Origin of the sequence: Chelativorans multitrophicus (assembly GCF_011317445.1) — a bacterium.
Taxonomy (GTDB): Bacteria; Pseudomonadota; Alphaproteobacteria; order Rhizobiales; family Rhizobiaceae; genus Chelativorans; species Chelativorans multitrophicus.
In genome coordinates this window covers 1519740-1747500 of record NZ_JAAAPL010000001.1, presented here as the reverse complement: position 1 = coordinate 1747500, position 227761 = coordinate 1519740, and the positions used below count along the sequence as shown (strand labels likewise).

Genomic DNA, 227761 nt, shown 5'->3' with positions numbered 1-227761 from the left:
TGAGCGCCTTCGTCAGAGCGGAAACCTTCTTCGCATAGATCGCCGAGGCGCTCGGCAGAATGTCGGGTGTGTCCTCTGGCACGTCGGCCAGCAGGCTGTTCAGTTCGGTCTTGCGCGCCTCCAGCGTGTCCATCTCTGCCTTCATGCTCTCATGGAACATGCCAGCCTTGATTGCCTCGATGATGCCGCGGATCTGCTTCTCGATCTTTACCAGCTCTGCTTTCCAGGCATCACCGCTGGAGCGGCGTTCGCGGTTCAGCCGGTTGGTCTCCTCCGCATAGGCGCGCATCGCCTCCTCAACGATCTCAGGCGCCATCATCCGGTCCTTCAGGCCGGAGAGGACGCGGGCTTCCAGATCCTCACGCGGGATCGTGCGGCTGTTTGAACAGGCGCCCTTACTGATGTGGTTCGAGCAGGCGAACCGATCAGCGCCGCGAAGTGAGTAGGGGCCTCCGCAGCAGCCACAGAACACCAGGCCGGACAGAAGGGACCTCGGCCGACGTGTACCGTTCAGACGGTTCTTTTTGTGGTGCTTGCGAACGGCTTCGGTGACGTTGGCAAACTTCTCGGCTATCTCGCCCTGCCGGACACGGACCGAATGCCAGAGTTCGTCATCGACAATACGCAGCTCCGGCACATCCTTGATGATCCATTCCGATTCCGGGTTCAGGCGTGAGACGCGCTTTCCGGTCGATGGGTCTTTGATGTAGCGGAGACGGTTCCAGATCAGACGGCCGATATAGAGTTCATTGTTCACAAGTCCAGTGCCGCGCTTCACATGGCCCCGAATCGTGGTGTCGCTCCAGAGCTTACCAGCCGGACCCGGGACACCTTCCTCGTTCAATGTGCGGGCGATGGTGCGCGGACCCACGCCGGCGGCGAATTCGCGGAAGATGCGGCGGACAACATTCGCCTCGGCTTCGTTGATCTCGCGATCACCACGAATGGGATCACCGCGCGCATCGAGTTGCTTGACGACATTGTAGCCAAAGCACAGACCGCCACCCGATTTGCCGTCCTCGACGCGGCCACGAATGCCGCGATGGGTTTTGGCGGCAAGGTCTTTCAGGAACAGCGCGTTCATCGTGCCCTTGAGGCCGACATGAAGCTCGCTGATCTCGCCCTCGGACAGCGTAACAATGGGAACGCCAGCAAATTTGAGGTGCTTGTAGAAGGTAGCGACGTCAGCCTGGTCACGGCTGATACGATCCAGGGCCTCGGCCAGCACGATGTCGAACTGTCCAGCCTGCGCATCCTGAAGAAGCGCCTGAATGCCGGGGCGCAGGATCATACTTGCGCCGGAGATGCCAGCATCCTTGTAGGTTCCGACGATCTTCCACTTCTCGCGCTTCGCCTGCTCGCGGCAGATGCGCAACTGGTCCTCGATCGACGCCTCGCGCTGATTGTCGGAAGAATATCGGGCATAGAGCGCAACGCGGGTCATCGATCAGTCCTTTCAGGCTCCGTGTCGGGGGGCAGGTTAATTCTGTTTAGGTTCGGAGGCGGCTTCGACTGTCTCGTCCCTGCGCTGCGCCGCTGACAGGAGCTGGTCATATTGGGCGGCCGACATCAGCACAAACTCGCGCCGACCATGTCGTGTGATCTCTACCGGTTCACGGTGAGACTCGTTCAGATACTGTCCGAACTTGCGCTGGAATTCGAGGGAGGTTGTGGTTGGCATCGCAGACTCCAGGAGAATAGGTCTGCCTATATAATACGTGTTATACGTATAAATGCAAGAAGATTTGCGTGTCAGCTACGTAGGTGGCGTTGTGCTTTGCGTTCTGCGGCCAGTTTACGCTCGAACTGTTCGCGGGCGATCTGACGTCCGATCAGGCGAGCCAGCGCCGTCAAGGCAGCATCTTTGCGTGCGGGATCATTCCGGTCCGCTTCCGGCCCGGTCGAGGGTGTAACCTCGATATTGATCCTGTTCCGCTTGACCGCCATCGTCTCCAAAATCCCATGCCCGGAAAGGGGCTGGGATGATGGAAGCGCGGAATGTCATAGCAGGGAAGGTCGCGGGCATGTCTGTGCGGTGAATAGGATACAGTAGCGTAGAAAAGGGAGGGGGAGTCGAGGGGCAATCTCACCCAATACTTCGCAATTCTGCGGCTCAATGAGGCTGTCTATGGTTTGTCTCTCTCCGCTACTCCAGTGACTTTTCAACGAAGCCGAGCGTATTGGCATTCTCGACCAACGTACGCACCTTGGCACGTTCTAGACCGTCAGGCACTTCCGCCTCGATTTCGAGCCGGAGCGTCACCTGACTGCCCGGCAGCGTGGTAAGTTGTTCGACGATGGCTTCTACAATCTGATGGATGTCTCGGGCAGGCCGTTCCGGTGAAATCATCACAGCTCCAGAGAAGCGTGTAGGCTTCTTTTCCGAAGGAGGCACGGTTGGCGACCCGTCTGTGAGCTGCTCATCGGGCGCAGGGGTGTTATCGCCGGTTACAGGAGCAGAATCGCCCGATCCTGACGCGACGGGCCCCGGACGATGCGCATCGGCGACCGCAGGCGTTACAATGATGCTGTCGCTGTCAATCACGACCACGGCGTTGACCGCTCGTTCGATAGCTAGCCCCAAATAAGTGCCCGACTTCTCGTCCCAGCGTTCCGCATAGGCGAACGGACCGGGCAGCATGCCGCTTACGGCAGCCTGTACAGCCTTGACGAGCACGTCCTGTCCCTTCAGACGCGGCAGATAGATGTATCGGTTAAGGTATTCGCGCAGATCCTTCAGCGACAAATGCGGCTTGTCGTTCCAAATGTATTTCTGGAGATCACGATCGAGGCGTGACGGCCCCAGTTCTGTGAGCAAGCCTTCTTCGGCCGTCAGCTTTTTGCTGGCGCGTGCCAGCAGCCCGTCCTGTGCCGGGATCTTGCCGGATACCCATTCCCAATCAACTTGGGCGCTCTCTTGGGCGGGATAGTGCAGATAGCACCACGCCTCCTTTAGGCGCGTTTTCATCGTTTCATTTGATTCAGAAAGCTTCGCCTTTGCGAGGGCGCTGTCACTCTGGGTCAGGTTCAGGCGCTCCGTATCACGGACGATCTCGCCCCATGCTAAGCAGGCGCGCACAGCGTCTTTCAGGTGATCGAGCTGCCGGGCTTCCGCAGCTATGAACACCAGCGTGTTGCGATAGATGCGCGGCGTGCTGCCACGCTGGGCGAGGATGTCTTTCGCCTCAAGCAGCGCTTCCGAGCCGTCGCGACCATTGTGGGGGTATTTGACACCCAGAATCACGGCACGCACGCCGCTGGCCTCATCCGGGACTTCGGCCGACGAGGCCGGCGCAACCTGAACAGCATCGAAGTGCCCCCTATCGGAGAGGCCATTCACATATTTTCCAAGTTCGGCGTCGATCGTCACGTCGACCAGTGCCGCCTCGATGTGCGCAGCCTTGTCGGCTGCAATCCGGTTGAGGCTGGCCGACATCGAATACCAATAGCGTCCAAGATCGGCATGCATGAACTTGGCTTGGTTGGTGAGCCGCCGTAGCGCGTCACCAAAAATCGCCGGTCTTTCGCCTGGTTGCACGACACCGAGATTGATCTGCTTGTCATCAAGGCCAGTGTTCTGCTGCTGCGCCGTGGGTGCTGTTCCCATGAAAATTGCGCGGGCAACACGACGGGTCGCCGAATAGCGGTTCAGGTTGGGCGCCGATTGATCAACCTTATACGGCGTGGACGTGGTACCATCCACGTCACCGGCAATGATGGCCTGCCAGCTCACATCAAGATAATGGAGCAATTCCGGTTCGACGCGCGGCGAACTCACCGCCACGCTGCCTGGCATGATCATTACCGACGGATCGCCGCTCATCCAAAGTTCGTGGATAGCTTGAGCCATCAGGCGCAGTACACCGCGTGTGCGCTGGAATTTTTCGAGAGATCCCCAGCTTGTGTAGAGTTGATCGAACAGCTCAGGATGGATCGGATAAGCCTTCTCCAGCTTGCGCCGGTAATCCTCATCTGCACAACCCTGCGGGAAATCGTTGGCGTTTTCCCTGTACATCTTGGCAAACTGCTTCAGCGTATTATCGCGGTGATGGAACTTGTCGCCAGGTATGTCTTTGAACAGTCGTCGCCGGACGATTTCATAGCTTTCTTCCTGGCTCGCCGGACGCCAGGAGGATTCCACACGGCTGAAAGTCTGCTTGAGCCGCGCCAATGCCTCTTGGCCACCTTCGCCGCCAACCTCGATCTGCGAGGCTGGCAAAGACGCGACCAACAATGTGCCTGGGCTGGCCTTGACCGCCTCGGTCAGAGACTGAACGAAAGAGAGGTTTGCATCGAACGACCCAGATGGCAGCCCCTCGACCTTGTAGATCTGACGCAGATAGGCAACCCATTCGTCGATCAGGATCAGGCACGGCGCATGTTTCTTGAAGAGCGCTTCAAGAAGGTTTGAGCCCGGCGCAATACCGCTGGCATCATTCTCAGCAACCATGTCAAAGGCTTCAGCACCGCCTAACTGCCAAGCAAGCTCACCCCAAGTCGTGCGGATCTTCCTGTCGCCTTCGGCGATGAGCACGTCTTGCGGACCCCGTGATGTGCCAACCAGCACCGCACGACGAATATCCTCCGGGACGGTCAGTCCGTTTTTCTCAAGCAATTGATCGAGGCCTGACAGATCCTGCACCGGCGTCTGGCCTGCCATGTGATAGAGGGCCAGCATCGAGTGGGTTTTGCCACCGCCGAAGTTAGTTTGCAGTTCGACGACAGGATCGCCGCCACTGCCGGACAAGCGCTTTGCAGCACCGATCAGGAGCGTACTCAAGCCCTCTGTGAGATAAGTGCGACTGAAGAACTGGCGCGGATCGCGATACTCTGACGGCGCACTGCCGGAATGGACCTTGGCGAGGTCAGCTGCGAATTCAGCCTGCTGAAACTCACCGGTGGCTACGTCCTGGTGCGGCTCGACCACCTCGCGCCACGGCAGCAAGCCCGCCACGGTCTCGACCGAAATCTCGAGGCGTTGTGTTTTGCGGCGCTCCTCGTTGCGCTGAAGTTCAGTGAACTTCGTCCGTAGGATGGTGTCGCGCATTTTTCCCAATTGCTCGGCGACTTCACCCGCGCTGATGGCTTCCATCAGCCGACGCATGGAATCGAGGGCCCGCTCGGCATCGTCATAAGTGAAGTTCTCATTGTGCGAGAGTTTGTTCCGCACATCGAGGAGTTCGGACACATAGGATCGCTCTGGATGTCCGAGGACGTTAGCGAAAGCGTCCTTCCAGAATGCCATCATAGTTTTGAGCAGACCTTGCTGATCCCAGCCGACTTCCCCGGTTGAGTTCGGACGAAGGCCCTGGACGCGCTCGACGACTTCCAATTGCCAATGACCTTTAAGCGAGGTCTCCAGCCGCTTTTCCACGAAAGGGATCAGCGCCGACGGCAGCAGTTCCATGCCTTCAAAAACATATTGGCGGGTGCTTTTTGCCATGTCCCGTTCCCCCTTAAATATCCATGCGGGTCTGACGATCCCCGCTCGTGTCGTGGATGGCCGCAGCCGCCTTCGTCAGCTCCGCCCAATCTGCGATCAGGGCGTTGTAGGCCGTGGCTTCTTTCGCATCCTTCCGCTTGTTGGCGCTGATGTCGTAGAGACAGTAGGCGAGATCCTTCACTGCCTCGGCCTGAGTGATAATCTTCTTCAAAAGAACGGCGGTATCATGGGAAATGCCATCCTTCTCGTGCAGCCTGACAAGATGTTGGAGGCACTCCCACACCGTAAGGTGTCGGTCCTCTTCCGGGTCCCAATCCTTGTCGAGTTCGTCACGGGCGAGGATGCGGACCTTGCCGGCGGCGCTATCAACGATCCCGGCATGCTTGACGCTTTCGACCGCGATCCCGCGCGCACGGGCAAGGTTATCGGCGACACCATAGTCCCCCTTGCCGTTCCCGTGCTGCTCGAACCAGGTGATGGCGAACCGGGTGTCCGCGTCGAACTCACCTTGGATACCACCCAAATATTCGTCGAGTTCCTTGTTGATGAGCTGAAGCGCGGTTTTCACGCTCATCGGATTATCGTCCGATTCCAGAACGGCCTTGTAGCGGGAGAACACGCCCATGCCAGGGCCGATGGCCGATTGAGGCATGTCAGCCGGCGCGATGTTGGCGGCCTGCAGCTCGGAGATCGATGGCGGTAGCTCGCGCTTCAACGCGCGGATGAACTCAGCACGTGTGATGGTTTCGGCAGTGATTTCCTTTTTCCGGCAAACGAGAACGACCGAATTGGCGAGAGCATTTGTCCCCGAAGCAATCATGCGGTTCGCCATCTCGGTGCGCAGAGGCCAAGTGCCAACAACGGCATATCCGGCTTCGACAACCGCCTGAAGGAAGGTTGCCCAGCCGGTTGAACTAATCCCGTCCTGCGCGACCTCGCTTTGCTTGAACGCGTAGTAGATCGTTGCTGGAAATTGGTTGTTTGACTGCACCGCCATATTGGCGATAGCCTTCTTCATACCGTCGAGGAAAAAGGCTTCCGCCGCCTCTTTACCGCCGTGTCGATAAGGGGTTGCAACCAGTTCCTCAGCCTTGGGTGTTGCCAACACTCCAAATATGTCATCGAAAACCGGCCTTACCGCAGGCTTCATCCAGCAGAAGAAGAAATCCGACAAATCGGCATACCCGATGTTGTCGTAATATGGCGGATCAGAGGAGATGACCGTGTTGGAAGGATATTCAACCGTCTGGGCATCGTGCTGCACCTCAAGGCCAGCGGCGTATGGCACAAGGAGCTGAATAGATTTCTGAACCCAATCCACATTGTTTAGGAAGTTTCCGCTTGCTTTAGAAAAAGGATTTCCTTCGGCAAAATCCCAAGTCATCGGGATTGATTGACGCCCAAAGGTATTCCGAAGGGCCTCCATCTTAGGCGAAGAATCCCAAGTGCAGATGGTCGACCCTCGGTCAGCCGACCGATTAAGAGCAAACGCCAAGTATACGCTCAGGGCTTCGGCGTAGCCTTTTGCACCCTTGCCACCGTCGCGCAGCGGGGTGAGATCAGATGCAAGGCCAGCGATACGAGCATCCGCCTCAATCTGTTCTCGCGCCTCATGCACGAGATTGCCTAATGTGTTCAGCGACACCAATTGGCGATCAGTGAACAGATCCCCGAAGGTTGTCAGGCCATAATCCACGGTCCAGAAATTGCGGGGATCATTAGGCAAGTTCGTTTCAGGTTTCCAAACGGGCTTGGCCGACCGAGCCAGCGCTTCGTGCGCCTCTGTCGGGGCGACATAGGCCCGACTGCGATTACCCTCAGCGACAATAGCAATCAGCGTCTGACCCATTTTGCCAGCGCGCCCATTGCTTTTCACATAGTCCGGGGTGATTGCCGTATCCGACATAAGGCAGCGGAAATTTGCGCCGCGGCCTGCCTTGGTTCCCTCCTTGGCAGCGGCGATCTCGGCCTTGGTGCCACCGTGCCTTATCCGATAGGAAATGGTCTTCGCCTGCTTATCGACAATCGGCTCGACCCAAGCCTCCTTGCCGACTTTGGTGCGAAGTAGGAAGCTCGATGCGATCGGAACCTCCACGTTGGAGAACGCAGGATCGGGGCTAGGCACGGTTCGTGCCCAAATCCAGGCGATCACCGTCCCTTTGCTACCGCCGTGCTCCTTCGGCAGATCTACCTGCGGATAGAGATGCCCAATGCGCTCCCACGCCTTCTCGCGCATCCATTCGCCATAGTACTTGATATCTTCTGCAAGACCCTCTGCATTGCGGTAAAACTGCCGGCCCTTCACGCCGGGATGGATCGGCTCCTTGTCTTTGAACTTCGGCGGGATCTCGATCATTGCCTTGCCGATCATCACCGCGACCGGGTTCAGGTCGGACCCATAGGCAGGCAGGCCGAGGCGCTGAGCTTCCAGCGGGATGGACCCGCCGCCAGAGAACGGATCATAGACCGGCGGCAGCTCGCCGCCGCAGCTCTTACGTATTTCGGCTCGGGCGCGCTCGAGCACCTCCTCGTTGGTTGAGTTCTCCCACTTCACCAACTCCTCGATGATCCCGAACAGTCTCTTGCGTTCGGTTTCCTGGGCTTCGTGTGTGGGGAAGTTTACGAGGTCGCTCGACGGGTCATCGACAAGCTGGGCGAACAGCACGGCACGACATGCCGCCAGCGGTCGCCGCGCCCACCAAAGATGCAGCGTGGACGGGTGTCCATGCCGGATCGATTTTTCGCGTGCGGAGGCAGCGTTGATCGCTTCCAGCGGGATCGCAACCTCGATCAATTTCTTCCTAGTGTTAGTCGTCGAGGTCATAAACAAGCCTGTACGTTGCGGGATGGATGGTCAGTTCGCCGCCGGCGCGCAGTATGCGCAGTCGAGCGCCCGTCATCTCGACGGCACCACCCTCCGGGTTGATGAGAATAAACGAGTAGAGTTCCGGCTTCTGGTCCAGCAGGCCCCAGACGTCGGCTTCGAGCTGGAGCGGTTCGTGCTCCAGGCAATGGTCCTTGGGATAATAGTGCCGCAGGATCTCGCCACCGGCCGAGCGACGCTCCCACGGGAAGCGCGCGCCATTGGCGCGGCCTATCCAGCCTCCGTCCGCATGGAAGAAACGATCTTCGCCATCAGCCTTATAGCCTTGGGCCGCCGCAAATCTCGCCATGACGCTCGGACGGGGCGGTTTGGGCGCGGCGCGGGGCCTGGTCGCCAGCTCCGTTTCGATCAGTTCACGGTCGGGTTCCCCCGTGGGCAGCGTGGACACTGGCTGCGGCGTGGCTTCGTCTTCCGCCGTGAGTAGATCAGCCACGCCTGTCAGCTCGGGATCACTCTGCGTGTCTTCGGCAACCTGATCGACGCCGTCGTCATCGCCGGATTCAGCAACTGTCTGCGTCGCCACCGTCGGTACGACAACAATGTGCTCCGGACTAAGCGTGAAATTCTCTTCGAGATATTCCCGGATGTCCTCCGGCGAGCGCTCGAACGCATAGGCCAGCGCCGCGCGAATATCCGAACTCAGGTTCCTGCCGATCTCTTCCGGGACCCGCTTGGCGAGCTTGGCCTTGGACAGCGGGCTGACGAACAGCTTGCGCTCAAGCCATAGGATGTCGGTGAGCCGCGCGGTGCCGGCCGGGACGCCATCGAGATACGGAACGACCTCCAACTTTGGGGTCTGGATCCAGATCGTCGCAGCGATCGCCTCGGCCATCACCCGCACACGGTCGGTCTCGCCGGCATCGGGAAACTCAATCCGTCCGAGTTGATTTCCGAACGCGGTTAGCCAGGCGCGGCGATCTTCCATGCCGGCGAGCAATGACGGCTGATTGAAGTGTTCCTCTACAAGGTCCGAGAGCGCCGGCAATGCCGAGAATGGCGGTGCCTGCACGGCTTCTCCCGATAGCCGCTGAAAATCGGCGGTCTTGCGCTTGACCCATTCGTGCAGGTGGCTCCACCTGAACAGGGTCTGCATGCTCAGGCCATAGGCGAGCGTCTCGACCGGCGCCCACTCGCCCACGAGGTTCAGCCAGTGTCCGCACTCCTCCCAGATGCGCGTGGGGTAACGGATCAGCAGGGTGCGAACCCGCCGGGCGTCGTCGGCCGACAGCCCCTTTCCCGAGGCCAGCGTTCCGAGCCATTGCAGCGCCAGGTCCGCCGATGGGCGATCGGCGACACCGACACGATGCCACAGGCTGAGATCGAGCACCGACGCGCGCACGACCGCAGCGCCGGGAACATCCTCCTCGTCCCCTGCCAGGAAGACACCGCCGGACGTCACCCACGTCCCGTCCTGGGCGAGGATCAGCTTCTCCGTCTTGAAGGCGGTTCTGATGTTCTGTGCGTCGGCAGTCGAGCATCCGTCGAGCATCTGATCGAGGCGGCGATACCATTTCTCGACCTCATGGGCCGGAGCCTTGTCGGATTTGGCCAGGGCGCGCAGCCGGTCGAGCAGACGCCCGGGACCGCTCGGCGTGCTGCGGACGCCAAGAAGGTCGAGCAGCGGGCGGGTGGTTTCGCGATCGAGCAGCCCGTGCACGAAAGGCTCCACATCGATCAACGCCTCCGTTTCCGGCGTCCTGCGCACGAGATCCGCCGGAAGCTGGACCATATTGCGGGTATCGGGAAGGCAGGGCTTGGCCCGCAGCTTCAGCAACCAGTCGGTCAGTAGGCGCTCTGATGAAATCGATCGCGTGGACCCGGTGGTCGCTACCTGCAACAGCCGAGCGCTGACGGCCCGCGACCAATAAGTGTCGCGCTGATCCAGGATCTTGCCGACGATCTTCGTCCAGATTCCTGCGTCCGTCTTCGCCAGCCCCTCCCAATGCCGCCAATAGTCCGCAGGGAAATCCCAGTCCTCAATGACGAACTGGTTGGTGACATAGGGATAGTAGAGAGCGCTGCTGGCGCCGCGCGCCTGCGCTTCCGCTGTGAGCTGCTGTCGCCCGTAAAGGCTCTGCCGCTTCTGGACCAGGGGCGCCATCGTCTGAAGCCCCGAACGGCCAGACGACACCCAGCGCAGCCAATCCTCCCGCGTGCAGGATTTGAAACTCGCGACATAGTCACCATGCAGAAGTTGCGCCTTTCGGACCGCCTCCGGCAGCAGCTCCTCCAGCGCGCCATTCTCGTCGAACAACACGCTATTACTGATCGCCCGCAGTGTTCTGTCAGCGCAGGCATATCGGAAAGAGTCTCCGATCGTGACACTAAGCTTGGCCGCGATCTGGGCAAGCTGGACGCACTCGACGAGTTTCGCCTGACCGGAACCGAAATAGTCGGCGGCGACCCGCTCGATCACCGCGTTGACGTCGCTCGTCCCGTCGAGACCGATCTCCTCCAGCACCGCGAAGGCCGCTTCGACGGGATCGTTGCGGCTTCCGCCTTCCGCCTTGTCCCGGCGCTGATCGGCGAGGAATCGAGTCCAGTTCTGGTTGAGGACGATCAGATGGCTGGCGAGGAACTCCCAATCCTTCTCCGATTGTAGCAGCTTCTTTTCGCCGAGCCGGACGATCTCCGACGCCGCGTAAAGCACCTCCTTGCCCTGCACGGGCACGATCCGCAGGGCGTCGGCATCATGGCACTGCCAGCCCGTCACCTCTGGCGCGATATAGGTCCACAGGTTCAGAAGATGGCGCCAGGTCGCAGGTTTCGGCAGATGCTTGCTGCGCAGACGCTCAAGCAAGTCCGACTTCGAGAACTCCTCGATCAGCCCCCAGTGAACGAGCTTGGTCCGGTTCTTGGCCGAGACATGCTGGCAAAGCGCCGGCCGGGACTTGGTATCGAGCAGCGCCATCGCTTGGTCAGCCGGCCAGATGTCAAAGATCGGCCGTGGTACGGTGATCGCGGCCTTCGCCTCAACCAGGCTCCCCTCCTCGGTCAGGAGGATCGATTTGCCTTCTACGGCGGCGTCGAACGCTAATTCGACGATCGCGCCGCATGCCCCTTCGAGCGTAGTGGCCTCCCGATCAACGTCCGGCAGCAGACCATAGGCATCCGCCCGGTGCTGCGGGCCGGTCTTCGTCTGCTCCAGCCACTCCATCATGGCACTGGCGGCTAACTCGCCAGCGCGGTTCAGGAGCCAGCGATTGGTTGGCGAGGTCTCCGGATCCTTGATCTTGAGACGTGCCGGATCCTGGATGAAGGGCGCATTGCAGGCAAAAGGTAGCGCCGTTTCGACGCCGGTCGGCAGCACGACATAGAGGCGGCCCTTCGCGCCCAGCACGATCTCCACCCGGCAGGGCGGGAAATCACCATCATCCTCGGCCCCCAGCATCCGCTCCTGGCGGATCTCGTCGAGCGCTTCCGACGGAAAAGATTCCTCGCCCGAACGCACGAGGAGCAAGGGATCTTCGGCTTTCTGATCCAAGGCCATCCATTCGCTCTCCGCGATGGGGCCGGGTCCGAGACTCTGCCAATGCACCTCACTATCGCCGATCTGAAGGCGACGGATCTTCTTGAAGAACAGCAACGACACGGGGCTCTTCAGCCACTCGTCGAGGTTCTTCTCGACTTCTCGGCGCAGCAGCGGGTTGGCGATCGCCACTTCGACGCGCGTGGTTCCCGTTGTCGGATGACGGTTGTCGAGCCAATGCGGCTGGGTGAACCGCACGCGCTCGAAGGCCACCGCCAGCGTCGGCGTAAACAGTTCAACTCGATCGCCCAGGCTGAACGTGCTCTTGAATCCGATCCCTCGGAAGCCGATCGTGTGCAGGGCGCGCTTGTTGGAATAGCCAAAGCGGCAAATCGAGGCGAAATGGGCCTCGATGAAGTCCTCGCCATTGTGCTCGAACACAAAGCGGTCGTCCTCGATTGACACCCGCGCTTCGCTGGCGCCGGCGTCGTCGGCGTTCTGGAGCAACTCGGACAGGATGTGCCGCGGGCTCTGGACCTGCTTGAAGAGCTGGTGCCAAGGGCCAGCCAGCTCCGGGTCTGCCTCAAGCTGATCCCAGCGCTTGGTCGCACGCTCCTGGATCGACCGGAAATAGTCGGGTGGATTGGCAGCAACGGTTTCGATCTGGTGGCTCACGCTCATAGCGAAAGCTCCACCGTCGACGGCGTAGCGACCAATTCCGGTCCCCGCGGCGGCGCCGTCTTGCGCCAGCCGCCCTTGATGATCTGGATCGCGGAGATCGGCAGCCGCTGCCCGGCGGGCAGCTCGTGCAGATCGCAAACATGCCAGAACACCGCCCAGTGGCCCTGATTGTCGGCGGCATATTGGCCTGTCGTCGGCGGCCGATGCACCATTCCCTTTGAATGCTTGCCGTTACCGCTTTCCTCGCAGCCAGCATACCATCCCAGCCAAGACACGACGAAGCTCAGCTTGGCAGGCACATCCTCATGTGACGGATAGATCAGGACTGGCACCCGCGCGCCGCCTCGCAGTTCATCAACCTTGCGAAACAGCTCCCATTTGCGCGACCCGAAGGCGACGAAACCCGTGGCGTCGGCGATAGCGCGCCCCGATTGAAGGTGCTCTAGCGGCACGGGGGCCAGGATGGAAAAATCCGCGATGCCGGTCATGTCACCTCCTATGCCGGCTCTTGCGCCCGCTCCAGCAGGCGTCGGAGGTCAAACTGGATCGCAGTCTCAAGGAACGACGGTTCCCGTTCCACGAGCGGGCCGCGCACATAGCGCGGCGCGTGAGCGAAGCCTGCGTTGACGGAGACGATCGCCAGAATGAACTTCTCCGGCTCGTGTAGCGAAGTAATGACCTCCTGGCGCGTGACCATCACGCGGTCCGCGCCGTCGATTCGCCCCTTGACCTCGATGAAGCGTAGATGCCCCGACCTAGGATCGTGGGACGCGATGTCGTAGCCAATCTTCTGGGCGGAGACGTCTGCCGGCTCGTTGCCCAGCGCGCGCTCGGCCGCCATGACAGCGGCCATCGCCGCAAGCTCGATCTCGCGGCGCGCGGCCGGGTCTTCTGCAAAATGGTTTGGAATGCTCGGCGCTTGGCGCTCTTGCAGCAACCCCCGGGGGATGACGACCATGCCACCCCGCACACGCGGGGGCTGCGACGAGATGAAACGCTCCCGCTCAAGTTGGTCCATGCGTCGCTTTTGCCGATCCGCCAGGTCTTCGGCGCGGCGCTGCGCGTTCTGCCAGTTCACCCGCGTCTTCTTACCGGCGCGCTCCTCCTCCTTCAGCTCGAAGGCGCGCGAGTCCCAGTAATTGATCTCCTTCTTGAGGCGTGCGCGTACCTCCTGCTCAACCTTTTCGATCTCGGGCAGACGCCGCGCCTTGACCTCGGCGACATGGCCTTGGGCCAGTTCGACTGTCGCAAACCGGATCGCGGCCTTCTCCAGATCAGTGGTCAGCCAACTCTCGTCCAGAAGGTCCCGCACGCTGGCGACCTCTTCCGGCGTGGCCGGCCGCAGATTCAAATGCGGCGCGATGCCGGCGTTGATGGTGTTTCCCGCCTTGTCGATCGCAGCGAACTGGAGCCGCTGCGAGATCACATGCGGCTTGCCTGCACTGGTGACGCGACCGTCCTGGACAACATGTTCCAGCAGGAAAATCGCCGACAGCGCATCACCCGCATCTGTGTCATCGACCAGGATCGCGCCCTGCCGCATGATCTGCTCATACTGTTCGCGGATCATGCTGATCACGGCTTCGAGCAGCGGATGGCCGGGACAAACGAAGGCGGCGACCGGCTGCTGGTTAATCTTGTCCTTCTCGAAGCAAATGCGCTCATACTGTGTCTGGAGCGGCGCGCCGGTCCCGATCTGGCGATCCCGTTCGCGGATCCGCACCGGGACATGCGTAACCTCCCAACGCCCTTCCTCCCGGCGTTTGATCTTGCCACCCAGATGCTGGAACGCTTCGACGAAGAAGCTCTGGATGTGATGGGGCTGTAGGCGCAGCGCCTCGGCGCGCTCCATTTCCAGCCGCAATTCCTCGACCCTCGCTTCCGGCATGGTGTCGTTGGTCAGGGCGCGGCGGCGCAGCAGCTCGAGCAAGTGCGCCTGATCGACCGCACCATCGACCTGCTGGAAAAGACGCGCTTTCACGTCCTCTTGCTCGCCATACTGGATCGCCTCGAACAACAGATCCTTCAGCGCCACGCCGTCGAACAATTCGCCGAGCACGTCATAGACACGGCCGCCCAGCGCCTCGCGCGCAGCTTCCAGTTTCTCCAGCAGCCGCGCGTAAACCTCGCCTTCGCGCGTATCGGCCGCGACGAGATTCCAGAGGTGGCAGACCTCCATCTGGCCGATGCGGTGGATGCGGCCGAACCGCTGCTCGATCTTGTTCGGGTTCCACGGCAGGTCGTAATTGACCATGAGATGGCCGCGCTGGAGGTTCACGCCTTCGCCTGCCGCGTCGTTGGCGATCAGGACCAGCATGTCCTTGTCCTGCATGAAGCGCTCGACGACCTTTCGCCGCTCTTCGCGCGACACGCCGCCGTGGATCACCTCGACGGCCTCCGGGTTGCCGAGCCGCGCCCGCACCTTGTCAAGCAGGTAGTGCAGCGTGTCCTTGGGCTCGGTGAAGATGATCAGCTTGCGGCGATTGCCGGCCGCGTCGATCATCAAATCGTCGTCGAGGATCCGGTTGAGCTGGCTCCATTTCGTGTCCACGCCCGAGCGCAGCACGCCGAGCGCCATCGTCTCCAGACCCTTCAGGGTCTCGACCTCCAGGGCAAGCTGCTCGACTGTCTCAGCCGTCGTCGCGCCTGTCGAGATCAGATCCTCAAGCTCGTCGATCTCCTCCTGACCATACTCCTCGATGTTCCGCAGCATGTCGGCGTTGATCGCGGGTTCGGTTGCGCCGGCCCTGCGACCCTTGGAGGCCAATCGGGCTTCGCCCAACTCGTTTTCCAGCCGTTCCCGGCGGCGCTTGAGGGATTGGTAGATGGCCGCTGGCGACGAGGCGAGACGCCGCTGAAGGATCTGCAAAGCGAAACCGACATTGTTGCGCTTCTTCCCGTCGCCCTCGGCAAAACGCTGCACACGGTTCATCTCGGTGCGCACATATTCGGTGACGGCGGTGTAGAGCGCAGCTTCCCCTTCCGACAGCTGATACTTGACCGTACGCGCCCGTCGCTCGGGAAACAGCGGCCGACCATCGAACTTGAGCAGTTCCTCCTTGGTCAGCCTGCGCATCATGTCTTCGGTATCGGCATAATGGACACCGTCGCGGAACCGGCCCTCGAACCGATCACCATCGAGGAGCGCCATGAAGAGCTGGAAATCCTCTTCCTTGCCGTTGTGCGGCGTCGCCGACATCAATAGCAGATGGCGGCAAACCTGGCCGAGCTTCTGGCCGACCTGATAGCGCCGCGTATATTTGACCTCCCCGCCGAAATAGGTGGCTGACATGCGATGGGCTTCGTCGCAGATGATCAGGTCCCATTCGCGCGCATTCATGAGCTTCTCCTGAAGCTCCTCATTGCGCGCCAACACGTCGAGACGGACGATCAGCCGATCCCGATCACTAAACGGATTTCCCGACCGCGAGTTCTCGATCATGTCGCGGGAGAGGATGTCGAATTCGAGATTGAACTTCTGGCCGAGTTCGTCCTGCCACTGCTCAACCAGGCTGCCCGGCGCAACGACGAGGCAGCGTTCCAGATCGCTGCGGGCGATCAGTTCCTTCATCAGCAACCCAGCCATAATGGTCTTGCCGGCGCCGGGATCATCGGCAAGGAGGAAGCGCAGCGGCTGGCGCGACAGCATCTCGCCATAGACCGCCGAAATCTGGTGCGGCAGCGGATCGACAAGGCTCGTGTGGATGGCCAGATACGGGTCGAAAAAATGCGCCAACTTGATGCGATTGGCCTCCGTCACCAAGCGCAGCAACGCGCCATCGGCATCGAACGACCAAGCCCGTCCGTTTTGTTCAACTTCAAGGCGATGCTCGTCGTCTCGGTACAAAATGGCCTCTGCCACCGCACCGTTGTGATCACGAAAAACGACACTGATCGCCTGGTCCCCGATCCAGTCGACGGAAACAACATGCACAGCCTGCGCCGAAGCCACGCCTCGAACAGACGCGCCGTTCTTAATCTCCTCAAGCTTCGCGGACATCATTCATCTCCCCGGGCACTCATAGCTGAAGCTCCGCTCGTTCAAGCGCGTCTTCAGTTTCCTTGCGATTTATTGTCACGATATGCTGAGTGTACGGACTTTGCTTTGCAGCATCACCAAGCAAACCAAGGCGTTTCAATACATAGAAGAGCATCGCATAACGAACCGTGAGCACGTCGTTGCCGTGATCTAATCCGTAATCTTTAGCGACAACCTGCTTCTGACTGGCCGTCAGAGCGGGATGCGGACCGATAATCACATCAAAATAATTGTTCCAGAGCCAGTCCCGCTCACCGAGTTCTCCCGGTTCACTCTTGGCACCAGCATCCAGAACGCGTGGCAGCAGGAAATCTTTGAACTTATGCTCTAGATGACAATAGGCTCGGGCGTGCCAGCGGAAACCATCATAGCCGAATGCGTGGGGTGTGATGCGACGCCAGATTGGGTCTGGCCGAGCCTTATTCATGGACTGATAGAAAATGTCGATAGAGACGCCTTCGCGGGTGGCGTCGAGAATCTTACGCAGAACAGCTATGTCTATGTCCCGTCGAGGTGTCATCGCGACATCAGCACCAGGAAAAACCGAAATCCACGAATCGCTTGCCGGCACAGAACCTTCGGCGATCGAACGAAGCTGCGAGAGGTAGATGTAAGGGTCAGGTTCAAGGAAACGCAGGACAAACCGTTCCGCGGCGACATAGCGCTTGGCACGCGTGTCATATTCCATGTTGCCCGGAGCGCGCTCCTGATACAGCGCCAAATCCTTGGACGCCTGCGGCACCGACACCCCAAACGTCTCAACGAGGGCGGCGCGGTTTATAGAGCCCTCCCAGAACAGTCGGAACTCGATGAATTCGAGTCGGCGCTCCACCCCCCACTTCAGCACCGTCGCGGCTTCCGCCATCGTGTTCGCCTCGCATCAGTCAGAATCAAAACTATATGGACAATCCAAAATAGTCCGTGTATTTACTATGCTCATTGCGGTCTGTCGTCAATGGGCGATCAGATTCGAGACGGGAGGCAGAACATGCTGCGGCAATGGCGTGAACGCCAGAGCGTCGGCATGACTCTCAGCCCAAAGACTGAGTCCGGGAGGAGGAGGACGTTTATGACCCTTTCGCATCGATCCACTCTGGTCGTTCATGGCCGCCTTGCCATGCGTGAGAGTCGCCTGGCGGCGGCCCGCAGCGGCCGGCACGGTCTTCAGATTATGTCTTTCGAACAGGCCGCGGTTCGGCTGGCGGGCGGCTTTGCGCGCCCCATTGATGACGACAGCCTGCGTGCGGCCATCCAAACAGCCCTGCCCGCTACCCCGATGGGGGAGCTAGAGGAAATCAAGGCTCTCCCGGGCATGATCGACGCGGCGGTCGGTACGCTTCACAAAGCATGGCGTGCGGGCATCAATCTTGCCACCCGCGGGGCCGACCATCCACGTCTCGCCGCTTTCGCGCGCTTGGAAGCTGCCGTTCTCGAGCAGCTTCCGCCTGGCATGATGCGACCGCTAGACATCGTCACGGCCGCAAACGCCCGTATCGCTCATGCGCAGACGGTCTTCGGTTCGATTGAAATCGTTGGGCTTACCGAACTCTCGCTCTGCTGGCGGCCGTTGCTCCAGGCCCTCACAGCTCATATCCCCGTGCAATGGACGGCCGGCCCAAGAAGCGTGCCATCATGGCTAGAGGGCACTGGCGTCACGATCGCGCGCGCACCGGAGCAGACGCCGGGAATCAGCTCCGTGAGCGCGGCGACGTCCTATCACGAGGCTATTGAAGCCATGCGCTGGGCTCGAAGACTACTCTCTTCGGGTGTACCGGCTTCGGAGATCGCCATCGCGACCGCTTCGCCCGCAGACTATGACGATCATTTCCTGGCCTTGCGCACCGATGCCAATATAGACCTGCACTTCGTCCATGGTATCCGCACTGTCACTACCCGCGAGGGCCAGGCTGCTGCGGCGCTGGCCGACATTGTGATCCGCGGCCTGTCGCAGTCGCGGCTACGCCGCCTCGCAGCGCTCTGCCGGGACAGCGGGCCTTTCGAGGCCCTGCCCGAAGGCTGGCTGCGGGTGCTGCCGACCGATGCGCCGCTTTCGACCCCGGAGGCATGGAATCGCCTGCTGGCCAGGCTGACGCCGGAGGATTGGCCCGACGGCGCCGACCACGTTGCGGCGCTATGCATGGCAGTCGAGACCCTTGTGAAAGGATCGGAAGCCGCCAGCGAGATCGGAGAAGCCTTCCTCAAGGGCCGCGCCCTCACGATCTGGCGCAAGGCGCTGCTCGCCGGTCCTGCTGCCTCGATCGATACGATATTGGAAACCCTGAAGCAGGACGACGAACTGGAGGCGTGCGTCTCTATCGCCTGGATGCCGGCCAGCGCGCTCGCGGCATCGCCCCGCCGCTTCGTTCGGCTCCTCGGGTTGAATTCCTCTCGCTGGCCGCGCGGAATAGCCGAGGATCGGTTGATCCCGCACCATATTATCCCGACCCCTGTGCTCGACCCTTTGCCAGTCAACCTCGCCGACCGCCGCGACTTCGATACGATCCTCGCGACGACAGCCGATACCGTTGTCCTGTCGCGGGCCCGACGTGACAGCGACGGGCGTCTGCTCGGTCGCAGCCCTTTGCTTGCCGGGCGCGGCGACGAAACCTATCTGCGCCGCAACGCGACGCCGGCGCACGCCTTCAGCGAGACCGACCGCCTCATGGCCCGGCCCCAGGAGTTCGCTGCCGATCCGCAAGCAGTAGGTGCGCTGGGCTGTTGGCGTGACTGGCGGCAGGCTGAGATCACTCCCCATGACGGGCTCGTGCGGGCGGATCATCCGCTCATTCTCGCCATCCTCGGCCGTACCCAGTCGGCCAGTTCGCTGCGCCGTCTGTTGCGCAATCCGTTGAGTTTCGTGTGGGTCTATGCGTTCGGATGGCGTGAACCGCAGAGCAGCGCCGAACCGCTTGTGCTCGACGCGCTCGGGACCGGCGATCTCGTTCACTTGGTTCTCGACCGCGCCTTGCGCGACCTCGAGACCGGAGAGGGGCTCGCCTCCGCCGACGCCGCGACTATCGAAGCCGCAATCGCGCGGGCTGCACAATCCGTCGCCACCGATTGGGAAAGCGAGCGCCCTGTTCCACCAGCTGTCATCTGGAGCCGTACGCTCGAAGACGCTCGCGTGCTGGCGGGCCGCGCCTTGGCTTACGGTGATGACGTCCATCCGGGCACACGCTCCTACGGAGAGGTGCCCTTCGGCGGCTCCGAGCCGAAATCTGAGGCAGAGACGCCCTGGGATGCTAATGCTCCGGTCGCTATCCCCGAAACGGGCTTCAACATTGCGGGCTATATCGACCGGCTCGACATCTCGGGCGATGGTAAGCGCACCCTCGTACGGGACTATAAGACCGGACGGCCGCCGCGCGGCGAGATACGTCTGAACGGTGGACGCGAGCTTCAGCGCTGTCTTTACGCCTTCGCGGTGAAGGCGCTTCTCGGCGACGATGTCGCCATCAGCGCCTCGCTGCTCTACCCGCGCGAGCCCGTTGATCTTCAGCTCGACGATCCCGAGGCCGTGCTGGCGGAGATCACAGGCTATCTGCGCGCGGCACGGTCGAGTCTCGCCGGAGGCGCGGCCCTGCCTGGCCCGGATACCGGCGGCGACTATGACGATCTCGCCTTCGCCCTGCCGGCCAATGCCAGCGCCACCTATTGCAAACGGAAAATGCCTGCCGCCACGGAGCGGCTTGGCGAAGTCGCTCAGGTCTGGGAGGCGGAATGATGAACAGCGGGTCCAAGGTACTGCAAGACGACGGTGCGCGCCGCGCCGCGATCAGCCTCCATGAACGCTCGATCCTGGTCGAGGCTGGCGCGGGCTCAGGCAAGACCGCCGTCATGGCTGGCCGCATCGCTGCCATGCTGGCCGAAGGCATCGCGCCGCGCTCCATCGCCGCCGTTACCTTCACCGAACTCGCCGCGAGTGAGCTTCTATCGCGTGTCCGCGAGTTCGTCGCCGATCTCTCGGTCGGCACGATTGCGACCGAGCTGCGCGTGGCATTGCCTGATGGGTTGTCCCAGGCTCATCGCGACAATCTCGCCGCCGCTAGCGCAGCGATCGACGAAATCACCTGCTCAACCATCCACGGCTTCTGCCAGCGCCTGATCAAGCCCTATCCGGCGGAGGCAGACATCGATCCTGGCGCAGGCGTCATGGATCGTAACCAGGCTGATCTCACCTTCCTTGAGATCGTCGATGGTTGGCTGCGCGAACGCCTGTCGGGCGGTCAAGGCGGTGTCCTGGCCGAGATGGTGCTGCACAGCCCCGGTGAGACCGTGGCGCTCATCCACAAGATCGCCGAAAATATGCGCCGGCGCCCCACACTCACGGCGCCGCCGGTCTCTTCACTTGACGACCGGCTCACGGCATTTCGGCAAGCCACAGCGGATTTCGCGAGCTTCATGGAAAGCGTGGCTGCGGCCGAGCCGGAAACGGTGACAATCGTCGAGCGGCTGACCGAAATGGCGGCCGACGTGGCGAACGGCCCTAATCCTGCGACGCCTGCCGGCCTTGTTAGGCTCCTGACCGCGCGACCACACCCGGACCTTTGCACCAAGACCGGCACTTTCGCGTCCTACCGCAAGAAGGGCAAATGGGCCGCTACGGCCAAGCAGGCTGGCTTCTCCAAGGCCGATGGCGACCGGCTGAACGACGCCGCCGAAACACACTACATCTCTTGTTGCGACGCTTGGGTCTCATTGGCGCAGGCCGTCGCCGGTCATGCCCTGGCCGCGCTGATCGACGAAGCGCGTCCGATCCTGCAACGCTACCGCGACCACAAACGCGCCAGCGCCCAGCTCGACTTCGACGATCTGATTTTTGCCGCTCGCGACTTGCTCCGCGACCATGACGCCGTGCGCCAAGCTCTGGGACACCGTTTCGCACATGTCCTCGTCGACGAGTTTCAGGACACCGATCCCCTGCAAACAGAAATCTTCTGGCGGCTGTGTGGTGAGCCGGTCGATGACGATGACGACTGGACGCGGTTCCAAATCCGGCCGGGCGCGCTCTTCCTTGTCGGCGACCCCAAGCAGGCGATCTATCGTTTCCGGGGCGCCGATGTCGGCGCCTATGTGCAGGCACGTGATGCCTTCCACGCCCAGGACGCCGACAGTCTCTTGTCGATCTCAACCAATTTCCGCTCCAGCGCCTCAATCCTCACATTCGTCAATGAGCGATTTGAGGCCGTTCTCTCGGCCGATGGCCAGCCGGGCTTCACCGCTCTCGACCCGTTCCATGACGATCGGGGCGGCCTGTGCGTGGCGGCTCTCGACATCGCCGTGGCCGACGAAAACGGCAAGGCCAGCGCCGAACAGCAGCGCGACGCCGAAGCCGACGCCATCGCCGAGCTGTGCGCCCGGCTCATCGAAAGTCACACCATCATCGACTGTCGCAGCGGCGCAGAGCGCCCCTGCCAGCCGGGTGACATCGCCTTGCTGGCGCCAACGGGCGCGGAGCTGTGGCGCTATGAGGAAACCCTGGAACGCCGCGGCATCCCTGTCGCGACCCAGGCCGGCAAGGGGCTGTTCCGCCGCCAGGAGGTGCAGGATCTGATCGCGCTGACCCGCGTTCTGGCTGACCGCCGCGACACGCTGGCGCTCGGCGCGCTGCTGCGCGGGCCGCTGGTTGGCCTCACCGAAGAAAATCTGCTGGACATCATCTGGGGACTTCCCCGCTCGGAGGAACAACCGGATCGGATTCCGCGCCTGGACCTCAGCATCGACCCTGCTGTCATCATGCATCCGCTCGCGCGCGATGTCATCGAGCGGCTGCAATCGCTCTCCCGGCGTGGCAACAGCACGACCCCGCACGAGCTGCTCTCGCAGGCCGTAGACGTGTTGCGCGTCCGTCCGCTTCTCCTCGAGCGCCATCGCGGTCAGGCCGAGCGCGCGCTCGCCAATGTCGATCTCTATCTCAGTCTGTCGACTGGCTACGCCGTGCGCGGCCTGCGCGCCTTCTCCGAGGCTATGACAGCGGCGTGGTCCGACGAGGCCCGCGCAGTTGAGGGACGACCCGACGCGCAGGAGGAGGCGGTAGCGCTCTTCACCATGTACGCGGCCAAGGGGCTGGAATGGCCTATCGTCATTCCGATCAACACCATGACCGGCGTCATGGCGCCCGACAACGCCATCATCGAACGTCAGACCGAGACCTTCTATTGCCCAGTCCTGGGCGTTACGCCCGAGGGCTACGAAACAGCGCGCCAAGCAGAGAAGGATGAGCTGGATCGCGAACGTATCCGGCTTTGGTATGTCGCAGCCACCCGCGCCCGTGAACTCCTCGTTTTGCCTCGGCTCGATGTCGCACCCTCGAAATCGGCCTGGATCGGTCTCGTCGACCTGTCGCTGGCCGACCTGCCAGGTCTGGACGTATCTCACCTGCCTGCCGATCTCGCAGCCGCCGGTGCGAGCGCAGACAACACCCAGACACGCGTGAGCTTTGCCGAGGAAGCCGAAGCCATCGAAGCCGCGCAGGCGCGGTTGACCTGGCTTGCGCCCAGCCGTGACGAAAATGCCGCCGGGACCGTACTGCGAGAAGAAGAAACCTCCCTCTGGACGGGATCGTCCGATGACCCCGGTCCTGTGCTGGAAACCGCTGCCCTCGTACAGGGCGGCCGCGAGCGCGGGCTGATCCTCCACAAGCTCATGGAAGAGGTGCTGACAGGTGAAGTCCAAGAAGCGGAAGCCGCCCTGACCAAACGAGCTGGCGAGCTTATCCGTGCCCTCGGCAAGGCTCCGGCTGCCGACGCGGCGATAGGACTGTCGGCGCTGGAATTGGCGGCCTGCGTGACCCGAACTCTCGCTTTGCCTGAAATCAAAGCCTTGCGGCTGGAACTTGTTGCCGAATTTCCTGTCTACGCCGCACAGATGTCCGACGGCGTGGAAATCGCAACGGCCGGGATCGCTGATGCCCTGACCCTGACGGCCGAGGGACGCCCCGCCGTCGTCGTGGACTGGAAAAGCGATGTGACGGCGGAGGCGGAGACACTCGATCATTATCGCGCGCAGGTTAGGGCCTATCTCGATATGACCAGGGCAGAGCGCGGCTTGATTGTGCTGATGACACCCGGAGTGGTCATACCAGTTCTGCCCACTCGAAGTTCCGCGTTGTAACGCTGTTCAAACAGGCAATCTTATTCGAACATCAAACACAATTACTTCGGTGCGGGGGAGGCAACAGGAACGATGAGCGCATTAGATACGGTGCATAATCCAGATCGTTTTATGGCGGATCTTCGCCAGATCTTGTCGCAAGGTCGCAAACGCATTGGTGTTCTAATCGGCGCGGGTGGCCCCCTATCCGTAAGAGTAGATGCACACGGCAAACTTGACCCCACAGGTCAGCCGCTGATCCCGGGTGTAAATGTTCTGACAGACCGGGCGTTGGTTCACCTTACTGGAACGGAAGCAACCGCAGCGGCTGCAATCCGCAACTCGCTGCCGGATGGCGGCAACATCGAGACCATATTGTCCAAGATTCGTCTCCTTCAGACAGCGCTGGGGGACACGCCAATGCACGGGCTGGATGGTGCAGGCTATGCTGGGTTGGGGAAGTCGATTTGCGCAGCTATCGGAGAGATCGTCGGCGCCAAGCTACCCGAAGGTCGAACTCCATATCACGAACTGGTCTCTTGGGTGAGCGGTACGCAGCGAGCTCATCCCGTAGAAATATTCACGACAAACTACGACCTATTGATTGAATCCGCCTTCGAGCAGGCAAAAGCACCGTATTTCGACGGCTTTTCTGGGGGGCATGCACCCTTTTTTGATCCGGTCACTGTGGCAGGCAACGATTTGCCCCCGCGTTGGTCGCGCGTTTGGAAACTGCACGGATCACTGGGCTGGAAAAGTGACAATGGAACTGTGGTGAGGAGCGGAGGTGCAGATTGTACCGAACTCGTATACCCGGACCATCTGAAGTACGATCTCACTCAGAAGCAGCCTTACGCGGCGCTGTTCGAGAGACTGAAGCGGTTTCTGCTGACCCCGGACACGGTGCTTCTGACGACGGGATTTTCGTTTCGAGATGCCCATATCTGTGCAGTGCTGGGCGAGGCGCTCGCAATGAATGCCAATGCAGCGGTCATTGCGTTGCAATTCCAGACTCTTGCTGAAGAGGAACCCGCACGGAAGCTTGCGTTCGAACACCCAAACCTGTCAGTTTATGCCTCAGATGCTGCTGTGATCGGCGGTATTCCTGGACAGTGGCGATTGGGTGATTTGCCCAAGAACTGGGGGGATATCCGTTCCAGTTTCTGGGGCAAACGTGGCAGCGGAGATGCCTTTCTCCTGGGCGACTTTGCAAGTTTTAGTCGCTTCTGCGCGCTGTCCTACTCGCCGGACCTGGCTCGCCAAGCTGCCGCGGGTCTCGCGACTGACGGCAATGATCCGACCGAGGTGCCGGCATGAGTGCAACCGACCCTACTTATCTCGGAAGGGTAAGTGCTGTTTCCGGCTCGACCATCACCGTAAGGCTGGCAGAATCCCTCTCGTCCGGACTGGCAATGATAGCTGGTCATACCTACCGCGTCGGTCAGGTAGGGAGCTTTGTCCGTATACCTCTTGGATATCAGGATCTCTATGGTGTTGTTGCCGAGATTGGGGCAGGAGCTGTGACGGATGCCGTTGCCGTTCTGGAAGCCGAGGGGCAGGACACCGGGCGCTGGATGCGGGTCGAGCTGGCTGGCGAAGCCACAGGCGAATATTTTGAGCGTGGCCTCAGTCAACATCCCAATGTTGATGATGCAGTCCATTTGGTGACCCAGAAAGATCTCCTCCGCATATATGGCGGGACAGAGGAAGATCAGGTCGAAATTGGAACGCTTTCAAGCGCCGAGAATATCATTGTGCGTTTGTCACTCGACGCGCTGGTCACTCGCCACAGCGCCATCGTCGGTTCGACCGGCTCAGGTAAGTCAACCACTGTTGCGAGTATACTGCGTTCCATAGTTCGCTCGTCGGAGAGTGTCGCCACTAGCGGCGCCCGCATTCTTCTACTGGATGTGCACGGGGAGTATTCCGCTGCACTCGGAGATCTCGCCAAAACGTTCAGTGCTACGCCGTCCCCCGGTGAGGAGCCTCTGTTTGTGCCCTATTGGGCGCTGGAAGCTGAAGAACTGCTCGACTTCATCGCTGGCAGCCTCAGCGACAATCATCTGATGGCGTTTACCGACAAGATTCAGGAGTTGAAGCAAAACCGGCTGGGCGCTGGCGCACTGCCCGGGCTCGACCCTCAATCCCTCACGGTTGACAGTCCGGTGCCGTTCTCGCTGAAGCAGCTCTGGTATGACCTGATTGACTTTGAAACAGCCACATTCACCGGGCCGCAGCGCGACCAGCCTGCACTCGAAGCGGCGGGCAACCCGGTAACTTTAACCGCTCCTCGATACACTCCGCACGCTATGGGAGCTGCCGGGCCGTTCCTCAATCAGGCCGCTAAGGGCATCCGCCGCCCGCTCAACCTGCTGCGCTCTCGTCTTCTGGACCGGCGGTACGACTTTGTCCTCCATCCCGGCCCTTGGGAGCCCGACCTCGCTGGGCAAACGGCACAGGATCTTGATACGCTGCTCGCCGGCTGGCTTGGTCACGACCGTCCAATCACAATCCTTGATCTCTCCGGCGTACCCAGCAGCGTCTTGGTCCGGCTGATTGGCTCCATACTCCGCGTTGTCTACGAGGCGCTCTATTGGAGCCGGGAAAAGACAGAAGGTGGCGTGCTCCGGCCTCTGCTGATCGTGATGGAGGAAGCCCATCGGTACGTGAGCCCTGACAGCGGCAACGTCGCTGCTGACGTCGTGAAGCGCATCGCAAAAGAGGGTCGCAAGTATGGAGTTGGAGCCATGCTCGTCTCGCAGCGCCCTTCCGAAATCGATGAGACTATCCTCTCCCAGTGTGGAACGCTCATAGCACTGCGCCTCTCCAACCCAGCCGATCGCGGTCGCGTGAAGGGTGCTCTTCCTGACAATTTATCAGGCCTCATGGACCTACTGCCCGTCTTGCGGACGGGGGAGACCATCATCTCTGGCGAAGCCGCACGACTGCCCGTGCGTTGCCGTGTATCGCTTCCCCCGGCAGATCGCTTGCCCCGCAGTTCTGACCCAGAAGTAAGCGCAGCTTGGCGGACCCGTCGTGTGGCGGAAGGCTATGATCGCATGGTGGCGTCGTGGCGGGCGCAACGAACAACCGCTGTCGTACGGAACATTGCAATAGATCGAACTCCCATCAACGAAGATGAGCAATAGGAAGACATATGCTTAGAGACCCTGTTTCCTCCAGCAACATCGCGTCCATCGGCTACGATCCCGGTAGTGAAACGCTGGAAATCGAGTTCACGAACGGCTCGATATACCAGTATTTCAACGTACCTGCCGGATTGCATGAGCAGCTAATGGCGGCTCCGTCAAAAGGGCAATTCCTCAACACCTATATTAGGAATGCATATCCGTATTCACGTGTTGGATAAGTGCAGCATCGGTGCTGCCTGGTGGTTCGCTTGTAGCGGAAACGACTTTCGTCGCACGAGTTTTCCGGTTCCAGAGCGGGCCTCTTGTGGGTAAAGTAAGTTGTCGTCATTCGATCCTTGCGCCGGGCGTGCTGTTCATCTGAAGATACTTTAAGCGCTTATAATTTGAGAGCATATTGGGGGAAAGCTTTCCCCCTGGTCGGCACTGGCGTTGCCGACGCACCCCCATCAGCGGGGAGACCCCGCAACGCCCCCTTGAGAGTGAGAGTGCGGACGGGTTTTCCGTGACGGGTTGAGGGCTGGAAGAGAGGCTTCCGGCGCCCGTCGCGGAGATCATCCCGATGGCCAGACATGATCGCAGCCCCGCAGAAGGCGGCGCGCGCAGCAACCTTTACGACGACATCACCAACAAGATCATCGCCGAGCTGGAGCAAGGGCGTCTCCCCTGGGTCCAGCCCTGGGGTGCGTCGCTCGATACCGCCCCGCCGGGCCTGCCGAGAAATGCTTCAACCGGCCGGTCCTATTCAGGCATCAATATTCTCATTCTCTGGGGCGCTGTCATCCAGCATGGCTTTCCCGGTCAGGCGTGGCTGACTTTCCGCCAGGCGCTGTCGCTTGGCGGCAATGTCAGGAAGGGGGAGCGCGGCACCACCGTCGTTTATGCGGACCGCTTCACGCCCGATGACGAAAAGCGCCGTGCCCGCGAGACGGGTGAGGATGCGCATGCCATTCCGTTCCTGAAGCGGTTCACGGTCTTTAACGCCGCGCAATGCGATGGTCTGCCTGATGACATCACGGCAGTCGTGCCGCCGCCGCTGGGCCTGATCGAACCTCGGGTCGAGGCGCTGATCCGTGCCACCGGCATCGATTTCCGTATCGGTGGAAATCGCGCCTTCTATATGCCGTCGCTCGACTATGTGCAGGTGCCGCCTCCGCAAGCCTATTTCGAGCCGATCAACTGGCACAGGACGGCCCTGCACGAACTGGGTCACGCCAGCGGCCACCACAGCCGTCTCAACCGAGATCTGACAGGTTCGTTCGGTTCGAAGAAATACGCCTTCGAGGAGATGATTGCCGAGCAAGCTGCGGCCTTCAGCTGCGCCGCGCTCGGGATCGTGCCGACCGTCCGCCATGCCGATTACATCGGGTCGTGGCTGGAGGTCATGCGCGAGGATTCCCGCGCCATTGTCCGCGCGGCTTCGCAGGCCAGCAAGGCGGCGGACTGGCTGCTGTCGCATCTGCCGGCCGAGGACACCGTGGAGTCGGATGCCAGCGTAACCGACCGGAGGGCTGCGGCATGATCCTCCTGACCGGCACACAGCGCGACCGTCTGCTCGCGAACGGTCGCCAGCGCGATCTGGATCACATCCCGGTCGTGAAGTTCTTCAACCCCCTCGGCGAGGGCGTCTGGCTCGCTACCGAACTGGATGAGGGTGGCGACATCATGTTCGGCCTGGCCGATCTCGGTTCTCCCGAACTGGGGTCGTGGAGCCTGAGCGAGATGCAGTCAGTCCGGCTGCCCTTCGGCATGGGCATCGAGCGCGATCTGCTGTTCACCGGCGATTTCCCGATCTCGGTCTGGGCCGAGGCCGCCCGCGAAACCGGCAGCATCCGCGCCGCCGAGCGTCTGCTCTACCGCGTCGACGCGAGCTTTTCCCGTACATCCGCCGATACAGAAAACCGGAGTGCCTGACTTCCGGGTTTCAGGTTCTGCGGCTGGCGTCGCTCTCTTCAGAGGAAGAGGGCGGCGCTTCGCTTCGTGACGGGCTGATAGCCGGAGAGAGAGGCTCACCGGCGTCCGTCATGGAGTAACTGACATGGCCACTGCCGTTCAGAAGATCACCCTGTCGTCCTCGCGCGACATTCCCTTCAACAAGCTGGTTCTCAGCCAGTCCAACGTCCGGCGCGTCAAAGCCGGGATCTCGGTCGAGGAACTGGCCGAGTCCATCGCTCGTCGCGGCCTGATCCAGTCCCTGCATGTACGCCCGGTCGTGGATGCCGATGGCAAGGAAACCGGCATGTACGAGGTGCCTGCCGGCGGTCGCCGTTTCCGCGCGCTCGAACTGCTGGTCAAGCAGAAGCGCCTCGCCAAGGTCGCGCCGGTTCCGTGCGTGGTGTCGGAGGCCAGCGCCGATGTGCTGATCGACGAGGTTTCGCTCGCCGAGAATATCGAGCGCGCACCGCTGCATCCGCTCGACCAGTTCCGCGCCTTCCAGGCCATGCGCGACAAGGGCATGACCGAGGAAGCGATCGCCGCTGCCTTCTTCGTGGACGCCAAGGTGGTGAAGCAGCGCCTGCGTCTGGTTTCCGTCTCACCGGCATTGCTCGACGTCTATGCCGAGGACGGCATGACGTTGGAGCAACTCATGGCCTTCAGCGTCAGTTCTGACCATCCCCGGCAGGAGCATGTCTGGGAAGCGATCAAGGATGGCTGGCAGAAAGAACCCTACCACATCCGCCGCCTGCTGACCGAAACCACGGTCCGCGCCGCCGACAAGCGGGCAGTGTTCGTTGGTATCGAGGCCTATGAGGAGGCTGGCGGCTGCGTGCTGCGCGATCTCTTTCAGCAGGACGATGGTGGCTGGCTGCAAGATCCGGTGCTGCTCGGCCGGCTGGTGGGCGAAAAGCTGAAAGCGGAGGCCGAAGCCATCGCCGCCGAGGGCTGGAAATGGATCGAGGTCGCCATCACCTTTCCCTATGGTCACGATCATGGCCTTCGCCAGATTGTCGGCACTACGGTCGATCTGAGCGAAGAAGAGCGCGCCACCCGCGAGGCATTGCGCGACGAATATGACCGGCTTGAAGCCGAATATGGCGAGGCTGACGAACTGCCTGACGAGATCGACGCCCGCCTGGGTGAGATCGAACAGGCGCTGGAAACCTTCGAGCGCCGTCCGATGACTTTCGAGCCGGAACAGATCGGCATGGCGGGTGTCTTCATCAGCGTCGACGCCGATGGCGCATTGCTGATCGAACGTGGCTATGTTCGCGCCGAGGATGAAGCGCCTGCGGGACCGGAGGCGGAGATCGTTGACCCGGAAACCGGCGAAGTGATCCAGCGGGCAGAACCGGAGGCAAGCCGCATGCGTGCGGTTATCACGCTGGGCGGCCAGCCGGTCGAAACGGAGGAGGAAGACGAGGGAGACACCATCAAGCCGCTGCCCGATCGCCTAGTCAGCGAACTGACTGCGCATCGCACGCTGGCGCTGCGGGATGCGGTGGCCGTGAACCCGCATGTCGCCATGATGGCACTGCTCCACCGGCTGGTCATGGATTGCTTCATGCCGCATTCCAGCAAGGGATGCCTCGAAGCACAGGTCCGGGAGGTCCATCTGCCCGCACAGGCCGAGGATCTGCGCGATAGCGCGTCGGCCAAGGCCATTGCAGACCGGCACGAACGCTGGGGCGATCATGTTCCGGCAGACGATGCTGCACTTTGGGATTGGCTGACCGATCTGGATGATGGTTCGCGCATGGATCTGCTCGCCCATTGCGTCAGCTACGGTGTCAACGCGCTCTATGAAAAGCCCAACCCCTATAGCGGCACGGGCGTCAGTCAGCACGGGCTGGACATCCGCCTGTCGCAGGCTGACCGGCTCGCGCGTTCGACCGGCCTCGACATGGTGGCGGTGGGCTGGCGACCGACCGTCGGCAACTATCTCGGCCGCGTGACCAAGCCGCGTATTCTTGAGGCCGTGCGCGAAGGGGCCGGAGACCGGGCTGCCGATCTGATCGGGCACCTCAAGAAGGGCGACATGGCCAAGGAAGCCGAACGCCTGTTGGCCGAGACTGGCTGGCTGCCTGAGCCGCTGCGCATGGTGGACGATGGTATCGACGTCGATCCGGCATCGGGCGCTGTGGCGGAAGTCGATGATCTGCCCGATTTCCTCTCGGGTGATGGCGAGGACGACCCGGCTGACGACGAGGAAGAACAGCATATGGTCGCTGCTGAATAGCACTCATGCGGGGCGGCTTCGGTCGCCCCGTTTATCACCCGCCATTTCCGCAACTCGCCCGGTCCTCGTGATCGGGCTTTTCTTTGGAGAGCCGCCATGGCTGCCAGCATCAGCATTGACGAAATCATCGCCCAGGATCGGGAGATGCATCCGAACGAACGCACGCTGCCTTGGGAAGAAACCCGCGACGGCATCACCGTCGTCGTCGAGCCAAAGCCCCATTGGGCCGAAGATATGCGGGTGTTCCGGCTCGATGCTCGTGAATATTGCCGCTACGCCGAATGGGCTGCCTATGGCGGCCGCGCGCGCTTCTATGGTCATATCGACACATCGGGCGACGATCTGATGATGAAAGCACGCGCGATGATCGCCCGCGAAATCGCCGATGGGCTTTGGAGCTGAAGACCCGATCGCAGGGTATCGGGCCGTGAGGATGCGAGGTCTGCACCGGACGGGTCCAATCCGGCTTCACCATTCAATCCGCCATCCCCATCAGGACAAGCGGCAGCCATCTCTGGCCTGAAGGGAACACGATCCTGATGCCAGCATGGTGGCAAGGCTGGCGCGGCAGAGCATCTGCGACAGGTATCCGGCATCCTGTCAGATGCGAAAAACCACCCCCGCTTCCATTCGCAAACCTTGGTCCGATCCGTCTCTTTGACATTCAACCCCAAAGGGGTCGGCTTACGCGCGCGTGCCGCCCTCGGGGATTCGGAAAAAGTCCGAACGCCCTCGGGTGATTGCAGATCCGGTCAGACACTTCGGGCGCCTGTCGCGCGGGGGATGGTCCCCCGCCTCCAAAGACAGGAGCCGGAACCCATGTCCTATGCAGACGCCATTGCCTTCGCCGCCAGCCTCGCCACCACGCTGATGGTTTCGATCGTTGTGTTCCAGGCCGGAGACGGCACCCACGCCGCTTGCCCCGCCGCCGAGTTCGACGGCGACGACGACATGGTGAAGCTGGAGCTGGACCCATGGGAGTAAGGCGCGAAAGCGCCTCATCCCCGACGGCCCGAGCGCGGAGACCCGCGCTTCGGGCCTTCAGTGCCTCACGATGGTCCCTCATCGTCGGCAGCGGAACCGGGAACAAGCCCGGTCAGAGAGGAAGAGTGCGGGCCGTTCGGCCGTGACGGGTTGAGGGCTGGAGAGAGAGGCTCACCGGCACCCGTCATGGAGTAATCCCGATGACCTTTGCCCGTTCCGAAACCTTCCGCTCTATCGGCCAGATTCTGGCTGCCGATGTTCTGCCCGCGCTTTATCGGGCGCGAAAGCTGCCGCTGCGCATCTCGTGCCTTGGTGTGGCCAGCTATGACGCCAGTAACACGGCGAACAGCTTTGACCGCGTGATCCCGCTTGGGGAATACCCGTCACCGGAAGACGCCATTCAGGCGGCGGCCTTGCGCCTGTCGCGCGGTGATATTTGCACGGAGCCGGACAGCTTCCCGTATTTTCAGCCGCGCATCATGCTCATTCAGGACCGAGATCAGCGCCTGGTCCTCGCCGGTGAAATCCGCGCCGGCATTATCCTCTGGCAACAGCCGGTCGCATCCGATGCCGAGGCACGCAGAATCGTGACCGAGGCCAGCCGCCTGCGCGGCACGGCGTTCCGGACATCAGATCCCGGTGATGTGGGACGGCTGCGCTACCGCGCCGCTGCGCTGGAAGCCCGATTGGTCGATCCCTTCTGGCGTGAAACCTCGGCCGAGCTGCTTCACCTGCCGCAGGCTGCGTGACCGCTACCTATCCCCGTCATTCCGCCCGGTGCCATGCCGGGCTTTCTTGTTTCAGGAGGCTGATATGGCCGATTATCACACCCACTTTTCCTGCCTGCTCGATGTCGGGACGCATGAGAATGCCGTCCGTGCCGTCGATCTCTATAATGCCTTGCCGGACGGAAGCAGCGCCGAACATGAACCCGCCAACAGCTTCCTGCTCTCGATCCAGCCTGAGCATGACGGCACGCAGCTCTGGATACGCGACGATGACACCGGCGACCCCGAGCATGTCATCCGGTTCGTCATGCACTGCGCGGCGACCCTCGGCCTGACCGGATCATGGGGACTGCAATGGGCAAACAGTTGCTCTCGACCTCGCTTGGATGGGTTCGGTGGCGGGACGCATGTCCTTGATCTCGCCATCGGCGAAACGGTGGACTGGATCGACACCGATGGTTGGCTTTCCGCGGTTCTCGAAGGGAGAGATCCCTATGCCTTCTGTAATGGGGCCAGTGCAGTCAATGGCTAATTTCCAAACGAACGCACTCTCGAAGCTGAGCACTTCGAGGGCATGACTCTGCGGAACGTATAAGTCTTGGCGCGCACCCCCCTCTGGCGCTTTCGATGTCGTTCCATCGGTTATGATCCTACACCGGTTCGCGCTTCTGTCCGTGGTCGACGCAGTGGTCGCCAACTTGATGCTGGTTCATTGCGGTTTCCGCGCGCCTATCTGAGATACGTGCTCGGAGCGGAGGCTCCGGCGACAAGGCATCGAACGGCGTCATCGGAGACCGCGTCCTGGTGAGGACCTCGATGGCCGGCACTTAGGGCGGCCAGATTGTTGTTCATTCGCGGCGGCTCGACTGGCTTGCCTTAAACCTGTCTGGCGGCCTGGAATTCTGTGTTGTCGACCCACATGCGATGCAGAATTACACCCATCCTGCGGGCCAGAGCGACCGCCGCTCGTTTCGCTCCACGCCGACGAACAACCCGTTCCGCCCATGCGCGCAACCAAGTCGGCTTTTTCGAGCGATGGATCACCACGGTGGCAGCTTGATACAGTGCGGTCCGCATATCCAGATCGCCAGCTTTGGTGACACCGCCGATGATATCCGTCTCTCCGGATTGGTAGCGACGAGGAGTCAACCCGATTGATGGGCCAACATCTTTAGACCGCCGAAACCTGCCGGGGTCATCGATGGTTGAGCGGACAGTCAATGCGACGACCGGACCAATACCGGGCATCGTCATCATCAAGCGACAAACCGGATCCTCGCGCGTGATGTCTCGTGCGAGGCGTTCAAGGCGCACAAGCTCGCTGCGCAACGCAGCTCGAGCCCTGAGCATCGGCTCGATTGAAAGCTGGATGAGCTTGTTGCCATCGGTCAATTCGCGAACCCGGTCTTCAAAGCTGACTTTGCCGATCCGACCAAGTCGAAGTCCGAAATTGCGCAGCATGCCCCGAATAGACATCTCGATGTTGATAGCGGCTTCTTGCACGGATCGGCGTGCACCGAGAAGAACCCTAAGCTCCTGCGCGGAAAGCGACTTGCAATGGACTGGTCGGAACCAGCCCATTTGCAGCAAGCGGGCCAGGCCAGCGGCATCGCGTCGATCGGTCTTTACCGGCGCCGCTTTCAAGGCGGCTTTTACTTGCCGGGTCTCCATCAGCACCACCGGCAGTCCAAGGTCAGTCAAAGACTTATGAAGCCACTGGGACAAGGGTCCGGCTTCGATACCGATCGCTTCTACTACTCCCGGCATGCTCCTGATGCAGGCGTTCAATGCCCCGGGGTCACTCGCAACTTTCGTTTCCTTCAAAAGCTTGCCGTGTTCGTCCACGGCGCAAACCGCAGAATTCTCGAGAGATACGTCAATGCCAACGAAAACACCCATAGATCACTCCCCTCTTGATCCCAATAACAGGCAGCCGGAATCAAACGACGAAGGTTCCGATTTTCCCAGCGGGAAAAGTTTTGGATCCGCTTCAGCCCCGGGCAGCCGCCCCATTACGGCATCTGAGATCATCGAAACCACCGTCTATCGCTTGGGCGAATTGTCCGATGCGGCGAAGGACAAGGCCCGCGCCTGGTATCGTGAGGGCGGCTTCGACTATGACTGGTACGATGCCGTCTATGGTGATTTCCAGCGCATCGCCGAAATCCTCGGGCTGAACCTCAAGACCCGCACCATCCGGTTGATGGGCGGCGGCACACGGCAAGACCCCTGCATCTGGTTCCGCGGCTTCTCCTCGCAGGGGGACGGTGCCTGCTTTGAATCCTGGTATTCCTACCGCAGACATGCACCGCGCCTGATCCGGGAACACGCCCCACAGGACAGCGAACTGCACCACATCGCCGATGCCCTTCAGGCGATCCAGCGCCGAAACTTCTATCAGCTTCGCGCCGATGCCAGCCATCGCGGCCATTATTATCACGAATACTGCATGGCGATCTCGGTCGAGCGCGACAGCCCGACCTGGCAGGACATGACCGCCGATGCCGAGGAGACGATCATCGAGGCGCTGCGCGATCTGGCTCGATGGCTCTACCGCCAGCTTGAACGCGAATATGACTATCTATCCTCGGACGAGGCGGTCGATGAAACCATCGCCGCCAATGAACACACCTTCACCGAGGGCGGACGCCGCTTCGGATGATCCTGAGATGACGCTGACAAGCGCCCCGCCGTCCGGTCGGGGCGCTTTTTTCATGCTGCGCTTTGAGAGTGAGAGGTGGGCCGGGAGGAGTCAGGTCCGGGTGGTCGAAAGAGAGCGCCGTTCGGGCTTGTCCTTCCCGCTCTCCTGAGGTTCCCGACATGAACATGGTTTTCCCCGTGGCCGATCCGGTCACGCCACTGGCGGCTGCGCCTGCGATCCTGGCTGCGGCCAATCTTTTGCTCCCCCATCTCGAACACGGTGAGCGCGTCGATGCCGCCACCTTGCGCGGTGCGATGGAAACGGCCTTCGGCGCATCCGATGCGACCGGCGCCTGGGACTGGAAGCTGGCCTATGAGGCGTGCGAGGTCGCTACGGTTCTCTTCCTGCGCAAATACGGAAAAGCGCTTTTCCGTAAAGCCGCTTCTTCGGCTGCACGGATTTCCGTGCTGGCAAAGATCGTCGCACTATTGCCGACGCAGACCCGGCGTTCCGAGGAAAGCCAGAACTTCCAGCAGTTCTCGACGCCGATCCCGCTCGGCCTTGCCGCTCTGACAGCAGCTGCGATCACACCTGAAGACAGGGTGCTGGAGCCATCGGCGGGCACCGGCCTTCTCGCGATCCTGGCGCAGATTGTCGGCAACTCGCTGATCCTCAACGAACTCGCCGACACCCGCGCCGATCTTTTATCCTCGCTCTTTCCGGCCTTCGCCGTCACCCGGTTCGACGCCGCCCAGATCGATGATCATCTCGCACCAGATGCCGTCCCGTCCGTGGTGCTGATGAACCCGCCATTCTCGGTCATGGCCAATGTCAGCGGGCGTGTGGCAGATGCGGCCTACCGGCATGTTGCCTCGGCGCTGGCCCGTCTTGCTCCCGGTGGCCGGTTGGTGACGATCACCGGTGCAGGTTTTGGCCCCGAAGCTCCGGCCTGGCGGGACGCGTTCATCCGCTTGCAGGCCCGTGGCCGTGTGGTGTTCACCGCCGCCGTCGATGGTGCGGTCTATGCAAAGCATGGCACCACAATCGACACGCGGCTGACCGTGATCGACAAGCTGCCCGCCGACGATCCGGCCAGTTTCCCGGGCTCACCGGAAATTGCACCCGACGTTGCCACGCTGATCGGCTGGATCGAGGCGCATGTCCCACAGCGTTCGCCGGTATCATTGCCGACGATCGTGGTGTCCGCTTCGACCACCGCGCCGAAAACCGTGCGGGGCTATATGGCCCGGGCGACAGCTGCGCGGCCTGCTGCTGCTCCCGCCAACGATCCCGAGGGCGTCGAACTCGCCTATGAGACCGTGGACTGGACGCCACCGGAAGGCGCTCGCCTGTCCGATGCCATCTATGAGGAATATGCGCTGCAATCGCTGCGCATTGCTGGCGCGCAGCCGCATCCGACCAAGCTGGTGCAATCCGCCGCCATGGCCTCGGTCGCACCGCCGAAGCCCTCCTACCGGCCCATGCTGCCCGCCGACATCTGCGCGCGTCTGTCGGACGCCCAGCTCGAAACGGTGATCTATGCCGGGGAAGCCCATGCCGATCATCTCGCGGGTGCCTGGACCGTGGACGAGCATTTCGACAATGTGAGCGCCGCGCCCGAAGATTCTACGGGATCGATCCGCTTTCGCCGGGGCTTCATGCTCGGTGACGGAACCGGCGCTGGCAAGGGTCGCCAGTCCGCCGCCATCATTCTCGACAACTGGTTGCGCGGTCGGCGCAAGGCGATCTGGATCTCCAAATCCGACAAGCTGATCGAGGACGCGCAGCGCGACTGGTCGGCGCTCGGCATGGAACGGTTGCTGGTCACGCCTCTGTCACGCTTCCCTCAAGGCGCAAAGATCGCGCTGTCGGAAGGCATCCTTTTTACCACCTATGCCACGCTACGCTCCGACGACCGGGGCGAGAAGGTTTCCCGCGTCAAGCAGATCGTCGAATGGTTGGGGTCCGATTTCGATGGAGCCATTATATTCGACGAGAGCCATTCCATGCAGAATGCCGGTGGCGGAAAAGGCGAACGCGGCGATGTCGCCGCCTCGCAGCAGGGACGTGCGGGCCTGCGGCTCCAGCACGCGCTGCCCGATGCCCGCGTGGTTTATGTCTCGGCAACCGGGGCCACCACAGTACACAACCTTGCTTATGCACAGCGCCTCGGTCTCTGGGGCGGTGAGGATTTTCCGTTCCAGACCCGCGCTGAGTTCGTCGAGGCGATCGAAGCCGGCGGCGTTGCGGCGATGGAGGTGCTGGCGCGCGATCTGCGGTCCCTCGGCCTCTATACCGCCCGCTCACTCTCCTACGATGGCGTCGAATATGAACTGATCGAGCATCAGCTCACGGACGAACAGCGGCACATCTACGACTCATATGCTGCCGCCTTCGCCGTGATTCATGGGAATCTGGACGCGGCCATGGAAGCCGCCAACATCACCGGCAGCGAAGGCACGCTGAACCGGCAGGCCAAGTCTGCGGCGCGTTCGGCCTTTGAAAGCACCAAGCAGCGCTTCTTCGGCCATCTGCTGACCTCCATGAAGACCCCGACACTGATCCGCTCCATCGATGCCGATCTGGAAGCGGGCCATGCGGCCGTCATCCAGATCGTCTCGACCGGCGAAGCCCTGATGGAACGGCGGCTGTCCGAGATCCCGACCGAGGAATGGAACGATATTTCCCTCGATGTGACGCCCAGGGAGTATGTAGGCTCATATTTGCAGCATTCCTTCCCGGTGCAGCTCTATGAGCCGTTCAGCGATGGCGAGGGGAACCTGTCGTCACGCCCTGTCTTTCGCGATGGTCAGCCGGTGGAATGCCGCGAAGCCGTGGCGCGGCGCGACGAGATGCTAGAGCAACTCGGTTCGCTTCCACCCGTGCCGGGGGCGCTCGACCAGATCGTCCAGCGCTTCGGCACGGATATGGTGGCGGAAGTCACAGGCCGTTCGCGCCGCATCGTGCGCAAGGGTGACGGAGCATCGGCACGTCTTGCGGTCGAGAACCGAGCGCCTTCTGCCAACCTCGCCGAGACTTCGGCGTTCATGGATGACCAGAAGCGCATTCTGGTTTTCTCTGATGCCGGTGGCACCGGACGCAGCTATCACGCCGAACTCTCTGCGCGAAACCAGCGCCTGCGCGTGCATTATCTGCTGGAACCGGGCTGGAAGGCCGATGCCGCCATTCAGGGGCTTGGGCGCACCAACCGGACCAATCAGGCGCAGCCGCCGCTGTTCCGGCCCATCGCCACGGATGTCAAAGCCGAGAAGCGCTTCCTCTCGACCATCGCCCGCCGCCTCGACACGCTGGGCGCGATCACGCGCGGCCAGCGCCAGACCGGCGGTCAGGGGCTGTTCCGTCCCGAGGACAATCTGGAATCCGCCTATGCCCGCGATGCGTTGCGCCAGCTCTATCTGCTGATCGTGCGCGGCAAGGTCGAGGGTTGCTCTCTCGAACGGTTTGAATCCGCCACCGGGCTGAAGCTGATGGACAGCAATGGTGTGAAGGACGAACTTCCGCCGATCACCACCTTCCTCAACCGCCTGCTGGCGCTGACCATCGAGTTGCAGGGCATCCTGTTCTCGGCCTTCGAGCAGCTTCTGCAGGCGCGGATCGACGGTGCGATTGCATCCGGCACCTATGATATGGGGCTGGAGACGCTGAAGGCCGAAAGCTTCATCGTCACGGACCGGCAGGTGATCCACACCCATCCGGGCACCGGCGCAGAAACGCGGCTCCTGACGCTCACAGAGCGCAAACGCAATCAGCCGGTTGCGCTCGATGCCGCGCTGGCGGAACTGGATGATCCCCGCGCAAGATTGCTCATCAACGAGCGATCCGGTCGTGCCGCCGTTCAGATCCCGACCACCAGCGTCATGCTGGATGATGGCGAGATCGAACGGCGCGTGCGGCTGATCCGGCCCATGGAGGCGATGAACATTCCGGTTCGGGCGATGGGCGAAACCCATTGGCTTGAGGCCGATCGTTCCGCCTTCACCGTGGCCTGGAAGGCGGAACTGGCCGAGGTGCCGGAGTTCACCGACAGCATCCTGCATATGGTGACAGGTTTGCTTCTGCCAATCTGGAAACGCCTGCCGCAGGACTCCTCCCGCGTCTATCGGCTCCAGACCGACGAGGGCGAACGCATCATCGGTCGCCGGGTATCGCCGGCATGGGCTGCCAATGCCTCGACCAGTGGCGTCACCAGCAACCTGACACCGGATGCCGCCTATGCCGCGCTGATCGAAGGTCGCACGATCCTTGATCTCGCCGAAGGGCTGCAACTGCGCCGCGTCCGGGTCATGGGCGCCAGCCGGATCGAACTGACCGGCTTTACTGACGCAATGCGCGACCGGCTGCGGGCCTATGGCCTCTTCAGCGAGATCATCTCGTGGAAACTGCGCTTCTTCGTGCCCGTCGATGCAACGGGACCGGAGATCACAGGCAAACTGCTCGACCGCTTCCCGGTTGAACGCATCGGTGAGCGGGAGGCCGCATAATGGCGCGTCTCAACGCTTCCGAACTGGCGCAGCGTCTCGGCCGACAGGCCGAGGCGGTGTGCCGTCACTATTTGTCGAATGGTCGCAAACAGGGCAATTACTGGCAGGTTGGCGATGTCAGAAACACGGCTGGCCGCTCGATGTTCGTCCGGCTGCACGACAGCGTGAAAGGCATTGCCGGTAAATGGCAGGACTCGGCCACGGGGGAATATGGCGATCTGCTGGACGTGATCCGCGACTCGCTCGGTCTGATCGACTTCGCAGACGTTACCGAAGAAGCCCGGCGCTTCCTCAGCCTGCCGCATCCTGAACCGCAGCCGCCATCCCGTCCGTCCCGAACGCCAGCACCATCGGGATCATCCGAGGCCGCACGCCGCCTCTGGCGCATGACGCAGCCGCTGATCGGCAGTACCGCAGAAGCGTATTTACGCGGACGCGGCATTACGGATTTACGCCAGACCGCAAATCTGCGCTTCCATCCCAATTGCTACTGGCGGCCCGAGGACGATGGCCCGACCGAAACATGGCCCGCCATGATCGCCGCCGTCACCGACCTCGATGGCAGGATCACCGGCGCACACCGCACATGGCTGGCCCCGGACGGTTCCGGCAAGGCAGCTGTCGATCCGCCGAGGAAGGCAATGGGCGACCTGCTCGGACATGCGGTTCGTTTCGGTGATGCGCAGGATGTCATGGCAGCAGGGGAAGGTATCGAAACCATCCTGTCGCTGCGTCAGGCTTCACCCATCATGCCGATGGTTTCCGCACTCTCGGCCGGACACCTCACGGCCATCCTGTTCCCGCCGCACCTGCGAAGGCTCTATATCGTCCGCGACAACGATCCGGCAGGTGACAGCGCCCGTGATAGCTTGGTGGACCGGGCGCACGAGGCCGGGATCGAGGCCATCACGCTCTCGCCCATGATGGGGGACTTCAACGAAGATCTCGCAACTTACGGGCTGGATGCCGTTCGGGCAGAGATCCGGGTGCAAATCGCTCCCGAGGACGTCAGCCGCTTCATGGCTCCAACAGCATAGCCGGTACGGGGCCGTGATCGGGCCGTTCCGATCCTGTCATGCGCATAGGCTGCATCCTGTCATCAGCAGAGGACCGCGCCTTGGCCTTCCGAGAGGGCGATCGGCCCACAAACGCTCCGGTCAGGCAATGGCGGCGCCCGACTGATTTCCGTCGGCGGCGGAGCCGCCTTTACAGCGCGAAACAAATCAGCCGGGCTTTGCCATCAAGGCCCTCGCCAGAGGCTCGCGCTGCCAGACCGGAGCGCCCGTGGGCGTGTCTCGCCATGAAGGCCGCGACGGTCGCGGTCCAACTGACGGAAGCATCCCATGTACGCACACGACGATTTCGAACCCGATCACAGCACGTCCCCGACCGGCCATGCCATCGAAGAACTCGAACTCTACGGCTACCGCCCCTCGGAAGACGAGGCCGATCCCCGGATCACACCCGAAGATCACGTCATCCAGGGCGCAGTCTCCGACATCTTCGACGCGCTGATTTCCACCATGGCCGACACCAGCCTCGATTTCGACCTCGACGAGATCCTGTGGTCCACCGTCAACACCTTCCACCGCGCAGTGGAGCGGATCGAGACCAAACTCGACGATAACGAGCAGGCACAGAAGCGCCTTCAGCGCGAACAGGACGGCAGCGAGGTCAAATCCGTCCAGCTCGAAACCCTGATCGGCGCGGGCCAAAGCCTGATCGAGCGCCGCGACAGCATGGAAACCTTCCGCGATACCGCCGCCGACATCTATCTGCGCACCACCGGCACGCCCTGGTCGCAACGCTCCGGCTCACGGGTCAACCATCGCCAGATGACCTCGGCCATGATCGACAGCCGCGACTTCATCGCCGCAAAACGCCGGGCCGACAACGAGGTGCTGCTGCCCGCCGGACCGAAGATCGCCTTCTCGGGCGGTGACACCACCGATCATCGGACGATCTGGGCCAAGCTCGATCAGGTCCACGCCAAGCACCCGGACATGGTGCTGATGCACGGCGGATCACCCAAGGGCGCGGAACGCATCGCGGCCACCTGGGCCAATAACCGCAAGGTCGCACAGGTCGCCTTCAAACCCGACTGGGCAAAACATGCAAAGGCAGCACCCTTCAAGCGCAACGACCAGATGCTCGCCACGATGCCGATCGGGGTCATCATCTTCCCCGGCACCGGCATTCAGGACAACCTGGCCGACAAGGCCCGCGAAATGGGCATCCCGGTCTATCGCTTCGGGACCGGCAGCGCGTGAGCGCTGCCTTCCCACCTCATCATGAGCATGACGACAGCGCCCGCCGATCATTCCATGTCGCCCAGACAGGCAAATTCATGCTATATGTCGCGGTGCGCCATGGTGGTGGTGGAAGGCGCAACCGTCCAACCTTTTGCACGGAGACACCACCATGATCGTTCTCGGAAGCCTCGTTTCCATCGCATCCATCGGCACCATGTGCTGGCTGCTGTTCAATCTCGCCGTATTCGCCCTGCCGTTCTTTATAGGCCTGAATGCAGGCACCTGGGCCTATGGCACGGGGGCTGGCTGGCTCGGCGGCATCGTCGTCGGTCTTCTCGCCGCCGGTCTGACACTGGCCGTCGGTCAGGGCCTGCTCATGCTAATCCGCCCGATCTGGGCACGTTTGCTGATTGCTCTGGCCTTCATCGCTCCGGCGGGGATGGCCGGGTTCTATGCCACGCTTGGTATCGTCAAACACATGATGCCGTCTGAGACATGGCAGCTCATCTTCTCAGTTATCGGAGCGATTGCGGTGGGCGTGACGGCTTTCCTGCGCGTTGCGGGCATGGCGGTGGCAGACCCGGCTAGTGATGTCGTCAGGCATGTATAAAATTGCTTCGCGTGGCTGCTTTAAACCCTTAGCGAACGCATGATCCCGTTCGAGCGGCATTCAGTACATTTTTGGAGCAAATAGCCGCTTTGTGCGCGCATATTCTGAAATTGACGTCATGATCTTGTTCGTCGCTTTGCCATTAGGTTAGACGAATTTGATGCTTGTGTTAAAGCAGTGTCGAAGATCTGTTATATTGGGGGAGAGATTGTGGAAAACAACGCTGAATATTTCGTCAAGAACATTGGCGCGGGTGTTGCTGAGGCTTTTAAAACGTGCCGTTTCTTCCTCGGAGTTGAAACGGAATCTTTCGAGAACGCCGACATACATCCAGAATATGTTACCACCGTTGAGGTGGCGAAGAAACTTACAGGGATTGATCGTTACGTCAGCCTTGAAACTCACATGAGGGATCTCCGTCATCAGGCGAGCGGACTAGCGCGAATGCGTTCTTTAAAAGATACGGCGCGCTGGCCCGAAATCGCCAAAATAGCAGGTGAGTACAAATTCGGCGCGAAAGACTCTTGTCGGATCGACATTGTGGTGCGCCCTTCCGCTACCGATCAGCCCCCGCTTCTGTTGGCCGAGGCGAAGCTCGGCGTTGGAAACGTCTCGGGCATCATCCAAGATATAGACCGAGTGATGAGATTACTCACGATGTACCAACGACTCGGGCTGCTCGATCAGCACCCTGTATACGGTGCCGTACTATTCCACTCTGCAAAGGAAGGCGGTGAGGCTGACGCCGCCGCCGTGACAGCTCAAGGGCTTCTGGCAACTGTTAACGCGTACCTTTCAACGCTGAAGGCCACTCATTCGTGGCTGAGGGCCAAAGCCGGGCTTCTAAATGCCGAGCATAATCATCAGCCCGTCCAAGGGTATTGGGAACAATATGGTGACGAGGAAGGGGACGGTGAGCTTGTCTTTGCGAAGACAAGCTTCACATTTGCTCCGGGCCTGGTTCTGTTGAGCAACCAACCAGATGTTGACACCGTTAAGTTCTAGCGCCGTGAACTTCACCGTTGTCCTGGAGAGGGTCGTTGCCCTTATCGAAGCGTAACGGCTTTCCTGCGCGTTGCGGGCATGGCAGCAACCGACCAGGCGGACGGCGGCTTTGCACGCACCTGAACCGCAATGATCCGTGGATGGCGACCAGAAGCGGATGCGGATCATCTTCCGTCTTCGTCAGGAAAATGGTGGCAGACAGCAACCAAGCGTCGGATCATCCAGCTTGAGGCACAGACGCTGCCCATAGGAGCGTAAGACGGTCGGTACTGACCTTCGTGGACTGACCAGAACCCGGTTGGAGCGATGCCGGTGGAACAGGCCGGAAGGAGAGATGCGCATAGCCTGAAGCACAGGGTACACGATAAGCCGGTGCGGCCGGTCAGATCATCCTGATGGGCACTCAAAGTTGCCACCGTCTCCGTTCAGACCCCGTGTCTCAACCGCTCCAAACGGCCTCTTCAATGGCCTGATCTGGCCGAAAAGCAGCGCGATGCGCTTCGACCGCTTTAGCGCAACAGCGTCGTCACAACTTTCTTCCCCTGACGGCAAAGCCGCCATTCCGCGCGGAACAAGAAAGTTCCTCCTGTGCTGTCCAGCCCCCCAAGGGGGTGCGCCAGCGTTCGTCTCCGGCCGTTCGATCGCCATCGAGGCCGCAATGGTGCGGGCTCGGAAACGGAAAACGGAGACTTAAAATGGCAACCATCGGCACCTTCAAGAAGACCGGCTCGAACGACTTCACCGGCGAAATCGTCACCCTCAGCGTCCAGGCCAAGGGCGTGCGCATCGTCCCCGACCTGCGCGCCACCGGTGAGAACGCCCCCAGCCACCGGGTTCTGGTCGGCCGCGCAGAGATCGGCGCCGCCTGGTCCAAGCGCTCCAACGAGGGCCGCGACTATCTGGGCCTCAAGCTGGATGATCCGAGCTTCAACGCCCCGATCTACGCCAACCTCTTCGATGACGAAGAAGGCGACACCTTCTCCCTCATCTGGTCCCGCCCCAACGGTCGCCGCGGCGACTGAGGCGCGGCACAAAGGCCCCGACCGCAAGGTCGGGGCCTTTCTTATGCCCGCAGGAAAATCGTCACGCCTACCGCAACCGCCCCGATCACTGACACGAGAACGTCGCCAAGATGTCTCCCATGTGATGCACAACAGTGCTAACGAGAAATTCTTTAATGGGTTGATCGGGTTAGGCGATTTACTTATCGCACTAGCCACTCTACCGCAAAATCATTCAATGCCGCAGCCTTTTCAGGTCGGACGTGGCCTTGTGCCGTCCGGCTTTGGGAGGACGCGCCATGCAGAGCATAGATTGGCGTACTCCGGCGGCCTATAAACGCATTAAAGACCTTCCGCCCGCCGGTTTCGCCTGGGAATATCTTCGTCGCAACGAAGACTATCGCCGTGACGTCGAGAGACTCACGCAGAGGAGAGAACCCGCGGGAGAAGAGGTTAACGCCTTTGCTTCCCGCTGGGGGGTGCGATTTCGCGCACGACCCCGACGCGCAGCCTGACGGCGCGCCGCCTTTCTGGTCGCCGCATTTCAATCCGCAGGCCATTATTCTGTCTCCGGTCGAGCAGAACGATCCGGATGGCGGGCGGCTTGTCGCTCTCGCACATCTCGATGGCCTGATCCTGCGCCGCGCACCGGATGGCTGGCACGCAATCTGGCGTGTCGGTGGGATGGAGCATCAACTCTGGCTGCCACAGGGCGCAATCGATGCGGCAGCTTTCTATGCTGCAATCCTGCCCATGGACGAGTTCATGGAATTACGGGCCCATGCGGCCCGCCGCCTCTGGAGGTGCCTGACAGGCCGCTCTCCGGGGCCGGATATTCGTGCCATGCCAGCGCAGCTTCGGCAATGGCACCTTCTGTCGCTGCGGGCGCTGGACGCACGGCTGCACGGCGAAAGCTATCGCGCCGTTGCCGAAGTCCTGCTCGGCTTCCGCGGCAACAAGGAAGATTTCGAGACTGATCCGCGCAAGAACAAGGCACGTCGTCTTGTTGCCCACGGCATCAGGATGATGCGCGGGGGCTATCGGTTGCTTTTACATTATCCGGTCAAGCCGATCCCACGATCAAAAGGCAAATGAGGCAATCTCACGGATTCCTGTTTGCCGCAGCCTGTTCCAGTATTTGCCTGTAACCTTCCCGCGACAGCCATTGGGCGCGTTCCAGATGGCTCTGCCAGCATCGCCGGGTTCGCATCTCATCTGATGCCGGATCGCGGTGCAGAACGATCTGCGACACTTCCTTCCAGTCGGCTTCCTCGGCTTTGGCGTCGAGAAGGCGCAGATAGGTCACAAAGTGCTGCTCGTCATAGGCGGTGATGATATGGCCGGACGGGGCCAGATCATCCACTTCGGGATCAAGTTCGTCGGATGCTTTCACGGTCATTCCCCTTCTTTCAGAAGAGTTTCTGCGGTTCGCCCCCGCAATAAAACTCTCTGACTCCTGGTGATCGGGGAGTTAGTAACCGTGACTAGACGGCCCCATGGCCTTTAGCTGGAAAGCCTGTTGCATACGCCACAGGCTCCCCGACCATAGGGTCAAGGAGTATGGTGCCGTCACGGCCGACACCAACCGCTAGTCAGGGGTTACTACGCCCCCGGAGCAGTGCGTCTGCTCCATCTGCATTCATAGCCGAACTGCGCGCGGATGTCTTGAGCGAATCCGCATCGGCCTTCCTGAGTTGCTGAAATCTCACGTCTTTTCGCGCTGACATAGCCCCTTTCCGGGGTGCCGTCTGCGTATGTACGCAAATGCGGCACGCTACACGCCGCCGATCACTTCCCATGGTTCGCCATAGCGCGCCGCCGTCTCCGGCAGCCGCATCAACCTGACGAACCGGAGGTGATCTCATGGCCGAGCGCCGAAACGCGGACCTGCCACCGCGCATGCTGCGTACTCAGGAAGCTGCACGTTTCCTTGGCATTTCTCTTCGCACGCTGGAAAAACACCGGACCTACGGGACCGGTCCGACCTATCGCAAAATCGGTGGCCGGGTTCTCTACACGGTCGAGGATCTTCAGGCCTGGGCCGACATCGGCGCACGCAAATCCACCAGTGACAAGGACGTCGGCACGGTCTTTCCGGCTCGCCCCCTGACGCCTGAAGAGCGGAGCAAGCTCTGAATGCGGCGCGTCGATCACCCTGACGCCCTGCAACGAGAAGGCGGTAGCGAGCGCAGCCACCTCGATCCCTTCGTGGTCGCAACCGGCGATGCCAGTCCGCGCGACCAGCGCGATCTGATGGAGCGGCCTTTCTTCTCGCTGGCGAAGACGCCGCGCACGAAGCCCATCCTCTACAAGACCGCCGATGTCGAGGTGCAGGTGTTCGGGATGCCCGAACATGGCATGGCGACGATCTGGGATGCCGATGTGCTGATCTGGGCTGCAAGCCAGATCGTTGCCGCCGAAAACAACGGCATCAAGACATCCCGCTTCTTCCGCTTCACGCCCTATCATCTGCTGCGCGCCATCGGCCGCGACACCGGAAACCGCCAATATCTGCTGCTGAAGGCAGCGCTTGCCCGGCTGCAATCCACAGTCGTCGCCACGACGATCCGTAACGGCAAGCATTGGCGCCGCCGCCAGTTCTCCTGGATCAACGAATGGGAAGAGATGACCACGCGCGACGGTCGCGTTGAGGGCATGGAGTTTGTCCTGCCTGAGTGGTTCTACAACAGTGTCCTTGACCGTTCGCTGGTCCTGACCATCGATCCGGATTATTTCCGGCTGACCGGTGGTATCGAGCGCTGGCTCTACCGTGTTGCCCGCAAACACGCCGGACATCAGCCGCATGGCTGGCTGTTCGAGGTTGCGCACCTTTACCAGAAATCCGGCAGCATGGCCCGACCATCGGACTTTGCACTGGACTTGCGCCGCATTGCTGCCCGCCAGCCGCTGCCCGGCTACCAGCTTAAGATCCTGCGCGAGGATCGCCGCGAACTGCTGCGAATCCGCCCTGAAAATCTATCCACAGTGCCTGTGGATAACATTGTTGATGCCGTCGGTACATCAGGCGCAAAGGGTATCGGTACATCAGGCGCAGCACTATCGGCACATCAGGCGCACGAGCCCCAGTTAAGCCTCTGGAACGAAAAGAAGAATCCGACTGCTAACTTAGAATCTAACATAGAATCTAACTTTTCTTCTTTGACGCGCGCGCATGAAAGGCACGGTGCCAGTGCCACTTCTCGCCGACCTGGGCGGGGTACGCCATGATCGTCGCGCTCCTCAATCAGAAAGGCGGCGTGGGCAAGACCACGCTGGCGCTGAATCTTGCCGGAGCCTGGGCTGCGCAAGGCAAGCGGGTCATCCTGATCGACGCCGACCCGCAAGGCTCGGCACTGGACTGGTCAGAGCGGCGCAGCCATGAAGGGCTGCCAAGGCTGTTCACCGTCATCGGCCTTGCCCGCGATACCCTGCATAGGGAAGCGCCGGAACTGGCGCGTGACGCCGATCATATCGTCATTGATGGTCCGCCCCGTGTCGCTGGTCTGATGCGCTCAGCGCTGCTTGCAGCCGACCTGTTGCTGATCCCGGTGCAGCCATCCCCCTTTGACGGCTGGGCATCAGCTGAGATGCTGGCGCTTCTGAACGAAGCACGCATCTATCGCCCTGAACTCGCCGCCCGTTTTCTGCTGAACCGATGCAGTGCGCGCACCGTCATCGCCCGCGAAACGGCCGAGACACTGGCGGACCATGATCCACCTTTGCTGGCCACGACGGTCGGCCAGCGTGTCGCCTTCGCCGAAGCCGCGCAGACCGGACGGCTGGTCTCGGAGACCGATGGCGGCGAACGGGCCGCACAGGAGGTCACAGCACTGGTGACCGAGATCGATGGCCTCGGTGTCGGGAGGATCGTGTCATGACGCGTCCGCCCGTCAAATCCGGCTTCGCATCGCGTCCGGGCAATCCCGATAGCTGGGTCAGAGCCGCCGATGCGCCGGCAACCGGCAAGACGGCTACGGAGGCGTTCACCGCGCGCCTGACCATCGACATCACGCCCGAACTGCGCGGGCGCATCAAGGTTGCCGCTTTCCGGCGTGGCGTCACCGTCGCCGTGATGCTGCGCGAGCTGCTGGTCCGCGAGTTTCCACCCATCGAAGGAGATCAGCCATGACCGGCAAAACCGTGCGCGCTGCGCATGAACATCCGCAGGCGGACGGGCCTGCACCGTTCACCACATTGGTCGAACTGACCTTCCAGAAGAAGAAGGTCGAGCGGTGGATACGCTTCGGCCGCAAGAGCTTTGAGCAGATCATCGACCGCCGCCGCAGTCTGATCGGTTTTGCGCCCGAAAGCATCTTCGCACTCAATCGCTGGGCTTCCAACGATTACGGCACCATCGTCTCGCGGCTCGACATCCTGCGCGCTGTCGGGCGTGGCGAACCGTACCAGACCGTGCCCTTCGTTCGTCCTGGCGGCGAGATCCTGCTGCGTATCGATGGCTGGCGACAAGTCCAGCGGGTGTTGGCCCTGATCGATGCCGTGGACGCGCTAGGCGTCGATCCGGCGGATGTTGCGCCGGAGCATTGGCGGCACGTCCACAACCGTTTGAGTGCTGGTCAGGAACCCAATCCCTACACCCCGGAGCGCCATGCCGCATGGGTCAGCCGCCGGAGGATCGCACCATGAGCCGTCGTCATATCCTTGCCGTGTCCATGCTGGCCGTCGGCACGCTTGTCGTCACGGCGGTTGCCGATCTGCCCACCCGGCTGATCTGGAATGCGACTGCCAGCGCGCCCATCGGCTTCTACACAGTTGCTCCCGCCGATGCGCTCGAAGTGCCCGAACTGGTCGCCATCATGCCGTCTGAGCCGCTGGAGCGGTTCATGGTCGATCGCGGCTATATCGGACGCGGCGTGCCGCTGCTGAAGCGTGTCCTCGGCCTGCCGGGACAGCGCGTTTGCCGCAACGGTGCGACCATTACCGTCGATCATGTCGAGATGGGGGACGCGCTGGAGCGCGACCGCATGGGCCGCGATCTGCCGGTCTGGCAGGGCTGCCGCATTATCGGCGACGGTGAACTCTTCCTCATGAATTGGGACATCCGGGACAGCCTCGATGGCCGTTACTTCGGACCTGTTCCCGCCAGTTCCGTCATCGGCCGGGCGCTGCCGCTCTGGACCGATGGGGAAGGTGATGGCCGCTACGAATGGCGGTCGGCCACGCATTGAACCCACGCCGAAACCTCGACGACAGGAGATTTTTCATGCCACAGATCGGATTGTTCACGCGCGATGAAACGGGCTTTTCCGGGCGCGTTCACACGCTCACGCTCTTCCGTGAGCTTACCATCATGCCAGCCGAGCATTCGGACGCCGAAAACGCGCCGGACTACCGTGTCCATCACGGAGCTGATGACGGCCCCGAGGTCGGCGCTGCATGGAAACGCACCGGCGAAAAGGCTGGCGAATATCTCTCGGTGCTGCTCGACGATCCCGCCTTGCCGCAGCCGATCCGCGCCAACCTGTTCCGCGACGACGATGCAGGCTCGTCATGGTCGCTGCACTGGAGCCGCCCGCGGCCCCGCGAAGATCGGGACTGAGATCATGCGATCCCGCGCCCTTCTTCTCTTCACGGCCCTTCTGTCGGCTGGCAGCGGATTGACGCCAGCGCTTGCGCAGGTCACGCAGCAACCCGCGCCTGTCACTGCGCATCCCCATGCTGCTCTCATTGCCGAGGCGTCACAGCGTTTCGGCATTCCAGAGCACTGGATTCGGGCCGTGCTGCGTGTGGAAAGCGCGGGCGATGTGCGCGCCATCTCATCGGCGGGTGCAATGGGACTGATGCAGGTCATGCCCGATACCTGGGCGGGCCTGCACAGCCGCTATGGCCTCGGACGAGATCCTTACGATCCGCGCGACAACATCCTCGCAGGTACGGCCTATCTGCGCGAGATGTGGGACCGCTATGGCAATGTCGCGGCCATGCTTGCCGCCTACAATGCCGGTCCCGGTCGCTATGACGAGCATCTGGCGACAGGCCGCACTTTGCCCGCAGAAACACGCGCCTATGTCGCCACGCTCGCACCTGTTCTCGGGCATACGGCTGCGCCTGATGTGCCGACGATTGTGCCGCCGCCACCGCCGGATTGGCGCGAAGCTCCGCTCTTCGTTGCGCAATCCAGCGGCAATTCGGCGGCGGCCAATCAGCCGTCGAGCGGCGTCCGCGCAACCGTTCCTCTGCGCGATGCCGTCGATCAGGAGCCACAGGACGGCGGCATATTCGTGGCCCGTGCGAGCAATGGAGATGCGCCATGAGCATGGCGTCTCCACGCGCTTTCGGTCCGCTTCCGGTGTGCAGTCAGGCAAGGGGTCGCCTGGCTGCATTCCCGGCAGGAAGGGCAAAAAGGGCAGGGAAGGCGGAGGGCAAGATAAAGGAAACCGGCACCCTGTCGGGCCGGTTTCTGGGCAAGCCCTTGTCTGCACACTGTTTTGGGGCGCGGCGCACGGCACCCTGCTTTTGGGTCTCGCGTGCCGCGATATGGCGCAAAGCCTTGGCTTTGCTGGATTTTGACCGGCACTATAGCCGAATATCTGCCGTTTGCGTGCTTAAACGGCATGGGATGCGCTCATGAGTGCCGACGACGAGAACCGCTTGCGCCCCAAGTCAGGTCGGATCAAATCCGACGCGCCGAAGGTGGGCAAGGCGAAGAGCTTTCTGACGCAGGCGAAGAAGCTGGCGCGTCAGCATAGCAACGGCCCCGGCAGATCATCATCATTCGCATCACGGACGTCCTCGTCGCCTTCATCTGGTTCGGCCGGAAAGAGCGGGAAGGCATCGCGGACTGGCAAAGGTCCGGGCGTCAAGCGTGGCCGCGGCGCGGCCTTTGTCCGCGCACGCGCCCTGTCGGGCGGCTGGCGGCACAGTGCGGCCGGCGTGCGCCGCGTCGTCGTCAAAACCCGGTACGTTCAGAACGCGGGGAAGAATGGCAAAGGGGCTGCTCATCTGCGCTATATCCAGCGCGATGGAACCTCGCGTGATGGCGAACGTGGCCAGCTCTATTCCGCCACCGACGATCGCGCTGATGGAGATGCGTTCCTTGACCGAGGCAAGGATGATCGCCACCAGTTCCGCTTTATCGTTTCACCCGAAGATGCCGCCGATCTTACCGATCTCACCGAGCACACCCGCGATCTGATGAGCCGCATCGAGGCTGACCTTGGCACGAAACTCGACTGGGTGGCGGTCAATCACCACAATACCGGCCACCCCCATGTCCATGTCATCGTTCGGGGCAAGGACGATCTAGGCGAGAACCTGGTCATCAATGGCGATTATCTCGCCAATGGCATTCGTGAGCGGGCGAGCGAACTGACCACGCTGGAACTGGGCCCAGTGACCGAGATCGAGCAGAGCCGCAAGCTGTCTGCCGAAATCGATCAGGACCGCTTTACGCGCATCGACAGCACCATGACCGAGGAGGCCGACGAACGGTTCCTTGATCTGCGCCATGAACCGGCCGATGCACGCCGCCAGTTCAACCGCACGCTTCGCCTGCGCCGTCTCGCCAAACTGGAAAAGATGGGGCTCGCCACCGAACACGCGCCGGGCGTCTGGGAGCTCGGCGCGAAGATGGAACCGGCGCTTCGTGAACTTGGTGAACGCGGCGACATCATCCGCAACATGCACAAGGCGCTGAAGGCCGATGGGCAGGAACGTGATCCAATGACCTTCCAGCTTCACGATGCAGCACCCGCGGCGCCCATCACCGGACGCGTCGTGGACAAATATCTCACCGACGAGATGGGCGAGAACCTGACGCTCGTGGTGGACGGCATCGACGGGCGAACACACCATCTTCCCGGCATTGATCCGGCCCGCGTCGAAGATGCCCGGATCGGCAGCATCGTCGAAGTTGGCCCCGCCGATACGGCGCAGCGGCCGTCCGATCACACCATCGCTGCGATCTCGGAGAATGGTATTTACCGACCGAGCCGCCACCTCGAACAGGCGAAGTTCGAGGGACGTGTACCGGGCGGGGATTACGAGGGCTATGTAGATGCCCATGTCCGGCGACTGGAGGCGCTGCGCCGCGCCGGGATCGCTGAGCGGATCGACGCTGACCAGTGGCGCATCCCCGATGACTTCGAGAGTCGCGCCACCGCCTATGATGCCGGTCGCAACCGGCAGGCCAGCATTCGTGTCGTCTCTACCTTCGATCTGGAAAAGCAGATCGGCGCTGATGGTGCGACCTGGCTGGACCGGCGACTGGTTACGCCGGACGCTTCGGATATTACCCCGGCCGGGTTCGGTCAGCAGGTGCGCGAGGCTATGGACCAGCGGCGAGAGCATCATATTGCACAGGGCGATGCCACACGGCAGCAGAATGGACGCATCCTCTATCGGCGCAACCTGCTCGCCAATCTGCGCGAACGGGAAGTGGCCCGCGTCGGTGCGGAAATGGCCGGGAGCAAGGGCTTGCCGTTTCGTGCGGCTACCGATGGCGAGACCGTCAGCGGCAAGTTCACCGGGACCGCACATATATCGAGCGGCAAGTTCGCCATTATCGAAAAGAGTCACGAGTTCACTCTCGTCCCATGGCGGCCAGTAATCGACCGCCTGATCGGCCGCGAGGTTGCGGGCATCGTGCAGGGCGGATCGGTGTCGTGGCAGCTTGGGAGGCAGCGGGCATTGGGGTTGTAGTCACTGCTAGCCGGGCGCCATCATCGCGAAGACCAGCAGCAACCGGCCCGATCTTAACATGCTCAACTACGCCATTCGCTGAAGGGAATGTCGTGCAGGAAGATAAGGTGATTTTCTGAGCAGGAGTAGCCGTTGGGGTATTCACCGCGACGGCGTGGAGAGCCCTTATACTTAAAACCCGTCACGAAAATCCCGTCTCCCCTCTCGCTACTTTTGCTGCGGAACACTCAGTCCGAAAGGCGCCATTTGCATCATTCAGGGCGAGGTAGCGCACAAAACAAATTGCGCTTGAAACCTTACAAACATGTTTGTATAATTATGGCCATTCAAACAGGATGGCTAACCCATGACCACCTCGCATTCGAACAGGTGGGTGCTGCTTGTGACCGTCGCCGCCGGTCTGCTGCTGATCACCCTCGATAACTCGGTTCTCTATACGGCGCTGCCGACGCTGACACGCGAACTCGGCGCTTCGCAGACGCAGGGGCTGTGGATCATCAATGCCTATCCGTTGGTGATGGCAGGCCTGCTGCTGGGCACCGGCACGCTCGGCGACCGCATCGGCCATCGGCAGATGTTCCTGATCGGCCTGGTGCTGTTTGGCATCGCTTCGTTGGTCGCGGCCTTCTCGCCGTCGGCCAACATCCTGATTGCGGCCCGGGCGTTTCTTGCCGTCGGCGCGGCGGCGATGATGCCGGCGACGCTGGCCTTGATCCGGGTGACCTTCCTCGATGAGCGCGAGCGCAACATCGCCATTGCGATCTGGGGATCGCTGTCGGTCGTCGGCAGTGCGCTCGGCCCGATCGTCGGCGGCTTCCTGCTGGAGCATTTCTGGTGGGGATCGGTCTTCCTGATCAACGTGCCGGTGGTCATCGTTGCGTTCCTCTCGACACTGGTCGTCGCGCCGAAGGGTGAGACCGACCATAGCAAGCCATGGGATCTGGTCTCCTCGCTGCAAGCGCTCGTGGCGTTGTCGGCGCTGGTGATCGCGATCAAGGAATCGGCGCATGTCGGTCAATCCTGGCTGGTGCCGGCCGGGGCGTTTGTCGTCGCCGTGGTGGCGAGCATCCTCTTCGTGCGCCGCCAGTCGCGCCTGACCTTCCCGCTGCTCGACTTCTCGATCTTCCGCAACGCCGCCTTCTCGTCGGGCGTGATGGCGGCGGCCTTCGCCATGTTCGCGATCGGCGGCATTGAGCTCGTCACCACGCAGCGCTTCCAGCTCGTTGCCGGCTTCTCGCCGCTCGAGGCGGGGCTGCTGGTTTCGGCGGCTGCGCTCGGCTCGCTGCCGACCGCGATGCTTGGCGGTGCGTTTCTGCACAAGATCGGCCTGCGCATTCTGATCGCGGGTGGTCTTGCCGCCGCATCGCTGGCTGTCGTGCTGGCGACCTGGGGCGTCACCCATGGCCTTGGCTGGCTGATCGCCGGCATGGTGTTGAGCGGGGCCGGCGTGGGCGCGGCCATGTCGGTGGCTTCGACCGCCATTGTCGGGAATGCGCCTGTGCATCGGGCGGGCATGGCCTCGTCGGTCGAGGAGGTGTCCTACGAGTTCGGCAGCCTGCTGGCCGTGGCCTTCCTCGGCAGCCTGCTGTCGGCGATCTACACGGCTTCGGTCATGCTTCCGGCGGGAGCGCCAGAGGCGATGCGCGACAGCATGGGCGGCGCGCTCGCGCTGGCAGCGCAAGCCGGAGCCGATGGTCAGGCGATCATCGATGCGGCGAGCCAGGCCTTCGATCGCGGCTATCTGACCGTGATGTATGTGGTCGCGGCGGTGCTGGCAGTGGGTGCGGTCATCACCGCAGTGCTGCTGCGCAACTATGGTCCGGGTTCGCAATCCTCGATCTATTCCTCGCACTGAGAGGAATGATCCGATGCGAACGAGCAAGCGCACGCAGATCCTCGATGCGGTCGTCGCCATCATCCAGCGTGATGGCGTCACCGCCGTCACCTTCGATGCTGTCGCGGAAGAGGCGAAGCTGACGCGGGGCGGGCTGATCTACCACTTCCCGTCGCGGGAAGAGCTGATCTTTTCGACCCACAAGCATCTGGCCGAAGGCTGGGAAAAGGCGATGGCGAAGGCGGCGGGCAAGAAAGCCGCCGCCGCAACGCCGGCGCAGCGATACGCGGCCTATGTGCAGACCTGCGCGCAGGCCGCCGATCGGGCGGAACTCCTGCTGATGCTTGAAAGCGCGGGCGAGGCCCGGCTCGGCGAACTCTGGCAGGATGTGATCGACCGCTGGGCGCCGCCTGTTCCCGAGACCGAAGACGAAGCTGCGCTGTCGCGGTTCATCGCGCGTCTGGCGGCCGACGGTCTGTGGGCGCATGAGGCGCTGTCATCGCGGCCGCTTCCCAAAAAACTCAAGGACCGCATCTGCCGCCGCCTCGTGGCGATGGCCGAGCAGGAATCGAACCCCGTCGAAGGAGAGTGATGCAATGACCGACCGCACCCACAAACCGCTTACGGCAGTCGTCTTCGGGCTGGGCGTCACCGGACGCAAGATCGTCGAAATCCTTCTGGACCGGGAGGTCCGGATCGTCGCGGCGGTCGATGCCTTCCAGTTCCACGGTCTGGACGTCGGCGCCGTGCTTGGCTGGCCCGATATCGGTGTGAGCGTCATACCCGACGCTGAAGCGGCGTTTGCTGGCGGGGCGGCGGATATCGCGATCGTCTCCACCCAGAACGGCATCAGGGACATCTACCCGACGGTGAAGCTGTGCCTTGAGAACGATACCGACGTCATCACCATCGCCGGGGATGCCTACTTTCCGTGGGTCGACCAGGCGTCGAGCGAGGCGCGCGCCTTGCACGACCTCGCCGTGGCGCGGGGCAAAACGATATTGGGGACCGGCGTCCAGGATGTGTTCTGGGACAATATGCCGGTGCTGCTGTCCGGTGCGGCCGAGAGCATCACAGGCATTCATGGCCGAAGCGTCGCGCTCGTGGACAGTTATGGCGACTGGATCGCCGAGGGCCTGTGCATCGGCAAAGCGCCGGAAGAACTCGATCGGGGCTTCGCATCGCCCTTCGCCGGGGTCTTCATCGGGCCTCTGCACGACATGGCCGACAGGTTCGGTCTGACCGTCATCGACGCCGTCACGACTGTGGAGCCTGTCATCGCGCGCAAGGCCTTCCGGTCGGAAGAAGCCGGGATCGAGGTCAGTGCGGGGCATCTTTCGGGTCTCGATACCTGCCTGCGCCTCAACACCGTGGAAGGCGTGACGCTTTCGGCCCGTTTCATCAGCAAGCTGCGCGAAGACGGCGATTCAAATCACGCGACATGGGACATCGAGGGTAGCCCGGGCCTGAGCGTCTTCATGCAGGACCGGCACGATATCGTCACCACCAGCGCGACCGTGGTGAACCGCATCCCCGATGTCATCAACGCCGCACCGGGCTTCACCACTGTGTCAGCGCTTCCCGCGCCGGTGTTCCGGTTCCGGCCTCTCGGGGCCTATGCGCGCGAAGGTGGGCCGTCAGATGCGGCAATCTCTGAATAGGACGAGGCGAGGCCTCAAGGACAAGGAAGATGGAACGAAGCAAGCGACCGGACGAGAAGCAGCGCAAGCAGGAAGGCATACCGCTGGCCTTGAATTGGGCTGGCTGTGGCTTGGTTCTGCTGGCTTTCGCCCAACTGTTCAAATGGCGAACCAGTGGCTTCGACGGCTTCTATCCGGTCCTTGTCGCCTTCGGCTGCCTGATGATTGCGATCGGCGCGGTCATCTGGTGGCGCAGCAGGAAACGATGAACAGCCCTCAACGGACGAGGACGCCAACAATAACGGGGTAGGAATGACGGATAGTGAACTTGAACTGAAGGTGCTTCGGCTCCCGATCATCACAGGCGTAATCGTGTCGGCGCTGGCGTTGATCGCAGCGCCGCTGACCGGCTCACAGGCGATCCTGCTCGATGGATTCTTCGGGCTGATCTATCTCGTTACCGGGGTTTTTACCTATAGCGTCGGACGGCTCGTGCATCAGGGCGCGAGCCGGCGGTTCCCGTTCGGCTATGCGCCGCTCGAACCCCTGGTCAACCTGATCAAGAGCCTGCTGATCGCCGGCGTCTCCATGTTGTCGGTCTGGTATGCGGCCTCGAACCTCTTTGCCGGCGGCACGGACATCGAGTTCGGCGGCGCGGTCCTGTTCGCGTTTCTCTCGGCCTCGATCACCATCGGCATGGCGGCCTATGTCTGGATCCGTTATCGCCACGTCGACAGCCCATTGGTCCAGGGCGACCTGGCCGCGCGCATGATCGACGCCTTGACCGCCCTCGGCGCGTTGCTGGCGTTCCTGGTCGCCTATGGGCTTCACGCGAATGGCTATCAGGCCGCGGCCCGCTACGTCGACCCGGTGCTGACGCTGGCGCTGGTCGTTCTGACGGTCGGCATTCCGTATTCGCTCGGCAAGGGCGCCCTGTCGGAACTCATCTATGTTTCGCCGCCGGCGGCCGAGGTCGAGCCGCTGGAGGGCAAGGTTCGCGCCGTTCTTGCCGATCTGCCGCTGACTGCCCTGGACATCCGCACGGTCCGGATCGGCCGAACCTGGGAGATCATGGCGCAGGCGCAACTCAGACCCGATGTCGATCTGGATGCCCACGCGGCGGACGATTACCGGGAGAAGCTGGCCGGGCAGTTCGCGCATGAGCGGCAGGCGGTCCGGGCGGTTCTCATCTTCACCTATCTGCCGACAGAGCCGCTAACCTGAGGGAGACGGCAATGGCCCCAACGACCCAATTCAAGAACAGGATTTCGAGACAAACATGCGACTTCAACTATTCCGCAGCATTGCCGTCATCGAAGGTATCACCACGCTCATCTTGTTCCTAATCGCAATGCCGCTCAAATATCTCGCCGGGAACGAAGCGATCATGCCGCTTGCCGGCTGGGGTCATGGCCATGCTTTCCTTGCCTATATGCTCTTCCTCGTGCCGGGCATGTGGGGAAAGGGCTTCACCGCGTGGGAGTGGACGCGAACTTTCCTCGCATCGCTGATCCCGTTCGGTACCTTCCTCAATGACCCCATGCTGAAGCGCAAAGCGCTCTCGGCACATGCGTGATCGCTGATGGGGTTTCCCGCCCATCATACTACCGGCACTGATGCCGCTGCGCCAGCCATCGGTCCGGGGCTGGTCGCGCGGGTGATGCGAGCAGTTCCAGCCGGACCGCTGGTCAACGCCGTCCATGTCTCGGTCATCAATATCGGTCGCGCATTCGGCGTTTGGGCAGGAGGTCTCGGGATTCAAGCCGGATATGGGTTTATCTCTCCTCTCTGGATCGGTCTCGTTCTGGCTATAGCGGGCATTTTCAGTCTCGCGCCACCCGCAGCGAGGCAGTTTGAAACAGTAAAGAGGTAGGAATGCGGAGGCGTCAGCAACGATATCGGCCACCGGATGCCCCGCTGACGCTTTCCAGCGTACGCATACCGATGGTAGCCCTCGTCCAAGCCCTCGCTGTCGCGGAATATCTCAGCTTCCATCGTGCGGCGCAGGCGCTCGGGACCAGTCAATCGAGTGTGAGCGCGCGGATCAAGGCGCTGGAGGCTGAACTCGGCGTCATCCTCTTCGACCGCAACACGCGCGGCGTCCGCCTGACCGAAGCCGGACGCCGCTTCGTCGATCAGGTCGATGACGCCATGGGCATCTTGGACCGGGCAATCAAGACCGCCGGGATGCCGGCACGTGGCGAGGAAGGCGAGCTTCACATCGGACTCCATGCCCTGACGCAAGGCTGTTTCCTAGACCAGCTGCTAGGGCGGTTCCGCAGCGAGCATCCGTGCGTCCGCCTGCGCATCACCGAAGGAACGGCGCGAGACGCGCAACTCATGATCCGCGAAGGCCGGCTCGATACCGCCTTTATGGCCTGCACTCACGAAATCCCCGACCTGCATTCCCGTGTAGTCTGGCGAGACTACCTCATGGCGGCGCTGCCAGTCGGTCATCACTTAGCGACACAAGCCGATGTCGAATGGCGACAGCTTTCGGCGGAAATCTTCCTTGTCCGTTATGGTGGCACCGGCCCGCAGGTCCATGATCTGATCGTGACGCGCGCAGCCGGGAAGTGGCCGGTGCCGACAATACTCCGCTTCGATGTCGGTCGCAGCGCGCTGCTCTCCATGGTCGCTGCCGGACACGGTATTTCGCTCTTCGTCGCGGACGGTGCGACATCCAGCATGGCGAATGTTGCTTTCCTGCCGATCCGCGATGAGCCCGAAACTATCCCGTTTTCGGCCGTTTGGTCGCCCCGAAACCGAAACCCTACACTTTTGAGCCTGCTCACCCTAGCAACGGAAATGGGCCGCTTACGCCCGAAATCTGATTCGCGATAGCCCACTGTTAACGGTGCCGGAATAGTGCCGCCGTCACCCATCCGATTTGCCGCCGATTGTATTCTGCAGGCCGACGGCCACACCTTTGCTATTGCACCACGCGAAAACGACCATTCTCTGATCGGCTCCGTCTCTCTTGCCGATTGGAGCCTGTATGCGTGGAGGCCGAATACTCTGGGGCCAGATCATTGTCGTGTTCACCATCGTCGTGGTGATGGTCTGGGCTGCAACGCAATGGGTGGCTTTCCGGCTCGGCTTCCAGCCCCAGCTCGGCAATCCCTGGTTCGAAGTTGCCGGATGGCCGTTCTATTATCCACCGGCCTTCTTCTGGTGGTGGTTTTCCTATGACGCCTATGCGCCGGGCATCTTTACCGAAGGCGCGTTCATCGCCACGTCCGGGGCAGTTCTTGCCATAGCCGCCGCCTTCCTCATGTCGATCATCCGGGCACGGGAAGCCCGCAATGTCGCCACCTACGGTTCGGCGCAATGGGCCGAGGATAAGGAAATCCATGCCGCCGGATTGCTCGGCCCCGATGGCGTCGTTTTGGGGCGGCACAGCAAGGATTATCTTCGTCATGACGGCCCTGAGCATGTGCTGTGCTTTGCGCCAACCCGATCCGGCAAAGGCGTGGGCCTCGTTGTGCCGACGCTGTTGACCTGGCCGGGAAGCTGTATTGTCCATGACATCAAGGGCGAGAACTGGAATCTGACCGCAGGCTTCCGGTCCCGTCATGGCCGAGCCCTTCTGTTCGATCCAACCAATGTGCATTCGGCAGCTTACAATCCGCTTCTGGAAGTGCGGCAGGGAGAATGGGAAGTCCGTGATGTTCAGAACATCGCGGACATTCTCGTTGATCCCGAGGGCAGCCTCGACAAACGCAACCATTGGGAAAAGACCAGCCACAGCCTGCTCGTCGGCGCGATCCTGCATGTTCTCTATGCCGAGAAGGAAAAGACACTGGCGGGCGTCGCCAATTTCCTGTCCGATCCTCGCCGTCCCGTCGAGGCGACCTTACGCGCGATGATGGACACGCCGCATCTGGGCGAAGCCGGTGTGCATCCCGTCATTGCCTCGTCTGCGCGGGAGCTTTTGAACAAATCAGAGAACGAACGGTCTGGGGTGCTGTCCACTGCTATGTCGTTTCTCGGTCTTTACCGAGACCCGGTTGTGGCCCGCGTGACTCAACGCTGCGACTGGCGCATCGCCGATCTGGTCGGTGAGAAGGAACCGGTCAGCCTCTATCTCGTCGTGCCACCCTCGGACATCAACCGCACCAAGCCGCTGATCCGCCTCATCCTCAATCAGGTCGGGCGGCGGCTTACCGAGGAACTGGAAACCTCCGGCAAGCGGCATCGCCTCCTGTTGATGCTCGATGAGTTTCCGGCACTGGGGCGGCTGGATTTCTTTGAATCGGCGTTGGCCTTTATGGCCGGCTACGGCCTGAAAGCGTTCCTGATCGCACAATCGCTCAACCAGATCGAGCGCGCCTATGGGCAAAACAACGCCATTCTCGATAATTGCCATGTGCGCGTGGCCTTTGCGGCCAACGATGAACGCACCGCCAAACGGATCAGTGATGCGCTCGGCACGGCTACGGAAATGCGCGATTCCACCAACTATGCCGGCCATCGCCTCGCGCCATGGCTGGGGCATCTCATGGTGTCGCGGCAGGAAACGGCGCGGCCATTGCTGACGCCCGGCGAAATCATGCAGCTTCCGCCCACCGACGAGATCGTCATGGTGGCGGGGGTGCCGCCGATCCGTGCGGCCAAGGCACGCTACTATGCTGATGCGCGGTTTCAGGAGAGGGTGATGTCACCGCCCGATCTGCGCAAGCAGCCGGTGAAAATCACCACATCGGCGCCAGATGACTGGACGAGCCGCATTGTCGCGGCTGCGAGCGGCAATGGACCCGCCTCAGATACATCCGATGACGATCCGGCCAATGCCGGTATCCGTCGTGAACCGGAACTGCCGGAGCATGAGGAAATCATCCCGCCACCTCCGCCACCATCGCAGGAGTTCGATTTTCTTGATGATGAGCCAGATGTCGATGCCGCCAAGGCCCGTGCCATGCGCCAACGGATGCGCATGGTCGCGCGGCAGGCGTCGCTTGACCCAAATGACGGCATCGAGCTTTGAGAACGGAGACAGGCATGACGACGCGCACCCGCATGAATGTCTATTTCGATCCCGCTCTGCTGAAACAGATCGAAGCGCTGGCCTTGCGCCGCAATGTCTCGAAATCCGCAGTGATCGAGGCTGCCGTGGCATCCTTCATGTCAGGCGATACGACTGAGCGGCTGGAAGCCGCCATGTCTCGCCGCCTCGACAAACTCGGTCGCCAGTTCGACATGCTTGACGAAGATGTCGCCGTGCTGGGCGAAACCCTTTCGCTATTTGTACAATTCTGGCTGACCCTCACGCCGCCGCTGCCCGACACTGCAAAACAATCTGCGCGCATCAAGGGAAACGAGCGCTTTGAGGGCTTCATGCAGTCCCTTGGTAAGCGTCTCGCTACCGGTGACAGGTTCCTCAAAGAAATATCGCACGACATCGCTGCGCTACACGACACCCCATTGGGCGGTAAAACCGAAGGTGACGGCGATGGGATCTAGGATTGCAACCCGTCCTATTCACTGCCATGCCCCGCCGATGGCCGCACGCGCGTAAACATCTGTTGAATCAGCCTAAAATCAGGTTCTTTTAATCGACCCCGATCCGGGGTCCGTCTTTTGCGCTCCCCGTCATGAACGGGGCCGCTATGACTGCATCACATCAGAAGCCGGAAACGATTGCCCGTGGCGCGCGGATGCTGCGCACCGCGCTTGGGGCGTCCATCGCCCGGTTTCTGGAAGATCCCGGTGTGGTCGAGGTGATGCTGAACCCGGATGGCCGTATCTGGGTCGACCGGCTGTCCGAAGGGTTGGCCGATACGGGGGAGAAGCTGTCTGCCGCCGATGGCGAGCGGATCGTGCGCCTCGTCGCCCATCATGTCGGCGCGGAGGTTCACGCCCGCGCACCTCGCGTCTCGGCAGAGCTTCCCGAAACCGGCGAACGGTTCGAGGGGCTTCTGCCGCCCGTTGTCGCGGCCCCCGCTTTCGCTATCCGCAAGCCTGCTGTCGCGGTGTTCACGCTCGATGACTATGTGACCGCCGGGATCATGACCAGTCTTCAGGCCGAGGTGCTGCGCCTGAACGTCGCCACGCGCGCCAACATCCTCGTCGCAGGCGGCACCTCCACCGGCAAAACCACACTGACCAACGCTTTGCTGGCCGAGGTGGCGAAGACCTCGGATCGCGTGGTCATCATCGAAGACACGCGCGAACTGCAATGCGCCGCCCCGAATCTCGTGGCCATGCGGACCAAGGATGGTGTTGCCACGCTCTCCGATCTGGTGCGCTCCTCGCTGCGCCTTCGCCCTGATCGCATTCCGGTCGGGGAGGTGCGCGGGTCCGAAGCCCTTGACCTGCTCAAAGCCTGGGGGACGGGACATCCCGGCGGGATCGGCACCATCCATGCCGGTTCCGGCATCGGTGCGCTGCGCCGCCTCGAACAGCTCATCCAGGAAGCCGTCATCACAGTCCCGCGTGCGCTGATCGCCGAGACCATCGACCTCGTTGCTGTCCTTGCCGGGCGCGGATCGTCGCGCCGGCTGGTCGAACTCGCCCGCGTCGAGGGGCTGGGATCGGACGGCGACTACCGCATCACGCATCCCATCACTTTGGCAACCACCTCAAAAGGAGACCCATCATGATCCCCACACTTTCCCGCGCCTGCCGTGTCATGGCGACATCGGCAACGGCTGTTTCCATCAGCCTTATGCTGGCGCCGGCCGCACACGCATCCGGCTCGTCGATGCCCTGGGAAGCGCCCCTGCAATCCATCCTTCAGTCGATCGAGGGGCCGGTCGCCAAGATCATCGCGGTGATCGTGATTATCGCCACCGGCCTCGCGCTCGCGTTCGGCGATACTTCGGGCGGTTTCCGCCGCCTGATCCAGATCGTCTTCGGCCTTAGCATCGCCTTCGCTGCAAGTTCGTTCTTCCTGTCGTTTTTCTCGTTCGGCGGCGGGGCGCTCATCTGATGGCGGGCGGCCTCGAACAGCTCGACGCGGTGCCGGGGTTTTCGATCCCGGTCCATCGGGCGCTGACCGAGCATATCCTGCTCGGCGGAGCACCGCGCTCCATCGCCATCGTCAACGGCACGCTGGCCGGGGCCGTCGGCCTCGGCCTCCGTCTCTGGCTGGTTGGCATCGCCATCTGGGCGATCGGACACTTCCTCGCGGTATGGGCAGCCAAACGCGATCCGCTCTTCGTTGAGGTCGGACGCCGCCATCTGCGCATCCCCGGTCATCTGTCGGTTTGAGGGTACGAGCATGATGAACCTCACCGAATATCGCCGCACCGCCAGCCGTCTCGCGGATTTCCTGCCTTGGGCAGCGCTTGTCGGTTCCGGCGTCGTGCTGAACAAGGACGGCAGCTTCCAGAGGACGGCGAAATTTCGCGGTCCCGACTTGGATTCTGCCGTTGCAGCCGAACTGGTCGCGGTCGCCGGTCGCATCAACAACGCCGTGCGCCGTCTTGGCTCCGGCTGGTCGATCTTCGTCGAGGCGCAGCGTTCCGAGGCCGCAACCTATCCCGACAGCAGGTTTCCAGATGCGGCTTCCGCACTGGTCGATGCCGAGCGCAAGGCTGGCTTCGAGGAAGCGGGTACGCATTTCGTGTCGGGCTACTTCCTCACCTTCCTCTGGCTACCGCCCGCCGAAGATGCCGCACGCGCTGAAACCTGGCTCTATGAAGGTCGCGAACAATCCGGCGTCAATCCGCATGAGCTGCTGCGCGGCTTCATCGACCGCACGGACCGCGTGTTGGCGCTACTCGACGGCTTTATGCCGGAATGCCGCTGGCTGGATGATACTAGCACGCTGACCTATCTGCATTCCACCATCTCGACCACCCGTCATCGCGTCCGCGTGCCCGAAGTGCCGATGCACCTTGATGCGCTGTTAGCCGATCAGCCTTTGACCGGCGGGCTGGAGCCGCGCCTTGGTGACGCGCATCTGCGCGTCCTGACGATCATCGGTTTCCCGACCGCGACGACGCCGGGCCTGCTCGACGAGATGAACCGGCTGCCGTTTCCCTATCGCTGGAGCACCCGCGCCATCCTCATGGACAAGACCGATGCGACCCGGCTGCTGACCAAAATCCGCCGCCAATGGTTCGCCAAACGCAAATCCATCGCCGCGATCCTCAAGGAAGTCATTACCAATGAGGCGTCCGTTCTTGTGGACACGGACGCGGCGAACAAGGCGCTCGATGCCGATATGGCCTTGCAAGAGTTGGGGGCGGACATGGCGGGCATGGCCTATGTCACAGCCACCATCACCGTCTGGGATGCCGATCCGCGCATTGCTGACGAAAAGCTCCGCCTCGCCGAAAAGATCATTCAGGGCCGCGACTTCACCGCGATGCCCGAGACCGTCAACGCCGTCGATGCCTGGCTCGGCTCGATACCCGGACATGCCTACGCCAATGTCCGCCAGCCGCCCATCTCGACGCTCAACCTTGCCCACATGATCCCGCTATCGGCCGTGTGGGCGGGGCCGGAACGGGATGAGCATTTCAGCGCGCCCCCGCTGTTCTTCGGCAAGACCGAAGGCTCGACCCCGTTCCGGTTTTCCCTTCACGTCGGCGATGTCGGCCACACCCTTGTCGTCGGCCCGACCGGCGCGGGCAAGTCCGTGTTGCTGGCGCTCATGGCCTTGCAGTTTCGCCGCTATGAACGCAGCCAGATCTTCGCTTTCGATTTCGGGGGATCGATCCGGGCATCCGCGCTTGCCATGGGTGGCGACTGGCATGACCTCGGCGGCGGGTTGACTGAGGGATCGGAGGTTTCCGTCTCCCTGCAACCGCTCGCGCGAATTGATGACGCTTATGAGCGGTCATGGGCCGCTGACTGGATCGCTGCGATCCTGATGCGTGAAGGCATGACCATCACGCCGGAGGTGAAGGAACATATCTGGACGGCGCTGACCTCGCTGGCATCCGCACCCGTCAGCGAGCGCACCATCACCGGCCTTGCGGTGCTGCTGCAATCCAATGATTTGAAACAGGCGCTCCGACCCTATTGCATCGGCGGCGCTTATGGCCGGCTGCTCGATGCCGAGACCGAACACCTCGGCCACGCCGATGTGCAGGCGTTCGAGATCGAGGGGCTGGTCGGAACCGGCGCCGCTCCGGCCGTGCTCGCCTATCTGTTTCACCGGATCGGCGACCGGCTCGATGGTCGGCCGACGCTGCTCATAATCGACGAAGGCTGGTTGGCGCTGGACGATGAAGGCTTCGCCAACCAGCTCCGCGAATGGCTGAAGACACTCAGGAAGAAGAACGCTTCCGTCATCTTCGCCACGCAGAGCCTGTCGGACATCGACGACAGCAACATCGCGCCTGCCATCATCGAAAGCTGCCCGACACGGCTGCTCCTGCCGAACGAACGGGCCATCGAGCCGCAGATCACCGCGATTTATCGGCGGTTCGGCCTCAATGACCGGCAGATCGAGATCCTCGCACGGGCGACACCCAAGCGGGATTATTACTGCCAGTCACGCCGCGGCAATCGCCTGTTCGAGCTGGGCCTGTCCGAAGTCGGTCTCGCGCTCTGCGCTGCATCATCCAAAACCGATCAAACCCGTATCGCCGATCTAGTCGCCGAGCATGGGCAGGAGGGCTTCCTCGCCGCCTGGCTGCGCGAGCGCGGCGTCGAATGGGCGGCGGCGCTGATCCCCGATCTCACCAATCTCATCCCCCAGACCGAGAAGGAGTCCTGACCATGACGATCCGTTTTTCCCATTCGCGGGCCATGCTCATGGCGGCAACCATGCTTGCCGCGCCGCTTGCGCTCTCGCCCATGCTGACCAGCCCGGCCCATGCGCAATTCGGCTTCGGCCGCATCGTCTATGACCCGACCAACTATGCGCAGAACCTGCTCACGGCCGCGCGTACGCTGGAGCAGATCAACCACCAGATCACGTCGCTTCAGAACGAAGCGCAGATGCTCATCAATCAGGCGCGTAATCTCACCAGCCTGCCATATTCATCGCTCCAGACCTTGCAGCAGAATGTGCAGCGCACACAGCAGCTCCTGGCCCAGGCGCAGAACATCGCCTTCGACGTTCAGAACGTCGATCAGATGTTCAGCCAAAAATACGGCAATGTCTCGCTGTCGGCCACCGACACCCAGCTTGTCGAAGATGCCCGTTCGCGCTGGCAGAACACAGTTGGCGGTTTGCAGGACGCCATGCGTGTGCAGGCCGGCGTGGTCGGCAATATCGACACCAATCGCGCCGAGATGTCCGCCTTGGTCGGCCAGAGCCAGAATGCCACCGGCGCCTTGCAGGCAACGCAGGCGGGCAATCAGCTTCTCGCCCTCCAGTCGCAGCAGCTTTCCGATCTCATCGCACTGATGTCAGCCAATGGCCGGTCCGAGGCGCTGATCGAGGCCGAGCGCGCCACCGCCGCCGAACAGGGCCGCGTCCAGCGTGAGCGCTTCCTGACGCCGGGATCGGGTTACCAGCCTGGCAATGCCCGGATGTTCGGCAACGGCAACAACTGACCGAACAGGAGGGGCGCGACATGGACGGCAAGATGCTGGCACGACTGGGCGCGATCATATTCGTGGCCATCGCTATCACCGCCACGGTGATCGAAATGACCCGCGAGGATGAACCGGCGCAGAACCGATCGGCTCCATCGCTTCAGCCCTCTGCCGATCCGCTGCGCCAGAGCCTGCGCCGTTGCCAGCAGTTAGGCGAGGCTGCCGTGAGTGATCCCGGCTGCCTCGCCACCTGGGCCGAGAACCGTGACCGGTTCCTCGGCCGGGCGCCGGTGCCCGCCGCCCCGCATCAGAACGGGGGAGAATGAACCATGGGTGGCACCGGCGTCATCGACAATTTTCTGGGCGTATTCACTTCCTATATCGACAGTGGCTTTGGTCTGCTCGGTGGGGAAGTCGCCTTCATCGCCACGACGCTGATCGTCATCGACGTGACGCTGGCGGCGCTGTTCTGGAGTTGGGGCGCGGACGACGACATCATCGCCCGGCTGGTCAAGAAGACGCTCTTCGTCGGCGTCTTTGCCTATCTGATCGGCAACTGGAACAATCTCGCGCAGATCATCTTCGACAGCTTCGCCGGTCTGGGCCTGAAAGGGTCAGGCACCAGCTTTTCCGCCGCCGATCTGCTGCGGCCCGGCAAGGTGGCGCAGACCGGCCTCGATGCCGGTCGCCCGCTGCTCGAATCCATCTCCGACATGATGGGATACTGGTCTTTCTTCGAGAACTTCATCCAGATCGCCTGCCTGATGTTCGCCTGGGTGCTGGTGCTGCTCGCCTTCTTCATTCTGGCCGTGCAGCTCTTCGTCACGCTGATTGAGTTCAAGCTGACCACGCTGGCCGGTTTTGTGCTGATTCCCTTTGGCCTCTTCGGCAAGACCGCCTTCATGGCCGAGCGCGTTCTCGGCAATGTCGTGTCCTCCGGCATCAAGGTCCTGGTCCTGGCCGTCATCATTGGCATCGGATCGACCTTGTTTTCACAGTTCACGGCAGGCTTCGGCGGCGTGACGCCGACCATCGACGATGCCATGGCGATTGTGCTGGCGGCCCTTTCCCTTCTCGGCCTCGGCATATTCGGTCCCGGCATCGCTTCCGGTCTGGTTTCCGGCGGCCCGCAGCTTGGCGCCGGTGCTGCCGTTGGCACCGGCCTTGCCGTAGGCGGCATGATGCTTGCCGGCGGTGCTGCCGCAGGCATGGCCGCGAAGGGAGGAGCCGCAGCGCTCTCTGGTGGAGCGGCTGCCGTGCGAGGTGGTGCCGCCGCCGCAGGTGCGGCGAGCGCCGCCTACAGTGTCGGTTCGCTTGGCCAGTCCGGCGCTGCCGGTGTCGCCTCCGGTCTGGGCGGTGTTGCCCGAGCCGCAGGCTCTGCCGCCGCATCGCCCCTGAAGCGCGCCGCTTCCAAAGCCTCCGAAAGCATCAAGTCCAGCTTTTCCGATGGAGCGCGTGCCGGCTTCGGCGTCACCGGCGGCTCCTCCACGGCCGGAACAGTCGGAGGCGCCAGCGAGGCCGCGAGCGCTGGCCCGTCACCCGCCGCGCAGGCTGGCGGCTCTCCGGCATGGGCAAAGCAGATGCAGCGCAAACAGACACTCAGCCACGGTACGTCGATGGCCGCCCATGCTGTGCGCTCCGGCGACAGCCATGGCGGCGGCTCTTCCATCAATCTTTCTGAAAGTGACCGCTCATGAACATCTTCAAACGTCCATCGGCCCATTACGGCAAATCGCCCGAACCCGAGACGCCCTATCAGAAAGCTGCCCAGGCCTGGGACGAGCGCATCGGTTCGGCTCGCGTGCAGGCAAAGAACTGGCGCATCATGGCCTTCGGCTCACTTATCCTCTCTGCCGGTTTCGCCTCGGCCCTTGTCTGGCAATCGGCGCGCGGGACTGTCGTTCCCTGGGTGGTGCAGGTCGATAATCTCGGCCAGTCGCAGGCCATTGCGCCCGCCGTGGCTGAATACCGTCCGACCGATCCGCAGATTGCCTTCCATCTCGGCCGCTTCATCGAGCAGACGCGCTCGATCCCGTCCGACGCCATCATCGTCCGGCAGAACTGGCTGCGCGCCTATGAGTTCACCACGGATCGGGGTGCGGCAACCCTCAATGATTATGCCCGTGCCAATGACCCCTTCACCAAGGTCGGCAGGCAACAGATTGCGGTCGAGGTGTCGTCGGTGATCCGCGCCTCGAATGACAGCTTCCGTGTGGCCTGGACGGAGCGCCATTACGAAAATGGCCAGCTCTCCACCACCGAACGCTGGACCGCGATCCTGACCATCGTGATCCAGACGCCGCGCGATGCTGAACGCCTGCGCGCCAATCCGCTCGGCATCTACGTCAATGCAATTTCATGGTCGCGGGAGATGAGCCAATGACTCGCATAATGGTCCGTAATTCCGGCTTGCCGGTTTTCCGTAAACCCGCTTTGGCGGCTTTGTTGCTGTCAGCGACCATGCTGGCCGGTTGCGCCACCAACCGCACCCCGCAGTTCAGCTATGATGCCGATGTACCCGCGTTGCCCGTGGTGCCGGCAGCCGTTACCGATGACCGCCCCCGGCCTTTGCACACGCCGCCGGCATGGACTGTGGCGCGCGGCGGGACCGTTGCAGCGACACCGACTGGCCGCGTCGAGAACGCCAATGCCGCCGCCCGTGTCGAACCACGGCGTGAGGGCTACTACAACGCCATCCAGATCTACCCTTGGTCGGAAGGGGCGCTGTTTCAGGTCTATGCCGCACCGGGGCAGATCACGACAATCGCGCTTGAACCCGGCGAAAGCCTGACCGGCGCGGGACCGATTGCAGCAGGCGACACCGCCCGATGGATCATTGGCGATACAGAAAGTGGATCGGGTACAAGCCGCCGCGTCCATATCCTCGTCAAACCGACCCGTGAGGATATTTCCACCAATCTTGTCATCAGCACGGATCGCCGCGTCTATCTCATTGAGCTTCGCGCCCGCGCGGCGCTCTATATGCCCGCTGTGGCCTGGGCCTATCCCGCGCTACCTGCCGGTCAGCGCGTGACCGTTCCGGCAGCCCCCATCATCCCTGTCGAGACGGCCCGCAACTATCGCTACGGACTGACTGGAGACACGCCACCGTGGCGCCCCATCTCCGTCTTCGACGACGGCCGCCGTGTCTATGTCGTCTTCCCGCGCGGCATTGTGCAGGGCGAGATGCCGCCGATCTTTGTCATAGGCTCCGAGGGCGAAACGCAGATCGTCAACAGCCGCATTCACCAGAACATCCTGATCGTGGATCGCCTGTTCGGTGCTGCCGAACTGCGCCTTGGCAGCGGTGATCGCCAGCAAACCGTCAGGATCGTCCGCGTTGAACAAAGGCAGGCAGCCCAGCCCGCAAAAACCGGGGAGAATCCGTCATGAGCGACGAGACCACCACCAACGCGCCTCCTATGCGCCTGCGCGCCGAGCCGCCGCGCGTCACCCGCCTGTCACGCAAGATGCTGGCTGGCGTTGGAGCTGTCGCGCTCCTCGGCATTGGCGGCGCACTGATCTATGCGCTCCAGACCCGCGACATGGGTGGAAATGGCGAGGAACTCTATTCCACCGAGAACCGCCCCACAGCCGACGGGCTGGCTGGTCTGCCGCGCGATTATACCGGCCCCGTCCTGGGACCAGCTTTGCCGGGCGACCTCGGCGGCCCGATCCTCGACGCCCAGAACAGGGGGCAGCCCGTTACGCCGCCGGTTATGGCAGCACCAGCCCGAGACCCCGCCGAGGAACGTCGTCTTGCCGAAGAGGAAGCTGCACGTCTTAGCACCGTGTTCTTCCAGTCAGGCCAAAGGACGGCGACGATACCAGGCTCTAATATGCCGGGCCTAGCGGGGCTTGACCTTGGCGGTCAGCCCGCCACGCAAGACCGGCACACGGCATTTCTCAATGGTCCGGTGGATCGCCAGACCGTTGCCATCGATCGGATCATGGCGCCAGCATCGCCCTATATCCTTCAGGCAGGGGCCGTGATCCCGGCTGCAATGATTACCGGCATCCGTTCGGATCTGCCTGGCCAGATCACCGCGCAGGTCACGGAAAATGTCTATGATAGCCCGACCGGCGCGCTGCTCCTGATTCCGCAGGGAACGCGCATCATCGGCCAGTATGACGCCGGTGTGCAGTTCGGCCAGCGCCGTGTGCTGCTGGTCTGGAACCGCCTGATCCTGCCCAATGGCCGCTCGATCGTGCTGGAGCGCCAGCCCGGCGCGGACGCTTCCGGCTATGCCGGTCTGGAGGATGGCGTCGATTACCACTGGTGGGATCTGATGAAAGCAGCCGGGCTGTCCACGCTGCTCGGCATTGGCACGGAACTGGCGACCGACGACGAAGACCGTCTGATCCGCGCCATCCGCGACGGCGCACAGGACACCATCAATCAGGCCGGGCAGCAAATCGTCCAGCGTCAGTTGCAGGTCGCGCCGACCTTGACCGTCCGACCGGGCTATCCCGTCAGGGTCATCGTCACCCGCGACCTGGTACTCGAACCCTATAGGAACTGACCATGACAAAGCTGAAACTCGGCCCACTCGTTGAAGACAAACCCGTCAAAGTGACGGTTGAACTGCCGGGCACGCTCCACCGTGATCTGATCGTCTATGCAGAGGTGCTGGCCCGCGAAAGTGGCCAGCCCGCTGCTGATCCCGTCCGGCTGATCGTGCCGATGCTGGAGCGGTTCATCGCCACCGATCGCGGGTTCGCAAAGGCGCGGCGTCTGGGGAACTAATTCGCTTCGATGTCGTGCAAGGCACCATTTGCGTGTGCTTCTCGGAGCGAGGTCATATACACGAAGACTTCGGATACGGCAGATGTGCTGTTCTGTTTACATGAGCAGGGGGGAGGTTGAGGGTTCTTGGGGATAAATGTTTACGCCAACAAGACGGTGATTATCGACCACTCCCATCAGGAACTCGTGGATACCTCCATCGAAGGAAATCCGACAGAGGGCGCGATAGACGGGCTGCGGATTCAATATGTCTTCCGCCGCAAGACTACGAAGGGGCATGACCGTGACGGCAATCCGCTGGTTTACGCGCTGAAGCAAATGAATGGCTACCGTATGCAGCCAATGTACCACCAGATGCTCTACAAGCGCGCTGATGAGATTCTGGCAGCGTTCGTCGGCGAGCTGGAGGCGGATGTTCTTGTTGATGTTCCGTCGAGCAAACCCCTATGCCGATTGTTTGCAACGCGCGTGGCGCAGGTGTCGGGATTGCCACTCGTAGAATCGAACTTTCTGCGCAAGCGGACGGTCGGTGAGGTTCTGGACGCCATTGACGCCAGCTTTCCGCAGTTCACGAAAGATCGTGATGAAAGAGCTTTCAAGGCCGAACTCGGCCAACTGAGGAGGGCGAAGCGGGACACGGATTTCCAGATGAAGGAAGTTGCCAAACCGATGCGGCGCTTCTTTCAGCCGTTTACCGTAAGCGGAGAAGTCCCGGCGCTGGCAGGGCAGAGGATTGCCCTGATCGATGATCTTGTGTCATCGGGAACATCGATTATCTCTGTGGCGGAATGTCTGCGAGAGCAGGGTGCGATCGTAGAGCGTGGGGTCTGCCTGCTGAGCGACTTGAACGCGGTGCGACCGTCATCATGATTGACATTCGAGGCCTGTTACGCTATTTCTCCACGCATCAAGACAGACCGTGCCTATGCCTCACGGTCTCAAAACATCAAGCACGGCAACGTGCAGGTCCGAGCGGCGCCCGAGGTGGCCATCCTGTAAGGGGAAAAAGCCTCACGATCAGGCATCGGCTGATCAAGTTCAGGAAGCCGTCACGCTGCGAAGTGTGGCGGCTTTTCCTTTTTGGTCCATCTTTGTCGATGAGTTCCGGGCCTCCTTGAGGCTCTTTTGGCGACCGCACGCTTGTGCGATGCGCTTCTGTCAGAGCCGCGCTGACCTGACTACACAGCAATTTGGAGCGAGTGTCGGTATCGGTAGTTGCGTGCTCCCGCAACCAACGATACAGAAAATGTCAAACCAAGCCCTTGGCCCAAGCCAGGGGCTTTTTTGTTGTCCGCCTCCACGCCACCCGCCGCTCGACCCAGTTCAGGATCGTGCCGAGTTCGCCATGCAGCGTGGCGTAAATGCTGGGAGGCGGCATGGATGTTAGCGCGGGCTTTCATCCGTGGCTGGTTAGTCTTCTGCGTGTAGCCGTCAACGAACTCGGCAGCAGGTCCGGCCGGTTGGCGGGGCAGGGCGGGCAACTTCATTTTGCGCGCTTCCAGATCATCTATTCTCGCTTCAAACGTCAGGGGAGCGGCGCCGGCCAGGATGGCGACGGTCTTCGCCAGTTCCCGTTTTTCTGCAGTGCTAGCTTGCAGGCCTTAACATTGAGACTCGCTCGCGATTGAGCGAAAGCAACTGCAGTGGCCCCTTGCTCAACGGCTTCTCGCAAACGGCGCCAATCCAACAGCTCACCGGCCATCCTGGTGCAGAAGCTGCGCGAGGGAGACCTCCAGCGCACGCATCAGGGCCGCCGAAGCGGTCGTCTGCGGTGCGCGCAGGCTGCGCACAGAACAGATGCGCCGATCCACTTGCGGCTGGACCAGAACGCGGTAGCTCAATTGCCGCGCTGCCAAAAGATGATGCACGGCGCTGAAAGGCAGAAGCGTTGCCCATTCTGCCGTCGTCACGAGGCCCAGGCAAACCGCCAGGCTGTCTATTTGGAGACCAGGCGAAACACCCTTGTCAATCTCGGACATTGCCAGGTCGAAATGGGCCCGAAGACCAAATTCTTTAGAAGGAAGGCATAGGCGCCTTGGGTCCAATTTCGACATCGCAATCTCCGGCTCGCCGGTGTCCCAGATCGAGCCTTTCGCGAAGACCAAGCTGATTGGCTCCGTGAAGATCGGATTGACGACCAGCCCCGGTTCTCTTTCATGGGTATCGATAATGGCAAAGTCGATCAGATGGGTACGCAGCCAGCGAAGAAGCTCGCTGGAATAGCCCTCCGCCATCATCACTTCAGCCTCTGGAAATGCGATCTTCCATTGCGCAATGGTTTTCGCGACGCCTTGAGCTATGAGGCTGCTCGAATCCGCAGCCGGGATAATGCCGAAGCGGACCCGGGCGGCGGCGGATTCGCCGATGCTTTTCCTGCCCTTCATCTGCTCAAGTCCGGTCGCGTAATCGGCCATAACCGTCTTGGTCAGCAGATGCAGTCGGCGGCTCGCGGCGGTAGGCGTCATGCCATGCTCGGAGCGGATGAAAAGCTGCTGTCCCGTTGCGTTTTCCAGCTTCCGGATCTGGCGCGACAGTGCAGGCTGGACAATGCGGAGCTGGTTGGCGGCTTTGGTCGTGCTTCCGGTCCTGATGGTTTCTGTAAAGCTCCGGAAGGCTTGGATTTCCAAACCGCGTTCAAGCACTTGCAGCCGTGTCTGGCGATAATTGGTCGCCGGCAAAGTGGCTGAAAGCTCCCTTGCTATTTCTGCGGCGAGGCGCTTCACGGGCAAGGGCGAACCATCATGGCATTGCACCTGGATTGCCGGCTGCAGCGGGGCACCTTCTATTTTCAGCATGCGGAGCTCGCTGGAGACGAAGCCGTCCAGCAGGCAGGATCGCGGCAGCAGCAGGGAGGTGTCACCCTGCGAAAGAAGATTGGTATATGACCTCAAGCGGTCCAACCTGATAAGTTCGGGCGGCCGGGCCTGCCGAAACAGCCGCTGCTCGGGATTGCCAGACACTCGGGCCATCAGCAGGGGTGCCTTGATGATATCGTCCCATGCAATTGGCTGCTCCTCCGAAAAGCGGGACCCGGTCGTGACCAGGCACCAGCTGTCGGGGATAATCTCTCCCGGTCCGTCCATTTCCTCCGATCCGGGCCTGGCGAGCCCATAGGAGACAGACACCGAGCCAGGCCTCGGAACGTCTCTTTCAGTCAAATCCGAAGCAATCCTTATTCCCCTCGCGCCCCCGAGCGGAATGGATGCCAGCATGCCGCGCAGAAGGGCCCAGTCGGCAACAGAGCAGAGTGGGACGTCATAGGAAATTACGGGGGCAGGCTCGATCTCGCCGCTGGAATTCGCTGCGATGTCCAGGAAGGCCATTTCAACATCGGTCGTGATCGCGCTCGCGAAAGCGCTGAACCGCATTGCCATCGGGGTAGGCTGCAGCCCGGCCGGCGTGCGGTCGAACAGGGCTGCGCCCAGCAGTTCCTCAAGGCCGGTGATCGCAGCGCTTAGCGTGGCTTGCGAAATTCCCAGCCGTTTCGCCCCGTTGTTGATGCCTGCTCCCGAAAAAGCGGACAGGAAGTACCAGAGGGCCCTAAGATTCATTTTGGCCTTCGCAAAAATTGATACCCTTTATAGAAAACTATCATTGGAGTGCAACAAGGCTCCCAGCATAGGAGGTAGCTAGACCAGAAAGATCGGCGGGGATTGAATGTGATCCGTATACTTTCGCATGGTGACATCGAGCCCGCGCTTTATGGCGGGCTGTTCCTTTCCGCCGGCGGGCGTGGCATGGAATCGATGGCAGGACAGCGAGCGATCGCGGAACAAGCGCTCGCCGCCGGCCCCGTGCGTCTGGTATCGGCGGATGAGATGGCCCCCGACGCGTCGCTGATCGTTGCGACCGGCATCGGGGCGCCGGGCGGTGGAAAGCCGAAAGTGAAGCCGGCCGACTCGGTCGAGGCGGCGCGCCTGCTAATCAGCATGCTCGGCCGTACGCCTGCCGGCGTCATTTGCGGCCATGTTCCGGGGTTCAATGCCTGGATCGTAGCAGCGTCGCTGGGCATCGACTATATCGATCTCGCCTCGAACGGGCGCGGCCACCCCACGGTCGCCATGGGCGGGATGGGCCTTGCCTCTCGCCCGGATATCGTGATCACTCAGACTGGCGTCGGCGGCGAGACCGCCGATGGAGACCGACTCTCGGTAACGGCGACCGGCAACATCCTCCTCACCGAGAAGATCCTTCGCTGGGCGGCCGCCCAGAACGGCGGGTTGGTAATGGCCGCGCGCGGGCCGATTACGGCCGGTTTCGCCGTGGAGAACGGAGCGTCCGGTGCGATCTCCTTCCAACTGGACCTCGGCGCCGCGATGCTGGCGGCCAGGGCATCCGAACGTGTCGCGGCGACGGTGGATTTTCTCGGGGGGTGTTGCCTGGTGCAAGGCCGGGTAGTGACCAACAGCGTTACCTACGGCAACGGATTCGATGTCGGGGTCGTCGTCGTCGAGGGCCGTGAGGGGCGGTCTGAACTGGGCGTGTTCAACGAATTGATGACGGCAACAGTTGATGGCGAGCGCGTCGCCACCTTCCCGGACATGATCGGCACGCTCGACCCCGCGAGCGGAAACCCGTTGGCCGTGTCGCGCCTGCGGATTGGCGACGAGGTGGCGGTCATCACGGCCCCCCGGTCCAAGTTTCCAATCGGCAAAGGCGCGCTCGATCCGGCGGTCTACCCGGAAGCCGAAGAGGCAATGGGCGTCGATTTGCGTTCCTATCTGTGAGTATCGCCATGTACCGTCTTCACGACAGTCTGATGTCCTGCAACGCCTGGAAGGTGCGCATCCTGCTGCGCCAACTCGGGATACCCTTCGAAAGAGTCACTCACGACCTTGCGAAAGGTGCGGCCAAGACCGATGCCTTCACCGCCATGAATCCGCTTCAGCGCGTGCCGGTACTGGAGCTGGAGGACGGCCGCGCGATCGCGGAATCGGGTGCGATCCTGCTCTATCTTGCGGAAGGAACACCGCTTCTGCCGACCGAGCCGCTTGCTCGGGCTCAGGTCACTTCATGGCTGTTCTTTGAGCAAGCCGACCTGCTGAAGCCCCTGGCGCTGCCGCGCTTCTACAATCTGCGCGGAACGCAAGCCGAGAATGCCGAGCGTATGCGATTCTATCATGAGGCCGGCAAGGCGGGCCTCTCTCGGCTTGACGGGTGTCTCGCGGGCCGCGAATGGATCACTGATGCCGGCTTCACCATCGCCGATATCGCGCTTTACGGCTACGTCTCCCAAGCCCATTTCGGTGGCTATGACATGGGCATCTATCAGAACATCGGCGCATGGCTTCGACGCGTCGAAGCCCAGCCCGGCTGGGAGCCGCTGGTCGTTGAGGCCACGTCATGAACTTGGTGGAAAGGCCTAACCGGCTCGCAATCGATGCGCAGCGCCTGTGGTCGAATTTGATGGACCTGGCGGCGATCACCGATAATGCTCGGCCCTACACCCGCCGGTCGTTCAGCGGCCTTTTCGTGGAAGGGCGCACGTGGCTGCGCCGCCGTTTTCTTGATGCTGGCATGACCGTGCGTGAGGATGCAGCGCCGAACCTGATCGGACGCCTGGAAGGGCAGGACCCGGCACTGCCGGTGATCGCGATCGGTTCGCATTCCGATACGGTCCCCTCAGGCGGACGGTTCGACGGCATCCTCGGCGTCCTTGCAGGGCTGGAAGCTGTGCGTTCGCTCGCGGACCGAGGCATCCGCCTCCGGCACACCGTCGAGGTGATAGATTTTCTTGCCGAAGAGCCAAGCGAATACGGTCTCTCCTGCGTGGGCAGCCGCGTGATGAGTGGGAGCCTCGAGGATCGGCATCTGGCCCTGACTGCGCCAGATGGCGAGCAGTTGATCGACGCGATGGAACGAATAGGCGGCAAACCCCATGACCGGGCTGGCGCAAAGCGGACCGATATCGGCGCCTTTCTCGAACTGCACATCGAGCAGGGGCGGGTTCTGGAGCAATCGGGGACAGATATCGGGATTGTGACCGGGATTGTCGGCATCGTCCGAGTCGAGATCGTCTTCCAGGGTGCTGCCGACCATGCCGGGACGACTCCCATGGATTTGCGGGCGGATGCACTGGTCGCCGCCGCGGAAACCGTCATGCAGGTGCGTGAGAGTGCCGAGAAGCTTGCCCGGAAGCGCTTCTTCGTGGCCACTACCGGTGTGATTGCCTCCGAGCCGAATGCCGCAAATGTCGTGCCCGGAAGAGTGAGGCTGATCGTCGAGGCACGGTCCGAGCACGTGGCGGATTTGGAAACCTTCCTCGCGGAGCTGGACGCTTTCACCAGTGGCGCGGCAGTGCGTTCGCGGGTAAAGCGGACGGCGTTCACCGAACTCTCGCGTTCGCTGCCGTCGCCTTGCAACGAGGCGCTGCGAGGCCATTTGGCGGCTGCCGCCGAAAGCCTCGGCCTTTCGACCCGCGAGATGCCGAGCGGCGCAGGCCATGATGCCGCCTTCATGGGCAAGATCGCGCCGATGGCGATGATTTTCGTTCCCAGCAAGGACGGCCGCAGCCATTGCCCTGAGGAATGGACGGCGCCGGAGCAATGCGCCGCAGGCGCCGGAGTGCTGCTGGAAGCGTTGATCCGCATCGACGCAGCACTGGAACATTGAGTTGGCTTGTATGGCTGCAAGGAGGTTCGCGTGACCAGACCCCCTCTACCGATCCAGGCCCAGCGCGGCCCTCAGCTTCGCTGTAAGGGCTGGCGGCAGGAAGCAATCCTGAGATTGCTCGAGAACAATCTCGAAAATGCGGAGAACCCCGCTGAGCTCGTCATCTATATGAGTTGGGCAAAGGCCGCCCGCGACTGGAAGAGCTTTGACCAGGCCGTGGCCGCCCTCAAGGAACTCGAGATCGACCAGACGCTCGTGATGCAATCGGGCCGGCCGGTAGGCCGCTTTCCATCGCAGAACACGACGCCCCTGGTGCTGATGGCGAACGGCAACGTCGTCGGCGCGTGGTCTGATGACGATTCCTTCCGCGCGCTGGCTGATAAGGGCCTGACGATCAAGCCCGGCATGACGGCGGCGGCATGGCAGTATATCGGCAGCCAGGGCATTCTGCAGGGCACCTATGAAACCTTCTCCAGCGTCGGTAGAAAGCATTTTGGCGGTTCACTGGCCGGTCGACTGATCGTATCCGCGGGCTGTGGCGGCATGAGCGGTGCGCAGCCGCTGGCCGGCAAACTCGCCGGAGCCGCGATCCTCGTGGTCGAGGCCGATGAGGGCCGGATACGCCGCCGCATCGATACAGGCTACTGCGAGCGCATGACCGCCGATCTCGACGAGGCGCTCGCCTGGCTGAATGAAGCCCGTGACGCACGGATCGGCTGTTCGGTGGGGCTCGTCGGCAATATCGCGGCCGTGCTGCCTACACTCCTCGAACGCGGCATCATACCCGATGTGGTGACCGACCAGACGATGGCCGATCCGGTGAACGGCTATGTCCCGCTCGGCATGACCGTCGAAGAGGTTGCCGCGCTGCGCAAGAGCGCCCCCGAAATCCTCAAGCAGCGCTCCAACGAAACGCTGCTTATTCATGTCGGCGCGATGCTCGAAATGCAGAAGCGCGGCGCGGTGGTATTCGAGTATGGCAATGCGCTGCGCCGGTACGCCAGGGACGCCGGCCTTGATGGTTCCTTCGGCTTCGGCTCGTTTATCGACCTTTATATCCGGCCGCTCTTTTGCGAGGGCATCGGCCCGTTCCGCTGGATCGCGGTCTCCGGCGATCCTTCGGACATCCATCGCATCGACGATCTGATCCTGGAGATGTTCCCGTCCGACCACCGCATCGTCAGCTGGATCAGGATGGCGCGCGAGCATGTCAAGTTCACAGGCCTGCCGGCGCGAATTGGTTGGCTGGGCCTGGGCGAGCGCAAGAGGCTGGCCCTGGCCGTGAACGACCTGGTGGCCAAGGGTGCGCTGGCGGGGCCAATCGCCTTCACGCGAGACCACCTCGATTCCGGTTCAGCGACGTTGCCTTACCGCGAGACGGAAAACATGCTGGACGGCTCCGACGCGATTTCCGACTGGCCGTTGCTCAACGCCTTGCTGAACTGCGCTTCGGGAGCCGACCTGATTGCGCTGCACTCGGGCGGCAGTGCGATGCAATCGGCGGGGGTGACTACCGTCGCCACTGGCACGGCCGAGGATGCAGCCCGGCTGGCCAGGGTGATGGACAACGACACCGCCATTGGTGTGTTGCGCCATGCCTCGGCCGGCTACGAAACAGCGAAGCAGCTGGCGCGCGAGACCGGGATCGGCATAGCGGAGCAGCTTCAGACCTGATCGCCGGCCGCGTCTGCCGGGGGGTTTCCAACGAAAGGACTTCAAACAGCATGAGCGATTTCGACGTCGTCGTGACTGGACGTGTGGTTACGACGGACCGCGTCTACGAGGATGGTTATGTTGCGATACGGGGCGGCCTGGTCGAACGGGTCGGCTCCGGCACGCCCCCGGCAGCGCGCGAGAAATACGATTTCGACGGCGACTACATTCTGCCCGGGGCCATCGACGCTCAGGTCCACTCCCGTTCCCAACTCGACCAGGAAGATTTCCTCTGGTCCACCCGCTCGGCGGCGGCCGGCGGTGTGACGACGATCGTCGACATGCCCTATGACGAGGGTTTCCTGGTGTGCACGGGCGAACGGCTGCAGCGCAAGGCCGAGGAGGCGGCGCAGCAGTCGCGTGTCGATTTCGCGCTCTACGGCACGGTGCGGGCCCAGGACGGCGCCCGCGAAATCGCCGGCATGGTGGAGGCCGGCGCAATCGGTTTCAAGTTTTCGACGTTCGAAACCGATCCTGAGCGCTTTCCGCGCATCGGGCCTGCCATTCTGCACGAATGTTTTTCCGAGATTGGGCGCTACGGCCTCATCGCAGGCATCCACAACGAGAATGACGAGATGGTGCGGCATGCGCTCGCCCAGGTCGCCGCGTCGGGCATCACGGATTATCGCGCCCATGCCATGTCGCGCCCGGCTGCGGCCGAGACGCTTGCGATGGCGGAAGCCTACGAGCTAGGCGCGCAGGCCGGCTGCTCCACCCATGTCGTTCATTGTTCCGTCGGGCGCGGTTACGAGCTTTGCGCCGGGTACCGCGCGCAGGGCTTCGATACCACGGTCGAGGCCTGCATCCATTATCTCACCCTCGATGAGGAAGATCATGTGCGGCGCTTCGGCGGCATGGCAAAGATCAACCCGCCTATTCGGCCTAGACGCGAAGTGGAAGCCCTTTGGCGGCACCTGGCGGCGGGGAACGTTACCGTTGTCTCGACCGATCACGTTTCCTGGTCGATCGACCACAAGCGAAACCCTGAGATGTTGAAGAACAAGTCCGGCGTGCCAGGGCTGGAAGTACTTTACGCTCTGCTCATGAAGGGGCTGGCCGAGCGCGGCTTGCCAATGACCTGGGCGGCGCGGCTTTTGGCCGCCAACCCGGCGCGGCTGTTCCGCATCGGACATCGCAAGGGGGCGCTGGAACCAGGCCGTGACGCCGACATCGTGGTGATGCGGCACGATCCCAGGCGATACGATCCGGCGGCAAGCGGAAACAATTTCGTCGACTGGAGCCCCTATGAGGGGATGGAACTGCCGTTCCGTCCCGTCGCCACCTTCCTGCGCGGCCGTGTCGTCTTCGACGGCAGCGCAGTCGTCGCCCCAAGCGGAACCGGAACCTTCATACGCCCCCGCGGGGCCAATGCCATTCAAATCGGCGCCTGATCACAATGATCTTTCAATGGGAGTAACCTGAAATGTCTTTGAAAAGAAAATCTCTAGCGGCTGCGGCTTTGTTCCTGCTGGCGGCCACCTCCAACGCCTCTGCCGAAAGCTATTGCGAGCAGGGCAAGCCCCTGCGTCTCGCCGATGTGTCGTGGGAAAGCGGCGCCTTCCTGACCGAGCTTCTGACAAAGATCTTCGGCGATGGATATGGCTGCAAGATCGAGAAGGTATCGGGCAATTCCCTGATCATGTCGCATGCGCTCATCACCGGCGACATCGACATCTACCCCGAGCAATGGGTCGGCCGTACCGAAGTCATGAACAAGGCGCGTGCCGAAGGCACGGTGCGTGCGGCCGGGCATCCCTATCTGGACGCGCGCGAGGGTTGGTATGTTCCCGACTATGTCGTCAACGGAGATCCGGAACGCGGAATCGAGCCGCTTGCGCCGGAGCTGAAGAGCGTTGAGCAACTCGCTGACCCGAAAATCCGGGCACTGTTCAGCGATCCCGAGGAGCCCAGCAAGGGCCGTTTCCTGAACTGCCCGACCGGCTGGAGCTGCGAGCGGCTGAACACCGCCAAGCTTGAGGGATACGGCCTTGACGAATACTACACCAACTTCCTTCCGGGTTCGGGTGCGGCGCTGGATGCCGAAGTCGCATCGTCCTACCTGCGCAAGCAGCCTGTTCTTTTCTATTACTGGAACCCGACCGCGCTGATGGGCACCTACAAGCTGCTCCAGCTCGAAGAACCGGCATATTCCGACGAATGCTGGGACGGACTGACGAGCAGCGACCCCAAGACCCAAGCTTGTGCGTTCCCGCTCGGCGAAGTGGTTTACGACGTGAACGTGAAATTCGCCGATCAGGCGCCGGACATCATTGAGATCCTCTCGAAAGCGACCATTCCGCTGGAGACCATCAACGAGGCGCTTGCCTATATGGCGAAGGAAAAGGCCGAACCCGCTGATGCAGCTACGTGGTTCCTGAAGAACTACGCGCATCTCTGGACCAATTGGGTCAGCACCGAAGCGGCAGAAAAAATCAACCAGGGACTGAACTAAATCCGGTTGGGCGCACCGCACTTCCGTGCGGTGCGCTTTCCCAAAGCCCTGAAGGAGCGTGCGGTGTTTCCCAAGAGTCTCGAATTCTCGATAAGCCAACCGATAAACGATTTCGTCGCCTTCCTGATCGAGAGCTATGGCGAGACCTTTCGCGCCATTTCGAACTTCATCCTGAGCGGGCTGTTGCAGATCGAGTGGGTTCTCAGGGCACTGCCCTGGTGGGGTACAATCCTCATATTCATGGCGGTGGCTTACCTGTGCGTGCGCAACTACAAGCTGCCGCTTCTGGTCGGGGGCCTGTTGATGCTCGCCGGCATGCTGGGGCTGTGGGATCTCACCATGCAGACGCTGGCGCTCATGCTGATGGCGACGCTGATCTCGTGTCTCGTCGGCATACCTACCGGCGTTCTGGTCGCGAAGGTTCGCGTCATGCGCAACATCCTGATCCCGATGCTCGACATCATGCAGACGATGCCGTCCTTCGTTTACCTGATCCCGGCGATCATGCTCTTCGGTCTGGGAAAGGTGCCGGCGGTCCTGGCCACCATCATTTACGGCGTGCCGCCGCTAATCCGCCTGACCTCCCTTGGCATCCGGCAGGTCGACCAGGAGGTGGTTGAGGCCGCGTTGGCGTTCGGCAGCAGCTCGCGCCAGATTCTCTTCGGCGTGGAGCTCCCCCTTGCAGTGCCCACGATCCTCGCGGGCCTGAATCAGACCATCATGATGTCGCTTTCGATGGTGGTCGTGTCTTCGATGATCGGCGCCCGCGGCCTAGGTCAGCAGGTTCTTGAAGGAATTCAGACGCTGGACGTCGGCAAGGGCCTCGAGGCAGGCGTCGGCATCGTAATCCTCGCAGTGGTTCTTGACCGGATAACGCAAGGCCTCGGCCAATCGCAACGCAGGGACTAGGACCATGGCTGCCATCGAACTTCAGAACGTTTACAAGATTTTCGGCCGGCGCAACAAAGAGGCGCTGAAAATGGTGCAGGCCGGCGTGAGCAAGGCCGACGTGCTTGCCAAGACAGGCTGCGTCGTGGCGCTCGACGATGTTAATCTGTCGATCGGCGCCAGCCAGATCTCAGTCATCATGGGCCTATCCGGTTCAGGCAAGTCTACCCTCGTGCGCCACATCAATCGCTTGATCGAACCCACGAGTGGGAAGATCCTCTACAATGGAGAGGATATCATGCAGCTTACGCCGTCCGGCCTGCGCAAGTTCCGGATGCATCACAGCAGCATGGTGTTCCAGAGTTTCGGTCTCTTTCCGCATCGCACCGTCCTTCAGAATGCGTCTTATGGCCATATCGTGCGCGGCACGAAGAAGGCCGAGGCGGAAGCGATAGGCAAGAAATGGATCGATGCCGTCGGACTCAAAGGTTACGAGAACAAATATCCCTCGGAGCTATCGGGCGGCATGAAGCAGCGCGTTGGCCTGGCGCGTGCGCTTGCTGCCGACACGGACATCATCCTGATGGACGAGGCATTCAGCGCGCTCGACCCGCTGATCCGGGCCGAGATGCAGGACCAGCTTATCGACCTGCAGCGTAACCTTGCGAAAACGATCGTCTTCATCACCCACGATCTCGACGAGGCCCTGCGGATTGGCTCGAAAATCTCTATTCTCAAGGACGGTCAGGTGGTGCAGACGGGGCTGCCCGACGACATACTCAGAAATCCGGCGAATGACTACGTAGCCCGTTTTGTCGAGCGCAGGGTCCATATTCCGGCCCAAGCCGGCGTGTCGAAATGACGGCTGACTTCATGGCTGGCCAGACGACCGCCGAGCTCCGACAGGGCAACGTACGACAACTCACGGAGGCTGCGCTCTCCTGCGCCGAGGTTGCCGCTATCGCAAGCGGCGAAGAGCTTGTTCTCTCGCCAGAGGTCAGGGCCTTGGTGGAGGCCAGCCGGGAAATCGTCGATGAGGCCGTACAACGCACGGAGCCGGTTTATGGTCTGAACACTGGATTGGGCCATCGGCGAAACGAGAGAGTATCGGCCGCGCTCCTGCAGGACTACCAGCCCTATATCATTCGCACGCATGCGGGGGCCATCGGTGCTCCGTTAAGCGAGTCCGACGTTAGAGCCACCATGGTTGCGCGGATCGTCGGTATCGCTCGTGGTGGCGCGGGAGTGGGACTGGAGACCTTGGACCTGCTGGTGGCCATGCTGAATAGGCGCGTTCATCCGCAAGTCCCGGAATTCGGCTCGGTCGGCGCTTCGGACCTGTGCTCGATGTCGGCAATTGCCGAAGTCATGATCGGCCGCGGCGTCGCCATGTATCAAGGTGAACTGATGCCGGCGCTGCAAGCGCTGGCAGCGGCCGGCCTAGCGCCGGTCAGGCTCAAGCCCAAGGAGGGGTTGGCTCTCATCAGCGGCAACGGATTGGCAATCGGCGCCGGCGCATTGACGGTCGAGCGCGCACGCCGGGTGCTGCGGCTCGCCGACCTGGCCGGAGCGCTGAGCTTGGACGCATATGGCGGCAATCCGGTGCCCCTCGATTCTCGGGTGCAGGCTGCTAAATCCTATCCCGAGCAAGCCGAAACGGGACAGAGGCTGCGCGAGCTTTTGGCCGGCAGCGCCATCTGGACACCGAGCCCAACCGCTCGGTCGCTGCAGGACCCGGTTTCGTTCCGCACTATCCCGCAGGTCCACGGTGCCGTTCGCCGTCAGGTCTGCGAAGCCGCAACCGTGGTCGAGGTGGAACTCAACAGCCGTTCGGACAACCCCTTGGTCGATGTGGGCAGCGGCGCGATCCTTTCCAACGGAAATTTCCAGGCGCTCCCGATTGCGCTGGCATTCGACGGATTGCGAACCGGGATTTGCCATATAGCCTCGATGTCCGAGCGGCGCTGCTCGCATGTTTTCCGCAAGCTGCAGGCGATGAGCAGCATAGACGATGCGATCCAGAATGCGGAAATGCCCGTCACCTCTCTGGTTGCCTATTCCGCGGCCGAGCTTTCGGCTCGCCTGCGCACTTTGGCCGCGCCGGCCTCGATCCATGTTCCATCGCTGGCGCATGATGTTGAGGATCATGGCTCGCTCGGTCCGGGAACAATCGCTTTCACCGCGCAAAGCCTGGACCTTCTGGAGATGTTGCTGGCGGTGGAGATCCACCTGTCCGCCGCGCTTGCCGATTGCGCAGGCGTTTCCGATGGATTGGGCGAGGGGACGCGTGCCGCCTATCGTCTGGCTGGGCAAGCGATGCGCCGGTCTCAGGAGACGGGCCGGCCGACTACGGCTGGCATTATCGATCTGCTGCGAAACATGCTAATCGAGCACTGTGCCTAAGCGATTGTTCAACAGCGAGCCGGTCGCCGAACAGCCTTGCACCACGTGCCGGGAAGCGCCGGCTGGAGGTTGACAATATGAACAAGTCCCACCGGACTGTCCTGACATCCACGCATTGGGGAACTTACGGCATCCAGCTTGAGGGCGGGCGCATCGCCGGCGTCGAGCCGTGGCAGGGGGACCCGGATCCTTCACCAATAGGACAATCCCTGGTGGGATCGGTCGACGGCCGGTTGCGCGTCGCTCGACCGAGTGTGCGCCGCGAGTGGCTTGAACGCACGGGCACGCGCGCCTGCGGCAGGCGCGGCGCCGATCCGTTCGTGGAACTGGAGTGGGACGAGGCTCTCGACCTCGTCGCCGCCGAACTGAGGCGGATTTCCCTCGCACACGGGAACTCGGCGATCTTCGGCGGTTCCTATGGCTGGGCGAGCGCGGGCCGTTTCCACCACGCGCAAAGCCAGCTTCATCGGTTCCTGAACTCGATCGGCGGATATACCGCATCGGTTCATTCCTATTCCTATGCGGCCGGGCAAGTCATCCTTCCGCACATTATCGGCAGCATGGACGGATTGACCGGGCATCACTCGACGTGGGACGGGATAGCGGCCGAAGGCCGCCTCGTGGTTTGCTTCGGCGGGCTGCCGCACCGGAACGCGCAAGTGCAATCCGGCGGCATTGGAAAACACGCGCTTCGCAGTGCCTTGCAAGAGGCGCGCAAGCGGAATGTTCGCTTCGTCTGCATTTCCCCTGCACGCGACGACGGGCCCGTTGACGTCGACTTTGAATGGCAGCCGCTGCGGCCCGGCACCGATACGGCAGTGATGCTCGCCATGGCGCATGTGCTGCTGACAGAGGGCCTTGAAGACCGTGCCTTCCTGGAGCGCTATTGCGTCGGCTTCGAAAGGATCAAGTCCTATATTCTTGGCGAGAAGGACGGCACGGCCAAAACGGCGGAGTGGGCGGCGGAGATTTCAGGCATCGCGCCGGACTGGATTCGCGACCTCGCCCTCGCCATGGCTGCTAACCGCACGATGCTGATGGTCAACTGGGCAATCCAGCGAGCGGATGACGGTGAACAGCCCTATTGGATGGCGGTTACTCTAGCGGCGATGCTGGGCCAGATTGGCCTTACCGGCGGCGGCGTCGGATTCGGCTATTCATCGACCAACGGCGCGGGGCGCGCGGAAATGCCGTTCAAATGGCCCTCCCTCCCACAAGGGCAAAATCCGGTCGCCGACTTCATTCCCGTGGCGCGTATTACCGACATGCTGCTCAATCCAGGGCAGTCCTTCAATTTCGATGGCCGCCGTTTGACCTATCCGGACATCCGCATGGTGTATTGGGCCGGCGGCAATCCGTTTCACCATCATCAGGACCTTAATCGCATGGTTGAGGCGTGGCAGCGGCCAGAGACGATCATCGTTCACGAGCCATACTGGACCGCCGCGGCGCGTCATGCCGACATCGTGCTGCCTGTGACGACGACGCTGGAGCGGGACGACATAGCCTTTTCCAACCGCGACAATCTCGTCGTTGGCATGCGGAAAGTCATCGAGTCCGTTGGCAAAGCCCGCAACGATTTCGACATCCTGGCGGATCTGGCCGATCGCCTGGGAAAAAGGGACGTCTTCACGGGTGGAAAGACGGCCTGGGAGTGGATCGAGACGCTTTATGAGGAAGCGCGCGAGCGTGCGGCCGCGCATGGCAGCGATATGCCAGCGTTTCCGGAGTTCTGGGAGCATGCGCATTTCGAGATCGAGCGAACGGTGCAGTCGTCAACACTGCTTTCGAACTTCCGTAACGATCCTGATAAAAATGCGTTGCCGACGCCGTCCGGCCGGATCGAGCTTTTCTCGGAGAGGATTGCCGGATTCGGCTATGAAGGCTATCCAGGCCATCCGGTCTGGCGCGAACCGCGCGAGTGGCTGGGAAGTCCGCTCGCCAGTGAATTTCCGCTGCATCTCCTTTCTCCGCAGCCGGCGGACAAGCTCCACAGCCAGTACGATCAAGGTAGCGTGAGCCGCGCTGCGAAAATCTCGGGCCGTACGCCGCTCACCATCCACAGACGAGATGCCGAGGCCCGAGGCATCCGCGACGGCGACGTGGTCAAGGTTTTCAACCGGCGCGGAGCCTGCCTCGCAGGCGCGGTGCTCACCGATAATATCCTTCCCGGCGTTGTGCAGTTGCCCACTGGGGCATGGTACGATCCTGAGGACCCGCAGGTTTCTGGTTCGTTGGAGAGGCACGGCAACCCCAATGTGCTTACGCCCGACAGGGCGACCTCGCCGCTCGGTCAGGGCCCGTCATGCAACTCCACGCTTGTGCAGGTGGCGCTTTTTGAAGGGGCGCCTCCGCCGGTTGGCATTTTCGAGCCGCCAGTTATCCTGCCGCGTGACGGCGAGGTTCGGTAGTGAATGGGCCGGCGGCATTCAACGTGCATTATCGTGCGATCCATTCCGTTGGCGAGCAGCCCATCTCCGTGCGAAAGGCATAGGTGAAAGCCGAGGCCGAGCTGAATCCCAGCTCGAGCGCGATGTCGGTCACGCGCCAATGGGCGCTCAGAAGTTCCACGGCTCGAAACACGCGCAGGCGATGGCGCCACACCCGCAGACTCATTCCGGTCTCCGCATTGAAATGGCGGGAAAGCGTTCGCGCCGACATTCCGGCGCGTGACGCCCATTCCGTGATGTCGCGCGGTTCGTCAGGATGCGCGTAAAGGACCTCGCAGATTTCCCGGAGATGGCTGCTGTGCGGCCACGGCAGGAAGAAATCCAGCTTTCGAAGCCGGCTCATCTGAACAAGGATAACGGCATCCAGATGGTCCCGGTACTCGGAATGATCGGACTTCTGCTCCACCTCCGCAAGCTCAAGGATCAAAGACCGCAACAATGTGGAAACGGCAAGCACGCTGCAGTCAGCCGGCATATTCAGATTCGGCAGGTCTTCGACATAGAGGTTGCGAAATTCCACATCGCTCAATGCCGTTGTGGTATGGCGGACTCCGGTCGGAATCCAGATTGCCTGCTCTGGTGTGATGACGTACCGAGCTTGCTCGATCGTCACCATCAGCGTGCCCGTCGTCGCATAGACGAACTGATTCCATGGATGCGTATGCATGGGAAAACCATGCCGGGCGGGAAGCTTTTGCGACCGTAGGAAGACGGATCGAGAGAGAGCTTCTATCTCCGGAACATCAACCGTTCGCCACGCTGACATCCAATTATTCCCGCACTCGAAAGATTGTCCGCTCATCGATATAACTTGGCACGCTATCGAAAGCGAAGCCGCTCGACAAACCCTATTGTTCGCGGCATCGATGAATTTTGAGGCAGGCATTGCCTGCCTCAGCCGAGTGGGGAGAGGACAAAAGATGCCGAAAGGTTACAAGGAGATGCTTGCGGAGGCCGACGCGGTCGTCAAATCCGTGAGCGTCGAGGAGATGGCTGCGCAGCACGGTTCCGATGAATTCGTGCTGGTCGACATCCGCGATCCGCGGGAGCTAGAGCGCGATGGGATGATTCCGTCCGCCTTCCATGCGCCGCGAGGCATGCTGGAATTCTGGATCGATCCCGAGAGCCCCTACCACAAGCCGAAATTCGCCGAAGGCAAGACATATGTCTTCTATTGCGCGTCCGGCTGGCGGTCGCTCCTTGCCGCCCGGCTGGCGATGGAGATGGGAATCGATGCACGCAGCCTTCGTGGCGGCTTTGGAGACTGGAAGCGCGCCGGGTATCCGGTTGCCCAGAAGACCAAGCAGGGTTGAGCGCGCAGATATCTCCAGTCCAGCGAGGATGACGGATGGATAAGTACGACGATGGATTGCCGCGTTGCGCGGCCAATTATCAACCCATGACGCCCATCAGCTTTCTGGAGCGGGCGGCACTGACCTATCCTGACCATCCGGCCGTCATCCATGGCAGCACCAGGATCACCTATCGCGAGTTCTGGGAAAACTGCCGCCGGTTGGCATCGGCCTTGGTCAGGCTCGGTATCAGGCGGGGCGACACCGTGTCGGTGCTGCTTTCCAATACGCCGCCGATGATCGAAGCGCATTACGGCGTCCCGATGGCGAACGGCGCCGTGCTGCATTCGCTGAACTACCGTCTAGATGCGCAGGCGATCGCCTTCCAGCTCGAGCATTCGGAAAGCAAGGTGCTGATCGTCGATCGCGAGTTCTCCAGCCTTGCGTCGGACGCGCTTGCCTTGCTGAAGAATTCACCGATCGTGATCGACTATGACGATCCCGAATATCCGGACGATGCTCCGTATCCGAAAGGGCCATTTATCGGCTCTCTGGAATATGCCGCGTTCCTGCGTAGCGGCAATCCGGATTTCCTGCCTCCTCCTCCCAGGGACGAATGGGACGCCATCTCACTCAACTACACCTCGGGCACGACCGGCAATCCAAAGGGAGTCGTATGCCACCATCGCGGCGCAGCGCTCATGGCGTTGAACAAGACGATCCATGGCGAGATGGGAAAGCATCCGGTCTATTTGTGGACTTTGCCCCTGTTCCACTGCAACGGCTGGAGTTTTTCCTGGACCGTCGCGGTTCAGGCGGGAACCCATGTCTGCCTGCGTTGGGTTCGGGCACGCGTCGTCTATGATTTGATCGCGGACCATGGCGTGACGCATCTTTGCGGCGCTCCGATCGTCATGTCCACTTTGCTGAATGCCCCCGACGAGGATAAGCGCCGCTTCTCCCACGAGGCGATCTTCATCACGGCTGCCGCGCCTCCGCCGGAGGCTGTGCTGGCTGCGATGCGCGACGCCGGATTTCGCGTCCTGCACCTCTATGGGCTGACCGAGACCTATGGCCCCGCCATGGTCAATGAATGGAAAGCGGAGTGGGATGCCCTTCCGCCAGCCGAGCAGGCAGCCCACAAGGCGCGCCAAGGCGTACGCTATCTTTCCCTATCGGAAGTTGCCGTTCTGGATTCGGAGACGATGCAGCCGGTTCCCGCCGATGGCGAGACCATGGGCGAGGTCATGATGCGCGGCAACGTGGTGATGAAGGGCTATCTGAAAAATCAGAAGGCGACCGAAGAGGCATTCTCAGGCGGCTGGTTCCATACCGGCGATCTCGGCGTGATGCACCCCGACGGCTATGTTCAGCTCAAGGACCGCTCAAAAGACATCATCATTTCGGGTGGCGAGAACATCTCTTCCATAGAAGTGGAGGATGCCCTGTATCGTCATCCCAAGGTTATGCAGTGCGCCGTAGTCGCCATGCCCGATGAGAAATGGGGGGAGCGGCCGGTGGCATTCGTCGAACTTCGCCCGAATGTTCATGCAGATGAAGCAGAAATCCTTTCCTATTGCAAAGCGACGCTCGCTCGCTTCAAGTGCCCCTCGAGGATCATCTTCGAGACCTTGCCCAAGACTTCTACCGGCAAGATACAGAAGTTCGCGCTGCGCGCCCGAGCCAAGCAACTGGCAGCGGATCTCGCCTTCCAAAGGCAAGGCGAGGCGTGATATGGGAGGTCAGTGCATGCATTCGGGAAGCTGACAAAATCAATTCCTTATCGAGAAGGTATTCACATGAGTGAAACCGCCGGAGACCTGCCTCTTCAGCACGCCCGCACGGTCGTCGCCGATGCAGTGGCAAAACCCACCAGGCGTCCGATGGTCAAATCCTTCTTTGACGATCAGACATGCACTGTTAGCCATGTGGCGCGCGACCCGCAGTCAAATGCCTGCGCCATTATCGACAGCGTGCTCGATTACGATGCGGCCTCCGGCCGCACAATGAACAAATCGGCACAGGATCTGATTGACTACGTAAAATCCGAGAATCTCGAGGTGCAATGGCTGCTGGAGACGCATGCCCATGCCGACCACCTGTCGGCCGCGCCTTTGCTTCAGGCCGAGCTAGGCGGACAGCTTGCTATTGGGCGTGAGATCGTGCGCGTCCAGCAGGTCTTCGGCAAGATCTTCAATGCCGGCACCGAGTTTCAGCGTGATGGCAGCCAGTTCGATCACCTCTTCAATGATGGCGACCGATTCACGATCGGCAATCTAGATGTGACGGTGCTGCATGTGCCGGGCCACACGCCGGCTTGCCTCGCCTATGTTGTGGGGGATGCCGTTTTCCCTGGTGACACCTTGTTCATGCCCGATTACGGCACGGCACGCTGCGACTTTCCCGGCGGCGACGCCCGCCAACTCTATCGCTCGATCAAACGCCTGTTCCAACTGCCCGACGAGGCCCGTCTTTTCCTCTGCCACGACTACAAGGCTCCCGGCCGGGACTATTTCGCCTGGGAGACGACCGTGGGTGCCGAGCGCACCGGCAATATCCATGTGCGCGAGGGGGTGAGCGAGGACGAGTTCTACAAGATGCGCACAGAACGCGATGCCACCCTTGCCATGCCGAAACTGATCCTGCCCTCCGTGCAGGTGAACATGCGGGCTGGCCGATTGCCGCCTGCCGAGGACAACGGCGTGCAGTATCTAAAAATCCCTCTCAATGCGCTGTGACGGCAACGAGGCTCGCCGCTTCGTGGCGAGCCATTGCCGTGGGCGCACTTATCTATGGCTCGACCTTTGGACCGGCCCCGCTTGGCGGCGGAGAACTGCTCCCGACTTCCTCAACCGATCTTCGACGGCATTGGACTCTCCGCGCGCACCAGGTTTCCGCCTTCGGAAGCGCTGCTCCCCGATTGGCAGGGGATAATCAGGAGCCGCGAGTGCTGGCCTCGTCGAATCATATCACGCAGGCCACCTGAACGGCACGGGCTTCGACATGTATTTGGAACTCTTTCAATACGAACTTGGCGCACTTTCCGGCGGCCTTGTGGGCTTCACCCTCGGCCTGTTCGGCGGCGGCGGCTCCATTCTTGCCGTGCCCTTGATGGTCTATGTGGTGGGAGTTCCAAATCCGCATCTCGCCATCGGCACCAGCGCCGTCGCGGTCGCGGCCAGTGCCCTTGGCAATCTCGTCGGCTATGCGCGGTTCGGCAAAGTGAAATGGCGCTGTGCTGCGATTTACAGCAGCGCAGGCGTTATCGGCGCCTTCATCGGCTCGACCATTGGCAAGATGGTGAGCGGGCAGCATCTCCTTATTCTCTTTGCGCTCCTCATGCTTATCGTCGGCGCGCTGATGTTCAGGCGGGGAGGCAACGATGGCAATCCGGGGGCGCAGTGTTCTCGCGAAAATGCGCCGGCCGTGGTCACCTTCGGCGGCCTCACCGGCATCTTCTCCGGCTTTTTCGGTATCGGCGGGGGCTTTCTCATCGTGCCCGGCCTCATCGCCGCCACCGGTATGCCGATCCTGTTTGCGATTGGCTCTTCCCTTGTCGCTGTTGCCGCCTTCGGCCTAACGACGGCACTCAACTACGCCATTGCTGGCCTCGTCGACTGGGCACTCGCGGGGGTTTTTATCGGTGGGGGCGTGATCGGCGGCCTGGCAGGTAGTTTAGTTGCCAGACGGCTCGCGGTTCACAAGGGAACGCTCAACACGTTCTTTGCAATCCTGCTCGTCATGGTTGCCGGATATATGTTCTATAGAGCCTTGGTAGGGCCTCTTTAGCTTGCCACCCGGCGGCGGCAAAAGCCGTGCCGCCGCGCTTGGCCAGTGCGGTCAGTTCGTTGGCGGTACGGTCAAAGCCTGAAGCGCTCACTCATCATTCTTCTTTCTGCATGAGTGCCCGCATGGGCGCCAGCAGGCAGAGCGAGCACTCTTTGGCCAAAGACGAAAATTGGCGCTCCCGGTCCGACCACGGATACGCGGCCAATCGCGCCAAGGCCCGGAATGAACCGGATGCATTAGACGGATGAATAGAAAAATCTGCCTTGCGGTTCCTATGCCTGGGGGGAAGCCCCTATCGCGGCAACGTCCCAATATGTGCCGGTTAAGAGTCTTTCGGCCTCCAACGACTGAAGGGAACCAAATGAATATCAAATCAACCGCCACAAGCTTATTTCTTATTTTGCAATTTGCCGCGGGCCACGCCCTAGCGGAAACTGCAACATTGGACGCTCTCATCGACCAGAAATATCCTGCGCTTGAAGCGATTTACCAGGATATTCACGCCAACCCGGAATTGGGCTTTCATGAAACGCGGACGGCAAATCTGCTGGCGGAAGAGCTTGAAAAGCTCGGCTTTGATGTAACCGTCGGCTTTGGCGTCGATTCCGGCCTTGTCGGCGTTTTCAAGAATGGTGACGGCCCAACCATCATGTTGCGTACGGAACTCGACGCTCTTCCCATGGAGGAAAAGACGGGACTTCCCTTTGCAAGCCGCGTGCAGGTACCGGCAACGCAGTGGCCAGGCAATACCGATGAATCGGCAAAGGTCTTTGTCGCCCATAGTTGCGGCCATGATATTCACATGGCGGCATGGCTAGGAGCCGCGCAACTGTTGGTGGATATGAAAGACGATTGGCGTGGCACGCTGTTGCTGATCGGCGAGCCCGCCGAAGAAATTGGCGGCGGTGCAACAGCAATGCTCAAGGCAGGCCTGTTCGAAAAGTTTCCGAAGCCGGATTTCGGCTTTGCCATACATGTGTCTCCTGACCCTGCTGGCAAGATCGTCGTAAAGGACGGCCCCTTTAGCGGAAACTCCGATACCTTCGATCTGACCTTCAAAGGCCGTGGGGCACATGGTAGCGCTCCGCACCTGTCGATTGATCCGATCGTGTTGGGTTCGCGCTTCGTCACTGATATTCAGACTATTGTGAGCCGCGAGAAAGATCCACGCGAACCGGGGGTCATTTCGGTCGGTAGCTTCAATGCGGGAACCGCAGCCAACATCATCCCTGCCGAGGCTAAGTTGAAGCTGACTCTACGTTCAACCTCGCCCGAGACACGCAAACTCCTGCTTGACTCCATGCAGCGCGTAGCGAAGGCTACAGCGCAATCCTCAGGCGCACCGGAGCCAGAATTGCAGCGTATAGGAGGCGGCGCTGTTGCAGGCGTCAACTCGACGGAGTTGATCAGCAAACTTAAGCCGGCATTGGACAGCGCTTTCCAAAACATAGAGTACGTTCCGGAGGCTGTTAAGCCGACACTGGGCGTGGAGACCTATCCAGAGTTTATCGAGGCTGGTGTGCCTTCCATCTACTATAGGGTCGGCGGCAGTACACCCGAACAGATTGAAAAAGCCAAGCTCGAAAATAGGCCCGTACCGGCGAGCCACTCGCCGTTCTTCGCCCCGGACCCAGAGGTTACAATCAAAACTGGGGCAAAGCTGTTTGCAATTTCAGTGATCGAGAATGCAGGTGTGAACGAATAGTCCCTTGATTGGGGCTTGCGGCCGGTTTCTGAGGTCATCAGATGTCTTGATGACCTCAGAATGGATGATGAGAAGGTTGCTAGTTACTCGTCACTGACTCTTCATCCAGCCGCGGCCGAAGCCCGATCGGTGTTCACACCGATTGGCGCAACTTGGCCAATCACCCGCCCCCCGGCGTTGCAGCGGGGCGGGTGATTGCCGTTCAGGGCTCACGCGTGGTCAGCCGCCCAAGCTGCGATCACGACACGCGAATGGGCGAGGTCGCGAACAGGCTCCTGTTGAGCAGCCTCATCCCGCATGCCGACCACTGAACCTCTCCTCGAAGTCGTTTTGCATCAGCTTGCCCGATTATCCCCGGCTTTCCGGGGGGCGATCAGTGCCTCCAGTTCAGGCGCACCGTATCGAGATGTCCGGCAAGCTCTCGAGCGCCGGCGGCATTTCTGCGTAAAATCGGCTTTCTTTAGGTAAAGAGACGCGCTGATCCCGCAAAACGTCGGGAGTGTGTTTGCTGCTTCACGGGCCGCGTAATTCAATAGGGAAGGGGGATGACGGACTAGCTGGCTGAGCTGAAGAGCCGGCGCATTTGGGCATCGCCGGTCGCGCCACAATGGCAAAAGCTCGCCGGAGCCGAGCGGCGGCGTATTTAAGAGCTTCCTGCCTGGTGCCGCAACTCGGCGGCGAGATCTTCCTGAGTCGCGGGGGAGTTCTGCCAAAGCGAATTGGCTGTGGCAATATTACGAAGGACTACCGGGCCCCGCAAGGAGGCCCGGCCGGATGATGTGTCGCGTCAGGAGGCTGCGCGGGCGCGCGCGAGCCAGCCCTCGAAGGTTTCCTTGTTCTCAGAGATCCACTTCTCGGCCGCCTCGCGGATCGCGCGGGGGGTGCTGCCGCCCTGCTCGCTAATCCCCACTTCCCAGGCGGACCAGGTCTCCAGCGGGAAGGACATTTCAGAGATGAGGGCCTCGACGGAAGGGTTCTCCTTGATGAAATCCTTGTTGGCAACGGAATTCCAGTTCCAGGCCGCCATGGCCATGCGGCACGGATCGGCACCGCCGGCGCAGCCCTTCACGCCGGGGACCAGAGCCGAGCCCGCGTTCGGAACATCGGGTGGTAGCGCATCGAAGGGGGTGGGCAGCCAGACTACCTTTTCGCCCGGCTCCAAGGCCTTGTTAATCCAGGACGGGCTCCAGGTGTAGAAGAATACCGGCTCACCGCGGTTGACCCGCGCGATGGTTTCCACCATCAGCGTGTCGTATTTTCCGCGCACCGAGTTGACGGTGTCTTGCAGGCCGAATTCCTTGAGCTGATATTCGACCACATCACCGCAGCTCCAGCCCGGATCGCAGTTAATCAGATCGGCCTTCCCGTTAGTGCCGAACAGCGCAGCGATTTTCGGATCCTTCATCTGTTCGAGAGAGGTGATCCCGTATTCGTCGGCGGTCTTCTTGTCGATCAGATAGCCGTTGATGCCGCCGCCCTGAATAAGACCTTTGCCGATAAGCTGGACCTTGTCCTCCACCTGACGGAAAATGGGCTCGCGCTGCGGAAAATTCACATCGGTGGCCAAGTCGAGATCTTTCCTCGCGGCGGCCGGGAAGAACAGCGTCGTGTTGATTGTGGTCATCGTAACGCTGTAACCAAGCTGCTCAAGCGCTTCGGTCACGATTTCGGCCACGATGTAGTTGGCACCGACCGAATCGGACTGAGCATAATGGACAGTCTTGCCGTCGCCCGGCAGATCGTTTGCCGCCGCCGGTATTGCCTGAGCGAGCGCGATCAGCGCGCCGACAGAAAGAGCTTTGAAATTTAGCCTCATTTCTTTCTCCTCTGGACGATTATCTTCATGGCTCGGGAAGCGATGCAGCCGTTACGGACGGCCGCATCTCGTACGGAGCGTTCCGGGCATCCGGCCCTGCCCAGCCCGCTTCATCAGGCGTTGGTGCCGGATTGGGATGCGACCGTCTCGCTGCTGCCGTTGCGCGACAGAAGCCGGTCGAGGTTGAGGGCGGCAAGCCAGCGCGACCGCGCCGTCGCGCGCTTGGGTTCAGCCATCTTCTGGGTGATCCTGTCGAGCATCATGGCCAGCAGAACAATGGCAATCCCGCCGATAACGGCACGGCCGACATCGAGCCGTCCTATGCCCTGCAGCACGACCAGCCCCAGCCCTTCGGCGCCAATCATGGCGACGACCACGGACATGACCATGGCGGTCAGCACCGTCTGGTTAAGACCGCCCAGGATCGTCGGGATCGCCATGGGGATTTGGATTTCCCACAGCAATTGCCGGCTGCTCGCGCCAAAGGCAATACCCGCTTCGACGATCTCACGATCGACCATGCGGATGCCGAGATTGGTAAAGCGTATAAGCGGCGGCACCGCAGCCACGACCACGGCCACCTGGCCCGGCACAGTGCCCACGCCGAACAGCATCACCACCGGCACGAGATAGACGAAGGTTGGTGTCGTCTGCATAATGTCGAGTATCGGCCGGACTATGCTCCAGGCCCTGTCGCTGCGCGCACACCAGATACCGACCGGCAGGCCGATCAACGCGCAGAAGAAGATCGCCGTCGTGATCAGCGACAACGTGGTCATCGCCGGATCCCACACTCCCATCGCCGCAACAAGGACCAGTACTATGGCGGTGAAGATCGCAATCTTGCGGCTGGCGAGCATATAGGCCAGTGCCGTGAATAGGATCACCACGAGCGGGAAGGGGGCATCGTGCATGGCGCCGTCGATTAACGTCAGAAGGCTTTCGATCGGCCACTTGATGGCCAGGAAAAGCGGACGCAGGTTGAGCGCGACCCACTGGACCGCATCGCTGATCCAGACATCCACCGGAAAGACAGCAAGATCGTCGGCATTAAGCATGGCGCTTTTCCTCAAGGTGGCGTTCTTGGCCGGCATTAGATGACGCGGCAATGGCGGTAAGGATGCTGGCGGGCGAAAGCACCCCCAGAAAGGTTCCCTCGCTGTCGGTCACTGCCAGATCTTCAATGCCGCGGCATTTCCGAGCGACATCCAGCAGCTTGCTGTCCGGCGCGACCGATACGAAATCCGGAGCGAGCACCGCACGGATGTCGGCCCCATCCTTCGCCTTGGCGAGCCCCGCCTCGTCGAGACGACCGAGGATGCGTGCTTTTGTGTCCACCGCGAACCCGCCGGTCGAAGACGCCGCAATCACCCGGATTCCATCGCGCTCGGCGACAGCACTACCTGGCCGCATCACCGAGGCTGCATCGAACAGGCGGGATCGGTCGACATCGTTGGTAAAGGCTGCGACATAGTCGGTGCCGGGGTCCAGCACGATCGATTGCGGTGTGCCCTCGCGCATCACACGGCCATCGGCCATGATGGCGATCATGTTGCCGAGCTTCAGTGCCTCCTGGAAATCATGAGTGATGAACAGGATGGTTTTCTTGAGCGAATGCTGGAGGCGCAGCAGCTCGTCCTGCATTTCGTTGCGGATCAGCGGATCGAGTGCGCTGAACGCCTCGTCCATTACCAGCACATCCGCGTCGGTCGCAAGTGCGCGTGCTAGCCCAACCCGCTGGCGCATACCGCCCGACAACTCGTGCGGGAAATGATAGGCCCAGCGGTCCAGCCCGACGATTGCCAGAACCTCCTCGGCGCGCGCCCGCCGCTTTTTTGGGACGAGCCCTCGCAGCTTCAGGCCGAACTCGACGTTCTCGATCGCCGTGCGGTTGGGCAGCAGTGCAAAATGCTGGAAGACCATTGAGATGCGGGTCCGGCGGACCTGACGCAGTTCGTTCTGGTTGAGTTGGACGATGTCCTCGCCATCGAGCAGGATTCGCCCGGCAGTCGGCTCGTAAAGGCGGTTGACGCAGCGCGCCAACGTGGACTTGCCGGAGCCCGAAAGCCCCATGATCATATAAATGGCGCCGGTCGGCACGGAGAGCGATACGTCATTGAGGCCGACAACCACGCCGAGTTCAGCTTGCACCGCGTCCTTGTCGGCGCCGGCAGCGAGCCTTTCCATCGCCTTCTGCGGGGTGTTGGAGAAGACCTTATACACGTTCTCTACGCGTAGTCTCTCGGTCACTTTGTTTCTCCCATTTGTCTGGCCTTGCCGGGGGGGTATGAACCCGACTTGAACCGTATTGTTAATGGAATTAGGACGGACCATACGGCCGCAGTCTTCCTAGGTTTCGCAGAACTACCATTGGCCTGACTTCTTCGATCTGCAGCATTCGAGGCGCACCCGGCTATTTTAGCGGCGAGAAATCGACTGGAACCAAGATACGGTTCTCCAGCGATTCAATGGTCTCCGCCAGTCGGGGCGAAAAGGCTTGCCAACGCGGATCGGACGCCAGCGCCGCCCGGCGCCGCGCCCGATCGTCCAAGCTATCATAGCCCCACATGTGTACGACGTGATTCAGGGGGCCAATCTCAGTTACGAAATAACCGATCAGATTGCCGAGGATCGGCTTCTGGATGGCCAAACCTTCATCGCGAACCAGCGCAAGATAATCTTTCATCTTGCCTGAGCAGATGCGGTAGATACGTTCCTCGACGATCATTCCACGCCCTCACCGCCCGCCTCGCTGGTTTCGGAGAGCACCTCGCGCGCGATCCGGAACACCTCGACCCCGGCAGGTATGCCGCAATAGACCGTGATCTGGATCAGCGCCGCGCGCAGCTCGTCATGGCTGAGCCCGTTGCGCAGGGCACCGCGAAAATGCGTCCGGAACTCGTGCATCCGGCCGAGCGCCGCCAGCATGCCGAGGTTCAGCAGACTGCGCTGAGCGGGCGCCAGCGCGGTATCGGTCCAGGCGAGTCCCCAACAGTATTCGTTTACGACATCCTGGAACGGAGCAGAAAAGGCATCGGCCTGCCCCATGGCGCGGTCGACATATTCGTCGCCCAGGACCTTGCGGCGGATCGCCTCGCCGGCCTCACGCAATTCCCTGTCCATCTGTAATGCCCTCCTTTTCCAAGAATTCGCGCATAAGTCCGGATACCATCTCGGGCGCCTCGATCAGGATGGAGTGCCGCAGGCCCGGCAGGATGCGAAGCTCCGATCCCGGGATGCGGTCGTGCATGAAGCGCGCCATGCGCGGGTTCGAGCCCATATCGTCTTCGCCGGTGGCAATCAGCGTCGGCACCCGGATTTGATCGAGAAACCCGCCGAAGTCCGTTTCTGCCAGCACCCGGTAAGCAGCGGCGTAGCAATCGGGATCATTCTCGGCATTGCGTTCGCGCATCCGGCGGATCAATTCGGGATTGGCGGCCTGGAACTCCTCGGTCAGCCAACGCGAGAGCGAGCTGTCGTAATGCGACCCCCGGTCGCCAGTCTGAAGCGCGGCCAAACGGGCGCGGACGCGCTGCTGCTCTTCGGCGGAACGCCCCGCCACTGTCGAAAGCAGGACCAGCCGGCGCAGTCTTTCTGGATGGGTCAGCGCAAGTCTCTGGGCGATCAACCCGCCCAGAGAGAACCCTGCCAGGTGAAAGCGATCGAATCCCGCCAGTTCGGCGATTGCCAGTGTCTCGCGCACGAAATCGTCGATTTCGTAGCGGCCTTTGATCCGGGTCGAGCGTCCGTGGCCCCGCAGATCGAAGGTCGCAACGGTGAACCGGTCCGCCAGCTGCTCGACCACACCAGACCACGCCTCGAGGTAGGAGCCCACCCCGTGGATGCAGACCAGCGGCTCGGAGCCTACGCCGTCGATGCGATAGTTCAGCTCGACGGGGCCGACCCTGTGCCGTCCGCTGCGCGTGGTCATGCCATGCTCCCCGCAACAGCGGGTGACTGACGCGCGGCCTCACGCTCGCGGTCAGCAAAAACCGGCATGATCTCGTCAATGAAGAGCTGCAGTGTCCTTTTCTGCATCTCGAAGGGCAGATTGAAGGTCAGGCCCAAACAGTACTGGTCGACGCCCGCAGCCTCGTAATCGAGCAATTTCTCGATGGCCTCGTCTGGGGTGCCGAACATCAGGTTTTTGCGGATGTTCTCGGGACTGTAGTTTTCCTTGCCCTTCACTTTATCGAGGGGCACCGGCTCTGGAAAACCGTTGGTGACACCGCCGATATTCTGCATGAGGTTCTCGAAATGGCGCCCATAATCGATGGAATGCTGGACCGCCACTTCCCAGTCCTGTGAGCGATCGTAAACGCAGGTCCGGCGCTGCATCATCAGGCGCGGCTTGGGCACCTCGGGGTGATCGGCGACCGCCTTGCGGAACTTCTCGCCCAGCACAGCGATCTCGGCGGCCGGGGCCGAGAGTGGCGTCGTCATCAGGTTGGCGCCATTGGCAACCGCCCAGTCGAAGGTGCCCGGATCGCGCGCCGCCACCCAAACCGGTGGGTGCGGCTGCTGCAGCGGCTTGGGCACTGCCGCCGCAATCGGGAATTTCCAGTAATGCCCGTCATGGGCATAGTCGCCTTTCCACAAGGCTTTGACCGCCGGAAGCAGCTCCTTGAGATAGGCCACGCCCTCCTGCTGGGGTATGCCGCCAGCCATGCGGTCGAACTCGTACTGGTATGAGCCGCGGGCAATGCCGAATTCGAGCCGGCCGCCGGTCAGATGGTCGCAGAGCGCGGATTCCCCGGCCAGCCGGATAGGGCTCCAGTAGGGCGCGACGAGCGTCGAGGTGCCCAGCCGGATGCGATCGGTGTGCTGGCCGAGCCAGGTCAGCGTCTGGAACGGGTTCGGCGAGATGGTGCATTCGATCGTGTGATGTTCGGCGGTCCAGATCGTCTCGAAACCGCCCTCGTCGGCCATCTTGGCCAGATGAAGCAGGTTCTCCTTCACCTCGCTCATCGGCCTGTCCGGAGTGAATCGCTCCATGGTCAGAGATACGGCGAACCTCATCTCGATACTCCTGTTTTTCTTTGATCACTTCAGGCGGATGACAAAGGGATCTTGCATGGCGCCCGAATAGTCGATCAGCACGTTCTTGGAGCGCGAGAATTCCCGCATCACGTCAAAGCCGCCGCGCCGGCCGTATCCGCTGTTCTTGAAGCCGCCATTGGCCGACATGTAGGCGGCGGAGCGGTAGGTGTTGATCCACACCGTGCCAGCGTCGATCTGGCTGGCGAAGCGCATGGCGCGGTCGATGTCGCGGGTCCAGATACCCGAGGCGAGCCCGTATTCGGTATCGTTGGCCAGCGTGATCATCTCGGCCTCGTCCCGGAACGGCATCACGCCCACCACCGGCGCGAACAGCTCGTCACGCATGAATTTCATGTCGTTGCGCGCATCGGCCATGACGGTCGGCTCGAAATACCAGCCGCGGGCCAGATCGCCGTCCTTCGGGCGGCGCCCGCCGACCGCGATTTTCGCACCATCGCGCGCACCCGAGGCGACATAGCCCTCGATCTTTTCAAGCTGGGATTTCATCGCGAGCGGTCCAACATCGGTGCTTTCCTCCATCGGGTGCCCAACGCGGATATGCCGTGTGCGCTCGACGAGCGCTTCGAGGAAGCGATCATAGATATTGGCCTCAACGAAGCAGCGCGAACCTGCGACGCAGGTCTGACCCGCCGCCGCGAAAATCCCCGAGACGACGCCGTTAACTGCGCGCTCGATGTCCACATCCGAGAACACCACATGGGGGGATTTGCCTCCTAGCTCCATCTGGCAAGGAATAAGATTTTCTGCGGCGTTCGCGGCGATGCGGCGGCCCGTCGCGGTGCTGCCGGTAAAGACGATTTTCGCCAGGCCGGGATGGCGCGTCAGCGCCTCGCCCGTGACGGCGCCCGTCCCGGTCACCACATTGACGACGCCTTCGGGTATGCCGGCCTCGACCACCAGTTCGGCCAGCGCCAGCGTCGATGCAGTGGCATGTTCCGAGGGCTTCACCACAACCGTGTTGCCGATGGCAAGGCACGGCGCGAGCGTGCCGGTGAGAAGCATCAGCGGCGAATTCCACGGCGTAATCATGCCGACGACGCCAAGCGGCTCGCGCTGCGAATAGTTGAGGGAGTCCAGCTTGTTGACCGGAATCGTGTCGCCCTGAAGCTTGTCGGCCATCCCGGCGAAATAGATATAGCTGTCGGGCATGGCGCGCATCTGCGCCATCATTTCCTTGATCAGCTTGCCATTGTCGCGGGTCTCCATCAGAGCCAGCTCGTCGGCATGCTCCAGTACCAGCTCGGCCAGGCGGCGAATGAGCTTGCCGCGATCGGTCTGGGTCATCCGCCGCCAGGCTGGATTGTGGAACGCCTTGGTCGCCGAGGTGACGGCGGCGTCGACATCGGCGGCGTCGGCCTCGGCAAACTCGTACCAGACCTCGCCGGTGGTCGGATCGAAGCTAGGAATAAACCGGCCGCTGCTCGGTGCACGGAAGCGACCGCCGATGAACAGCTCCTGACGCGAGCCTTCCAATGACTTCATGGTAGTTTGCAAGAGGGCCTCCTTGATCAAAGGGGAGTGTTTTGGTGCTGCGCCCATTCGCGCAGATCACCGTCGATTAGCGCGACCCGTCCGCCATCGTCGGAGTCGACATAGATGCTGAACCGTCCGTCACGCCGCTCGCGCACATAGCGGCGCAAAACCGAGCGCAGCTCGCTGGTGGGAATGGCATCATAGGGAATGTCGTCGAAGCCGAAGACGCGAAGTCCGTCTGAATGCGCCTCCGGCGGCAGCTCTTCGGCAAGCCGCGCCCGATAAACGACCTGGCCCGGATCGTTGTCGGCCATGTCGAAGATGGAATAGAGAAAGGTCGTTTCGGGATAGAGCTGTAGATTGGTACTGCCCTCTATGTGGAGCTGTGCCTCGGGTCGCCGCCGGCGCGCCGAGGGCAGGACGAGCCCGCCCTTGCCGTCCTCTCGCAGCAGCAGGCCCTGCTCCGTCTCGATGAGGTAGCTTACGATCATTCCGTGCGCCTTGGGCCAACCCGAGGGCAACGGATCATCAACCCGCACATAGGAGCCCCGGCAGAAGCCCAGAGGCGCCGCTGTGCTGGTGCCAAAGGCTTGGACGTGTCCGATCAGGATAATATGGTCGCCGGCCTCGACGCGGCTATGCAGGCTGCAATCGAACCAGGCCAGGCTGTCGCTCAGCACGGGCGCGCCGGTATGGACCTTATCGCAGGACACGCTGCTGAACTTTTGCTGTGATTTGGACGCGAAAACGCGCGAGATCTCAGCCTGCCCCTCGTGCAGGATATTCACAGCGAAGCTGTCGGCGGAGGCAAAGGCCGGATAGCTCTGCGCCGATTTGCCGATGCAAACCAGCAGCAGCGGCGGATCGAGCGAGACAGAGGTAAATGAGTTGACAGTCATGCCGCGCGGCCGGCCCTGTTTGTCAATCGTCGTGACCACGGTCACGCCAGTCACAAAGGTTCCGAATGCCTGCCGCAAGGCTTTCGGGTCGATCGCGATTTCCTCGACTGTCTGCATCTTCAGCATTCCGCCTTGCCTTTGACTGGTGAGAGAAAGGTAGCGGGTGCTGCAACACACGTTCTTCCTGACATTCTCAGGAAGGGAATGGAATTCTTTGCTGTGTTTCGTAGGAAGTCGTATGCGCTGTCGGCCGGCCAGCGCTGGAGGGCTTATTCAGGCGCGATCATCTTGTACAGGCGGATGGCCAGATCGACCGCGAAGCGCCGCTCGGGCGCTTCGACATTGATCCCAAAGAGCTCTTCTATGCGCTTGAGGCGGTAGCGCAGCGTCGTCACATGCAGCCCCATGGCGTCGGCAGTGGCCTGGCTGCGTCCCTGCTCGCGCAAAAAGATCTCGAGCGTTTCGAGGTAAGGCGTTCCCTTCTCTCGGTCGTATCCGATAATCTGCCCAAGCACGTCGTCGAGAAAGAGCCGCACCTCGTCCACGCCCGCCGCTGCAGCCAGCATCGGCATAGGGCCGAAATCCTGCATCGAGAGTGCCCCGAATTTCCCCATGGACCGCGCGATTGCCACGACCCTGCGGCTGCGCTCCCAGGCTTCGGCATAATCGGGCAAGTCGGCGCAGACGGCGCTCAGCACCACGACGGGAGGCTTGTCGAGATAGGCGCTCAGTTCGCGAGCAGCGCGCTGCGCGAGCTTATGCATCTCAGCCTGGGAATTTTCTGGCCCAACCGGGCAGAGGCAGATCATTGCGCCGTCGACCGCCAGCACCGAGATCCCCTTCGCCGGCGCCTGGACGGCTTGCGACAGGGCGCGGTGAAGATTGATGGCCATGCTGCTGAACTCGTGCCCGCTGCTCTCGAAATCGACGATCAGCATCTGCTGCCGGCGCGAGAAATCCAGCCCCTGGCGCTGCGCGCGCATCAGCAGATCCGCCTTGTCGCGCCAGCGCCGCTCGATCACCTCGAAGAACAGCTCCGCCTGGCTTCGCTTCTCGAACCGGAAGCGAATGAAATTCCGCATCATCACGACGCTGAGCGCAAAGCGTGCGCTGTCGAGGATCATCAATTCCAGGATGTCGGGCTCGCTTACCTGCGTGAAGATGACCATTGCCCCGACCTTGTCTGCATCGACCACCAGCGGTTGGATCCGTGCTGCAAGCTGGAGCGTATCCGCCCCGTTGTGGAGCGCGATCATGGTCTGGGCCTGCGTCGCGCGCTCGGCGGCCTCGCGCGCTATCTTGGCGATCTGTGCGCCATAGACCCGCCGAACCTCAGCCTGCCAGGTCTCATCGTCGAAGCGCGCGGGGTCGGGCGTTCGCCCGCCCACCACCTGCGACACCGTGAAATCCACCACCACCACCGGCGTCTGGAGCAGATTCTCAAGCAACTTGCAGAGCAAAGGGACCGAATTGTCCGCCAGCGCGTGGTCCAGCAGCGACTTGTGTGCGCTCAGCGCCTTTTCCTGCCGGGCGGCCTCCTGCCTGGCGGCTTGGACGCGTCGCTCCTGCTCGACCGCAGCTACCCCGAGCTGGACCACCATGTCCAGGATCGCCTGATCGTCCTCCGAAATCTCCGAGATCTGGCGCGACAACAGGCTCAGCACCATCGGGCGGCCTTCGAAATCAGCGCAGTTCATCGGCACGACCAGTACCGAACGGTAATCACGCTCGAAAGCTTCAATCCGGTAAGCGGGGAACTCGGCGGATTCGCGCGCATCGCGGATATAGATCTGCTGGTTGCGCTGGAGAGCCATCAAAGAAGGGCTGGTTGCCAGCTCCCATCGGTCGCGCAGCTCGCGCTGCAGCAGGTTCGGATCGTGGCGCGCCATGACATATGCAAAGCCGTGTTCGGCGCTGATCGACATGATCGAGCCCATCGCCCAGCCGACCTGCTTGCACGCGGTCGTCACCAGGTTGACGAGAACCGATTCGAGGCTGCCGGTGCCGTTGATCTGCACCACGGCCTGGGTAAGGGACGAAAGTTTGGCCTTCCAATCGATGGCGCTAGAATCCTTCTGTCCGGGTACGGTTGGGCCGTTTGACGCGCAACTATGGTCCATCCGGACCGGGAATTCATACTTCGTTTCGCAGGAGACTAATCAGATCATTTCCCTCATACCGCAGGAAGAGTCTGCTGTCATCCGCCCCCTATAGTGTGTGCGAAACACTAACCAGAGGATCCTCATGTCGCTTGGCATCCGGAAATTCGCGGCGTTCGTCGAAGAAACTGTCATCGAGGCCGGCAAACCCGCCGCTCGCCCCATCACCTCCGTTGTCATCGCGGCGGTCCTGCCCAACCCCTGGGCGGGCCAAGGCTTTGTCGAGGATCTGGGGCCCGAAATCCGCCGCATCGCCCCAGAACTGGGCGCCGAGATGACCCGCCGTCTGATCTCCTTGATGGATCCCGATCGCGTCGAAGCTTTTGGCAAGGCCGCCTGCGTTGGCGTGAACGGAGAGATCGAGCACGCCTCAGCGCTGATCCATACTCTGCGTTTTGGGAACCATTTCCGCGATGCCGTGCACGGCACCGCCTTTCTGAGCTTCAGCAACACCCGAAACGCGCCCGGCGCGCTTCTTTCCCTACCGATGATCCACAAGAGCGAGACCGGAAAGCGCTCGCACTTCCTGACGGCGAATTTCCAAATCGCCGACGCGCCTGGGCCCGATGAAATTCTGGTCGCTATCGGCGCGTCGGATGGCGGCCGCGCGCATCCGCGCATCGGAGACCGCTTCAGCGACATGGCGGAGATGAAAGCCGAGCAGCAATCCGCCTAACCTAATCGACCAGTGTCGGGTCCGACTGAATGGCGGCCCGACCGGATCGGCGCGACATCGAAGTCGGTGCTCGCATCAGCCGTGCTGCCCGAACGTATCGGGCCGCGCCGCAGGCCGACATTCCGCGATTCTTGTCCCGCTCTTTTGCCCCGCCAGCGACGAGGCGGTCGTATCATCGCGGCGCGTATTCCGCGGTAGCGGACCTTGGAGCCTCTTTGTTGGAGGCTCGCGATGACAGCGCACACCGCTGGTCCATTCCCGTCGATACGGTGATCTGAAGCAGTCTTGGTAAAATCTCGACGCAGGCGAACGCCAGGCTGGCCGTTCTTCCTGATCACAGAGCCCGCCTTTCGGACGGCTCGAAGCGGCTTGCGCGTGCCGCTTGCCAATCCCCTCGCTCGGGGCGCAGTTTTGCGCTGCTATGGGCGAGAAAGCCATCAATGAGTACTGCCGTGGCGCGCTCGGGAATCCACCGGCACGCGAACCTTCTTCCTCTCATTGCTCATGTGAAAGTCGCCGTATCTGTTGGGCAACGACCGCTCGAAAGCGGGGGCTACGCTCCCGCCTTACCTGCGCTTGATGTTCGCGGCCGGGTCATGCTAGAGAGGTAATACCACTAACGATCTCACTGAAGTTTTATGCAAGGCGCCACCCGAAAATCTGCGAATGGTTACGAACGCGTGTTCGGATTCCTGCGGGAGCAATTGCTCAGTGGCGCGCTCAAGGAAGGCGACCTGCTTCTGCCAGAACGGGAGCTGTGTCAGGCTCTGGAAGTAAGCCGACCAGTGCTGCGCGAAGCGTTGCGCGCGCTCTCTATCTTCGGTGTCATCGAGATTCGACACGGCGTCGGCTCGGTCGTGTCGAGGCCGAATATCGACATCCTAGGCGACTTCTTCAGCTTCGCCCTTGCGAATAAGGGCAATGCAGTGGACGAAGTGATGGAGGCCCGGATAGCCGTCGAGTGCCAAGCGGCACGTCTCGCGGTTTCGCGTGCGGGTATCGGTGATTTCGAGAGAATGCGCGGGTTCGCTGATGCGATCGCCAAAACGATCGATGATCCCGTTGTCGGGGCCCGAGCCGATTACGAATTTCACATGGCCCTCGTCGATGCCAGCGCCGCTACCGCGCTGCGCAGCATGTATATCGCCATCGCCGATCTTCTTCAGCGTTCGCATGTGGAGCGCCGGGTGTTGGTCGCAGCCGATGCGAGCACACGCCAGCAGATCATCGACGACCACTACCGCATCCTCACCACCCTGACAGAAGGCAATCCGGACGAAGCCGAGCGCGCGGTCAGAAACCACTTCGAGATCGGGCGGGCGATCAGGATGAGGATGTCCGTCCACCGAGCCTGAGACAGGCAAATTTACAACCCAGCCGGGAGGAAAGTATGAGACTTTTTACCATAACTGCTTGCGGTATTCTGGCCGCGCTCACCATGACGGGATCGGCCCTTGCAGATGAGGTGTCTATCCGCCTTGGGCATGTTGGTGCGCCGGTAAGCCCCCAGCAGACGATCGCTGAGCTTTTTGCCTCCAAGGTCGAAGAATACAGCGATGGCAGCGTCACCGTGCAGATTTTCAATTCCGGGACGCTGGGCAACGAACGCCAACTTCAGGAAGGCGTGCGCAGCAGCACGCTCGACATGACGATCGCCGGGACGTTTTCCTATTTCGTCCCTTGGGCCGGTGCACTTGAGGCGCCGATGCTTTATTCGAGCCTCGAGCATTTCACCAACTTCTTCTCGAGTGAGGATGGTGCGAAGCTTATGGAGGCATTTCAGGCCGATGCCGATGTGAAAGCTCTGTTCGTCGTTCCCCACGGCGGATTCCGCTATATCACTATGCGCGATATCGAGGTCAAAAGCCCGGCCGACCTTAAAGGCGTCAAGATCCGTAACCCGAACGTGCCGTCATTCAATGTGATGGCCGAGGCGGTTGGGGCGATTCCGACACCGATCGATTTTTCTGAACTCTATGTCGCGCTTCAACGCGACGTGGTGCAGGGCCAGCATAACCCGGTGGGAAATATCGTCGGCGCCAAACTCTATGAAGTGCAGGACTCCCTGTCGATGGTTCCCTGGGGTATCTCGCCTCACCTGGTATCAATGAGCACCCGCGCCTGGGAACGCTTGGACGATGCCCAAAAAGAAGCTGTCGTCCGCGCTTCCGCGGAGACCGCCAAGGAATACCCCGCTATCGCCGTCGCTGAAGAGGAGGAGCTGCTTTCCGGGATCGAGGAGCAGATCACAATCATCCGCCCGGATGAGATCGACCTCGAGGCTTTTCTCGCCACTTTCCGCGACACTGGTCTGCCAGCACTTAAAAATGAATATGGCGATGCCGCGGGCAAGTGGCTCGATGCCATCGACGCAGCCCGCTGAGTTACGCACAGGCGGAGAGTGCTAACCGCTCTCCGCCTAGCCCAAGGTAAAACTCCATGTCACTAGAAGCGTTCTACGCGGTGAGCGCGCTCATCGTGTTGCTCCTCACCGGAATCCCGATTGCTCTTGCGCTGACGCTGGCAGGTGCCTTCGGCCTGTGGCTTCTCGACTTCCCTATGCTTGTGGTGATCCAGCGTTTCGCGGCGGGATCTGAAAGCTTCGTTCTGCTCGCCATTCCCTTTTTCATCCTGGCAGGCGCGGTCATGGAAGCCGGCGGTATATCGAGGCGCCTCATAGGTTTTTGCGATGCTTGTCTGGGGTATCTTCCCGGCGGGCTTGCGAACGCGAATATCGGTGCCTCCATGGTCTTTGGCGGCATATCAGGGTCTGCGGTTGCGGATACCTCGGCGGTCGGGTCGGTCATGATCCCGGCGATGGAACGAGAGGGATACTCACGCCGCTACAGCGCGGCGGTGACGGCGGCCGCTTCCCCGGTCGGCATGATCATCCCGCCATCGATCCCGATGATCGTCTGGAGCTATATTTCAGGCCAGTCCCTCAATGAGCTTTTCATGGCGGGTATCGTGCCCGGCATCTTGATCACTCTGGCGCTTGCATTGGTCAGCACCTGGATTTGCCAACGCCGCGGGTTCCAACGAGGATTTCGTCCGTTCCGTGCGGGCTTTTTCCTGTCGTCCTTGAAGGATGGCCTGCTGGCCCTCGGTGCCCCGGTCATCATCATCGGAGGCATTCTGATCGGTGCCTTCACACCGACCGAAGCCTCCGTCGTCGCGCTCGCCTATGCGCTTATCCTTAGTTTCGGAGTTTATCGCGAGCTGTCACCCCGAAAGCTTGCAGCGGTGTTCGTCCAGGCCGGCAAGACCAGCGCCTCGATCATGTTCATCATCTGCGGCGCCACCGTATTCTCCTTTTTTCTGACGGTTTCCGGAATGCCGGCGCAAATCGGCAGCTTGATCCTCAGCGTATCCGAAACGCCGCTTGGCTTCATCATTGCTGCGGGGCTGCTGATGTTCGTGTTGGGAATGTTTCTGGATACCACCACGACCATTCTGATGGCCGGGCCGATCATCATTCCCCTGTTCAGCCAAGTCGGAGTTGATCCGTTGGTCGCTACCATGGTCATCATGGTGATCCTGGCCATCGGTCTCATCACGCCGCCTGTGGGGTTGTGCCTTTTCGTCGTCTCGTCGATCACCCCGGTCAAAGTTTGGGACGTGGCGCGGGAATGCGTGCCGTTCATTCTCGCAATGACCGCCGTCGCTGCCTTGATCTGGATCTTTCCTCCTCTGGTTACGTGGGTCGTGCCATGAGCGGCTTTGATACTTTCTTCCACCGGACATGCCAGGTGCTTGCGTATGTCCTGTCGGCGCTGACGGTCCTTTCCCTGGCCGCGATGTTTGTCGGTATCGTCGTTCAGGTCGTCGCCCGAACCCTGTTCAGCACGTCTGTGCTCTGGCTCGACGATTTGCTCATGTCCTGTTTCACAGTGTCGATCTTTTGCGGTATCGCGCTGGCCTTTCGTGCCCGGGCTCACCTAGCCATATCGACCATTGCCGACAGCCTGCCAGTCGGTGCATCGCGCCTTCTCAATAGGCTGATCGATATCGGCTGCATATTTGCCATGGCCGGAATCGGTTGGTTCGGCATCGAGTTCACGCAAAGCGGATTCGGCCAGTTCACCCCGGTCCTGCGGCTGCCGCTTGGCTGGGTCTACATCATCATTCCCGTGTCGGCCGCACTGTCGATCCTCTTTATCCTCGAAAACCAACTAACAAGTACGAAAGCACCAACATGACAGAACCCGAGGTCAGTTCATTGCCCGCGCTCGCCTTCATCGGAGCCGGGGTTATGGGGCGGCCCATGATTGCGAATCTTCGCAAAGCCGGCTTCGCCCTCAAGGCATACGACCGGAGCCCTGCGGCGCTGGAAAACCTGCGCAGCGACGGCGTCACTGTCGCGGATAGCCTGGCGGCGGCGGTTGCCGGTGCGGACGTGGTGGTGACGATGCTTCCGGATACGCCGCACGTACAAAGCGTTCTGCTCGGCGAGGATGGGATCGGAACGTTGCTGCCCACCGGAACCCTCGTTATCGACATGAGTACGATCTCGGCCTCCGGGATCCGCGCCATCGGGCAGGATCTGGCCAGTCGGGGTGTGGATCTAGTGGATGCCCCGGTCAGCGGCGGCGTAAGAGGCGCGATCGCGGGAGAGCTGTCAATCATGTGCGGCGGCTCCCCTGAGGCGTTCGCCAAGGCACGGCCAGTGCTCGAGGGGATGGGAACCACCATCATTCATGCGGGCGACCTGGGGATGGGCCAGGTGTTCAAGATGTGCAACCAGCTTATGGTGGGGGTGCATATTCAAGCCATGTGCGAAGCCTTTGCGCTCTGCCGCGCGCAGGGAGGTGATCTGAACCTTCTGCGGGAAACACTAATGGGCGGTGCAGCCGGGTCGTGGATGCTCGAAAATCTCGGGCCTCAGGTAATTGCCAAAGATGATTCCGCAGGGTTCCGCATTGACCTGCAGCTCAAGGATCTTCGTCTGGCGGGAGAGGCGGCATTCGAGAAGGGCCTGCCCCTTCCGGGCCTTGCAATGGCAACGTCACTTTATCTCGAAGCACGTGCACATGGCGAAGGATCGAACGGCAACCAGGCCATGTTCCGTACCTATGACCGTCTTACCAACCAGGCATGATCGCCGGACCGCGGCCCCCAACAATTTCGACAGGAATTTCGCATGAAAATCATTATTGGCTCAGATCACGCAGGTTATCCTCTCAAGGCCGATATCATCTCGCATATCGAAAGCCTCGGGCATGAGGTGATCGACGTTGGCTGCCACAGCACTGATCCGGTCGATTTTCCTGATATCGCGCAGGACCTCACCGACAAGCTACTGAAGGGGGAGGGCGATCGCGGGCTCATGGTTTGCGGCACCGGTGTCGGCGCCGCCATTGCCGCAAACAAGCGGGCGGGTATCCGCGCCGCGGTCGGCCACGACGTTTATTCGGCGCACCAGTGCGTTGAGCACGATGATGTTAACGTCCTTTGCATCGGCGCGCAGATTGTTGGGGCATGGCTCGCCCGTGACCTCGTCAGCGCTTATCTTAGCGCTGAATTCTCGACTAGCGAGGAGTTCCGCCGCCGTGTGGAAAAACTCAACGAGATGGACGGGCGGCGCTGAACCGCTCAGTTCAGTTGCATCGATCAGGCTGCTCCAAGGGCGGGCGGACGACTGATCAGGACTGTGTTCAAGCCATTCATCGCGGCTGACTTGGAAGACGAGGGTCTATTCGAGACCTTCGTCGCTTCCACCGATGCTCGTCTCGAGCGATTTGCGAGCAGCCGCGACGTGGCGGCGCATCAGCATTTCGGCGAGCTCGCAGTCATGGTCTGCAATCGCATCGGCGATGCGCTCATGCTCCAGAAGCGCGCGTTTGGCGCGGCCCGGCACCAGGCGATGCTGCATCCGGTAAAGGCGGAACAGCGTGTAGTACTCGCCGGAGAGCAGGTTGAAGAGCTGCTCGTTGCGCGCGATCCGCGCGATGAGAAAGTGGAAATCGGAATTGGCCCGCGCCTGCCAGTAGACCATGGCATCCGGGCTGGCGAGCACCTGCGCATGCCGTTCGAGCATCGATCGCAGCTCTTCGATGTCGGCAGGCGTGGCGTGGCGCGCGGCCTCGCGCGCGGCCAGCCCCTCCAGCACCTCGCGGATATGGAAAAGCTCGACGACGTGCTTGTGCGAGGGCACGATCACCCGCACCCCCTGGCGTGGGGTACGCGTGACGAGCTTGCGCTCCTCCAGCCGCCTGATCGCCTCGCGCAGGGGCCCACGGCTCACGCCGTGGCGCGCGGCGAGCTTGGGTTCGCTAAGCTTTGTGCCTGGGGGAAGTTCGCCTCGAACGATGGCCTCGCTCAGCTTCTCGAATAGCGAATCCGACAGCGACTGAAAGTCCTGTTCAGCCTCCGCTCCGATCTCTTCCGTCTCCACCACGAGTTCACGCCTTCTCGGTGGAATAGCGCCGTTCCAACTCGTCGAAGAAAGGCTTTGCCACAAGCCGTTGGCGCTCCTTGAAACCCGCGACCGGCCCGGATTCATCCAGCTTTCCGTCCGCCTTGAGCTTTCCGAGCGCGGCCTGCATGCCGTAGACCGCGCCCTGCAACGCCACGTTGGCATAAAGCACGAGCGAAAAACCCATTGCGTTCAGCTCGTCGAAATCCATGATCGGCGTGCGCCCGCCGACGACGAGGTTCACGAGCTGCGGCGTGCCCTTCAGGCGGGCAGGAATGGCGCGGATCTCGTCCGTGCTTTCCGGCGCTTCGACAAAGGTAATGTCCGCGCCGTCCTCGATGAAAGCCTGCGCCCGCTCGATGGCCGCGTCAAAGCCCAGTGTGGCCCGCGCATCGGTGCGGGCGACGATCAGCAGGTTTTCGTCCTGGCGGGCGTCGGCGGCGGCCTTGATGCGGCTGCGGGCTTCGGCAAGGTCCACAACGTCCTTGCCGGAAAAATGGCCGCAGCGCTTCGGGCTCACCTGGTCCTCAATCTGGATGGCGCTGGCGCCGGCACGCTCCAGGGTGCGAACCGTGTGGCGCACGTTGAGCGCATTGCCGAAGCCGGTGTCGGCATCGACGACGATGGGCAGGTCCGTCGCGTCGCGGATGGTGGCCGTATGTTGCGCGATCTCCGGCAGGCTGACGAAGCCCAAGTCCGGCATGCCGAGATAGGTGTTGGTCAGGCCCGCGCCGGAAAGATAGATCGCCTCGAAGCCCAGATCGGCGATGATGCGCGCGGCAAGCGCGTTGGCCGCACCCGGCAGCAGGAGCGCGCCGCCCTTCTCCAGCCGCGCGCGGAACGCCCTGTTGATCTCGTGATTGAGCATCGGCCTACTCCAGACCGCGGTCGAAAATGCCTTCGCCGGTTGGGCGTGACGGGTTCACGCTTCCGGCGGTGAGCGCGGGCACCAGCGCGTCGAGCGCGCCGGGGGCAAGCTTTGCAAATCCCTTGGCCGCGGACAGGAACGCCTCGCGCTCCGGCGCGCCCAGCATCTCGCGTGTGAGTCCATCGAACTTGCCGACATAATCCGGCCAGGTCCAGGGGCGAGCACCGTTGGGGTGGGCATCGGCCACCGCCCGCTCGCCGGAGATCACACGGCCGTCTTTCATGGTGACGATGAGCCTGCCGCCGAAGGCGCGTTTGGCAGGGTCTGGCTCGTGATAGCGCGTGGTCCAGACCTGGTCCTCCACCGTTCTGATCTTGTGCCAGAGCTCCACCGTGGAGGCGCGGCGTGAACGCTCGCGCGTGTAGGAATCCACATGGTGCCATTTGCGGTCTTCCAGCGCCACGGCCAGGATGTACATGATGGAATGGTCGAGCGTCTCGCGGCTCGCCTCCGGGTCCATCTTCTGCGGGTCATTGGCGCCGGTGCCGATCACATAATGCGTGTGGTGGCTCGTCTCCAAAAGGATGTCGCGCACCTCAGAAAGATCGCCAATCTGGCCGGAAAGCTCGATGGCGAGGTCGATCAGCGCCTGCGCCTGGTATTCGGCGGAATGCGCCTTGGTGTAGGTCTCCATAATGCCGCGCGGGCTCTCGCCAGGGGCGGGCAGGAAGACCTCGTAGGCGGTCTCAGGCCCGCCGAGCATCCAGGCGATGACGGAATCCTCGCCCTCATAGATGGGGGAGGGGGCCGCCTCGCCGCGCATGGCGCGGTCGATGCATTCGATGGCGAGTTTGCCGGAGAAGCCCGGCACGTAGGCTTTCCAGGAGCTGATCTCGCCCTTGCGCGATTGCCGCGTGGAGAAGGCGAGGTGGACGGCCTGGTTTACCGCCTGGAAGATGACGTCCGTCGGCAGGCCGAGCATGGCGCCAATGCCGGCCGTGGTGGCGGGGGCCAAATGGGCCACATGATCCTTCTTGTACTTGTGCAGCGAGATCGCCTTCACCAGCGCCACGTGGATCTCGTAGGCGACCGCAATGCCGCGGGCAAGAGCGGCCCCGTCCAGCCCCATCTGCTGCGCCACTGCGACCAGCGGCGAAATGGAGTCGCCCGGGTGCGAATAGTCGGCGGCAAGGAACGTGTCGTGGAAATCGAGCTCGCGCACGGCCGTCGCGTTGGCCCAGGCCGCCCATTCGGCATCGACGCGCGTCGCGGCAGGCAGGCCGAAGAGGGTTGCGCCGCGCTTGCGCGGGTGGGCCAGCGCCATCGCGCGGGCCGCCGCCACCGGCTTGCGGTTGATCGCGGCGAGTGCCACGGCGGCATTGTCGACGATGCGGCAGGCGATCATGTCCTGCACGTCGGCATCGAGCGGGCCGCAATGGGCGGCAAAATCCGCAATGTGCCAGGCAAGTTGCTCCTCGCGCGGAAGCTTTGCTGCCGAGGGGTGGACCTTCACAGTGTGTTTTTTCATTGTTTGACGTTGCCTATTGTTTTTGGTTCTTCAGCCGCATGATCTTGCCGAGAGTGTGCAACTCTTCGGAATCATGCTCTTGTTAAGCGTTGGCCCGCAGGCGCCTAAGCAGGAGTGGCGCAAGCAGGAAGAGAGCCGCGATCGTCAGGAAAATCACGGAAAGCGGGGTGGAGACGAGCATGATCGGATTTCCCTGGCCGGCGGCAAGCGCGGTGCGCAACTGCTGCTCGGCCATCGGCCCGAGGATCAGGCCGATCAGCACCGGGGCGATGGGGAAATCGTAGACGCGCATCACATAGCCTGCCACGCCGATGATCACCATGGCGATGACATCCACCAGCGAGTTCGCCACGCCCCAGATGCCGATCGTGGCAAAGACAAGGATGCCTCCATAGAGCTGCGGCGCTGGAATGGAGAGAAGCCGCACCCAGATGCCGACGAGCGGCAGGTTGAGCACCAAGAGCATCGCGTTGCCCACATAGAGCGAGGCGATCAGGCCCCAGACGAGCTGAGGGTTGGAGGAGAAGAGGAAGGGGCCAGGCTGCAGGCCATAATTCTGGAATGCGGCCAGCAGCACCGCCGCCGTGGCGGAGGTGGGCAGGCCGAGCGTCAACAGCGGGATCAGGATACCGGCGGCGGCCGCGTTGTTGGCGGCCTCGGGGCCGGCTACGCCTTCGATCGCGCCCTTGCCAAACTCTTCCGGGTGTTTCGTCAGCTTCCGCTCTAGCGTGTAGGAAAGCATGGTCGGGATCTCAGAGCCGCCGCCCGGCAGCGCCCCGATGGGGAAGCCGAGCGAGGCTCCCCTGAGCCACGGTTTCCACGAGCGTTTCCAATCCTCGCGCGACATCCAGATCTGGCCGCGAATGGGGATGATCTCGGAACTGTTTTTCCGATAGCGGCTCGCGACGTAAAGGATTTCGCCGACCGCGAAGAGCGAGACAAGCACGACCGCCAGTTCCATGCCGTCAAAGAGGCCTGGTACGCCGAATGTGAGCCGCGCCTGGCCGGTCATCTGGTCGATGCCGATAAGGCCGAGCGCCAGGCCCAAAAACAACGATATGAAGCCGCGCACGCGCGAGGTACCCATCACCACCGCCATCGAGGTGAAAGCCAGCACCGTCAGCGCGAAATAGTCCGCCGGGCGGAAGTAGAAGGCGATCTCGGCGATGGCCGGGGCGGCGAAAGTCAGCGCCAGGGTGGCGATTGTGCCGGCCACGAAAGAGCCGATGGCGGCAGTCGCAAGCGCCGAGGCGCCGCGGCCTGCACGCGCCATCTTGTTTCCCTCGAGCGCGGTCATCATGGAGCCTGCCTCGCCCGGCGTGTTGATGAGGATCGAAGTGGTCGAGCCGCCATACATGGCGCCGTAGAGCACGCCCGCGAACATGATGAAGGCGGATGTCGGCGCGACGCTGATGGTGACCGGGAGCAGGAGCGCGATGGTGAGCGCCGGGCCGATGCCGGGCAGGATCCCTATGGCCGTGCCGAGCACCGAACCCACCAGCGCCCAAAAGAGATTGATGGGCTGGAGCGCGACCTCAAAACCTTGCAGGAGCAGCGAAAAGGTTTCCATGGCTGCCTCCTAGATGCCCGCAAGCGGCAGGAAGCTGCCGATCTGCAGGCCGAGCTGCGTGAAGAGGAGCCAGGCGAGGCTTCCCAAAATAGCGCCGGTGATAAGGTCGATCACGGTTTTGCGCGAGCCGAAGGCGCGGGCGACGAGCGTGAAGGAGAGCATCGCCGTAAAGGGAACGCCAAGCGCCTCTATAGTGAGGACCGGCACAATTGCCGCCGCAAGCGCGGTGAGGAAGGCCGTCATGTCCGCCTTGTCGGAGCCGGATGCGTCCTCGGTGTCCTGCGGGACGAATTTTTCGCCACGCGCGATCTGCATCAGGAGCAGAAGGCCGAGGAGAACGAGGCCACTGCCAACCAGCGTGACGAAAAGGCCCGGACCTACCCCGGCATAGCGGGCGGCCTGGGGCAGGCTGAAGGCACCGTAAAGGCAGACGCAGCCAAGCGCTATGACAAGGCCGCCCAGCCACCAGGGGCGGGGGGCGGCAGCGCCGCCTCCCGCCGTGTCGCTTTGCGGCCAGTTACTTGGCAAGGCCGGCCTCTTTCAGGATGGCGCCGATGCGCTCGTTTTCTTCCTTGATGAAGGTGCCGAACTCTTCGCCGGAAAGGAAGAACTGGTCCCAGCCCTGCGTTTCCAGCACCTTCTGCCAGGGCTCGCTGCCGTTCATCTGCGTGAAGCGGTCCACCCATGTCTGGTAGTTGTCTTCGGGCATGCCAGGCGCGCCGAGAAAGCCACGCCAGTTGGCAATATCCACGTCATAACCCGCTTCCTTGAAGGTGGGCACGTCGAGGCCGGCCTTCCGCTCGGCGGAGGTGATGCCGAGAATGCGGATGCGGCCCTGCTCGGCGAACTGCTGGAACTCGGAGATGCCGGAAATACCCGCCGCCAGCGTTCCGTTGACTATGCCTGTCACCGTCTCCGCACCGCTCGCCTGCGGAATATAATTGAGATCGGCGACCGGAATATCCGCAGCCTGTGCGAGTAGCGCCAGCGCGATGTGATCGACGCCGCCCGCCGAGCCGCCGCCCACGGCGTTGGCGCCGGGATCGGCCTTCACCGCCTCGACCAGGTCCTGCAGACTCTGGTGCGGCGAGTCGGCGGAGACCGCGATTACCAGATATTCGGCGGTCAGCCGTGCAATCGGGCGAAATTGGGAAAGGTCGATCGGCGAGTTGTTGAGGATAATCGAGCCCACGGTGATAGCGCCGAAGACAGCAAGCGCATCGGGCTTGCCGCTCTGCGATCCCTGGAACTCGGCAAGGCCGATCGTGCCGCCGGCTCCGCCCTTGTTCGTAAAGTTCACACCGCCGGTATAGATGCCGGCCTCGTTCATGGCCTGAAAAGCCTGGCGCCCGGTGGAATCCCATCCACCGCCCGGATTGGCCGGCAGCATGAGATTGACCTGTGCCTGCGCAGTTCCCGTAGCCAGCGCAGCAAACATGGCGAGCGGCAGAAGCGCCGTCTTCAAATTCATCGCAATTCCTCCCTTAGGTTTTGGGCAAGCAATCGTGCCCACTCGACGAAGTGACCCATCCCAACCAAGGTTGTCGACAGATACGAGTCTCATATAAGGCGATACCGACTGATGTTGTCAACCTGGAAGGTTTCTGTCGACAATTTTGCTCGAAGATGAAGTCTCCCTCGCGCACCTTTGAAAAACATCGCTATTTCAACGGGATCTTCACCGGCCTACCACTTTACCGGCTAAATCGATTGAAATCGCGGCGGGGTCGCTGCTAGCTTGCTCCCGGACCGAACATAACGCCTCGCAGATGATGAAGCCGACCGGAACGCGCGGTTTCGGAAGCACTGATCCGTTCGGGGGTAAGCCGATGCTTGTGTTTGCAGCGAAACTCCGTTCCTCACGAAAGCTCCGGTTTGCAGGGCATAATTGCACGACTGCATTTGACAAATGCGCATTAATTTAACATGTTAAATAAGCGATGGAGTGATGGATGCCGCATTTGTCGATCGAATATTCCGCTGGGCTTGAAACCCGGACAGATGTTGCCGGCCTCTGCAGAGCGCTGCACGGCGCGATGCGTGAAACGGGAATCTTCCCGCTGGCGGGCATCCGCGTCCGGGCTCACAAGGCCGATTACACGATCGTGGCGGATGGGCTGGCCGAGAACGATTTTGTCGCCATGACTTTGTCGGTCGGTTCGGGGCGCTCGGTCGAGGCGCTGAAACAAGCGGGCGAGCTGATATTTGCAGCGGCGCGTGCGGCGCTCGCCGAACCACTCTCAACCCCTCATTTCGCCCTGTCTCTCGAAATCCGGGAAATAGACCCGAACCTGAATTGGAAAGAGACGCCCATTCACGCTCGCGTGTCGGGTTGACCTGAAGGAGATTGCTTATGAGCGTTCTCAACGAGAACATCGCGCGCGCCGTCGAATATCTGAAACCGTTTCGCGAAGGCGGTGTCCTGAACCATGTCGGTGGCGCACAGGTACCTGCTGCTTCCGGCGAGACGTTCGAGACCGTCTCGCCCGTCGACATGTCGACACTTGCCAAGGTGGCCAGGGGTGGGGCGGCCGACACCGACAAGGCGGTTGCCGCGGCCAGCGAAGCGTTCAAAACATGGTCGAAGACATCGGGCGCAGAGCGACGGAAGATCCTGATCAAGGTGGCCGAAGGGATCGAGGCGCGGGCTGAGGAGATCGCGTTCATCGAGTGCATGGATACCGGACAGGCGCTTCGTTTCATGTCCAAGGCGGCTATTCGCGGCGCCGAGAACTTCCGTTTCTTTGCCGATCAGGCACCAGGCTCCGAGGACGGCAGGGCGCTTCGGACCCCCGCCCAGATGAATGTCACCTCGCGCCGCCCTATCGGGCCGGTGGGTGTGATTACGCCGTGGAATACGCCTTTCATGCTCTCGACCTGGAAGATTGCTCCGGCGCTGGCGGCGGGCTGCACGGTAGTGCACAAGCCGGCGGAGTTCTCCCCGCTCACGGCCAACCTGCTCGTGCAGATCGCTGAGGAGGCCGGACTGCCGAAGGGCGTTCTGAACGTCGTGAATGGCTACGGAGAGGAGGCAGGCCGCGCCTTGACGGAGCATAAGGGGATCAAGGCAATCGCCTTTGTCGGCGAAAGCCGTACCGGTTCCATGATCATGAAGCAGGGCGCAGACACGCTAAAGCGCGTCCATTTCGAGCTTGGCGGAAAGAATCCCGTTATCGTGTTCGACGACGCCGATCTCGACCGTGCGGTCGATGCCGCCGCTTTCATGATCTATTCACTGAACGGGGAGCGTTGCACGTCCTCATCACGCCTGCTTGTGCAGGAATCGATTTACGAGGAATTCACCCGGCGCGTGGCCGAGGTCGCGCGCGGCATAAAAATCGGCCACCCCCTCGATCCTGAAACGGTGATCGGTCCGCTGATTCACCCTTCGCATGAAAAGAAGGTGCTTTCCTATTTCGAAAAGGCGAAAGAAGAAGGCGCGATCATCGCAACGGGCGGCGAGAAATATGGCGAAGCCGGCTGCTTCGTGCGCCCGACGCTGTTTACGAACGCCCGCAACGACATGGCGATCGCTCAGGAGGAGATTTTCGGTCCGGTGCTGACGGCCATCCCGTTCAAGGACGAGGACGAGGCGCTGGCCATCGCCAACGATGTGAATTATGGCCTGGCAGCTTATCTCTGGACGCGGGATCTGGGTCGGGCGATGCGCATGACCGACAATCTGGAGGCCGGAATGATCTGGGTGAACTCGGAGAATGTGCGCCATCTGCCTACGCCATTCGGCGGGGTGAAGGCCTCTGGCATCGGGCGTGATGGCGGCGACTGGTCGTTCGATTTCTACATGGAAACGGTGAATGTCAGCTTCCCGCGCAGGGAACACAAGGTCTCGAAACTCGGCGGCTGAAGCCCGCTTCCGAAGGCGCGCTGGCCAAAGTCTTTATAGGGAGAAGAATCATGCCGATCTCGGCTCCGACCCTTTATCCGCCGTTCAACATTATCCGGCTCAGCCATGTCGAGTTTGGCGTTAAGGATCTCACCGCCTCGCGTGCCTTTTATGTCGATACGCTCGGCCTTCAGGTAACCGACGAAGACGATGAAGTGATTTACCTGCGCGCGCTGGAAGAGCGCGGCCATCACTGCATGGTTCTACGCAAATCCGCAGAAAGCCTCGTCAGGGCCTTGTCGTTCAAGGTCTTCGATGAGGAGCAACTTGATATCGCGCATTCATGGTTCCAAAAACGCGGCCATCCGGTCGCCTGGGTCGAACGGCCCTACCAGGGACGCACGCTCGCGACCACGGACTGCTTCGGCGCGCCGATAGAGTTTTATTTCAAGATGGACCGGCTGGAGCCGATCCACCAGAAATATGCGCTCTATCGTGGAGTGAGGCCGCTTCGGATCGACCACTTCAACTGCTTTTCGCCGGATGTGGACAAGGCCGTCGAGTTCTATGGTGAGATAGGGTTCCGCGTCACCGAATATACGGAGGACGAGGAGAGCGGCAAGCTATGGGCCGCCTGGACCCACCGCAAGGGCGGTGTCCATGACCTGGCCTTTACCAATGGATTCGGCCCACGGCTGCACCATACCGCCTTTTGGGTTCCCACACCGCTCAACATCATAGACCTCTGCGATTTGATGGCGACGACCGGCTATGTCGCCAATATCGAGCGGGGACCGGGCCGCCACGGCATCTCCAATGCCTTTTTCCTTTATATCCTGGACCCCGACCGGCACCGGATCGAGATCTACTGCTCCGATTATCAAACGGTTGATCCCGACCTCGAGCCGATCAAATGGGACCTCAAGGACCCACAGCGTCAGACGCTTTGGGGCGCCCCGGCACCGAAATCCTGGTTCGAGCACGGCTCGCTCTTCGAGGGGGTCGAACCCGTTCATTCCCGTCTCGAAGCAAGCCCGATCATCGCACCTTAAGGAAAGCTCATGCTCACCGACGCCAGCCTCGTGAAGCAAGCGGCCCTGATTGGGAACCGGTAAGTACCCGCCAGCGAGAGTGCGCTTTAGCGCCAGTAAGAATTCAAGGGAGGACCATGGTCATGACAGCAATTCCCGCTCGCATCGCGGCGTTCCGGGCAAATGGCGCCGATCGCTTCGGTGTGGTGACCGAAGAAGGCATCATCGATATGACGCTCGAATATGGCAGCCGCTTCAAGGGCCTGAAGGAGGTGATCGAGGCGGGGGCGCTCGAGGAGGTGATCGGCTCCGCCAAGGGGCGTGCGCCGACCTACCGCGAAGAGGATGTTACTTACCTCATTCCGATCGCAACTCCCGAAAAGCTGATCTGCATCGGCGTGAACTATCCGGACCGCAATGCCGAATACAAGGATGGCCAGTCCCAACCGACGAAGCCCTCCATATTCATTCGTTTCCCGCGGACTTTCACCGGACATGGCCAGAATCTCGTTCGTCCGCCGGAAAGCGAGCAGCTCGACTATGAGGGTGAGGTGGCGATCGTCATCGGCAAGGGCGGCCGCCGCATCGCCAGAGAGCACGCCTATGATCATATCGCGGCGCTCACCCTCTGCAATGAAGGCACGATCCGTGATTGGGTGCGCCATGCGAAATTCAACGTGACGCAAGGCAAGAACTGGGAAAGATCGGGCTCGCTTGGTCCATGGCTGGTGCCTTTTCGCGATGCATCGCAGCTTGATATCGAGCTGACCACGCGTGTGAATGGCGAAGTCCGCCAACAGGACCGCACCAGGAACATGATCTTCGATTTCCGCTATATCATCGAATATGTATCGACCTTCTGCGCGCTTGCACCGGGTGATGTGATCATCTGTGGGACGCCCACAGGCGCGGGCGCGAGGTTCGATCCGCCGGTTTGGCTCAAGCCCGGCGATGTGGTGGAGGTCGAAGCCGAAGGCATAGGCATCCTGCGCAACGGCATTGAGGACGAGTGATGCTGAGCAGGGCTGAGATCGAACTGGCTGCGGCCGATCTGTTGCGTGCCGAAGAGACGTGCGCTCAGATCGGGCTTCTGTCCATCCGGCACCCCGAGATCACGCTCGACGATGCCTATGCGATTCAGTCGGCCCAGATGGCGCAAAAGCTCGCCAGAGGCCGCAAGATCATCGGCTGGAAAATCGGGCTGACTTCGAAGGTCATGCAGGATGCGCTCGGTATCGACACGCCGGACAGCGGCGTGATCTATGACGATATGGATTTTGCCAGCGGCTCGACGGTCCCCGCAGGCCGGTTCATACAGCCGCGGATCGAGACGGAGATCGCCTTCGTCATGAAGTCACCGCTCGACGGCAAGGTGTCACGGGAGGACGTGCTCGCCGCCACGGATTACGTTGCACCTGCCATCGAGATCCTCGATACGCGAATCCAGCGAAAGGATCACGAGACAGGCCAGACGCGCAGGATCTTCGACACCGTAGCGGACAATGCCGCCAATGGTGGAATCGTTCTGGGATGCGAACGGCACGGGCCCGAGGACTTCGATCTGCGCTGGGTTGGCGCTATCGTATCCAAGAACGAGCAGGTGGAGGCAACCGGCCTCGGAGCGGCGATTCTCAACGATCCGGTGCAGGGCATTGTTTGGCTCGCGCGCCGTATGAATCAGTATAATCAGCGGATCGAGGCCGGGCAGGTCGTCCTTGCCGGCTCGTTCATCGCACCGATCGAGTGCCCGCCAGGAACGAAGATCCATGCCGATTTCGGCAGTTTCGGATCTGCTTCGATTACCTTTGCCTGAAAGGATTGCATCATGCCAGCACCGAGGAACAGCTTCAAGGCGCGGTTGAAGAAGGGAGAGACCCAGATCGGTCTTTGGCTGGGACTTGCCGAAGCAACCACGGCGGAGCTCGCGGCGGGAGCGGGCTTTGACTGGCTGGTGATCGACGGCGAACACGGACCCAACGGGCTGCGGGATGTACTCGATCAGCTGCGGGCGATTGGCGACGCCTCCCATCCGGTGGTGCGGGTGCGAGACCATAACCGCGCTGAGATCAAGCAAATGCTGGATCTGGGAGCACAGACGCTGCTCGTGCCGATGATCGAAAGCGGCGCACAGGCCGCCGAGGTCGTAAAATCCATGCGCTACCCGCCCGAGGGGGTTCGTGGCGTCGGCGCGTCACTTGCGCGCGCGTCGCGCTACAATGCAATCTCCGATTATCTGCAAACGGCAAATGACGAAGTCTGCCTTTTGCTTCAGGTCGAAAGCCGCGCGGGCATCGCCGCGCTCGATGAAATCCTGGCGCTCGATGGGGTCGACGGTGTCTTTGTCGGTCCTGCCGACCTCGCTGCCGATATGGGCTATCGCGGCAAACCGGGTGCGCCGGAGGTGCAGGCGGTGGTCACGGACGCACTGGCTCGCATCCGCAGAGCCGGAAAGGCTGCGGGAATTTTGACGTCAGACCAGACGCTCGCCAAAGGTTATGCGGAAATGGGGGTGGAGTTCCTGGCCGTCGGGTCCGACGTGGGGGTGTTTTCTGCCGGGCTGAAAGCTCTGCGTGCCGCTTTCTGAGCCGTAATTCGTTCACGGTGCCCGTGAGCATCTATGAGCGGTTGTTCCGGTTGGGACCCTAAACCTCTGCGGCCAGACTTGTGATCGACGGGATCAGGATGCGGTGAGGACGGCTGCATGCCACTACTGTTATGCCGGTAGCAGCCACAGTTGCCTTCGCCCCAAGGCGAGTGTGTTACGCGCGCGATCCATCGTGCAGGAACGCACCACATGCGATGTTGATCCGCCTGCCGATTCCCTTCCGGCTCAAGCGGCCTCGCACCAGTCTCTCGCCTTCCGCAGATCCTCGACGAAGCGTTCGTATTCAGCCTCGGCGCGTTCCTTTTCGGGCAGCCGCAGGAGATAGGACGGATGCACGGTAACGAGGATGGAGAAGCTGTCGGCAGCAATCACCTGCCCACGGGCCTTGGTGACAGGCACGGGGCGGCCGGTGAGACCCAGCATGGCGGTAGCGCCCAGAGCGACCACGAGCTTCGGCTTGACGGCGCTGATCTCGCGGTCCAGCCAGAAGCGGCACTTCGACACCTCACCGCCGCTCGGCTTCATATGCACGCGCCTTTTTCCGCGCGGCTCAAACTTGAAATGCTTCACGGCATTGGTGACGTAAGTCTTCTGCCGCGCAATTCCCGCTTCGAGAAGCGCGCGCTCGAACACCTGGCCGGCGGGGCCGACAAAAGGCCTGCCGGCAAGGTCCTCTTGGTCGCCTGGCTGCTCGCCCACAAACATGATCTCGGCCTCGGGTGCGCCCTCGCCGGGCACGGCTTGGGTCGCCGGCCCGTGCAGCGGGCACAGTCTGCAGGATTGGATCTCCTCTCGCAGGACGTCGAGCGGCAGGAGCTCGCCAGATTGCGCGGAGATTGATGCCATTCGCTCTGCAAGTCTCTCCGCGAAACGTGGCGGGGTTTCTGGCGCGGTGGTCTCCATTTCGGCGACGCGAGCGCCCGCTGCCCGCACCATATCGGGGATCAACGCCGTCTCGGGCATCGTCGCCCAATGCCGCTTTGGCATCTGCGCCACCATGGCCTTCACGCGCAGGCGAGCCGGGTTGAAAGTGGCACGAAAATATGCCGTCCACAGCTCATCAAGGACCGTATCGCCCGCCTCGGCAGGCCGCGCTGCCGGCGGGCCGAAAGCCAGAACGCCCCCTTGCCAGGCTATGGTCCCGATCGGCGTTGCGATCAGCCAGTCCATATTGCTGAACCGGTCCACGAAAAATGGCGCGGCCAACCGAAGCATGCGATGCTGCGGTTCATGCCAGGCAACGAAAATCCGCGCGCCATCAATTTCCCGCTCGGCGAAGCGCACATAGGCCTGCATGCGGTAGATATCCTTGTCGACCGCCTTTGCGTAGCGCTGCGCCTTGGCGGCGTCGGGATCGGCCGGGTTGTCGAGCACGTGGCGCTCGCCGCGATGGATGCGCCACAGCAGCCGATAGAGCAGCGCGAAACGGTCCGCTTCGCTGTGGCAGACAATTTTGGGGACGAGATTTGCATAGCCACGCGGAACTCTTACGTTCGCAACTGAAACGCGTTCCGGCGCCTCCTCCGCGAACAGCGGCAAGGTGCCACCCACGCTGAAGTGAACATCCTCGGGCGCAATACCGCGTGCAAGGCAGTGCCGCGCGGCCGCACGGAACTCTTCCACGCTGCAATCTTCCCCGAGAGGTATGGACAGCATTTCAGAGCCCCAGGGAAAGCTGCTGCGGAGCGACCAAACGCTGCCTCAGCCTTGGTTGCTCAAGCAGGCTGCCCGGCTGCCAATCGGGTGTCAGTACAAACGGCCGAACGCGCTTGAGCGAACCGGTGAGCCGCGCCAGCTCCGCAAGGCGCAGGCTGCCGTGCCGGCGTGCGGCGATGATCCGGTCCACCGCTTTTACCCCCAGCCCCGGAACGCGCAGCAGCAGTTCCCGGCTGGCCTTGTTGACGTCCACCGGGAAGAAATCGCGATGGGAAAGCGCCCAGGCGAGCTTCGGATCGATCGACAGATCGAGCATGCCGCCGGGCAGAGCCTCCTCCACTTCCGGCAGAGAGAAGCCGTAAAAGCGCAGCAACCAGTCTGTTTGGTATAGCCGGTGCTCGCGGATAAGCGGCGTCGGCTCTGCCGGAAGCACGGCCGATGGGTGACCCGTTGGGCTAAAGGCGGAATAGTAGACGCGCTGCAGTGCATAGGAGGCGTACAGACGTGCGCTGCTGCGAAGAATATCGAGATCAGTGGAGGAATCGGCTCCTACGACGATTTGCGTGCTCTGCCCCGCCGGCGCGAAGCGCCGCAGGCGCGCTTTGCCTCCACGCGAAGGCGCGCTGCCTTCTTCTATGCGGGAGCGGGCACGCGCCAAGCCGCGCTTTATCTCAGTCGCGGATTTTTCCGGAGCCAGCTTTTCGAGGGCCGCCTCGGCCGGCATCTCCACATTCATCGACAGCCGATCAGCGTAAAGCCCGGCCTCGTCCAAGAGCTCAGGGCTCGCGCCCGGAATGGTTTTCAGATGAATGTATCCCCTAAACCCGTGCTCCTCCCGCAGAGCTTTCGCAACGCGCACCAGATCGGCCATGGTTTCGTCCGCCGAGCGGGCAATGCCGGAGGAAAGAAAGAGGCCCTCGATGCAATTACGACGATAAAGATCGAGAGTGAGCTGAACGACCTCCTCCACCTTGAAGCGCGCGCGCGGCGCGTTGCTCGATCTGCGGCTCACGCAATAGACGCAGTCATAGATGCAGAAATTGGTCAGCAGAATTTTGAGAAGAGAAACGCAGCGCCCGTCCGGCGTGAAGGCGTGACAGATACCTTGGCCCGTCACGGACCCTATGCCCTTTTCTGCCTTCCGCTTTTCGCCGCCCGAGGAGACACAGGACGCGTCGTATTTGGCGGCATCGGCCAGGATCTCCAGCTTCTGTAGCAGGTTGAGCGGCATGGCCCGGCTCCAAAGTTCCTGTTTTGTTCTAAATTAGAGCCGTATTGGCGGTGAGGCAAGGGCGAAAAGGCGCCAAGTCGTCGCATGGGGCGCTGCGTCTTATACCGGTCACAACGATGGTCGATAGGCCGTCTTGACATTCGTGAAGAACGCGGTTGCGTAGCGCCCCTGCTCGTGCGGCTGAGAGGCGCCCAGCTGCATTGCCGGTGGCAAAGGATTTCGGGAGCGGTGCGACATCCGCAGAATGCACGATCTGGAGCGAAAGTGGGGAACTGACAGTATGCTGAAGAAGCGGCTAGGAATATCGCGCAATGGGTTGAGGATTGGAACGCATCGCCATTCAATCCTAGCTCGGAGTAGCCTGCTGGTTGCCACGGTGTTGACGTTAGCGGGGCCCACTCCCGCTGCCGCCCAGCCTTTCGAGGGCTGCCCCTCCAATCCAATCTTCGCGGTGTTCAAGGACGTCGGTCGGACCGGTCGGATGCCGCCTGCAATGGGGAGCTGGATTGGAGATCCAGATGCTCAAAAGATCGTTCCTTGGAAAGTCTTCGACAATGTCCATTATGTCGGCGTCTGCTGGGTGTCCGCGTGGGCGATCCGCACCGAGGACGGGGTGGTGCTGATTGACACGCTCCATGAGCCAAATGTCGACCAGCTCATCGCCAATCTCAACGAAGTTGGAATTGGCCTGGACGAAATCAAATATGTGCTGATGACGCACGGCCATTACGACCATGTGGGCGGAGCCTTCAAGCTTAAGCCTTTGCTGCCCAACGCGAGATTCGCAATGACGCGAGCCGGCTGGGATGAAGCACTGGAATCGGCAAAACAGTCCGAGGGCACACCGCGTGCCTGGCAGATGATTCAGCCGGACATGGTGGTTAAGGACGGCGATGTGATCAAGCTGGGCGGCAATGGTTTTGGCATTCTGGAAACGCCCGGCCATACCTGGGGCACGGCTTCTTATACCTATGATGTCAAAGATGGCGGGAACACCTATCGGGCCATTACGGTCGGGGGGCTGGCCCTCACATCCGTTAATGGCTCACAGCAGGTGGAGTCCTATATCGCCAGCGTCGATCGTATCAAGCGGCTTGTCCAGCAGCCGGGCAATCCGATTGCGGTTCATTTAACAACCCATTCCTTTTCGGCCGGCCTGATGGAAGCTCGCGAAAAGCTCGCCGCTCGCCAACCCAATCAAACGCATCCGCTGGTCGACCAGCAGGACTTGCTCGCACAGCTTGACCTCTTGCGGGGCGGCGCTTTACGGCGGCTTGAAGTGGAGCGCCGAGCCGGGCGGTAAAGCGCTGGGCCAGTCGCAATTTTTGTTGAGAGCTCGCGTTGCTGAGGTCAGACGAGCCGGCGCGTCGGCCTCTCCAGCTTGATCGCCAGACCGTTCTGGAACCGGCGAACTGATTGCCGCTGTTCATATTCCCGTTCCGCTTCGAGCAGGACAACCCAGAACTAATTCAGCTCCGCGGCTGTGTCCTATCCTTTGGAAAGTACAATTCTTCGCCGAAAACTTCCATTCCGCTGCGACCTGAGCGTGCTAGCCTTCCTGTGTTGAAAGCCGAAAAAAACTGCCGGCAAGGTCAGAGGGAGGCGCTTCGACGGGCCGGAGGGCATAGGGAGGAATTTTCATGACCGCCACCTCACGCAGGGCAATCCTGCGCACACTTGGTATTTCCGTTTGCATGTTTGCCGTTGCTGCAGCGGCACCTGCCGTCAGCCAGGAGCGGACGTCCGTCAAGATCGGTTATGCGATCTCCAAGACGGGGCCAAATGCCGGCGGCGCCGGCATCACCACGCTGCCGAACTATGAGCTCTGGGTCAAGGAGGTGAACGAGGCCGGGGGTCTTGAGCTGCCCGACGGTTCACGACTGCCGATCGAGGTGGTCGAATATGATGACCGCTCCTCGGCCGAAGAGGTGGTGCGCGCTATCGAGCGTCTGGCCACGCAGGACGAGGTGGATTTCATCCTGCCGCCCTGGGGCACCGGGTTCAACCTAGCCGTGGCCCCGTTGTTCGATCGGTTCGGCTATCCGCAACTCGCTGTTTCCTCGGTCACCGACAAAGCACCGGAATTCGTTCAGCGCTGGAAGCGCAGCTTCTGGATGCTGGGCGGGGGCAGCGACTATACGGATGCGCTTGCCGGCCTTTTGAAGAAGACCAACGACGAGGGCAAAATCAACAATAAGGTTGCCATGATCTCGGTGGCGGACGGCTTCGGCATCGACCTCGTCACCGCCGCACGTCCTTCGTTCTCGGAGGCGGAGCTGGAGGTGGTCTACGACGTCACCTATCCGGCGGGTACAACCGACTTCACATCCATGATCAACGAGGCGGCGGGAAGCGGAGCGGATACGTTCGTGGCCTTCTCCTATCCGCCGGAAACCTTCGCGATCACTCAGCAGGCACAAGTGGCGAAATTCAATCCCAAGGTGCTCTATCTCGGAGTCGGCACGGGTTTCCCGAACTATGGCGCCGATCTCGGGCCGAATGCCGAGGGCGTGATGAGCCTCGGCGGAATTGACCCGAACAATCAAGCGAATACGGCCTACCGCAAGCGGCATGAGGAGGTAACCGGCCGTGCGCCAGACTTCTGGGGCAGTGTGGTGACCTTTGCCAGCCTCCAGATGCTGCAGGAGGCCGTAAAGCGCCGTGGCCTGGACCGCGAGGCCGTTTCCGACGAGCTTTCCAACGGCACGTTCGAAACGGTGCTCGGCGAGGTGAAGCTTGAGGACAATCAGCTGCGCAAGCTGTGGTTCGGCGGGCAATGGCAGAACGGGAATTTTGTCGCCGTGGCTCCGGTAGACCGCGAAGGCGTTTCCCAAGCCATCATGCCAAAGGCGTCCTGGCAGTAAGCCCCAGGACGGGAGGCGGCCGATGCTTGTCACTACGATCATCAATGGCTTGGTGCTTGGCGGCACCTACGCGCTCGTCGCCATGGGGCTCACCATTCAATACGGCATCGCGCGCATTATGAATCTCGCCTATGGCGAGACAATCATCGCCGCCGCCTTTCTCGCCTTTGTCCTGAACGGGGCGCTTGGCATCGCCCCGCTCCCAAGCCTGCTCATAGCAGCACCCGCGGGGTTCGCGCTCAGCTACGTCATTTATGGGCTGATGCTGCGCCCTCTTGTCCGGCGATCCGGGGGAGGGGCGGGGCTGGAGGTGAATTCCATTCTCGCTACCTTCGGCCTTCTGTTCGTTATCCAAGGCATCATGCTGGTTCTCTTCGGCGGAGATTATATCAGCTACAGCTACATGAATTTCGGCGTCGATGTTCTTGGCGCGAGCGTGGCGGCCAACCGCCTGCTCGCACTGGTTCTTGCCGTCGTCCTGGGCGGCGGGCTCTACCTTCTCCTGACGCGCACGCTCTGGGGCACTGCCCTTCGTGCGGTGGCCGTTGCGCCGCAGTCCGCGCCGCTGGTCGGGATCGACGCCAATCGTGCTGCTCGTTTTGCCTTTGCCCTGGGCGGGGCACTGGCCACCTGCGGCGGCGTCGTTATTTCCATGTATCAAACCTTCACGGCCAGCTCCGGCGTGATCTTCACCATGAAGGCGCTGATCGTCGTGATCCTAGGGGGTGTGGGCAATCTTGCCGGAGCGCTCTCGGCCGGTCTCTTGCTTGGCCTGGTCGAAACCCTGGTCGCCACTTATGTGAGCCCAGGGCTGACGCTCGCCGCCGTCTATCACATCTTTCTCGGCGTTCTGCTCTGGCGTCCCTCCGGCTTGTTCGGGAAGGCGCGGCGATGAAAAGCGCGTTCGTCTGGGTTGCGCTTGTGCTCGTCCTTGCCGCGCTCGCGGCCGCTCCCTTCTTCATGCAAGCCTATGGGCTCGGGCTGCTCATCGGCTTGATGGGGTATGTGACGCTTGCGAGCGCGTGGGCGCTGTTCTCGGGCCGCACGGGTTACATTTCACTTGCAACGGTCGCCTTCTTCGGCATCGGAGCCTATATGGTGGCCGCGTTCAACGAGGTGTTGCCATATCCGCTCGTGCTCGTGGTGGCGGCGCTGGCGGGACTTGCCCTGGCGCTGGTCGTCGGCCTTTCCACGTTGAGGCTTGCCGGCGTCTATTTCGTGATCTTTACCTTCGGCCTCGCAGAGCTCGTGCGCCAGCTCGTCACCTGGTACGAAATCAACGTGACGGGCACGCTCGGGCGCTACATCTTCATGTCACTGGGGCCCGAGCACATTTATTGGCAGCTCCTGGCGCTCGCGGCGGCTACCCTCTTCATCACCTGGCGTATAGACCGCTCTCGGCTCGGGCTGGCTTTGCGCGTCATCGCCGATGACGAGGTGGTGGCGGCGCATCTGGGGATTAACCTCGCACGCACCAAGCTCGCGCTTTTTGCGCTCTCGTCGGTCATTATTACATTGGTGGGCGCGGTCCAGGCGCCGCGATGGACCTATATTGAGCCAGCCATCGCCTTCAATCCCACCGTTTCCTTCCTCACGCTCGTGATGGCTCTGTTGGGCGGGGCTTCGCGGCTGTGGGGTCCGGTGCTCGGCGCGGTGCCGCTCTTCCTGCTGTTCGAGTGGTTGTCGGCAAATTTCCCCAACCACTACTCGATCCTCCTGGGGCTTCTCTTTATCGCCATCGTCTTCGCGGTTCCCAAGGGGATTGTCGCGCTGGTTGAGACGCGCTTCAGGACCAATGAGCGTGCGTTCCGACCTGTTGCAATGGAGGCGGAGGGCAAGCCGTGAGTGCGACGCTGCTTACCTTATCAAGCCTTTCCAAGCGCTTCGGCGGTCTCGTCGCTGTGAACGAGGTGAGCTTTCAAGTCGCCGCGGGTGAAATCGTCGGGCTGCTTGGGCCCAACGGGTCCGGCAAGACGACTGTGCTCAACATGATCTCGGGCAGCCTGAGACCGACCGCCGGATCCATCGATCTGGCGGGAGCGCGCCTTTCGGGCCTGGCCGCGCATCGGATCGCCGCGCTGGGCGTGGCGCGCACCTTCCAGCTGGTGCGCATCCTGCCTTCGCTCACAGTGGGGGAAAATGTGCTGGCCGCTCTTGCCTTTCGCAGCAAGCCATTATGGGGGCGGGAAGCGCGGGACAGGGCCGACGCCCTGCTTGAGGAAGTAGGCCTTGCCGGGCGCGGCGAAGAACGCGCGGCGGATCTCACCTATATCGACCAGAAGCGGATGGAGCTGGCGCGCGCTTTGGGCGCCGAGCCACGCCTGCTGCTGCTCGATGAGTGGCTTGCGGGCCTCAATCCGGCTGAACTCAGGCTCGGTATAAACTTGATCGCCGCATTGCGCGAGAAAGGCATGACCATCCTCCTCGTGGAGCATGTCATGGAGGCGGTGCGTGCGCTTTGCGGCCGTGCCGTCGTGATGAATGCCGGCGTCAGGATCGCGGAAGGCGCAACTGCCGACGTGCTCGCGGACGCAGAGGTTGTTCGCGCCTATTTGGGAGGCGCTGATGATTGAGGTGCGAAACCTGTCTGTCAGTTACGGGAAGCATGTGGCGCTGACCAACATCGCGATCTCCGTTGCCGACGGCGAGGCTGTGGTTATCCTGGGTGCCAACGGCGCGGGGAAATCCTCTCTGCTGAAGGCGATTGCGGGACTGGCGCAACCTGCGCCAGGCGCGCAAGTGAGGCTCGGCGGCCGTCCTCTCTTGGGCCTTCCCGCCCATGAGGTGCTGGAAGCAGGCATCGCGCTCGTGCCCGAGGGGCGCGGCATTTTTGTCGACCTGACCGTTTCGGAAAACCTCGATCTTGGCGCCTATGCGCGCCGCGCTCGGACCAATGCAGCCCGCAATCGCGATCTCGTGTTCGAGCTCTTTCCCCGGCTTGCCGAACGCCGTCGCCAGATTGTGGCAACCATGTCCGGCGGCGAGCAGCAGATGGTGGCGATTGGCCGCGCGCTTATGTCTTCGCCGCAGCTTCTTATGCTCGACGAGCCGAGCCTGGGGCTTGCCCCCGTAATGGTCGGGGAGCTGTTTTCGGCACTCGGACGGATTCGGCAGACCGGTGTGTCTTTGCTGATGGTGGAACAAAATGTGCGCAAGAGCCTGAGCCTGGCCGATCGCGGCTATGTACTCGAGGCCGGCCGCATAGTGGGGGAGGGGGACGCTACCTCGCTCAAAGATAATCCCCTCGTCCAAAACGCCTTTCTCGGAATGGCTGAGGACGCCTGAAGATGGAGACAATGATGGATGTGCTTGGACTGACGATCGACGGAGAAGAACGCGCTGCATCCGACGGCCGCGTTTTCGAACGCTATAACCCGGTGACGGGCGACGTCGCCACTCGAGCAGCTGCGGTGAACGTGGATGACGCCATCGCGGCTGTGGACGCGGCGGCAGCCGCATTCCCGGCTTGGTCACAGACCTCACCGGGCGAGCGGCGGGCCATTCTCACGGCGGCGGCGGACCGGCTGCAGGCGATGTCGGACGATATCGTGGCGGCGATGGCCGCCGAGATCGGAGCCACAGCCGGCTGGGCGCTGTTCAATGTCGGGCTTGCCGCGGATATGCTGCGCGAAGCTGCGGGGCTTACGACCCAGATTAAGGGAGAGATCATTCCCTCCAACCGGCCGGGATCGCTTGCCATGGCGATCCGTCAGCCCGCCGGCGTGGTGCTTTCGATTGCACCGTGGAACGCGCCGATCATCCTCGGTGTGCGCTCCCTCGCAGCTCCGCTTGCCTGCGGCAACACGGTGGTGATGAAGACTTCGGAAATCTGCCCGCGCACCCACAGCCTCATCGTTCAGGCGCTGAACGAAGCAGGACTGCCCAAAGGCGTGCTCAACGCCGTTTCAAACGCGCCGGAAGACGCGGCCGAAATCGTCGAGACGCTCATCGCCCAGCCCGCCGTCCGCCGCGTGAACTTCACCGGCTCGACTCGCGTGGGCCGCATCATTGCCGAGCTATCCGGGCGGTATCTGAAGCCCGCACTGATGGAGCTTGGCGGCAAGGCGCCGCTCGTGGTCCTCGACGATGCAGACCTCGATGCGGCGGTGGCCGCCGCCGCTTTTGGCTCTTTCATGAATCAGGGCCAGATCTGCATGTCGACGGACCGCATCGTCGTCGACGAAAAGGTTGCCGACGAATTCGTCGGAGCGCTCGCGGCAAAGGCCAAAACGCTGAAGGCCTCCGACCCACGCGAAGGGAACACCCCGCTCGGCTGTGTGGTGGATGCGGGCGCTGCCAGCCGCATCAGCCAGCTCATCAGCGACGCAGTGGCCAAGGGCGCAGTGCTTTCGGCCGGCGGCGGGGTGGACGGTACGATCATCCAGGCAACGGTGCTCGACAAGGTAACGCCTTCGATGCGCATCTATTCGGAGGAAAGTTTCGGGCCGGTGGTGGCCGTTCTCCGCGTGGGCAGTGTGGAGGAGGCCGTGCGTGTGGCGAATGACACGGAATACGGCCTTTCCGCCGCCGTCTTCGGCCGAGACGTCAACCGCGCTATGTCTGTTGCGCGCCGCATCCAATCCGGCATCTGCCATATCAACGGCCCAACGGTGCACGACGAGGCGCAGATGCCCTTCGGCGGTGTGAAGGCCTCCGGCTGGGGCCGCTTCGGCGGCTCCGCCGGCATTCACGAGTTCACGGAACTGCGCTGGGTGACGATCCAGGACGGTCCCTTGCACTATCCGTTCTAGGGCGGGCATGGGAAGGCTTCAGGAAAAAACCTGCATCGTCACCGGCGGTGCAGGGAGCATCGGCAGCGCGACCGCGCGCCTTTTTCTTCAAGAGGGCGCGCGGGTGCTTCTTGTCGACCGGGATGCGGCAGGCCTCCAGCGCCTGGCAGCCGAGCTCGGCGGGCGCGAGCGGCTGGCCTGGGCGGCGGCCGACGTTTCCGACGCCGCGCAAACAGCCGCTTATGTGGAGAAGGCTGTCCAGACCTTCGGTCCCGTCGACGTTCTGTTCTCGAATGCCGGAAATTTCGGTGTCGTCCGCCCGATTGCCGACTATCCCGATGAGGTGTTCGAGGCGGTAATGGCGGTGCATGTGCGGGGGGCCTATCTCGCTGCAAAGCACACGGTTCCGAAGATGCGCGATGGCGGCTCCATCATCATTACTTCGAGCGTGGCCGGGGTGAGGGGAGATGCGGGCGTTTATGCCTACATCACAGCAAAACATGCCCAGGTCGGCCTGATGCGGTGCCTTGCCAAGGAGCTCGCACCACGCGGCATCCGCGTCAACACCATCCATCCGGGGCCGGTCGAGAATGGATTTCAGCTCTCCGTGGAGGAGGGTGTGGGCAAGGCGCTGGACGTCGACGGGGCGGAATTCTTCAACCGCCTCATTCCGCTTGCCCGCCATGCCACGCCTCAGGAAATCGCCCGCTCGGTGCTCTACCTCGCCTCGGACGAATCGAGTTTCACGACCGGCACCACACTGATGGTGGACGGCGGCATGAGCGTGTGAAACGGCTGCTAGCCTGGTTGCGGCCTGGCGCTTATCGGAACAGCGTCTCGATGTACTCCGCGCCGATACCGACCTTCTCATAGTGGTTGCGGCACAGCTCGATATAGTTATGGACGTCGAAGAACCCATCCGGCTCGCCATTCTCGTTAAGCCAGATGAGCGGCCCTTGCACCTGAAAGAACACTTTCATGGGGTCGGGATGGTCATAGGCGACCAGCGTGTGGCCTTCGCCGGGCGTCTCGTAAACGAAATCGCCCGCGGTCGCCGTCCAATCGTGCTCGAGATAACCCCACTTTCCGGAGATGGTGTAGGCAAAGACCTCATGCGGGTGATAATGGCGATTCACGAGCCCGGCCTTCTTGGCCATCAGGATGTCGCACCACTTGTTCTGCGTGGGCGAGATCCATAGCGGTCGCGAAAATACCGTTTCGGTGAAGGGAACATAATAGCGCTCGTCTTCCGTAGCCGCGTCAGCAAGATAGACCTCGGGCTTCGCGTCTCGCTGGAACACCTTCTTGATCGGCTTCAGGTCGCGCCAGAACTCGCTCGTTGGGGCTTCGGGCATCGGACTCTCCTCCTACGGCCGCACTCTCACTACAGAAACGCAGGGCTGTGCTTTTGTTCGACATGCCGGATGGCTTTGTCGAGAATTGCAGAAGATCGGCACCGGCCTTCACACGTCCTGTCCAGGGCGGCTCTAGCGCAGCAGGTGTGGCAGGAACAGCGTGATTGCCGGAAAGGCAATCAGCAGCGCGATCCTCACAACCTCCGCGCCGAAGAAGGGCATGACACCCTTGAACGTCTCCCGCATGGGCACGTCCTTCGCCATGGCGCTGATGATAAAGACGTTGAGCCCCACCGGCGGCGTTATGAGCCCGAGCTCCACGACGATCAGGATAATGATGCCGAACCAGATCTTGGTGTCGTTAGGCGTCAGCCCGAAATCGAGCCCCGCGATCACCGGCCAGAAGAACGGAATGGCCAGGATGATCATCGACAGGCTGTCCATCAAGCAGCCCAGCAGGAGGAAGGCGAAGATAACCAGGAGGAGGATCGCCATGGGCTGAAGGCCGCTTGCCTGCAACATCTCCGCGCCCGCCTGCGGCACGCCGGCGCGCGACATGAAGATCTTGAGCAATTCCGCTCCCAACAGGATGAGGAAGATCATGCCGCCGGTGCGCGCCGTGTCGAGCAGGCTGTCGCGTATGCCGGCAAGTGACAGCCGGCGCGCCACGAGGCCATAGGCAAGCACCAGGAACACGCCGATCGCCGCCGCTGCGGTCGGGTTGTAGATGCCGGCATAGATGCCGCCGATCACGATCGCGAACACCACAAGCACCGGAATTACATTGATCGAGGCGGACCACAGTTCAGCGGCGCTGACCGGCTCTCCCTTTGGGCCCGCACCGGATACGAAACGCGAATAGAGCGCAACCGTCGCCAGGAACATCGCTGTTGCGATGAGACCGGGAATCAGGGCTGCGGCGAACATGGTTACTATGTTCACCTCTACGATGATCGCATAGACAATCAGCACCACGGAGGGCGGAATGAGAATGCCGAGCGTGCCGCCGGCCGCCAGTGTGCCGGTGGCAAGCGCGTCGGAATATTTGTAGCGCCTGAGTTCAGGCAGGGCGACCTGCCCCATGGTGGAGGCGGTCGCCGTCGAGGAGCCGCAGACGGCGCCGAAGCCTGCGCAAGCGGCCACCGCCGCCATCGCCACTCCGCCCCTGAAGCGGCCGAACCAGGCATGAGCCGCCCGGAAGAGATCCGTCGACAGGCCGGAGCGTGCGGCTAGCCCTCCCATCAGGAGGAACATGGGCAGCACCGAAAGGTCGTAATTCGCAAACTGCGCGTAGGCGAGATCCTTGAGCTGATTGAGAACGATGAAAGGCCCGGATTGGATGGCCACACCACCGATCCCTACGAGAAGCATTGTGTAGGCGATCGGCACCCGGACAACAATGAGTCCGAGCAGGAGGCCGAGTCCTACAAGACCAAGAACGAGGCTGTTCACGAGCGCTCCGCTCCCGATTCATACTGAGGGTTTTGAACCCTGCGAAGCCCTTCGGCCAAGTTGATGAAAGACGCGGCTGCAAGCAGCGCAAGCGACAGGAGAATCGGCGGAAAAGCCGTCCACAAGGGCAGTCGCAGCACGGGCGTAACCTCCTGGAATCGGATATAGCTTTGAAAGCCCTGCAACATCTGCACGAAAAGCAGCACCGCAAAGGCAAGGGCGAAAAGCGAGGAGAAGGCGCTCATTGCTTGCTTGGCGCGTTCGCTCAGATCGTCCGTAAAGAAGTCGAGCGTGATGTTCGCTCCGCTGATCTGGCAGTAGGGCAGGAACATGAAGATGGCGATGGCCGTGACGTGCTTGACCAGCTCGTGATCGGCCGAAAAGGGCCGCCCGAAAAAGAGGTTCGACGCGGCACTTGCCGCCGCCATGACGGAAAGGATCAAGATCAGAACGCCGCCCGTCATCGCCCACCAGCGGGAGAGGCTGGCAATCAGGGCGGCGATCTGCGCGAGGACCGGCGTAACGGGCGGCTTATCGCCCGTCTCCGCCTGTCTGCCGGGTATCTTGCTCAAGACTGGTGCGCCGCCAGCGCCTGCCTGGCGGCCTCGACCAGCTCGGCGGGGTCGAAGCCCGCATTTGAATGTTCCGCGACCCACCGGTCGACGACCGGCGCGAGCGCGGTATTGAAGGCACCCATTTCCTCCTCGGTGAGCACCACATGCTCGTTACCTTGCTCCACCGCGAGTTGAATGCCACGGTCGTCGATACCGCGCCAGATCTGGCCGACTTCGCGCAACCAGTCCTCGCCGGAGTGCTTGTTGAAGACCTCCTTGAGATCATCAGGCAGTTCTTCCCACCGCCCCTGGTTCATCGAGACCTGGAAGGTGGTCGTGCCGAAGCGGTTGTTATCAGGTCCTTCGATCTGGTATTTCGTGGTTTCCCAAAGCTGCAGCGCAGGAATGATCTCCCAGGGTATCAGCGCTCCATCGACGGCGTTTGTGGATAGCGCCTGAGGCAGGTCCGGCACCGGCATGGTGACGGGTGTTGCGCCCATGGCCTCGACCACCGCATTACCGGTCGGGCCGGGCACACGCAGCTTCTTGCCTTTGGTATCGTCGGGCGTGCGAACGAGTTCACTGGCCATATGAAGCGCCTGACCGGCATGGACATGCATGAAAAGCACGTGCACATCGGCGAATTCAGGAGCGAGATGGCTTTCGAACAGATCGCGCATGGCGAGATTCGCCGCCACGATGTCATTGGTGAAAATTGTCGGAAGCTCGAACACCTCCGAGCGCGGGAAAAGGCCCGGCGTGTAGCCGTTGACAGCCCAGATAATGTCGACGACGCCTTCCGCCGCCTGCCGGAAAAGCTGGTTCGGCGCGCCCCCAAGCGACATAGCGGGGTAGAGCTCTATCTTCACTCGGCCGCCGGAATCATCCTCGATCCGCTTGGCCCAAGGCTCCAGCATCTGCGTCTGAGCTGGTGCTTGGGGGCCCAAAAAGTGATGCAGCTTCAGCGTGTACTCTGCGCTCTGCGCGAAGCCGGAGCGAATATAAGCCGGCAGCGCCAGCGCGGACGCCGAACCTACCAGAAAATCTCTGCGCCTGATCATATTTTCCTCCCGTCTGCGATCCTGATGATCACCCGTCATTCTATATGCGACTTTCCTCCACGCATATAATCCGACACAAGCTAAGGCAGTGGTTCAAGGGTAAGAATAGACATTATCGGCCTTTTTTTGTACTTTTCATGGTTGTGACGGGGAGGGAAAATATAATGAACCGATGGCAGAGGCCGCCACCGGATCCGGAGGTCCAACTTCTCAAGGGGGAGCTGGCGGCCAGCGAGTGGACCTTTTCCGAATCCGGCTATCGCAGCTTCATATTTCTTTCCGGCAGCGGATCGGTGCGCAGCGGCGATGGAGAGGTGCCTTTCGCCGCTCCGTGCCTAATCTGGCTGCAGGCCAGACGCGGCGGCAGCTTGCGGGCGAATGCGGGCTCCCGCGGGGTCTCTCTGTCGGTGTCCGAAATCAGCTTCGCGCGAGCCGTTGGCATGGGCCCGAACGCACGCGCTATCCGCGAGGCGCTGTCGCGGCCGCTCCTCGTTGTGAAGCTCGAATCAAAGCAGGCCCGGCGGCTGGCGGACAGCGTCGAGGGTATTCTGGAGGAGGGCATGCAAGACTGGCCCGGCATGGATGACGCCGTGCGGCACAGGCTGGCTCTTCTGCTGATCGGCGCCTGGCGGCTTTCAGGACCGGTCATGCGCGAAGCGCAGCCACTGCCGCGCACGATCATGCATCGCTTCCTGCACGCGGTGGAACTGCACATGCGCGAGCACTGGACGATCGCGCGCTATGCGCAGGAAGTTGGCATCACCGCCGAATGTCTCAACGCCACGGTCAGGCGCGTGACGGGCCGCTCGCCGCTGGCTATCGTACATGCGCGGCTGACTCAGGAGGCAATCAGCCTTCTCGACAGCAGCAATCTTCCGATCGCCGACATAGCCGAGACGCTAGGATTTCACGATCCGGCCTATTTCAGCCGCTTCTTCAAGCGCCAGACCGGGCGCTCACCGAATAAACACCGTCAGAATTCCGCACTGCGCTCGCATAGCGGTCATTCCTTCGCTGCCTGGCCGTGAACAGCACGCGCAGCGCCGACCGTTTCAGCCGTCGCGTTCCCGCAGGTCATGCGTTCTTAAATCTGCCCAAGGAAATACCGGCTGAATCTGCGCGTGGCATACCACCCCGCGCCTATCCCAATCAGGCAGAATCCAAAACCGAACAGAAGGCGCTCATGCTTGGCAAGTTCCCCGCCGACGAGCTGTTCAGCGCCCAGGCCGAAGACATATCCGATACCGATGAAGAGGAGCGCCCAAATCAACGAGGAAGCAGCATTGAGAGCCATGAATTTCGGCAGGCTGATACTGGAAAGGCCAGCTACGACACCGCCAATGAGCCGGAAACCATAAACATAGCGGTTGATGAGGACATAAGGCGCAGGATACCGCTCTACCATCCGGCAGGCATAGGAGAAGGCGGGCTTTTGGCGCGCCTTCCGTACCATGGAACTGCCTGAGAAGTATTTTCCGGCCAGGAAGAAAAGCGTATCGCTCATGAAGGACCCGGCGAAGGCCATTGCGATCACCTGCCACGTTTCAAGCAGCCCCTGATGGGCAAAAAAACCGCCAAGGATGGCTACGCTTTCGCCTTCGGCGACGCAGCCCAGGAAGACGGCAATCAATCCAAAGCGCTCGATAAGAAGGTGAATCGCATCGATCATCAACGGTTTCCATTCTGGTGCAATACGGGAGAACCAGACGAATTCGCCACAGGTGATTGCGGCGGGCAAGGGGAAGGCCTGCGCGGTGAGTTTTCCATCGCGAGCTCAATGGTTAGAGGCCGCCAGCAGTGCTGATCATCTTGATAATGTATAGCATGTTATACTTTGTGACTTTGTTTAAATTCATGATTCAGCTTCACTAGGGTAGATCGACGGTAGTCCTCGTCTGAAACGAGATTACGCGGCCTGATGCCAGGGCAGTCCGTCGCCCTTTGATGGCAACGGCGCGCCAGGCATTTTCATGGAGGGACAGTCAATGAGAACCATTATATTGGCCACGGTCATGATGCTGGCCATTCCGGCATCTGCCTTTGCCCAAGATAATTGCAGTGCTGCCGAGGATCAGGCCACCATGAACGAATGTGCCGATGCCGCGTTCAGGGAAGCCGACAAGAAACTCAATGAGCTTTATAAACAGATCGAAGCCCGTCTCTCAGACGATGCGGAAACGAAGAATCTGCTTGTGCAAGCCCAGCGCGATTGGGTCAAGTTCCGCGACGCGGAGTGCAGTTTCCAGACAGCGTCTGCTGCCGGGGGAAGCGTTATGCCAATGCTCACCGCCACATGCATGGAAAGCCTCACGCAAGTGCGTGTCGAAGCCTTCGAGGGTTATCTGAATTGCGAAGAAGGCGATCTGAGCTGTCCGGTTCCGACCGCGAACTGATCCGTCATCAAGATTGAGGTGCTCTTCCCGCTCATCGTGTCGACTTCGGCACTTTTTTCAAACGGAAAAGTTATCGCGCCGGATGGGAATGCGTCCTAGGACTGCCGCATTTCCTGCAGAGAGATCGCGAGCTTACTTGAGTTTGGTGCGCAGACGCTGAGTGGATTGATAGTTATGATGGAAGCAATTTCTTTAATCAGTTTTCGGAACAGTGTTTTTGCCGCCTATGGGCGGTGAATGTAATTAATGTGCTTTCGCGGGACGCCGGCGGCTGATCGCACTGTCAGGCGCTTTCGTCCCCTTCCCGCCGAGTGAGTGGAGAGCGGAGGCTTTCTCTTACGGCACACCGGGCCGGTTGGCTACATCCCGTAAGCACCAGCGGGCATTAAGCAATGCAGCTAAAGAGATATATCTGGCCGATAATCGGCTTTGCCGCGGTGGTTTTTTCTGCCTGGCTTCTCTACCACGAATTACGAGGGCTTTCGCTCGATGAGCTCTGGGGTAGTCTCGCCGCCATTCCAATGCCTAACTGGCTGTTGTGCGTGGCTTCCACGCTTTTGGCCTATGGCGCGCTGGCAGCGTATGATCATCTGGCGCTTACACATCTGAGAAAACGGGTGGGCTGGCTTTATATCACCGTCACCTCGTTCACCACCTATGCGTTTTCACACAATATCGGCGCGTCGGTGTTTTCCGGCTCCGTTGTCCGCTACAGGGCCTATACCGCCAAGGGGCTGACCGGAGCCGAGGTCGGGGTGCTGGTGGCGTTCTGCTCTTTTACCTTTGCTCTAGGTATTGTCGTCCTCACCGGCGTCGTGCTGTTAGTGGAACCAGGAATCGCAGACCGCTTCGTCGACGTGCTCCCGGTGGAGGCATCGGCGGTGACTGGTGCGCTATTGCTGGTCGGAGTTCTGCTTTATGTGGTGGGCAGCGCGTTGAAATTCAGGCCATTGCATATCGGCAAGGTCGAGCTGTCATATCCGCGTCTTTCGATTGCACTGAAGCAACTGCTGATCGGCCCGTTGGAGATCATCGGCGCGGCAGCGATTATCTATTTTGCGCTGCCCGCAGCAGGCAATCCGGGCTTTGTTACCATCACCGGCATTTTCCTGATCTCGTTTTCGCTGGCGCTTCTTTCGCACGCTCCGGGCGGGTTGGGGGTGCTTGAACTTGCTTTCATCTCCGGCTTGCCCGAGATGGACCCGGCCGACGTGCTGGCTGCCCTGCTGGTCTTCAGGCTGCTATATCTCATCATCCCATTTATCGCCGCTTTGATCGTTGTTCTCGGCTTTGAGCGCCAGCAATTCGCGAACGAGCGGGCTTGAGGCTCACGATATAAAGCGCCGGTCGGTGCCATCGGGGGCGCCTCGGGCATGATCGTCAATTCTCGTTACGAGCCCAAGCCGCCAGAGGAAAACCGCCGACGCGGAGCCGGTTAGCCCGGTACCACAACCAACCGGTTCGCGTGGCGCCGGGCGATGATAGCGCAGACGAACAGCTGTATCTGATGGAACAGCATCAGCGGGACAATGATCAGGCTCACCGGCTTGCCAATGAAGAGGATGTTGGCGATAGGCAATCCGCTGGCGAGGCTTTTCGTAACTCCGCAGAAGAACAGCGCCATCCGATCCTCGCGCGGAAGTTTAGCCAATCGACCCACCCCACTGCCGAGGAGAATTATTACGGCGAGCAGCAGGACATCGGCGCCGATGACAATGGCGAGCATCTGCCCGTCGATCTGGCTCCAAATGCCGGCCACCATGCCGGCGCTGAAAGCGGAGTAGACGATGAGGAGGATGGAGCCGCGATCAACGGAAAGCGTGAACATCTTCTGCCGCACAATCCAGCCTCCGATCAGAGGCCTCGCCAGTTGTCCCAGGATGAAGGGCAGCAAAATCTGGAGAGCTATCCCTTTGATCGCATCGGTATTGATGCCGCTTCCGCTGGTTTGCAGAAGGAGTGCGGCGAGTGCCGGCGTCAAGAAGACACCGATGACATTGGAGAGTGAGGCCGCACAAACAGCCGCGGGAACGTTCCCCTGGGCAAGAGACGTAAAGGCAATCGACGCCTGCACTGTGGATGGCAGCACCGCGAGGAAGAGCAGTCCTATGCCGAGAAACTCATCGAGAAACGGCTTTAGAGAATAGAAGAGCCCCAATCCGAGCAGAGGAAAGACGATGTAGGTGAAGGCGAGCACCAGGAACTGGAGCCGCCAATTCGTCAGACCCGCCACCACGGCCGAAGTGTTAAGCTTGGCGCCATAGACAAAGAACAGCAGGGCGATAGCATAATAAGCCACGTGGGACAGGACGACTGCTCCGCGGCCTGTTGCCGGCAACACAGTCGCCAAAAACACAGTGGCTATGAGCAGCAGCATATAGGTGTCGATGCCGATGCGCTTCAGCCGCGCGAACAAGGACATTCGTGCTCTCCGTCTGCGCGGCTATTCGGCCGCGGTCACAACCAGCCGATCAGGCGCCTGGAAACGCCGCATAGGGATGAACTTGAAATGGCCTGATCTACACATCCGAGAGCGCATCGATCTTGCCGCAGATCTGTCGTTTCCGCTCTTCCATGTCCCGTCCGATTTCGTCCGCCCGATGCCCGCCCTATAGACTACGCCCCCATGAACCACAATGCCGTGGGGTGTTTTCGTTGATTGCTCAAAGACACCGCTTCCTAAGGACGTTGGGTGCGGCCTAGTTTTTCGGACTCGCCCGCGCTCTTGCACGTCATCTGAAGCAAATGCTTCAGGAACGTGCCGAGAGCTTCTTGAGCGCTTTCGCTTTCCTCGCTTAAAGCGGTGATGCCCCACCGCGCCAGAACCGCCTCCTCCACGGGATTTCGGTTCGGCATGAAAACGAAGGAGGGCGGGCGGTCCTTTTCGTAGCCGGAATCGCGCCAGGTCTGCCAGAGACGGTGGAGCAGAAGCCTGATGTTCATGTCGGACAGGCTATAGCCGATAAAAAGGATTGTGCGGCCCAGCGCATCGGCGCGAAATTTCACGTCGAGAGGGGAATCGAAGGAGAGCCGGTTGAAGTAATCCGTTTCCGTCAGGACCAGCGAGGCATCCTCATCGAAATCGCCGTGATATTTTATGATCTGCGTCACGCCGTCGGCAATCCGGCTGATATCTCGAGCATTGGCGACCTTCACGAAATCGCGTCCATAGAGTTCGAAGGCGACTTCAAGGTTCCGATCGTAGTTCGTGGTGTAGATGATTGGAAAGTCGAGTTCGACGATCAGTCGATGGAGGAGAGATTCTTTCACCTTTTCGCGCGAAACGCTCCAGTTCCGGTCCATCCAACTCCGCAGCGGGCCTAAGCTGCCCTGCTTCAGACGGTAATATTCGGCGAGTGTCTGGTAGCTATAGCGGGAAGATTTGGTGGTTTCAGGATCGATACCGAGTTCCTGCTCCATCTGTCTGATCAGCTTGTCCCATGACGGCAGGCCGACACTCATGGATACCCCCGCACCAACGAACAGGACGGCGCTTCTGCGCTTAATTGCTTCAGCAAGCTGTTGCATCGGATCGGACATGCAGTGCTCCTGGGGCCGTCCGAACTAACGAGCGCCAATCGACTACGTTCCGGTACGGGTAGCGGGGAAGTTAATCCGCCGGCCAGAAGCGCGGCGGGCCTCAGTCAGCCTTCCGTGCGTTCCCGCAGAGGCGCCGTTTCCCCCGCAAGCCAGGTTCGAAACGCTTCCAGGGGAGGGTAGCTGGCGCGGGCTTCGGGCCAGACCAGCCAATAGGAGCCGTCGCCCCGCACGGCGCGTTTGAGAAGCGGCACTAGGCGACCGTCGGCGATTTCCGGCTCCGCGAGGTATTCGGGCAGAAGGGCCACGCCGAGGCCTGCCACAGCCGCCTGTGTCATGGGGGCATATTGGTCGAATAGCATGCCGCGGCTCGGTGTGGCCTCGGCGCCCTGAGCCGTGAACCAAACGGACCAGGCATTTCGCCGCGACTCCATCTGAAAGAGTTGCAGGCGCCTCAGATCCTCTGCGGTTTCAACAGGGACCTTGGCCAGAAGAGAAGGGGCCGCGCAGGCGGTAAGCTGTTCTTCGAACAGTTTCATGTGCTCTGCATCGCGCCAGTCGTCCGACCCGAAATGGATTGCGGCATCAAAGCCTTCGGCGGAGAAATTGAAGCGCTTCAGCCGTGTTGCGAGATTGATGGTGATGCCTGGATGCGCACCGAGAAAGGAGCCGAGGCGCGGCGCCAGCCAGCGTGTGCCGAAGGCAGGCAGGATGGCAAGCGAAAGCACACCGCCACCCGGATTGGTCGTAAGCTCTATGCTGGCGCGCTGGATCAGGTCCAGCGCTCGCGTGATATCGCGTCCATAAGATCGAGCGGCTTCTGTTACGATGAGGCGGCGGCGATGGCGGATGAAGAGCTGTTGCCCAAGCTGCTCCTCCAGGTTCTGCAAAAGCCTGCTGACGGCGCCCTGCGTCAGGTCGAGCTCGCGCGCCGCGGCGGCGGTCGATCCCGTCCGAAGCACGGCCTCAAAGGCCGAGAGGAGGCTGATAGAAGGAAGAAAGCGGCGCGGGCGGGTCATCACATATGAGTTTTATGCATCAACTTACGCTCAAATAGGATTTTTCCGGCCCGTATGCTACAGGTAAACGCATCTGCAGGTGATCCTTCACGCGATCTAACCGAGGAGCAGGAATGTCCAACACTTCGCATCAGGCCCCCCGCAACGAGGCGGAACGCGTCAGTTTTGCTTGGGACGACCCATTCCTGCTCGAGGACCAGCTTACGGAAGAAGAGCGGATGATCCGCGATGCCGCGGCAGCTTTTGCCGCCGATCGTCTCCGTACGCGCGTCGAGCATGCCTATATGAATGAGGAGACCGATCCGGCCATTTTCCGCGAGATGGGCGAGGCGGGTTTGCTTGGGGTCACCATTCCCGAGGAGTATGGCGGGGCAGGGGCCAACTACGTGTCCTATGGTCTCGTCGCCCGCGAGGTGGAGCGGGTGGATTCGGGCTACCGCTCGATGATGAGCGTGCAGTCCTCGCTGGTCATGTTTCCAATCTACGCCTATGGCTCCGAGGATCAGCGGAAGAAATATCTGCCGAAGCTCGCCTCGGGTGAGTTCATCGGATGCTTTGGGCTCACGGAGCCTGATGCGGGCTCCGATCCCGGTTCGATGAAAACGAGAGCGGAGAAGATAGACGGCGGCTATAGGCTCGTCGGCTCCAAGATGTGGATCTCGAACGCGCCGATCGCCGATGTCTTCGTGGTCTGGGCCAAGTCGGCCGCTCACGACAACCAGATACGCGGTTTTGTTCTCGAAAAGGGGATGAAGGGCCTTTCGGCGCCCAAGATCGGCGGAAAGCTTTCATTGCGTGCTTCCATCACCGGAGAGGTCGTGATGGATGGCGTGGAAGTGCCGGAGGATGCCCTTCTTCCTAATGTCTCGGGACTTAAGGGGCCATTCGGCTGCCTGAACCGCGCCCGCTACGGCATTTCCTGGGGCGTGATGGGAGCGGCTGAAGATTGTTGGCACCGCGCCCGCCAATATGGGTTGGAGCGCCAGCAGTTTGGCCGGCCGTTGGCGGCGACGCAGCTATTCCAAAAGAAGCTGGCCGACATGCAGACGGAAATCGCGCTCGGGCTGCAGGCGAGCTTGCGTGTCGGGCGGCTTATGGACGAGCATAAATTTGCGCCGGAGATGATTTCGATCGTGAAGCGCAACAATTGCGGCAAGGCGCTTGATATTGCCCGAATGGCGCGTGACATGCATGGGGGCAACGGCATTCAGATCGAGTATCAGGTGATGCGGCATTCGCAGAACCTGGAGACGGTGAACACCTATGAGGGTACGCATGACGTGCATGCCCTTATCCTGGGTCGAGCGCAGACCGGTTTGCAGGCCTTTTTCTGATCAGCTCAGGCACGCTGCTCGCGAAAACCTTCAGAACAGGGCGAATACTAATTTTGCAGAGCGCAGCCGAAGAAGCTGCGCTCTGTTCGATGATCGAGTAGAGGACTCCTGTGCGTCAAATCCTGAGCGCCGCGCGAGCGAGGCGCCCTTGATTGAGGAGTTTTCATGCATCACATTTTGCGGCCCAGGGGGTGGAAACAACCAAAAGGCTACGTGCACGGCGTTGTCGCCAGCGGGCGGCTCGTTTTTGTAACCGGCCAGGTGGGCTGGAACGAGAATTGCGAATTCGAGAGCGACGATCTCGCCGAGCAGGTCAGCCGGGCTCTTAAAAATGTGGCGGCGGTGCTTGCGGAAGCGCGAGCGAAGCCGGAGCACATCACCTCCATGACCTGGTATTTCACCGATAAGGCCGAATATCGCGCCAATCTCAAGAGAATTGGCGTGGTCTATCGCGAGGTGATGGGCTGGTATTATCCCGCCATCACCGCCATGGAGGTCGTGTCGCTGATGGAAGACCGGGCCAAGGTCGAAATCCAGGCCATGGCCGTCATTCCGGAGTAAATTGAAAGACAGTGCCGGACGTGCCGTTTGGCGAACTCGCCTGAATAACTCTTCCGCTGGGGTACAGGCTGCCTGTCCACCACAGTTACCGGCAGCAGCAAAAGAAGCGAGCGCAGATGCTGAGACTTGTGATCAGGCCTGAGGCAGACGCGGCCGTGTGATGCCGTATGTCTCAAAAGTGAACGACAAATGGAGCTTTGCGTAGTATCATTTCCCCTTGGGCAAAGGGTCGCGGTTGCTCGTGACCGGCCATGATGGGGCACGTGAGCCGCGGCCAAACCCGGACTGAAGTCCAGGAGGGATGGTCATGGCGAACTTTCATGTCGTAGCAGGTTCCACTGAAACGATCGCACCTTTGGGGGTGCGCCATATTGCATTTGCCGATGTTTTGGATGCGCTGCGCGCCGGCTTCGCGGATTTCTGGGAGAAGCCGTCTCACTATGTCTTCCTGTGCATCATCTATCCGATCCTCGGCATGGTCCTCATCACATGGGCATCGACTGGAAACGCTTTGCAGCTGATCTTCCCGCTCATCGCGGGTTTCGCCCTTTTGGGGCCGCTCGCGGCGATCGGCCTTTATGAGATCAGCAGGCGGCGCCAGAGCAATATGGACACGTCATGGCTCCATGCCTTCGATGTGCTGAAATCCCCGGCCATTCCCTCCATTATGGCGGTCGGCGGAATGCTTGCCGTGATTTTCCTCGTCTGGCTTTTCACCGCGCAGGCGATCTATGCACGCATTTTCGGGCCGGCGGCGCCGGAATCGTTCATTGGCTTTATCCAGGAGGTCCTGACCACCCAGCGCGGCTGGATGCTGCTTTTTTGGGGCAATCTGATCGGGTTCCTTTTCGCGCTTGTCGTGCTTAGCACGACATCCGTGGCTTTCCCGCTGCTTCTCGACAGGGATGTCGGCGCCTATGCCGCTATCCAGACCTCGGCGCGTGTCATGTTGACCAATCCCCTTCAAATGCTTTTCTGGGGGCTGATTGTGGCCGCTCTGCTGGTGGTCGGCTCCCTCACCTTGTTCGTTGGGCTGGCGGTAATCTTCCCCGTGCTTGGGCATGCGACATGGCATCTCTATCGCAAGACTGTGGTCCTGTCGCCGGAGCAGCGCGCCAACCGCCAGTCATTGTAACAACGCAGCGCGTCGGTCCCCGCAGTCAGCGGGGATCGCCTGCGTCGTATCAGCCGCCGTTGACGAAGGACATCATGCGGGTGAGCGCGGTGTAATCGGATTCGATCGCCATGATGATGACGAACACGAGTACCGCGAGCGGCGGCAGCAGGATCGCGTAGACCAGCGCCAGGCGCTCCCACACCATGTGCATGAACACCGCCACGATCAGCCCCGCCTTCAGCAGCATGAAGGTGATGATCAGGCTCCAACGCAGCATGCCCTGCAGGCCGATATAATCGATGAGATAAGAACAGGCGCTCAAGACGAACAGCCAGAACCAGACGATCAGATAAATCCTGATCGGGTGCTGCTGGCTCTCTGCGTGGGCGGCGATGGCGGTCTGCGAATATCCGTGACCGGTCTGCTCCGTATGCGTTGCCATAGCCGTTCCTCACCAGAGATAGAAGAATGCGAAAATGAATACCCAGACGAGATCGACGAAGTGCCAGTAGAGGCCCATGATCTCCACGTGCTCATAATCGCCGCGGCGGGTGGTGAAAAAGCCGCGTTCACCCCGGTCGTACTCGCCGCGCCATACTTTGAACGCCACGATCAAGAGGAATATGACGCCGAACGTGACGTGGGTTCCGTGAAAGCCGGTGATCATGAAAAAGGTAGCGCCGAATTGCGGTGCTCCCCACGGGTTGCCCCACGGGCGCACGCCCTCGGTAATGAGCTTCGTCCATTCGAAAGCCTGCATGCCGACGAAGGCCGCGCCAAGCAGCGCTGTCGCAAGAAGCAGCGCCACGGTCGCGCTTCTGTTGCGCCGGTAAGCAAAATTCACGGCCATTGCCATGGTGCCGCTCGAGGAGATGAGCACGAAGGTCATGATGGCGATCAGGATGAGGGGGATGTCAGCGCCGGCAATATGGAGGGCGAAGACCTCGCTGGCGTTCGGCCAGGGTTCGACGGTGGACATGCGCACCGTCATGTAGGCGAGCAGGAAACAAGAGAAGACGAAGGTATCGGACAGGAGGAAGATCCACATCATGGCCTTCCCCCAGGATGCGCTTTTGAAAGCGCGCTGGTCGGACGACCAGTCGGCGGCCACGCCCCTGAGGCCGTTCTGGTGCGCCTCCTTGGCTTCGAAGCCGTTCAGCGTGGTCTCAGCCATTTCTTGTCCCCTTCATGTGAGCAACTGTCTGCACAATGCGACGAGATCGCCAGCCCAACCGGCCAGCAGGACGAAAAGTCCGAGCCAGATAAGCAAAAGAAAATGCCAATAGGCCGCGCAAAGCTCCACGCTCAGGCGCAGCCGCTCGGTGGGCAACGTCTCATCCCATGTTTTGGCGGTTGTCCGCCCAAGCGCGACCAGGCCGCCCAAGATATGCAGCCCGTGCGCGCCGGTGATGAGATAGAAGAAGCCGTTGGCCGGATTGGAATCCAGAAAATGACCGCCGGCCGACAGGTCCCGCCAGGCCGTAAGCTGCCCGGTCAGGAAGACAAGGGTTGCAAACCCGCCCGTCACCAGCGCAAGGCGCGTCATCCCCATGCGTCGTTCGCGGACGGCGCGCACGGCGCAATGGAGCGCGATACTGGCGAGGATCAAGACGCCGGTGTTGATCCACAAAATCCGCGGCAGCGGTGGCGCCTGCCAGTCCGAATACTCCATGCGCATGAAATATGCGCTGGCGAAAAGGGCGAAGAGCGCGCCAATCACAGCAAGAAAGATGCCGAGCCCGATCTTGGCCGTCGGCATGTTGGAGATGTCCGTTTCGGGCAAGGCGGCGTGCACGCCATGCTCAAGCCACGGCTTTGACAGCACCCGATGCTGGAGCAGCCACCAGAAAGAGAATCCGGCCACCACGAGGATGAAGACCAGGATGACGCTCATGCCGTCCCCGCGACAGCCTTTTGCGGCCAAGGATCGTTCTGCGGGATGAAATCCTGCGGTGCTCCCGGCACCGAATAGTCATAGGCCCAGCGGTAGACCACCGGCCGCTCGTCGCCCCAGTTTCCATGCGGAGGCGGTGTTGTTGGAGTCTGCCATTCGAGGCTCGTGGCGCGCCATGGATTGCCGCCTGCTTCCCTGCCGTAGCGCAGGCTCCAGAAGAGGTTGAAAAGGAACACCATCTGGGCGAAGCCGACAATGAGAGCGGCCACGGTGATGAAGGCGTTGAGATCCTGCACCGATGGCGGAATGAAGGCCGACTCGCCGATCTCCACATAGCGCCGCGGCACGCCCACCAAGCCGACATAATGCATGGGGAAGAAAATGGCGTATGCGCCGACGAAGGTCACCCAGAAATGAAACTGGCCCATCCACTCGTCGAGCATGCGGCCGGTGATCTTCGGATACCAGTGATAAATCGCGCCGAAGATGACGAGGATCGGCGCCACGCCCATTACCATGTGGAAATGGGCAACGACGAACATCGTGTCCGACAAGGGCACGTCCACCACCACATTGCCGAGGAACAGGCCCGTCAGCCCGCCATTGACGAAGGTGACGATGAAGGCCAGCGCGAAGAGCATCGGGATCGTCAGATGGATGTCCCCGCGCCAGAGGGTGAGCACCCAATTATAGACCTTAATGGCCGTCGGGATGGCGATGATGAGCGTGGTGGTGGCAAAGAAGAAGCCGAACCATGGGTGCATGCCGGAGACATACATGTGGTGCGCCCAAACGATGAACGAGAGCGCGCCGATAACGACGATGGCCCAGACCATCATTCGGTAGCCGAATATGTTCTTCCGCGCGTGGGTCGAGATCAGGTCCGACACAATGCCGAAGGCTGGCAGGGCGACGATATAGACTTCCGGATGGCCGAAGAACCAGAAAAGGTGCTGGAACAGGATCGGGCTACCTCCGCCGTAGGAAAGCTGCTCTCCCATTTCGACCAGCGCCGGCATGAAGAAGGATGTGCCGAGCAACCGGTCGAACAGCATCATGACGCAGGCGACGAACAGCGCAGGGAAGGCGAGCAGCGCCATAACGGTCGCGGTGAAGATACCCCATACGGTGAGGGGCATGCGCATCAGCGTCATGCCGCGCGTGCGGCCCTGAATGACAGTCACCACATAATTGAGCCCGCCCATGGTGAAGCCGATGATGAAGAGGATGAGCGAGGCGAGCATCAGGATGATGCCCCAGTCCTGGCCGCCCGGCGTGCCGGAGAGGATCGCCTGCGGCGGATAAAGCGTCCAGCCGGCGCCGGTCGGCCCCCCTGGTGCGAAGAAGCTTGCAACCAGCACGATCACGGCGAGTAGGTAGATCCAGTAGCTCAGCATGTTGACATAGGGGAACACCATGTCCCGCGCGCCAACCATGAGCGGGATCAGGTAGTTGCCGAAACCGCCGAGGAAAAGAGCGGTGAGCAGGTAGATCACCATGATCATGCCGTGCATGGTGATGAACTGGTAGTAGGCGTCAGGCGTGATGAAATCGAATGTGCCGGGAAAGCCCAACTGCAGGCGCATAAGCCAGGAAAGGACCAGCGCAACGAGACCGATTGCCATCGCTGTGCCGGCATACTGAATGGCGATTATCTTCGCATCCTGAGAGAAGACATAGGTCGTCCACCAGCCTTTTGGGTGATAAAGCTCCAGCTCAGGCACTTCGGCGGGCGAAATGCCTTCATGCATTCGGGGCGTGGCGTCGACCATCGCTCATCCTCCCTGGCTCCATTGCAGGCTGATCCCGCCTGCAATGGAATTGCTTGCGCTATGCTTGGGTCTCCCTGATCACGGCTTGACCTCCTCAGCCACGTTCCGGAGGTCGGTTAGCTCTGCAAAGGTTGATTGTTCCTGCAGCCAGGCCTGGTAATCCTCCTCGGTGTCGACCAGAACCGCGCCGCGCATATAGCTATGGCCCACGCCGCACAGCTCCGCGCACAAGACTTCATAGGTTCCGGTCTTCGTGGGCGTGAACCAGAAATAGGTGACCATGCCAGGCACCATGTCCATCTTGGCGCGGAACTCGGGTACATAGAAATCGTGGAGAACATCGATCGAGCGCAGCAGCACCTTCACGGGCTTATCGACCGGCAGATGCAGATCGCTTGCTTCGATCACGATATCGTCTTGGCCATTGGGATCATCAGGGTTGATGCCTAACGGGTTTTCGAATGAGATGAGCTGACTATCGGATTTGCCGAGCCTTCCGTCTTCGCCCGGCAACCTGTAGTTCCACTGCCACTGCTGCGCGACCACCTCTATCTCGGTCGCGTCATCGGGGACGGTGACAAACTGCGCCCAGACATAGAGGCCGGGCGCAAGCATGGCCGCCACCCCTACTGCCGTGCCGATGGTGAGCCACCATTCCAGCTTCTTGCTTTCCGGTTCATAGGCGGCCTTGGAGCCCGGGCGGTGCCGGAACCGGTAGACGCAATACGCCATGAACAGGACGACCGCGGAAAATACGGCTCCCGTGATCCAGAATGTGATGACGAGCGTATGGTCTATATAGCTCCAGTTCGAAGCTATGGGCGGCCACCACCATGGGCTCAAAATGTGAAACAATATCGAGCCCAGGACAACGAGGACGAGTATAAATGCCGGGACCATCTTCCCGTTCCTCCCGGTCCCCTGGGACCTCCTATCCACTAGGGGACCGCGTTCATCATAACCTGAAATGATTTGAGATTTCCAGTCTAGGGGAAGACGGCGCCCGAGCCGGCGGGAATTCCTACGCTGGCGGCGCCGGCCGGCAGAGAACAGGGCTCAAGCCTGTGGCAACGTCGAGGGCGCTACCGGTCACGTTCCAGATCGGTAATCAGCCGTCTTCTTTCACGCCGTTTCCTGATTTGCTCGGTTGACAAATCCTGCCCCTGAATGAGCGGATGCCCATCCTTATGGAGCACGACGAAACACCTGCGGGCACCAATCGGCAGGTCTTCGGACCCGTAGATGCCAAGGATCTCGATTGTGATTGAGTGAACCGACTGCAGGAACTCGGCATCCGATTTGGCGGCTTTGCCCAAAAGGGCGTGGCGCATCAACCCGCCGAAGGTGCCGATGTCCCTGATTTCTCCGCTCGCGAGCGGGCCCTGCCTCGTGCGCTGCATGGGATCGGAAGGCGCCTCGCCTTCCAATTCGAGGATATCGGTCGCGGGGCAGATGAGTGTTTCCTTGGCTGTTTCAAGCGTGACGATCACGCTTTGCACATAGACCGGTCCAGCACTCATATTGCTGAGCAAGCAGCGCGCCTCCAGCCCGTTTCCCGCACCTCGCGTGATGAGGAGCGTCGCGCGAAGCTGCCTGCGATAGTTGCTGACGAAGACTTGCAGGTAAATCACCCAGACAAGCAACATGCCCAGCCCGGTTAGCGCCGAGATCAGTTCAGGGCGGTTCGCGATCCACTCCAAATAGCCCTCCAGCGACCAACAACCGGCGTGCCCTCAGTGCCGGACAGGCATATCCGGCGCGTGCTCAGGCGCGCCGATCACCAGTGAAGCCTCGGGCGATTGCACGAGCTGCAGGTAACGGTCAAATTGCGCAAGCACATCCGCGATGATCTGCTCCTGCGTCATGCCCATAAGATCGTAGCCACGGCTGCCATCGCTGAAGAAGGTGCGTGCCTCGAAACGCAGATCCCCTTGCGCCGCTTCAAGGGCGGAGAAGGCCGGCAGACGATGGGCCGCCGGCTGGACCCCATAGACGAAATCTCGCACCCCACTGGCGGGAACTGTGAGCGAGACCGAATGCTCCCCGTTTTCGTGTGAGACGGTCGCCTTGCTTCCCCGTTTCTCCATTTCCTGCGCCACATTTTCGAGCGCCGGCGTGACCACCTTCGCGATATAGTCGGCCACCTCCTGCTCCGTGGGCGCATTCAGGATCAACCCCAGCCGGCGCTGCCAAGTCAGCCCGGCCGCCGGATAGGCTTGAGGCGTGACAGCCATATGCCCGACCTGCCGCTGCGCCAGGTCTGACTTCATGCCCTTGAAGAGCGCCCAGATCAGCACAAGCATGATAAGCGTGAAGGGGAGTGCCGTTGCGATGGTGGCTGATTGCAGCGCCGCAAGCCCGCCGGCAACCAAAAGCACGGCCGCGATCAGACCTTCCAGGACACACCAGAACACGCGCTGGGCGATGCTGGTCTCCGTCTCGCCGCCTGCCGCGATCGTATCGACGACAAGAGAGCCGGAATCGGAGGAGGTGATGAAGAACACCGCCACCAGCAGGACAGCGAGCGAGGAAGTGACGGCTGGAAGCGGAAGATATTGGAAGAACTGGAACAGCGCCACGGAAAGATCATCGGTGACCGCAGTGGACAGGGCCCCATTGGCGACGGTCGTATCGATGAAAAGGGCGGTGTTGCCGAAAACCGTCATCCAGAAAAACGTGAAGCCGGCGGGAATGAAAAGGACGGCGATCACGAACTCCCGCACGGTGCGGCCGCGCGAAATGCGGGCGATGAACATGCCGACAAAGGGCGACCATGAGATCCACCACGCCCAGTAAAAGAGCGTCCAGGCGTCGATCCAGGGCCGCGGCTCATAGGCATAGATGTTGAAGGTCCGCAATACGATCGTGTCAAGATAGAAGCCGATATTCTGCACGAAATCGCGCAAGAGCTGCGCCGTGGGGCCGACCGCCAGCACGAAGAGCATGAGCAGTACCGCGAGGATCAGGTTCAGCTCGCTCAAACGCCGGATGCCCTTATCCACTCCGGTGACGACGGAGATGGTCGCAACGGTGGTGATTACGGCGATAAGCACCAGCTGAACGGCGGCGCTGTTCGGCACGCCGAGAAGATAGCTAAGACCCGCATTGATCTGCAGAACGCCGAAGCCGAGTGATGTCGCGATGCCAAAAAGGGTGCCGCAGATTGCGAAGATGTCGACCGCATGCCCGATCGGCCCGTCGATGCGGTTCTTGAGCAGCGGGTAAAGGCCCGACCGCACGGTGAGAGGAAGATTGTAGCGATAGCCGAAATAGGCAAGCGAGAGGCCCACCACGGCATAAATAGCCCAGGCGTGGAGACCCCAGTGGAAAAAGGTCACGCTCATGGCCTGCCGCTGGGCAGCGATGGTGAGTGGCTCTGCCTCGGGCGGAGCAGCGAAATGCGTCATCGGTTCGCCGACGGCGAAATACATGAGGCCGATGCCCATGCCCGCCGCAAAGAGCATGGCCACCCAGGACATGTAATGGAAGTCGGGCGTGGAATCGTCCGGCCCCAGCTTCAGATGGCCGAACCCGCTGGCGGCAAAGAGGATCACCGAACCGATGAAGATCCCAACTGCGAGCAGGTACAGCCAGCCAAAGGAGCCGAGAATCCAGGTCTGCACAGCGGTGAAGATCGCCTCCGCTTGGCCCGGAAAAAGAACGCCGACACCGAGAAATATCGCGGTAATAGCTACTGAGCCGAAAAATACCGGCGGATTGATTACAAACTTAGACATGGCTGCACCTCAAAGTTTAAAGCGTGCCAAAGGGAGAAAATTCAAGCTCCCGTTGACAGGAGATAGCCGGTTCGGCTTCGATATTTCTGTTGGTGGATTGAAGGTTGGAGTTCGTTGATGGCTGCAGCTTCCATTCTAACGATAAAAATCTATCGCTCAACTTTCGGAAGCGATTTTCTAACAGGCCGTGGATAACTCTTTCGCGGCAATGTTGAGCCGGGGCAGGGCTGGCTCGAGATACGCGCGGCCGGCTCTGGAGCTGAAGCGTGCGGCCCGCCTCACGCATTCTGGTAAGTGCCGGCGAGTTCGCTTTCCGCGATCACATTCGGCTTTGCCTGCTCCGGCATCTCTGCGATCTTCGCATTGCTGAGCGGAGTCGAAATGTGCTCTTCGTCGCGGGCAGGAATCTGCTTGCTGTCGTGGAAGGCCGGGCTTTCGAGCGCGAATGCCATCGGTTCCTCCTTGCTGTTCGATTACGCGGGCCCGAACCCGGCAGAACGCCAACAGTTCCGGAATGGAGTTTGCGGAAGTTTGCGTGCTTCTGCCCTTTCTCCCTCAGGACGGAGATTCGGGCTCCGGCCGGGCCGTCATGAGGTTGGCCAGTTCCGCAAGGCTTTCTACCAATACGTTGCGCCGCTCGGGCGGCAGCTCGGCGAAACGGCGTGCAAACTGCGCACCGAAAACGCTGGGCGCGTGGGAAATGAGCTCCTGCCCCTTGGGGGTGAGGCGCGTGAATACCACGCGGCGGTCTGTTCCTGACCTGTAGCGCTGGACAATGCCGCGCTGCTCCAGATTTTCGAGCACCGTCACCACTGTCGCGGGGCTCAAGTCTGCGTGGTCAGCAAGCGCCTTTGTCGTCACCTCGCCCAGTTCTGTGACTGCCATCAGGATCACGAGCTGAGGTCCGGTAAGCCCGATGGAGCGCGCCAGGGCGCGAGATTGCAAATCGTTCGCGCGTACGATTCTTCGGATCGATTTTAGCAGGAGCCGCGTTTGCTCGGGCGAGACCGCCCCGTGCGGCGATGCGGCGACAAAGTTTGCCATGGTTCATTTGACTTCAAATCATTTGAACCCTAACTATAGGTCCAGGCAAGCCACTCGACAAGAGATCAATCAACAAAGACAATGGAGGTAAACGCCCGCCGATGTGCGGCATTTGCGGTGAAGTGAGATTTGACGGCCGGACTCCGTCCGTATCGGCCATATCCGGAATGATGGAAGCGCTGGCTCCGAGAGGGCCCGACGGCGCGGGCATCGTGTCCCACGGCAATGCGGGATTCGGCCACCGGCGGCTCAGGATCATCGATCTTTCGGAAAAGGCGCAGCAGCCGATGGTGGACTCCGCGTTGGGCCTGACCATCGCCTTCAACGGCTGCATCTACAATTACCCCGAGCTGCGCGAGGCGCTCGAGGCAAAGGGCTATAGCTTTTTCTCGCACGGCGACACGGAGGTCATCCTCAAGGCGTGGCATGCCTGGGGTGAAACCTGCGTGGAGCGCTTCCATGGCATGTTCGCTTTCGTGATCCAGGAGCGCGACACCGGCCGTATCGTGATGGCGCGGGACCGCTTCGGCATCAAGCCGCTCTACCTCGCCGAGAAGAGCGGCGTGCTCCGCTTCGCCTCCTCGCTCCCGGCGCTCGTGAAAGCCGGGGACGTGGATACCTCCATCGACCGGGTGGCGCTGCATCACTACATGACCTTCCACGCGGTCGTTCCGCCGCCCCGCACTATCCTCAATGGTGTGCGCAAGCTGCCGCCCGCCACGATCCGCGTCATCGAGGCCGACGGCCGCTCGACGGAACGGCGCTACTGGGATCCGCCCTATCGCCGCGACCCGGCCGATGCCGGCGTTTCGGCAGAAGAGTGGCGCGACCGTGTGCACGAGGCGCTACGGCTTGCCGTGAAGCGGCGCATGGTGGCTGATGTACCCGTGGGCGTGCTGCTTTCAGGCGGTGTGGATTCGAGCCTCATTGTCGGCCTTCTGGCCGAGGCCGGCCAGACCGGGCTCATGAGCTTTTCCGTCGGTTTCGAGGAAGCGAATGGCGAGAAAGGGGACGAGTTCGTCTATTCCGACTTGATCGCGAAGGAGTTCGGCACCGATCATCACAAGATATTCGTGCCTTCCGACCGGCTGATGGATGCGCTCCCCGGCACCTTCGCCGCCATGTCCGAGCCGATGGTGTCCTACGACAATGTGGGCTTCTATCTGCTCTCGCAGGAGGTTTCCAAGCACATCAAGGTGGTGCAGTCGGGGCAGGGAGCTGACGAGGTGTTCGGCGGCTATCACTGGTATCCGCCGCTTGCCCGCTCCAACGACGTGGTGGCAGACTACGCAAAGGTCTTCTTTGACCGCTCGCACGAGACGCTGAAGCGTCAGCTCGGAGCGAACTGGATCAATGGCGAAGACTACAGCCGCGGCCTTGTCGCCGCGGAGCTGATGCGGCCGGGTGCGGACTCGCCTGTCGATCGTGCTTTGAGGCTCGATGCCAATGTGATGCTGGTGGACGATCCGGTGAAGCGGGTCGACAACATGACGATGGCCTGGGGGCTGGAGGCTCGTGTTCCCTTCCTCGATCACGAGCTGGTTGAGCTCGCCGCGCGCATTCCGCCCGAAGAAAAGCTGAAAGACGGCGGCAAAGGCGTGCTCAAGGATGTGGCCCGGCTTGTCGTGCCGCATGAGGTCATCGATCGACCGAAGGGTTATTTCCCGGTGCCGCAGCTCAAATATGTGGCCGGTCCCTATCTTGAGATGGTGCGTGACGCGTTGGGCTCTCAACGCGCTCGCGAGCGCGGGCTGTTTCGCCAGGATTATCTCGATCGGCTTTTCGCTCAGCCCGCCGACCACATCACGCCGCTGCGCGGTTCCGAGCTCTGGCAGGCCGGACTTCTGGAATTGTGGCTTCAGACCCATGGGATCTAGCGAGATGACGAAAACTTCCGGCGCGAACAGGAAAGGGAGTGCAGGCCGGAGCGACAAGGCGCTCGACCACCGGCTGAGAAGGCTGCGCGCCCATGCCAAGGCGCCTATCGAGAGGATGGGCGAAGGGGAGCAGATGCGCCGATCCGTGGCGCTCGATTGCGGCTGGGGGCGGCTGATCTTCGCCCAAACATATACCAGCAACGAAGGGATCATAGAGGCGTTGCGCAACGAGGAAGACAATCAGCGCGACATCGCCTTCTATGTGCGCGATCCGCATGTGCTTCTTCAGCTCGCACCCGGCGAGACCTTTCTCGATCCGTCGCACACATATCGTCTGGATCTTTCGACCTACCGCTCCAGCAGGCGCCAGCCCAAGGGCTTCTTTATCCGGCGGCTCGCCTCGGAGGCCGACGCAAAGGCGGTCAATGCCATCTATGCGGCGCGAGGCATGGTGCCGGTCGCGCCAGAGTTCTTCTGGTCGAAACGAGACAGCCGCTCGCTCACCTATCTGGTGGCCGAGGAGGAGGCGACGGGCGACGTCATCGGCACAGTAACCGGGGTGGACCACCATCGGCTGTTCAATGATCCCGAACGCGGTGCCTCCCTCTGGTGCCTGGCGGTGGATCCGCAGTCGCGCCATCCCGGCATCGGCGAGACGCTGGTGCGGCGGCTTGCTGAATATTTCCAGGCCCGCGGAGCCGCCTATCTGGATCTTTCAGTGCTCCACGACAACGAGCAGGCAATCCGTCTTTACGAGAAGCTTGGGTTCCAGCGCGTGCCGACTTTCACGGTCAAGCGCAAGAACCCGATCAACGAGAAACTGTTCGTAGCCCCTATCGAGCATTATGACGAGCTCAACCCATATGCGCGCATCATCGTGGACGAGGCGCGCCGGCGCGGCGTCCACATCGAGGTGACGGATGGGGCCGGTGGTTTCTTCCGCCTCTCTCACGGCGGGCGCTCCATTCACTGCCGGGAGAGCCTTTCGGAGCTTACGTCCGGCGTTGCAGTCTCCATATGCGACGATAAGGCTGTGACGCGCCGCGTGATCGAAAAGGCGGGGCTCCGCGTGCCCGAGCAGATCGTGGCGGGGGATGAGGAGGAGCTAGAAGCCTTCCTGGCCAAGCACGGAAGCGTGGTCGTGAAGCCCGCCCGCGGCGAGCAGGGGCGCGGTGTCTCGGTGGGCCTTACAAACATGGAGGATATCAGCCGCGCGGTGGCGAAGGCTCGCGAGGTGAACGATCGTGTGCTGGTCGAGGCCTGTTTCGATGGCCAGGATCTCCGTCTTGTGGTGATCGGAGGTAAGGTTGTGGCCGCTGCGGTGCGCCGCCCCCCTTCCGTAGTCGGCGATGGACGGAAGACGCTCAGGGAGCTCATTGAACAGCAGTCGCGCCGCCGTGCCGCAGCCACAGGCGGGGAAAGCACGATTCCCATCGACGACGAGACGCAGCGCTGCCTCGCCGCTTCCGGCTGCACCCTCGAAACGGTTCCCGCGAAAGGCAATGAGGTGCTGGTACGCAAGACCGCCAATCTCCACACCGGCGGGTCGATTCACGATGTGACGGATATCGTGCATCCGAAGCTGGTCGACGCGGCTTGCCGTGCCGCTCGCGCCATCGATATTCCCGTCACCGGCATCGATCTGATGGTGAAGGCACCCTCCAAACCGGACTATGTGTTCATCGAAGCCAACGAGCGGCCGGGACTTGCCAACCACGAGCCGCAACCCACGGCTCAACGCTTCATGGACCTTCTGTTCCCTCAGTCGCGGTTCGAGGAGGCGTAATCCGCAAAAAGCTCATGTCTTTGACATGGTATCAGATCCGCCGCCGCACGCGAAAAAATGAACAGGCTTGGATATCCTTCCTTAGCCTGTAACCTGGAAACGGTGCCGAAGGATGTCTAGATTGCAGACGAAGCGGATTGTGCCGGGTTTTTTGAGCCTTCAACGATAACGCCATCTGCGTGTCGAAAAGGCGGCTGATCAGGCGCGTCGTTAACTCGCGGCGCCGGGCATGGCGGGACGCGCAGGAATAACTTTCTTCACTAAGCTCTGTTATTCTGCTTGGTGGGTTGGGGCAGGTAACATGGTCAGTGCGTGGGCTCGTAGGTTTTGGCGATTGCCGATGTTTTGGCAATGTAGCCTGCTGGCTATCATCGCGCTCCTCGGAGCGGAAATTCTCACGCTCATCTTTTATTCAATCTTTTTCAGCGACCGCCTTTTTCTCGACCTGCTGCTGAGCGGCATTATCGTTTTGGTTGTCGCGTATCCACTCTCCTACATCTTCCTCACCCAAAGCGTGCGACTGATGCGCATGGCTGAGGAAATCGAACGGCGGTCCCGAATTGACGATCTGAGCCAGGTGCTCAACCGCAAAAGCTTTCTCGATGCTGCTGACGATCTTCTTGCAGCCTCTTCTTCACCATCCGGTGCAGGAACATTCCTCTATCTCGACATCGACTGGTTCAAGACAATCAATGACGAGAGAGGACATGCGATGGGCGACGAGGTCATTCGGCGAATGGGTGCACTACTTCAATCCTGCGTTCGGCATGGAGACATCGTAGGCCGGCTCGGCGGTGAGGAATTCGGGATCTTCCTTCCTGCCGGTGACGATGAGGATGCGGCGGCTGTTTATAGCCGCATTGCCCAGCGTGCCAAGGAGATCGGACAGGAGCTTGGCCTCGACGATAGGCACGTCTCGCTGAGTGCGGGTATGATTTCACATCGGCCCGGCCAGGGCTTTAACGAGTTGATGAAGCTTGCCGATAAAAGGCTCTATCGGGCGAAGTCGAAGGGACGAAACCGGCTCATCTCAAAAGACGGGCCAGGGATAGCCGCATAGGGAAAGCGGAAATAGCTGCCGATATCTGCTTGCCTCTCGTGCCACTCTCGCTTTTTCAAACACATGAAAGAATTCAAGCGTTGGTTCCCAGATGCCGCCGGCGCCACGCGGCGGGGGCTTCGCCCGTGCGCTTGCGGAAGAACCGTGAGAAATAGGCGGGATCGTCAAAACCGATCGCGCGGCCAATATCTTCGACAGGCCGAATAGTGAATTTGAGCAGCCGCTTGGCCTCCAGAAGCCGCCGCTCAAGCACCATTTCCTTGACGGTTTTTCCGAAGACCTCCCGGGCGGACTTGTCCAAAAGATGCGGTGTCGTCGCCAGCAATTCCACATAGCGGCGCACGGGCCAGTCCTCCTTGTAGTGCTGGTCGATCGCCCGCCGCAGCGCCATGCCCAGCGCGACCGTGGGCGAAGCGGTATCGAAGCCGCTGCTCCCGCCAAGGCGCCCCATCACTGAAAGCACAACCGATACCAATCCCACGAGCACTTTCTCGCTGGCGCCCGCGCCCGCGCGGTACTCATCCGCAATCATGTTGAAAAGCGCGTCCAGCTTCGTCCAGTTGTCGTCAGGTCGTTCTCCCGAAATCAGCACGGGCACATCTAGTCTGAGATCCACATGCGGAGCCGCGGCCCGTAATAGATCGTCCGAGATTGAGATGACGGTTGCGTCCGATTGCTCATCGACATCGAAACCATGCACCACGTTGCTGGGCACAAAACTGATGGTGGGAGCCGAAAAATTCCAAGTCATGTCCTCTATTCGGTATGTCCCGCCTCCTTTGAACCAATAGCTAATTTGTCCCATTAGGGGGTGCTGGTGCGGCGCGACATGGCCAAGATGCAGGCTTTTTCGCTCCATCACGGTCTCTACGTGAAGAAAGCCGACATCCAGAGCGCGGCTTGGCTCGCCGTAGACGAAGAAAGCGGGGACATCAGTTCTCATGATCATGCCGGAAAAAGTACAAGCGAATTGTGTTCTTTGTCCATGGTGGGGCCTCCATTCTCGTTTTACCTTTTTCAACGCTAAGGGAGGATTGCGCCATGCGAGCAGAGGATTATCGGACCGACAAAACCCGCCCGTTCACGGGGGCCGAATATCTCGAAAGTCTGCGCGATGGCCGCGAGGTGTATATAAATGGCGAGCGTATCGCAGACGTCACGGACCATCCCTCGATGCGCAACGCTGCCCGTTCGATCGCGCGGTTGTATGACGCGCTGCATGACGGGAAGACGAAGGACATCCTAACCTCTCCTACCGATACAGGCTCGGGCGGCTACACGCACAGATATTTCCGCGTGGCCCGGTCGTCGAACGAACTGGTCGCGCAGCAGGGCGCCATCGCCGAGTGGGCGCGCATGTCCTATGGCTGGATGGGCCGCACCGCGGACTACAAGGCGGCGCTGATGAATACGCTCGGGGCCAATGCGGACTGGTATGGCCCATTCAAGGAGAATGCGCTTTCCTGGCACAAGCGCGCGCAGGAAGCGGTTCTTTTCATGAACCATGCGATCGTCAATCCGCCGGTTGACCGCCATAAGCCAGCCGATGCGGTGAAGGACGTCTTCGTTCATATCACCAAGGAAACCGACGCGGGTATTTACGTTTCGGGCGCGAAGGTGGTCGCCACTTCATCTGCCTTGACGCACTACAATTTTCTCGCCCAGGGATCGGCAACGGTGACCGAGGATCCCTCCCTTTCGGTGATGTTCATCGTTCCGATGAACGCGCCGGGCATAAAGATGTTCTGCCGTGTCTCCTACGAGCAGACCGCCAATTCCGTCGGCCATCCGTTCGACTATCCGCTTTCTTCGCGTTTTGACGAGAACGACGCGATCCTTGTGCTCGACAATGTCTTCGTGCCCTGGGAAGACGTTCTGGTGCTGCGCGACGCGGCCAAGATCCTGTCTTTCCATCCGGCCTCGGGCTTCATGCATGGGTATTGCTTCCAGGGCTGCACCCGGCTTGCAGTGAAGCTGGATTTCCTCGCCGGCCTTCTTGCCAAGGCGTTGCGCGCTACCGGGGGCGATGCCTTTCGTGGAAATCAGGCGATGCTGGGAGAGGTGTTCGCCATCCGCCACCAGTTCTGGTCGTTCTCCAACGCCATGGCTTATAACCCGATCCCGTGGAGCAATGGCGCGGTGCTGCCGAACCTTGAAGCCGCGCTTTGCTACCGCACCTTCATGTCGGAGGCGTATCCCAAGGTCATCGACATCATAAGGCGCACGGTTGCGTCTGGTCTTATCTATCTGCCTTCCTCCGCTAAGGACTTCGCCAATCCGGAAATCGATCGTTATCTCTCGCAATATGTCCGCGGCTCGAACGATATGGGGCATATCGAGCGCATCAAGATCATGAAACTGCTCTGGGATGCGACCGGCACCGAATTTGGCGGCCGGCACGCGCTATACGAGCTGAATTATGCCGGCGCGCCGGAAGAGGTTCGCCTTCAGGTGCTGAAGGTTGCCGAGCGCGGGGGCAGGCTCAAAGAAATGGAGGCACTCGTCGACCGGTGCATGGCCGATTATGACGAAAACGGCTGGACCGGTGATACTTGGCTGCCGGCGCTTGACGACGCGTCCACGGTGCGGGACGCGGCCGAGTGAGAACGCAGTGATGGGAACCGCAGTCTCCAAGACCGAATTCCGCGATGCGATGGCTCGGGTCTGCGCTCCGGTCAACGTGATCACCACCAACGGACCCGCCGGGCGGGGCGGGTTCACCGCCACCGCGATGTGCTCGGTCACCGATGAGCCGCCCACGCTTCTGGTCTGCATGAACAGCCGCTCGGCCCAGGCAGGTCTCTTCATCGAGAACCGCCGCTTTTGCGTCAACGTGCTTACGCAGGAACACAAGGACCTTGCCGGCTATTTCGCCGGGCAGCAAGCGGACATGGATGCCCGCTACGCTGCCGCGGAGTGGGTCAATTTGCTCTCCGGCAATCTGGCGCTCAGTGACGCAATCGTCTCTTTCGACTGCCAATTGATCGACGCGCGTCCTGTCGGCACGCACAATATCTTCATGGGCCAGGTTGTCGAAATTCGCACCCGTAAGGATGGTCACGCCCTTCTCTATTTCGACCGCAATTTTGTGCACGTGCCTACCCAAACGGGCAGCTTCGGCGGGTAACGATTAATACCACCACGGATGACCGACCGGAGGCGCGATCGGTGAACTGGCTCACGGGATCGACTGCGATGAATAATCTCTATCTTAAGCCTCGGTTTCGAGCGCGTTGATGAGAAGCTCAAGTTCGTCGAGAAGGTGAGACAAGCGGTCCGCGCCGTAAAGTGCCTCGATCTGGCGGTAAATCTTCACGCTGTCCGGCGCCACGCCGAAGATCAGGTTCCGCCCTTCCGATGTCAGTCGGGCCAGAGCGCGGCGGCTATCCTCGGGGTCCTTCCGCGTTTCGATCAAGCCACGACTTACCAGAAGCTTGATAATCCGGGTCAGCGACGGCAACAGCACACTTGCTTGCCTGGCAAGCTTGGTGGCGTCCATCTCGTCGACCTCGTTGAGGACGCGCAACACGCGCCACTGCTGCTCGGTCAACCCGTAATCGCCGAGCAGGGGACGGAACCGTTCCATTACAACCTCGCGGGCGCGCAGGAGCGCCATCGGGAGAGTTCTCCGCGTCGTGTACAGGCCGAAGCCGTCCTTGATTTCCTGCTTCTTCATCGCCACTCCCGCGATATTTGCACACTTCAGTTAACTCGTTAGAAAACAAAGTTGCAACGCGGAGCAGCTTGCAAGCCATATGGATAAATGCGCAGATCGAATTGTTGGCGTTCGTAGTTAATTTGGCGATGCCAAGTTCACTGAAGCTTGGTGAGGATGCACGGTGTTCGACATCGCCTTTCCTGAACAGACGAAGTCCGTCAGGCCGATGATTTCGGAAGGGCTGATATCTTGCAATCACGATCCAGTCGAAGGAAGGGCTGTCATCTAGGCTGGGTCCAGTCGTAGTTGCAAACTGCCTCCCGGAAGGCTTTCACGGCGGGTGAGGGAACGCGCCCTGCGACAGAGACGAGCGAAACCTTCCTCACTATTTCCGGATCGGCAACGGGGCGGTGGCACACGCCCGGCAGGCAGGCGGAGAATTCGGGCGAGAAGCAGATACCCATTCCGGCAGCCACCATGGCCATTATCCAGTCTTCCCGCTCGCTTCGATAGGCGACGGTAATGCGAATGCCGCGCTCACTGCACAACGCGCCGATATTGTCGCTGTATTCGCAATTGATGCGGTCGAGGTAAGGCGCGCACTCAACATCGCTCAGGTGGAGCGTATTGCGCTTTTCAAAGGGATGACCGGTGCAGAAAGCCAGCCCGAAGCGCTCCGCGTAGATGGGTTCTGTCCGTAGCCGCTCGTCAAAAGGCTGCGGCTGCGCCATCAGCGCAACGTCCAGCTTACCTTCGAGAAGAAGCGCGGCAAGGCGGGATGGCACGCCTTCCACGACCGTAACGCCAACGCTCGGATTGGTCTGGTGAAAGGCGTTGAGGAAGCCCACGAAACGTAAGGGGCCGATCGTGCACATGACCCCAAGCTTCAGGAGTGCCGCTTCCAGTTTCAGGAAATCCCGCGCCGTTTCCTTGGCTACCTCCGATCGCCGGACAACCTCCTCCAGATGGCTTCGCATGACGCAGCCGAAATCGGTAAGCTGGACGTGGTTGCGTTCGCGGTAAAACAGCAGGCCGCCGAGTTCTGCTTCAAGCTTTTGGATGGCCCGGGTCAGAGCCGGTTGTGTGACATGCGCCAACTCCGCGGCCCGATGAAAGTTCAGCGTGCGGCTGGCCGCGAGGAAATACCGTATTTCGTGCATTTCCATGGGAGTTCTCCCGCCGATGCAAGCGATGCATCATTGCGATGAATTCTTGGCATTTTTCGCCATTTGTCCGCGTCTGTAAACTCTCCGCTGCATTTGATTGTACCGCACCTTGCTCAAATTGTGTCCGTCACAGGTGCGTTCGGAGGAACAAAGATGGTTGCCTTTAACATCGTCAGGATGCGCGTGAAACCGGGTCACGATGAGGAGTACATCGAATTGCATCGCCGGATTGATCCAGCAAAGCTGGAGCGGATGCGGAAGGCAGGTTTACGCCGATTTTCGCTCGTCAAAACCGACGAGCATTCCTACTGCTTTATCGGCGAATGGGACAGTTTCGACAGCATCGTGCAAAGCAGGCAGGAGATGATCGGCGAGCTTGACAAGATGCGGAACATCTTGGAGGACCTTGGAGGCGGGCTTGGAGTTACGGATCCCGTTTCGGGCGAAGCCGCCTTGAGCATCGACGTGCGGTCAAAGGTTGCCGCCGAGTGATATCGCTGCGAGGGCGCCGGTGCTCACCGGTGCCCGTCCTTTATCTCTCACTTTGGCGGGATCGGCATGGGAACGGCACAGGTTCAGGGCGAACTCTGGGGTGCGAAGGCTCGTGATTGGGCAGAGTTGCAGGAGCCGGCTTGGCAGCGAATCTACGAAGCTGCGATGGCACATGCGGGCGCAGGTCCGGGAAAGAAACTGCTCGATGTCGGCTGCGGCGCAGGAGGCGCGCTGGTGGTGGCGCGCAAGCTCGGCGCGGAGGTCACTGGGCTTGATGGCGCGGAGAATCTCGTCGCTATCGCCCGTCAGCGCTTGCCGGGTGCCCGGATCGATGTCGGCGAGATGGAGGAGCTTCCCTATAACGATGAAAGCTTCGAAATCGTTACAGGCATAAACGCGTTTCAGTTCGCCGCGGACGTTACCCGAGCGCTCTCGGAGGCGCGCCGCGTCTGCCGGCGCAACGGTACGGTTTTCATTCTCACCTGGGGGCGGCGTGAAGACTGCCAGCTGATGACGATCACCGTTTCTGCGGTCATGGCCCTTTTGCCGCCGCCAGGCGGAAATGCGCCAGGCCCGCTCGTAGACGAGGGCACGATCAAAGCCGCGCTGGACAAAGCCGGGCTCCAGGCCGTCGAAACCGGGGAGTTCGCCGCTGACCTCGTTTTCCCCGACGCTGAAACTGCTATCCGCGCGAACCTTGCCGCCGGGGTGAACGTCAAGGCGGCGCGGCAGGTAGGCGAAGCTCGCGTGAGGGAAGCCATCAGCGCCACATTGCCTTCAGTCACACGCCCGGACGGATCTGTCGTCTGGAGCAACCGATTTCGCTGGACCATGACCAGGAGGAACTAGCTCCAGAAAAGGGAGGATAGACCATGAACGATCTCAACCTGACCACCCTCGAGGGAGGCCAGACTACCATCAGCGTACCGATAATCGAGGCGCTTTCCAGCCAGCTGCGCGGCATTGCGCTCACTCCCGCAGATGCCGGCTATGAAGAGCCGAGGACGATCTGGAACGCTATGATTGACCGGCGTCCCGGCCTTATCATACGCTGCGCCGGGGCGGCTGATGTGGTGAGCGCGGTGCGGTTCGCGCGCGAGAACAATCTGCTCGTCGCGGTGCGCGGTGGAGGCCACAACATCGCCGGCAATGCAGTTTGCGACGGCGGCCTCCTGATCGATTTGTCGCCCATGAAATCCGTCCGCGTCGACGCAGCTTTGCGGCGGGCCTGGGTCGAACCGGGGGCCACGCTGGCCGACGTAGACAAGGAAACGCAGGCATTCGGCCTCGTCGTTCCCAGCGGCATCAATTCGACGACCGGCATCGCCGGCCTCACGCTGGGCGGCGGCTTTGGCTGGCTCACCCGCAAGTTCGGCCTGACGCTCGACAATCTTCTCTCCGCAGACGTGGTGACCGCCAATGGCGAGCTTCTGCGTACCAGCCTTTCGGAAAACCCGGACCTGTTCTGGGCCATCCGCGGCGGGGGCGGCAATTTCGGTGTTGTCACCGCATTTGAATTCCAGCTCCACGATTTCGGGCCGCAGGTTCTGTCAGGTCTTGTCGTTCACCCGTTCGACAACGCCGCCTCGGTCCTTCAACAGTACCGGGAAGCGCTCGACGATGCACCGGACGAGCTGACCTGCTGGGCGGTAATGCGGCAGGCGCCTCCACTTCCATTCCTGCCGGCAGAGTGGCACGGTAAGGAAATTCTGGCCCTTGCGATGTGCTATTGCGGCGACATCGCAGAGGGGGAGAAGGCGACGGCCCGGCTGCGGTCCATCGGCCGCCCTATTGCCGATGTTGTTGCTCCCACACCCTTTACCGCCTGGCAGCAGGCGTTCGATCCTTTGCTGACCCCAGGCGCGCGCAACTACTGGAAGAGCCATGATTTCGGCGGGCTTTCCGACGAGACGATCGACGTCGTTCTCGAAGCGATCCGGCGGCTGCCGGGGCCGGAATGCGAAGTTTTCATCGGCCATGTGGGCGGCGCCGCCGGCCGGATAGCGACGGAAGCCACGTCCTTCCCGCAGCGCAGCTCGCATTATGTCATGAATGTGCATGCCCGCTGGCGCGAGCCGGAGATGGATCAGGCCTGCATCGACTGGGCGCGCGGGCTGTTCGAGGCCGCCAAGCCTTATGCCATCGGAACGGCCTATATCAATTTCATGCCTGCGGACGAAACCGATCGTGTCGCGGCGGCTTACGGCCCAAACTATCAAAGGCTTGCGGAGCTCAAGGCGCGCTACGATCCCACAAACCTGTTCCGCTTGAACCAGAATGTGCGTCCGACCGCCGAGTTGAGAGCCGCGTGAGCAAGGGGCCAAGTCCCGCCGGCCAGGGCGCCAACCGGCCGGCGGGACAAGCCACTGCTACCTCCGTCAATGGAGCCTAACGCTTGGTCCCAATGCCAATGTTGATGGGGCTGGTGAGCACCGCCGTGCCGTCAGCCTTTGCGCGGGCCGCGACAAGACGATCGAGCGCCTGCCGGATCTTCCCTCTTTCCTCCTCGCTCAGCTCAAGCCCGGCCAAAACGGCACCGGGAATGGGGTTGCTCTGCGTCAGCCATTGCCACAACTGCTCGCCCGCCGTGAATTCAAGGCGCTCGGTGGTCGACTCGACCCGAACATCCTGCAGCCCGGCGGTCTCAAGCTCAAAGCGGAGCCGTTCCGGGTCGCGAAGCTGGAAGGGCAGGGGCGGTGGGTCCGCCGGAAGTCCCGCAAAGGCGGGACGGACAGCCTTGATCGCTTCGATAAAGAAGGCGAGGAAATCGATCCTGCGCGGATCACCGAAGGCGGTGAGAAGAACGCGTCCGCCGGGCCTGACCACGCGAACCATTTCCCGAATGCCCCTCGGCATGTCGGGAAACAGCATGACACCGAACTGAGAACCGGCCATATCGAAGCTTTCGTCCGCCAGCTCGAGCGCGTGTCCGTCCATGACGCGGGCTTCAATCGCGAGGCCTTCGCCGGCAGCGCGGGCGCGCAGCTTCTCGATCATCGCGGGCGAAATATCCGTCGCCACGACATCCGCCCCCAGGCGCGCTGCCGGAATTGAAAGGCCACCACTGCCTGCCGCCACGTCCAGGAACCGCATGCCGGGGCGCAGCCCCGCGCGGCGAAGGCCCTCTTGGGCGAGCCAAAAATGAGACGGCGTGATGTACCGGTCGTATCCCGGCGCGATCCGGTTCCAAGCCTCTCGCGCAATCGATGCGGATTCTATAACGGTTCGCTCCGCCAGCACGGTGCGGAGCACCTTCATGAATGCGGCCGGCTGTTCTATCGGAGGATCGTCGGCGGCACCGTCGATGACATGGAGCGGCCAGCCGAAGCGGGTGCTTGCCGCCTCGGCGATCTGCAGCGGGGTTGCTAGATCATGCCGTCCCCAGATCAGGAAGGTCGGAATCTGTACGCGCTCCAACTCCTCCTGGGGAGTCGCTGGCAGCGCGAACTGCTCGAAGAGGCTTTGCTGGGTCGGCTTCAAATCCGCAAGCTGCGCCCGGTCCAGATTATACGTGCGCAGATAATCCCAGCTCCGGCCCATTCCATCACGCAATGCGTCGAGATCGAACGCGCACCGCTGCCAAAGTCTGTCATGATTTTCCGGACTCGGCTCCGTCACGAACGCGGCAAGGGCCTCGGCGAATTCAGGCGCAGGCTGAAAGCTTGCCAAGCCGAGCGTGTCAGAGAGGATCAAGCCACGCAGCCGCTCCCCATGCGCGGCGGCAAAGCGTAGGGCGATCGCGCCGCCAATGATCTGGCCGACAAGAATGGGCGGCGTTTTGCATGTCCGTGTGATCAGTTCGTCAAGCCAGGCCAGCACGCGATCGCGATCGATCGGGCCAACCGCTTCAGTCGCGCCGTGCCCGGGCAGATCGGGCGCGATCACGCGATGCGTCTTGACCAGCTCGGGCAAGATCCGCAGCCATTTGGCCGCATATTCGCCTGGACCGTGCAGGAGAATGATTGGCGGACCGTCTCCGCCTTCCAATACGGCCGTCGAAATGCCCGCTAGGTGGAGTCGACGCTCCGTGACCGGCAAGCCGGAGAGCAGAAGCTCACGGGCACTGCCGGCCATCGCTTTTTGTTCATGCGTGTTGGGTGGCTGCTTGGCCGCTGCAGTATCGGTAATGGTCATGGCTTCCTCCAAGCTCATGCGTTGAGGCTCGGCAAAGCCTATGACCGTTGTCTACGCGCCGCTTCGGCAAGATTCCCCAATTTGTCGCAAAGCGCTTTATGGGTGATTTCACCCACGCATGCTCGACCCTGGCTCAAACGAGCCCTTGGCGGAACGCCCAGGCGGCAGCGGCCGTTCGCGAGGAGACACCAAGCTTGTCGAAGATGTTGCTAAGATGCCGGTCGATCGTCTTCTCACTTAGAAACAACTCGGCCGCGATCACCTTGTTCGGCTTGCCAGCCGTAACCAACCGCAGCACCTCAAGTTCGCGCCGGGTCAGTCCCTTGCGCGTGTTGCGCGGAAGCGCCAAGCGATCGATCCTGGCCATATCCGGCGCAGCGCCCAACGCCTGGAACGCTTCGCGGGCCGCAGCGAGTTCCAGGCTCGCGCCCTCCTCGTCGCCCATGCCGCGGCACGCCAATGCCATGAGCTCCCGCGTGCGCGCGGCAGGATAGGGCGCCTCGACCTGGAGCCAAAGCTCAAATGCGGCCCTGAGGGCTTTCAACGCGTTTTGGTGATCATCGGCAGACAAGGCGACGGCACCGGCCGCATGGCCGGCCATCGCCTGCAGGACAACAGTCCGGAAACGATCGGCGCTTTCCTCCAACTCCCGGCATGCCTCGCCGGCCGAGGCAATATCGCCGCTTGCAAGCATGATCTCCACGCAGGCCGGTAGAAACTTGGCGCGCAGCAGCCGATCCTCCGTCGCTCCAAGGGCCCGCTTGATTGCCGCAGCCGCAGCTTCGGTTCGCTTTTGGGCAAGCCGCAGCAAAGCAAGGCCGGGCAGCGGCTCACAGCCGCGACTGCTGGCCTGCCGGAACGCCTTCTCGGCCTCCGCGAATTCGCCGCGCAGGCGGTGAATTTCCGCCTGCTGATAATAGGCAGTTCCCGGTGGCGGCAGTTCCGACCCCCGCGTAACGGCGCATGCGCGGCGAGCTTCCTCTATCGCCTGGGGCCAAAAACCGTTCATCTGCATGATCTCGGCACGATGAACCAGGCAGCTGCCGGTAAAGCTCACAAGCTGCGGCTGCTCCGCGCACCACTGCGCCAGGGCGTTCGTCCATTGGCGCGCACGATCCACGGCATAAATCTGCTGACAGGCATCGATGACGCTGCAATAGATCAGGCCCGTCATAATCGGCGACAGTTCTCCGGCAGTGACCGCCACCATCGCTTCGTCCAGCAGAGCGAGCCCCTTTTCCACCTCACCCTGCTGGATAAGTATCCGGCCCTGCATATGACGGGCGCAGGCTCCTAGATCGGCTTCCCCAAATTTCTCCGCGATCTCGGCAGCGCGGGTCGCCGTGCCGAGGGCGGTGTCAGCGGCTTTGGCACCGAGTTGCTGCTCCGCGAGCGGCAGCAAGAGATACCCTTCCTCGACGCAGGACTTGCCTTCGCGTTCGAGCAGCCGATGGGCACGGCCGAACCACCCGCTCGCCGGACCGGCCTCGCCACGCAGGGCCAGGCGCAGCCCCACCCAGAAGGCTGCGCGCGCGGCACGGATCAGATTGCCGCTGTCGAGATGGGCGTGATGGACCCGCTCCAAAACCCGTAGGTAATCCTCGTCGCGTCCGACCAGGTAAGCCGACACGGCCAGCCGCTCCAGGTCTTCAACGTCGAGGGGCGCCGCCTCACCCGCGCGCGACAGCCTTCGGTAAGCGTCATACCAGGCCTTTCGCTCATAGGCCTGGTGACCCAGAGCGATGTGATCCGGTTTGCCATAGAGGTTGCCACGCGGCATCGAATCCGAGCTTTCCATCCATGTTTGTTCCGGCGAACGCAGAACATTAACAAGATGAAGCCGCGGGCTCTAGGCCGCAGTGGCTATTCGAAGCCTATCGCTCGTTCGGATTGAAGTGCTTCTTGAGCTTATGGCCGTAAGCTCCATAGACCTTTTGGAACGCTTCTGTTTGGGCGGCAAAGGCCGTCACCTTCTGCGGGAACCGCGTCTCGAACATGAATGCCAGCGTGCCCTCCAGCTTATGTGGCTTCAACTCGACGTTGCTTGCCTTTTCGAAGGCGTCCACGTCGGGTCCGTGCGGCAGCATGGTGTTGTGGAGGGATATGCCGCCAGGAACGAAGCCGCCGCCGGTCTTCGCGTCATAGACGCCGTAGATCAGCCCCATGAATTCGCTCATCACGTTCATGTGGTACCACGGCGGCCGGAAGGTGTTTTCCGTCACAAGCCAACGGTCGGGGAAGATCACGAAATCGACATTGGCGGTGCCGGGTGTTTCCGAGGGCGAGGTGAGCACGGTGAAGATCGACGGATCGGCATGGTCGTACAGGATCGGTCCCACCGGCGAGTAGCGCCGCAGGTCGTATTTGTAGGGCGCATAATTGCCATGCCACGCGACGACATCGAGGGGCGAGTGGTCCATCTCGGCTGTCCAGAGAGAGCCGCCCCATTTCACATACATCCTGGAAGGCGTGTCCCTGTCCTCGTATGCTGCGACGGGTGTCAGAAAATCGCGCGGGTTGGCCAGGCAGTTGGCGCCGATGGGGCCGCGCTCGGGCAGGGTGAAGGCGCCGCCGTAGTTCTCGCAGAGATAGCCGCGTGCGGGGCCGCCGGTGAGTTCCACCCGGATCTTCACGCCGCGGGGGATCACCGCGATTTCACCGGGCTCGATGTCGATGATGCCGAACTCGGTGCAAATGCGCAGGCTGCCCTCTTGGGGCACAAACAGCATTTCGCCGTCGGCATTGTAGAAGTATTCGTCCACCATCGAGCGGGTGATGAGATAGACATGCGCGCCCATGCCGGCCTGCGTTCCCGCGTCGCCGGCGGTGGTGATTGTTCGCACGCCATCTATGAATGATACCTTTTCGCTGGGAAGCGGGATCGGGTCCCAGCGCATCGGGGCGATCGGCACCTCGACCTCCTGCGCTGGCGCTGTTCGCCAAAGCCCGATATCGGCCTTCTGGAACTGGCCCCAATGCGTCACGGTCGGCCTTATGCGGTAGAGCCAGGAGCGCTCGTTGGTGGTCCGCGGCGCGGTGAAGGGCGATCCGCTGAGCTGTTCCGCATAAAGGCCGTATGAGCACTTCTGCGGCGAGTTGCGGCCGATGGGAAGCGCGCCGGGGAGGGCTTCGGTCTCAAAACCATTGCCGAAACCTGACATGTAGCCTGGCTGGATAGCGCTCTCCGGCCGGTCGGTTTTTTGAGTCTGCAAAGATAGGTTCTCGACATTCATGATGGGTTCTCCTAACTTTGTTGCAAATGTAACTGTCGTTTTTGTAACTATCAACATGATGGCCAAGCTTCATCTCGAACAGTTCCTGCCCTACCGTCTCAACCGGATCGCGGCAGTGGTCTCGCAGGAATTCAGGGCTGTTTATGGCCCGCATCATGACCTGACGGTCCCGGAATGGCGCGTGCTGGCGACGCTGGGTCAATTTGAAGAAATGGGCGCGAAGGCGATCGGTCGTCACTCCTCCATGCACAAGACCAAGGTCAGCCGTGCTGTAAGCGCCTTGGAGGAGCGGCGCTGGCTCAAGCGCCGCCGGAGCGTTGACGACCGTCGCGAGGAAATCCTGTCACTGACTGCTCTTGGCCGAACGGCTTATGGGGAAATCATACCGCGCGCAGTCGCCTTCGAAGCGGCTATTCTGGAAGCGTTCGGGCCCGAGGCTTCGTCCCTCTTTAAGGCGCTCGACCGGCTGGAGGAGGTCCTGAAAATCCGCTCAAGCAGGTAATGCAAGCCCAAGCTGCCGGTCATCGCTAGGCGTGTCATGGCCAAGCGACTTCGCCTGGCTCTCAAACGTCTGATCCAAGAATCGCCGCCACAAGGGCCGGTATATCTTCTGTCGAATAGGGCTGTGGCGTCATGAGGCGGCGATAGAAGATCGCTCCGCTGAATGCAAAGGCGACTGTTTCGGCATCAAAATTCGCGGGCAGTTCCCCCGCTGCGATCGCATCGCGCAGTAGCGCAACCAGCGTCTCGCGCCGGCGCGCACTGTATCCATGCAGGAAGTCCGCGACTTCGGGATGGTGTTTGGCGGCCTCGATGAGCCCGGGGATGCAAGCGGCAAAAGGAGAGGTGGAGAGCGCCTCGGCGAGGTGGCATAGTAACACCGTCACCCGCTGCCTGACATCGCCATCAACGGGTCCTAGCTGCGGTTGGATGTTCAGCGTCTCGAGTGCATCTGCGATGAGCGACAGCTTTGTCGGCCAATGCCGGTAAAGCGTGCTCTTCGACACCCCTGCCTCCCCGGCCACTGCTTCCATGTTGAATGCCGCATAGCCACGCCGGCCGAGCAGCGCGATGGCCGCGCTGCGAACCTCGCGCTTGGTGCGTTCGATACGCTTGTCCATGTCAGGCTCCTGAGACCTTCAATTTATAGAACGCTTGCGTTTCATAATATTTTATGAAACGATACCGTACGATAAAAGCGCTATCGCGCAAACCGCTGGAGGAACAGATGGCATCCGTTCGCTACATTGTCTCTGACGTTGCAATCTGCGTTGACTTCTATCGTGAGCGGCTTGGATTCAAAGTGGAGATGCATCCAAGCCCCGGGTTTGCGGCCCTGTCTCTTGGGGACTTGCGCCTCTATCTCAACGCGCCGGGGGTGGGCAGCGCCGGCAAGGCGGGAGGAACGCCCGAGCCAGGCGGCTGGAACCGATTCCAAATCGAAGTTGACGATCTGGATTGGCTGATCAGCAGACTACGCGACGCCGGCGCGCGGTTTCGCGGAGAAATAGCCAGCGGAATAGGCGGCCGGCAGATCCTCTTGGAGGACCCTTCGGGCAACCTGGTCGAGCTCTTCGAGCCTGCCAGATCATGACCACGGTCCACAAAATCCCGCGCCGCAGCAGCGCCACCGGGTAGAGAACATGTTCGTGAAGCTCGAGGATTAAAGGCGCTTCTCAACCCGCTATGGCCGCTGCGCCCACTCCTTTAACGCGAATGCATCGTGCGACAGTATTTTCCTGGCTCGGCAAATGAGTCCTGACCCTAGCTTTTGTCGGCAATGGAACGTAAGTTCGACAATAGTCATTTCATTCTAACTCAGGTCGTGCGCCGGTCCTGCGCGACATGCCATGGAATTTCGGCGGCGACCGTCGGAAGATATGGGAGGAGCTAGCGATGAGAAAAATAGTCCTTGCGGGAGTATTCGCGCTCTCGGCTTCGACATGCCTGGCACAATCCACCACGTCGCCCCAGCAGACCGCTCCCGCTGTAGAAGCGCCAGGCGGCAATACTGCCGCTTCGCAGGAGGGCGGCCCGGCCAATCTCTGTCAGGAACTCCTCGCCTTCATGGAGGCGCCTCCGCCAGAGCCGGCTGAACAGGCCGGTGCAGCAAAACCGGCCGCAGCCCCTGCTCAGCAGGCGGCGCCGGCACAGCAGGCGGCGCCCGCTCAGCCGTCAGGTTCAAACCAGCAGGGATCGCAGGCCTTGGCCGGTACGACCGCTGCCGGTGAAGGCGCCTCGGCGAAGCCGGAGTCCGGCTCGAATTCGGCGCAAGCGGTCACCGGGCAGGAGGGCGTAGCAACCGATGCGCCAGAGGAAGGCGATGATCAGGCGGCCTCCGGTTCAGTGGCAAACGCGCCGCAGAAGGATACGAGAGCAGCGCCGACGCCCCCAGCCGATGTAGCCAGCACGCCGAAGGAGTCGGTGATGACGGTCGAAGCGGCTCAGCAACTCGCCGATGCTAACGATGTGGCGCAGTGCCAGAAAGCGGCGCGCGACTTGAGAGTTGCGGGGGTCGACATGCCGCCGCCGCTGATTGCACTGACTGCGCTCGATCTGCAATATCAGCAGAATTCGGGCGCTGGGGCGCAGCCGACCGGCGTTACCGATCCGGCAGCCGGCGGGCAGGAGCCAGCGCCGCAGCAATAGAGACGAAGGCCGGGGAACGTGGCGGCGGTCCGCTGCGAAGGCAACAGGAGGGAGTAGGCCACGATGCGCATGATCTTGATGGGAATTGTCCTTGCCGCTGTCATCGCGGTCGGCGCCGGATATGCTCTACAGGCGCGACAGGAACCATCCTGGCAGGTCTTCAGCAGTGACAGCACGCGCGTGGGCGATCCGGGCCACAATCTGGTCGGGCCGAACTGGACCGGCGAGCCGGGCGGCACCGTCGCCGCCGCTGACGGCGAGACCGCCTCCTGACCGCAGGATGGCACAGAGGCGAAAGAAAACGCCCGGACCTTCGTCCGGGCGTTTTGCTGCAGGTATGGTTCCGTTACTCGGCTGGTTCCGCAGCAGCGCGCGGCAGCGCGCCTGACTTTGCCTGCTGCTCCTCCACCCAGGCGCTGTGGTGCTCCTTGGCCCAGTTCAGGTCGACGGTGCCCGAGCCCATGGCCTCGTAGGCGCCTTCCATGCCGAGCGTGCCGATATAAATGTGTGCGATGATCACCCCGATCAGGATGACGCCCACGGTCGCATGGACATATTGGGCCGTCTGCATTCCATTGATGTCGGTGAAAGCGAACGGAAACAGCATGAAGATGCCGGACACCGACAGCGCAATGCCCCCCAACACGACGGCCCAGAAGATGAGTTTCTGGCCGGTGTTGAAGCGTCTCGCTGGCGGGTGCGTCCTGTTCGACCGGTCGAAAAATCCGCCGCCGACCTTCAGCCAATTCACGTCATAGCGGTCCGGGAGGTTGTCCCACACCCAGGCGACCAGCATAACCAGCACGCCGAGCATGAAAGCCCAGGCAACGAAATCGTGCGCGTATTTCGCCCAGATGGACCATGTGGAGAACGCTTCCGGCCCGATCAAAGGCATAAGCAGGCGCTTGCCGAAGATGAAGTTCAGGCCGGTGATGGCAAGGATGATGAAGGCCGTAGCCGTGGTCCAATGGGCGAGCCGTTCGATTGCATTGAAGCGCAGGATCTTGACGCCCGATTCACCGGCCAGCGTGCGGATGCGGCCCCTGACGAAGTAGAACAGCGCCAGCAACAGAAGCATACCGATGATGACGATGCCACCGATCCAGGGCAGTGCGCCCTCGTGGAAAGCACGATAATCACGCCCTTGCGGCTGCTGGAGCAAACCGGCCGCCGTGTTGGGTAGGCTGACGCGCCCCTCGATCTTCTGCAGCTCGTTCAGGAGTTGCTGCTCGTTCACCGCCTGGGCGGTCGGATTGCTTCCCGACGACCCCTCCTGTGCTCCCGCCGGAACGACAACCAGACCGACAGCAAGAATGAATGCTGCGACAACCGGCGCAATCAGTTGACCAAGCCTCCAGATGCGCATTTCCTCCGTCCTCCTGAGCTGCTGCACCGGCGGGATCAGCCCACCGCCTTCAGTGCTGGAGCGAATGCGCTCCTCCATGTTCGCGCCTTCGCTCTGGCTGTTTTTTTGGCCGCATTTGTGCGACGGCAAGCAATTCCGCTTGCCTGCAAAATGCCTAGACTTCCACCGTCTCCCTGTACGCGGTCTGCCATCCCCATGCCCCCGAGCCGTAGCCGCGCTGTGTGACCCGCTCCTTGTAGATGGCGGCGATGATTTCGCCGTCGCCGGCGAGCAGCGATTTGGTCGAGCACATTTCGGCACAGAGCGGCAGCTTGCCTTCCGCCAGGCGGTTGGCGCCGTATTTCGCATATTCGATCTCGGTTGAGTCCTCTTCCGGGCCGGCCGCACAGAAGGTGCATTTGTCCATCTTGCCGCGCGTGCCGAAATTGCCGACGCGCGGATATTGCGGAGCGCCGAAAGGGCAGGCGTAGAAGCAATAGCCGCAGCCGATACATAGATCCTTTGAGTGCAGCACCACCGCATCGGCTGTCGTGTAGAAGCAGTCGACCGGACACACCGCTGCGCAGGGAGCGTCCGTGCAGTGCATGCAGGCCATCGAAACCGAGCGCTCGCCCGGCTTGCCGTCGTTGATCGTGACGACGCGCCGCCGGTTGATGCCCCAGGGCACGTCATGCTCGTTCTTGCAGGCGGTGACGCATGCGTTGCACTCGATGCAGCGGTCGGCATCGCAAAGGAACTTCATCCTGGCCATTTTTTCGTTCCTCCCTGTTACGCCGCCGCGATCTGGCAAAGCGTGACCTTGGGCTCCTGCATGCCGGTCACCGGATCGTAGCCGTAGGTCGTGATGGTGTTGGCGCTTTCGCCGAGCACATAGGGATCAGTGCCTTGCGGGTAGTTCGCCCGCAGATCCTGGCCCTGAAACCAGCCGCCGAAGTGGAAGGGCATGAATGCCACGCCCTTGCCGACGCGTTCGGTCACAAGCGCCCTCACACGCGCCTTGGCGTTGTTTTCCGCGCCGTTCACCCACACCCACGCGCCGTCGCTGATGCCGCGCTCGGCCGCATCGGCCGGATTGATTTCGACGAACATCTCCTGCTGCAGCTCGGCCAGCCACCGGTTCGACCGGGTCTCCTCGCCGCCGCCCTCGTACTCGACAAGGCGGCCGCTGGTCAGGATGATGGGGAAGGAGTTGGCGATGCCATTGTCCACCGCCGCCTTCTGCACGCTGAAGCCGATATTGGGCAGGCGGAACTGCTTGGCGTCAGGATATGTCGGGTACTTCGCCACCAGATCGACCTTTGGCGTGTAGATCGGCTCGCGATGGATCGGCACCGGGTCGGGCAGGTTCCAGGCAACCGCACGTGCCTTGCCATTGCCGTAGGGATGGCAGCCATGGCTGAGCGCCACTCGCTGAATCCCGCCGGACAGGTCGGTCGACCAGGATACCTTGCCGACGTCGCCCATGTCGGCGCCGATTTGCTCGATGATCGAACGTTCCTCGGGCGTCAGATCCTGGTCCCAGCCGAGCTTCTGCAGCACGGCCATGGTGAACTCCGGATAGCCGTCGGTCAGTTCGGAGCCTTCGGTGTAGGAGCCTTCCGCAAGAAGGGTCTCTCCGTTCCGTTCCACGCCGAAGCGGGCGCGGAATGGGCTTCCGCCGTCCATCACGTGCAAGCCGGTGCTGTAAAGATTGGCGGTTCCCGGATGGCGGAGTTCCGGCTTTCCCCAGCACGGCCAAGGCAGGCCGTAGTAGTCGCCGCCGACCTCGGGATCCTCCTTTGGTGCGCGCATCGTCACCAGGTCGAACTTGTGCTGGTTGCGCATATGCGCCTTGAGACGTTCCGGGGACTGGCCGCAGTAGCCGGTGGACCAACTCCCGCGGTTCATCTCGCGCAGCACGTCCTCCGGAACAGGGCGGTCGCCTTCGACGGCGATGTTCTTGAACATCCAGTCCGACAATCCAAGCTTCTGCGACAGAAGATAAAGGACCTGATAATCGTCCTTCTGCTCGAAGCTCGGTTTGACGATCTGCTCGCCCCACTGGATGGCGCGATTGGACGCGACCCGCGAGCCCGACGTCTCGAACTGCGTGCAAACCGGCAGGAGATAAGTGTTGTCCTGTCGCCCCGCCTGCACCGCGAGCGAGGCCCATGTGGTCGGATGTGGATCGGCAATGACAAGCAGTTCAAGGCCGGCCAAGCCCTTCATGGACTCGGGTATACGGGCAATGCTGTTGCTGGCATGGCCCTGGACGAACATCGCCCGCATGACGTCGGGCTGCTGAACGTCCTCCTTTGGGAGCGAAACCGAGTCGAACCACCGCGTCAGTGGAATGCCGGGCGTCTCCATCAGTTCCTTGGAGGAGAATTGCCCGACCAGATCCTCATAGGGGATTTCCCAGACCCGCGCCCAGTGTTTCCAGGCGCCCTCGGTCAGCCCGTAGTAGAAGGGCAGTGTGACCACATCGAGCCCGATATCGGTCGCGCCCTGAACGTTGTCGTGGCCGCGGAAGATGTTGGCGCCGGTGCCGGGCTTGCCGACATTGCCGGTGGCCAGGCACAGGATGCAGCTCGCCCGGGTATTGGCGGTGCCGACCGTATGGTGCGTCTGGCCCATGCACCAGATCATGGTCGAGGGGCGCTGGGTGGCGAACATCTCGGCCACGCGCTTCACCTGCTCCTCGGGAACGCCCGTGATCAGTTCCACCTCGTCGGGCGTGTATTTAGCGACTTCCTTGCGGATCTCATCCATCCCGTAGACGCGCTGCGCGATGAATTCCTTATCCTCCCAGCCATTCTCGAAGATGTGCCAGAGCATCCCCCAAATGAGGGCGATATCGGTGCCGGACCGGAACCGCACATATTCGGTCGCATGCGCGGCGGTGCGGGTGAAGCGCGGGTCTACCACGATCAAATTCGCGTTGTTGAGCTCCTTGCCTTCCAGCAGGTGCTGCATAGCGATCGGGTGCGCCTCCGCCGGATTCCCGCCCATGATCATCATGGTTTTGGAGTTGCGGATGTCGTTGAACGAATTGGTCATCGCGCCGTAGCCCCAGGTATTGGCTACGCCAGCAACCGTCGTCGAATGACAGATGCGGGCCTGATGGTCCTGGTTGTTGGTTCCCCACAGGGCCGCGAGCTTGCGGAAGAGATAGGTTCCCTCGTTGGAGAACTTGGCCGACCCCATCCAATAGACGGATTCCGGCCCGGACGCCTCCCGGATCTCCAGCAGCTTGTCGCCGATCCCGTTGATGGCCTCTTCCCAGGAGACGCGCTCCCACTGCCCGCCGGAAAGCCGCATCGGGTATTTCAGGCGGCGGTCGCTGTGCACCAGCTCGCGCACGCTGGCGCCCTTGGCGCAGTGTGAGCCGCGATTGATGGGGCTGTCCCAGGACGGCTCCTGACCGGTCCACACGCCGTTCTGGACTTCGGCCGTGACCGTGCAGCCGACCGCGCAGTGCGTGCAGATGCTCTTCTTCAATTCGATCGGCACGCCCGGCTGCGGCGGGGCGATCGCGGCGGCCTTCCTGACGGTGCCGAGCTGGAACGTGCCGAGCGCGGCCACGCCGCCGGCGACGAGGCCGGAGCGGCGGAGGAATGTCCGGCGGTCCATGGGAGCAGACGCCGCGCTCCCCATCATAGCCTGCAGGCCTGTGCGGTTGGTTTGTCCGCCTTTGCGCTTCGTCAGCATGGCGCCCTCACTTCTTCTCGGGATAGCTGTTCACGCGGTAGAAGGCCTTGATGTGATCCGTCTCGCGATAGCGTGCCCGCGTCTCCTCCTCGCCGGGGTCATAGGCATGCGCCTCGCCTGGGGCGAGCGTGGCAGCCGCCACTGCGGTGGTGGAAACGCCGCCGAACGCGCGGAGGAAGTTGCGTCGGCTGAGTTCCCTCGATCGCTTGTCCTGCATCTTCATCCTCCCTAGGTTCTCGGGCCTCCACCCGGTCGCTATCTCGTTCTAGGTACTTCGCCGCATCTCCATGGCGAAGGCTTCGCTTTCGATCTCGATGAAAAGCCGCCCGATCGTGCCGACCGCGCGGTAAAACTTCGCTGCTTTCGCGTTTTCCAGATCGGCGAAGAAGCGCCCGGCCCAGGGCGCGATATGCCGGGCGAAGAAATCCTGTTCGTCGTTTGCCGGCACCACGAAGTGATTGCCGGCGAAGCCGCTCATGATCTCGCAGAGAGTGCCGAGATGGTCCTCCGGGTCGCAATGGCCGTCGGCGCGTTCGAGGCCGAGGCGCATCATGTCTCCACGCAGGCGGGCGAGCGGCCGCTCGTTGAGGAAGCCGGTCAGGTAATAGGATGCATAGGGCAGAAGCTCTCCGCGCCCGATACCGATGAAGAGGTCGAAATACTCGCGCCCTACCGCATCCGCGGAAGCGGAAGCCGCCGCCCGACCAAGATCGGCGTGAGCGCGGCCGAGCGGTGTGGCGTCGCCATGCTGAAGGCATGAAAGCCGAGCAAGAAAGTCTGCGTCTGGCGGGGCGAGCAACAGCGAGGCGAGGAGCGCGTATTCCTGCGAACGGGCGTGGTCTAAATCGTCAGCGTCAACCCCCGCGCCCATGGCCGGAGCCTCCACTCCGCCTGACGTTCCACGTGCCTGGTCCAGCGGCAAGTCTGGGTTCATTGGCTGACCTCGACTGCCCAAGATTGGGTTCGTTCATAGTAGTCCGACCCTAAGGAATTGCAATAGCATATACCGGGAGCTTACACCGGCCCATCACCGTTCAAGTTGCCGGTATGCGCCGTCTCAGCGCGGCAGCGCACTTCCGTGGCGCGGCCCGGGCCGGGACGGGGTTGCTGGCTCGGTTGTTGGCCGAACCTCCGCTATTTGCTGCGGCGCGTCTGAAGGCGGTTGGTCCCTCGGCTCAGACTGAATAGGCTCTTCGTACTGGGGGGACTGTGCCAAGTCCATATCGGGTCCGCCTTCCGATGTAGCGTCCGCGCGTTGCTCGCTATCCGCCGCCTGCGGTTCTGCCGGAACAGCGGCCGGTTCATCAGTGCCGCCTTCCAGCTCGCGCACTGTTTTCGACAGGAAGCTGACCACGGTTTCCTTTGCTTCGAGCGGTCCAAACCCCCCCATCGAGCCCGGCTGGTTGAAATCCCATGCATATTCCGCAGGACCGACATAATCGCGGATTGCCGGATTGAGCGACCACATCTTGCGCATCGCAGCGCTTTTCAGCGCCATGGGAATGCCCTTTCTCAGGAAGGCGGTAAGGTCACTTTCGGCAGTCAGGTCTTCAATGCGGGGGAGAGGTTCCGGGGTCTCAGCGGCTTCCCCTTCGGCCGTCGTTTCCTCCGGGACTTCGGGTTGCAGCGCGGGACCGCTCGCTTCGATAACCGCAGCCGCCTCGCCTGGCGCATGCTCCTTCTCATCCGCAGCGGGAGCTTCGGCCGACCGGGCGGCAAGTTTTCGGCGCGACCAGCGGGAAATGAGATTGTCGTTTCCGCTGCTCATTCCACGTCACCCCTGCGCGGGTAATTCGGCTCGCGCCTCGCCAATGCCTCCGGGCTGGCGCGGTCGCGCTTACGTTTGATGAAGGGGCGCTCGACGTGGTGGGTTTCGACGAAGGCCGCGAGCCGCTGCTGTATCTCAACGGGCATCGGAACGGCTTCGATAATGTCGGTGCCGGTTTCGGTCAGGGCCTCGGCATCCGATGGATCGGCGGTGACCAGGTGCAGCGAAACTCCGGGAGACGCATCGATATGCCGGAGCGACACCCACAGGCTCGGCCGCTGAGAACGAAGATTCTCGCGATACATCGTGGTGTCCGTTCCGAAGAATTCGATCTCTATCGTTCCCGCATAATACCGGGTCAGACTGGCCGTCTGGTCGAGAACCGTCCAAGGCGCCGCCGCCGGCGCGCCCGCGAGCACGGCAACCGGGACCCAGGCATGGTCCACCCAGGGGCTTTTCTGTGCCCGCCGCTCCACGATAACACCGACTTCGGCCGTTTCCCGTACCATGGTCACGTATCCTAGCTCGCGGCTGCGCCAAGCGGCAGGCCGGCAATGAGGTTCTGCGGCTTCATGCGGATTGTCCGATCGGGCGTCATGGCAAGGATCAGCCAGACCGGCCGCGCGCCAACATCTGGCCTGACCACGCCGATGTCGGAAAAGCTGAGCCGGAACAATGCTATTATGCGCTCTGTCGCCTCGGGATCAAGCTCTCTGTCCGTCCACAATGCATTGCCGATGCGCGTGGCCTCCGCATCAAGGCCAACGAACCAGGCCCAGTCGTCGTCCTCGATCCGCTCGACCGGCTCTATCCTCACCTCGATGGCGAGCAGATGGCGTATCCACGCCTCCATTGCGGCGGCGAGCCCCTTCCGCGCGGGGCTGTCGGCGCTACCAAGATTCAGCACCAGGTCGAAGGCATCGCTCCTTTCGAAATAGCCGTCGGCATTCTCCTGCTCGAGGATTTCGAGCTCGGTGACGGCTGGCCCGCCGAGCGTGTTCAGGAGAGGGGAGGCGTGGCGGTTCTGCTCATGCACCTCCACGGTTTCCGTATCGGCCAGCAGTAGCGCTCCTTCATGAAAGGTCACCCGCTGCGTACGGTAGAACAGCTCGGCCGCGCGCAGGACGAAAGGATCGCGCTCGCCGTCGAGCGCATTGCGCAGCACCACCTGCGCAAGCTGATTCATGAAGAGAGGCGGTATTCCTGCCGCCGCGCCGCGCGCCAGCTCCAGATAAACGGCTTCGAGAGATGGCGCCGCCAGCAAACGGTCGCGGAAGGCGATCATGAATTCCCAGTTTTCCCGCGCATCCGGATCTTCAATGGCGGCGATCTCCTCCTTCCCGACCGGCCGGCGCGGATGATGCATCAGGAGGTCGTGATGCAGGCGCAATTCCGCTTCGCAGGCGGAATCGGGGGGGAGAAGCTCGGGCCGTGCGAGATAAGCCTTGATAAAGGCGTCCGTCACCCTCAGCCGGCCTGCCTCGTCTCGATCGAGCAGATGATGACCCGACGAGATCCAGAAGTCCTTCACTTGCGCCTCCCGCCCAGGCTCAGGATGTCGATATCTTCCGCCGGCTGATCCTCTTCCTCGACTTCGACGAAACGAAATGCGGTGGCGGGCTCCAGCCGGCTTACCTTGCGGTGAAGGGTTCGGAACGCCTCCCTTATCCCGCCATCCTCGACGACGCGGTGCAGGGCAAGCAGGGTGTTCGGCGGGTGGTCGCAAAGCGATTGTGCGAAGGCGACCTCCTCTTTCGCAGCCGGGCGGGCGGTCCCGATGTCCGGCGCACCGCAGTGCGTCACGAGTTGCTCTGCCAAGCGCTCAACTGCGGCGGCGCGCTCCTCCAACGTCGCTTCCGTCACCACCACCAGGGTGGACCATCCAAAGCTCTCGATGCCGAGAAAGCCGGCCCGGAACGCCTGCCGTTGCTTGCCCGAGAGGTTCTCGACATCGGCGCCGAAAAAAAGGAAGGTGCCCGTGACGGCCCATTCGCCGGGTTCCGCGGCACGGGAATAGACGAAAGTGTCCGAAGGATCGAGGCGGATGGTGCGAGGCAGTTTCAGAGCCATGGCATTCCAGTCACAGGGTCGAGCCATGATGGAGAGGCGAGGGCTTCGGCCAAGCTTCTTCTTCCGGTGAGCCCTCGCTGCGCCTTTTCCGAAACCAGCAGGTCGCCATTGTCGGCGATCTGGACATTCTGATCCTTTGACGCAAAGCGTTCCAGCCATCGTCTGGCGAGCGGCGTGAAGCCGATTTCGCTCCGTTCGTAGAACGCGGTCATCAAATGGCGGGAGAAGCTGGCGATGATCTCGCCTGTATCGATCGCGTCGAAGCCAAGCTCTTCGAGCGCGCCGGCCATCGGCTTCCGGCCAGACTCGTCCTCTCGGGCAACCGCGGTGCGGATCATGGCCGAGAAAACCAGCCAGTCCGGCGTCTCGTCCTCGCGCGTTCCTTCGGGCCAGCCGAGGCGTCCCCCGCCGACGAGAACGCCGTCGATGTGGATCGCGTCCGGCCAATCGAAGGTGATCGGCCGCCCTGGCGGCGCAAGCGATGCAAGCGCATCGGCCAGTGCGTTCATGCAGGCATAAAGGGCAAGGCGCGCCTTCACCAATGCCTCGTCCGGTTCAAGCACGACGGCAAATTCCGCCAGATCGTAACGCCCCACCCAGACCAGTGTCCCGGCTCCTTTTTCGGCGGCGATCGCGCGGGCATGTGCGAATGCGTCGCCCGCCTCCCGCAAAGCAACGAGGCTGTAGAGCGGGGGCAGATCGAGGGCGCGGGCGGTGACCGAAGCGCTAAGGGACATGATGCCGGTCCATTTCTGATGACGGCGACCGTTTTGCCTTTATAATGCGTCTAAAGCCATGGCGCTACCGAAACGGGCGTTGCAGCGCCGCGGGAGGCAGAATGACCTTGGGCCGATCACGTACGGTTTTCGTCTGTTCCTGTGAACGGAGCATGCCGAGCTATGGCGAAAGCGTGGCTCGTGGATGCAAAAACGTTTCTATCCAATCGGGTGACCAGTTCTGCGGCGCCGAGCTTGATCGCGTTCGCAGCGCATTGAGTGCGGGTGAAGCCGTCACGATAGCCTGTACGCAGCAGGCGCCGCTTTTCCGCGAAGTCGCGGAGGACGCCGCCTTTGCTGGCGATCTGGTGTTCGCGAATATCCGCGAAACGGCGGGTTGGTCGCGCGAAGCCTCGTCCGCCGGTGCGAAGGCGGCAGCGCTGGTCGCAATGGCGGCGGTACCTGTTGCACCGCCCGCACTCGTAACGCTTGCGAGCAAGGGCGTGGTGCTGGTCTATGGCCGCGACGAAGTGGCAATCGAGGCCGGCCGGCAGCTCGACGATGAACTCGACGTGACCGTTCTGCTGACGCGCCCGGAAGACGTAGCGCCAAGCCGCGTATGGAATTTCCCGGTCGTGCAGGGAACGATCCGCAATGCGCGCGGCCATCTCGGCGCCTTCGAGCTGACGGTCGACGACTTCGCGGTACCGGCGCCTTCATCGCGCGATCGCCTGCGCTTCGGGCTTTCGCGCGACGGCGCGGTTTCGAAGGCGGACATCATCCTCGACCTTTCCGGCGGCGTGCCGCTCTTTCCGGCCCATGATCTGCGCGAGGGCTATTTGAGGGCCGACCCTGCCGACCGTGCTGGGGTCGCCATCGCGATCGCCAAGGCCACCGGTCTCGTGGGCGAGTTCGAGAAACCGCGCTATGTCGATTTCCACGCCGATCTCTGTGCCCATTCGCGCTCGCGCATCACCGGGTGCACGCGCTGCCTAGACTTGTGCCCGACGGGTGCGATTACGCCCGCAGGCAACCATGTCGCTATCGACGCGGAAATCTGTGCCGGCTGCGGCAACTGCGCGGCGGTCTGCCCGACCGGCGCTGCCGCCTATGCCATCCCGGATGCCGAGACGCTGCTGCAGCGGTTGCGCACCGTTCTTGTGACCTATCGGGAGGCAGGCGGCAGCGAGCCGATCGTGCTGTTCCACGATGCTGCGCATGGCGAGCCGCTCATCGATGCCCTCGCGCGCTTCGGGCCGGGGCTGCCGGCGAATGTTCTGCCCGTGGCGGTGAACGAGATAACGCAGTTGGGCGTGGAGGCGTGGACTGCGCCTGTTGCCTGGGGCGCCGTGGCGGTCCGGGCTCTCTGCTCGGCAAAGCCGAAGCATGAACTCACCGGAGTGGAGAGGAACGTCTCGATCGCAAACCTTCTTGGCCAGTCGCTTGGCTATGGAGCGGATGTCTGCGGGGTGATCGAGGCGGACGATCCGGATATTCTCAGATCGGCGCTCGACGGGGTGAAGCCGGGCGCGACAACGCGCAAGCCCGCGAGTTTTCTGCCGCTGGGCACGAAACGCAGCCTGCTGCGAAGCACGATGGTCGAGCTGCATCGTGCAGCACCTGCGCCGGTCGATTGCGTCGCCATGCCGGCGGCTGCGCCGTTCGGCGGGATCGAGGTCGATGTCGAGGGCTGCACGCTGTGCCTGTCATGCGTGTCGGCCTGTCCGACCGGCGCGCTTTCTGACAGCGAAGACCGGCCCGCGTTGTATTTTTCCGAGAGCGCCTGCGTCCAATGTGGCCTGTGTGCAGCAACCTGTCCGGAACAGGTCATCACCTTGGTGCCCCAGGTGGATTTCCAGGCATGGAACGCCCCGCGCCGCGCTGTGAAGGAAGAGGAACCCTATAATTGTATCGCTTGCGGCAAGGCGTTCGGCACCCGCAGCACGATCGAGCGGATCGTCGCCAAGCTCGAAGGAAAGCACTGGATGTTCGCGGGGGAGAATGCAAAGCGGCTGGATTTGGTCCGGATGTGCGACAATTGCCGCGTCGACGCCGTGATGAATGAAGGGTTCGATCCCTACCAGGCTTCACCCCGCCCGGCGCCGCGAACGACGGAAGATTATCTCCAGGCGCGCGATACCCCTGACAAAAACAAGACCGTGTGAGCTCAGTCGTCGCGGGTCTCAGCCTGCAGGAAGCGGATCAGCGCCGCCCGATCCTCTGGATCGCTGATTGTCTGCTCGGGCATTTTGGTGCCCGGCGTGAATTCGCTGGGGCCGATCTCAAACAGCCTCGATACGGTCTCCGGCGTCCAGATAATGTCCATTCCCCGGAAGGCAGGCGAGTAGTGATAGCCCGGCACCGACGCTATGCGGCGGCCGAAGATGCCGTGCAAGGTCGGGCCTGCACGGTTCCCGTCGTCAGGGTCCAGCGTGTGGCAGGCAACGCAGGCACGGAAAACCTGCGCATCTGGATTGCCGGCATATTCAGCCATCGGATCGGCGGAGGCCTCTGTTGCGGGCCCGAGCTGCTCCCCCGTCTCGACATCCCACTCCCGCACCAGATGGTCTGCGCCACCGGCCAGAAGCCTCTTGCCGCTGGATGAAAAGGCGAGTGACCATACGGGCGTTCCGGCCCCGCTGAGGCTGCGGACGGATTTCAGGCCGTTTGCGTCGAGAAGCACGATGGCATCGTCGACCCCGGCGGCCGCGAGATATCTTCCATTCGCTGAAGCGGCGAGGGCCACTATCGGTTTCGATGAAACCCGGACCTCCGCCAAGATATCGCCGCTGCGATCGAGCTCATACAGCTTTCCATCCGCGCCTCCAGCGAACAGGCGGTCGTCCGCGGTTGCCGCAAGCGTGCTGAGCGGAGTCGGCACGGCAACCCGGATGGGAACATCCTCGCCTTGGCGCGGCCACAGCATGACGGCGGCGTCATAACCCGCGCTGACCAGCGTGCCATCCGAGAGGAAGGCGACCGCGTTCACATTGCCAAGATGCCCCTTGAGGATCTTCGGTTCACCGCCGGCAAGGGGCCAGAGGCGCACGCTGGCGTCCCAGGAAGCGGAGGCGAGCGCAGAGCCATCCGGTGAGATGGCGAGCGCCGCGACCGGCGCCGTATGGCCCTCCAGGACGGAAGCGGGCGCGCTTTGACCGCTCTCCCAGATAGCAATTCGGCCATCCGCGCCGGCGCTGGCGAAGCGGCCATCTGGCAGTACGGCGACGGCATTGACCTGGCCTTCGTGGAACAGCAACACTTCACGCGCTTCGCCAGTCTCAAGCGACCAGACGATTGCCTTTGTGTCGAAGCTGCCGGTGATCGCCGCTTCACCATCGGGGGTTACGGCAATCGACCGCACCGGCCCGCCATGGCCACGCAGCTCCGCACCATGCGCGGGCACGCCGATGAGGAGAATGAGCGCCATTACGCGTATCGCAAGCGTTGTCCTCATTGCGCACCAGATCATTCCGTGCTCCGTTGGCAGTATTGCACATGCCGTGTGCTTGCCGAACAGGTTACCTTTCAAATCGTTCGAGGCAATCCTATGACCCAGAATATGGAAACCGATCCCTTCAACGTCTCCATGCGCAAATTCCTCAAGCAGGTCGGCGTGACCTCACAGCAGGCTATCGAGAAGGCGGTGGAGCAGAAGGGGCTGAAAGGTCAGGGTCGCCTGACCGTAAGAGCTGTCATCACGTCCGAAGCGGCCGGCCTCCACCATGTCGTGGAAGGCGAGATCGATCTCGGTTGAGCGCGCGCGGTCCTGATTGCGGGGCCGCCTTCTACTTGAAGAACCGGATCTGCCCCGCCGGGCTGACGTCGTAGCCGGCAAGCTCGGCGGCACGTCCGGTGAAGCTTTCTTCGCTGAGGAACCGCAGGAACCTTTGGATCGACGGCCCAAAATAGGCCCGCTGCCGCATCACAAGGTCAAAGCTCTCCCAGGCCAGCGGCACGAAATCCAGGCCGGCGGCGCGCGCGGCCGAGCGTGTTGCTATGCCGCAATCCGCGCGCCCGCTCCGGACAGCGGCCGCCAGGTCTGACCCTGTCAGGCAGGGCGGCTCCAGCCGGTTCAGGTCCGTTTGCTTCGCGCCGGCACCGGCCAGCAGCAGGGTCAGCAGCATATTCGCCCCGGCGCCGCGCTGCCGGACCGCCACTTTTGCGCCGCCAGCCAGCAAATCGGCGAGGGTCTGAAGCGATTTCGGATTGCCGGGCGGCAGCAGCAGGCCCTGCTCGCGTCGGGCAAAGCCGACCAGCACGGCATCGTAGAGCCGCGGCATTTCGGCCACCGCGGCGATATTCGCATCGGCGGAATCACTGTGGTAGTGGATTGCGGCGGCAACGACTTCACCGCGCAGCAGCCGCGAAACGCCTCCTTCCGTGCCTTCCGTGAGGGAGGCCAGCCCGGAGCCTGACTGGCGCAGGCTCCATTCGAGCAGGTCGTCGTGACTGCCGCCGACGATTGGCGGTGGCTCGGGCGGGATCACTCCCGCCGGGCGCGCCAGTCCGGATATCACCCAACGGTCGAGCTCATGGCGCGGGAAAAGCCATTTACCGGTTACCTTGCTGCATGGGATGCGCCCTTCCGCGATCAGCTCGTAAAGCTTGCGTTCTCCCAATCGCAGATAGTCGGCCGCTTCGGCGGTGGTCAGCAGATCCATCCTGCATTTATATGCAAATTTCTGCTTGAGTTCAATAAATTGACTTCCACGGAATCAAAGCGAAAATGATCCGGTTCGTGCAGAGGCGAAGCGGCAATGTCGGAAACAGTCAGCGCGTGGCAGCTTATTGCGTCTGGTGATGCGACGCTGTTTTCGATCGTGCGACTGTCGCTTTCGGTCAGCATGGCCGCCGCGACAATCGCGGTAATCGTGGGGCTCCCTCTCGGCGCTTTCTTGGCGCTGGCGCGATTTCCCGGGCGCTCGGCCATTGTCGTGGTCCTCAACGGTTTCATGGGCCTGCCGCCGGTTGTGGTGGGGCTCACCGTCTATCTGCTGCTGTCGCGGTCAGGGCCGCTCGGAGAGCTTGGGCTCCTGTTCACGCCGGCCGCCATGGTCATCGCGCAGTCGCTCCTGGTGCTGCCGATCATCGCCGCGCTGACGCGCCAGACGATTGAGGATCTGTGGCTCGAATACCGCGAGGAGCTGACCGCGATGGGTGTCGGACCGGCAGGCCAGGTCGCGACCCTGCTATGGGACGGCCGCTTCAGCCTTGTCACGGCGCTGCTTGCGGGCTTTGGGCGGGCGGCGGCCGAGGTCGGGACGGTTATGATCGTCGGCGGCAATATCGACGGCTTCACCCGCACCATGACCACCACCATCGCGTTGGAGACTTCAAAGGGAAACCTGCCGCTTGCGATGGGGCTGGGCCTCGTTCTGATCGTTCTTATCCTCCTGATCAACGCCGCCGCCTGGGGCGTGCGGCTTTGGTCCGAGCGGCGGGCGGGCTGACCAATGCGCGCTGCCCCAAGCGATCTTCCTCTCGTCCTCGACGGTGTCTCTTTGGCGGCCGGCGGCACGACCATACTCGACCGCCTCAACCTCACAATCATGCCAGGGGCGCCGACGCTGATCGTTGGCCCCAATGGCTCGGGAAAGACCTCCCTGCTGCGGCTTTGCATGGGGCTCGCCGCTCCGTCCAAGGGAACTGTGAGCTGGGGCGGCCGAACGCATCTGCCGCAAACAAGGCGCGCGATCGTGTTCCAGAAACCGGTGATGCTTCGCCGCTCTGCCGCCGCGAATGTCGCCTACGGCCTCGCGCAGGCCGGGTGTCCGCGCGCGCTCCGCGCCCGGCGCACCGAAGAGCTGCTCGACCGCGTGGGATTGCTCGCCCTCGCGTCCCGCCCCGCGCGCCGCCTTTCCGGCGGTGAGCAGCAGCGTCTGGCGCTTGCGCGCGCTTTGGCGCGTGAGCCGGAAATCCTGCTTCTCGACGAGCCGACCGCGAGCCTTGATCCCGCAGCAACCCGGTTCGTGGAAGAAATCATTCTCGCCGCCGCCCAATCCGGCACGAAGATCGTCATGGCGTCACACGATCTCGGCCAGGTACGCCGGCTCGCGGGGGACGTCCTCTTTCTTGTTCGGGGGCGTATTTGTGAGCGTGCCGACGCAGCGGACTTCCTGGACCGTCCCGCTACCCCGGAAGCCGCAGCCTTCGTGCAGGGCGAACTCGTTATCTGATCAACGATGGAGTTTGGAATGCTGCCCTGCCCAATGTTCTCTGCGCTTGCCGCGCTTTTCATGCTGGCCGGAGTTGCCGCCGCCCAGGACCAGTCCATTGTCGTCGCTTCGACGACCTCGACGCAGGATTCCGGCCTCTTCGATCACATTCTTCCGCTATTCGAAGAGAAAACGGGCATCGAGGTGAAGGTGATCGCCCAGGGAACCGGCCAGGCGCTCGATACGGGGCGGCGCGGCGATGCCGATGTGGTCTTCGTGCATGCGAGGGAACAGGAGGAGAAGTTCATCGAAGAAGGCTTCGGTGTGAGGCGCTTCGACGTGATGTATAACGATTTTGTCTTGATCGGTCCTAAGAGTGATCCTGCGGGCATCGGCGGTAGCGGCGATATCGCGGCTGCGCTTGTCGCAATCCAGAGCAGGCAAGCGCCGTTTATCTCGCGCGGCGACAAATCCGGAACCCATTCCGCGGAACTGAAGCTCTGGGAGGCGGCCAGCGTGGACATCGAAACCGCCAAGGGGCAGTGGTACAAGGAGATCGGGCAGGGAATGGGCGCGGCGCTCAATACGGCCTCTGCCATGAATGCCTATGTGCTGTCCGACCGCGGCACCTGGCTGTCTTTCAAGAACCGCGGCGATCTCGACATTATGGTCGAGGGCGACAGGCGACTGTTCAACCAGTATGGGGTCATGCTGGTCAACCCGGAGAAGCACCCGAGCGTCCAGGCCGAGGCCGGGCAGCGTTTCATCGAGTGGCTGATCTCGCCTGAGGGTCAGCAAGCGATCGGCGAATATAAGATTGGTGGCCAGCAGCTGTTCTTCCCGAACGCGGAGCAGGATCGTTCCTGAGGACAGTTGCAAACCCCTTGGCGACTGTCCATCATCGGGAGATGATGACGACGCCTCCTCCAGCCGGCATTCTGACCAATCTCAAAGCGGCGCTCGCCGCACTGCTTGATGGCGTGAGGCCGGTTGCCCCTTGTTTTGTGCCGCTCGAACAGGCGCTGGGCCGCGTTGCCGCCGAGATGCCGGGCATAGCGGCGCAGCCCCAGCGGAATATCGCTGCCATCGACGGCTGGGCGTGCCGGGCGCTGGATCTTGTGGGAGCGTCTTCCTATTCGCCACTGGCGCTGCCTACGGTTCCGATCTGGGTGGAAACGGGCGAAGTCATGCCGGAGGATTGTGACTGCGTACTCGAAGCAGATCTGGTCGATTGCAGCGGCCCGATGGCCCAGGCCGTCGGCGAGGCCGCGCCCGGCCAAGGCATGCGTCGGGCGGGCGAGGATTTGGCGGCCGGCCGCCCGCCGGCCGTTGCAGGAAATATGATCTGCAGCATCGACCTGCTGGTCGCGCGGAGGCTAGGGTTGGACAAGCTTGCCGTGCGGACTCCGCGTGCTCACATGATAAATGTCGCCGCCGTGAGCCAGGAGACCTTCTCGGGGCAGTTCGTCGCCGAGTATCTGATGGAGGCGGGCGCGACCGTTACCGCGATGGAAACCACGGCGCGAGACGCAGCCTCGATTGCCGCCGCGCTTGATGGAGAGAGCTGCGACCTGCTCCTCCTGATCGGAGGCACGGGCGACGGTCGCTCCGATATGACCGCCGAGGCGCTTGCGCGGCGCGGGGTGCTGATTGCGCACCGGCTCGCCTTGCGGCCCGGCGGGACCACGGCAATCGGCCGGCTCGGAAAAGTTCCGGTGATTGCGTTGCCCGGCTCGCCCGACCAGGCCTTTGCCGCCTTTCTCGCACTCGTCCAGCCAGTCCTCGATCACTTGTCCGGCCGTTCCGAACGGAGCGGCATCACCTTGCCGTTGTCGCGGAAGGTCCCGTCAGCCATCGGATTAAGCGAGATCGCCCTGCTTGGCCTGGAGCAAGGAGCGTGGGCGCCGCTCGCTGTCGGTAATTTCTCGCTGGACGCCATGCGGCTGGCTGACGCCTGGCTTGCGGTGCCGGATGACAGCGAGGGATATGCCGCCGGCACGCCTGTCGCAGCTTTTCCGCTCCGCAGCATGAATTGAGCCCGGACATGTCTCAGTCTCCCAACTCCATCCGGCACGATTCCCATCAGGAGCAGTTCCTAACGATCTTGTCGCGCGAGGAGGCGCTGGCCCGCTTTGAGGCAGCAGTGTTTCCATGGGCGATCCCGACCGAAGAACGGACCCTGGCCGGGGCACTTGGGCTGGCGCTTGCCGGAGACGTGACAGCGCCGATCGACGTGCCGCCCTTCGACCGCTCCAACGTTGACGGCTTCGCCGTGCGCGCCGCCGATCTCGCCGCCGCATCGGAAGCGCTTCCCGCCCGGCTCACGCTAAACGCGGAGTCCATCGCCTGCGGCACCGTTCCGCAGCTGCCGGTACTGGCTGGCACCGCCACGGCCATCGCGACCGGCGGCCCAATGCCCCGTGGCGCCGACGCAATCATAATGGTGGAGCACACCCAGCCGGCAGAGGCCGGCTTGATCGAGGTGAGGCGCGGCGTCTCCCCCGGCCAGTTCGTTTCAAACGCCGGTTCGGATATGGCGCGAGGCGAGGTCGTGCTGCGCACCGGAACCGTAATCGGCGCGCGCGAGATCGGCATGCTTGCCGCCTGCGGGGTCTCGCGGGTAACGGTGGCTCGCAGGCCGCGCGTCGCGATACTCTCCACCGGCGACGAGCTTGTCCAACCCGGTGCGCCATTGCGTCAGGCCGGCATCTACGATGCCAATGGCCCGATCATTAGCGCGGCTGTCACTGAAAATGGTGGCGAGGCGGACTTCCTCGGCGCCTTTCCGGACGACGAGGCTGCGCTCGAACGAGCCATGCGCGATGCGCTCGCGGCTCACGACATGCTGATCCTCTCGGGCGGCACGTCGAAGGGAGCAGGGGATGTCAGCTATCGCATTCTCGGCCGGCTCGGCAGCCCAGGCGTTATCGCGCACGGCGTGGCGCTGAAACCGGGCAAGCCGCTTTGCCTCGCGGTCTGCGACGGCAAGCCGGTCGTCATCCTGCCGGGTTTTCCCACTTCGGCGATGTTCACATTCCACGACATGATCGTGCCCGTGCTGCGGCGCATGGCCGGACTGCCGCCGCGCGTCGACGCGCAGGTCGCGGCGCGGGTGCCGTTCCGCGTGGCGTCCGAGGTCGGACGCACCGAGTTCGTCATGGTCTCGCTGGTTGAAGGGCAGGAAGGCCTCGCGGCCTACCCGACGGGCAAGGGCTCGGGGGCGATTACGTCCTTCACCCAGGCAGATGGATTCATCCGCATCGAGGCCCTGGCAGATCACATTCCCGCGGGCAGTGAATTGCCGGTGACTTTGTTCACGCCGCAGGTCCGCGTGCCCGACCTCGTCGTCATCGGCAGCCACTGCACGGGCCTCGACCTTGTTGTCGGGGCGCTCTCTCGCGGAGGAACATCGGTCCGCTCCCTAGCGGTCGGGAGCCTGGGTGGGCTTGCCGCCGCGAAACGCGGCGAATGCGACCTCGCGCCGATCCATCTCTTCGACCCGAAGACGCAGAGCTACAACGCGCCGTTCCTCGGCGATGGCCTCGAACTGGTGCCGGGCTGGCGGCGCATGCAGGGCTTTGCGTTCCGCCAGGGCGACAAGCGTTTTGGAGGGATGAGCGCGGAGGAGGCGATCCGCGCCGCGCTCAGTAATCCCGATTGCATGATGGTCAACCGCAATCAAGGCTCGGGAACGCGCATCCTGATCGATCAACTGCTCGGCTCGGCGCGCCCGGACGGCTACTGGAACCAGCCGCGCTCGCACAATGCCGTCGCTGCGGCGATCGCGCAGGAACGTGCCGACTGGGGTGTCACCATCGCGCCGGTAGCGCATGCGGCGGGGCTTGCTTTCATACCGCTGACGGAAGAGCACTATGATTTCGCGCTGGTCTCGGCCCGTAAGGAGCGGCCCGCGGTGCAGGCCTTTCTTGCCACTCTCCAGTTGCCGGAGATCCAAGCGGCGCTGGAGGAGGCGGGCTTTACCCGCGCTGACTAGTCGGCCTGCGTCGTCAGCCGCTCGGCCTCGGCAAGATCATCGAGCGTGTTCGCGTTGAAGAAGGGATCCACCGGCTCATGCGGCCAGGAGACAGTCGCAAGCCGGTAACGGGCGGTCCAGCGGTCGATCTTGCGGAGATCCTCTTCGACCAGCGCATGACGCAGTTCGTCGCGCAAGGCAACCTTCCAGAGCCCGATAACCGGATGCACCTGACCGCCGGATGCCGCCACAGCCAGGTCAGCGCCATCGGCCAAGCGCGCCTCCTGCAGACGGGTGATGAGGTCGCGCGGCAGAAACGGGCAGTCGCCGGCGGCGCTGACCACCCATTCGACGCCCGCCCTGTTCGCCGCCGTCCATTCGAGCGCCGCGAGTATGCCGGCGAGCGGGCCTGGATAGCCTTCGACCGGGTCAGCAATGACCGGAAGCCGGAAACGGGCGAAGCGGGCAGGGTCGCCGTTTGCGTTGAGCAGAAGGCCATCGCATTGCGGCTCCAGCCGCTCGATGACGTGGTCTAGGATCGCACGTCCGCCGATCTCGCGCATTGGCTTATCCCCTCCGCCCATGCGCCGGCCCAGGCCGCCGGCCAGCACCACGCACAAGGTGGAAGGCAGATTACTCATCATGCTCTGCGCCTTTGCGGCGGTGGCGCGGTGCTTCTTCGTTCACCGACGCAAGGTCCTGGTCAAAGACGATCCGCTCCTGTCCGGAAAGCGCGATGAAACGCTTGCCGCGCGCGCGGCCAACCAGCGTCAGTCCCACCTCGCGGGCCAGCGCCACGCCCCAGGCCGTGAAGCCGGAACGGGAGACCAGGACGGGGATGCCCATCCGCACGGTCTTGATCGTCATCTCGGAAGTCAGCCGTCCGGTGGTGTAGAGAATTTTGTCGGCCGGATCGACTCCATGCCGGTACATCCAGCCGGCGATCTTGTCGACGGCGTTGTGGCGGCCCACGTCCTCCATATAGCAGATCGCCTCTCCCTCCTTGCAAAGGACGCAGCCATGGATGGCTCCTGCCTCCAGATAGAGCGAGGGAGTGATGTTGATCTTGCGCGTCAGCTCGTAGAGCCAGGAGGTGCGCAGTTCCGCGGCGGGAAGCGTGATGTCCTCAATCGCCTCGAGCAGGTCGCCGAAAGCCGTGCCCTGGGCGCAGCCCGAGGTCTGCGTCCGCTTCTTGAGCTTCTGCTCGTAGTCGGTGTTGCGCTCGGTTCGGACCACCACGACCTGCAGGTCCTCGTCATACTCGACGCCGGTCACCACATCGTCGGACAGGAGCATGTTCTGGTTCAGAAGGTAGCCGAGCGCGAGATATTCGGGGTAGTCGTTGATCGTCATCATGGTGACGATCTCCTGCGCATTGAGATAAAGGGTCAAGGCGCGCTCCACCGGCACGCGCACCTGCACCGCCTCGCCCGTATGGTCGACGCCCTCGACCAGCTCCGTCAGCCGCGGGTCCTGAGGGTCCGGCATGACCGTGGAGTGGTTCGGCCGGCCTGTTATCTGATGCATCGCAGCCTCGTTGATCATATTCTGGCTCTCGCCGGCTCAGGCTTGACCCTATACCTTATAGCCTGTTCAAACGAAGGACCAAAGTGCCATAGGATTGGTACGCGATGGTAACGGGCTCCACTTCCTGATGGGCTGAAGAAGCTAGATGGTGCAACTCTCGGATGATTGCTTCGCTTTCGGCGGACCGATGCGGTCCATTGCCGAGACGGCCGCGCTGATAGCCTCCAAGCTAAGCGCCGTGGAAGAGGCCGAGACAGTGCCCCTCGTGCTTGCGGATGGGCGCGTGCTTGCAAGGGAAATGACAGCGCCGCTGCCGCTGCCGCCCTTCACCAATTCGGCAGTCGATGGTTATGCCATACGAGGCGCAGACTTGCCGCAGACCGTCGAGAAGGCCTTTGCCGTGGTCGGGAGGGTTCAGGCAGGGATGGTTCCAGACATACCAGTATCGCCCGGCCAAACGGTTCGCATCTTCACCGGTGCTCCAATGCCCGAGCAGGCCGACACGGTGTTCATGCAGGAAGACGTGCGTGTGAACGACTCTGGCAAGGTCATCCTTCCGCCCGGGCTGAAAAGGGGCGCCAATGTACGGCCCGCAGGTGAGGATATCGCCCTGGGCGACACGGTTCTGCCGGCAGGCCATCGAATGCGGCCGCAAGATGTCGCTCTTGCTGCCGCGCTTGGTTTCACCGGGGTCGAAGTCCGGCGCAGGATACGCGTCGCGGTGTTCTCGACCGGAGACGAGATCGTCGCGCCGGGAGAAAAGCGCGGCCAGGCGCAGCTTTTTGATTCGAACCGCTTCATGTTGATGGCGATGGTCATGCGCCTCGGCTGCGACGTCACCGATCTCGGCATACTGCCAGATAACATGGGGATGATCGCCGGCCGATTGAGCGACGCGGCCTCGACGCATGATCTGATCCTCACCTCGGGCGGCGTGTCGACCGGCGAGGCGGATTGCGTGAGGGCCGCCGTCGAGAGCGTCGGAACCCTGGTGTTCTGGCGTGTGGCGATCAAACCGGGTCGGCCCGTCGCCATGGGTGTGATCAAGGGAACCCCGCTCATCGGACTTCCCGGTAATCCGGTGGCGAGTTTCGTCACCTTTGCTCATATTGCCCGTCCGGCAATCCTCGCCCTTGCGGGAGCGCAGCCGGAGCAGTCGGTTTCGACTGCTGTGCGGGCGGCTTTCTCTTATCGCAAGAAGCAGGGGCGGCGCGAATATGTGCGGGCAAGCCTTCGTGCGGCTGAAGACGGCTCGTTCGAGGCGGTCAAGTTCCCGCGCGAGGGTGCGGGGCTGCTGTCGTCTCTCGTTGCCACCGATGGTTTGATCGAGCTCGGCGAGGAGACCACTCGGGTGGAGCCGGGCGATACGGTGCAGTTTCTCGGCTATTCGAGCCTGCTCTAAACTGCACCATGCCAAGCTGTGGCGTGATTGACGATGGCGCGCCGGGTAGGGCATCATGCCTGCATCATGGTGACGACGATCAAGCTCGACCTGACGGGACTGAAGTGCCCCTTGCCAGCCCTCAAGACCCGCAAGGCTCTCAAGGCTCTCAGGCCGGGGGAGCGGCTCGAGGTCCACTGCACCGACCCGTTGGCCGTCATAGACATCCCCAATCTGCTCAACGAGATGGGAGACAGTCTTGAATCGACGGAACGCGCCGGCGATCGTATCGTGTTCGTGATCGAGAAGGCGCAGCCTGCGGCGGTATGATGGGTTGCATGGTACCCTGCGGTCCCATAATGCTCTCGCTGCCGGTGCAGGGAATCATCGTGCCTGATATTCAGCATGCTCGCCCGCTGCAATTGTCGTAAACAGCAACGTCTTGTTCGGGAGGTGAGGGCATGACCATGCAGGAAAGGCGGCCACGGGATCGCGGACCCAAGGGGCGGGCGCTCGACGATGCCGCTCTTGCCGAGGTCAGGACGCTGCTTGGTACACGCGAGCGCCGGCGTGACCTGCTCATTGAGTTCCTGCACCTGATCCAGGATCGTTACGGCTGTCTTTCGGCGCGGCATCTGCGTGCGCTGGCCGAGGAAATGCGGCTGTCTCAGGCGGAAGTCTATGAAGTGGCGACCTTCTACGACCACTTCGACGTGGTGAAGGAAGGAGAGGCGGCGCCGCCGGCGCTGACGATCCGGGTTTGCGATTCGGTAAGCTGCATGCTTGCGGGCGCCGAGACGCTCATCGCCGAGTTGCAGGCAGGCGCCGATCCGGCGGCTATCCGTATCATGCGGGCACCCTGCATGGGGCGCTGCGCCGGGGCGCCCGCCGCCCGCGTCGGAGATCGCGAGGTTGACGGAGCGACTGCCGAGGGCCTGCTTGGCATGGCGGCTGCCGGCGAGACGGGGGTCAAGGTGCCCGAGTATATCGGGCTCGATGCGTATCGCGGGGCAGGGGGCTATCAGCTCCTGCAGAAGATCCGTGAGCGCGCCGTGACCATCGACGCCGTCATAGCCATGCTGGGCGATGCAGGTCTGAGGGGCCTTGGCGGCGCCGGTTTCCCGGCGGGCAAGAAGTGGCAGATCGTGCGCTCCTATCCCGGCCCGCGCCTGATGTCGATAAACGGCGACGAGGGTGAGCCCGGCACCTTCAAGGACCGGATTTATCTCGAACGTGATCCCCACCGTACCTTTGAGGGCGCGCTGATCGCCGCGTATGCGGTGGAGGCCGAGCGGATCTATTTCTACATGCGCGACGAATATCCGGCGGTGCTGGCCATCCTGCGCGCCGAGATCGCCGCGCTCGAGGCTGCCGGCATTGTTGCGCCGGGCTTTATCGAACTGCGCCGCGGCGCCGGCGCCTATATCTGCGGCGAGGAGAGCGCGATGCTGGAGAGCATCGAGGGGCGGCGCGGAATGCCGCGCCACAGGCCGCCCTATATCGCCGAGGTTGGTCTGTTCGGCCGCCCGACGCTCAACCACAATGTCGAGACGCTGTGGTGGATCCGCGACATCGTCGAGAAGGGGCCGGACTGGTTCGCCGGCCTCGGCAAGCCGGGCCATCCGGGCGTCCGCTCCTGGTCGGTTTCCGGACGGGTGAAGGAGCCGGGTGTAAAGCTCGCACCTGCTGGTGTCACTGCGCGTGGGCTGATCGAGGACTATTGCGGCGGCATGGCAGATGGCCACGAGTTCAAGGCCTATCTTCCCGGCGGGGCCTCCGGTGGTATCCTGCCTGCCGCGCTGGGCGACATCCCGCTCGATTTCGGCGGCGAACTCGCCAAGCAGGGCTCCTTTGTCGGATCGCATGCGGTCGTGGTGTTCTCGCAGGCGGATAACCTCAAGGACGTGACCCTCAATCTCATGAACTTCTTCAAACATGAGAGCTGCGGGAAGTGCACGCCTTGCCGGGAGGGAACCGAAAAGATGGTCACGCTCCTTAAAGAGCCAGGCCCGCTGCGCGAAACCGCGATACGTGACCTGGAAACGGTCATGCGCGACTCATCGATCTGCGGCCTCGGCCAGGCCGCGCCCAACCCGGTCAATCACCTCCTGACCCATTTCTGGGATGATCTTTGATGGCAAACGGCATCACTTTCACGCTCGATGGGAAAACTGTCACCGCCGGTGAGGAGGAGACCATTTGGGACGTCGCCAAGCGCGAAGGCACGAAGATCCCGCACCTCTGCCATGTCGACTTGCCGGGCTACCGTCCTGACGGAAATTGCCGCGCCTGCATGGTCGATATCGAGGGAGAACGTGTGTTGGCCGCCTCCTGCATCCGTAGACCGACGGCTGGCATGGTAGTGAACACCAGTACGGAGCGGGCCAGGAAATCGCGCGAAATGGTGTTCGAGCTTCTCGCCAGCAATATGCGGCCGGTTTCTGAAGGCCCGGACCAGCAGTCATTGTTCTGGCAATGGGCGAACTCGATGGGCATTTCCGGGAACCGATATGGTTCGAAATTTGCCCAGGACAGCGTGCCGGCGGAGTTCGACGTCACCAATCCGGCCATCGCGGTCAATCTCGACGCCTGCATCGCCTGCGGCGCTTGCGTACGCGCCTGCCGCGAGGTGCAGGTCAATGACGTGATCGGCATGGCCGAGCGCGGAAACCATTCGGTTCCCGTCTTCGACATGCACGATCCGATGGGCCTTTCGACATGCGTGACCTGCGGCGAGTGTGTTCAGGCCTGTCCGACAGGCGCGCTCTTCGAGAAGTCGCTGATGGACGGGGAGGGCAAGACGCGTGTCGTCCAGTCGTTCGACAAGGTCGTCGATTCGGTCTGCCCGTTCTGCGGTGTCGGTTGCCAGACAAAAGTTGCGGTCAAGGACAACAGGATCGTCCAGATCGACGGCCGCAACGGCCCTGCCAATGAGAACCGGCTTTGCGTGAAAGGCCGTTTCGGCTTTGATTATGCAATGTCGCCGGAGCGGCTGACGAAGCCACTAATCCGGCGCGACGATGCTCCCAAGACGGGCGACCTCGACCTGAGCAACGTCGACCCGCTCACGGTTTTCCGTGAAGCCAGCTGGGAAGAGGCGCTGGAGCGCGCCGCTGGTGGTCTCAAGCGCATTCGCGACGAGCATGGCGGAGCGGCGCTGGCCGGCTTCGGCTCTGCCAAGGGCTCCAATGAAGAGGCTTATCTCTTCCAGAAATTCGTGCGGCAGGGTTTCGGCACCAACAATGTGGACCATTGCACCCGGCTGTGCCACGCTTCTTCCGTTGCAGCCCTGATGGAGGGCGTCGGCTCGGGCGCGGTCTCCGCGCCCTTCATGGACGCGCTGAAGGCCGACTGCGTGATCATCATCGGCGCGCGGCCCGCCACCAATCATCCCGTCGCGGCGACCTATTTCAAGCAGGCGGCCAAGCGCGGCACAAAGCTGATTGTCATGGACCCGCGCGGCCAGGAGCTGATGCGCCATGCCAGCTACGCGCTGCGCTTCAAGCCGGGCAGCGACGTCGCCATGCTCAATGCGCTGCTGCACGTGATCATCGAGGAGAAGCTCTATGACGAGCAGTACATCCAGGCCAATGTTTCGGGCTTCGAGGCGCTGAAGGAGAAGGTCAGGGACTTCTCGCCCGAGGCCATGGCGCCTGTCTGCGGTATTGAAGCGAACGTTCTGCGCGAGGTGGCGCGCACCTATGCCAAGGCCGAGCGCTCCATGATCTTCTGGGGCATGGGCATTTCCCAGCATACGCACGGCACCGATAATTCGCGCTGCCTGATCGCGCTGGCGCTGATCACCGGGCATGTCGGGCGGCCCGGCACCGGGCTCCACCCGCTGCGCGGCCAGAACAATGTGCAGGGCGCCTCGGATGCCGGCCTCATCCCGATGTATTTCCCGGATTACAGGTCCGTCGAGAACATCGATACTCGGGGCCAGTACGAGAACTTCTGGGGCCAGACGCTGGACCCCAAGCGCGGCCTCACCGTCGTCGAGATCGTCGACGCGATCCATGACGGTGAGATTCGCGGCATGTATATCATGGGCGAGAACCCCGCGATGTCCGACCCCGACCAGAGCCATGCGCGCGCAGCCCTCGCGAAGCTTGAGCATCTCGTGGTGCAGGACATCTTTCTCACCGAGACGGCTTGGCATGCCGATGTGGTTTTGCCCGCCTCCGCCCATGCCGAAAAGCTTGGCACCTACACCAACACCAACCGTCAAGTGCAGATCGGCCGCCCGGCGCTTGAATTGCCCGGCGATGCGCGCCAGGACCTCGACCTCATCATCGAACTGGCCAGCCGCATGGGTCTCGGCTGGAATTACGGCCATGTCTCCGAAGTCTACAACGAGATGGCCAGCGTGATGCCGTCGCTGAAGCACATCTCCTGGGAGCGCATCGAGCGCGAGGAGTCGGTGATCTATCCGGCCGATGGCCCCGACATTCCCGGCAACGAGATCGTCTTTTCCTCCGGCTTCCCGACCACCGATGGGCGAGGGCGCATTGTGCCGGCGGACCTCCTGCCGCCCGACGAGGTGCCGGATGAGGAGTACCCACTGGTGCTGACCACGGGACGCCTGCTGGAGCATTGGCACACCGGCGCCATGACGCGCCGCGCCGGCGTGCTCAACGCCATCGAGCCCTACGGCATCGCCGCCATGAGTCCATACGAGATCAGGCGCCGTGGTCTGTCACAAGGAGATGTGATCGCCGTCGAGACGCGGCGCGGCACAGTGGAGGCCATCCTGCGGGCCGACCGGGAGGTCGCCGAGGGAATGGTGTTCATGCCCTTCTGCTTCAATGAGAGCCCGGCGAACAAGCTCACCAACCCGATGCTCGACCCCTACGGCAAGATTCCGGAGTTCAAATACTGTGCCGCGCGGGTTGTGCCGTCTTCCAGAGGCGAAGCTGCCGAATGATGTTCACGGCTGCCGGATCAGGTATTGCTTCACCGGCTTGATTCAAATCAGCCACATGCGGATTCCGTAGCCGATGGCGGCAACGACCGCCACGCCAGCTATCCAAAGGCCGACGAACCAAAGAAGCCGCTGCCAAAGCGGCCCGGGAGCATCGGCCATCAGTGATATCCCTCGTGCCCCACCTTTCCGCGGAAAATCCAGTAGGAGTAGGAGGTGTAGGCGATGATGATCGGGATGAGGAAACCCGCTCCGATCAGCATGAAGATGAGGCTCGACTCTGGCGCCGCCGCATCATGGATACGGACAGCCCCGGGTACAATATCGGGGAAAATGCTGATGCCCAGCCCCGCCATGCTGACGGCAAACAGTGCCAGCGCGAGGAGAAAGGGCAGCCGCTCGTTGCGACGGTGGAGGCTTAGGACAAACGCTCCCGCGATGATGACCACGAGCAGGGGCACCTGGGCGGTAAATAGGACATGCGGCCAGGCGAACCAGCGCTCGTAATAAGCCTCTTCGAGGAATGGCGTCGCGAGGCTGACTGCGGCTATGGCGGCCAGAGTCCCCGCTCCGGTGATGCGGGCATAGCGGAAGGCGTGTTCCTGCAGCGCTCCTTCCGTCTTCATAATCAGCCAGGTCGAGCCCAAAAGCGCGTAGCCTATAACCACGCTGACGCCGGTCAGCAGACTGAACGGGGACAGCCAGTCCCACCAGCCGCCCCCATATTGCCTGCCTTCCACGACGATCCCCTGCAGCAATGCGCCGAGAGTGACGCCCTGGGCGAAAGCGGACAAAATGGACCCGCTTGCGAACGAAAGGTCCCAGAACCATTGATGGCCCGGGTCGCGCCAGCGAAACTCGAAAGCGACGCCTCGGAAGATCAATGCAAGCAGCATCGCGATGATTGGCGCATAGACGGCGGGCATGATGATTGCGTAGGCGAGGGGAAATGCGGCGAGCAGGCCGCCACCGCCCATCACCAGCCAGGTTTCGTTGCCGTCCCAGATCGGGGCAACCGAGTTCATTGCCTGATCGCGTTCGGGACCCCGCTGGAGCGTAGGGAAGAGGATGCCTATGCCGAGGTCGAACCCGTCGAGAACCACATAGGCGAAAACTGCAAAGGCCAGAATAAAGGCCCAAAGCGTGGGCAGGTCCATCATCACCACCCTTTCTTTGTCGCGCCGATGGTCCGCTCCGGGTCAATGGCCGGAGCTGGTGTAATGCCCGCAGTCCGGATCGGGGCATCCCCCGGTTCCAGTCCTGGTTCTGGAGTTACCGGCAGATGCGCCATCAGCCGGAATATGTACCATGTGCCAACGGAAAATACGGCGAAATAGACGACTATGAAGGCGACAAGAGAGAAAGCTACCGCAGGTGCATCCAGCGGTGAGACCGATTCCGCCGTCCTCAGCATCCCGTAAACCGTAAATGGCTGCCTCCCGACCTCTGTCGTGACCCAGCCAGCCAGCACTGCAATGAAGCCGGCCGGCCCCATCGCGACAGCAAAGCGATGCAGATTGCGCCAGTCGTAAAGTCTCCCCCGCCACCGCGCGAATAGAGCCAGCCCGCCCAAGGCCAGCATAAGCAGGCCTAAGCCGACCATTATGCGGAAGGACCAGAAGACGATCGCCACCGGCGGCCATTCCTCGCGCGGAACCGTTTCCAGGCCTTCTATTGGCGCATCGAAGCTGTGGTGCAGAATGAGCGAGCCGAGCTTTGGAATGCCGAGCGCATAGCGCAGAGTACCTGCTTCCTGATCCGGGATGCCAAACAGGTAGAGCGGCGCGCCGTTCGGATGGCTTTCAAAATGTCCCTCGAGTGCCAGAACCTTGACGGGCTGATGCTCCTGTGTGTTGAGGCCGTGCAAGTCTCCCACGAAAACTTGTATCGGCGCTGCGACTATGAGCATGCCCATGGCCATGGAAAACATCACGCGCGCACGTTCATTGGTGCTTTCCCGAAGCAGGTGCCATGCGCCGACCGCTCCCACGACGAGCGCCGTGGTGAGGTAGGCACCCAGGACCGTGTGGACGAGACGGTAGGGAAAGGAAGGGTTGAAAACGATCTGCCACCAGTCTTCCGGGACGAACTGGCCGGCTTCGCTAATTGAGTAGCCGACGGGCGTGTGCATCCACGAGTTCGCCGCGAGCACCCAGAAGGACGAAAGCAGGGTTCCCACGGCGACCATGAGCGTCGCGGTGAAGTGAAGGCCCTTGCCCACGCGGTTCATGCCGAAAAGCATGATCCCGAGAAACCCCGCCTCAAGAAAGAACGCGGTGAGAACCTCATATGCCATCAGCGGCCCCACGATCGGCCCGGCGCGATCGGAGAACGCGGACCAATTGGTCCCGAACTGATATGAGAGCACAATGCCGGAGACCACGCCCATGGCGAATGTCAGGGCGAAGATTTTGACCCAGTAGCGAAACAGGTCGAGGAAGACCGTCCGTCCCGTCCAGAGCCACAGCCCTTCAAGCACGGCCAGGTAACTGGCCAGCCCGATTGTGAAGGCCGGGAAGATGAAGTGGAAGGAAACGGTGAAGGCGAACTGAACGCGGGCCAGCAAGAGCGCGTCTATTCCATCAAGCACGTCCGCCTCCATCGTTTTGGCACCGAAACTAGGGCTCACCGGAGAGGGCAACAAGGGCGAGTCGAAGCCGAAGGCGCCTTACGGCCGCAAGCCAACTACATTGACGATGCCGTTGGCAAGGCGGCAAGACCGCGCGGCTCCAGACGGGAGCGCCGTCGGAGCGATCCCGCCAGCCTCATTCAACCACGGAACGATCGATGTCATTCGTCTGCTGGTCCAGCAGAGCAGCTTCCTCTTCGTGAAGACGCTCCGCCTCGGCAGGTTTTAGGCCGAACCGGGGCGCCACGTCCGGCGCATAGCGCAGCATGTCGGGCCGCAGGCGGATCAGCGCCAGGTCCTTTGCCTTGCTTTCGAGCATTACATCGAAATTCAGCCCTGCGGCCATCCTCATGAAGCCAGAGAACTCAAATGGATTGCAGAAGTCGGCGTGCGCCGTCCACACGGGCGCGGCATGAATCTTCTCTTGCTTTCCCGTCCTGCGGTTCTTCCGGATTATCTCCCGCATCTCCGTCCGCGGCGTCGAGAAGTGGATCTTTGGGCGAACGCCGCCTGGCCAGGTTTTCAGGATGGCCTCCAGGGTTTCGCGCATATCTAGGCCTTCCGGATTGAGGCAGCAGAAGTGCTGATAGTCGAAGATTAGGCGCACCCCGGTCCGCTCGTGAATCCAGAGCACGTCCGCAGCGCTGAAACGAAGATCATCATGCTCCAGCACCAGCCGCCGGCGTACGTGCTCGGGCAGTATTTCCCAGTTTTTCACCCAACGCGCCGCGCTCTCCCGCCTGTCGTCATAGGTGCCTCCCACATGGATCACGACCACAGCTTCCGGCCCGAGTTCCATGAGGTCGAGCATCTCGGCCTGCGCCGACAGATCCCAGACGCTCTTGCGGACCAATTCCGCGTCCGGGCTGTTCAGCACCACGAATTGCGAGGGATGGAACGACAGCCGCAGGTTCAGATCGCGAGCCTTGCGGCCGATCGCCTGCAGTTCACCGGCGCTTTGCCTGATCATGCCGTGGAACTGTGGCATATCGGGATGTGTGGCATAGGGAGCAAGGTCCGAAGACATTCGATACATATTGATGTTATGGCGCACCAGATAATCGAAGATCGCATCAAGATACTCGAGCGAGACTTTCAGGTGCGGATTGTTCGCCCAGCGGCGGCTGTCATTGCTCTTGAGTGTGGGATCGCCCATCACTTTGACCGGGAACCCAAGTCGCAGCGGCCCTTCGCTCATGACGTGACCCTTGCTTCCGGCCCAAAACCGAGCCGGGCGACGAATTCATTCCAGGCATCCGGCCGCAGCGCTCCGCCGGTCGCCTGCTCATGTCCGCTCCCATAGTTCGCATCGGCGCCGGCCGGCGCTTTCTCACGCAGAAACTCCACAAGGTTGATGCCCGTCGCACTGCGGGCGCTGAAATGTACCCAGCCCTGGCGATATCCGCTGTTTGCGGCGATCACGATATTGCCCTTGAGGCGACTGCGCCACGCTTGTGCAACCAACGGGTGAAGCTGACAGGGCGATGAAAAGAGGATCAGGGCAACGCCGTTCCTGATCTTCGGTGGGGTCCGTTTGGCGGCTTGGAGAGCCGTGCTAACTTCCTCTCGGGCCCCCTGGAGAATTCTTGTTTCCGGGTGATCACTGGAGACGACCTCGTGCGGTGACTTGGCTTTCACGAGCAGATCGAAGGCCGGACGCGCATCGCCGGTGCTTGTCCGCCGCGGCGCATTTATGAGGGAGGTCGCCTCTCGCAGAACGGCCGCACCATAGCGTCGCTTCGCCACCGCCAATTCCTCGAAAGGCGCATTGCTACCCAGGTCGCCTATGATGCCTAAAGCTGCGAGCCACAGGAGATCGTCGATATCGGCCATGACGCCGGCGCACCGCCAGGCCAGCAAACTCGAGGTCGGAGTGGGCTGCTCGCCATAGCCGGAAATGACCGTGGCGTCCGTGGGAAAGCCTTGCGGCACATGATGGTCGATGAAAACCACGATGGTTCCGGGGGCGATCACTTCCGCACGAATCCCAAGATCGGTCACGATCAGCCCCGCTTTGGGCGTTTGGGCGACTTCGGCTCGAACCTCATCCATCCACGGGTTCTCGCCTCGTCCCAGAATACGAACACCCGTCTCCTTGCCTGCGCGCGTGAAAGCACGCGCGAGCAAAGCGGCAGCCGACAGGCCGTCGGCGTCATTGTGAGTAAGAATGAGGATCGGAAGGTCGAGCACAAACTGCTCGACTGCCCTGCGGAAGACCTCGCCTGTGTCGCTCCCGGTCAGGACTTCTTCCTCAGCTCGGTTGGTTTATGCGCCGCCTTCTTTCCCGACTTGTCGCTCTGGACGATGTATTGCGGATCGTCCTTGGACGCGGCCACCTTGTGCGACTTGATGTAGGTTTCAGAGGTCTGCTTCTTGACTACCTTGCCATGCGTCTCGCCCTGGCTGGTGTCCCAGGAGACCTTGTCGCCCTTTTTGAAGCTTTTAGTCATTTGCCACCTGTCCACTTGGCCTGGTGCCTGGCTCCTCGACGGTTTGTCGAAGATCGTTCCGCTGCCGCTGCAGCATGGACCAATGAGGCTCTTGCTTGTGCAGACCCTCGGTAAAAACTCGGGCCAGCATCACGAGTTCCCGGAAAATGCATGAAGCCATAAGGATCTCGCTGCGCTCGACTGTCGGAACCAAACGGCTCCGTGGCTGTTGCAACAGTCCGCCGCAGAACAGCCGCCGATGCGGCTCGCGCCTGGCTTCAAGGAGAATCCATCATGCAAGAGGGTATGGGCGCGATCGTCCACGGAAACGGCGTGGCATTCCGCGTTTGGGCTCCTCATGCCGACGCGGTGTCGGTCGTCGGCACTTTCAACGACTGGTCGGACGAGGCCGCGCCGATGACCGCCGAAGATGGCGGGTTCTGGTACGCGGACCTGCCTTCCGCAAAGCCCGGCGACGAATACCGGTTCCTAATCCGTAACGGCGAAAAACGCCTGTCGCGCATTGACCCTTATGCCCGCGCTGTGACGAATTCGGTCGGCAACGGCATCATCGTCGAGCAGCAGGACGACTGGCATGAGGCCGAATTCGAAACACCGCCATGGAACGAGTTGGTCATCTACGAGATGCACATCGGCACCTTCCATCGGCCGCAAGACAATGAGCTCGGTACGTTCGACGATGCCACCGAAAGGCTTGCCCATCTGAAGCGCCTTGGGATCAATGCTGTGCAGATTATGCCAGCGATGGAGTTCGCCGGCGATATCTCCTGGGGATACAACCCGGCGCATATCTTTGCCATTGAAAGCTCCTATGGCGGGCCGGCTGCCTTCAAGGCCTTTATCAACGCGGCGCATAAGCAGGGGATCGCTGTCATCCTCGACGTGGTCTACAACCATTTCGGGCCGAGTGATCTCGATCTCTGGCAGTTCGACGGCTGGAGCGAAGACGACAAGGGCGGCATTTATTTTTACAACGACTGGCGCAGCGATACTCCATGGGGCGATACGCGTCCCGTTTACGGCCGCGGTGAAGTCCGCCAGTTCATCCGAGACAATGCCCTTTTCTGGCTCGAAGAGTACCATCTCGACGGTCTGCGTTTCGACATGACGCTCTACATTCGCAATGTGCGCGGCGACGAAGGGGATGAGGGCGATGCAATCCCCGAGGGCTGGAGCCTGTTGCAGTGGGTCAACAGCGAAATCCGCGAGCGCCTTCCCGGCCGCATTACCATCGCCGAGGACCTGCGCAACAAGGCGGAAATCACAGGCGCAGTCGATGAAGGCGGCGCAGGGTTCGGCGCGCAATGGGATTCTGAGTTCGTGCACCCGATCCGCGAGACGCTGATTGCGCCTGATGATGAGTCCCGGCACATGGGAACCGTCGCCCATGCGCTCGGCCATTCCTATAATGGGGATCCTTTCCAGCGGGTCGTCTATACCGAATCCCATGACGAAGTGGCCAATGGAAAGGCTCGCATCCCGCATGAGATCGCGCCGGGCGACCCTTCGCATTGGGCGGCGCAAAAGCGCTCAACGCTGGGTGCCGCGCTCATGCTTACGGCCCCCGGCATTCCGATGCTGTTCCAGGGCCAGGAGTTTCTGCAAGGCGAATGGTTCCAGGATACGGTTCCTCTGGACTGGGATCAGAGCGAGGAATTCAAGGGCATCGTCCGCCTCTACCGCGATCTCATTCGCCTGCGCCGAAATCAAATGTCGGTCACGTCCGGCCTGCTTGGCCGAAATACCCGAATCTTCAGGGTCGACGAGGAAAAGAAGCTTATCGCCTTTCACCGGTGGGTCGAAGGCGGGCCGCGGGACGATGTCGTCGTCGTCGCAAATTTCAGCCATCAGGCATATGCATCCTATCGCATGGGCTTTCCAAGGCAGGGCCTTTGGAACCTCCGTCTCAACACGGATTGGAGCGGCTACAGCCCGGATTTCGGCAGTTTCGAAAGCCACGATGTGGTTGCCGAAGCCGTGGAATGCGATGGGCTCTCCTGGTCTGGAGAGGTGGCGATAGGTCCCTACACCGCGCTTGTGTTCTCACAAGACTGACATGGCGAGCAGTCGCAGATCATGGCGACCATGCCCGTCCGCCCGCGTGCAGCGGTCCTAGAGGCTCGTCGCTGTATTGCTTTTGACGCTACGATCAGTCCAGCCGCAGGAGGAACGTCTTGGCAGCGGTGCAAAGCACCATCGCGCCTTTGGCAAGGGCTGCCTCGTCTACCCGGAAATTTGGGTGATGGAGCGGGTGGACCGCGTCGATGCTGTCGTTACGAATGCCAAGTCGGAAATAAACGGATGGGCATTTTTCGCTGTAGAATGCGAAGTCATCGGCTGCCGTCCATCCGGGCGCATCGAGCACGTTCTCCGTGCCGACGACCGCGGCGCCCGCGTACCGGATGATGTCTACCATTTCCGGTGCATTGACAACCGGCGGTTCGCCGCGCTGCAGCTTCACCTCCACACGGGCCCCATGGATTGCCGCCACGCCCTCCAGGATCTGCCGCAACCTGCGCCACGCCTTTTGCCGAGTTTCGTCACGGCCGCTGCGGATCGTGCCTTTCAGCCGTGTCTCGGCGGCGATGACGTTATAAGCCCCGCCCCCTTCGATGCCGGTCACGGAGACGACCAGCTGGTCATACGGGTCGACTTCCCGCGAGACGATTTTTTGCAGCTCAGTCACCATGGCACAGGCGACGGTAATGGCGTCAACCCCTTCGGAGGGCTTGGCCGCATGCGCGGAATTGCCGGTGACCACCACATCGAATATGTCGCAGGCGAGCGTATAGGGGCCCGCGCCGACCGCGATTTTCCCCGTCGGCGTATAGGGATCGACATGGATGCCGATCGCTGCATCAATGTCGTCGAGAAGTCCCTCTTGCACGACCCGCCGGCCGCCGAGCGGCTCGGCTTCTTCCGCAGGCTGGAAGATCAGCCTCACGGTGCCGCTAAAGGTCTGCCGCTGCCGATCCAGAAGAACAGCCGCGGCGTAGCCCATGGCCGAGTGCGCGTCGTGGCCGCAGGCATGCATCACGCCCGGCTTTTCGGATGCGAAGGGCACGCCCGACGTTTCGAGGATCGGCAATGCGTCGATGTCGGCGCGGATGACGATCTTGCGGTTTGAGGGGGCGGCCGTGCCGACGATATCCAAGGCAAGGCCGAAGCCCGCCACTGGCCGGACCTGATCCAGGCCCGCCTCTTCCAGAACCTGTTGCAGATAGGCCTGCGTCTCGCGTTCCTGGTTCGACAGCTCGGGATTGCGGTGAAGGTGACGCCGGATTTCGATCATCCGGCGTTCCAGTGCTGCGTCCATCATCACTGCGTTGGAATCAGGCTTTGACATGGATCCCTCGAGGAAAGTCAGTCAGCGTCTCGCAGCCATTCTCCGTGACGAGAATCGTCTCGCTCACCTCGATGCCCCAGCCATCCATCCACATGCCGAGGATGGCATGCAGCACGTTGCCCGGTTTAAGGATGGTCTGGTCGCCGGGGCGCAGGCTGATCGTGTGCTCACCCCAATCCGGCGGATAGGCTACACCGATTGAATAGCCGATGCGCGACTCCTTCTTAAGGCCATAACGCTGTATGACCTGGCGCCAGCTCGCCTCGACCGCCTCGGCCGTCACGTCAGGCTTGATGGTGGCGAGAACGGCTTCCATGCCTTCGAGAACGGCCTTGCCCGTATCGCTGACCTTGGCCGGCATCTTGCCGAGCTGGAGCGTTCTTGCGAGCCCGGCGGTGTAGCGGCGCACAGCCCCCGCAAGCTCAAGGGCGACGGTTTCATTTTCCCCAAAGCGGCGGTCGCTCCACATGAGATGGGGGGCGGAGGCGTTTTCGCCGCCGAGAATGGTCGGGGGAAGCGCGGTAATGTCGCCCGCGAAGTCCGGCGAGCCAGCGACCTGTGCGGCCTGGATTTTGGCAATCGCGTCGCATTCGCGCACGCCGGGGGCGACGGCGCCATAGGCTGCGGTCATCGCCGCTTCGGCTAGGCGCGAGGCTTTGCGCAGATAGTCGATCTCGGCGGCGGACTTGACGCTGCGGATCCAGTTGACCAGGAGGTCGGCATCGTGGAGGGTGGCGTTCGGCAGGCCGGCGGTCAGGCGGGCATGCGCTTTCGGCGAATAGTAGTAGGCTTCAAGCTCGACTCCGATATTGCCGCGGCCCCAGCCCTTCCTGGCAATCCAAGCAGCAATCCAATCCATCGGGTGCCGATCGGCGCGCTGGACGTAGTCCTCGGGGTAGCCGACGATGTTTTCCGGTTTCATCCAGGCGGTCAGCAGACCGCCGGCGGCGTCCATGGCGCGGCCAATCCAGACCGGCTCCTCATCGACCAGAGGCACGAGCACGACTTGCGGCGTGTAGAACGACCAGCCGTCATAGCCCGTGATGTAATGCTGGTTGGCGATGTCGTTGACGATCAGAAGATCGAGGTTGCGCCGCGTCATCTCCGCGCGAATGGCCTGAAGCCTGTTTCTATATTCGAGGCGGGCGAAGGGAAGCTCGATCATGGAGAACACGTCCTGTTCGATGGGCTGGTTATGAGGCCGAGGCTTTTCCAAAACGATAATGATTTTCCGGCGCGTAGGCTTGTGGTTTCATAGGGTCGCGTCAGTGTTCAGTGCTTTGCATCTTACTCGATATCCGGCTCCTCGATCGGAATGGCGAGGCCGGCCTTGACGCGATCCATAACGACCAGCGTCTTGAAGTTCTTGATGTCTGGATTTTCGTAGAAAAAGCGGCGGGTAAACGCCTCGTAGGTCTCCATGTCTCTTGCGGTGATCACCAAGACGAAATCTGCGTCACCGGTAACGTAATAGCCGGTCATCACTTCCGGCGATTTGCGGATTGCGCGCTTGAACTTGTCGATAATGTCGGCGCGTTCCCGCTCCAGCGATACGCTGACCACCATGATTATCGGTCGGCCTACGGCCTTGGGCGAAACAATTGCGACATCGCTCTCGATCACGCCCTCCGCTCGCAACCGTTTAAGCCGGCGCTGGCAAGCTGTCGGTGAAAGATGTGCGATTTCCGCGAGCTCTTCCGAGCTGAGGCGGTTGTTGATTTGGACTGCACGCAGAAGGGCGACGTCAGCGCGATCGAGGGGCTTCATGCAGGATTCCTGTAAAAACATGCCGATGAGAGCCGAAATTCGGCGCATGTCCCATTTTAGCGCCGAAAACCGTCCATGGGATAGGATAATCTGCATGGGGACTGACCGATTGTGACCATTCGTGCCGAGCCGGTTCCTGCTCGTAACCTGTCCGATCAGATTTCAGTTTTGCGGTGTCCTTCCAAGAGGCTTTCCATGAATGCTGCCACGGCCAAGATCGATTTATCCGCGAAGCTCGACCTGCTCCATGACAAAAGCCTGCTGCGCGAGCTGGCCTATGTCGACGGTCGCTGGGTAACGGGCCACGAGCCGGTCAACTTCGAGGTCCGCGATCCCGCCACCGGCGCTGTGCTCGCCTATGTCGCTTCCCTTAACGCGGCACAGGTCGACTCCGGGATCGATGCGGCCGCCCGCGCCTTTCTGTCGTGGAAGAGGCTCTTGCCTCAGGAACGCGCCGCAACCTTGCGCGCCTGGTACGAACTCATCGTCGCCGCCAAGGAAGACCTGGCGCTGCTGATGACGTTGGAACAGGGCAAGCCGCTGGCGGAATCGCGCGGCGAGATCGATTATGCCGCTTCCTTCGTCGAATGGTATGCCGAGGAAGCAAAGCGCCTCAACGTCGAGAGCGTGACCAGCCATTTACCCGGTGCCGAGATGATGGTTCGGCGCGAGCCGCTCGGCGTCGTTGGCGTGGTAACGCCCTGGAACTTTCCGTCGGCCATGCTGACGCGCAAGGCGGCCGCAGCTTTAGCCGCCGGCTGCACGATCGTCGCCCATCCTTCTTCCGAGACGCCGCTGTCGGCCCTTGCGCTGGCCGAACTCGGCGAACGAGCCGGGTTGCCGGCCGGCGTGTTAAACGTCGTCACGGGCGATGCCGCGACCATCGTAGGTCGCATGTGCGGGGATTCCCGCATCCGTGCCATGAGCTTCACCGGCTCGACCGAGATCGGACGGCTGATCGCCGCGCAATGCGCGCCTACTATGAAGCGCCTCGTGATGGAGCTTGGCGGCCATGCGCCCCTGATCGTGTTCGAAGACGCCCCGCTCGACAAAGCCGTCGATATCGCGATCGGCGCGAAATTCGCGACCTCGGGCCAGGACTGCCTCGCCGCCAACCGGATATATGTGCAGCGGGGAATCTATGGCGCCTTCTGCGAAGCCTTTGCCGCGCGGATCGCGACCCTGAAGGTGTCGGACGGACTCGACGAGACCGGTGATATCGGCCCGCTGATGCATGAGCGGGCAATAGCAAAGGTCGAGGAGCAGGTCACCGATGCGCTCGGGCGCGGCGCGCGCTGCCTGATCGGCGGCGAACGTCATCCGGCCGGCCGGCTGTTCTACCAGCCGACCCTGCTGGCCGATGTACCCGACGCGGCGCTGATCATGCGCGAGGAGACTTTCGGGCCGGTTGCCGCCGCGGTCCCCTTCGACACCGAGGACGAGGTCGTGCGCCGCGCCAACAACACCGAATACGGGCTCGTCGCCTATGTCGTCACCGAAAACGGAGCTCGCCAACTGCGCATGGGCCGCGCGCTGGATTACGGCATGGTCGCCATCAACCGCGTGAAGATCACCGGCGCCCCCATCCCCTTCGGCGGCGTCAAGCAGTCCGGCATAGGGCGCGAAGGCGCCCGCCACGGGCTGGAGGCCTTCACCGATCTCAAATATCTGTGCCTCGACGCAGCCTGAAAAAAAGGAAGCAGGAATCCGCCATGACCGACCGCTCGAACGAACTCAACGCCTGGGATCGCGACCATTTCTTCCATCCCTCGACCCATATGGGCACGCATGCGCGTGGTGAATCGCCCAACCGCGTCGTCGCCGGTGGCGAGGGCGTCTACATTACAGACGTGAATGGCCGCACGAGCCTCGACGCCTTCGCTGGCCTCTACTGCGTCAATGTCGGTTATGGCCGCCAGAAGATCGCCGACGCGATCGCCGAACAGGCCAGGAATCTCGCCTATTACCACGCCTATGTCGGCCACGGCACGGACGCCTCCATCCGGCTCGCCAAGATGATCATCGATCGTGCGCCGCAGGGCATGAGCCGCGTCTATTTCGGCCTGTCGGGCTCGGATGCCAACGAGACCAACATCAAGCTGATCTGGTACTACAACAATGTGCTCGGCCGGCCTGAGAAGAAGAAGATCATCTCGCGCTGGCGCGGCTATCACGGCTCCGGCATCATGACCGGCTCGCTAACCGGGCTCGATCTCTTCCACAATGCCTTCGACCTGCCGCGTGCGCCGATCCTGCACACCGAGGCGCCCTATTATTTCCGCCGCCCTGACCGCTCCATGAGCGAGGAGCAGTTCTCGCAGTACTGCGCCGACAAACTGGAGGAGATGATTCTGGCGGAAGGTCCGGACACGGTGGCCGCCTTCATTGGCGAGCCGATCCTCGGCACAGGAGGCATCGTGCCGCCGCCGGCCGGCTATTGGGAAAAGATTCAGGCCGTGCTGAAGAAGTACGACGTGCTTCTCATCGCCGACGAGGTGGTGACCGGCTTTGGCCGTCTTGGCACCATGTTCGGCTCCGACCACTACGGCATAAAGCCGGATCTCATCACCATCGCCAAGGGCCTGACCTCGGCCTATGCCCCACTTTCGGGCGTCATTGTCTCGGACAAGGTCTGGCAGGTATTGGTCCAAGGCTCCGACAAGCTCGGCGCGCTCGGCCATGGCTGGACCTATTCGGCGCATCCGCTCTGCGCGGCCGCCGGCGTTGCCAATCTCGAGCTGATCGATGAAATGAATCTGGTCGAGAATGCGGGCACGGTCGGCGCCTATTTCCGTGCAGAACTGGCGAATGCAGTGGGCAGTCACCCCAATGTCGGCGAGGTCCGGGGCGATGGTATGCTGGCCGCCGTCGAATTCGTCGCCGATCGTGACGATCGCGTCTTTTTCGATGCGTCGAAGAAGATCGGGCCGCAGATCGCCGCCGCACTCGCCGAACGCGGCGTGATCGGCCGCGCAATGCCTCAGGGCGACATTCTGGGCTTCGCCCCACCGCTGTGCCTGACGAAAGAAGAAGCGGACAAGGTTATCGCCGCGACGGCCTCTGCCGTCGATAGCGTGTTGGGATGACTTCAAGCGAGCTGTCGGCTGCTTGCCGTAAGCTCGCGCTATCAAAGCCGACTTTTTCGTTAAGCGATTTGCGAGCATGGGCTGCGGGAGATCCGGCGGCCCAAGCAACTCGTGGAAGAGCAGCGACTGGTCACCTGACCTAAGAGACTGAACAGACCACGCTGCCGGAAGTGATCCGCCGAAAATAGCCACGCGGCCGTGGCGGTCGTGAATCATCTACAGAATGTCCATGCAGTGAGTGAGCGGTGTCCGCCGGGAGGCAGGGGCTTCACCCTGCGATCAGCCGCTTGTAAGCGGTGATCGAGCCCACATTCCTGGCTCGCCCAGCCTCGCGCCTCGTGTAGCCTGGCACATGCCCCGCATTGCTGTGCCCCAGGCCTATTTCCGCAAGACCCCGTGCGGTGTAAGCGCGGGGTCTTGCTTTGTTGGCTAGAATTTTCCGACGACGTTGAGGAAGACGCCCTGGTCGTCGAGTGTGAGGTCGCGGAGGTCGTCGGAGAAGCGGCCGAAGTTGTAGCCGACGCCGACCTTGAAGTTGTCGCCGACATGGCGGTAAAGGGCGGCGAGGGCGCCATAGTCGGTGTCGACGCCGGGGATGTGCATGACGCGGCCCTCGACCAGGAGGTCCCATTTCTTGATGAGGTGCAGGTCGGCGCGCAGGATGCCGAGATGGGCGGAGGATTCCTGCCACTCTTCCGCAAAGCCGGTGCCGGAGCCGTCGTCGGTGCGGTATTTGACCTGGCCGATGCGGAAGCCGTATTTGCCGCCGACGGTGAGCCAGGGCATCAGGTCGTAATTGACGTCGGCCGACAGGATGTGGCTGCGCTGGGCCGGGGCGAAGCTGTCGCCGGTGGCGCCCGAGATCACCTGGTTGTTGCCCGGCAGGTCGTAAAGCCAGGTGTATTTGAACAGCGCGTTCAGGCGGTCGTTCTCGACCGGCCGGTAGGCGTAGCCGAGCGAGGCCTCGACATAGTCCGTGTCGGCGAAGAAGACCTGGGCGGACCTGGTGTCGGAGAGGACCGCGTCGACATGGGCGAGGAGCCGCCAGTCGGGGCTGGTCTTCCAGCCGAGGCCGGCGGCGAACAGGTAGGAGTTCTGATCGCGCGTGCCGTCGTCGGAGCGCTCGATCCTGACCTCGCCGCGCACTCGCGCATCGATGCCGCGCTCCTCGTCCTTGTAGCCGAGCGAAAGCGAGGGGGCGTAGCGGTCGAAGTCCTCGCGCAAGGTGGGATTGCCGGCCGCGTCCTCATAGACGGTCTCGTCTTGCACGCGGCCGATCTCCAGCCCGCCGTCGACGGTCCACTGGGCGTCGGGGGTGTAGATGACGCCATAGGTCTGGGTGAGCGACCTGCGGTTGCCGTAAAGGTCGTAATTGCTCTCCGAATAGGCCGACACCGCATCGCCCATGCGCCGCCGCATGCCGGCGACGACCGTGCCCTTGTCGCTGCCGTAGAGGTCGCGGCTGTTGTCCAGCTGGAAGGCGCGGTCCGGGTCGAGCTTGTAGCCGAGATAGTAATGGTCGTCGGCGGTCGGGTCGTAGGTGATGCCGGCCAGCCCGCCGATGCCGTGGGTGCCGTAGGAGATCTCGCCGGTCAGCCCCACCTTCTCGGTCAGCCGCCACTCGGCGCCGATGCCGGCGCGGTCGTTGCGGTCGATGTCGCGCGAGCGGTCAAGGGTGCCTTGCGCGAAGGCGTAGACCAGGCGGTCCTCATCGATCCGGTAGTCGACGCGCGCCCCGGCGTCGAGCCGGGAGCCGTTATAGCCGGACTTGCCGACCCGGCGCGCCAGCGGCGACATGATCTCCGAATAGGCGACGCCGAAGGAGAGCTTCCAGTGCTGGTCGAACTGCCAGCTGACGCTGCCGGCGCCGTCGCGGCGGAGCTGCCCGTCCGCGTCCTTCAGATCGTCATAGGCGAGCGCCAGCGCCAGCTCCTCGGTGAGATCGAGATTGGCATGCGCCCCCCAGATGCGGCGGTCGACATCGGCATGGTCGTAGAGCGTGGAGAAGCCCGCTTCCTTCTCCTCGTAATAGCCGCCCACCGTGCCGTTGATGCCGGCGCCGAGCTCTTCCAGCGCCACCTGGCCGCGCACGCGCCAGGCGGTGCCCTCGTCGTCGGCATCGGCCGGCGCGTCCGCCCGGTCGTCACCCCAGGTCAGCCCGCCATCGGCCGATTGCGACAGGTCGAAGCCGCGCCCCTTGGAATGGGCGATCTCCGCCTCCAGGAAGGTGCGCTCGGATTGGCGGATCTCAATGTCGGCGCCATAGGCCCTCTGGTCGGCAAGATCGGTCGAATCGTCCATGCCGGTGACGCCGACCCGCACCTTCTCGTTCAGCCAGTGCTGGGCCCGCCCGCCATAGACATAGCCGTCGACATCGCTCGCCAGCGGCTCGTATTCGTAGTCGACCGTCAGATAAAGGTCGTTGCCGCCGAGCGCGCCGTTGCGCACCGGCGCGTCGGTGCCGGTCATCGAGGAGAGCGGCCGGCGCAGGATGATCACCCCTTGCATATAGTCGAAGGAGTAGTCCTCGCCATAGGAGAGCGTCTGCCGCGCGACCACCCGCCCGGTCACCGCGTCGCGGGTCTCCACCCGCACCGTTTCCGAGCCTTCGACGATGTCCTGGCGCTTCAGGAAGTAGGCCGAGCCGCCGGTGCCGAGGAACACCTCGCGTGAGGGAAGCGTGTCGGGCTGCGCGCCGTAGAGGGTGACCTCGGTGCGCCGCTCGCCGAACGAGGTCGCCTCTTCGGAACGGTAGACGGCGGAGGCCCCGTAGAGCGCGCGGTCGGAGCGCAGGAACTCGGTGCCGGTGATCTGGGTCTTGTAATTGCCCCACATCACATGGCTGTCGCCGCGCTCCAGCCGGACATAGAACTTGCCCTTGGTCGGCGCGTCCTCGACAAAGGTCGAGTCGTCGCCATAGACCGGATAGTAATCGTCCGGATCGAGGCGGCGCAGCAGCCGGCGCGGGTCCTGCTTGTCGAGATTGCGCCACAGGCTTTCCAGGTCGTCCTCGCCCGTATCGGCGGCCGCCGTCAGGAGATATTCGCCCTTGATCTTGCCCTTGAGGTAAAAGGCCAGCCGCCCCTTGGAATAGACCTCGTCATATTCGCCCGGGCGCACCTCCTCGATGGCGTCGTCTCCCATGCGCTTGCCGACGGTGAGGTCGGCGAGCGCCACATAGAACCAGTCATTGTCGGGGATGTTGATCTCGCGGAAGAAGGAGAGGCCGCCGCTCTTCGACGGGCCGTCGACCGCCACGTCGACCACATGCTCGCCCGGCGGAAGGATGCGGCTGACCACGAAGGCCTGGTCCGGGTCGAGCGGGATCGTCTCGCCCAGCACCTCGACGGAGTAGCCCGGCGGCACGTGCCGGCCGTGCACCGTCACCGCGCCGCCCTTGACGGGGATGTTGTGGAAGGCCGTGCGGTCCTCGCCCCAGCCTGGCGCTGCCGCCTCGGCCTGTTTGTGGCTGGCCAAGTCCTCCCGCCCGCTGCGGGCGATGGTCAGCGGCACCGTCTCGTCATAGCGGCCCTTGGCGTCATAGACGCGCAGCACATAGGCGTAGCCCGCCTCGCCGCCTTCCGGCATGGTCCAGGTGGCGGTGCCGTTGATCGTCACCGGCACCACCGCCGCCGGGCGGACATCTGCTTTCTCGCCCGCTTCATAAATGCGGATCTCGGCGCGGTCGATGAAGGCGGGGTAGTTGGCCGTGGCGAGGAATGTGATCGTCTCGCCCGGCCGGTAGAGGCGTTCGACCGGCATGGTCGAGACATTGAGCAGCCGGTCCGCCTCGAGCCCGTCGAACTTGACCTGGATGTCGACCGCCGACAGCGCCACATCGGTCTGGCGCTGCCGGTCCACCGGCTTCGATGCGGGTTCGGCCTGGCCGGGCGCCAGCGCTTCCTTGGCGCGCTCGCCGCTCTTGTCGACCGTCTCGCCGTCGACCTTGATCATGAAGGGAATCGCCGGCGCGTCGGCCGCCGTTTCCGTTTCGGTGTTGGCGCCGACCGGAAGGTGTCCGGCCGTGCCGTCATCGACGGCCTTGCCGCGGATCGGCGCGGCGCAACCGGCGCCCGCACAAGCCTCCCCCTCGGCCAGGGCCGGGCCGCTGCCGACAAGCGCCATGAGCGCGATGCCGGCCAGCAGGAGCGTGCGATTGCGGCAAACAATATGCGTGGTATTCATGCCCGTCTTCCCGATCAGCGCGCTCATTGAACCGCCTCCACTCGCATCTCGATCTCCAGTCGGTAAGCACCTCCTCTCCTGCGCCAGCGTTCCGCGATCAGCTCTCTCGCCTGCATGATCCGCGCGCCGGCCAATGCCCGGTCGACACCGCCGTAGAAGTAGGTCAGCCGCAGCACCGACTGCTCCTCGGCAAGGACGCCGATCAGCCGGTCGACGCTCTCTGCCCATTCCGGCTTCAGCTGCGCGGCGTCCGGCGCGAAGGCCGCGTCCGTCAATTCCAGACGGACGACGCGTCCCACCGCGGCGCCGAAGTTCAGCTTCGTCGTCTTGCCCGCCGTCAGCCGCACCACGCGCGGGTTCTCCGTCGTCAGGCGATAGCCCGTCGGCAGCGTGCGCGTGTCCAGCTTCATGATGAAGTTCGAACCGATGCGCGCCTCCGGCAGGTCGGCGCAGGCCACATGGAAGCGGCCATATTCATCCGTGGTGATGAGCCAGCCCTTGACGGTGGCCACCCGCACGCCGGGGAGCCCCGGCTCGCCCTGGTCCTGGTAGCCGTTGCGGTTGACGTCGTCGAACACCTTGCCGATCACGTCGCCGCAGTCGAACACCGGCTCCGCCAGGATCTCCACCACCGCCTGCGCTTCCGGCGCCAGCTGCCGTCCCGAGGCATCCTCGGCGCGCGCCCGGTTGACATGCTCGCCGGGACCCGCCGAGCTCAAGGCCAGCATTCGCAGCCGGATCTCGATTTCCTGATTGCCTTCCAGCGACAGGTTCTCGAAGCGGATCTCGCGCCCCGCCTCCACCGGCTCCACGGCAACATCGCCGACCGTCGCCGAGCCCTCCACATAGCGGAAGCCCGGCGGGATCCGGTCGACCACCGTCAGCCCGTCCACCCGCGACCCGGCAAGGTTCGTCACCCGGATCGTGAACGGCGCCTGCTCGCCGCGCCGGATGGCGCGCAGATTGGCGATCTTCGCAATCGAGATATTGCTCGCCGCAGCCGGCAAGTCCAAAGAGGTTCCGCTGCCTGGTGAGTTCACCTCCGTACCGGTTACCCGATCGCCATTGGCATAACCTACCGCCGTAGCCGTGTTCTCGACGCCCTCCTCGACACCGGCTCCATTGTCGATATCGGCCTGCGTCAGGACATAGCTGGCCTCGAACACAGTCTCCTCGCCCGGCTCCAGCGTTGCCGAGGCCGGATCGAAAGCCGACAGCTCGCCGCCGCCTTCCTGGCCGTCAAATGTCGGACCGGCATCCTCCGGAACCACGTCCTGCAGCACCACGTTCCCGGTATTGGTTACCGTGAACTTGTAGTGGATCGTGTCACCCACATTGGCGAAGCCGTTGCCGTCGGTGTCCTCATAGGTTCCCGTCTTGACCAACTCGAGCCCGGTCAACTGGGACGGCACCGTCACACAGTCGTCCGACGGACATACGGGATCCGGGTCGCCCGGCTCCTTGATCATGTTGGATATCCCAATCGCTCCGTCGGGCAGTGGGTCGACCACCGTCGCTATCACCGTCAGCACCAGTTGGCCCGGATTGGTCCCGTCGTGCTCCGGAATGCTGAGCCCGGTCCAATCCACCACACCACCGCCGGGATTGCCCCCCGAGTGGGTGCCGCCATTGTCGGCCGAGACAAAGACAGTGTTCTCGTCGAGCAGGTCCTGGATGGCATAGTCGTCCGCCGGGCCACCGGTATTGGTGAGCGTGATCTCGTAGGTGAGCCTTTCGCCCGGCTCGGCAACACCTTCCGTGAGGCCATCCTCGGCGACCAATTGCTTCATCCGCAGGATACGCGCGGAGGCCGGCAATTCGTAGCACTGGGTGGGCGTCACCCGGCAGTCAACGATCTCATTGGGCTCGTAGACGATATTGCTGATCCTGGTTACGCTCTCGGGGATCGGATCGACGACCTGGAGCTGTACCGTGAGCACCAGTTGGCCCGGATTGGTTCCGTCGTGCGCCGGAACGGTGAGCCCCGTCCAGGTGATCAGATCGCCATCGTCCGTGCCGCCGGCGGCATCTACCACCGTCAGGTTTTCGTCATAATCGTCGATCAGCTCGTAACTGCCGCGCGCCGAGTCATAGGGGTTGGTGAGCGTGATTTCGTAGGTGAGCGTCTCGCCCGGCTCGGCAACACCGGCCAGTTCACCGCTCTCGCCAACCAGCTCCTTGACCTTACGGATAACGGGCACCGTGTTGGTGTCCGTGGATTCGTTGTCGTTCGGGTCGGGATCCGGCACGTCAGATGGGTTGGTGACCGTCGCCGTATTGACGAGATCGCCCTCAAAGTCTGCCGGCACCGTCATGGTGAGCGTGAAGGTGACGGAGCTGCCCACGTCGCCGTCCACCGGGAGGTCCACCGGCACGTCGGTGATGGCGCCCGTGCCGCTTGGCACGCTGCAGTACCCACCGCCGGTCGGGCTGCCGCAAGTCCACTCCGCATCGGTGATACCGTCGGGGAGCGGATCGTTCACCAATGTCCCTGCCACCCCGAACGGACCGTCATTGGAAACGACGATCGTGTAAACCACCTCGCCGCCCGCCGTGTAGGTCTCGCTGCCGTCGTCCTTGGCGATCGTCACGTCGGCCGGAAAGGTCAGCGGCGTGGTGGCGCATTTGGCGCCGTCGTTCTGGCCCGAGCCTTGAAGGTCTGAGATGAGTGTTCCGCGGCCTGTTTCTACATTGAACCGGTAGAAGCCGCCAACATTGTTCGAGCCGAAGATGCCGTTGCTGGCGCCGAACATGCCGCCGAACGAATTCTGTGTCAGGCCGGTCTCGCCGACGGTGTCGACAAAGCCCGTGGCCGGGTCGATCGTAACGAGTTGGCCAGTACCGGTGACGCTGTAGAGCAGCCCGTTATACCATGCGAGGTCCGGACCGTGGGTGGCGGCCCCGGTCAGCGGCACGGATGTCGCCGTTCTGTTTGTTACATTAACGGTATAGAGCCGACCGGCAGTCGCCGAATAGAGTGTGCCGTCCGGACTGAATTCACCTGTGACAGTGGCATTCGGAAAGCCGGCAATCTCTCCGAGCACCTGCACGCCGCCGTCACTGCCAACGCGCGCCAACCGTGGGGGGGTAGTGTTGATCTCGAAGCCATAGATATAGTTGTCTATGGGGTTCATCGCGATGCCGTTGTACTGGTTATTCGAGGCTGGCCCTATCGGATTGACGTCGAACGGGTTATCCGAGGTTTCGAAGCGGAAGAGCTGTGTCGGAACGTTCTGCGCCAGATACATGGATGGGCTGCAGGAGCCGAAGGACGGAGAAAATGTGTTGGTGATCGTGCAGACGGCGCTTTGACCGTTTTCCAATGCCACGGAATTGCCATCCGTTGCTGCCCCGCCGTCAATCGCGCAGCTATACTCGGAAGCAGCATAGCCAAGTTCAGTGTAGGACTCGCTCAGCGCATATGTGCCCGCCGGGACCGACGCATCGGTGACGGCAGGGTCGCCCATCACGCCTTGAATCGTTGTCGGCCCCTCAGCCTGCAGGGTGAAGTCGCCCGGCCCGGCGCTGCCCCCTTGAGAGTTGTCGACAATCTTCCGCAGGGTCAGCGTTGGCTGGCACACGGAGGTCGACTCGATTTGCGCCATGAACGCCTGCGCACCAGGTCCGGACTTTATGTGGACGACGATGGTGTTGAGGCCGGTCTGCCAGGCGCCGTTCATGGCACCGCTAGCTCCGTTGCCGGCCTGGAATCCGCTGTAGAAATACGGATCCTCAGGAGCGTAGTCGGATTGGATATTCTGGTCGACCCCGTTCACCCACACCTCGTAAACCGAGTTATCCGCAAAAAAGGTCATCTGCAGATCGAGCGTCGAGGGGTCGACCGAGGGATCGAGGCTGAACTCGTAGCGGTAGAAGATGTCGTAATTTTCGGGGGTGGGTTGAGTGGCAGTGGAGTTATGAGAAATCCAGTTGGCGTTGCCAAAGGGCGAGGTCGTGTAGTTGGCAGGTGGATCATCTACGACGACGGCGTCGGCGTAGGTCAGACCTCCCGGCGGCGGACCGGTAATATCCGTGGTTGTCAGGGCGACGTCCCAGTTGGCATCGGTGCCCGAAGTCAGCATGCCGCCACTCGAGGAATCGTATGCCGTGTTGAAAATGGCGCCGTCCGTCGTGCACGAG

Annotated in this window: 200 protein-coding genes and 1 pseudogene; 121 read left to right on the top strand and 80 right to left on the bottom strand. The window is 61.8% G+C overall.

Annotated features, from left to right (window positions below):
• Nucleotides 1–151: 151 nt before the first annotated feature.
• Nucleotides 152–385, top strand: coding sequence for a hypothetical protein (locus GNP00_RS23700; RefSeq protein ID WP_343037181.1), 234 nt, complete (start codon nucleotides 152–154; stop codon nucleotides 383–385).
• 3 nt (nucleotides 386–388) lie between these two features.
• On the opposite strand, the pseudogene GNP00_RS23695 reads toward GNP00_RS23700, so the two are convergent.
• The 9 genes and pseudogenes from GNP00_RS23695 to GNP00_RS08380 all read right to left on the bottom strand — a co-directional run.
• A pseudogene (locus tag GNP00_RS23695) lies at nucleotides 389–1444 on the bottom strand (recombinase family protein); the annotation flags it as partial.
• Nucleotides 1445–1480: 36 nt separating this feature from the next.
• On the bottom strand, nucleotides 1481–1681 hold the full coding sequence (locus GNP00_RS08415; RefSeq protein WP_166015918.1) for a type II toxin-antitoxin system Phd/YefM family antitoxin: 201 nt from the start codon (nucleotides 1679–1681) through the stop codon (nucleotides 1481–1483).
• Nucleotides 1682–1752: 71 nt separating this feature from the next.
• Nucleotides 1753–1947 carry a hypothetical protein gene (locus GNP00_RS08410; RefSeq protein WP_166015671.1) on the bottom strand — a complete coding sequence of 65 codons (195 nt, stop codon included), beginning with the start codon at nucleotides 1945–1947 and terminating at the stop codon, nucleotides 1753–1755.
• A 199-nt stretch (nucleotides 1948–2146) separates the two neighbouring features.
• Nucleotides 2147–5443, bottom strand: a complete 3297-nt coding sequence (locus tag GNP00_RS08405; protein WP_166015916.1) for a DUF499 domain-containing protein — start codon at nucleotides 5441–5443, stop codon at nucleotides 2147–2149.
• A 13-nt stretch (nucleotides 5444–5456) separates the two neighbouring features.
• Nucleotides 5457–8267: a DUF1156 domain-containing protein gene (locus GNP00_RS08400; protein ID WP_166015914.1), complete on the bottom strand. Its 2811-nt coding sequence runs from the start codon at nucleotides 8265–8267 to the stop codon at nucleotides 5457–5459.
• Nucleotides 8251–12477 (bottom strand): sacsin N-terminal ATP-binding-like domain-containing protein, encoded by a 4227-nt coding sequence (locus GNP00_RS08395; RefSeq protein WP_166015912.1) that lies wholly within the window; start codon nucleotides 12475–12477, stop codon nucleotides 8251–8253. Before GNP00_RS08395 ends, GNP00_RS08400 begins: the two co-directional genes overlap by 17 nt.
• On the bottom strand, nucleotides 12474–12965 hold the full coding sequence (locus GNP00_RS08390) for a hypothetical protein (protein ID WP_166015910.1): 492 nt from the start codon (nucleotides 12963–12965) through the stop codon (nucleotides 12474–12476). Before GNP00_RS08390 ends, GNP00_RS08395 begins: the two co-directional genes overlap by 4 nt.
• A gap of 8 nt (nucleotides 12966–12973) precedes the next feature.
• A complete protein-coding gene (locus tag GNP00_RS08385; protein WP_166015909.1) occupies nucleotides 12974–16477 on the bottom strand; it encodes a helicase-related protein in 3504 nt (1167 codons plus the stop codon).
• Nucleotides 16478–16496: 19 nt separating this feature from the next.
• Complete coding sequence (locus GNP00_RS08380; protein ID WP_166015908.1) at nucleotides 16497–17381, bottom strand: BrxR family helix-turn-helix transcriptional regulator; 885 nt, start codon at nucleotides 17379–17381, stop codon at nucleotides 16497–16499.
• Nucleotides 17382–17585: 204 nt separating this feature from the next.
• Between GNP00_RS08380 and GNP00_RS08375 the strand changes: the two genes are divergently transcribed.
• From GNP00_RS08375 to GNP00_RS08320, 12 genes are all read left to right on the top strand, one after another.
• Nucleotides 17586–20240, top strand: a complete 2655-nt coding sequence (locus GNP00_RS08375) for a PD-(D/E)XK nuclease family protein (RefSeq protein ID WP_166015907.1) — start codon at nucleotides 17586–17588, stop codon at nucleotides 20238–20240.
• Nucleotides 20240–23629, top strand: a complete 3390-nt coding sequence (locus tag GNP00_RS08370) for a UvrD-helicase domain-containing protein (protein WP_166016028.1) — start codon at nucleotides 20240–20242, stop codon at nucleotides 23627–23629. Before GNP00_RS08375 ends, GNP00_RS08370 begins: the two co-directional genes overlap by 1 nt.
• Nucleotides 23630–23701: 72 nt before the next feature.
• A complete protein-coding gene (locus GNP00_RS08365) occupies nucleotides 23702–24925 on the top strand; it encodes an SIR2 family NAD-dependent protein deacylase (RefSeq protein WP_244980383.1) in 1224 nt (407 codons plus the stop codon).
• Nucleotides 24922–26757 carry an ATP-binding protein gene (locus GNP00_RS08360; protein WP_166015906.1) on the top strand — a complete coding sequence of 612 codons (1836 nt, stop codon included), beginning with the start codon at nucleotides 24922–24924 and terminating at the stop codon, nucleotides 26755–26757. Before GNP00_RS08365 ends, GNP00_RS08360 begins: the two co-directional genes overlap by 4 nt.
• An 8-nt stretch (nucleotides 26758–26765) precedes the next feature.
• Nucleotides 26766–26978: a KTSC domain-containing protein gene (locus GNP00_RS08355; RefSeq protein ID WP_084758556.1), complete on the top strand. Its 213-nt coding sequence runs from the start codon at nucleotides 26766–26768 to the stop codon at nucleotides 26976–26978.
• A 341-nt stretch (nucleotides 26979–27319) separates the two neighbouring features.
• Entirely contained in the window at nucleotides 27320–28279 is a 960-nt protein-coding gene (locus GNP00_RS08350) for an ArdC family protein (RefSeq protein WP_207634020.1), read from the top strand.
• On the top strand, nucleotides 28276–28671 hold the full coding sequence (locus GNP00_RS08345; protein ID WP_166016025.1) for a DUF2958 domain-containing protein: 396 nt from the start codon (nucleotides 28276–28278) through the stop codon (nucleotides 28669–28671). Before GNP00_RS08350 ends, GNP00_RS08345 begins: the two co-directional genes overlap by 4 nt.
• Before the next feature lie 124 nt (nucleotides 28672–28795).
• Nucleotides 28796–30934 carry a Spo0J and enkurin domain-containing protein gene (locus GNP00_RS08340; RefSeq protein ID WP_166015905.1) on the top strand — a complete coding sequence of 713 codons (2139 nt, stop codon included), beginning with the start codon at nucleotides 28796–28798 and terminating at the stop codon, nucleotides 30932–30934.
• Nucleotides 30935–31030: 96 nt separating this feature from the next.
• The gene (locus GNP00_RS08335; protein WP_166015904.1) at nucleotides 31031–31336 is read left to right on the top strand and encodes a hypothetical protein; all 306 of its coding nucleotides are present in this window, start codon (nucleotides 31031–31033) and stop codon (nucleotides 31334–31336) included.
• A 417-nt stretch (nucleotides 31337–31753) separates the two neighbouring features.
• Entirely contained in the window at nucleotides 31754–31918 is a 165-nt protein-coding gene (locus GNP00_RS08330; protein WP_166015903.1) for a hypothetical protein, read from the top strand.
• A gap of 200 nt (nucleotides 31919–32118) precedes the next feature.
• A complete protein-coding gene (locus GNP00_RS08325) occupies nucleotides 32119–32667 on the top strand; it encodes a hypothetical protein (RefSeq protein WP_166015901.1) in 549 nt (182 codons plus the stop codon).
• A 64-nt stretch (nucleotides 32668–32731) separates the two neighbouring features.
• On the top strand, nucleotides 32732–33178 hold the full coding sequence (locus GNP00_RS08320) for a hypothetical protein (protein ID WP_166015899.1): 447 nt from the start codon (nucleotides 32732–32734) through the stop codon (nucleotides 33176–33178).
• A 344-nt stretch (nucleotides 33179–33522) separates the two neighbouring features.
• On the opposite strand, the gene GNP00_RS08315 is transcribed toward GNP00_RS08320, so the two are convergent.
• Nucleotides 33523–34545 carry an IS110 family RNA-guided transposase gene (locus GNP00_RS08315; RefSeq protein ID WP_166015897.1) on the bottom strand — a complete coding sequence of 341 codons (1023 nt, stop codon included), beginning with the start codon at nucleotides 34543–34545 and terminating at the stop codon, nucleotides 33523–33525.
• Here GNP00_RS08315 and GNP00_RS08310 point away from each other — a divergent pair.
• From GNP00_RS08310 to GNP00_RS08270, 9 genes are all read left to right on the top strand, one after another.
• On the top strand, nucleotides 34526–35308 hold the full coding sequence (locus tag GNP00_RS08310; protein ID WP_246263708.1) for an antitoxin of toxin-antitoxin stability system: 783 nt from the start codon (nucleotides 34526–34528) through the stop codon (nucleotides 35306–35308). The genes GNP00_RS08315 and GNP00_RS08310 overlap by 20 nt on opposite strands.
• A 158-nt stretch (nucleotides 35309–35466) precedes the next feature.
• Entirely contained in the window at nucleotides 35467–39789 is a 4323-nt protein-coding gene (locus GNP00_RS08305; protein ID WP_166015896.1) for a strawberry notch family protein, read from the top strand.
• Nucleotides 39789–40826 (top strand): DUF7146 domain-containing protein, encoded by a 1038-nt coding sequence (locus GNP00_RS08300; protein ID WP_166015894.1) that lies wholly within the window; start codon nucleotides 39789–39791, stop codon nucleotides 40824–40826. Before GNP00_RS08305 ends, GNP00_RS08300 begins: the two co-directional genes overlap by 1 nt.
• 306 nt (nucleotides 40827–41132) lie before the next feature.
• The gene (locus GNP00_RS08295; protein WP_166015892.1) at nucleotides 41133–42059 is read left to right on the top strand and encodes a DUF2493 domain-containing protein; all 927 of its coding nucleotides are present in this window, start codon (nucleotides 41133–41135) and stop codon (nucleotides 42057–42059) included.
• A 151-nt stretch (nucleotides 42060–42210) separates the two neighbouring features.
• On the top strand, nucleotides 42211–42651 hold the full coding sequence (locus GNP00_RS08290; protein WP_166015890.1) for a hypothetical protein: 441 nt from the start codon (nucleotides 42211–42213) through the stop codon (nucleotides 42649–42651).
• Nucleotides 42652–42861: 210 nt separating this feature from the next.
• Nucleotides 42862–43656 (top strand): hypothetical protein, encoded by a 795-nt coding sequence (locus tag GNP00_RS08285; protein ID WP_166015888.1) that lies wholly within the window; start codon nucleotides 42862–42864, stop codon nucleotides 43654–43656.
• A 695-nt stretch (nucleotides 43657–44351) separates the two neighbouring features.
• Nucleotides 44352–44678: a DUF736 domain-containing protein gene (locus tag GNP00_RS08280; RefSeq protein ID WP_013368635.1), complete on the top strand. Its 327-nt coding sequence runs from the start codon at nucleotides 44352–44354 to the stop codon at nucleotides 44676–44678.
• 278 nt (nucleotides 44679–44956) lie between these two features.
• A complete protein-coding gene (locus GNP00_RS23315; RefSeq protein WP_112520473.1) occupies nucleotides 44957–45172 on the top strand; it encodes a transcriptional regulator domain-containing protein in 216 nt (71 codons plus the stop codon).
• Nucleotides 45120–45752, top strand: a complete 633-nt coding sequence (locus GNP00_RS08270) for a DUF2285 domain-containing protein (protein ID WP_343037180.1) — start codon at nucleotides 45120–45122, stop codon at nucleotides 45750–45752. Before GNP00_RS23315 ends, GNP00_RS08270 begins: the two co-directional genes overlap by 53 nt.
• A 7-nt stretch (nucleotides 45753–45759) precedes the next feature.
• Here the strand turns inward: GNP00_RS08270 and GNP00_RS08265 are convergent, their stop codons facing one another.
• On the bottom strand, nucleotides 45760–46056 hold the full coding sequence (locus GNP00_RS08265; RefSeq protein ID WP_207634019.1) for a DNA -binding domain-containing protein: 297 nt from the start codon (nucleotides 46054–46056) through the stop codon (nucleotides 45760–45762).
• A gap of 464 nt (nucleotides 46057–46520) precedes the next feature.
• Here GNP00_RS08265 and GNP00_RS08260 point away from each other — a divergent pair, with 464 nt between their 5' ends.
• The 31 genes from GNP00_RS08260 (at nucleotide 46521) to GNP00_RS08110 (ending at nucleotide 73604) form a co-directional block, all read left to right on the top strand.
• Nucleotides 46521–46793 carry a helix-turn-helix transcriptional regulator gene (locus GNP00_RS08260; RefSeq protein ID WP_165457007.1) on the top strand — a complete coding sequence of 91 codons (273 nt, stop codon included), beginning with the start codon at nucleotides 46521–46523 and terminating at the stop codon, nucleotides 46791–46793.
• Nucleotides 46794–47885 (top strand): replication initiator protein A, encoded by a 1092-nt coding sequence (locus GNP00_RS08255; protein WP_166015886.1) that lies wholly within the window; start codon nucleotides 46794–46796, stop codon nucleotides 47883–47885. It begins immediately after the preceding gene.
• A complete protein-coding gene (parA, locus tag GNP00_RS08250) occupies nucleotides 47882–48535 on the top strand; it encodes a ParA family partition ATPase (RefSeq protein ID WP_166015884.1) in 654 nt (217 codons plus the stop codon). The genes GNP00_RS08255 and parA overlap by 4 nt, the downstream gene beginning before the upstream one ends.
• Nucleotides 48532–48786, top strand: a complete 255-nt coding sequence (locus GNP00_RS08245) for a hypothetical protein (protein ID WP_166015882.1) — start codon at nucleotides 48532–48534, stop codon at nucleotides 48784–48786. Before parA ends, GNP00_RS08245 begins: the two co-directional genes overlap by 4 nt.
• Complete coding sequence (locus GNP00_RS08240) at nucleotides 48783–49301, top strand: DUF2840 domain-containing protein (protein ID WP_166015880.1); 519 nt, start codon at nucleotides 48783–48785, stop codon at nucleotides 49299–49301. The genes GNP00_RS08245 and GNP00_RS08240 overlap by 4 nt, the downstream gene beginning before the upstream one ends.
• Nucleotides 49298–49843: a S26 family signal peptidase gene (locus tag GNP00_RS08235; RefSeq protein ID WP_166015878.1), complete on the top strand. Its 546-nt coding sequence runs from the start codon at nucleotides 49298–49300 to the stop codon at nucleotides 49841–49843. Before GNP00_RS08240 ends, GNP00_RS08235 begins: the two co-directional genes overlap by 4 nt.
• Nucleotides 49844–49878: 35 nt before the next feature.
• Nucleotides 49879–50214, top strand: coding sequence for a DUF736 domain-containing protein (locus GNP00_RS08230; RefSeq protein ID WP_112520466.1), 336 nt, complete (start codon nucleotides 49879–49881; stop codon nucleotides 50212–50214).
• A gap of 4 nt (nucleotides 50215–50218) precedes the next feature.
• Entirely contained in the window at nucleotides 50219–50929 is a 711-nt protein-coding gene (locus GNP00_RS08225) for a lytic transglycosylase domain-containing protein (RefSeq protein WP_166015876.1), read from the top strand.
• A 313-nt stretch (nucleotides 50930–51242) separates the two neighbouring features.
• Nucleotides 51243–53315 (top strand): DUF3363 domain-containing protein, encoded by a 2073-nt coding sequence (locus GNP00_RS23690; RefSeq protein WP_166015875.1) that lies wholly within the window; start codon nucleotides 51243–51245, stop codon nucleotides 53313–53315.
• 346 nt (nucleotides 53316–53661) lie between these two features.
• Nucleotides 53662–55170 carry an MFS transporter gene (locus GNP00_RS08215; RefSeq protein WP_166015873.1) on the top strand — a complete coding sequence of 503 codons (1509 nt, stop codon included), beginning with the start codon at nucleotides 53662–53664 and terminating at the stop codon, nucleotides 55168–55170.
• 13 nt (nucleotides 55171–55183) lie between these two features.
• A complete protein-coding gene (locus GNP00_RS08210) occupies nucleotides 55184–55741 on the top strand; it encodes a TetR/AcrR family transcriptional regulator (protein ID WP_166015871.1) in 558 nt (185 codons plus the stop codon).
• Between the two features lie 4 nt (nucleotides 55742–55745).
• Entirely contained in the window at nucleotides 55746–56810 is a 1065-nt protein-coding gene (locus GNP00_RS08205) for a hypothetical protein (protein WP_166015869.1), read from the top strand.
• Nucleotides 56811–56839: 29 nt separating this feature from the next.
• Nucleotides 56840–57058, top strand: coding sequence for a hypothetical protein (locus tag GNP00_RS08200; RefSeq protein ID WP_166015867.1), 219 nt, complete (start codon nucleotides 56840–56842; stop codon nucleotides 57056–57058).
• A 43-nt stretch (nucleotides 57059–57101) separates the two neighbouring features.
• Nucleotides 57102–58013 (top strand): cation efflux transmembrane domain-containing protein, encoded by a 912-nt coding sequence (locus GNP00_RS08195; protein ID WP_166015865.1) that lies wholly within the window; start codon nucleotides 57102–57104, stop codon nucleotides 58011–58013.
• Between the two features lie 55 nt (nucleotides 58014–58068).
• A complete protein-coding gene (locus GNP00_RS08190) occupies nucleotides 58069–58365 on the top strand; it encodes a DUF3817 domain-containing protein (RefSeq protein WP_166015864.1) in 297 nt (98 codons plus the stop codon).
• A 299-nt stretch (nucleotides 58366–58664) separates the two neighbouring features.
• Nucleotides 58665–59633, top strand: coding sequence for a LysR family transcriptional regulator (locus GNP00_RS08185; RefSeq protein ID WP_092958005.1), 969 nt, complete (start codon nucleotides 58665–58667; stop codon nucleotides 59631–59633).
• Between the two features lie 154 nt (nucleotides 59634–59787).
• Complete coding sequence (locus GNP00_RS08180; RefSeq protein WP_166015861.1) at nucleotides 59788–61776, top strand: conjugal transfer protein TraG; 1989 nt, start codon at nucleotides 59788–59790, stop codon at nucleotides 61774–61776.
• A gap of 14 nt (nucleotides 61777–61790) precedes the next feature.
• Nucleotides 61791–62252, top strand: coding sequence for a ribbon-helix-helix domain-containing protein (locus GNP00_RS08175; protein ID WP_166015860.1), 462 nt, complete (start codon nucleotides 61791–61793; stop codon nucleotides 62250–62252).
• A gap of 146 nt (nucleotides 62253–62398) precedes the next feature.
• Nucleotides 62399–63391 carry a P-type conjugative transfer ATPase TrbB gene (gene trbB / locus GNP00_RS08170; RefSeq protein WP_166015858.1) on the top strand — a complete coding sequence of 331 codons (993 nt, stop codon included), beginning with the start codon at nucleotides 62399–62401 and terminating at the stop codon, nucleotides 63389–63391.
• Nucleotides 63388–63720: a TrbC/VirB2 family type IV secretion system protein gene (locus GNP00_RS08165; RefSeq protein WP_166015856.1), complete on the top strand. Its 333-nt coding sequence runs from the start codon at nucleotides 63388–63390 to the stop codon at nucleotides 63718–63720. Before trbB ends, GNP00_RS08165 begins: the two co-directional genes overlap by 4 nt.
• Nucleotides 63720–64001 (top strand): VirB3 family type IV secretion system protein, encoded by a 282-nt coding sequence (locus GNP00_RS08160; RefSeq protein ID WP_140903596.1) that lies wholly within the window; start codon nucleotides 63720–63722, stop codon nucleotides 63999–64001. Before GNP00_RS08165 ends, GNP00_RS08160 begins: the two co-directional genes overlap by 1 nt.
• Before the next feature lie 10 nt (nucleotides 64002–64011).
• Nucleotides 64012–66462 (top strand): conjugal transfer protein TrbE, encoded by a 2451-nt coding sequence (trbE, locus tag GNP00_RS08155; protein ID WP_166015854.1) that lies wholly within the window; start codon nucleotides 64012–64014, stop codon nucleotides 66460–66462.
• Nucleotides 66463–66464: 2 nt separating this feature from the next.
• Nucleotides 66465–67247, top strand: a complete 783-nt coding sequence (gene trbJ, locus GNP00_RS08150) for a P-type conjugative transfer protein TrbJ (protein ID WP_166015852.1) — start codon at nucleotides 66465–66467, stop codon at nucleotides 67245–67247.
• 20 nt (nucleotides 67248–67267) lie between these two features.
• On the top strand, nucleotides 67268–67555 hold the full coding sequence (gene trbK-alt, locus GNP00_RS08145) for a putative entry exclusion protein TrbK-alt (RefSeq protein ID WP_166015850.1): 288 nt from the start codon (nucleotides 67268–67270) through the stop codon (nucleotides 67553–67555).
• A 3-nt stretch (nucleotides 67556–67558) separates the two neighbouring features.
• On the top strand, nucleotides 67559–68926 hold the full coding sequence (gene trbL, locus GNP00_RS08140; RefSeq protein ID WP_166015848.1) for a P-type conjugative transfer protein TrbL: 1368 nt from the start codon (nucleotides 67559–67561) through the stop codon (nucleotides 68924–68926).
• Nucleotides 68923–69612, top strand: coding sequence for a conjugal transfer protein TrbF (trbF, locus tag GNP00_RS08135; RefSeq protein WP_166015846.1), 690 nt, complete (start codon nucleotides 68923–68925; stop codon nucleotides 69610–69612). The genes trbL and trbF overlap by 4 nt, the downstream gene beginning before the upstream one ends.
• Nucleotides 69609–70622 (top strand): P-type conjugative transfer protein TrbG, encoded by a 1014-nt coding sequence (gene trbG / locus GNP00_RS08130; protein ID WP_166015844.1) that lies wholly within the window; start codon nucleotides 69609–69611, stop codon nucleotides 70620–70622. Before trbF ends, trbG begins: the two co-directional genes overlap by 4 nt.
• Nucleotides 70619–71752, top strand: a complete 1134-nt coding sequence (locus tag GNP00_RS08125; protein WP_166015842.1) for a TraB/TrbI/VirB10 family type IV secretion system protein — start codon at nucleotides 70619–70621, stop codon at nucleotides 71750–71752. Before trbG ends, GNP00_RS08125 begins: the two co-directional genes overlap by 4 nt.
• A 2-nt stretch (nucleotides 71753–71754) precedes the next feature.
• Complete coding sequence (locus GNP00_RS08120) at nucleotides 71755–71976, top strand: DUF2274 domain-containing protein (RefSeq protein WP_166015840.1); 222 nt, start codon at nucleotides 71755–71757, stop codon at nucleotides 71974–71976.
• A gap of 126 nt (nucleotides 71977–72102) precedes the next feature.
• Nucleotides 72103–72846 carry a type I phosphoribosyltransferase gene (locus GNP00_RS08115; protein WP_166015839.1) on the top strand — a complete coding sequence of 248 codons (744 nt, stop codon included), beginning with the start codon at nucleotides 72103–72105 and terminating at the stop codon, nucleotides 72844–72846.
• Between the two features lie 506 nt (nucleotides 72847–73352).
• Nucleotides 73353–73604 (top strand): hypothetical protein, encoded by a 252-nt coding sequence (locus GNP00_RS08110; RefSeq protein WP_041544766.1) that lies wholly within the window; start codon nucleotides 73353–73355, stop codon nucleotides 73602–73604.
• A 63-nt stretch (nucleotides 73605–73667) separates the two neighbouring features.
• Here GNP00_RS08110 and GNP00_RS08105 read toward each other — a convergent pair whose 3' ends face one another.
• Nucleotides 73668–75527, bottom strand: coding sequence for a LysR family transcriptional regulator (locus GNP00_RS08105; protein WP_011581874.1), 1860 nt, complete (start codon nucleotides 75525–75527; stop codon nucleotides 73668–73670).
• 108 nt (nucleotides 75528–75635) lie between these two features.
• Here GNP00_RS08105 and GNP00_RS08100 point away from each other — a divergent pair, with 108 nt between their 5' ends.
• The 10 genes from GNP00_RS08100 to GNP00_RS08055 all read left to right on the top strand — a co-directional run bounded on the left by GNP00_RS08100 (nucleotide 75636) and on the right by GNP00_RS08055 (nucleotide 88455).
• Nucleotides 75636–76703, top strand: coding sequence for an S-methyl thiohydantoin desulfurase (locus GNP00_RS08100; protein ID WP_011581873.1), 1068 nt, complete (start codon nucleotides 75636–75638; stop codon nucleotides 76701–76703).
• A gap of 8 nt (nucleotides 76704–76711) precedes the next feature.
• Entirely contained in the window at nucleotides 76712–77323 is a 612-nt protein-coding gene (locus GNP00_RS08095; RefSeq protein WP_011581872.1) for a glutathione S-transferase family protein, read from the top strand.
• Nucleotides 77320–78588, top strand: coding sequence for a Zn-dependent hydrolase (locus GNP00_RS08090; protein ID WP_166015837.1), 1269 nt, complete (start codon nucleotides 77320–77322; stop codon nucleotides 78586–78588). The genes GNP00_RS08095 and GNP00_RS08090 overlap by 4 nt, the downstream gene beginning before the upstream one ends.
• A 30-nt stretch (nucleotides 78589–78618) precedes the next feature.
• A complete protein-coding gene (locus GNP00_RS08085) occupies nucleotides 78619–80262 on the top strand; it encodes an S-methyl thiourocanate hydratase (RefSeq protein WP_011581870.1) in 1644 nt (547 codons plus the stop codon).
• A gap of 50 nt (nucleotides 80263–80312) precedes the next feature.
• Complete coding sequence (locus GNP00_RS08080; RefSeq protein WP_011581869.1) at nucleotides 80313–81692, top strand: dihydroorotase; 1380 nt, start codon at nucleotides 80313–80315, stop codon at nucleotides 81690–81692.
• Between the two features lie 32 nt (nucleotides 81693–81724).
• Complete coding sequence (locus GNP00_RS08075) at nucleotides 81725–82753, top strand: ABC transporter substrate-binding protein (protein ID WP_011581868.1); 1029 nt, start codon at nucleotides 81725–81727, stop codon at nucleotides 82751–82753.
• A 63-nt stretch (nucleotides 82754–82816) separates the two neighbouring features.
• Nucleotides 82817–83662, top strand: coding sequence for an ABC transporter permease subunit (locus GNP00_RS08070; protein ID WP_041545504.1), 846 nt, complete (start codon nucleotides 82817–82819; stop codon nucleotides 83660–83662).
• Between the two features lie 4 nt (nucleotides 83663–83666).
• Complete coding sequence (locus GNP00_RS08065; protein ID WP_011581866.1) at nucleotides 83667–84503, top strand: quaternary amine ABC transporter ATP-binding protein; 837 nt, start codon at nucleotides 83667–83669, stop codon at nucleotides 84501–84503.
• Nucleotides 84500–86044: an aromatic amino acid ammonia-lyase gene (locus GNP00_RS08060; RefSeq protein WP_011581865.1), complete on the top strand. Its 1545-nt coding sequence runs from the start codon at nucleotides 84500–84502 to the stop codon at nucleotides 86042–86044. Before GNP00_RS08065 ends, GNP00_RS08060 begins: the two co-directional genes overlap by 4 nt.
• A 77-nt stretch (nucleotides 86045–86121) precedes the next feature.
• Nucleotides 86122–88455: a molybdopterin guanine dinucleotide-containing S/N-oxide reductase gene (locus GNP00_RS08055; protein ID WP_011581864.1), complete on the top strand. Its 2334-nt coding sequence runs from the start codon at nucleotides 86122–86124 to the stop codon at nucleotides 88453–88455.
• A gap of 28 nt (nucleotides 88456–88483) precedes the next feature.
• On the opposite strand, the gene GNP00_RS08050 is transcribed toward GNP00_RS08055, so the two are convergent.
• Nucleotides 88484–89260, bottom strand: a complete 777-nt coding sequence (locus tag GNP00_RS08050; RefSeq protein WP_011581863.1) for a helix-turn-helix domain-containing protein — start codon at nucleotides 89258–89260, stop codon at nucleotides 88484–88486.
• A gap of 154 nt (nucleotides 89261–89414) precedes the next feature.
• On the opposite strand from GNP00_RS08050, the gene GNP00_RS08045 reads away from it, so the two are divergent.
• The 5 genes from GNP00_RS08045 to GNP00_RS08025 all read left to right on the top strand — a co-directional run bounded on the left by GNP00_RS08045 (nucleotide 89415) and on the right by GNP00_RS08025 (nucleotide 95280).
• On the top strand, nucleotides 89415–89807 hold the full coding sequence (locus GNP00_RS08045) for a rhodanese-like domain-containing protein (protein ID WP_011581862.1): 393 nt from the start codon (nucleotides 89415–89417) through the stop codon (nucleotides 89805–89807).
• A 35-nt stretch (nucleotides 89808–89842) separates the two neighbouring features.
• The gene (locus GNP00_RS08040) at nucleotides 89843–91519 is read left to right on the top strand and encodes an acyl-CoA synthetase (RefSeq protein WP_011581861.1); all 1677 of its coding nucleotides are present in this window, start codon (nucleotides 89843–89845) and stop codon (nucleotides 91517–91519) included.
• 66 nt (nucleotides 91520–91585) lie between these two features.
• Nucleotides 91586–92524: an MBL fold metallo-hydrolase gene (locus tag GNP00_RS08035; RefSeq protein WP_011581860.1), complete on the top strand. Its 939-nt coding sequence runs from the start codon at nucleotides 91586–91588 to the stop codon at nucleotides 92522–92524.
• Nucleotides 92525–92789: 265 nt separating this feature from the next.
• Nucleotides 92790–93575, top strand: a complete 786-nt coding sequence (locus tag GNP00_RS08030; protein WP_011581858.1) for a sulfite exporter TauE/SafE family protein — start codon at nucleotides 92790–92792, stop codon at nucleotides 93573–93575.
• A gap of 361 nt (nucleotides 93576–93936) precedes the next feature.
• On the top strand, nucleotides 93937–95280 hold the full coding sequence (locus GNP00_RS08025) for an amidohydrolase (RefSeq protein ID WP_011581857.1): 1344 nt from the start codon (nucleotides 93937–93939) through the stop codon (nucleotides 95278–95280).
• A 787-nt stretch (nucleotides 95281–96067) separates the two neighbouring features.
• Here the strand turns inward: GNP00_RS08025 and proX are convergent.
• The 10 genes from proX to GNP00_RS07975 form a co-directional block, all read right to left on the bottom strand.
• The gene (proX, locus tag GNP00_RS08020) at nucleotides 96068–97096 is read right to left on the bottom strand and encodes a glycine betaine/L-proline ABC transporter substrate-binding protein ProX (protein ID WP_011581856.1); all 1029 of its coding nucleotides are present in this window, start codon (nucleotides 97094–97096) and stop codon (nucleotides 96068–96070) included.
• A gap of 113 nt (nucleotides 97097–97209) precedes the next feature.
• The gene (locus GNP00_RS08015; protein ID WP_011581855.1) at nucleotides 97210–98154 is read right to left on the bottom strand and encodes an ABC transporter permease; all 945 of its coding nucleotides are present in this window, start codon (nucleotides 98152–98154) and stop codon (nucleotides 97210–97212) included.
• The gene (locus GNP00_RS08010) at nucleotides 98147–99346 is read right to left on the bottom strand and encodes a betaine/proline/choline family ABC transporter ATP-binding protein (protein ID WP_011581854.1); all 1200 of its coding nucleotides are present in this window, start codon (nucleotides 99344–99346) and stop codon (nucleotides 98147–98149) included. The genes GNP00_RS08015 and GNP00_RS08010 overlap by 8 nt, the downstream gene beginning before the upstream one ends.
• Before the next feature lie 163 nt (nucleotides 99347–99509).
• Nucleotides 99510–99824 (bottom strand): NIPSNAP family protein, encoded by a 315-nt coding sequence (locus GNP00_RS08005; RefSeq protein WP_011581853.1) that lies wholly within the window; start codon nucleotides 99822–99824, stop codon nucleotides 99510–99512.
• Nucleotides 99821–100219, bottom strand: coding sequence for a carboxymuconolactone decarboxylase family protein (locus GNP00_RS08000; RefSeq protein WP_011581852.1), 399 nt, complete (start codon nucleotides 100217–100219; stop codon nucleotides 99821–99823). Before GNP00_RS08000 ends, GNP00_RS08005 begins: the two co-directional genes overlap by 4 nt.
• Nucleotides 100200–101027 carry an alpha/beta fold hydrolase gene (locus tag GNP00_RS07995; protein WP_011581851.1) on the bottom strand — a complete coding sequence of 276 codons (828 nt, stop codon included), beginning with the start codon at nucleotides 101025–101027 and terminating at the stop codon, nucleotides 100200–100202. Before GNP00_RS07995 ends, GNP00_RS08000 begins: the two co-directional genes overlap by 20 nt.
• Entirely contained in the window at nucleotides 101024–102115 is a 1092-nt protein-coding gene (locus GNP00_RS07990) for an LLM class flavin-dependent oxidoreductase (protein ID WP_011581850.1), read from the bottom strand. The genes GNP00_RS07995 and GNP00_RS07990 overlap by 4 nt, the downstream gene beginning before the upstream one ends.
• Before the next feature lie 24 nt (nucleotides 102116–102139).
• The gene (locus GNP00_RS07985) at nucleotides 102140–103651 is read right to left on the bottom strand and encodes an aldehyde dehydrogenase family protein (RefSeq protein ID WP_041545499.1); all 1512 of its coding nucleotides are present in this window, start codon (nucleotides 103649–103651) and stop codon (nucleotides 102140–102142) included.
• 14 nt (nucleotides 103652–103665) lie between these two features.
• Nucleotides 103666–104655 carry a flavin reductase gene (locus GNP00_RS07980; RefSeq protein ID WP_041544764.1) on the bottom strand — a complete coding sequence of 330 codons (990 nt, stop codon included), beginning with the start codon at nucleotides 104653–104655 and terminating at the stop codon, nucleotides 103666–103668.
• A 143-nt stretch (nucleotides 104656–104798) separates the two neighbouring features.
• Nucleotides 104799–106649, bottom strand: a complete 1851-nt coding sequence (locus GNP00_RS07975) for a helix-turn-helix domain-containing protein (RefSeq protein ID WP_011581847.1) — start codon at nucleotides 106647–106649, stop codon at nucleotides 104799–104801.
• Between the two features lie 124 nt (nucleotides 106650–106773).
• Between GNP00_RS07975 and GNP00_RS07970 the strand changes: the two genes are divergently transcribed.
• The 7 genes from GNP00_RS07970 (at nucleotide 106774) to rpiB (ending at nucleotide 112951) form a co-directional block, all read left to right on the top strand.
• Nucleotides 106774–107364, top strand: a complete 591-nt coding sequence (locus GNP00_RS07970; protein ID WP_011581846.1) for an amino acid synthesis family protein — start codon at nucleotides 106774–106776, stop codon at nucleotides 107362–107364.
• Between the two features lie 638 nt (nucleotides 107365–108002).
• Nucleotides 108003–108719 carry a FadR/GntR family transcriptional regulator gene (locus GNP00_RS07965; protein WP_011581845.1) on the top strand — a complete coding sequence of 239 codons (717 nt, stop codon included), beginning with the start codon at nucleotides 108003–108005 and terminating at the stop codon, nucleotides 108717–108719.
• A gap of 35 nt (nucleotides 108720–108754) precedes the next feature.
• Nucleotides 108755–109747, top strand: coding sequence for a sialic acid TRAP transporter substrate-binding protein SiaP (locus GNP00_RS07960; RefSeq protein WP_011581844.1), 993 nt, complete (start codon nucleotides 108755–108757; stop codon nucleotides 109745–109747).
• A 56-nt stretch (nucleotides 109748–109803) separates the two neighbouring features.
• Nucleotides 109804–111078, top strand: coding sequence for a TRAP transporter large permease (locus tag GNP00_RS07955; RefSeq protein WP_011581843.1), 1275 nt, complete (start codon nucleotides 109804–109806; stop codon nucleotides 111076–111078).
• Entirely contained in the window at nucleotides 111075–111563 is a 489-nt protein-coding gene (locus tag GNP00_RS07950; RefSeq protein ID WP_011581842.1) for a TRAP transporter small permease, read from the top strand. The genes GNP00_RS07955 and GNP00_RS07950 overlap by 4 nt, the downstream gene beginning before the upstream one ends.
• On the top strand, nucleotides 111560–112462 hold the full coding sequence (locus GNP00_RS07945; RefSeq protein ID WP_041544763.1) for an NAD(P)-dependent oxidoreductase: 903 nt from the start codon (nucleotides 111560–111562) through the stop codon (nucleotides 112460–112462). The genes GNP00_RS07950 and GNP00_RS07945 overlap by 4 nt, the downstream gene beginning before the upstream one ends.
• A 42-nt stretch (nucleotides 112463–112504) precedes the next feature.
• Entirely contained in the window at nucleotides 112505–112951 is a 447-nt protein-coding gene (rpiB, locus tag GNP00_RS07940) for a ribose 5-phosphate isomerase B (protein WP_011581840.1), read from the top strand.
• Between the two features lie 105 nt (nucleotides 112952–113056).
• Here rpiB and GNP00_RS07935 read toward each other — a convergent pair whose 3' ends face one another.
• The 6 genes from GNP00_RS07935 to GNP00_RS07910 all read right to left on the bottom strand — a co-directional run bounded on the left by GNP00_RS07935 (nucleotide 113057) and on the right by GNP00_RS07910 (nucleotide 119216).
• On the bottom strand, nucleotides 113057–113761 hold the full coding sequence (locus tag GNP00_RS07935; RefSeq protein ID WP_011581839.1) for an FCD domain-containing protein: 705 nt from the start codon (nucleotides 113759–113761) through the stop codon (nucleotides 113057–113059).
• Nucleotides 113762–113765: 4 nt separating this feature from the next.
• Nucleotides 113766–114647: an isocitrate lyase/PEP mutase family protein gene (locus GNP00_RS07930; RefSeq protein WP_011581838.1), complete on the bottom strand. Its 882-nt coding sequence runs from the start codon at nucleotides 114645–114647 to the stop codon at nucleotides 113766–113768.
• Between the two features lie 4 nt (nucleotides 114648–114651).
• Complete coding sequence (locus GNP00_RS07925; RefSeq protein WP_011581837.1) at nucleotides 114652–116175, bottom strand: MmgE/PrpD family protein; 1524 nt, start codon at nucleotides 116173–116175, stop codon at nucleotides 114652–114654.
• Between the two features lie 82 nt (nucleotides 116176–116257).
• Nucleotides 116258–117745: a tripartite tricarboxylate transporter permease gene (locus GNP00_RS07920; RefSeq protein ID WP_011581836.1), complete on the bottom strand. Its 1488-nt coding sequence runs from the start codon at nucleotides 117743–117745 to the stop codon at nucleotides 116258–116260.
• 9 nt (nucleotides 117746–117754) lie between these two features.
• Nucleotides 117755–118273 (bottom strand): tripartite tricarboxylate transporter TctB family protein, encoded by a 519-nt coding sequence (locus GNP00_RS07915; protein ID WP_011581835.1) that lies wholly within the window; start codon nucleotides 118271–118273, stop codon nucleotides 117755–117757.
• Nucleotides 118263–119216 (bottom strand): Bug family tripartite tricarboxylate transporter substrate binding protein, encoded by a 954-nt coding sequence (locus GNP00_RS07910; RefSeq protein ID WP_011581834.1) that lies wholly within the window; start codon nucleotides 119214–119216, stop codon nucleotides 118263–118265. Before GNP00_RS07910 ends, GNP00_RS07915 begins: the two co-directional genes overlap by 11 nt.
• Before the next feature lie 481 nt (nucleotides 119217–119697).
• Between GNP00_RS07910 and GNP00_RS07905 the strand changes: the two genes are divergently transcribed.
• The 6 genes from GNP00_RS07905 to GNP00_RS07880 all read left to right on the top strand — a co-directional run bounded on the left by GNP00_RS07905 (nucleotide 119698) and on the right by GNP00_RS07880 (nucleotide 125204).
• Entirely contained in the window at nucleotides 119698–120081 is a 384-nt protein-coding gene (locus GNP00_RS07905; RefSeq protein WP_011581833.1) for a 5-carboxymethyl-2-hydroxymuconate Delta-isomerase, read from the top strand.
• Between the two features lie 17 nt (nucleotides 120082–120098).
• Nucleotides 120099–121610, top strand: a complete 1512-nt coding sequence (hpaE, locus tag GNP00_RS07900; RefSeq protein WP_166015833.1) for a 5-carboxymethyl-2-hydroxymuconate semialdehyde dehydrogenase — start codon at nucleotides 120099–120101, stop codon at nucleotides 121608–121610.
• A gap of 50 nt (nucleotides 121611–121660) precedes the next feature.
• Nucleotides 121661–122641 (top strand): 3,4-dihydroxyphenylacetate 2,3-dioxygenase, encoded by a 981-nt coding sequence (hpaD, locus tag GNP00_RS07895; protein WP_011581831.1) that lies wholly within the window; start codon nucleotides 121661–121663, stop codon nucleotides 122639–122641.
• Nucleotides 122642–122763: 122 nt separating this feature from the next.
• On the top strand, nucleotides 122764–123633 hold the full coding sequence (locus GNP00_RS07890) for a fumarylacetoacetate hydrolase family protein (protein ID WP_011581830.1): 870 nt from the start codon (nucleotides 122764–122766) through the stop codon (nucleotides 123631–123633).
• The gene (gene hpaH / locus GNP00_RS07885) at nucleotides 123633–124433 is read left to right on the top strand and encodes a 2-oxo-hept-4-ene-1,7-dioate hydratase (RefSeq protein ID WP_011581829.1); all 801 of its coding nucleotides are present in this window, start codon (nucleotides 123633–123635) and stop codon (nucleotides 124431–124433) included. Before GNP00_RS07890 ends, hpaH begins: the two co-directional genes overlap by 1 nt.
• Nucleotides 124434–124445: 12 nt before the next feature.
• Nucleotides 124446–125204, top strand: coding sequence for an aldolase/citrate lyase family protein (locus GNP00_RS07880; protein ID WP_011581828.1), 759 nt, complete (start codon nucleotides 124446–124448; stop codon nucleotides 125202–125204).
• Between the two features lie 246 nt (nucleotides 125205–125450).
• Here the strand turns inward: GNP00_RS07880 and GNP00_RS07875 are convergent, their stop codons facing one another.
• Together GNP00_RS07875 and GNP00_RS07870 are read right to left on the bottom strand one after the other, a co-directional pair.
• Nucleotides 125451–126881: a UdgX family uracil-DNA binding protein gene (locus GNP00_RS07875; RefSeq protein ID WP_011581827.1), complete on the bottom strand. Its 1431-nt coding sequence runs from the start codon at nucleotides 126879–126881 to the stop codon at nucleotides 125451–125453.
• 1 nt (nucleotide 126882) lies between these two features.
• Entirely contained in the window at nucleotides 126883–128112 is a 1230-nt protein-coding gene (locus tag GNP00_RS07870; protein WP_011581826.1) for a putative DNA modification/repair radical SAM protein, read from the bottom strand.
• Nucleotides 128113–128392: 280 nt separating this feature from the next.
• Between GNP00_RS07870 and GNP00_RS07865 the strand changes: the two genes are divergently transcribed.
• From GNP00_RS07865 to GNP00_RS07830, 8 genes are all read left to right on the top strand, one after another.
• Nucleotides 128393–129415 (top strand): MBL fold metallo-hydrolase, encoded by a 1023-nt coding sequence (locus GNP00_RS07865; protein ID WP_083764485.1) that lies wholly within the window; start codon nucleotides 128393–128395, stop codon nucleotides 129413–129415.
• 337 nt (nucleotides 129416–129752) lie between these two features.
• The gene (locus tag GNP00_RS07860; RefSeq protein WP_011581824.1) at nucleotides 129753–130976 is read left to right on the top strand and encodes an amino acid ABC transporter substrate-binding protein; all 1224 of its coding nucleotides are present in this window, start codon (nucleotides 129753–129755) and stop codon (nucleotides 130974–130976) included.
• A 22-nt stretch (nucleotides 130977–130998) separates the two neighbouring features.
• Complete coding sequence (locus GNP00_RS07855) at nucleotides 130999–131871, top strand: branched-chain amino acid ABC transporter permease (RefSeq protein WP_011581823.1); 873 nt, start codon at nucleotides 130999–131001, stop codon at nucleotides 131869–131871.
• Nucleotides 131868–132821: a branched-chain amino acid ABC transporter permease gene (locus GNP00_RS07850; protein WP_011581822.1), complete on the top strand. Its 954-nt coding sequence runs from the start codon at nucleotides 131868–131870 to the stop codon at nucleotides 132819–132821. Before GNP00_RS07855 ends, GNP00_RS07850 begins: the two co-directional genes overlap by 4 nt.
• Complete coding sequence (locus tag GNP00_RS07845; protein ID WP_011581821.1) at nucleotides 132818–133549, top strand: ATP-binding cassette domain-containing protein; 732 nt, start codon at nucleotides 132818–132820, stop codon at nucleotides 133547–133549. The genes GNP00_RS07850 and GNP00_RS07845 overlap by 4 nt, the downstream gene beginning before the upstream one ends.
• Entirely contained in the window at nucleotides 133542–134261 is a 720-nt protein-coding gene (locus tag GNP00_RS07840) for an ABC transporter ATP-binding protein (protein WP_011581820.1), read from the top strand. Before GNP00_RS07845 ends, GNP00_RS07840 begins: the two co-directional genes overlap by 8 nt.
• A gap of 14 nt (nucleotides 134262–134275) precedes the next feature.
• Entirely contained in the window at nucleotides 134276–135727 is a 1452-nt protein-coding gene (locus tag GNP00_RS07835) for an aldehyde dehydrogenase (RefSeq protein WP_011581819.1), read from the top strand.
• A 7-nt stretch (nucleotides 135728–135734) separates the two neighbouring features.
• Nucleotides 135735–136496 carry an SDR family NAD(P)-dependent oxidoreductase gene (locus GNP00_RS07830; RefSeq protein WP_011581818.1) on the top strand — a complete coding sequence of 254 codons (762 nt, stop codon included), beginning with the start codon at nucleotides 135735–135737 and terminating at the stop codon, nucleotides 136494–136496.
• Nucleotides 136497–136527: 31 nt separating this feature from the next.
• Here the strand turns inward: GNP00_RS07830 and GNP00_RS07825 are convergent, their stop codons facing one another.
• The 4 genes from GNP00_RS07825 to GNP00_RS07810 form a co-directional block, all read right to left on the bottom strand.
• Nucleotides 136528–137061, bottom strand: a complete 534-nt coding sequence (locus tag GNP00_RS07825; RefSeq protein ID WP_011581817.1) for a 2,4'-dihydroxyacetophenone dioxygenase family protein — start codon at nucleotides 137059–137061, stop codon at nucleotides 136528–136530.
• 132 nt (nucleotides 137062–137193) lie between these two features.
• Nucleotides 137194–138513 (bottom strand): TRAP transporter large permease subunit, encoded by a 1320-nt coding sequence (locus GNP00_RS07820; RefSeq protein ID WP_011581816.1) that lies wholly within the window; start codon nucleotides 138511–138513, stop codon nucleotides 137194–137196.
• Complete coding sequence (locus GNP00_RS07815) at nucleotides 138510–139085, bottom strand: TRAP transporter small permease (protein ID WP_166015831.1); 576 nt, start codon at nucleotides 139083–139085, stop codon at nucleotides 138510–138512. Before GNP00_RS07815 ends, GNP00_RS07820 begins: the two co-directional genes overlap by 4 nt.
• On the bottom strand, nucleotides 139082–140128 hold the full coding sequence (locus GNP00_RS07810; RefSeq protein ID WP_166015829.1) for a TRAP transporter substrate-binding protein: 1047 nt from the start codon (nucleotides 140126–140128) through the stop codon (nucleotides 139082–139084). The genes GNP00_RS07815 and GNP00_RS07810 overlap by 4 nt, the downstream gene beginning before the upstream one ends.
• A 164-nt stretch (nucleotides 140129–140292) precedes the next feature.
• Between GNP00_RS07810 and GNP00_RS07805 the strand changes: the two genes are divergently transcribed.
• The gene (locus GNP00_RS07805; RefSeq protein ID WP_011581813.1) at nucleotides 140293–141156 is read left to right on the top strand and encodes a helix-turn-helix domain-containing protein; all 864 of its coding nucleotides are present in this window, start codon (nucleotides 140293–140295) and stop codon (nucleotides 141154–141156) included.
• A gap of 56 nt (nucleotides 141157–141212) precedes the next feature.
• Here GNP00_RS07805 and GNP00_RS07800 read toward each other — a convergent pair whose 3' ends face one another.
• On the bottom strand, nucleotides 141213–141797 hold the full coding sequence (locus GNP00_RS07800) for a DedA family protein (protein ID WP_011581812.1): 585 nt from the start codon (nucleotides 141795–141797) through the stop codon (nucleotides 141213–141215).
• 316 nt (nucleotides 141798–142113) lie between these two features.
• Here GNP00_RS07800 and GNP00_RS07795 point away from each other — a divergent pair, with 316 nt between their 5' ends.
• Both GNP00_RS07795 and GNP00_RS07790 read left to right on the top strand, forming a co-directional pair.
• The gene (locus GNP00_RS07795; RefSeq protein ID WP_011581811.1) at nucleotides 142114–142521 is read left to right on the top strand and encodes a lysozyme inhibitor LprI family protein; all 408 of its coding nucleotides are present in this window, start codon (nucleotides 142114–142116) and stop codon (nucleotides 142519–142521) included.
• 392 nt (nucleotides 142522–142913) lie between these two features.
• Entirely contained in the window at nucleotides 142914–143846 is a 933-nt protein-coding gene (locus GNP00_RS07790; RefSeq protein ID WP_011581810.1) for a lysylphosphatidylglycerol synthase transmembrane domain-containing protein, read from the top strand.
• A gap of 110 nt (nucleotides 143847–143956) precedes the next feature.
• Here the strand turns inward: GNP00_RS07790 and GNP00_RS07785 are convergent, their stop codons facing one another.
• From GNP00_RS07785 to GNP00_RS07775, 3 genes are all read right to left on the bottom strand, one after another.
• Nucleotides 143957–144943 (bottom strand): bile acid:sodium symporter family protein, encoded by a 987-nt coding sequence (locus GNP00_RS07785; RefSeq protein WP_011581809.1) that lies wholly within the window; start codon nucleotides 144941–144943, stop codon nucleotides 143957–143959.
• A gap of 257 nt (nucleotides 144944–145200) precedes the next feature.
• Complete coding sequence (locus GNP00_RS07780) at nucleotides 145201–146061, bottom strand: SIR2 family NAD-dependent protein deacylase (protein ID WP_011581808.1); 861 nt, start codon at nucleotides 146059–146061, stop codon at nucleotides 145201–145203.
• 104 nt (nucleotides 146062–146165) lie between these two features.
• A complete protein-coding gene (locus GNP00_RS07775) occupies nucleotides 146166–147077 on the bottom strand; it encodes a LysR family transcriptional regulator (protein WP_011581807.1) in 912 nt (303 codons plus the stop codon).
• Between the two features lie 113 nt (nucleotides 147078–147190).
• On the opposite strand from GNP00_RS07775, the gene GNP00_RS07770 reads away from it, so the two are divergent.
• From GNP00_RS07770 to GNP00_RS07760, 3 genes are all read left to right on the top strand, one after another.
• Entirely contained in the window at nucleotides 147191–148411 is a 1221-nt protein-coding gene (locus GNP00_RS07770) for an acyl-CoA dehydrogenase (RefSeq protein ID WP_011581806.1), read from the top strand.
• A gap of 165 nt (nucleotides 148412–148576) precedes the next feature.
• Nucleotides 148577–148972 carry a RidA family protein gene (locus GNP00_RS07765; protein WP_011581805.1) on the top strand — a complete coding sequence of 132 codons (396 nt, stop codon included), beginning with the start codon at nucleotides 148577–148579 and terminating at the stop codon, nucleotides 148970–148972.
• A 307-nt stretch (nucleotides 148973–149279) separates the two neighbouring features.
• Nucleotides 149280–150107: a DUF2189 domain-containing protein gene (locus GNP00_RS07760; RefSeq protein WP_011581804.1), complete on the top strand. Its 828-nt coding sequence runs from the start codon at nucleotides 149280–149282 to the stop codon at nucleotides 150105–150107.
• A 49-nt stretch (nucleotides 150108–150156) separates the two neighbouring features.
• On the opposite strand, the gene GNP00_RS07755 is transcribed toward GNP00_RS07760, so the two are convergent.
• The 9 genes from GNP00_RS07755 to GNP00_RS07715 form a co-directional block, all read right to left on the bottom strand.
• A complete protein-coding gene (locus tag GNP00_RS07755) occupies nucleotides 150157–150531 on the bottom strand; it encodes a cytochrome C oxidase subunit IV family protein (protein WP_011581803.1) in 375 nt (124 codons plus the stop codon).
• A gap of 9 nt (nucleotides 150532–150540) precedes the next feature.
• Nucleotides 150541–151263, bottom strand: a complete 723-nt coding sequence (locus tag GNP00_RS07750; protein ID WP_011581802.1) for a heme-copper oxidase subunit III family protein — start codon at nucleotides 151261–151263, stop codon at nucleotides 150541–150543.
• A gap of 12 nt (nucleotides 151264–151275) precedes the next feature.
• Entirely contained in the window at nucleotides 151276–151983 is a 708-nt protein-coding gene (locus GNP00_RS07745; RefSeq protein ID WP_011581801.1) for a cytochrome c oxidase subunit 3, read from the bottom strand.
• Nucleotides 151980–153755: a cbb3-type cytochrome c oxidase subunit I gene (locus GNP00_RS07740; RefSeq protein WP_166015828.1), complete on the bottom strand. Its 1776-nt coding sequence runs from the start codon at nucleotides 153753–153755 to the stop codon at nucleotides 151980–151982. Before GNP00_RS07740 ends, GNP00_RS07745 begins: the two co-directional genes overlap by 4 nt.
• Before the next feature lie 78 nt (nucleotides 153756–153833).
• Nucleotides 153834–154655, bottom strand: a complete 822-nt coding sequence (coxB, locus tag GNP00_RS07735) for a cytochrome c oxidase subunit II (RefSeq protein ID WP_011581799.1) — start codon at nucleotides 154653–154655, stop codon at nucleotides 153834–153836.
• Nucleotides 154656–154837: 182 nt separating this feature from the next.
• A complete protein-coding gene (locus GNP00_RS07730) occupies nucleotides 154838–155455 on the bottom strand; it encodes a hypothetical protein (RefSeq protein ID WP_011581798.1) in 618 nt (205 codons plus the stop codon).
• Nucleotides 155456–155488: 33 nt separating this feature from the next.
• Nucleotides 155489–157492 carry a BCCT family transporter gene (locus tag GNP00_RS07725; protein ID WP_011581797.1) on the bottom strand — a complete coding sequence of 668 codons (2004 nt, stop codon included), beginning with the start codon at nucleotides 157490–157492 and terminating at the stop codon, nucleotides 155489–155491.
• A 278-nt stretch (nucleotides 157493–157770) separates the two neighbouring features.
• A complete protein-coding gene (locus GNP00_RS07720; protein WP_157038087.1) occupies nucleotides 157771–157944 on the bottom strand; it encodes a hypothetical protein in 174 nt (57 codons plus the stop codon).
• A gap of 103 nt (nucleotides 157945–158047) precedes the next feature.
• Entirely contained in the window at nucleotides 158048–158536 is a 489-nt protein-coding gene (locus GNP00_RS07715; RefSeq protein WP_011581795.1) for a MarR family winged helix-turn-helix transcriptional regulator, read from the bottom strand.
• Between the two features lie 101 nt (nucleotides 158537–158637).
• On the opposite strand from GNP00_RS07715, the gene GNP00_RS07710 reads away from it, so the two are divergent.
• From GNP00_RS07710 to GNP00_RS07700, 3 genes are all read left to right on the top strand, one after another.
• Nucleotides 158638–160413, top strand: coding sequence for an N-acetylglutaminylglutamine amidotransferase (locus tag GNP00_RS07710; RefSeq protein ID WP_011581794.1), 1776 nt, complete (start codon nucleotides 158638–158640; stop codon nucleotides 160411–160413).
• A 4-nt stretch (nucleotides 160414–160417) separates the two neighbouring features.
• A complete protein-coding gene (ngg, locus tag GNP00_RS07705) occupies nucleotides 160418–162199 on the top strand; it encodes an N-acetylglutaminylglutamine synthetase (protein ID WP_166015826.1) in 1782 nt (593 codons plus the stop codon).
• A 229-nt stretch (nucleotides 162200–162428) separates the two neighbouring features.
• Nucleotides 162429–163259, top strand: a complete 831-nt coding sequence (locus GNP00_RS07700; RefSeq protein ID WP_083764481.1) for a GGDEF domain-containing protein — start codon at nucleotides 162429–162431, stop codon at nucleotides 163257–163259.
• Nucleotides 163260–163332: 73 nt separating this feature from the next.
• Here the strand turns inward: GNP00_RS07700 and GNP00_RS07695 are convergent, their stop codons facing one another.
• Nucleotides 163333–164208 (bottom strand): helix-turn-helix domain-containing protein, encoded by an 876-nt coding sequence (locus tag GNP00_RS07695; protein WP_083764479.1) that lies wholly within the window; start codon nucleotides 164206–164208, stop codon nucleotides 163333–163335.
• 92 nt (nucleotides 164209–164300) lie between these two features.
• Between GNP00_RS07695 and GNP00_RS07690 the strand changes: the two genes are divergently transcribed.
• Both GNP00_RS07690 and GNP00_RS07685 read left to right on the top strand, forming a co-directional pair.
• On the top strand, nucleotides 164301–165863 hold the full coding sequence (locus tag GNP00_RS07690) for a 4-hydroxyphenylacetate 3-hydroxylase N-terminal domain-containing protein (RefSeq protein WP_011581790.1): 1563 nt from the start codon (nucleotides 164301–164303) through the stop codon (nucleotides 165861–165863).
• A 10-nt stretch (nucleotides 165864–165873) separates the two neighbouring features.
• Entirely contained in the window at nucleotides 165874–166386 is a 513-nt protein-coding gene (locus tag GNP00_RS07685) for a flavin reductase (protein ID WP_011581789.1), read from the top strand.
• Between the two features lie 84 nt (nucleotides 166387–166470).
• Here the strand turns inward: GNP00_RS07685 and hpaR are convergent, their stop codons facing one another.
• Complete coding sequence (gene hpaR / locus GNP00_RS07680; protein WP_011581788.1) at nucleotides 166471–166935, bottom strand: homoprotocatechuate degradation operon regulator HpaR; 465 nt, start codon at nucleotides 166933–166935, stop codon at nucleotides 166471–166473.
• Between the two features lie 263 nt (nucleotides 166936–167198).
• The gene (locus tag GNP00_RS07675) at nucleotides 167199–168083 is read right to left on the bottom strand and encodes a LysR family transcriptional regulator (protein WP_011581787.1); all 885 of its coding nucleotides are present in this window, start codon (nucleotides 168081–168083) and stop codon (nucleotides 167199–167201) included.
• Between the two features lie 153 nt (nucleotides 168084–168236).
• Between GNP00_RS07675 and GNP00_RS07670 the strand changes: the two genes are divergently transcribed.
• From GNP00_RS07670 to GNP00_RS07660, 3 genes are all read left to right on the top strand, one after another.
• Complete coding sequence (locus GNP00_RS07670; RefSeq protein WP_011581786.1) at nucleotides 168237–168575, top strand: antibiotic biosynthesis monooxygenase; 339 nt, start codon at nucleotides 168237–168239, stop codon at nucleotides 168573–168575.
• 66 nt (nucleotides 168576–168641) lie between these two features.
• Nucleotides 168642–169424, top strand: coding sequence for a class I SAM-dependent methyltransferase (locus tag GNP00_RS07665; RefSeq protein WP_011581785.1), 783 nt, complete (start codon nucleotides 168642–168644; stop codon nucleotides 169422–169424).
• A 23-nt stretch (nucleotides 169425–169447) separates the two neighbouring features.
• Complete coding sequence (locus GNP00_RS07660) at nucleotides 169448–170887, top strand: FAD-binding oxidoreductase (RefSeq protein ID WP_011581784.1); 1440 nt, start codon at nucleotides 169448–169450, stop codon at nucleotides 170885–170887.
• Between the two features lie 76 nt (nucleotides 170888–170963).
• Here the strand turns inward: GNP00_RS07660 and GNP00_RS23125 are convergent, their stop codons facing one another.
• The 3 genes from GNP00_RS23125 to hmgA form a co-directional block, all read right to left on the bottom strand.
• Nucleotides 170964–172709: an alpha/beta fold hydrolase gene (locus GNP00_RS23125; RefSeq protein ID WP_011581783.1), complete on the bottom strand. Its 1746-nt coding sequence runs from the start codon at nucleotides 172707–172709 to the stop codon at nucleotides 170964–170966.
• A 133-nt stretch (nucleotides 172710–172842) separates the two neighbouring features.
• Nucleotides 172843–174489 carry a helix-turn-helix transcriptional regulator gene (locus tag GNP00_RS23570; protein ID WP_049764940.1) on the bottom strand — a complete coding sequence of 549 codons (1647 nt, stop codon included), beginning with the start codon at nucleotides 174487–174489 and terminating at the stop codon, nucleotides 172843–172845.
• Nucleotides 174490–174583: 94 nt separating this feature from the next.
• On the bottom strand, nucleotides 174584–175942 hold the full coding sequence (gene hmgA / locus GNP00_RS07645) for a homogentisate 1,2-dioxygenase (protein WP_166015824.1): 1359 nt from the start codon (nucleotides 175940–175942) through the stop codon (nucleotides 174584–174586).
• A 55-nt stretch (nucleotides 175943–175997) separates the two neighbouring features.
• On the opposite strand from hmgA, the gene GNP00_RS07640 reads away from it, so the two are divergent.
• Complete coding sequence (locus GNP00_RS07640) at nucleotides 175998–176444, top strand: MarR family winged helix-turn-helix transcriptional regulator (protein WP_011581780.1); 447 nt, start codon at nucleotides 175998–176000, stop codon at nucleotides 176442–176444.
• A 61-nt stretch (nucleotides 176445–176505) separates the two neighbouring features.
• Here the strand turns inward: GNP00_RS07640 and GNP00_RS07635 are convergent, their stop codons facing one another.
• A complete protein-coding gene (locus GNP00_RS07635) occupies nucleotides 176506–177063 on the bottom strand; it encodes a TetR/AcrR family transcriptional regulator (protein ID WP_011581779.1) in 558 nt (185 codons plus the stop codon).
• Nucleotides 177064–177170: 107 nt separating this feature from the next.
• Between GNP00_RS07635 and GNP00_RS07630 the strand changes: the two genes are divergently transcribed.
• The 3 genes from GNP00_RS07630 to GNP00_RS07620 all read left to right on the top strand — a co-directional run bounded on the left by GNP00_RS07630 (nucleotide 177171) and on the right by GNP00_RS07620 (nucleotide 178864).
• The gene (locus GNP00_RS07630; protein ID WP_011581778.1) at nucleotides 177171–177536 is read left to right on the top strand and encodes a VOC family protein; all 366 of its coding nucleotides are present in this window, start codon (nucleotides 177171–177173) and stop codon (nucleotides 177534–177536) included.
• Between the two features lie 302 nt (nucleotides 177537–177838).
• Nucleotides 177839–178591, top strand: coding sequence for a hypothetical protein (locus GNP00_RS07625; RefSeq protein ID WP_011581777.1), 753 nt, complete (start codon nucleotides 177839–177841; stop codon nucleotides 178589–178591).
• A gap of 63 nt (nucleotides 178592–178654) precedes the next feature.
• Nucleotides 178655–178864 carry a hypothetical protein gene (locus GNP00_RS07620; RefSeq protein ID WP_041544761.1) on the top strand — a complete coding sequence of 70 codons (210 nt, stop codon included), beginning with the start codon at nucleotides 178655–178657 and terminating at the stop codon, nucleotides 178862–178864.
• Nucleotides 178865–178937: 73 nt separating this feature from the next.
• Here the strand turns inward: GNP00_RS07620 and GNP00_RS07615 are convergent, their stop codons facing one another.
• The 10 genes from GNP00_RS07615 to GNP00_RS07570 all read right to left on the bottom strand — a co-directional run bounded on the left by GNP00_RS07615 (nucleotide 178938) and on the right by GNP00_RS07570 (nucleotide 188222).
• Complete coding sequence (locus GNP00_RS07615; RefSeq protein ID WP_011581776.1) at nucleotides 178938–179957, bottom strand: formate dehydrogenase subunit gamma; 1020 nt, start codon at nucleotides 179955–179957, stop codon at nucleotides 178938–178940.
• A 154-nt stretch (nucleotides 179958–180111) separates the two neighbouring features.
• Nucleotides 180112–180708 carry a formate dehydrogenase FDH3 subunit beta gene (gene fdh3B, locus GNP00_RS07610; protein WP_011581775.1) on the bottom strand — a complete coding sequence of 199 codons (597 nt, stop codon included), beginning with the start codon at nucleotides 180706–180708 and terminating at the stop codon, nucleotides 180112–180114.
• Nucleotides 180709–180725: 17 nt separating this feature from the next.
• Nucleotides 180726–183647: a molybdopterin-dependent oxidoreductase gene (locus GNP00_RS07605; protein WP_011581774.1), complete on the bottom strand. Its 2922-nt coding sequence runs from the start codon at nucleotides 183645–183647 to the stop codon at nucleotides 180726–180728.
• Nucleotides 183648–183654: 7 nt separating this feature from the next.
• Entirely contained in the window at nucleotides 183655–183864 is a 210-nt protein-coding gene (locus tag GNP00_RS07600; RefSeq protein WP_011581773.1) for a twin-arginine translocation signal domain-containing protein, read from the bottom strand.
• 48 nt (nucleotides 183865–183912) lie between these two features.
• Nucleotides 183913–184581 (bottom strand): TorD/DmsD family molecular chaperone, encoded by a 669-nt coding sequence (locus GNP00_RS07595; protein ID WP_011581772.1) that lies wholly within the window; start codon nucleotides 184579–184581, stop codon nucleotides 183913–183915.
• A 123-nt stretch (nucleotides 184582–184704) separates the two neighbouring features.
• On the bottom strand, nucleotides 184705–185415 hold the full coding sequence (locus GNP00_RS07590) for a DUF3306 domain-containing protein (protein WP_011581771.1): 711 nt from the start codon (nucleotides 185413–185415) through the stop codon (nucleotides 184705–184707).
• On the bottom strand, nucleotides 185412–185924 hold the full coding sequence (locus GNP00_RS07585; protein WP_011581770.1) for a DUF3305 domain-containing protein: 513 nt from the start codon (nucleotides 185922–185924) through the stop codon (nucleotides 185412–185414). Before GNP00_RS07585 ends, GNP00_RS07590 begins: the two co-directional genes overlap by 4 nt.
• Before the next feature lie 11 nt (nucleotides 185925–185935).
• Nucleotides 185936–186946 (bottom strand): DUF6352 family protein, encoded by a 1011-nt coding sequence (locus GNP00_RS07580; protein WP_011581769.1) that lies wholly within the window; start codon nucleotides 186944–186946, stop codon nucleotides 185936–185938.
• On the bottom strand, nucleotides 186943–187485 hold the full coding sequence (locus GNP00_RS07575) for a DUF6505 family protein (protein WP_011581768.1): 543 nt from the start codon (nucleotides 187483–187485) through the stop codon (nucleotides 186943–186945). Before GNP00_RS07575 ends, GNP00_RS07580 begins: the two co-directional genes overlap by 4 nt.
• Entirely contained in the window at nucleotides 187476–188222 is a 747-nt protein-coding gene (locus GNP00_RS07570; protein ID WP_011581767.1) for a biotin/lipoate--protein ligase family protein, read from the bottom strand. Before GNP00_RS07570 ends, GNP00_RS07575 begins: the two co-directional genes overlap by 10 nt.
• A gap of 101 nt (nucleotides 188223–188323) precedes the next feature.
• Here GNP00_RS07570 and GNP00_RS07565 point away from each other — a divergent pair, with 101 nt between their 5' ends.
• Nucleotides 188324–190366, top strand: coding sequence for a 4Fe-4S binding protein (locus GNP00_RS07565; protein ID WP_166015822.1), 2043 nt, complete (start codon nucleotides 188324–188326; stop codon nucleotides 190364–190366).
• Between the two features lie 2 nt (nucleotides 190367–190368).
• On the opposite strand, the gene GNP00_RS07560 is transcribed toward GNP00_RS07565, so the two are convergent.
• The gene (locus tag GNP00_RS07560; protein ID WP_011581765.1) at nucleotides 190369–191670 is read right to left on the bottom strand and encodes a c-type cytochrome; all 1302 of its coding nucleotides are present in this window, start codon (nucleotides 191668–191670) and stop codon (nucleotides 190369–190371) included.
• A 78-nt stretch (nucleotides 191671–191748) separates the two neighbouring features.
• Here GNP00_RS07560 and GNP00_RS07555 point away from each other — a divergent pair, with 78 nt between their 5' ends.
• Nucleotides 191749–191955, top strand: coding sequence for a DUF6494 family protein (locus GNP00_RS07555; protein ID WP_011581764.1), 207 nt, complete (start codon nucleotides 191749–191751; stop codon nucleotides 191953–191955).
• 31 nt (nucleotides 191956–191986) lie between these two features.
• On the opposite strand, the gene GNP00_RS07550 is transcribed toward GNP00_RS07555, so the two are convergent.
• Nucleotides 191987–192862: a helix-turn-helix transcriptional regulator gene (locus GNP00_RS07550; protein ID WP_011581763.1), complete on the bottom strand. Its 876-nt coding sequence runs from the start codon at nucleotides 192860–192862 to the stop codon at nucleotides 191987–191989.
• Nucleotides 192863–192958: 96 nt separating this feature from the next.
• On the opposite strand from GNP00_RS07550, the gene GNP00_RS07545 reads away from it, so the two are divergent.
• The 5 genes from GNP00_RS07545 to GNP00_RS07525 are packed head-to-tail and all read left to right on the top strand — an operon-like array spanning nucleotide 192959 to nucleotide 198350.
• The gene (locus GNP00_RS07545) at nucleotides 192959–193651 is read left to right on the top strand and encodes an ABC transporter permease (RefSeq protein ID WP_011581762.1); all 693 of its coding nucleotides are present in this window, start codon (nucleotides 192959–192961) and stop codon (nucleotides 193649–193651) included.
• A gap of 3 nt (nucleotides 193652–193654) precedes the next feature.
• Entirely contained in the window at nucleotides 193655–194377 is a 723-nt protein-coding gene (locus tag GNP00_RS07540; RefSeq protein ID WP_011581761.1) for an energy-coupling factor ABC transporter ATP-binding protein, read from the top strand.
• An 18-nt stretch (nucleotides 194378–194395) separates the two neighbouring features.
• Nucleotides 194396–195223, top strand: a complete 828-nt coding sequence (locus GNP00_RS07535) for an ABC transporter substrate-binding protein (protein ID WP_011581760.1) — start codon at nucleotides 194396–194398, stop codon at nucleotides 195221–195223.
• A gap of 41 nt (nucleotides 195224–195264) precedes the next feature.
• Nucleotides 195265–196392, top strand: coding sequence for a molybdopterin-binding protein (locus tag GNP00_RS07530; protein WP_011581759.1), 1128 nt, complete (start codon nucleotides 195265–195267; stop codon nucleotides 196390–196392).
• Between the two features lie 8 nt (nucleotides 196393–196400).
• The gene (locus tag GNP00_RS07525) at nucleotides 196401–198350 is read left to right on the top strand and encodes a molybdopterin biosynthesis protein (RefSeq protein ID WP_011581758.1); all 1950 of its coding nucleotides are present in this window, start codon (nucleotides 196401–196403) and stop codon (nucleotides 198348–198350) included.
• Here the strand turns inward: GNP00_RS07525 and mobA are convergent.
• Together mobA and GNP00_RS07515 are read right to left on the bottom strand one after the other, a co-directional pair.
• The gene (mobA, locus tag GNP00_RS07520) at nucleotides 198347–198973 is read right to left on the bottom strand and encodes a molybdenum cofactor guanylyltransferase MobA (RefSeq protein ID WP_011581757.1); all 627 of its coding nucleotides are present in this window, start codon (nucleotides 198971–198973) and stop codon (nucleotides 198347–198349) included. The two genes, GNP00_RS07525 and mobA, sit on opposite strands and share 4 nt — an antisense overlap.
• Nucleotides 198963–199856 (bottom strand): formate dehydrogenase accessory sulfurtransferase FdhD, encoded by an 894-nt coding sequence (locus GNP00_RS07515; protein ID WP_011581756.1) that lies wholly within the window; start codon nucleotides 199854–199856, stop codon nucleotides 198963–198965. The genes mobA and GNP00_RS07515 overlap by 11 nt, the downstream gene beginning before the upstream one ends.
• 145 nt (nucleotides 199857–200001) lie before the next feature.
• On the opposite strand from GNP00_RS07515, the gene GNP00_RS07510 reads away from it, so the two are divergent.
• The 4 genes from GNP00_RS07510 to fdhF all read left to right on the top strand — a co-directional run bounded on the left by GNP00_RS07510 (nucleotide 200002) and on the right by fdhF (nucleotide 206161).
• Nucleotides 200002–201258, top strand: a complete 1257-nt coding sequence (locus GNP00_RS07510; protein WP_011581755.1) for a molybdopterin molybdotransferase MoeA — start codon at nucleotides 200002–200004, stop codon at nucleotides 201256–201258.
• A gap of 33 nt (nucleotides 201259–201291) precedes the next feature.
• Nucleotides 201292–201567, top strand: a complete 276-nt coding sequence (locus GNP00_RS07505) for a sulfurtransferase TusA family protein (RefSeq protein WP_011581754.1) — start codon at nucleotides 201292–201294, stop codon at nucleotides 201565–201567.
• A 131-nt stretch (nucleotides 201568–201698) separates the two neighbouring features.
• Nucleotides 201699–203372 carry an NAD(P)H-dependent oxidoreductase subunit E gene (locus GNP00_RS07500; protein ID WP_011581753.1) on the top strand — a complete coding sequence of 558 codons (1674 nt, stop codon included), beginning with the start codon at nucleotides 201699–201701 and terminating at the stop codon, nucleotides 203370–203372.
• Nucleotides 203372–206161, top strand: a complete 2790-nt coding sequence (gene fdhF, locus GNP00_RS07495; protein WP_011581752.1) for a formate dehydrogenase subunit alpha — start codon at nucleotides 203372–203374, stop codon at nucleotides 206159–206161. The genes GNP00_RS07500 and fdhF overlap by 1 nt, the downstream gene beginning before the upstream one ends.
• A 42-nt stretch (nucleotides 206162–206203) precedes the next feature.
• Here the strand turns inward: fdhF and GNP00_RS07490 are convergent, their stop codons facing one another.
• The 6 genes from GNP00_RS07490 to GNP00_RS07465 form a co-directional block, all read right to left on the bottom strand.
• Nucleotides 206204–206320 carry a DUF2474 domain-containing protein gene (locus GNP00_RS07490; RefSeq protein WP_085953094.1) on the bottom strand — a complete coding sequence of 39 codons (117 nt, stop codon included), beginning with the start codon at nucleotides 206318–206320 and terminating at the stop codon, nucleotides 206204–206206.
• A complete protein-coding gene (gene cydB, locus GNP00_RS07485) occupies nucleotides 206320–207315 on the bottom strand; it encodes a cytochrome d ubiquinol oxidase subunit II (RefSeq protein WP_011581751.1) in 996 nt (331 codons plus the stop codon). Before cydB ends, GNP00_RS07490 begins: the two co-directional genes overlap by 1 nt.
• A gap of 2 nt (nucleotides 207316–207317) precedes the next feature.
• Nucleotides 207318–208760 (bottom strand): cytochrome ubiquinol oxidase subunit I, encoded by a 1443-nt coding sequence (locus GNP00_RS07480; RefSeq protein ID WP_011581750.1) that lies wholly within the window; start codon nucleotides 208758–208760, stop codon nucleotides 207318–207320.
• 163 nt (nucleotides 208761–208923) lie between these two features.
• Nucleotides 208924–209985, bottom strand: a complete 1062-nt coding sequence (uvsE, locus tag GNP00_RS07475) for a UV DNA damage repair endonuclease UvsE (protein WP_011581749.1) — start codon at nucleotides 209983–209985, stop codon at nucleotides 208924–208926.
• Nucleotides 209982–210977, bottom strand: coding sequence for a DHH family phosphoesterase (locus GNP00_RS07470; RefSeq protein ID WP_011581748.1), 996 nt, complete (start codon nucleotides 210975–210977; stop codon nucleotides 209982–209984). Before GNP00_RS07470 ends, uvsE begins: the two co-directional genes overlap by 4 nt.
• 47 nt (nucleotides 210978–211024) lie before the next feature.
• Entirely contained in the window at nucleotides 211025–211237 is a 213-nt protein-coding gene (locus tag GNP00_RS07465) for a hypervirulence associated TUDOR domain-containing protein (protein ID WP_011581747.1), read from the bottom strand.
• A gap of 273 nt (nucleotides 211238–211510) precedes the next feature.
• On the opposite strand from GNP00_RS07465, the gene GNP00_RS07460 reads away from it, so the two are divergent.
• On the top strand, nucleotides 211511–213292 hold the full coding sequence (locus tag GNP00_RS07460; protein ID WP_011581746.1) for an alpha-amylase family glycosyl hydrolase: 1782 nt from the start codon (nucleotides 211511–211513) through the stop codon (nucleotides 213290–213292).
• Nucleotides 213293–213386: 94 nt separating this feature from the next.
• On the opposite strand, the gene GNP00_RS07455 is transcribed toward GNP00_RS07460, so the two are convergent.
• The 3 genes from GNP00_RS07455 to GNP00_RS07445 form a co-directional block, all read right to left on the bottom strand.
• A complete protein-coding gene (locus tag GNP00_RS07455; protein WP_011581745.1) occupies nucleotides 213387–214583 on the bottom strand; it encodes a M20 metallopeptidase family protein in 1197 nt (398 codons plus the stop codon).
• Nucleotides 214570–215748 carry a M24 family metallopeptidase gene (locus GNP00_RS07450; RefSeq protein WP_011581744.1) on the bottom strand — a complete coding sequence of 393 codons (1179 nt, stop codon included), beginning with the start codon at nucleotides 215746–215748 and terminating at the stop codon, nucleotides 214570–214572. Before GNP00_RS07450 ends, GNP00_RS07455 begins: the two co-directional genes overlap by 14 nt.
• Before the next feature lie 122 nt (nucleotides 215749–215870).
• Entirely contained in the window at nucleotides 215871–216350 is a 480-nt protein-coding gene (locus tag GNP00_RS07445; RefSeq protein ID WP_011581743.1) for an Lrp/AsnC family transcriptional regulator, read from the bottom strand.
• A gap of 195 nt (nucleotides 216351–216545) precedes the next feature.
• Here GNP00_RS07445 and GNP00_RS07440 point away from each other — a divergent pair, with 195 nt between their 5' ends.
• Nucleotides 216546–218039 (top strand): NAD-dependent succinate-semialdehyde dehydrogenase, encoded by a 1494-nt coding sequence (locus GNP00_RS07440; protein ID WP_166015820.1) that lies wholly within the window; start codon nucleotides 216546–216548, stop codon nucleotides 218037–218039.
• Between the two features lie 23 nt (nucleotides 218040–218062).
• A complete protein-coding gene (locus GNP00_RS07435) occupies nucleotides 218063–219436 on the top strand; it encodes an aspartate aminotransferase family protein (RefSeq protein ID WP_011581741.1) in 1374 nt (457 codons plus the stop codon).
• Between the two features lie 429 nt (nucleotides 219437–219865).
• On the opposite strand, the gene GNP00_RS07430 is transcribed toward GNP00_RS07435, so the two are convergent.
• Nucleotides 219866–223648 carry a TonB-dependent receptor gene (locus tag GNP00_RS07430; RefSeq protein ID WP_011579394.1) on the bottom strand — a complete coding sequence of 1261 codons (3783 nt, stop codon included), beginning with the start codon at nucleotides 223646–223648 and terminating at the stop codon, nucleotides 219866–219868.
• Entirely contained in the window at nucleotides 223645–227703 is a 4059-nt protein-coding gene (locus GNP00_RS07425; protein WP_166015818.1) for a DUF6923 family protein, read from the bottom strand. The genes GNP00_RS07430 and GNP00_RS07425 overlap by 4 nt, the downstream gene beginning before the upstream one ends.
• Nucleotides 227704–227761 lie beyond the last annotated feature (58 nt).

Coding starts and splice junctions, on each gene's coding strand:
- GNP00_RS23700 (WP_343037181.1), top strand. CDS start 152: ATGGAACATGCCAGCCTTGATTGCCTCGATGATGCCGCGGATCTGCTT.
- GNP00_RS08415 (WP_166015918.1), bottom strand. CDS start 1,681: ATGCCAACCACAACCTCCCTCGAATTCCAGCGCAAGTTCGGACAGTAT.
- GNP00_RS08410 (WP_166015671.1), bottom strand. CDS start 1,947: ATGGCGGTCAAGCGGAACAGGATCAATATCGAGGTTACACCCTCGACC.
- GNP00_RS08405 (WP_166015916.1), bottom strand. CDS start 5,443: ATGGCAAAAAGCACCCGCCAATATGTTTTTGAAGGCATGGAACTGCTG.
- GNP00_RS08400 (WP_166015914.1), bottom strand. CDS start 8,267: ATGACCTCGACGACTAACACTAGGAAGAAATTGATCGAGGTTGCGATC.
- GNP00_RS08395 (WP_166015912.1), bottom strand. CDS start 12,477: ATGAGCGTGAGCCACCAGATCGAAACCGTTGCTGCCAATCCACCCGAC.
- GNP00_RS08390 (WP_166015910.1), bottom strand. CDS start 12,965: ATGACCGGCATCGCGGATTTTTCCATCCTGGCCCCCGTGCCGCTAGAG.
- GNP00_RS08385 (WP_166015909.1), bottom strand. CDS start 16,477: ATGTCCGCGAAGCTTGAGGAGATTAAGAACGGCGCGTCTGTTCGAGGC.
- GNP00_RS08380 (WP_166015908.1), bottom strand. CDS start 17,381: ATGGCGGAAGCCGCGACGGTGCTGAAGTGGGGGGTGGAGCGCCGACTC.
- GNP00_RS08375 (WP_166015907.1), top strand. CDS start 17,586: ATGACCCTTTCGCATCGATCCACTCTGGTCGTTCATGGCCGCCTTGCC.
- GNP00_RS08370 (WP_166016028.1), top strand. CDS start 20,240: ATGAACAGCGGGTCCAAGGTACTGCAAGACGACGGTGCGCGCCGCGCC.
- GNP00_RS08365 (WP_244980383.1), top strand. CDS start 23,702: ATGAGCGCATTAGATACGGTGCATAATCCAGATCGTTTTATGGCGGAT.
- GNP00_RS08360 (WP_166015906.1), top strand. CDS start 24,922: ATGAGTGCAACCGACCCTACTTATCTCGGAAGGGTAAGTGCTGTTTCC.
- GNP00_RS08355 (WP_084758556.1), top strand. CDS start 26,766: ATGCTTAGAGACCCTGTTTCCTCCAGCAACATCGCGTCCATCGGCTAC.
- GNP00_RS08350 (WP_207634020.1), top strand. CDS start 27,320: ATGGCCAGACATGATCGCAGCCCCGCAGAAGGCGGCGCGCGCAGCAAC.
- GNP00_RS08345 (WP_166016025.1), top strand. CDS start 28,276: ATGATCCTCCTGACCGGCACACAGCGCGACCGTCTGCTCGCGAACGGT.
- GNP00_RS08340 (WP_166015905.1), top strand. CDS start 28,796: ATGGCCACTGCCGTTCAGAAGATCACCCTGTCGTCCTCGCGCGACATT.
- GNP00_RS08335 (WP_166015904.1), top strand. CDS start 31,031: ATGGCTGCCAGCATCAGCATTGACGAAATCATCGCCCAGGATCGGGAG.
- GNP00_RS08330 (WP_166015903.1), top strand. CDS start 31,754: ATGTCCTATGCAGACGCCATTGCCTTCGCCGCCAGCCTCGCCACCACG.
- GNP00_RS08325 (WP_166015901.1), top strand. CDS start 32,119: ATGACCTTTGCCCGTTCCGAAACCTTCCGCTCTATCGGCCAGATTCTG.
- GNP00_RS08320 (WP_166015899.1), top strand. CDS start 32,732: ATGGCCGATTATCACACCCACTTTTCCTGCCTGCTCGATGTCGGGACG.
- GNP00_RS08310 (WP_246263708.1), top strand. CDS start 34,526: ATGCCAACGAAAACACCCATAGATCACTCCCCTCTTGATCCCAATAAC.
- GNP00_RS08315 (WP_166015897.1), bottom strand. CDS start 34,545: ATGGGTGTTTTCGTTGGCATTGACGTATCTCTCGAGAATTCTGCGGTT.
- GNP00_RS08305 (WP_166015896.1), top strand. CDS start 35,467: ATGAACATGGTTTTCCCCGTGGCCGATCCGGTCACGCCACTGGCGGCT.
- GNP00_RS08300 (WP_166015894.1), top strand. CDS start 39,789: ATGGCGCGTCTCAACGCTTCCGAACTGGCGCAGCGTCTCGGCCGACAG.
- GNP00_RS08295 (WP_166015892.1), top strand. CDS start 41,133: ATGTACGCACACGACGATTTCGAACCCGATCACAGCACGTCCCCGACC.
- GNP00_RS08290 (WP_166015890.1), top strand. CDS start 42,211: ATGATCGTTCTCGGAAGCCTCGTTTCCATCGCATCCATCGGCACCATG.
- GNP00_RS08280 (WP_013368635.1), top strand. CDS start 44,352: ATGGCAACCATCGGCACCTTCAAGAAGACCGGCTCGAACGACTTCACC.
- GNP00_RS23315 (WP_112520473.1), top strand. CDS start 44,957: ATGCAGAGCATAGATTGGCGTACTCCGGCGGCCTATAAACGCATTAAA.
- GNP00_RS08265 (WP_207634019.1), bottom strand. CDS start 46,056: ATGACCGTGAAAGCATCCGACGAACTTGATCCCGAAGTGGATGATCTG.
- GNP00_RS08260 (WP_165457007.1), top strand. CDS start 46,521: ATGGCCGAGCGCCGAAACGCGGACCTGCCACCGCGCATGCTGCGTACT.
- GNP00_RS08255 (WP_166015886.1), top strand. CDS start 46,794: ATGCGGCGCGTCGATCACCCTGACGCCCTGCAACGAGAAGGCGGTAGC.
- parA (WP_166015884.1), top strand. CDS start 47,882: ATGATCGTCGCGCTCCTCAATCAGAAAGGCGGCGTGGGCAAGACCACG.
- GNP00_RS08245 (WP_166015882.1), top strand. CDS start 48,532: ATGACGCGTCCGCCCGTCAAATCCGGCTTCGCATCGCGTCCGGGCAAT.
- GNP00_RS08240 (WP_166015880.1), top strand. CDS start 48,783: ATGACCGGCAAAACCGTGCGCGCTGCGCATGAACATCCGCAGGCGGAC.
- GNP00_RS08235 (WP_166015878.1), top strand. CDS start 49,298: ATGAGCCGTCGTCATATCCTTGCCGTGTCCATGCTGGCCGTCGGCACG.
- GNP00_RS08230 (WP_112520466.1), top strand. CDS start 49,879: ATGCCACAGATCGGATTGTTCACGCGCGATGAAACGGGCTTTTCCGGG.
- GNP00_RS08225 (WP_166015876.1), top strand. CDS start 50,219: ATGCGATCCCGCGCCCTTCTTCTCTTCACGGCCCTTCTGTCGGCTGGC.
- GNP00_RS23690 (WP_166015875.1), top strand. CDS start 51,243: ATGAGTGCCGACGACGAGAACCGCTTGCGCCCCAAGTCAGGTCGGATC.
- GNP00_RS08215 (WP_166015873.1), top strand. CDS start 53,662: ATGACCACCTCGCATTCGAACAGGTGGGTGCTGCTTGTGACCGTCGCC.
- GNP00_RS08210 (WP_166015871.1), top strand. CDS start 55,184: ATGCGAACGAGCAAGCGCACGCAGATCCTCGATGCGGTCGTCGCCATC.
- GNP00_RS08205 (WP_166015869.1), top strand. CDS start 55,746: ATGACCGACCGCACCCACAAACCGCTTACGGCAGTCGTCTTCGGGCTG.
- GNP00_RS08200 (WP_166015867.1), top strand. CDS start 56,840: ATGGAACGAAGCAAGCGACCGGACGAGAAGCAGCGCAAGCAGGAAGGC.
- GNP00_RS08195 (WP_166015865.1), top strand. CDS start 57,102: ATGACGGATAGTGAACTTGAACTGAAGGTGCTTCGGCTCCCGATCATC.
- GNP00_RS08190 (WP_166015864.1), top strand. CDS start 58,069: ATGCGACTTCAACTATTCCGCAGCATTGCCGTCATCGAAGGTATCACC.
- GNP00_RS08185 (WP_092958005.1), top strand. CDS start 58,665: ATGCGGAGGCGTCAGCAACGATATCGGCCACCGGATGCCCCGCTGACG.
- GNP00_RS08180 (WP_166015861.1), top strand. CDS start 59,788: ATGCGTGGAGGCCGAATACTCTGGGGCCAGATCATTGTCGTGTTCACC.
- GNP00_RS08175 (WP_166015860.1), top strand. CDS start 61,791: ATGACGACGCGCACCCGCATGAATGTCTATTTCGATCCCGCTCTGCTG.
- trbB (WP_166015858.1), top strand. CDS start 62,399: ATGACTGCATCACATCAGAAGCCGGAAACGATTGCCCGTGGCGCGCGG.
- GNP00_RS08165 (WP_166015856.1), top strand. CDS start 63,388: ATGATCCCCACACTTTCCCGCGCCTGCCGTGTCATGGCGACATCGGCA.
- GNP00_RS08160 (WP_140903596.1), top strand. CDS start 63,720: ATGGCGGGCGGCCTCGAACAGCTCGACGCGGTGCCGGGGTTTTCGATC.
- trbE (WP_166015854.1), top strand. CDS start 64,012: ATGATGAACCTCACCGAATATCGCCGCACCGCCAGCCGTCTCGCGGAT.
- trbJ (WP_166015852.1), top strand. CDS start 66,465: ATGACGATCCGTTTTTCCCATTCGCGGGCCATGCTCATGGCGGCAACC.
- trbK-alt (WP_166015850.1), top strand. CDS start 67,268: ATGGACGGCAAGATGCTGGCACGACTGGGCGCGATCATATTCGTGGCC.
- trbL (WP_166015848.1), top strand. CDS start 67,559: ATGGGTGGCACCGGCGTCATCGACAATTTTCTGGGCGTATTCACTTCC.
- trbF (WP_166015846.1), top strand. CDS start 68,923: ATGAACATCTTCAAACGTCCATCGGCCCATTACGGCAAATCGCCCGAA.
- trbG (WP_166015844.1), top strand. CDS start 69,609: ATGACTCGCATAATGGTCCGTAATTCCGGCTTGCCGGTTTTCCGTAAA.
- GNP00_RS08125 (WP_166015842.1), top strand. CDS start 70,619: ATGAGCGACGAGACCACCACCAACGCGCCTCCTATGCGCCTGCGCGCC.
- GNP00_RS08120 (WP_166015840.1), top strand. CDS start 71,755: ATGACAAAGCTGAAACTCGGCCCACTCGTTGAAGACAAACCCGTCAAA.
- GNP00_RS08110 (WP_041544766.1), top strand. CDS start 73,353: ATGGATGTTAGCGCGGGCTTTCATCCGTGGCTGGTTAGTCTTCTGCGT.
- GNP00_RS08105 (WP_011581874.1), bottom strand. CDS start 75,527: ATGAATCTTAGGGCCCTCTGGTACTTCCTGTCCGCTTTTTCGGGAGCA.
- GNP00_RS08095 (WP_011581872.1), top strand. CDS start 76,712: ATGTACCGTCTTCACGACAGTCTGATGTCCTGCAACGCCTGGAAGGTG.
- GNP00_RS08090 (WP_166015837.1), top strand. CDS start 77,320: ATGAACTTGGTGGAAAGGCCTAACCGGCTCGCAATCGATGCGCAGCGC.
- GNP00_RS08080 (WP_011581869.1), top strand. CDS start 80,313: ATGAGCGATTTCGACGTCGTCGTGACTGGACGTGTGGTTACGACGGAC.
- GNP00_RS08075 (WP_011581868.1), top strand. CDS start 81,725: ATGTCTTTGAAAAGAAAATCTCTAGCGGCTGCGGCTTTGTTCCTGCTG.
- GNP00_RS08065 (WP_011581866.1), top strand. CDS start 83,667: ATGGCTGCCATCGAACTTCAGAACGTTTACAAGATTTTCGGCCGGCGC.
- GNP00_RS08060 (WP_011581865.1), top strand. CDS start 84,500: ATGACGGCTGACTTCATGGCTGGCCAGACGACCGCCGAGCTCCGACAG.
- GNP00_RS08055 (WP_011581864.1), top strand. CDS start 86,122: ATGAACAAGTCCCACCGGACTGTCCTGACATCCACGCATTGGGGAACT.
- GNP00_RS08050 (WP_011581863.1), bottom strand. CDS start 89,260: ATGTCAGCGTGGCGAACGGTTGATGTTCCGGAGATAGAAGCTCTCTCT.
- GNP00_RS08045 (WP_011581862.1), top strand. CDS start 89,415: ATGCCGAAAGGTTACAAGGAGATGCTTGCGGAGGCCGACGCGGTCGTC.
- GNP00_RS08040 (WP_011581861.1), top strand. CDS start 89,843: ATGGATAAGTACGACGATGGATTGCCGCGTTGCGCGGCCAATTATCAA.
- GNP00_RS08035 (WP_011581860.1), top strand. CDS start 91,586: ATGAGTGAAACCGCCGGAGACCTGCCTCTTCAGCACGCCCGCACGGTC.
- GNP00_RS08030 (WP_011581858.1), top strand. CDS start 92,790: ATGTATTTGGAACTCTTTCAATACGAACTTGGCGCACTTTCCGGCGGC.
- GNP00_RS08025 (WP_011581857.1), top strand. CDS start 93,937: ATGAATATCAAATCAACCGCCACAAGCTTATTTCTTATTTTGCAATTT.
- proX (WP_011581856.1), bottom strand. CDS start 97,096: ATGAGGCTAAATTTCAAAGCTCTTTCTGTCGGCGCGCTGATCGCGCTC.
- GNP00_RS08015 (WP_011581855.1), bottom strand. CDS start 98,154: ATGCTTAATGCCGACGATCTTGCTGTCTTTCCGGTGGATGTCTGGATC.
- GNP00_RS08005 (WP_011581853.1), bottom strand. CDS start 99,824: ATGATCGTCGAGGAACGTATCTACCGCATCTGCTCAGGCAAGATGAAA.
- GNP00_RS08000 (WP_011581852.1), bottom strand. CDS start 100,219: ATGGACAGGGAATTGCGTGAGGCCGGCGAGGCGATCCGCCGCAAGGTC.
- GNP00_RS07995 (WP_011581851.1), bottom strand. CDS start 101,027: ATGACCACGCGCAGCGGACGGCACAGGGTCGGCCCCGTCGAGCTGAAC.
- GNP00_RS07990 (WP_011581850.1), bottom strand. CDS start 102,115: ATGAGGTTCGCCGTATCTCTGACCATGGAGCGATTCACTCCGGACAGG.
- GNP00_RS07980 (WP_041544764.1), bottom strand. CDS start 104,655: ATGCTGAAGATGCAGACAGTCGAGGAAATCGCGATCGACCCGAAAGCC.
- GNP00_RS07975 (WP_011581847.1), bottom strand. CDS start 106,649: ATGGACCATAGTTGCGCGTCAAACGGCCCAACCGTACCCGGACAGAAG.
- GNP00_RS07970 (WP_011581846.1), top strand. CDS start 106,774: ATGTCGCTTGGCATCCGGAAATTCGCGGCGTTCGTCGAAGAAACTGTC.
- GNP00_RS07965 (WP_011581845.1), top strand. CDS start 108,003: ATGCAAGGCGCCACCCGAAAATCTGCGAATGGTTACGAACGCGTGTTC.
- GNP00_RS07960 (WP_011581844.1), top strand. CDS start 108,755: ATGAGACTTTTTACCATAACTGCTTGCGGTATTCTGGCCGCGCTCACC.
- GNP00_RS07955 (WP_011581843.1), top strand. CDS start 109,804: ATGTCACTAGAAGCGTTCTACGCGGTGAGCGCGCTCATCGTGTTGCTC.
- GNP00_RS07950 (WP_011581842.1), top strand. CDS start 111,075: ATGAGCGGCTTTGATACTTTCTTCCACCGGACATGCCAGGTGCTTGCG.
- GNP00_RS07945 (WP_041544763.1), top strand. CDS start 111,560: ATGACAGAACCCGAGGTCAGTTCATTGCCCGCGCTCGCCTTCATCGGA.
- rpiB (WP_011581840.1), top strand. CDS start 112,505: ATGAAAATCATTATTGGCTCAGATCACGCAGGTTATCCTCTCAAGGCC.
- GNP00_RS07930 (WP_011581838.1), bottom strand. CDS start 114,647: ATGCTCAATCACGAGATCAACAGGGCGTTCCGCGCGCGGCTGGAGAAG.
- GNP00_RS07925 (WP_011581837.1), bottom strand. CDS start 116,175: ATGAAAAAACACACTGTGAAGGTCCACCCCTCGGCAGCAAAGCTTCCG.
- GNP00_RS07920 (WP_011581836.1), bottom strand. CDS start 117,745: ATGGAAACCTTTTCGCTGCTCCTGCAAGGTTTTGAGGTCGCGCTCCAG.
- GNP00_RS07910 (WP_011581834.1), bottom strand. CDS start 119,216: ATGAATTTGAAGACGGCGCTTCTGCCGCTCGCCATGTTTGCTGCGCTG.
- GNP00_RS07905 (WP_011581833.1), top strand. CDS start 119,698: ATGCCGCATTTGTCGATCGAATATTCCGCTGGGCTTGAAACCCGGACA.
- hpaE (WP_166015833.1), top strand. CDS start 120,099: ATGAGCGTTCTCAACGAGAACATCGCGCGCGCCGTCGAATATCTGAAA.
- hpaD (WP_011581831.1), top strand. CDS start 121,661: ATGCCGATCTCGGCTCCGACCCTTTATCCGCCGTTCAACATTATCCGG.
- GNP00_RS07890 (WP_011581830.1), top strand. CDS start 122,764: ATGACAGCAATTCCCGCTCGCATCGCGGCGTTCCGGGCAAATGGCGCC.
- hpaH (WP_011581829.1), top strand. CDS start 123,633: ATGCTGAGCAGGGCTGAGATCGAACTGGCTGCGGCCGATCTGTTGCGT.
- GNP00_RS07880 (WP_011581828.1), top strand. CDS start 124,446: ATGCCAGCACCGAGGAACAGCTTCAAGGCGCGGTTGAAGAAGGGAGAG.
- GNP00_RS07875 (WP_011581827.1), bottom strand. CDS start 126,881: ATGCTGTCCATACCTCTCGGGGAAGATTGCAGCGTGGAAGAGTTCCGT.
- GNP00_RS07870 (WP_011581826.1), bottom strand. CDS start 128,112: ATGCCGCTCAACCTGCTACAGAAGCTGGAGATCCTGGCCGATGCCGCC.
- GNP00_RS07865 (WP_083764485.1), top strand. CDS start 128,393: ATGCTGAAGAAGCGGCTAGGAATATCGCGCAATGGGTTGAGGATTGGA.
- GNP00_RS07860 (WP_011581824.1), top strand. CDS start 129,753: ATGACCGCCACCTCACGCAGGGCAATCCTGCGCACACTTGGTATTTCC.
- GNP00_RS07855 (WP_011581823.1), top strand. CDS start 130,999: ATGCTTGTCACTACGATCATCAATGGCTTGGTGCTTGGCGGCACCTAC.
- GNP00_RS07850 (WP_011581822.1), top strand. CDS start 131,868: ATGAAAAGCGCGTTCGTCTGGGTTGCGCTTGTGCTCGTCCTTGCCGCG.
- GNP00_RS07840 (WP_011581820.1), top strand. CDS start 133,542: ATGATTGAGGTGCGAAACCTGTCTGTCAGTTACGGGAAGCATGTGGCG.
- GNP00_RS07835 (WP_011581819.1), top strand. CDS start 134,276: ATGGATGTGCTTGGACTGACGATCGACGGAGAAGAACGCGCTGCATCC.
- GNP00_RS07830 (WP_011581818.1), top strand. CDS start 135,735: ATGGGAAGGCTTCAGGAAAAAACCTGCATCGTCACCGGCGGTGCAGGG.
- GNP00_RS07825 (WP_011581817.1), bottom strand. CDS start 137,061: ATGCCCGAAGCCCCAACGAGCGAGTTCTGGCGCGACCTGAAGCCGATC.
- GNP00_RS07810 (WP_166015829.1), bottom strand. CDS start 140,128: ATGATCAGGCGCAGAGATTTTCTGGTAGGTTCGGCGTCCGCGCTGGCG.
- GNP00_RS07805 (WP_011581813.1), top strand. CDS start 140,293: ATGAACCGATGGCAGAGGCCGCCACCGGATCCGGAGGTCCAACTTCTC.
- GNP00_RS07800 (WP_011581812.1), bottom strand. CDS start 141,797: ATGATCGATGCGATTCACCTTCTTATCGAGCGCTTTGGATTGATTGCC.
- GNP00_RS07795 (WP_011581811.1), top strand. CDS start 142,114: ATGAGAACCATTATATTGGCCACGGTCATGATGCTGGCCATTCCGGCA.
- GNP00_RS07790 (WP_011581810.1), top strand. CDS start 142,914: ATGCAGCTAAAGAGATATATCTGGCCGATAATCGGCTTTGCCGCGGTG.
- GNP00_RS07785 (WP_011581809.1), bottom strand. CDS start 144,943: ATGTCCTTGTTCGCGCGGCTGAAGCGCATCGGCATCGACACCTATATG.
- GNP00_RS07780 (WP_011581808.1), bottom strand. CDS start 146,061: ATGTCCGATCCGATGCAACAGCTTGCTGAAGCAATTAAGCGCAGAAGC.
- GNP00_RS07775 (WP_011581807.1), bottom strand. CDS start 147,077: ATGACCCGCCCGCGCCGCTTTCTTCCTTCTATCAGCCTCCTCTCGGCC.
- GNP00_RS07770 (WP_011581806.1), top strand. CDS start 147,191: ATGTCCAACACTTCGCATCAGGCCCCCCGCAACGAGGCGGAACGCGTC.
- GNP00_RS07765 (WP_011581805.1), top strand. CDS start 148,577: ATGCATCACATTTTGCGGCCCAGGGGGTGGAAACAACCAAAAGGCTAC.
- GNP00_RS07760 (WP_011581804.1), top strand. CDS start 149,280: ATGGCGAACTTTCATGTCGTAGCAGGTTCCACTGAAACGATCGCACCT.
- GNP00_RS07755 (WP_011581803.1), bottom strand. CDS start 150,531: ATGGCAACGCATACGGAGCAGACCGGTCACGGATATTCGCAGACCGCC.
- GNP00_RS07750 (WP_011581802.1), bottom strand. CDS start 151,263: ATGGCTGAGACCACGCTGAACGGCTTCGAAGCCAAGGAGGCGCACCAG.
- GNP00_RS07745 (WP_011581801.1), bottom strand. CDS start 151,983: ATGAGCGTCATCCTGGTCTTCATCCTCGTGGTGGCCGGATTCTCTTTC.
- GNP00_RS07740 (WP_166015828.1), bottom strand. CDS start 153,755: ATGGTCGACGCCACGCCCCGAATGCATGAAGGCATTTCGCCCGCCGAA.
- coxB (WP_011581799.1), bottom strand. CDS start 154,655: ATGGTCCCGGCATTTATACTCGTCCTCGTTGTCCTGGGCTCGATATTG.
- GNP00_RS07725 (WP_011581797.1), bottom strand. CDS start 157,492: ATGTCTAAGTTTGTAATCAATCCGCCGGTATTTTTCGGCTCAGTAGCT.
- GNP00_RS07720 (WP_157038087.1), bottom strand. CDS start 157,944: ATGGCATTCGCGCTCGAAAGCCCGGCCTTCCACGACAGCAAGCAGATT.
- GNP00_RS07715 (WP_011581795.1), bottom strand. CDS start 158,536: ATGGCAAACTTTGTCGCCGCATCGCCGCACGGGGCGGTCTCGCCCGAG.
- GNP00_RS07710 (WP_011581794.1), top strand. CDS start 158,638: ATGTGCGGCATTTGCGGTGAAGTGAGATTTGACGGCCGGACTCCGTCC.
- ngg (WP_166015826.1), top strand. CDS start 160,418: ATGACGAAAACTTCCGGCGCGAACAGGAAAGGGAGTGCAGGCCGGAGC.
- GNP00_RS07700 (WP_083764481.1), top strand. CDS start 162,429: ATGGCGGGACGCGCAGGAATAACTTTCTTCACTAAGCTCTGTTATTCT.
- GNP00_RS07695 (WP_083764479.1), bottom strand. CDS start 164,208: ATGATCATGAGAACTGATGTCCCCGCTTTCTTCGTCTACGGCGAGCCA.
- GNP00_RS07690 (WP_011581790.1), top strand. CDS start 164,301: ATGCGAGCAGAGGATTATCGGACCGACAAAACCCGCCCGTTCACGGGG.
- GNP00_RS07685 (WP_011581789.1), top strand. CDS start 165,874: ATGGGAACCGCAGTCTCCAAGACCGAATTCCGCGATGCGATGGCTCGG.
- hpaR (WP_011581788.1), bottom strand. CDS start 166,935: ATGAAGAAGCAGGAAATCAAGGACGGCTTCGGCCTGTACACGACGCGG.
- GNP00_RS07675 (WP_011581787.1), bottom strand. CDS start 168,083: ATGGAAATGCACGAAATACGGTATTTCCTCGCGGCCAGCCGCACGCTG.
- GNP00_RS07670 (WP_011581786.1), top strand. CDS start 168,237: ATGGTTGCCTTTAACATCGTCAGGATGCGCGTGAAACCGGGTCACGAT.
- GNP00_RS07665 (WP_011581785.1), top strand. CDS start 168,642: ATGGGAACGGCACAGGTTCAGGGCGAACTCTGGGGTGCGAAGGCTCGT.
- GNP00_RS07660 (WP_011581784.1), top strand. CDS start 169,448: ATGAACGATCTCAACCTGACCACCCTCGAGGGAGGCCAGACTACCATC.
- GNP00_RS23125 (WP_011581783.1), bottom strand. CDS start 172,709: ATGACCATTACCGATACTGCAGCGGCCAAGCAGCCACCCAACACGCAT.
- GNP00_RS23570 (WP_049764940.1), bottom strand. CDS start 174,489: ATGCCGCGTGGCAACCTCTATGGCAAACCGGATCACATCGCTCTGGGT.
- hmgA (WP_166015824.1), bottom strand. CDS start 175,942: ATGAATGTCGAGAACCTATCTTTGCAGACTCAAAAAACCGACCGGCCG.
- GNP00_RS07640 (WP_011581780.1), top strand. CDS start 175,998: ATGATGGCCAAGCTTCATCTCGAACAGTTCCTGCCCTACCGTCTCAAC.
- GNP00_RS07635 (WP_011581779.1), bottom strand. CDS start 177,063: ATGGACAAGCGTATCGAACGCACCAAGCGCGAGGTTCGCAGCGCGGCC.
- GNP00_RS07630 (WP_011581778.1), top strand. CDS start 177,171: ATGGCATCCGTTCGCTACATTGTCTCTGACGTTGCAATCTGCGTTGAC.
- GNP00_RS07625 (WP_011581777.1), top strand. CDS start 177,839: ATGAGAAAAATAGTCCTTGCGGGAGTATTCGCGCTCTCGGCTTCGACA.
- GNP00_RS07620 (WP_041544761.1), top strand. CDS start 178,655: ATGCGCATGATCTTGATGGGAATTGTCCTTGCCGCTGTCATCGCGGTC.
- GNP00_RS07615 (WP_011581776.1), bottom strand. CDS start 179,957: ATGCGCATCTGGAGGCTTGGTCAACTGATTGCGCCGGTTGTCGCAGCA.
- fdh3B (WP_011581775.1), bottom strand. CDS start 180,708: ATGGCCAGGATGAAGTTCCTTTGCGATGCCGACCGCTGCATCGAGTGC.
- GNP00_RS07605 (WP_011581774.1), bottom strand. CDS start 183,647: ATGCTGACGAAGCGCAAAGGCGGACAAACCAACCGCACAGGCCTGCAG.
- GNP00_RS07600 (WP_011581773.1), bottom strand. CDS start 183,864: ATGCAGGACAAGCGATCGAGGGAACTCAGCCGACGCAACTTCCTCCGC.
- GNP00_RS07595 (WP_011581772.1), bottom strand. CDS start 184,581: ATGAACCCAGACTTGCCGCTGGACCAGGCACGTGGAACGTCAGGCGGA.
- GNP00_RS07590 (WP_011581771.1), bottom strand. CDS start 185,415: ATGAGCAGCGGAAACGACAATCTCATTTCCCGCTGGTCGCGCCGAAAA.
- GNP00_RS07585 (WP_011581770.1), bottom strand. CDS start 185,924: ATGGTACGGGAAACGGCCGAAGTCGGTGTTATCGTGGAGCGGCGGGCA.
- GNP00_RS07575 (WP_011581768.1), bottom strand. CDS start 187,485: ATGGCTCTGAAACTGCCTCGCACCATCCGCCTCGATCCTTCGGACACT.
- GNP00_RS07570 (WP_011581767.1), bottom strand. CDS start 188,222: ATGTCCCTTAGCGCTTCGGTCACCGCCCGCGCCCTCGATCTGCCCCCG.
- GNP00_RS07565 (WP_166015822.1), top strand. CDS start 188,324: ATGACCTTGGGCCGATCACGTACGGTTTTCGTCTGTTCCTGTGAACGG.
- GNP00_RS07560 (WP_011581765.1), bottom strand. CDS start 191,670: ATGATCTGGTGCGCAATGAGGACAACGCTTGCGATACGCGTAATGGCG.
- GNP00_RS07555 (WP_011581764.1), top strand. CDS start 191,749: ATGACCCAGAATATGGAAACCGATCCCTTCAACGTCTCCATGCGCAAA.
- GNP00_RS07550 (WP_011581763.1), bottom strand. CDS start 192,862: ATGGATCTGCTGACCACCGCCGAAGCGGCCGACTATCTGCGATTGGGA.
- GNP00_RS07545 (WP_011581762.1), top strand. CDS start 192,959: ATGTCGGAAACAGTCAGCGCGTGGCAGCTTATTGCGTCTGGTGATGCG.
- GNP00_RS07540 (WP_011581761.1), top strand. CDS start 193,655: ATGCGCGCTGCCCCAAGCGATCTTCCTCTCGTCCTCGACGGTGTCTCT.
- GNP00_RS07535 (WP_011581760.1), top strand. CDS start 194,396: ATGCTGCCCTGCCCAATGTTCTCTGCGCTTGCCGCGCTTTTCATGCTG.
- GNP00_RS07530 (WP_011581759.1), top strand. CDS start 195,265: ATGATGACGACGCCTCCTCCAGCCGGCATTCTGACCAATCTCAAAGCG.
- GNP00_RS07525 (WP_011581758.1), top strand. CDS start 196,401: ATGTCTCAGTCTCCCAACTCCATCCGGCACGATTCCCATCAGGAGCAG.
- mobA (WP_011581757.1), bottom strand. CDS start 198,973: ATGATGAGTAATCTGCCTTCCACCTTGTGCGTGGTGCTGGCCGGCGGC.
- GNP00_RS07515 (WP_011581756.1), bottom strand. CDS start 199,856: ATGCATCAGATAACAGGCCGGCCGAACCACTCCACGGTCATGCCGGAC.
- GNP00_RS07510 (WP_011581755.1), top strand. CDS start 200,002: ATGGTGCAACTCTCGGATGATTGCTTCGCTTTCGGCGGACCGATGCGG.
- GNP00_RS07505 (WP_011581754.1), top strand. CDS start 201,292: ATGGCGCGCCGGGTAGGGCATCATGCCTGCATCATGGTGACGACGATC.
- GNP00_RS07500 (WP_011581753.1), top strand. CDS start 201,699: ATGACCATGCAGGAAAGGCGGCCACGGGATCGCGGACCCAAGGGGCGG.
- fdhF (WP_011581752.1), top strand. CDS start 203,372: ATGGCAAACGGCATCACTTTCACGCTCGATGGGAAAACTGTCACCGCC.
- GNP00_RS07490 (WP_085953094.1), bottom strand. CDS start 206,320: ATGGCCGATGCTCCCGGGCCGCTTTGGCAGCGGCTTCTTTGGTTCGTC.
- cydB (WP_011581751.1), bottom strand. CDS start 207,315: ATGGACCTGCCCACGCTTTGGGCCTTTATTCTGGCCTTTGCAGTTTTC.
- GNP00_RS07480 (WP_011581750.1), bottom strand. CDS start 208,760: ATGGAGGCGGACGTGCTTGATGGAATAGACGCGCTCTTGCTGGCCCGC.
- uvsE (WP_011581749.1), bottom strand. CDS start 209,985: ATGAGCGAAGGGCCGCTGCGACTTGGGTTCCCGGTCAAAGTGATGGGC.
- GNP00_RS07465 (WP_011581747.1), bottom strand. CDS start 211,237: ATGACTAAAAGCTTCAAAAAGGGCGACAAGGTCTCCTGGGACACCAGC.
- GNP00_RS07460 (WP_011581746.1), top strand. CDS start 211,511: ATGCAAGAGGGTATGGGCGCGATCGTCCACGGAAACGGCGTGGCATTC.
- GNP00_RS07455 (WP_011581745.1), bottom strand. CDS start 214,583: ATGTCAAAGCCTGATTCCAACGCAGTGATGATGGACGCAGCACTGGAA.
- GNP00_RS07450 (WP_011581744.1), bottom strand. CDS start 215,748: ATGATCGAGCTTCCCTTCGCCCGCCTCGAATATAGAAACAGGCTTCAG.
- GNP00_RS07445 (WP_011581743.1), bottom strand. CDS start 216,350: ATGAAGCCCCTCGATCGCGCTGACGTCGCCCTTCTGCGTGCAGTCCAA.
- GNP00_RS07440 (WP_166015820.1), top strand. CDS start 216,546: ATGAATGCTGCCACGGCCAAGATCGATTTATCCGCGAAGCTCGACCTG.
- GNP00_RS07435 (WP_011581741.1), top strand. CDS start 218,063: ATGACCGACCGCTCGAACGAACTCAACGCCTGGGATCGCGACCATTTC.
- GNP00_RS07430 (WP_011579394.1), bottom strand. CDS start 223,648: ATGAGCGCGCTGATCGGGAAGACGGGCATGAATACCACGCATATTGTT.
- GNP00_RS07425 (WP_166015818.1), bottom strand. CDS start 227,703: ATGCTGACTTCGGGCACCGATGCCAACTGGGACGTCGCCCTGACAACC.